Origin of the sequence: Duganella zoogloeoides, assembly GCF_034479515.1 — a bacterium.
In the GTDB taxonomy this organism is placed as follows: domain Bacteria; phylum Pseudomonadota; class Gammaproteobacteria; order Burkholderiales; family Burkholderiaceae_D; genus Rugamonas; species Rugamonas zoogloeoides.
Map to the genome: position 1 here is coordinate 6075972 of NZ_CP140152.1, position 230686 is coordinate 6306657.

Consider the following 230686-nt stretch of genomic DNA (forward strand, 5'->3'; position numbering starts at 1 on the left):
GCAGCGCATCGACGCCGGCGCCGGTGTTGAAGATGGCCTTGACCTGGGCCAGCTCTGGCAGCATGGCTTCGGGCGGCGACCACACCACCGCGTAGTCGCACGGCTGGCTTTTTTCGCCGGCATGCCAGATCTCGAATTCCGCCTCGGGCAGGTATTTCGAAAAATCCTTGAGCCACGGCTCGGTCCTGCCGTCGGCGCGGTGCAGAAGTATGCGCATGGAGTGCTCCCGTATTTATTCCGTTTTGAACGCCAGCAGCGGCGCGCCGTCGGCCACCTGGTCGCCCACGCCGTACAGGATCTCGTCGATCACGCCGTCGTGCGGCGCGGCGATGGTGTGCTCCATCTTCATCGCTTCCATGATCACCAGCGCTTCGCCGCGTTTGACCTGCTTGCCTTTGGCCGCCAGCACCGCCACCACCTTGCCCGGCATCGGCGCAGTGAGCCTGCCGGTATCGAGTTCCGCTTCGCCCGCGTGGGCCATCGGATCGTGGAACGTGAGCTGGTGGTGGGCGCCGCCGGTAAACACGTGCAGCACGTCGCCGTCGCGCCGCACCACGCCGTGGATGGTCTGCTCGCCCAGGCGGATGGCGTAGTCGTCGCCGTGGTGCGCGGTCAATTGCAGCACCTGTGCGTCCGGTGCGGCGCCGGTGCTGAACAGCCAGCCGTCGGCGCGGTAGCTCAGGTGCGCGGTGTAGTCGAATTCGTCGCTGAACGACAGCGCGCGCAGGTACGGCTGGTTCAGGCGCCAGCCGGTGGCGCTGCTCCACGGGTCGCCCGGGTGGTTGCCCTGGCTGGCCGCCTTGCCTTGTTCCGACGCCATCAGCGCGGCGCAGGCCAGGGCCAGTGCCGCAGCGGGCGCCTCGGGTGCGGCCGTAAACAGGATGTCGTGATTGCGCTCGATCAGGCCCGTATCGAGATCGGCGGTGGCAAACGCGGTGCTTTGCACCAGGCGCTTGAGGAAGGCGACGTTGGTGGTCAGGCCCACCACCTGGTACTGCGACAGCGCCTGCGCCATGCGCGCGAGCGCCTGCTGGCGGTTGGCGCCCCATACGATCAGCTTGGCGATCATGGGGTCGTAGAACGGCGAGATGGCGTCGCCCGCGCGCACGCCGGAGTCGATGCGTACCGGCGCCGGCGCCTTGGCGTCGCCACCGAGTTCGAACATCACCGAGGCCGGTGTGCCCAGGTGGCGCAAGGTGCCGATCGACGGCAGGAATCCTTTATCGGGATTTTCGGCGTAGATGCGCGCTTCGATGGCGTGGCCGTGGATCGCCAGTTCGGCTTGGGTTTTGGGCAGCGGCTCGCCGGCGGCCACGCGCAGCTGCCACTCCACCAGGTCGGTACCGGTGATCATCTCGGTAACCGGGTGCTCCACTTGCAGGCGCGTGTTCATTTCCATGAAGTAGAACGAGCCGTCCTGGTTGGCGATGAATTCCACCGTGCCGGCGCCCACGTAGCCGACCGCGCGCGCAGCAGCAACTGCCGCCTCGCCCATGGCGGCGCGGCGTTCCTGCGGCAGGTTCGGTGCGGGCGCTTCTTCCAGCACTTTCTGGTGGCGGCGCTGCACCGAGCAATCGCGCTCGAACAGATAGATGCAGTTGCCATGGGTATCGGCAAACACCTGGATTTCGATGTGGCGCGGGCGTTGCAGGTATTTTTCGGCCAGCACCTGGTCGTCGCCGAAGGAGCTGATCGCTTCACGCTTGCACGACGCCAGCGCGTCCTTGAATTGCGCCGAGCTGTCCACCACGCGCATGCCCTTGCCGCCGCCGCCGGCCGAAGCCTTGAGCAGGACCGGATAGCCTATGCGGTCGGCCTGTGCGTGCAGGAAGTCAGGGTCTTGCTGGTCGCCGTGGTAGCCGGGCACCAGCGGCACGTCGGCCTGCTCCATCAGCGTCTTGGCGGCGGACTTGGACCCCATGGCGCGCATGGCGGAAGCCGGCGGGCCGATGAACACCAGGCCGGCCGCTGCGCACGCCTCGGCAAAATCGGCGTTCTCGGACAGGAAGCCATAACCGGGGTGGATCGCCTGGGCGCCGGTCTCCCTGGCGGCGGCGATGATCTTGTCGCCGCACAGGTAGCTTTCCTTGGCTGGCGCTGGTCCGATCAGGATCGCTTCGTCGCAGCTGGCGACGTGCAGGGCGTTGGCGTCCGCCTCCGAATAGACGGCGACGGTCTTGATGCCCAGGCGGCGCGCGGTAGCGGCGACGCGGCAGGCGATTTCACCACGGTTGGCGATCAGAATTTTGGTAAACATCGTCTCTCTCTTTGCAGCTCGTGGCTGGAAGTTTTTTTATGGAGGTCGAATGCCGGTACTTTTGATACCGGCCGTACGCGTGTCGTTCCTGGTCAATCAGCAGCCGCACTTCTCCTTCGGCGCCGATTCCAGCACGGTGCCACGGGTTTTCAGGCCCAGCTTGGCCAGCAGCTCGCGGTCGTCGTTCGCTTCCGGATTGTCGGTGGTGAGCAGCTTGTCGCCGTAGAAGATGGAATTGGCGCCGGCCAGGAAGCACATCGACTGCACGGCTTCGCCCATCTGGCGCCGGCCGGCCGACAGGCGCACGCGCGCTTTCGGCATGGTGATGCGCGCAACCGCGATGGTACGCACGAATTCGAGCGGGTCGAGCGGATCGATGCCGAACAATGGCGTGCCTTCCACCTGCACCAGGTGGTTGACCGGCACCGATTCCGGGTACGGATTCAAGTTGGCCAGCTGCGCGATCAGGCCGGCGCGTTGCAGGCGCGTCTCGCCCATGCCCACGATGCCGCCGCAGCACACTTTCAGGCCTGCTTCGCGTACGTGGCCCAGGGTGTCGAGACGGTCCTGGTATTCGCGCGTGGAGATCACGTTGTCGTAGAACTCGGGCGCGGTATCGAGGTTGTGGTTGTAGTAATCGAGGCCGGCATCCTTCAGGCGCTGCGCCTGTTTTTCTTCGAGCATGCCCAGGGTGGCGCAGGTTTCCAGGCCCAGCGCCTTTACTTCGCGCACCATCTCTTCGACCTTGTCCATGTCGCGCTCTTTCGGGCTGCGCCAGGCGGCGCCCATGCAGAAACGCGTGGCGCCGTTGTCCTTGGCCTGCTGGGCCGCTGCCAGCACGGTGTCGATGTCGAGGATTTTTTTCGCTTCGACGCCGGTGTCGTAGCGCGCCGCTTGCGGGCAGTAGCCGCAGTCTTCCTCGCAGCCGCCGGTCTTGATCGACAGCAGGGTGGCCAGTTCGACGTCGCCGTCCGGGAAGTTGGCGCGGTGGGTTTGCTGCGCGCGGAACATCAGGTCATTGAACGGCAGCTCGAACAGCGCCAGCACGTCGTCGATCGGCCAGGTGGCTGCCGGCGGCAGGGTGATGGCGGCGGTCGGGCGGTGCAGGGCGACGACTTTCGGTTCTTGGAGGGTATTCGTGGACATCGGTTTTCCTTCGTGGATCAAGTGTTTGGTTCAGGTGTTTTTCTGTGCCGGCCAGTCGGGCAGCATCGTGAAGTCGAGATAAGCGGCGGCAGCTTGCGCGGTCGCTTGTTCCAGGCGCGGCACGCGGCCCAGCAGCGGTGCGTCGATGCGCTGCGCGAGCGCGGCGATATTGTCGTCGGCAAAGGCCATGTCGGCCTGGGTTTCGTTGGCCACCCAGCCAGCCAGCACCAGGCCGCGCGCGGCGATCGCTTCGACCGTCAGGAGCGCGTGGCTGATGCAGCCCAGGCGCAGGCCGACGACGAGCACCACCGGCAAATCCAGTTGCTCGGTCAGGTCGGCGGTGTCGAATTCGTCATTGAGCGGCACGCGGAAGCCGCCCACGCCTTCCACCACCACGGCGTCGGACGCGGCGTTGATTTCCACGTAGGCGGCCAGGATCGGCACCGGTGAAATCTCCACGCCTTCCAGCGCGGCGGCGATGTGCGGCGCGGCCGGTTCGCGCAGCAGGAACGGCGTGGTGATCGACGGCAGCAGGTGGACATTGCCGGCGGCAGCCAGCTGGTCGCAGTCGTCGTTGTGCCACACGCCGTCGCGCAGTTCGGCGCCGGCAGCCACCGGCTTCATGCCGCAGGCGCGCACGCCCGCCTGCACCAGCGCGTGCAGCATCGCCGACGAGATCAGCGTCTTGCCGATCTCGGTGTCGGTGCCGGTAACAAAACACGAAAAGCGCGGCGGCAGGGCGGCTGCCGCCACGGCGGCCGATGCTGCGGTCTGGGCGTTGGCCTCGTCAGTGGCATCGGCCTCCAGGTCGAGCACGACCTCGCCGGTCACTTCGGCGTCCGCCGGCGGGGTATCGACTATCAGGGGGGCGTCGAGATTCATGTCCATTCCTTTTCCAGTGCATTGATCGCGGCGCTCAGTTGCGCCACTTCCGTGGTGCTATGGCCAGCGCAGAGCGTTACCCGCAGGCGCGCGGTACCCGGCGCCACGGTGGGGGGACGGATCGTGCCTACCCACAGTCCCTGCTCGTACAGGGCGGCGCCGGCGCGCATGGTTTCGGCATTATCGCCGATCAGGATGGGCTGGATGGCGGTGGCCGATGGCAGGCGTTGCCAGCGTTGCAACTGCAGGCCGGTACGGGCATCGTCCAATTGTGCCACCAATGCCTGCAAGTGGGCGCGGCGCTGGGCGCCTTCCGCTCCCTCGATCAGGTCCAGGCTGGCCAGCAGCGCATGGGCCATGGCCGGCGGCGCGGCGGTGGTGAAGATATACGGACGGGCTTTTTGCACCAGCGTTTCGATTACCGTCTGGTGGGCGGCGACAAAGGCGCCACCGATGCCGGCGGCCTTGCCCAGGGTGCCCATGTACACCAGGTACGGCGAGCGCAGGTCGAAGTGTTCGAGGGCGCCGTGCCCGCGCGCACCGAGCGTGCCGAAGCCGTGGGCGTCATCGACCACCAGCCAGGCGTTGTGCTGCTCGCACAGCGCCAGCAGTTCCGGCAGCGGCGCCAGGTCGCCATCCATGCTGAATACGCTGTCGGTGACCACCAGCCTGGTGGCGGCGTTGCTGGCCTTGAGCATGGCCTCGAGCGCGGCCAGGTCGGCGTGCGGATACACCTGCACGCGGGTGCGCGACAGCCGGGCGCCGTCGATCAGCGAGGCGTGGTTGAGCGACTCCGAGAAAATCTCGGCATCGCGGTCGCCTGCCGTCAGGCCGCTGATGATGGCCAGGTTGGCCATGTAGCCGGTGCAGAAGGTGAGCGCGCGCGGCTGCTCCAGGTGCGCGCCGACGAAATCGGCCAGGCGGTCTTCCAGCAGTGCGTGCGGGCGCGCATGGCCGCTGATCAAATGCGAAGCGCCGCTGCCGGCGCCGTAGCGCGCGGCGCCTTCGCGCAGCGCTTCGACCAGCAGCGGGTGGTTGGCCAAGCCCAGGTAGTCGTTGCTGCAAAAGGCCAGCAGTTCGCGGCCATCGACCGTCACGCGCGGGCCGCACGGCGTATCGACCGTGCGCCGGCGGCGGATCAGGCTGCGTTCGTCGAGCGCTTGCAGCTGGTGCGAGAGTTGGGCAAGCAGCTTCATCTCAACCTGCCATCGTTTTGTTAAACACGGTCAGCGTGTTGGCGGCCAGGCCGGCGATTTCCTCGTCGTCCAGGATGTACGGCGGCATCAGGTACACGGTGGCGCCGATGGGGCGCATCAACAGTTCGTGTTCCACTGCGGTGGCAAAGAAGCGGCGCGAAAAATCCGGGGTGGCGTCAATCGCATCGAACGCCCAGATCATGCCGCGGTTGCGGAAGTTGCGCACCCTGGCGTGTTGCGCCAGCGGTTGCAGGGCGGCAGTCAGCCTGGCCGACTTGATGCGGTTGGCAGCCAGCACATCGTCTTCCTCGAAGATTTGCAGGGTAGCCAGGGCGGCGCGGCACGCCAGCGGGTTGCCGGTGTACGAGTGCGAATGCAAGAAGCCGCGCGTGACGTCATTGCTGTAAAACGCCTGGTAGATCTCGGCGCGCGTCATCACCAGCGACAGCGGCAAATAGCCGCCGCTGATGCCCTTGGACAGGCACACGAAGTCGGGCCACACGCCGGCCTGCTCGCAGGCGAAGAAGGTGCCGGTACGGCCGCAGCCGACGGCGATTTCGTCGAGGATCAGGTGCACCGAGTAGCGGTCGCACAGCGCGCGCACCAGTTGCAGGTACAGCGGGTCGTGCATGGCCATGCCGGTGGCGCATTGCACCAGCGGTTCGATGATGATGGCGGCGATTTTTTCCGATTTTTCCTGGAACAGGCGCTCGACATCGGCGGCGGCGCGGCGGGCCATATCTTCGGCGGTTTCGCCGTCGCGGGCCTGGCGCGTATCGGGCGACATCACGGTTTGCGAGGCGCGCAGCAGCGGACCGTAAGCGTCCTTGAACAGCGCGACATCGGTAACGGCCAGCGCGCCGATGGTTTCGCCGTGGTAGCTGCCCTTGAGGCAGACGAATTCCTGCTTGTCGGTTTTGCCGTGGTTGCGCCACGAGTGAAAACTCATCTTGAGGGCGATTTCCACGGCGGAGGCGCCGTCGCTGGCGTAAAAACTGTGGCCCAGCACACCGCCGGTCAATGCCGACAGTTTTTCCGACAGCTCGATCACCGGCTCGTGGGTAAAGCCGGCCAGCATCGCGTGTTCGAGCGTATCGAGTTGATCCTTCAATGCCGCGTTGATGCGCGGGTTGGCGTGGCCGAACAGGTTGACCCACCACGAGCTGATGGCGTCGAGGTAGCGGCGGCCTTCATGGTCGTACAGCCACGCCCCCTGGCCGCGCTTGACCGGGATCAGCGGCACGGTTTCGTGGTGCTGCATCTGGGTACACGGATGCCAGACGCTGCGCAGGCTGCGGGTAACCCATGCACTTTGATTATTCAATTCCAAAACTGCTCCATGACATTAATACCTAACTTATTACCTGACTTAGCCAGGTAGGCTTGCGTTTCTCGAGGAACGACGCCACGCCTTCGCGGCCCTGTTCCGAGGCGCGGATGGCGGCGATGCGCGCGGCGGTATCGTCTACCAGCGTGTCGTCCACCGGCCGTCCCGCCACGTCGCGCACCAGCGTCTTGGCCTGGCGCACGGCTGCCGGGCTGTTGGTCACCAGCGCCTTGACGATCTCCGCCACCCTGGCGTCGAGCGCAGCGCCGGCCACCACTTCGTGGGCGAAGCCGATGTGCAGCGCGGTGGCCGCCGTAAAGCGTTCGGCCGTCAAAAAGTACCGGCGCGATGCCTGCTCGCCCATGGCCTTGATCACGTACGGCGCGATGGTGGCCGGGATCAGGCCGAGTTTTACTTCGCTTAAACAGAACTGGGCTTCATCGACTGCCACGACGATGTCGCACGCGGCCACCAGGCCCATGCCGCCAGCGTAGCAGTCGCCCTGCACGCGCGCGACCACCGGCTGTGGGCACTCGTAGATGGTGCGCAGCATGGTGGCCAGTTGCAGCGCATCTGCGTGGTTTTCGGCGTGGGTGTAGCCCGCCATTTTTTTCATCCAGTTCAAATCGGCGCCGGCGCAAAAGGCCGGGCCGTTGGCGGCCAGGACGATGGCGCGCACCGACGCGTCGACGCCCAGCGCGCTGAAAGCCTGCGTCAGCTCTGCGATGGTCGCTTCGTTGAACGCATTGCGCACGTCGGGGCGATTGAGGGTGACGGTGGCCAAGTGGCCGGCGCGTTCGATGGTCAGGGTGTCGTAGGTCATGGCCGCTCCTTACATCCGGAAGAGTCCGAATTTGGTGTCTTCGATCGGCGCATTGAGCGCGGCGGACAGGCCCAGGCCCAGCACCGTGCGGGTATCGGCCGGATCGATCACGCCGTCGTCCCACAGGCGCGCGGTGGCGTAATACGGGTGGCCCTGCTCTTCGTACTGCTGCTTGATCGGCTGCTTGAACGCGGCTTCTTCGTCCGCCGACCAGGTGCCGCCCTTGCCCTCGATGCCGTCGCGCTTGACGGTGGCCAGCACGCTGGCCGCCTGGTCGCCGCCCATGACGGAGATCCGCGCATTGGGCCACATCCACATGAAGCGCGGCGAAAAGGCGCGGCCGCACATGCCGTAGTTGCCGGCGCCAAAACTGCCGCCGATGATGACGGTGAACTTGGGCACGGCAGCGGTGGCGACGGCCGTGACCATCTTGGCGCCGTGACGGGCGATGCCTTCGTTTTCGTACTTGCGGCCCACCATGAAGCCGGTGATATTTTGCAGGAACACCAGCGGGATCTTGCGCTGTGCGCACAGCTCGATGAAGTGCGCGCCCTTGACGGCGGACTCCGAGAACAGGATGCCATTGTTGGCGATGATGCCGACCTTCATGCCGAAGATGTGGGCGAAGCCGCACACCAGCGTGGCGCCGAAGCGCGCCTTGAATTCGTCGAACTCGCTGCCATCGACGATGCGGGCGATCACTTCGCGCACATCGAACGGCTTGCGGGTGTCCACCGGGATGACGCCATACAGTTCTTCGGCCGGGTACTTCGGCTCCACCACGGGGCGGATGGCGCCCTGCTGCGGCTTGATGCGATTGAGGTTGGAGACGATGGTGCGCGCCAGCGACAGCGCATGCAAATCGTTCTGCGCCAGGTGGTCGGCCACGCCGGACAGGCGCGTGTGGACATCGCCGCCGCCCAGGTCTTCGGCCGTGACCACTTCGCCGGTGGCGGCTTTCACCAGCGGCGGGCCGCCGAGGAAAATCGTGCCCTGCTCCTTGACGATGATCGACTCGTCGCTCATGGCCGGCACGTACGCGCCGCCGGCGGTGCACGACCCCATCACCACGGCGATTTGCGGGATACCCTTGGCCGACAGGTTGGCCTGGTTGTAAAAGATGCGGCCGAAGTGGTCGCGGTCGGGGAAGACGTCGTCCTGGTTGGGCAGGTTGGCGCCGCCCGAGTCGACCAGGTAAATGCAGGGCAGGTGGTTCTGGTCGGCGATTTCCTGCGCGCGCAGATGTTTTTTGACCGTGATCGGGTAGTACGTCCCGCCCTTGACGGTGGCGTCGTTACAGACGATCACGCATTCCTGGCCGGCCACGCGGCCGATGCCGGTAATGATGCCGGCGGCCGGCGCCGCATCGATGCCATTGCCATCCTGGTACATGCCGTAGGCGGCCATTTGCGACAGTTCGAGGAATGGCGTGCCCGGATCGAGCAGCATTTGCACGCGGTCGCGCGGCAGCAGCTTGCCGCGTGCGACGTGTTTTGCGCTGGCAGCGGCGCCGCCGCCCTGGGCGATGGCGGCCACCTTGGCGCGCAGGTCGTCCACCACCGCCTGCATGGCGGCGATATTGGTCTTGAAATCTTCGCTACGGGGATTGAGCTTGGTGTCGATCTGCGGCATGGTTTTCCTTTGCGCGTGGTCTCGCACGCGTCGTGTGGTTTATTGCGGAAAATGTCCGTCAACGTAAAACCAGCGCAGGGCGCCACCGATAGCGTCAGGTTCACGCACGAAGTTGCTGATCTCGTGCAGGCGCTCGGCGCGGCCGCCGACCTTGAACCGTGCCACGAACTCCACCGTGTCGCGGTCCCGGTCTGCTTGTTCGGCTGGTTCTGCTTTACGTTGACGTAAACGTAAAGCAGATTTTACCTCAAGTCCCAGCCACTGCAGTTTTTCCTCGGCACCAAACAAGGGCTCGACCGGCCGGGTACTGGCATGCCAGGTGGCCAGCAGGTACGGCTCGTTGCGCTGGCCATAGGCGGTATAGCGCGAGCGCATCAGCGCTTCGGCCGTGGGCGCGATGGCGGACCCGTCTATGTACGGGCCGCAGCAGGTGGCCAGCGAGGGGCCGCCGCAGGGGCAGCCGGTGGGCGCGGAGGACTTCTTGGACATGGATGCACGGTGGGCAGGTCTGACAAGCGAGCATTATCCGCCAAATGGCGCGCTTGCGCCCGGCGCGAAGTTACACCAGATGAAGAAATAACAGGTGCCGCCCCGGAGGTCCGCCTTTACACTAGCGCCGGGAGGAATATCGTATGAATCAAAGCAGTACGCAGCAACGCAGCCCGTGGGCCTGGGTGCCCAGCGTGTCATTCAGCCAGGCTGTGCCCTACGTGGCGGTGATGCTGCTGTCCACCGTGATGTACAAGAACCTGGGCGTCTCCAACGACGACCTGGCGTTTTATACGTCGTGGTTGTACCTGCCGTGGGTGCTCAAGCCGCTGTGGTCGCCCATCGTCGACCTGTTTGGCACCAAGCGCCACTGGACCGTGCTGATGCAGCTGGTGTCCAGTGCGGCCCTGGCAGCGGTCGCCTTTACCTTGCATTTGCCGCAATTTTTTGCGCTGAGCCTGGCCGTGCTGTGGCTGATGGCGTTTGCCTCCGCCACGCACGACATCGCTTCGGACGGCTATTACATGCTGGGCTTGCCTTCGCAGCACCAGCAGGCCGCCTTCGTCGGCGTGCGCAGCGCGTTTTATAAACTGGCGATGATTGCCGGGCAGGGCGGGCTGGTGTACCTCGCTGGCGAACTGATCAAGTCCAGCAACGATCCGGCCTACGCCTGGTCGGTGGTATTCGGCATCACGGCAGCGATTTTCCTGGCGCTGTGCGCGTACCACCAGCTGGTACTGCCGCGCCCGCAGGGCGACCACAGCACGGCCAAGACCGGCGCCTTGTGGACGGACTTTATCGAAACCTTCCGCAGTTTCTTCCGCAAGAAAGGCATCGTGTCCATCATCGGTTTCCTGCTGCTGTACCGGCTCGGTGAGGCGCAGCTGCTCAAGATGGCGGCGCCGTTCCTGCTCGATCCGCGCGAACAGGGCGGGCTGGGCTTGACCACGTCCGAGTTCGGCCTGGTGTACGGCACCATTGGCGTGGCGGCGCTGGTGCTGGGCGGCATTGCCGGCGGCATCGTGATCGCCCGCTTCGGATTAAAGAAGGCGATCTGGCCGATGTTGTTCATCATGCACGTGCCGGACCTGGTGTTCGTGTACCTGGCCACGGCCATGCCCACCAGCATCGAAGTGATTGCCGGCTGCCTGGCGGTGGAGCAATTTGGCTACGGCTTCGGCTTTGCCGCCTTCATGCTGTACATGATCATGGTGGCCGACGGCGAGCACAAGACTGCCCACTACGCGATCTGCACCGGCTTCATGGCGCTGGGCATGATGCTGCCAGGAATGATCAGCGGCAAGCTGCAACACCTGCTCGGTTACCAAAACTTTTTCATCTGGGCATGTATTTCAACGTTGCCCGCGTTTTTCATGACTGCGCTGGTGGAGATCAAGCCCGGATTCGGTAAGAAGCAGGGCTAGAAAATGGCGGCGACCGCATTACAATACGACGCTCAATTGGATCGGGGAATGTTTTGGTATTGAATGCGAAGAAACGGCTGACCTTGACCGCTGGCGTGGCCGGCGCCGTGGCTGCCATCATGCAGGGCTGTTCGAGCACGCCGACTGCGGTCGTGCCCGAAGGGCCCGCCGCGCCGGCTGCACCTGGCGCACTGCCGCCGCCGGTCACACCGACACCGGCCAGCCTGGTCAACCCGCCACCGGCGCCGCGCGAGTTCCGCGCCGCCTGGATATCGACCGTCGCCAATATCGACTGGCCCAGCCGCAGTAATCTGACTGCTGAAAAACAGCAGGCCGAAGCCATCGCCATCCTCGAGCGTTGCAAGCTGCTCAACCTGAACGCCATCGTGCTGCAAGTGCGGCCCAGCGCCGACACCATTTACCCGTCCGCGCTCGAGCCGTGGTCGGAGTTCCTGACCGGCCAGCAGGGCCGCGCACCTACCTACGATCCGCTGCAATTCTGGATCGAGCAGGCCCATGCACGCGGGCTGGAGCTGCACGCGTGGTTCAACCCGTATCGCGCGCGCCATGCCACGGCCAAGTCGCCGCTGGCGTCCAACCACATGTCGTTCACCCATCCCGAGGCGGTCAAGACGTATGGCCGCTACTTGTGGATGGACCCGGGCGAGCCGGCCGCCGCCCAGCGCACGCTCGACGTGATCCTCGACGTGGTGCGCCGCTATGACATCGACGGTGTCCACATCGACGATTATTTCTACCCGTACCCGATCGACAATACCAATACTGCCGGCGCCGAGGGCGTGGCGCTCGAGGGCGGCAATGGCGCACGCCGCGAACTCGATTTTCCGGACGAGCCGTCGTGGCAGCGCTACCTGCTTGGCGGCGGCGCGCTCGACCGTCCGCACTGGCGGCGCCAGAACGTCAACGCGCTGATCGAGGCGCTGTACAAGGGCATCCACCGCGAGAAAAGCTGGGTGCGCTTTGGCATCAGCCCGTTCGGCATCGGCCGGCCCGACCGCCGGCCCACCGGCATCGTCGGTTTCAGCCAGTACGACAAGCTGTATGCCGACGCCGAATTGTGGCTCAACAACGGCTGGCTCGACTACCTGGCGCCGCAGCTGTACTGGCCGGTGGCGCAGGCGCCGCAGGCGTTCGGCGTGCTGCTCGACTACTGGCTGGCGCAAAACACCTATGCGCGCCACGTGTGGCCGGGCCTGTACACGAGCCGCATCGACAACAGCGCCAAGTCGTTCGCGCCCGACGAAATCGTCAAGCAGATCGGCGTGACCCGTACCCGCGCCGGCACCCGTGGCCATGTGCATTTCAGCATCGCGCCGCTGATGGAAAACCGCAAGGGCATCACCGACCAGTTGCGCGCCCGCGCCTACCAGAGCGCGGCGCTGGCGCCGGCCACGCCCTGGCTCGGTTCCGACCTGCCCACGGCGCCGAAAGCGACCGCGCGGCGCGAAGCCAACGGTACCGGCTTGCGCCTGTTTGCCGGCGCCGGCAAGCCGGTCAGTCATTACGCGATCTGGTCGCGCTACGGCGCCGAATGGCGCTTCGCGGTGGCGCCCTCATCGCGCACGGTGCTGCTGCTGCCCGACGACGCCGTTGCCGGCGCCGCCCAGGCGGTGGTGGTGAGCGCGGTGGACCGGCTCGGCAACGAGAGCGTGCGCGTGACGGTCAGCCTGCAGGCATGACGGTGAAAGTGGATCCAGGCGCTACCGCAAGCGCAATGGCGCATGCCATGGCGGCGGCCCCGGTCTTCGCGCTCGGCATCGACGCCGGCGGTACGCAAACGCGCTGGGCGCTGGCCGATGGTGCCGGGGCCATCGTGGCGGAAGGCTTCGTGGCCGGTATCTCGGCCAACCAGATGGCGTCTGCCGCTGGCGTTGCGGCAGTGCGCACCGTGCTGGCCGATCTGGCCGCGCAGGTACTGGCGGTCGGCAGACCCTCATCCGTGTGCGCCGGGCTGACCGGCTTCGACGGCGCTTCCACCGCGCCGGTCTCGCTGCTGGCCGAAGCGCTGGGCATTAATCCCGCAGTGGTGACGGTACGCAGCGATATCGACATCGCCTATCTGGCCATCTTTGCGCCGGGAGAGGGGTACCTGGTGTACGCTGGTACCGGTTCGATCGCGGCGTGGATAGACGAAGAGGGCCGCCTGCACCGCGCCGGCGGCCGCGGCGTCACGCTGGACGATGGCGGCGGCGGTTTCTGGATCGCGCGCGAAGCGATGCGCCACATCTGGCGCCGCGAGGATGAACAGCCGGGCGCTTGGGAACAGTCACCGCTGGCGCGCGCGGTGTTCGACCACGTGGGCGGCAGCGACTGGGCACATTCGCGTCAGTTCATCTACGGCCAGGATCGCGGTGCGATCGGTCGCCTGGCGCTGGCGGTCGCGCAGGCGGCGGATACCGATCCGGTGGCGCGCGCCATCCTCGAGCAGGCCGGGCAGGAACTGGCGCGCATTGCGCTGGCGCTGGTGGGACGCTACGGCGCGCGGCCGATTGCCGTGAGTGGCCGCGCCGCCACGCTACATCCGGCCATCGTGCAGGCGCTGCGCGCGGCGCTGCCGGCTGAGCTTTCACTCCAGCAAATAAGTGGTCCGGCGCACCACGCGGCGGCGCGGATTGCACTACACTCCCACGCATGAGCATGTTGCTGCCACCACCGCCCGAGATGACCGAATGAAGATCGTAACGCTGACTGTCCTGTCCACCCTGCTGGCGCTTGCCGGCTGTGCCACCGTGCCGCCACCGCCGCCCGCCGGGCTGGCCATCGACCGCACCCTGAGCGCGCGCGGCCAGAGCGACCGCGTCAAGTACATCATCGTCCACTACACGGTGTCGGACCTGCCGCGTTCGATCAAGATCCTGACCACGCAGGACGTCAGCGCCCACTACCTGGTGACCGACGCCGACCAGCCCACCGTGTACAGCCTGGTGGACGAATCGCGCCAGTCCAATCACGCCGGCTACAGCAACTGGAAGATCTACAACCAGCTCAACGCCGCGTCAATCGGCATCGAGATCGTCAACCCCGGTTACAAGGACACGCCGCAGGGCCGCGCCTGGTATCCGTTCAAGCCGGCGCAGATCGACCAGCTGGTGCTGCTGCTCAAGGACATCGTCAAGCGCCATAACATTCGCCCGGAAAACATCCTCGGCCACAACGAGATCGCGCCGCAGCGCAAGCTCGACCCCGGCCCGCTGTTCCCGTGGAAGCGCCTGGCCGACGAAGGCCTGATCACCTGGCCGGAACCGAGCCGCGTGGCCGCGCGCCTGCCGGGCTACCAGCAGCAACTGCCCGACGTGTTCTGGTTCCAGCGCACGCTCGCGCAGATCGGCTACGCCGTGCCGCAGACCGGCGTGTTCGACACGGCGACGCGCAACGTGCTGGCCGTATTCCAGACCAAGTACCGCCCGACGCTGTTCGACGGCACCATGGACGCGGAAACCGCCGCGCTGCTGGACGTGCTGACCAGCCCGCTGCCGGTATTGCCGGCGGCGCCGGTGGCGGCGCCGGCGGCTGTGGAGACTGCGCCGGTGGAGTAAGGCGTGTAGCGGGCGTGCTTGGTTTCAATAACGGCGTCTGATTGACATTCGATCTATCTGGCTCATACTGTGGCTGATATCGTGCATCTTTTGCCCTGTCATGGAAAACTCACAATCACTCGACTTCAGTATTGATGTATTCAGCCCGGAGACCATCCCATGTCGCGCCTGGCCGAATACTTGTACGAGCTGGCAGCCCTCTATGGCGGTCAGGCGTTCGTGCATTTCAAGGAAGTGAGAAAGGGCAGCGCGGTATTGCATGCTCTGGTTGAGCGCGAGGCCGTGGCTTCAGTCGAGTCGCGTTTGCGGCTGGTGAATACCATTGCTGCACCGGACGACCTGCGACGGACGTACCACAATATCAACGGCATGCTGAAACCAGATCATGCGGTTGGCAACGTCAACTTGCCGGCTGGCGCCCTGGTTTTAGCTTTTCCGGGCAGAGATACGCCGGTCCAAAAAATCTACCGCGTCAAAGAAGCCGGTGTATTGGACGGTATCGTCATTCGCATCGGTGGCAAGTACCAGACCATACCCGTTTGGCTCAAAGATGCGGACGGCACCGTACATAAATGCGAAGCAAATAGCGACATGGCCTGGGAGTTGATTCAGCATTATCTTTCCTTGCCGGTGCGGGTCACGGGGAACGGTGATTGGCTGCGCGGCGAAAATGCCTATGGACGTTGGAGAAATTCAAGATCACGGGCTGGGAGTTACTCGACGAAACACCGATCACGGATATCCTGAACGCAGCACGTCTCGCCAAGGGAAACAGCTGGAATGACCTCGATGATCCGGTCCATGCCCATCTTGAGATGCGGAGTGTCGAGTGAAGGTACTTTTCGACGCAGGCACGCTCATTCGGCTGCTTGATCCGCGTACCTCTGATTCACATCGTGAGAGACTTGACTATCTGCTCGCCTCATTGCAAAAATCGAAATCCAAAATCCTGATTCCCACGCCTGCGTTGTCCGAGTTTTATGTAAGGCGACCCCGGAAGTCGTGTCGGCATTCAAAGGGCGTTCTGCATTTATCATCGTTCCCTTCGACGAGAAGGCGGCGGTGGAATGTGCGATTAACGTTGCAGATGCCCTCGCAGCAGGTGACAAGAAAGGTGCAGAGCGACGCACCTTGGCAAAAATAAAATTTGATCATCAGATCGTCGCCATCGCCAAAGTCAACGGCGCTACATCACCGCCTTGGGTACGGATGATTTGCCGGAAAGTCCCAAGTCCAAACAACGAAATTTGAACTTCCCTCCACTAGACGATAGCAACAGCTAGCGCTCGGAAGGTAACGCGCTACTGCCGTGCCACCCAATCAATCAACGCATCGAGCACTGCCCGCCCCGCGCCACCGGCCACGCGCGGGTCGTTGAGCATCGCCACCACCACCACCGGCTGGTTGTTGGCGTCCTGCACGTAGCCGGCGATAGCGATTACGCCGTTCAGGCTGCCGGTCTTGATGCGGGCGCGGGTGGCGGCGGGGCTGTCTTTCAGGCGGCGGCGCATGGTGCCGTCGGTGGCGGCGATCGGCAGACTCGACAAGAATTCCGGCATCCAGTTGCTCTTCAAACCAGCCTGCAGCACGCCGGCCAGCTGGGTGGCCGTCGCGCGTTCGCTGCGCGACAGGCCCGAGCCGTTGTCGAGCACCAGGCCGGTGCTGTCGATATTGTGCTGCTGCAGCCAGGCGCGAATGGCCGCGTCGGCGCGCGCGCTGGTGGTGGTGTTGAGGCCGTCCGGCGGCAGCGGCCGGCTGCCCAGCGCCGGGTCGGCTTCCAGGCTGCCCAGGCTGAGGAACACGGTGCGCGCCAGAGTGTTGTCGGAGTTCTTGTTGACGTCGCGCAGCACTTCCGGCAGTGCGCGCGAGACGTGTTCGGCCAGCAGGCGCGTGGTGACCGGTGCGACGGACGTGGTGGTTGGCGGCGCGGCTGGCACGCCGTCTTCCGCATCGGCATTGGCCGGCGCGTTGTTCAGTACAACGGACTGCTGCGTTTCCAAGCGAGCGGCCGGCTGTGCAGTTTGTGGCGCGGCTGAGGGCGTTGCCGACGAAGCCGATGGTGCCGCAGCGAGGGCTGCTGCCGTCCCGGCAGCCTGTTGCCTCGCCGAAGCGTCTGCCAACCCGGCCGATAGCGGCGCCGGAGCATGGGCCTCGCGCACCGTACCGGCGATCGTCCCGCCCAGCTTGCGCCACGTCGCGCGCACCAGCCGCGCCAGGTAATCGTGCGGATCGAGCACGTTGATGTTGACGGTTTTGACGCAATCGCGCGGGAAGCTGCCGTGCAGTACCACGTCGATGCGGTCGCCGCTACGGACGAAATCTGGCGTGCGCCAGCCTTGTTCCCACTGCGCGCACGTGGCGTCGGTCATGCGCAGGTCCGACCGCACGGTGACGTTGTCCATCTCCGGCATGGTCACGATCGACAGCTGGCCGCCGACCGCACGTAGCTCAAGTTTCAACAGGTTGGTATTGATCAGCAGCGCATCGGGAATGACGTTGTAATAGGCCCACGGATATTCGTCGAACGGCGGCTGGCCGACGTCGAGACGCGCGGGCTGGAACAGCGTGCGGTCGAGTACGACGTCGCCGTTGATGACCGTAATGCCCTGGTTGCGCAGCGCTTGCAGCATGTGGGTCAGCACGTCTTCGTTGAAGTCGGCATCGGCGCCGCCGCGCACGATCAGGTCGCCTTGCAGCACGCCTTGCACGACGTCGGCGCTGCTGCGCAGCTCGGTACGGCCACGGAATACCGGCCCCAGTTGCTCCAGCGCCGTCATGGCGGTGAACAGCTTCATGGTCGAGGCCGGCTGCATCACTTGCTGGGCGTTATGGGCCAGCAGCACGGTGTCGCCGCGCAGGACGACGATGCCGGCCGCCGTCTCGGGAATTTTGGCCGATTTCATCAGCCGCGCAACCGGTTCCGGCAACGGCGCGGCATGAACGGTGCCAACGAACAGCAGGGCGGCAAGCAAGGTACGACGCAACATAAACGGCCCGATCAATGGAAGAAGAGGTAGGCGACCGCGATGGCGGTGACCACGCCGGCAAAGTCGGCGATCAGGCCGCACGAGATCGCGTAACGCGTCTTGCGGATGCCAACCGAGCCGAAGTACAGCGCAACGATGTAGAACGTGGTGTCGGCCGAGCCATTGAACACGCACGCGAGGCGGCCGACGAACGAGTCAGGGCCGTAGGTTTGCATGGTGTCGATCATCATGGCCTTGGCGCCGCTGCCGCTGAGCGGCTTCATCAGCGCGGTGGGCAGCGCCGGCACGAAGTCGGTATTGACGCCCATGTGGGTAAACACCCAGGTAAAGCCCTGCACCACGAAGTTGAACACGCCGGCGTTGCGGATCACGCTGATCGCCACCAGCATGCCCACCAGGTAAGGGATCACCTTGATCGAGGTTTCGATGCCGCCCTTGGCGCCCTCGATAAAGGCGTCATAGACATTGACCTTCTTGCGCAGCGCCCCGAGGATGAAGCCGACGATCACGGTCAGCAGCAGCAGGTTGCTGAACACGGTGGAAAACTTCTGGATTTCGGCTTTGGTCAGGTACTCGGTGAAGTACCAGATCATGCCGAGGATGGCGGCGGTCATGCCGCCCAGCCAGCCCAGCACCACGCGGTTGATCAGGTTGATGCGCTGGCGGATCGATACCACGATGATGCCGGTGACGGTGGCCACGTAGGTGGCGATCAGGCAGGGGATAAAGATGTCGGCCGGGTCGGCCGCGCCCATGATCGAGCGCTGCGCCATGATCGCCACCGGGATCAGGGTCAGGCCCGAGGTGTGCAACACCAGGAACATGATCTGGGCGTCGGTCGGTTCGTCGGCCTTGGGGTTGAGGGTTTGCAGGCTTTCCATCGCCTTCAGCCCGAACGGCGTGGCGGCGTTATCGAGGCCCAGCAGGTTGGCCGAGAAATTCATCACCATGTGGCCGTTGGCCGGGTGATTCGACGGCACGCCGGGGAAGATGCGCGAGAAGAACGGCGCAATAATCTTCGCCAGCAGGTTGACCGCGCCGGCCTTTTCACCGATGTTCATGATGCCGAGCCACAAGGTCATCACGCCGGCCAGCGGCAGGGCGATGTCCATCACGCTCGACTTGGCAGAGGTAAAAGTGCCATCGACAATGCGCTTGAAAATCTCGGTGTCGCCCATGAAGAAGAACTGCAGCAGCGCGGCCAGCAAGCCGACCACGAAAAATCCAGACCAGATATAGGTGAGCGACATAGATGCGTATTTTCTCGAAATCAGTGGGCGATAGCCGCAGTATAGCGGGGGATCGCTACCGCGCGCCATGTGGATGGGGCGGCACGCACGCGCCGGAGTCTGGGCGACGCCGCACATACTTGTCCCAAGCTTGTGCGTAGAATAAGGCAATGAAATTCCTTAATCGCAGGGGGCTGGTCTACGTGATCACGCACCCCATGGCTTTCCTGGTGCAATGCCTGAAGGGCTTTCGCGCCAATCAGGGCTTGTTGCTCGCGGGCGCTGTCGCCTATTACTCCTTGCTCTCCATCGTGCCGCTCTTGATGCTGGTGGTGGTGGCGCTGTCCCACGTGATCGACGAAACCGTGTTGCTCGAAACGGTCGGGCGCTACCTGGGCTGGCTGGTGCCCGGCCACTCCGGCCCCATCGTCGAGGAGGTGTCGCACTTCCTCGACCATCGCGACGTGGTGGGCGGCGTGCTGCTGGTCAGCATGATTTTTTTCAGTTCGCTGGCATTCACGGTGCTGGAAAACGCCATGTCGGTGATCTTCAAGCACCGGGTGGAGGTCAAGCGCCGGCGCTTTTTAATCTCGGCCATCATGCCTTACTGCTACATCCTGTCGCTGGGCGCGGGCATGTTGCTGGTGACCCTGGTAGCCGGCAGCTTGCAGGTGATGGGCGAGGAGAGCGTGTCGCTGTTCGGCTACGAATGGTCATTGCAGGGCGTTTCCGGCGTGCTGCTGTACATGCTTGGTTTTGGCGGCGAAGTGCTGGTGCTCACGTCGATCTACCTGGTAATGCCGGTGGGGCGGCTGTCGCTGTCGCACGCCTTGATCGGCGGCGTGACGGCGGCGCTGCTGTGGGAATGCGCACGCCACATCCTGGTGTGGTACTTCACCACGCTGTCGCAGGTCAACGTGGTGTATGGCTCGATGACGACTGCCATCATCGTCATGTTCAGCCTGGAAATCGGCGCCACCCTGCTGCTGTTCGGGGCCCAGGTGATTTCAGAATTCGAACGCGCCTGCCGTCATAAGCCGCGCCGGACCGTCCGTCCCCTGACCACCGAAACCACACCAATGAAATAATTTGTGCGGCGCACAAATATCTGTGTTACACTACGTTCGTGGTTGAGGTCTGCACGTTGTGCGTGCCGACAGTCCCACCTCTGGCAAATGCGCCGTGCAACGAACTGTGTAAGTTCAACGCGCTGGTGACGCAGATGCCGCAGCTGTCTTTCGAATACGTTGGTCGACTTACACGTCAGGGGCACCATGCAGATAGCATGGGCGCCTGAGATTACCGCCTCACTTGGCAGATAGCCCTGGAGACCGGTACGATTAAAGCATTGGTAATACATTGGAACGAAGCCCGCTAGCTGATGCTAAGCGGGCTTTTTTTTGTTTATTTTTCTGGCGTCACGGCCAGCGCCTCGCCGATCGCATAAAAGTGCCCGCCCGCCACGTGGTGCAGGCTGCGCCAAGCCGGATCGGCATGTTCGAATTGCCAATGGCCGTCCTTGAACGCGCGCGTATCCGACCAGGCGCCCACGACTTCGCCGATAAACAAATCATAGGTTTGCTGGTTATGCGGCTCCGGTACCAGCCGGCATGCCAGCCAGGCCGAGCAGCCGGCCACAAACGGCAGGTCGTAACCACCGATGTGGAACAGTTCGGCCTGCGCGCGTTGCAGCTTGTCCGGTTCGGTCGCCAGGCTGGTCGTGCCCAGTTGCTCGGTCAATTGCAGCTGCGCCACGGTGGGCACTTGCAGCACGAACATGCCGCTGCCTTCGACCAACGCCCTGGTGGCGGTGATCTTGTCGATCACGACCGTGACCTTGGGCGGCGCGAAATCGAGCGCGCACGACCAGGCGGCGGCCATCACGTTGTCCACGCCGTCGTGGCGGCTGGACACCAGCACGGTCGGGCCGTGGGTGAGCAGGCGGTAGGCTTTTTCCAGTGGGACGGGGGCGATGTATTGGTTCATGGCGGCTTTGAATGACGATAATCGCCCCAGTATAGTCGCTGCTACAAGGCGCGCGCGATCAGCAGTTTCTGGATATCGCTGGTGCCTTCGTAGATCTGGCACACGCGCACGTCGCGGTAAATCCGTTCGACCGGGAAGTCGCTCACGTAACCATACCCGCCATGGACCTGGATCGCGTTTGAACACACGCGCTCGGCCATTTCCGAGGCGAACAGCTTTGCCATCGCCGCCTCCTTCAGGCACGGCAAGCCCGCATCCTTCATCGCCGCCGCGTGGCGGATCAGCTGGCGCGCTGCTTCGATTTGCGTGGCCATGTCGGCCAGGCGGAACTGCACGGCCTGGTGCTCGAAGATCGGCTTGCCGAAGCTCTCGCGGTCACGCGCATAGGTCAGTGCCGCCTCGTACGCTGCGCGCGCCATGCCCACGGCCTGGGCGGCGATGCCGATGCGTCCGCCTTCCAGGCCCGACAGCGCGATCTTGTAGCCCTGGCCTTCTTCCCCGATCAGGTTTTCCGCCGGAATGCGGCAGTTTTCGAACACGATCTGCGCCGTGTCCGACGAGTGCTGGCCCATCTTCTGTTCCAGCCCCGCCACGATGTAGCCGGGCGTACTGGTCGGCACCCAGAACGCGCTGATGCCCTTCTTGCCGGCCGCCTTGTCGGTCACGGCCAGCACGATGGCCACGTCCGCATACTTGCCGCTGGTGATGAACTGCTTGACGCCGTTGAGAACGTAGTCGTCGCCGTCGCGCGTGGCCGTGGTGCGCAGGGCGGCTGCATCGCTGCCCGTGTGCGGCTCGGTCAGGCAGAACGCGCCGAGCATGGCGCCCTGCGCCAGCGGACGCAGCCATTGTTCCTTCTGGCGATCGTTGGCGTACATCATGGCGATGCTGCACACCGGGCAGTTGTTCACCGAAATGATGGTGGATGTTCCGCCGTCGCCGGCAGCGATTTCCTCGAGCACCAGGGCCAGTGACACGTAATCCATGCCGGCGCCGCCCAGCGCTTCCGGCACGGCCACCCCGAATGCGCCGAGGGCAGCGAGTTCCTGCAATTCCTCCTTCGGGAAATGGTGCTCCTTGTCCCAGCGGGCGGCGTTGGGGGCGAGACGCTCCTGCGCAAAGGTGCGCAGGGCGTCGCGGATCATGTCGTGTTCCTGGCTCAGTATCATGGTGTCTCGTTGTTATGGTGTTGGAAGCCCGCCACCCGGCAGGTAGCGGGCTTGGTTACCGTGCGCTGTCGTTCACCAGCCGATCGGTTTGCCGTCGTAATTGCGATAGACGGCTTGGTCCGATGCCGGCAAGGTCGCCAGCGTGCGGCGCATGCCCGCCGCGCTTTCCTGCGGCGAAATGTCGGCGCCGTCGCCGCCCATGTCGGTACGCACCCAGCCCGGGTGGAACGCCACGCACGTGGCGCCCTGCGGACCATACACCAGCGCGGTATCGATCAGCACCGAGTTCAGCGCCGCCTTGCTGGCGCGGTACAGCGAGCCGCTGGAGCTGCTGCGTTCGCTCAGCGATCCCATGTGCGACGACAGCACCGCCAGCTTGCCGCGCTTGCCGGCCACCAGCGGCGCAATGATGGGTAGCAGGCGCATGGCGGCCAGCACATTGGTGTGCATCACGCTGTCGAAGTCCGACTGTTGCGGAAAGCCGTCGTGGCGCGGGCCATAGACGCCGGCGTTGAGGAACGCGACATCGAGTTCCTCGTCGTCGAGCTTCCAGCCCAGGCCGGCGCAGGCTTCGACGTCGGTGACGTCGAGCTTGTGCGCCTCTGCGCCGAGGGCGCTCAAGGCGGCGCAGTCCTCGGCCTTGCGCGCGGTGGCGATCACGCGCCAGCCGTCGGCGCGGTATTGCGTGACCAGTTCCAGGCCGATGCCGCGCGAGGCGCCAATGATCAGAGCGGTTGGCATGATGCCTCCACCAGTTCGATGGCCATGGCCGTTGCTTCGCCGCCGCCGATGCACAGCGCCGCCACGCCCTTCTTGCCGCCGGTGCGCTTGAGCGCGCCGAGCAGGGTGACGATGATGCGCGCGCCCGAGGCGCCGATCGGGTGGCCCAGCGCGCAGGCGCCGCCGTGGACGTTGATCTTGCTGTGCGGGATGTCGAGGTCGCGCATGGCGGCCATCGGCACGGCAGCGAATGCCTCGTTGATTTCGAACAGGTCCACGTCGCGGCTGGCCCAGCCGGTTTTCTTGTACAGCTTTTCGATGGCGCCGATCGGCGCGGTGGTAAACAGGTCCGGCGCCTGGGCATGGGTGGCATGGCCGTGGATGCGGGCGATGACCTTGGCGCCGAGTTTGACGGCGGTCGATTCGCGCATCATGACCAGCGCGGCAGCGCCATCGTTGATCGACGACGACGAGGCGGCGGTAATGGTGCCATCCTTTTTGAACGCGGCGCGCAGCGTCGGGATCTTGTCGAGCTTAGCCTTGAGCGGGCCTTCATCGCGGTCGATCACGGTGTCGCCGGTGCGGCTGCTGACGGTGACGGGCGCAATTTCCCACTTGAACCAGCCTTCGCTGGTGGCCGCTTGCGCGCGCCTGACCGATTCGATGGCAAAACTGTCCTGTGCTTCGCGCGTAAACTGGTACTGGGCCACGCACTCTTCGGCAAATGTGCCCATCGAGCGGCCTTCGCCGGTTTTTTCGTTGCGCGAGTAGGCGTCTTCGAGGCCGTCGTACATCATGTGATCGAGCAGCATGCCGTGGCCGATGCGGTAGCCGCCGCGCGCCTTCGGTACCAGGTACGGGGCGTTGGTCATCGACTCCATGCCGCCGGCCACCACCACGTCGGCGCTGCCGGCAATTAGCTGGTCATGGGCGAAGATGGCGGCCTGCATCGCCGAGCCGCACATCTTGGAGAGCGTGACGGCGCCGGTGGAGGTGGGCAAGCCCGCTTTCAATAATGCCTGGCGCGCTGGGGCCTGGCCCTGGCCCGCCATCAGGCAATTGCCGAAATAGACGTGCTCGACCAGTTGGCCATCGATGCCGGCGCGTTCGACGGCGGCGGCAATCGCGACTGCGCCCAGGTCGTGCGCGGCCTGGCCGGAAAAATCGCCCTGGAAGGCGCCCATGGGGGTGCGGGCTGCGCCCACGATAACAATCGGGTCATTCATTTTCTAGTATCTCCATAAACGGTGGCGGCGGAACCGCCGGGGTGTTGGTGACATGATCGTGGAAAAAGCGGATGTGCTGCGGATACGGGTACACGTCTTCCACCACGCCATCAAGAATGCGCTGCTTGCGCGCCTGCCAGTAGGCGCGGGTGAGCAAGTCGGCGTGGTGCTGCATGAAAAAGCGGCGGATGGTCGGATGCCCGAGCAGGAACTGGCCGAACTGCTCGGGAAACACATCGTGCTTGCCGACCGGGTACCACGGCTCGGACGCCATTTCGTCTTCTTCCGTGCGGGCCTGCGGGATGTCGCGGAAATTGCAGTCGGTGATGTACTCGATTTCGTCGTAGTCGTAAAACACCACGCGCTGGTGGCGCGTGACGCCGAAATTTTTGTACAGCATATCGCCGGGAAAAATATTCGCGGCGACCAGTTCCTTGATGGCGTTGCCGTACTCGACGATGCCGTGTTCAAGCTGGCCATCGTCGCCGTCCTTCTCTGCATTGGCCAGCCACATATTGAGCGGCACCATGCGCCGCTCGATGTACAGGTGCTTGATGATCAGCTGGTCGCCTTCGAGTTCCACCATCGACGGCGCAAATTGTTCGAGCTCGGCGATCAGGCGCTCCGAGAAGCGGTGGCGCGGAAACGCCACGTTGGAATACTCGAGCGTATCAGCCATGCGGCCCACGCGGTCGTGGTGCTTGACCAGTAAATATTTCTGCTTGATCAGCGCGCGCGTGGTTTCTTTCGGTGGCGGATAAAAATCCTTGATCACCTTGAACACGTATGGAAACGACGGCAGCGCAAACACCAGCATCACCAGTCCGCGGATGCCGGGCGCAATATCGAAGCGGTCCGACGAGTGCTTCAGATGTTGCAGGTAGTCGCGGTAGAACAGCGTCTTGCCCTGTTTTTGCAGGCCGAGTATGGTGTAAATCTCGCTGCGCGGCTTACGTGGCAACAGCGTGCGCAGGAACTGCACGTACGACGAGGGCACTTCCATGTCCACCAAAAAATACGCGCGCGTAAACGAGAACAGCACCGTGATCTGCTCGGGATCGAACAGCACGGTATCGAGGACCAGATGGCCGTTGGCGTCGTGCAAGATCGGCACAACGAACGGGTACTCGCGGTTGCCATTGATGATCCTGCCCACGATGTACGCCCCCTTGTTACGGAAGAACAGGTTCGAGAGCACGTGGATCTGGTGGTTGGCTTCGATGCGGGTGGCGCCGAACAGTCGCGCCAGGCGCGCTTCCACCTGTTCCACGTCGCGCGTGAGGTTGGCGAACGAAGCGTTGAGCTGGAAGTTGGTGATGATGCGTTTTAAAGCGAAATGCACGCCATCGGCGTCCGGATAATAGACCTTGTACGTGGGCGCGAGTTCGCGCGTTTCAATGTACTCGGTGGAGACCACGGGGCGCACGAAAATATACGCGTTGTGAAAGTAGCTGCGGTGCAGCAGCTTGCAGCAGACCGAGTTGAAAAACGTTTCGGCCAGCTCGGGCTGGGCATGGTCGGACAGCAGGCCGATGTAATGCAGCTTGAGCTCCTGCCACACTTCGTCGGCCAGGTCGGCCTGGCTGTATTCATCTTCGAGCTGCTGCACGCATTCCTGCACGCGGCGGTCGTAAAAGTCGATGCGTTCGCGCGCGGCGTGCTGCGCTTCGGCCCATGCCCCGAGCTCGAAAAAGCGCTTGGCCTGACGGCTGGTCGCGCGGAACAGCCGGTAGTGCTTGTCGAAGCCGTCGAGGATGGTACGGGCGATATCGAACCCGATTTGCGAGCGCAGCAGTTTGGGGAAGGCGGCCTGGGTCATGTTGGATGTCACCGTCACAGGCCGCCGATATGACTAGCGGGTTTCCGCAAACAGTTCGCGGCCGATCAGCATTCGGCGGATTTCGCTGGTGCCGGCGCCGATTTCATACAGCTTGGCATCGCGCCACAGGCGGCCGACCGGGTATTCGTTGATGTAGCCGTTGCCACCGAGCGCCTGGATCGCCTCGCCAGCCATCCAGGTGGCCTTTTCGGCGCTGTACAGGATGGCGCCGGCCGCGTCCTTGCGCAGGTTGCGCACGGCCTCGGACGTAGTAGCGCGGTCGCAGGCCTGGCCGACGGCGTACACGTAGGCCTTGCAGGCCATCATGGTCGAGTACATGTCGGCCAGCTTGCCTTGCATCAGCTGGAACTCGCCGATGGCCTGGCCGAACTGGGTGCGCTCGTGGATGTAAGGCACCACCGAATCCATGCAGGCCTGCATGATGCCGAGCGGTCCGCCGGAGAGCACGGTGCGCTCGAAGTCCAGGCCCGACATCAGCACGTTGACGCCCTTGCCCACGCTGCCCAACACGTTTTCCACCGGCACGACACAATCCTCGAACACCAGTTCGCCCGTGTGCGAACCGCGCATGCCCAGCTTGTCGAGCTTTTGCGCCACCGAGAAACCCTTGAAAGTCTTTTCGATCAGGAACGCGGTCATGCCGCGCGCGCCGGCCTCGAGGTCGTTCTTGGCATAGACCACCAGCACGTCGGCGTCGGGGCCGTTGGTGATCCACATCTTGGTGCCGTTGAGGACCCAATGGTCGCCCTTGAGCTCGGCACGCAGCTTCATGCTGACCACGTCGGAGCCGGCATTCGGTTCGGACATGGCCAGCGCGCCGATGTATTCGCCCGAGACCAGCTTGGGCAGGTAGCGCTGTTTTTGTTCTTCGGTGCCGTTGCGCTTGATCTGGTTGACGCACAGATTGGAGTGGGCGCCGTACGACAGGCCGACCGAAGCCGAGGCGCGCGAGATTTCTTCCATCGCCACGATGTGGGCCAGGTAGCCCATGTTGGCGCCGCCGTATTCTTCGCCGACGGTCACGCCCAGCACGCCCAGGTCGCCGAGCTTGCGCCACAGGTCCATCGGGAATTGATCGGAGCGGTCGATCTCGGCCGCGCGCGGCGCGATTTCGGCGGCAGCGAACTGCTGCACCGCTGCGCGCAGGGCGGCGATGTCCTCGCCATGGTCAAAGGTCAGTCCGGGCAGATCGAGCATGTCTCTTCCTCATTGTTGTCATGGGCGGGAATCGGCGTTCCCTGGAAAGTCCGATGATACTCTTGAGTGACGTTAACGTAAACGTCAACCGTGCTTACTCCAGGGGCGCGGACTTGCCCTCGGCTGCCGCCGCGATCAGCTGCCGGCACTCCTCTTCGTGGGCGGTGATCTCGGCCAGGGTCATTTCGATGTCTTCGCGCTGCTGTTCTAGGGTCTCGCGGTGGCGTGCCAGTACTCCCAGAAAATGGTTCATTTGTACCGCCGTATCCTTGGGCGTTTCGTACATATCGACCAGGTCGCGGATTTCCGACAGAGGCAAGCCCAGCCGTTTGCCGCGCAAGGTGAGCTTGAGGCGGGTGCGGTCGCGCGGCGTGTACACACGGTTACGTCCGCCAGTGCCCTCACGTGACGGGCTGAGCAGCCCCTGGTCTTCATAGAAGCGGATGGCGCGTGCCGTGATGTCGAATTCACGGGCAAGTTCGGTAATGGTATAGGTGGACATCGGCAAAATAATTGTTGGATTTCCGCTTACGTTAACGTTAGTGGTCATTGTAGCGTGGCAGCCGTTGCTTGCGACATTTCTTGATTTATCGGTCCCCACAGTTTAGTGTTCCACAACAGCAAAAAACAAAATAAAATTCGCTGCCCGACAAGCCGTCTCCTGCTTTTGGCAGAGCCGATAATGTTACCTTTAGAACCACATAGCGTCACAATTCAAGCTCCGCTTCAAGAGACTGACTTTCATGACGCAACATGAAATAGTGCAACGATGAATTCCTCTAATGAACGCGAAAGCTTTAGCCAGCGCCTTCAGCAAGCGCTGAAGAATGCCCATTACTCTCCTGACAGCCCCACCCGACTGGCGCGCGAGTTCAACATCCGCTTTGACGGGCGACCGATTACCGTCCACGCAGCCCGTAAATGGCTGGTGGGCGAGGCGATACCGACCCAGGAGAAGCTGCGCATGATCGCCCAATGGCTGGGTGTGCCTGCCGAATGGCTGCGCTTTGGTGGCGCCGAACACGGCACCCCCGAAGGCGAGGGGGCCAGCGGTGTCTCGCGCTTCGAGTCGGCCGACGTCAAGTTAATTGCTGATTTACAGCGCCTGGATGAACATCACAAGCAAATTGCCCGTGAATTTATTCGCATGCTGGTCCGGGTTAACTACCAAAAGTAATAAACTTGCGCGGTTTTTGCAGTGCCGGAAAAGGCCGGTTGCACTGTTGCCGTGTGAACCTTGTTTCATGACTTTTCCGCTTTTTGTTCGGAATTCTGGACGCTGCGTTGATGCCCATCAACGTTACTTTTTTATTTGAAGTACGTTTGCGAATTGTCATGGGTCGGATACCGATTTCAGGCACAATAGGGCGTCAGCACCGCTGACTTGCAACAGTAAGTGGGGGTCATACGCTTGCGGTTGCAGTGGTCGTGATTACTTGGAGTCCAGCCTTTGAGCAGCCATATGAAAAGTAACTACAGCAACGTCGCGCAGTTGAAGGAATTGATGACCGCCCCGCCCATGACAGCTGCCAAACATGCCGAGGTCATGCGCAAGCGCATCGCCGACCGTCGCATGGTGGAAGAAGCCAGGGAACTGAAAAAAGCGGAAGACGGCCTGCGCTTCGGCGCGCGGTAAAACGTGGATCGCATTGCCGGCTGAGCTTGCCGGCAGGGTTGCCGCTGATGTGGCGAATCGGTTTGCGACCGAGGTTGCGACTATGGGTGCGACTGACTTTGCAACTACGGTTGCTCACGCTCGTCGCAGCCGGGTGCTGCGACGGACTGCTTCATGCCATGCCAGCGCGGCGTCAGTGCGTGGTCGATGCCGAACAGGTCGATCACCCGGCCCACGGTGTGATCCACCATCTCTTCGATCGATTGCGGCTTGTGATAAAAGCCGGGCAGGGGCGGGTAGATAATGCCGCCCATTTCCGTCACCGCCGTCATATTGCGCAGGTGCGCCAGGTTGAACGGGGTTTCGCGCACCATCAGCACCAGGCGCCGGCGCTCCTTGAGCACCACGTCGGCTGCCCGCGTGATCAGGTTATCCGACAGGCCGTGCGCCACCGACGCCAATGTCCTCATCGAGCACGGCGCCACCACCATCCCATCCGACTGGAACGAACCGCTGGCGATCGACGCGCCGATATCGCGCACCTTGTGCACGACATCGGCAAACGCCTCGACATCGCGCCGCTGCAAGCCAGTTTCCTGGTGCAAGGTCAGCACGGCAGCGTCCGAGACCAGCAGGTGGGTCTCGACACGAGGTAGGTGTTGCAGATGCTGCAGCAGTCGCACGCCATAAATGGCGCCGGTAGCGCCGGTGATGGCGACGATCAGCCGCAGCGGGCGATCAGCCATTCAACAGGGCTTTCAGTTCGCCCGATTCGAACATTTCGTTCATGATGTCCGAACCGCCGATGAACTCGCCCTTGACGTAGAGCTGGGGAATGGTTGGCCAGTTCGAGTAGTCCTTGATGCCCTGGCGAACTTCCGGATCTTCCAGCACATTGACGGTGGCAATGTTTTCAACGCCGCAAGCTTTCAGGATCTGGATTGCACGGCCGGAAAAGCCGCACTGCGGGAACTGGGCGGTGCCCTTCATGAACAGCACCACCGGGGTGTTGCTCACGGTCTCTTTGATCCAGGATTGTACGTCGCTCATAGCTGCCTCGGTAATGAAGTAAATAGATGGCGACATTTTATAAGAAATGCGCGCTGCGCGTATCGCTGAAGGCGGTCGACGGGCCCGCCGTGGGCCGCTTCCAACGAATTTGTTGACATTACGAAAAAACATTACTACTATGTGTCTCGCTATATCGATGCCCGATATAGCGAACATCGATACAGGGGAGGCTCATGAGTGATATCAATTTTGCCAAGTACCTGCCGCTGTCGGAGGCCACGTTTTACGTGATGCTGGCGCTGAACGAACCGGCCCATGGCTACGCCATCATGCAAAAGGTCGAGTCCATCAGTGGCGGCAGTGTGACGGTGGGGCCGGGGACCTTGTACGGCGTTTTCGGCGCGCTGGAAAAACAGGCCTTGGTCGTCAAGGTGGCGGAGGAAGAACGGCGCAAGGTATATGCGTTGACCGAACTGGGCCGCGTAGTCATGGCGGAACACGTGCGGCGTCTGGAAATGATGGTCGGCAGTGCGCATGCCTTGTTGCATGCAGCGGCTTAACAATAAATCGAGAGGCGATATGAATAACGGTGCGGTAGTGCGGAAATTCAAGTTGTGGTTTGTGTGGCAGGACGAGCAATTGCAGCAGTGGCTGCAGCAACAGGCGGCGCAGGGACTGCACTTGCGCAGTACCAACGTGTTGTGCCTGCATACCTTCGTGCGCGGAGCACCGGCCGACATGGTCTACCGCTGGGATGCCGGCGACCAGCGCAAGGATCCGCATTACATGCAGTTGTTCCAGGACGCCGGGTGGGAACACGTGGCATCCACCGCCGGCTGGCATTGCTGGCGCAAGGCCCGGCGCGCTGGCCAGGTCAACGAAATTTTTACCGACAACTCCGACAAGATCCGCAAGTACCAGCGCGTGATGGTGCCGATACTGGTCATCCTGGCGATCCAGTTGCTGACGCTGGCGGCCAATCCTGGCGTCAAAATGGTCCTGACCGGCAGCAATCCCGCCGCAGCGACACCGATGGTGTCGGGGGCGGTGGGGATACTGGTCGGCTCCGCGCTCGTGTTTGCCTATGCCGTCGTCAAGCTGATGCAACGCACCGCGCAACTGAAGCGCCAGCGCGCTTAACCGCGCAGTTTGGCGAACGCGGCTGCCATGCTGCCGCTTGGTGCTGCCTCGCGGGCGCCTTGTTTCTGGTGCTGGCCCATGCTCTTGCGGTCGTTGCGGTCGGCGCGTTGTTGCGGCTGGGCGCCGGCCTGCGGCGCGCTGTCGGTCAGGCGCATGGTCAGGGCGATGCGCTTGCGCTTTTCGTCCACTTCCAGCACTTTCACTTTCACCACCTGGCCGGCCTTGACCACCGTGTGCGGATCTTTCACGAAGGTGTTCGACAGCGCCGAGATATGCACCAGCCCGTCCTGGTGCACACCGATGTCGACAAACGCTCCGAACGCGGCCACGTTGGTCACCACGCCCTCCAAAATCATGTCCGGGCGCAGGTCGCGGATTTCTTCCACGCCTTCCTTGAAGGTGGCGGTGGTAAATTCCGGGCGCGGATCGCGGCCCGGCTTTTCCAGCTCTTTTAAGATGTCGGTGATGGTCGGCACGCCGAATTTATCGTCCGCGTACTTGGCGGGGTTCAGCGACTTGATCAGGGCAGCTTCGCCGATCACACCCTTGATATCTTTCTTGATGTCGGCCAGGATTTTTTGCACCAGCGGATACGATTCCGGGTGCACGGCCGAGGCGTCGAGCGGATTGTCGCCGCCGGTCACGCGCAAAAAGCCCGCTGCCAGCTCGAAGGTTTTATCGCCGAGGCGCGGCACCGATTTCAGGCCGCTTCTCGACGTGAACGCGCCTTTCGCATCGCGGTAGGTGACAATCGCCTGCGCCACCGATGCCGACAGGCCCGACACGCGCGCCAGCAGCGGCGCGGACGCTGTATTCACATCGACGCCCACCGCATTGACGCAATCCTCGACCACGGCGTCGAGCGTGCGCGCCAGCTGGGTTTGCGACACATCGTGCTGGTACTGGCCCACGCCGATCGACTTCGGATCGATTTTTACCAGCTCGGCCAGCGGATCCTGCAGGCGGCGCGCGATCGAGACCGCGCCGCGCAGCGACACATCCATGTCCGGCAACTCGCGCGAGGCGAATTCCGATGCCGAATACACCGATGCGCCTGCTTCCGAGACGACGATCTTGCTCATTTTTTGTTCAGGATGGCGCTTGATCAGGTCTTGCGCCAGCTTGTCGGTCTCGCGCGACGCGGTGCCGTTGCCGATCGAAATCAGGGAAACATTGTGCTTGGCGGCCAGCTTGCCCAGCGTGTGCAGCGAACCGTCCCAGTCGTTCTTCGGCTGGTGCGGATAGATCACGGCGGTATCGACCACCTTGCCGGTGGCATCGACTACCGCCACCTTGACGCCGGTCCGCAGGCCGGGGTCGAGACCCATGGTGGCGTGCTGGCCGGCGGGCGCCGCCAGCAGCAGGGCTTTCAAGTTGGTAGCGAAAACACTGATGGCGTCGAGCTCGGATTTTTCGCGCAGCGCGCCCATCAGTTCGGTATCGAGGTGCATGAAACTTTTTACGCGCCAGGTCCAGCGCGCGGTGTCGGCCAGCCACTTGTCGGCCGGGCGGCCCTGCTGCTTGATGCCGAAACGGGCGGCAATGCGGCTCTCGCACGGATTGTGCGGCGCATCCCACTTCGGCTTTTCCGGTTCGCTGTCGAGGCGCAGCGCAACGTCGAGGATGCCTTCGCGGCGGCCACGCATCAGCGCCAGCGCCCGGTGCGAAGGCACATTGGCCAGGGGTTCGGAATAATCAAAATAATCGGCGAACTTTTCGCCTTCTTCTTGTTTTCCTTCAATAACTTTCGACTGGACAATGCCATGCTCTTGCACGTATTCGCGCAGCGATTGCAGCAAGGTTGCATCTTCGGCAAAGCGCTCCATCAGGATCTGGCGCGCGCCATCGAGCGCGGCCTTGCTGTCGGCCACGCCCGGGTTGTTGCCATCAGCCGTCGTAAACGCCTCGCGCAGGTAGTTGGCTGCCTCGGTCTCCGGGTTCAGAGCCGGGTTATCGAGCAGGCCGTCGGCCAGCGGCGCCAGGCCCGCTTCGATGGCGATCTGCGCCTTGGTGCGGCGTTTTTGTTTGTATGGAAGATACAAATCTTCGAGGCGGGTCTTGTCTTCGGCGTGCATGACCGCATCTAACAAGACCGGCGTCATCTTGTTCTGTTCGGTAATAGATGCCACGATAGCGGCGCGCCGATCTTCCAGCTCGCGCAGGTAGCGCAGGCGTTCTTCGAGCAGGCGCAGCTGGATATCGTCGAGGCCGCCGGTTGCTTCCTTGCGATAACGCGCGATGAACGGCACGGTGGCGCCTTCGTCCAGCAGGGCGATGGCGGCGGAAACTTGGGCCGGTTTGGCGGCAAGTTCGAGGGCGAGGCGTTGTTCGATGGAAGGCAACATGAGGGTATCCTGAGCAGTCAAGCCCGGAATCATACGCAATCTTGGCGAATGTGCCAGTCTTGACAGCCCAAACAGACTGTGTGCGCGCGGTTGTGTGACGAATGCGCGTGGAAACACCGATTGAATGGCGGGTTTTCGATAGAATCCGCAAACACGAACGCGTGTATGGCGGATAATATCGCCTGTTGCCGTTTTTGAACCATCTTTGAACAACAATGCGACCCATGGATTTTACCCGCGACGACGCTTCCGAAGTAAAAGCTGCCCCAGCTGTTCCAACGGCGCCGGCCGTGCCTCCGCGCCTGACGCCCCCTGCGAATCAACTCTCGTACGCTGTCGCCACGTGGCTGCAGCGGGTCGATGCGGCAGCGCATCCCAAGGCCAAGCTCACGCCGCCGCCCGTCGATGCCGACCCCAAGCAAACCCAGTACCGCCTGATCTACGTACTCGCGCCCACCAGCGGCGGCCGTCACGTGGCGCTGTGCCTGTACAAGGCGCGGCTGCGGTCCAACGGCGACGTCGCGGCGGCCACGCCGGTCAGCGAAATCTTTTCGCTGCTGTCGGCGCCGCCCAACTTCCTGGTCGCGGGCGACGAAGACCTGGTGCGCTTTTTTGTCGCGATGCGCAGCGGCCAGAATTCGCAGACCGGCTCGGCCACCGAGCCGCGCGGCAAAATCGGCGCAGCGCTGCTGCAAATGCTGGCCGACCAGGACAAGCTGCTGTGGGCCAACTCGTGGTCCGACGTCGGCAACGGCCTGGTGTATCCGCTCAAGGGCGGCGTGCTGCGCGAAGCCAACCTGGCCTGGCGCGAAGAGGGTAAAGGATTGCGACTGGGCTGGGCCGTGCAACCGGCGCCCGGTGCGCGCCATGCCAGCCAGACCGGCGCCGACCAGGTCGATTACATGTTGCCGACCGATCCGCCGTGGTATATCGACAACCTGTCGTGCGGCGTGCTGCAATTGAACCAGGGCGGCGCCGCGATTCCGCTGGCCGACCTGCAGGCGCTGGTGGCGCAGGCACCGCTGCTCACCAACCACGACAAGATGCGCGTATCACAACTGTTGCTGGCCCACGGCCTGCAACAGCTGATGCCGCTGCCGCAACCGCTGCCGCAGCGCCTGCGCGACGACGTCAAGCCGCGCCCCGTGCTCACGCTCGACGCCGCCATGCTGGCGGACGGTTCGCTGCAACGCTGGCACGATTTTGCCGTGCTGTCGTTCGACTATGACGGCGAACGCGTGTCGTTCGATCCGTCGCAGCGGGTGGTGCGCCAGAAGGGCGACGTCACCGAGATCATCGCGCGCGACGAAGCGGCCGAAGCCGCCGCACTGGCGCTGCTGGCCGAGCGCGCGTTTGCCGCTCCCACCACGCTGCCGCTCAGCAGCCTCAAGGGCGGTTTGCTGTTGCCCAACCAGGCCGCCTGGATCCGCTTTGCCCGTGACGGCCTGGCGGAATTGAAAGACGCCGGCTGGAAGCTGGAAAAAACCGCCAAGTACCGCTACGACATGCGCGACGTGGGCGACTGGTATGCCGACGTGGCGCTTGATGAAGCCGACGGCGGCAACACCTGGTTCAACCTCGAGCTTGGCATCCTGGTGGACCAGGAGCGGGTGCCGCTGTTGCCCGTGCTGGTGCAACTGATCCGTGGCGCCCCCAACGATTTCACGCCCAAGGCCATCGCCCACCACGGCGACGAGGACCAGATGCTGGCCACCTTGCCGGACGGCGCCCGCGTGGCGCTGCCGTGGGCGCGCATCAAGCCCATCCTCGGTACCCTGGGTGAGTTGTATTTCAACGACAAGATCAAGACCTCGCTGCGCATGGCCACGCTCGACGCCGCGCGCCTCGATGAACTGGCGCGCAATGTCGAGATGCAATGGACCGGCGGCGAGGAACTGCGCGACATGGGCGCGCGCCTGAACCAGTTCGGCGCCGTCAAACGCATCGCCACCCCGGCCGGCCTGCGCGCCACCTTGCGCGACTATCAAACCGATGGCCTGTCGTGGATGCAGTTCCTGCGCGAATATAACTTCGGCGGCATCCTGGCCGATGACATGGGCCTGGGCAAGACCGTGCAAACCCTGGCTCACATCCTGGTGGAAAAGGAAGCCGGACGCCTGACCGCCCCGGCCCTGGTGATTGCCCCAACGAGTTTGATGGGCAACTGGCAGGAAGAGGCCGCGCGCTTCGCTCCCGACCTGAAAGTGCTGTTGTTGCAGGGCAAGGACCGCATGGCGCAGTTCGACCAGATCGACAGCGCCGACCTGGTCCTGACCACCTACGCCTTGCTGCCGCGCGACGAGGAAAAGCTGCGCGAGCACGACTTCCACCTGGTCATCCTCGACGAATCGCACTACATCAAGAATACCCGCAGCAAGGCCGCCCAGAGCGCCGGCCTGCTGCGCGCCCGCCACCGCCTGTGCCTGTCGGGCACGCCGCTGGAAAACCACCTGGGCGAGCTGTGGTCGCAATTCCACTTCCTGCTGCCCGGCCTGCTGGGCGACGAGAAGGGGTTCAATACCGTGTTCCGCCACCCGATCGAGCGCCAGGACGATCCGCTGCGCCGGTCCCTGCTCAACCGCCGCATCAAGCCGTTCCTGCTGCGCCGGACCAAGGACAACGTGGCCAAGGAACTGCCGCCGAAGACCGAGATGGTGCGCCGCGTGGAACTGACCGGCGCCCAGCGCGACCTGTACGAAACCGTGCGCCTGGCCATGGACCAGAAAGTGCGCGACGAAATCGACCGCAAGGGCGTGGCGCGCAGCCAGATCGTCATCCTCGAGGCGCTGCTCAAGCTGCGCCAGGTGTGCTGCGATCCACGGCTGGTGAAATCGCTGTCGTCGAAAAAGCAGACGGCCGGCTCGGCCAAGCTGATCGACCTGATGCAAATGGTGGAAGATTTGCTGGAAGAGAAGCGTAAAATCCTCGTCTTCTCGCAGTTCACCAGCATGCTCGAACTGATCGAACAGGAACTCGAAGCGCGCGACATTCCGTACGCGCTGCTCACCGGCGACACCAAGGACCGCAGCGCGCAAGTGGCGGCGTTCCAGCAGGGCGCGGTGCCGATTTTCCTGATCAGCCTGAAAGCGGGCGGCGTGGGGCTGAACCTGACGGCGGCCGATACCGTGATCCACTACGATCCATGGTGGAACCCGGCCGCCGAGAACCAGGCCACCGACCGTGCCTGGCGCATCGGCCAGGACAAGCCGGTATTCGTGTATAAACTGATCGCCAAGGGCACGCTGGAAGAAAAAATCCAGATCCTGCAACAGAAAAAATCGGACCTGGCCCAATCAATCCTGGCAGAAGGGGAGTCGCAAAAAATGGCACTCACGCAAGAGGACCTGCAACAAATCTTCGCGCCACTGGTCGAGTAATCGAGCATGGCGACCATCGCGGAACTCGAAGAGGCGCTGCGGCAGTCGCAGTCGCAGGCGGCGCGCTACCGCCAGTTGCTCGACCACAGCGGCGAAGTGAGCTGGATGATCGACTGCGCCAGCGGCGAGCTCGAATGGCTGAGCCATGCCGCTAAAACCCAGTTCGGCTACACGCTGGAAACTGCCCGGGCGCTGGCCTGGGACCTGGCGCAGGAACTGGCGCCCCGGCTCGACCGCTACGAGTCGGGCGACCTGAGCAGAAAACGCCTGGTGCGCGAAACCGAGTTGCCGCATGCCGACGGCCACACGGTGCCGGTGGAAATCGAATCGACCTTGATGACGGGTGCCGACGGCGTGCCGGTCTCGGTGCTGGGCGTGGTGCGCGATTTGACCGAGCGGCGGGCGCTGGCCGACCAGCAAAAGAAATTCGCCTCGATGCTGTCGCACGAGTTCCGTACGCCGCTGTCCACGATTGACGGCGCGGTCCAGCGCCTGGAAATGACGGGCGCCCACCACGACGAAGGCACGCGCAAGCGCTACCGCAAGATCCAGACGGCGGTGGACCGCATGCTGGCCATGCTCGACGACTACCTGTCGCCCGAGCGCATGGCCAGCATCGGCCGCGCGCGCCAGCCTGACGAAATTTCACCGGCCAACCTGCTTGAATCTGCCGCCGAAGGCGCGCGCACGCGCCGCGCCCGCGTCGATTTGCATATCGAGGCGCTGCCGCAATGGATGCGGTGCGACCCGGCCGGCATCCGCCTGTGCCTGGAAATCCTGCTCGACAATGCGATCAAATACACGCCGGCTGACACGCCGCTACAGCTGACGGGCAAAATGGCAGCCGAGGGCGGCGTCGAATTTCTGGTGCGCGACCATGGCGCCGGCGTGCCCGAGGCCGAACTTGAAACGATCTTCGGGCGCGGCACGCGCGGCGCCAATGCCACGGCCGCCGGCGTGGCCGGTTCGGGCCTGGGACTGTACATGGCGCGCTCGATTGCCGATGTCCACGGCGGCACCGTCACGGTCAGAAATGTTTCTGAAAGCGGCGCGGAATTTCGGATTTGGCTGCCGGCAGCCGCCAAGCCCGGGAAAAGCCTTGCGCGAGTGGATAGCAACAGTGATAATCCCCCGATGTAGGTGACGGGCTGGATAAGCTACTGCGCGCCTCGCTGCCCCTCCTGCGTTGCTCAGCGTACTTCAGTACGCTTCCGCTACTCGGAGTGGCAGCGAAGCGCTCGCTACGCTTCTCCAGGCCCGTTGATGCGATACTGGAATAGCAGTTTACACTGGGCAGTTTGTCCGTAAAAACATCGAATGGCGCATCAATGACGCAAATACTGATCGTGGAAGACAATCTGGACTACGCCGAGGAAATGGCGGAGTTCTTGACTGAGCTTCAACACGAGGTGCACATCACCAATAATGCCAGCGATATGTGGACCGCGCTAAGCCACGGCAACGTGGGCGTGGTCGTGCTGGACCTCGGCCTCCCCGACGAAGACGGTTTTAACGTCATCCCGCGCATGCGCCAGCTGTATCCCCAGATCGGCCTGCTGGTACTGACCGGGCGCGTGGCGTTCGACAACCGCATCCTGGGCCTGCGCCTGGGCGCCGACCACTACCTGACCAAGCCGATCAAGTTCCCGGAACTGGCTGCCCACATCGAGGCGCTCGACCGCCGCGTGGGACCGCAGGAAACCGCGCCCGCACCCAGCAAGTGGACGCTGAAAGTGAGCGCCCGCCAGCTGGAACTGCAAGGCACGGCGATCACCCTGACCGAAAAGGAATGCAATTTCCTGCACCTGCTGACGATTAACACCCGGCCGGTACCGCGCCAGGTGATCGTGGCCGGCATCGGTGGCGACGACCCCGACGCCGGGCGCCGGGTGGACATGCTGGTGTACCGCCTGCGCAAGAAGGCCCGCACCGGCCTGGGCCAGGACCTGCCGCTGCGCAGCGCCTATGGCGAGGGTTACAGCCTGTCGGCCAGTTTCAACCTGTCGTAACGCTTAGCTAGCAACTTTCAAATAAATAGGGACAAAGCGGTACTTCATTTTGCTGCTTGCCCAATTTATTGGGGACAGAGTACGATAGCGCTTTGATTCGCTTGCTGCGCACCTATGGCCCGCCTGCCCCGCCTGATTGTTCCCCACCAGCCGCACCACGTCATCCAGACCGGCAACAACGAGCAACCGGTGTTCCACGACGACGACGATTACCTGGCCTTCCTCGGCTGGCTGCGCGCGGCTGCCAAGACCTACAAGGTGCAAGTCCACGCCTACGTGCTGATGCCCAATCACCTGCACTTGCTGGTCACGCCCACCGATGAGGACGGCCTGGGCCAGATGATGCAGTGGGTGGGCCGCTACTACGTGCCGTACTTCAACCATAAATACGGCCGCAGCGGCACCTTGTGGAACGGCCGCTATAAAACCTCGCTGATCGACGCCGACGCCTATTTCATGTTGTGCAGCAGATACATCGAATCGAACCCGGTCAGGAGCGGCCTGGCGGCCCGCCACGAGGATTACCGTTGGTCCAGCTATTGCCACCACGCCGGCATTCGCCCGGACGGGTTGATCATCGATCACCCGAAGTTCTGGGAACTGGGCAACACGCCATTCGAGCGCGAGGCCGCCTACGTGGCGCTGTTCGAGCTGGTGATCACCAGCGACGATATCACCCGCATCGGGAACGCCCTGCTCAAGGGCTGGCCGCTGGGCTCGGAGCAGTTCAAGGCCGCCTTACAAAACAAGGTCAAGCGCCGGGTGCTGCCAGCAAAGCGGGGCCGGCCATTCAAGATCAAGCAAGAAACCGCGTAAAAATCGACCTAAAGCCGCAGTAAATTCAGTGACTGCGGCTTTTTTAGCGCCCGATTCACTCTGTCCCTAATAAAAAATTCTAAGGATATTTAAAAAATTAATTCGACTCCGACCCTAATTATTGTCATTGTTTTTTGTGTGGGATTGTTCTACTCTCCATTCTCATAGCCAATCTGCCAGTGGAGAGCACCATGAAAGCCCAAGGTCTGTACGATCCATCCAATGAACACGATGCCTGCGGCGTCGGATTCGTCGCCCATATCAAGGGTAACAAGAGCCACTCCATCGTCGAACAGGGTCTGATGATCCTGAAAAACATCGACCACCGCGGCGCGGTCGGTGCCGACCCGCTGATGGGCGACGGCGCCGGTATCCTGATCCAGATCCCGGACCAGTACTACCGCGACGAGATGGCCAAGCAGGGCGTGGAATTGCCGCCACCGGGCGAGTACGGCGTGGGCATGGTGTTCCTGCCAAAGGAAAACGCCTCGCGCATCGCCTGCGAACAGGAAATCGAGCGCGCCGTGCGCGCCGAAGGCCAGGTATTGCTGGGCTGGCGCAATGTGCCGGTCGATATCGAGATGCCGATGTCGCCGACCGTGCGCGAAAAAGAGCCGGTGATCCGCCAGATCTTCATCGGTCGCGGCCCGGACATCATGGTCACCGACGCGCTCGAGCGCAAACTGTACGTGATCCGCAAGTCGTCGGGCCACGCGATCCAGGCGCTGAACCTGATCCACGGCAAGGAATTCTTTGTCACCTCGATGTCGGCCCGTACCATCGTGTACAAGGGCTTGCTGCTGGCCGACCAGGTGGGCGTGTACTATAAAGACCTGCAGGATGCGCGTTGCGTCTCGGCGCTGGCGCTGGTGCACCAACGCTTCTCCACCAACACCTTCCCGGAATGGCCGCTGGCCCACCCGTACCGCCTGATCGCCCACAACGGCGAGATCAACACCGTCAAAGGCAACTTCAACTGGATGCGCGCGCGTGAAGGCGTGATGAAGTCGGCCGTGCTGGGCGAAGACCTGCAAAAGCTGTTCCCGCTGATCTACGAAGGCCAGTCGGACACCGCCTGCTTCGACAACGCGCTGGAACTGCTGTTGATGGCAGGCTACCCGCTGGCCCAGGCCATGATGATGATGATCCCGGAAGCCTGGGAAAATCACGGCACGATGGACGACAATCGCCGCGCCTTCTACGAATATCATGCCGCCATGATGGAACCATGGGACGGCCCCGCCGCCATGGCCTTTACCGACGGCCGCTACATCGGCGGCACGCTGGACCGCAACGGCTTGCGTCCGGCCCGCTACATCGTCACCGACGACGACCTGGTCGTGATGGCATCGGAATCGGGCGTGCTGCCGATTCCGGAATCGAAGATCATCCAGAAGTGGCGTCTGCAACCAGGCAAGATGTTCCTGATCGACCTGGAAGCGGGCCGCATCATCGACGATAAAGAGCTCAAAGACACCTACGCCAACGCCAAGCCGTACAAGGCGTGGATCAACGCGGTGCGCATCAAGCTCAACGAAATCAAGCTCAGCGAAAGCCAGCTGGCGCACAACCGCGCCAAGTACGGTGCGGGCACGACCGTCACCGCTGCGCCGGCGCAGGGCGAAAAAGCCGTGCCGTCGCTGCTGGACCGCCAGCAGGCGTTCGGCTACACCCAGGAAGACCTGAAATTCCTGATGGCGCCGATGGCGGCCGCCGGCGAAGAAGCGACCGGCTCGATGGGCAACGACTCGCCGCTGGCCGTCATGTCCAACAAACTCAAGCCGCTGTATAACTACTTCAAGCAGCTGTTCGCGCAAGTGACCAACCCGCCGATCGACCCGATCCGCGAAGCGATGGTGATGTCGCTGGTCTCGTTCATCGGTCCCAAGCCCAACCTGCTCGACACCAACAACGTCAACCCGCCGATGCGCCTCGAAGTGTCGCAGCCTATCCTCGGCTTCGACGACATGGAACGCCTGCGCAACATCAGCCTGCACACGGGCGGCAAGTTCAAGTCGTACGAGCTGAGCATCTGCTACCCGCTGTCGTGGGGCAAGGAAGGCATCGAAGCGTGCCTGGCCTCGCTGTGCGCGGAAGCGGTTGACGCCGTCAAATCGGGTCATAACATCCTGGTCGTGTCCGACCGCAGCATCGGCCCGGACCGCGTGGCGATTCCTGCGCTGCTGGCCACGTCCACCGTCCACCAGCACCTGGTGAGCAAGGGCCTGCGCGCGTCCACCGGCCTGGTCGTGGAAACCGGCTCGGCCCGCGAGACCCACCACTTCGCGCTGCTCGCTGGCTACGGCGCCGAAGCGATCCACCCGTACCTGGCGATGGAAACCCTGATCGAACTGGCGCACGGCATGCCGGGCGACCTGTCGGGCGAAAAAGCGATTTACAACTTCACCAAGGCGGTCGGCAAGGGCTTGATGAAGGTGATGTCGAAGATGGGCATCTCCACCTATATGTCGTACTGCGGCGCGCAGATCTTCGAAGCTGTCGGCCTGAACAAGTCGCTGGTCAACAAGTACTTCAAGGGCACGTCGTCGAACGTGGAAGGTATCGGCGTGTTCGAAGTGGCGGAAGAAGCGCTGCGCCTGCACGCGGCCGCCTTCGGCAACGACCCGGTGCTGGCCAACAACCTCGATGCGGGCGGCGAATACGCGTTCCGCGTGCGCGGCGAGGACCACCTGTGGACGCCGGACGCGATCGCCAAGCTGCAGCACTCGACCCGCGCGAATAACTTCTCGAGCTACAAGGAATACGCGCAAATCATCAACGACCAGAGCCGTCGTCACCTGACCCTGCGCGGCATGTTCGAGTTCAAGATCGACCCGAGCAAGGCGATTGCGCTCGACGAAGTGGAACCGGCCAAGGAAATCGTCAAGCGGTTTGCCACCGGCGCCATGTCGATGGGTTCGATCTCGACCGAAGCCCACGCGACGCTGGCCGTGGCGATGAATCGCATCGGCGGCAAATCGAACACCGGCGAAGGCGGCGAAGATCCATCGCGCTACACCCAGGAACTCAAAGGCATCAAGATCAAGCAGGGCGAGACCATGGCGTCGGTCATGGGCAAGGAACAGATGGTGGTGGACATCGCCTTGCAGGAAGGCGACTCGCTGCGTTCGCGCATCAAGCAGGTGGCATCGGGCCGTTTCGGCGTGACTGCCGCTTACCTGAACTCGGCCGATCAGATCCAGATCAAGATGGCGCAAGGCGCCAAGCCGGGCGAGGGCGGCCAGCTGCCAGGCCACAAGGTGTCGGAATACATCGCCACCCTGCGTTTCTCGGTGCCGGGCGTGGGCCTGATTTCCCCGCCGCCGCACCATGACATCTATTCGATCGAAGACCTGGCCCAGCTGATCCACGATCTGAAAAACGCCAACCCGCGCGCGTCGATCTCGGTCAAGCTGGTATCGGAAGTCGGTATCGGCACGGTGGCCGCTGGTGTAACCAAGGCCAAGGCCGACCACGTAGTCGTCGCCGGCCATGACGGCGGCACCGGCGCCTCGCCGCTGTCGTCGGTGAAGCACGCCGGCACGCCGTGGGAACTGGGCCTGGCCGAAACCCAGCAGACCCTGGTGCTGAACGGTTTGCGCTCGCGTATCCGCGTCCAGGCCGACGGCCAGATGCGTACCGGCCGCGACGTGGTGATTGCCGCCATGCTGGGCGCTGACGAAATCGGCTTTGCCACGGCGCCGCTGGTGGTCGAGGGCTGCATCATGATGCGCAAATGCCACCTGAACACCTGCCCGGTGGGCGTGGCCACGCAAGACCCGGTGCTGCGCGCCAAGTTCTCCGGCAAACCGGAATACGTGGTCAACTACTTCTTCTTCGTCGCCGAAGAAGCGCGTCAACTGATGGCGCAACTGGGCATCCGTACGTACGACGAACTGATCGGCCGCGTTGACCTGCTCGACAAATCGAAAGCGATCTCGCACTGGAAAGCCAAGGGCCTCGACTTCACCAACATCTTCCACCAGCCCGAAGTGCAGAACGGCCAGTCGATCTACCACACCATGGACCAGGATCACGGCCTGGACAAGGCGCTCGACCACAAGCTGATCGCGCAAGCAAAAGGCGCGCTGGAAAAAGGCGAACGCGTCTCGTTCATCTCGCCGGTGCGCAACGTCAACCGTACGGTTGGCACCATGCTGTCGGGCGAAGTGGCCAAGCGTTACGGCCACGCCGGCCTGCCGGACGACACCATCCACATCCAGCTGCAAGGCACGGCCGGCCAGTCGGCCTGCGCATTCCTGGCGCACGGCATCACCATCGACCTGGTAGGCGAGGGTAACGATTACGTGGGCAAGGGCTTGTCGGGCGGCCGCATCATCGTGCGTCCGAACACCGAGTTCCGTGGCTGGGCGGTCAACAACATCATCGTCGGCAATACCGTGCTGTACGGCGCCATCAACGGCGAAGCGTTCTTCAACGGCGTGGCCGGCGAGCGTTTCGCGGTGCGTAACTCGGGCGCCACGGCGATTGTCGAAGGCACCGGCGACCACGGTTGCGAATATATGACCGGCGGCACCGTGGTGGTGCTGGGCGCCACCGGCCGCAACTTCGCGGCCGGCATGTCGGGCGGTATCGCCTATGTGTACGACCCGGAAGGCGACTTCGAATCGCGCTGCAACACGGCGATGGTGACCCTGGAGCGCGTGCTCAGCACCAAGGAGCAGTCGGCGCAAAGCGAAACCTACCACGTGCTGCACAAGGACCTGGGCCGCGAGTCGGACGAAGTGATCCTGAAGCGCCTGATCGAGCGTCACTTCAAGCACACGGGCAGCACCCGCGCCCGCCTGTTGCTCGACAACTGGCTTGAGAGCCGCAGCAAGTTCGTCAAGGTATTCCCAAGCGAATACAAGCGCGTACTGGCCGAAATGGCCGAGGACGTGGCGAACGAGACGGCGGTAGTGCAGCCGGTGGCTGCTTGATCAGAAGAGTCAGCAATTTCGATAGCTGAACGGATTGTTAGCCTAAAAGCCGTCATTCCCGCGAAAGCGGGAATCCATAGAACGCTACCACCGACCAATCGGTCTATGGATCTCGCATCGGCGAACCGCCGCGTACGCGAGGATGACGGCGCGGCGGTCCCGAGGCTGCGCGACAGTCCGCCGAAGCGGAAAAACGACTCGGCAGTCCAGGGTCAACACAGAATATGAGGATTTAATCGTGGGTAAAATCACCGGTTTCATGGAATTCCAGCGTCAGGAAGAAGGCTATCTGCCACCAGCGACGCGTTTGAAAAATTACGCCGAGTTCGTCATTCCCCTGACGAACGAGCAAGCCAAGGTGCAGGGTGCACGCTGCATGGATTGCGGCATCCCGTTCTGCAACAACGGCTGCCCGGTCAACAACATCATCCCCGACTGGAACGACCTGGTCTATCGCGGCAACTACCGCGAAGCGCTCGATACGCTGCACTCGACCAACAACTTCCCCGAGTTCACCGGCCGCATCTGCCCGGCGCCGTGCGAAGCCGCCTGTACCCTGGGCATCAGCGAAGATCCGGTCGGCATCAAGTCGATCGAACATAAAATCATCGACGAAGGCTGGGAACACGGCTGGGTCGTGCCGCAGCCTGCGGCGCACCAGACCGGCAAGAAAATCGCCGTGGTCGGTTCCGGTCCTGCCGGCCTGGCCGCTGCCCAGCAGCTGGCGCGGGCCGGCCACGCGGTCACCGTGTTCGAGAAATCGGACCGTGCCGGCGGCCTGCTGCGTTATGGCATTCCAGACTTCAAGATGGAAAAGTCGCACATCGACCGCCGCATCAAGCAGATGGAAGCCGAAGGCGTGGTGTTCCGCACCAGCGTGTTGATCGGCAAGGACTTCCCGGCCAACGTCAACAACTGGGCCAAGGAAACCATTTTCCCGGAAGACCTGGAAAAAGAGTTCGATGCCGTGATCCTCGCTGGCGGCGCCGAGCAGCCGCGCGACTTGCCGGTGCCGGGCCGTGAATTGAAGGGCGTGCACTTCGCCATGGACTTCCTGCCCCAGCAAAACAAGATCAACGCCGGCGACAAGGTCAAAGACCAGATCAAGGCCACAGGCAAGCACGTGGTCGTGATCGGCGGCGGCGATACCGGTTCCGACTGCGTTGGCACCTCGAACCGCCAGGGCGCCGCATCGGTCACCCAGTTCGAACTGATGCCGATGCCGCCGGAGCAAGAGAACAAGCCGCTGGTGTGGCCATACTGGCCGACCAAGCTGCGCACCTCGTCGTCACACGACGAAGGTTGCGAGCGCGACTGGGCCGTGGCCACCAAGCGCCTGGAAGGCAAGAACGGTAAAGTGGAAAAACTGGTTGCCTGCCGCGTGGAATGGAAAGACGGCAAGATGGCCGAAGTGCCGAATTCGGAATTCGACATGAAGGCCGACCTGGTGTTCCTGGCCATGGGCTTCGTGTCGCCGGTTGCCAACATTCTCGACGCCTTTGGCGTGGAAAAAGATGCGCGCGGCAATGCCAAGGCAACCACCGACGGCGAAGGTTGCTACAAAACCTCGTCGGCCAAGGTGTTTGCTGCCGGCGACGTGCGCCGCGGCCAGTCGCTGGTCGTGTGGGCCATCCGCGAAGGCCGCCAGTGCGCACGCGCAGTCGATGAATTCCTGATGGGCAGTTCCGAACTGCCACGCTGATCACCGCCGCCAGGCACTGTTTTCCCCCGGGAGTGGGCGGGCAATCCCCGCGCCTCCCGGTTTTTTTTGTGCCCCCGATGATGCAATGCACAATGTAACAAATCGTGCCTCATGTAAATTGCTGACTTTGGGTTCAGTAGTGTTGTATTATCGGCGATACATCGTCCGTCCCTTTGCGTTGAACGGAGGTGCTTCCAGCAAGGATTGACCTTTCTGCACTACAATACGGCATCAAAAAATAAAGAGTTCCGTCGTGTCCAATCTAGTCGAAATTCGCGATTTACATTTCTCGTATGGAAAGCGAGCCATCCTGTCCGGGCTGAGCATGGATTTCCCACGTGGAAAAGTGATCGCAGTCATGGGCGGTTCGGGTAGCGGCAAGACCACGGTATTGCGCCTGATCGGTGGCCAGCTCACCCCGCGCAAAGGCCAGGTCAAGGTGCAGGGCCAGGTGGTCCACAAGCTCAATACCGCTGGCCTGTACTTGCTGCGCCGTAAAATGGGCATGCTGTTCCAGCATGGCGCCCTGTTTACCGATCTCACCGTGTACGAAAACGTCGCCTTCCCGCTGCGCGAGCACACCGACTTGCCGGAAGAGCTGATCCGCAACCTGGTGTTGATGAAGCTGCACGCCGTGGGCCTGCGCAATGCAGCGGCATTAAAACCCGGAGAAATCTCGGGCGGCATGGCGCGCCGCGTGGCGCTGGCGCGGTCGATCGCGCTCGATCCCGAACTGATCATGTACGACGAGCCGTTTGCCGGCCTCGACCCGATCTCGATGGGTGTCACCGCCAACCTGATCCGCAATCTGAATACCGCGCTCGGTTCGACCACGGTGCTGGTGTCGCACGACGTCAAGGAATGCTTCGCCATTGCCGACTACGTGTATTTCCTGTCGCAGGGCAAAATCGTTGCGCATGGCACGCCGGCCGACATGATGGCGTCCACCGACCCGTATGTGCACCAGTTCGTCAACGCGGAAGCGGACGGACCGGTGCCGTTCCACTATCCCGGCAAATCCCTGGCCGACGACCTTGGCCTGGGAGTCAAAGCATGAGTGTAAGAAATTTGTTGTCCAAGCTCGGTGCGCCGCTGCGCGATTTCGTCGAAGGCATCGGCTTTGCCGCGCGCACGTTCTTCGAAATCCTGCGCCTGTCGCCGGGGCTGATCTTCCGCCGGCCGCACCTGCTGGTCGAGCAGCTGCACTTCATTGGCAATTACTCGATGGTCATCATCACCCTGTCCGGCCTGTTCGTCGGCATGGTGCTGGGCTTGCAGGGTTATTACACGCTCAATAAATACGGCGCCGAGCAATCGCTGGGCCTGCTGGTGGCGCTGGGTCTCACGCGCGAGCTGGGGCCGGTGATTACTGCGCTGCTGTTTGCCGGCCGCGCCGGCACGTCGCTGACGGCCGAAATCGGCCTGATGAAGGCGGGCGAGCAACTGTCCGCCATGGAAATGATGGCCGTAAACCCGATCCAGCGCGTGCTGGCGCCGCGTTTCTGGGCCGGCGTGATCTCGGTGCCGCTGCTGGCGTCGGTATTCAGTGCCGTGGGCGTGATGGGCGGCTACCTGGTCGGTGTGCAACTGATTGGCGTGGACGAAGGCGCGTTCTGGTCGCAAATGCAGGGCGGCGTCGACCTGTTCAAGGACGTGCTCAACGGCTTCGTCAAGAGCATCGTTTTCGGCGTGGCGATCACTTTCATCGCGCTGTACCAGGGTTACCAGGCGCGTCCGACCCCGGAAGACGTGGCCCGCGCCACCACCCGCACGGTCGTGATCTCGTCGCTGATGGTCTGGTGGCTGGACTTCATGTTGACGGCGCTGATGTTCAGCAAATAGTTGTAAGATAAAACGGAATTAAACGAGGATAGTTATGCAACGCAAATCTCTGGATGTCTGGGTCGGCCTGTTTATCGTCATCGGCGTGGCCGCACTGATGTTTCTGGTGTTAAAAGCCAGCAATACCGGCTCATTGTCCTTCGGTAAAACCTATGCGATTACCGCCAAGTTCGACAACATCGGCAGCCTGCGTCCGCAAGCGGCCGTCAAGGCGTCGGGCGTGGTCATCGGCCGCGTGGGCGAGATCAGTTTCGACGACAAGACTTACCAGGCGCTGGTGACCTTGAACATGGATGAAGGCTATAACTTCCCGAAAGACAGCTCGGCCAAGATTCTGACGGCAGGCCTGTTGGGTGAGCAATATGTAGGTATCGAAGCAGGCGGCGACGAGAAAAACCTGGTCGCCGGAGACAAAATCGCACGTACCCAATCGGCTGCCGTGCTGGAAGACCTGATCAATCAGTTCATCTACAGCAAGGCTGCCGAAGGCAAAAAGGACGAATAAATGAAAAGCAATAAAACCTCGCTGCGCACCGCTGCGCTGGTGCTGGGTACCGCGATGATGCTGGCCGGCTGCGCCGGTCCGAACCCGCGCGACCCGTACGAAAGCTACAACCGCGCCATGTTCACCTTCAACGACAAGGTCGATACCTACGCGTTGAAACCGGTGGCCACCGTGTATCGCGACGTCACGCCATCGTTCGTGCAAACGGGCGTGGGCAACTTCTTCGGCAACATTTCCGATGCCTGGAGCGGCGTCAACAACCTGTTGCAAGGCAAGGGCGAAGACGGCATGACCGATATCACCCGCTTCGCGCTGAACTCCACGCTCGGTATTCTCGGCCTGTTCGACATCGCCACCCCGGCCGGCCTGGAAAAGCACAAGGAAGACTTCGGCCAGACCCTGGGCGTCTGGGGCCTGGAATCGGGTCCGTACCTGGTGCTGCCGCTGCTGGGACCGTCCACCGTGCGCGACACCGTGGCGCTGCCAGCCGACTTCGCCGGCAATATCTGGCGCTACAAGGATCCGACCAATGTCCGCAACATCGGTACCGGCATCAACCTGATCGACACCCGCGCCAGCCTGCTCGACGCCGGCTCGCTGTTTGAAGACGCCGCGCTCGACCGCTACGTGTTCCTGCGCGATGGCTATCTGCAGCGCCGCGAAAGCCAGGTCTTCCCGGACGGCAATCCGCGCAAGCCGAAGCAGAACGACGACCCGTACGGTGAAGACGACGGCGCCAAGCCGGTCACCGATCCGCAAGCCGCTCCGGCAACCCCGGCGCCCGCAGCAGAGCCGGCCCCGGCGCCAGTGTCGCCGCCGCAAGCGGACGCCGCGCCGGCGGGCACCGCTGAAACCGCCGCCGTGGCCTCGGCCACCGCCGCTGCAACTGTTGCTCCAGTGGAAACTTCGCCAACCGTGTCAGCGGAATCCGCCCCGAACGCGTTAAACTCCGGTACACCGGCTGCGAACTGAGCCAGCCTGTGACCCGAAGAACTCACACAAGGTAGATAAACGATGAATCTGATCAAACAACTGATAGCTGTTGCCACCGTGGCCACGATGGGCTTTACCATGACCGCGCAAGCGGCCGAAGCGCCCGATGCGCTGGTCAAGCGCATCAGCGAAGACGTGATCAACACTGCCAAGGCCGACAAGGACATCCAGTCCGGCAATCAGCAAAAAATCATGGCGCTGGTCGAAAACAAGATCCTGCCGTACGTCGATTCGAACCGCATGACCGCGCTGGCGGCCGGCCGCTTCTGGCGCCAGGCGTCGCCTGAGCAACAGAAGGCGCTGTCGGAACAGTTCCGCACGCTGCTGGTGTACACGTACTCGGGCGCGCTGTCGCAAATCAAGAACGAAACCATCACCTTCAAGCCGCTGCGCGCCGATGCGGCCGATACCGACGTGGAAGTGCGTTCGCAAGTGAACATGACCCGTGGCGATCCGGTCCTGCTGAACTACCGCGTGGCCAAGGCTGGCGACAGCTGGAAAATCTATGACATCAACGTCATGGGCGCCTGGCTGGTGGAAACCTACAAGGGCACGTTCACGTCCGAAATCAACAAGGGTGGCATCGACGGCCTGATCAAGACGCTGAGCGACAAGAACAAGTCGCTGGCAAGCAAACCGCTCAAAGCCAATCCTGCCACGCCAGCCAAATAAGTAACCAGGTACACCCCATGACCGCCGACGCCACCGACAACCTGCAATCACTCACGTCCCTGACCGTGCTCAACGCCACTGCGGCGCAAGAGCGGGGCTTGGCCGCCATCAAGGCCGGCCAGCGGGCGTTTGATTTAAGCAACGTTACCTCGGTGGATTCGGTGGCCGTGTCGGTGCTGCTTTCCTGGCAGCGCGCCGCGCGCGAAGCCGGGGTGCAGCTGGCGCTGCACAACCTGCCTGCCTCGCTGAAAAACCTGACCAAGCTCTATGGCGTCTGCGGCCTGGTGTTCCCCGGCCAGGAAGAAGAGCAAGATCTGGACAATACCACCGTCGCCCCGGCCGCCGCGCCTGCCGACCTGCACCACCATCATTGACCCCCGCTCCGCCCCCCTCGCAGTTGTAGTATTCCGCCGGTCCGGCTCGACCGACCCAGATTTCCAATATAATTGAACGTTGCCGCAGCTACAGCGCTGCGGCCCCCCTGAATCACCGTTTCGTGCCGTTTTTCGGCGCCTGGCGGGCACCCAGCGCCGGTCACGCCGTCGCACAACATAAAGTCTAGAATGTCAGCGATCCAAATAACGAATGTCGAAAAGCGCTACAAGTCGCTCCAGGCGCTGGGCGGCGTGTCGCTCACCATCGAGGAGGGCGAGTTTTTCGGCCTGCTGGGCCCCAACGGCGCCGGCAAGACTACCCTGATTTCCATCATCGCCGGCCTGATCCGGCCCGATGCCGGCAAGGTCAGCATTCACGGCCACGACGTCACCGGCGATTTTCGTGAAGCGCGGCGCAAGCTGGGCGTGGTGCCGCAGGAACTGGTGTTCGATCCGTTCTTCACCGTGCGCGAAACCCTGCGCCTGCAATCGGGCTACTTCGGCCTGCCCAACAACGATGCCTGGATCGACGAGGTGATGCACAACCTCGACCTGACCAACAAGGCCGACACCAATATGCGCGCCCTGTCCGGCGGCATGAAGCGCCGCGTGCTGGTCGCGCAGGCGCTGGTGCACAAGCCGCCCGTGATCGTGCTCGACGAGCCGACCGCCGGCGTGGACGTGGAGCTGCGCCAGACGCTGTGGAAGTTCATCTCGCGCCTCAATCGCGAAGGCCACACCGTGGTGCTCACCACCCACTACCTGGAAGAAGCGCAGGCGATGTGCAAGCGCGTCGCCATGCTCAAGAGCGGCAAGGTCGTCGCGCTCGATTCGATGGCGGCGCTGATCCGTCGCATCTCGGGCTCGCAGCTGATCGTCAACATGACGGCCGGCGATTTGCCCGATGACCTGCGCCACCTGGTCACGCACCCGGAAGTCTCCGACCACGGCCGCAAGTACAGCCTGCGCATCAACGAGTATTCGGAAGTGGAAGGCATCCTGGCGCGCCTGCGCGAGTCGGGCGCCGTGATCGACGAGATGCAGCTGCAGCAGGCCGATCTCGAAGACATCTTCCTGCAAATCATGGACAAGGGCTCCGTATGAATTTTATCTCGAGCGGCTTCCGCACCCTGGTCTATAAAGAGACGCTGCGCTTCTGGAAGGTTGCGACGCAAACCGTGGCGGCGCCGATCCTGACCGCCATGCTGTACCTGCTGATCTTCGGCCACGTTTTGGAGGGCCGGGTGCAGGTGTACGAGGGCGTGAGCTACACGTCGTTCCTGATTCCCGGCCTGGTGATGATGAGCGTGCTGCAAAACGCGTTTGCCAACTCGTCGTCGTCGCTGATTCAATCGAAAATCACCGGCAACCTGGTGTTCGTGCTGTTGACGCCCCTGTCGCACTGGGAAATCTTCTCGGCGTACGTGATCGCGGCCATGGTGCGCGGCCTGGCCGTGGGCCTGGGCGTGTTTGCCGTGACCGCGTGGTTCGCCCACATGAGTTTTGCGGCGCCGCTGTGGATCGCCGTGTTTGCCCTGCTGGGCGCGGCCATCCTCGGCACCATGGGGCTGATCGCCGGCATCTGGGCCGAAAAATTCGACCAGCTGGCCGCGTTCCAGAACTTCCTGATCATGCCGTTGACGTTTTTGTCCGGCGTGTTCTACTCGATCCACTCGCTGCCGTCGTTCTGGCTCACCGTTTCGCACCTGAACCCGTTCTTCTACATGATCGACGGCTTCCGCTACGGCTTCTTCGGCCAGTCCGACACCAGCCCCTGGATCAGCCTGGGCATCGTCTCGGCCTTCCTGGTGGTGCTGTCGCTGGCGGCGATCCGGCTGCTGCGCAGCGGCTATCGTCTGCGACACTAACCGGCGGCACCAGGAACACAATCATGCGTCAAATACAGATAACAGATTTAAAACAGGACCCCATCATGGCTACCACCCCAGAACTGATCCACGGCTACATCTCTGCCGGCCTCGAATGCACCCATCTCGAAGTGGACGGCGACGGCCAGCACTTCCAGGCCATCATCGTGTCGCCGGCGTTTGCCGGCAAGCGTCCGATCCAGCGCCATCAGCTGGTGTACGCCGCGCTGGGCGACCGCATGCGCGAAGAAATCCACGCGCTGTCGATGAAAACCCTCACCCCAGAAGAATACCAAGGCTAAGCATGGACAAGCTCCTCATTCAAGGCGGCAACCGCCTGCACGGCGACATCACGATTTCGGGCGCGAAAAACGCCGCGCTGCCGATCCTGTGCGCCGGCCTGCTGACGTCCGGCGACGTCGAGCTGTCCAATGTGCCGCACCTGCACGACGTGGCCACCATCCTGAAACTGCTGGGCCAGACCGGCTTGAAGGTCACCCAGGACAACGACAAGGTCACCCTGAACGGCGCCGCCATCGACAAGCTCGAAGCGCCGTATGAACTGGTGAAAACCATGCGCGCGTCGATCCTGGTGCTGGGCCCCTTGCTGGCGCGTTTCGGCCAGGCCAAGGTATCGCTGCCGGGCGGCTGCGCCATCGGTTCGCGTCCCGTCGATCAGCACATCAAGGGCCTGCAGGCCATGGGCGCCGAGATCACCATCGAGGCGGGCTACATTTACGCCAAGTGCGCCAAGCTGAAAGGCGCGCGCATCGTCACCGACATGATCACCGTCACCGGCACCGAGAACCTCTTGATGGCCGCCACCCTGGCCGACGGCGAGACCGTGCTGGAAAACGCCGCGTGCGAACCGGAAGTGACGGACCTTGCCAACCTGCTGGTGGCCATGGGCGCCAAGATCGAAGGTATCGGCACCAACCGCCTGGTCATTCAAGGTGTGGCCGAGCTGCATGGCGCCAAACACGCCGTGATTTCCGACCGCATCGAAGCGGCCACGTTCCTGTGCGCGGTCGCTGCCACCGGCGGCGACATCACCATCCGCAATACGCGCGTGGACATCATGGACGCCGCGCTCGACAAGCTGCGCGAAATGGGCCTGCAACTGACCGTGGGCGACAACTGGATCCGCGCGCAGATGGATGCACGCCCCACGCCTGTGACGTTCCGCACCACCGAATACCCGGGCTTCCCCACCGACATGCAGGCGCAGTTCATGGCAGTCAACACGATTGCCAACGGCGCCAGCCGCGTGACTGAAACCATTTTTGAAAACCGCTTCATGCACGTGCAGGAGATGAACCGCCTGGGCGCGGCCATCGAGACCGACGGCAACACCGCCTTCATCAAGGGCGTGGAGCAACTGGTCGGCGCGCCGGTGATGGCAACCGACCTGCGTGCGTCCGCATCGCTGGTGATCGCGGCCATGGCTGCGCGCGGCGAGACGCTGATCGACCGCATTTATCATCTCGATCGCGGTTACGACCAGATGGAAGTCAAACTGTCGGCCGTTGGCGCCAACATCAAACGGATCAAATGATGAACGTACCAGAGAACCAGCAACTGATCCTGGCCCTGTCCAAGGGCCGGATTTTCGACGACACCCTGCCGCTGCTGGAAGCGGCCGGCATCACCGTCACGGAAAATCCGGAAACCTCGCGCAAGCTGATTTTGGCCACCAACGACCCCGGCGTGCGCGTGCTGATCGTGCGCGCCACCGACGTGCCGACCTATGTGCAGCATGGCGCGGCGGACTTTGGCGTGGCCGGCAAGGACGTCCTGCTCGAACACGGCGGCGAAGGCCTGTACCAGCCGATCGACCTCAATATCGCCGCATGCCGCATGTCGGTGGCCGTGAAAAACGGTTTTGATTACGAGACCGCCGTGCGCCAGGGCGCACGCCTGCGCGTGGCCACCAAGTTCGTGCAGACCGCGCGCGAGCACTTCGCCAAGAAGGGCGTGCACGTCGATCTGATCAAGCTGTATGGCTCGATGGAACTGGCGCCGCTGGTCGGGCTGTCCGACGCCATCGTGGACGTGGTCAGCACCGGCAATACGCTGCGCGCCAACGACCTGGTGGAAGTGGAAGCGATCATGGACATCTCGTCGCGCCTGATCGTCAACCAGGCCGCCTTAAAGCTCAAGCGCCAGCGTTTGCAGCCCATCCTCGAAGCGTTCGAGCGCGCGGCAAAAAAGTAAATCAATACGGAACACATCATGTCGATCCAAATTACCAAGCTCGATTCCACGCTAGCCGATTTTCAAAAGTCCCTGGACACCTTGCTGGCATTTGAAGCAGGCACCGATGATGCGATCGAGCGTGCCGTCACCGGCATCCTGGCCGACGTCAAGGCGCGCGGCGACGCCGCCGTCCTCGAATACACCAACCGCTTCGACCGCATTCCGGACGGCGGCGCCGCCAGCATGGCCGCTTTTGACATCGGCCAGGACGAACTGCAGGCAGCGCTCGCAGCGATTCCCGCCGCCCAGCGCGACGCCCTCAACGTGGCCGCGCAGCGCATCCGCGTATTCCACGAACGGCAAAAGCAGGAACTGAACGGCTTTACCTATACCGAAGCCGATGGCACCATCCTCGGCCAGAAGGTCACGCCGCTCGACCGCGTGGGCATTTACGTCCCCGGTGGCAAGGCAGCGTACCCGTCGTCGGTGCTGATGAACGCGATTCCGGCCCACGTGGCGGGCGTACAGGAAATCATCATGGTGGTACCGACACCTGATGGCGTAAAAAACCAGATGGTGCTGGCCGCCGCCGCGATTGCCGGTGTGACGCGCGTGATCACCATCGGCGGCGCCCAGGCGGTGGCCGCGCTGGCGCATGGCACCGAGACCATACAGCCGGTCGATAAAATCGTCGGTCCCGGCAACGCGTATGTCGCTGCCGCCAAGCGCCGCGTGTTCGGCATCGTCGGCATCGACATGATCGCCGGTCCGTCGGAGATACTGGTCATCTGCGACGGCACCACCGACCCGGACTGGGTGGCGATGGACCTGTTCTCGCAGGCCGAGCACGACGAACTGGCGCAGGCCATCATGCTGTGCCCGGACGCCGACTACATCGCCCGCGTGGAAGCGAGCATCGAAAAACTGCTGCCGACCATGCCGCGCCAGGACACCATCCGCACGTCGCTCACCGACCGTGGCGCGCTGGTGAAAGTGCGCGACCTGGACGAAGCATGCGCGATCGCCAACAGCATCGCTGCCGAGCACCTGGAAATCTCGGCCGAGAATCCGCAGCAGTGGGCCGATAAAATCCGCCACGCGGGCGCCATGTTCCTGGGACGCTTCTCGTCCGAGTCGCTGGGCGACTACTGCTGCGGCCCGAACCACGTGCTGCCGACGTCGCGCACCGCGCGCTTCTCGTCGCCGCTGGGCGTGTACGATTTCCAGAAACGCTCGTCGATCATCCACGTCAGCGAAGCCGGCGCGCAAACCCTCGGTAAAATCGCGGCCGAACTGGCGTACGGCGAAGGCTTGCAGGCGCACGCCCGCAGCGCTGAACTCAGGTTAAATACTCCGGCTGAACCGCGATGACCGAAAAATGGCTCAACCAGGTTTTCTGCGAGGACGCGCTGTCCGGACTGGCGCGCATCCCCGACGGTTCCATTGACCTGATCTTGACCGACCCGCCGTACAACCTGGGCAAGGACTACGGCAACGCGTCCGACCAGCAGACGGTCGATGACTACCTGCGCTGGACCGAGCAGTGGATCGACGCCGCGCTGCCCAAGCTCAAGCCCAACGGCAGCCTGTACATCTTTTTGACGTGGCGCTTTTCGCCCGAAATCTTCGTGCTGCTGAAAAAGCGCATGACGATGATGAACGAGATTATCTGGGACCGGCGCGTGCCGTCGATGGGCGGCAGCGTGCGCAGCTACTCGTCGGTGCACGACACCATCGGCTTTTTTGTCCGCCGCAAGGATTATTATTTCGACCTCGACGCCGTGCGCATCGCCTACGACGCTGAGACCAAGAAGGCCCGTTCGCGCTCGATCTTCATTGGCGCCAAGTGGCTCGAAGTGGGCTACAACCCCAAGGACCTGTGGAGCGTCTCGCGCCTGCACAAGGAGCATCCCGAACGCGCCGACCATCCGACGCAAAAGCCGCTGGAAATCATCGAGCGCATGGTCAAGGCTTCGTGCCCGCCCGACGGCGTGGTGCTCGACCTGTTCATGGGCAGCGGCACCACGGCAATTGCCGCCAAGCGTTGCGGACGCAGCTTCGTCGGCTTTGAACTCAATCCCGACTACTGCGCGATCATCGACGAACGGCTGGCGGCGCTGGACTTGCCGCCGGTGGTGAAGAAAAAGCCGGCGCCGAAAAAAACCGCCTCGAAGAAAGCTGACGTCGTAGCTGCCGCTATCGTACCGCCCAAGGCGCCTGCGAAGGCAAGGGCCAGGGCGGCAAGCGACACTGCGCCCACGCTGGCCACCGTGACCAGCACCGCACCCAAGGCGGTGACAAAAAAAGCCGCCACCAAAAAAATCGTCGCCGCCAAACCCAAGACCGCCACCAAGCGACTTTCAACCGTAGCCTGACCAGGAGCTCCCGCCAGATGTCCGCCATCGACACCCTCATCGCCAACACCATACGGCCGGACGTCGCAGCCATGCAGGGCTACCACGTGGCCGACGCCAGTGGCTTCGTGAAGCTCGATGCGATGGAAAACCCGTACCAGCTGCCCGAGCATTTGCTGCAGGAGCTGGGCACGCGCCTGGCTGCCGCCACCCTGAACCGCTACCCGGTGGCGTCGTACGCAACCACCAGGCACAAGGTACGCGCCACGCTGGGCGTGCCGGCAGGGTATGACGTCATGCTCGGCAACGGTTCCGATGAACTGATCTCGATCCTGTGCATGGCGTGCGCGCAGCAGGAGCGCCGCGCGGTGGTGCTGTCGCCCACACCGTCGTTCGTGATGTACGCGCGCTCGGCGCAGTATGCGGGCATGGACTACGTGGGCGTACCGGTGAAAGCGGACCTCACGCTCGACCTGCCGGCCATGCTTGCGGCGATCAACCAGCACAAGCCGGCGCTGGTGTTCCTGTCGTACCCGAACAACCCGACCGGCAACCTGTTCGCAGAAAGCGATATCGTCGCCATCATCAAGGCTTTGGACGGTTTCGGCCTGGCCGTGGTGGATGAAGCGTACGAGCCGTTCGCCCAGCAGACCTTCATGGACCGCCTGCCGCAGTTCGACAACCTGGTGGTGATGCGCACGGTCTCGAAGCTGGGACTGGCGGGAATCCGCCTCGGCTACATGTCGGCGGCGCCCAAACTGCTCGAGCAGTTCGATAAAGTGCGGCCTCCTTACAACATCAACGTATTGACGCAGACGGCGGCCGAATTCGCGCTCGACCACGTGGAGGTGCTGAACCAGCAGGCGCACGCGTTGCGCGCCGCACGCGCCGATCTGATGGCTGCATTGGCAGAATTTCCCGGCGTGAAGGTTTTTCCGTCGGCGGCGAATTTTATCTTGATTCGGGTGCCCAATGCCGACGATGCCAACGTCAAACTACTATCTCACAAGGTATTAATTAAAAATGTGAGTAAAATGCATGCTGTGCTGGCCAATTGTTTACGCATTACGGTCAGTACCCCGGCAGAAAACGCCACCTTCCTCGATGCCTTCGCCGCGTCGCTGGCAGCCTGAGTAACCTCGCGAGCCCCCTCATGAACCGCACCGCAGAAATCACCCGCAATACCAACGAGACGCAAGTGCGCGTCTCCATCAACCTCGATGGCACCGGCCAGCAAAAGCTCAATACCGGCGTGCCCTTCCTCGACCACATGCTCGACCAGATCGCCCGCCATGGCCTGTTCGACCTGGAAGTGGAAGCGACCGGCGACATCCATATCGACAACCACCACACGGTGGAAGACGTGGGCATCACGCTGGGCATGGCCGTGGCCAAGGCCATCGGCGACCGCAAGGGCATCGTCCGTTACGGCCATTCGTATGTGCCGCTCGACGAAGCGCTGTCGCGCGTGGTGCTGGACTTCTCGGGCCGGCCAGGCATCGAGTACCACATCCCGTTTACGCGCGCCATGATCGGCACTTTCGACGTGGACCTGACCCTGGAATTTTTCCGCGGCTTCGTCAACCACGCGCTGGTCACCCTGCACATCGACAACCTGCGCGGCACCAATGCGCACCACCAGTGCGAGACCGTGTTCAAGGCCTTCGGCCGTGCGCTGCGCATGGCGTCCGAGCTCGATCCGCGCGCGGCCGGCACCATTCCCTCGACCAAGGGCACTCTGTGAGACTTCACTATCATGAAAAAAATCGTAGTAGTTGATTACGGCATGGGTAATCTGCGTTCGGTCGCGCAGGCGCTGCGCGCCGTCGCCCCGGAGGCCAACGTGCTCATCTCCGGCGACGTGGCCGACATCGAAACCGCTGACCGCATCGTGCTGCCAGGCCAGGGCGCCATGCCCGACTGCATGCGCAGCCTGCGCGAATCGGGTGTGCAGGACGCGCTGATGCTTGCCTCCCGCAACAAGCCGCTGATGGGCGTGTGCATCGGCGAGCAGATGCTGTTCGATGGCAGCGAGGAAGGCGATGCTGCCGGCCTCGGCCTGTTGCCCGGCAAGGTCGTGCGCTTCCAGCTCGACGGCCAGCTGCAGCAAGACGGCTCGCGCTTCAAGGTGCCGCAAATGGGCTGGAACCAAGTGCAGCAAAACGCGTCTCACCCGATGTGGGATGGCATTGCGGACAATAGCTACTTTTACTTTGTCCACAGCTACTACGCCCAGCCGGAGCAGAGCGCGCATACCGTCGGGCTGACCACGTATGGCGCGCCGTTCAGCTGCGCGGTCGCCCGTGATAATATTTTTGCCACGCAGTTCCACCCGGAGAAGAGCGCCGCGGCGGGCCTGCAGCTGTACCGTAATTTCGTCCGCTGGAACCCTTAACCTTAACTTCCCTAGACCCCAGACCTATCATGCTGCTCATTCCTGCCATCGACCTCAAAGACGGTCACTGCGTTCGCCTCAAACAAGGCGATATGGAACTTGCCACCGTTTTCTCGGAAAACCCGGCCGATATGGCCCTGCACTGGCTCAAGCAAGGCGCGCGCCGCCTGCACCTGGTGGACCTGAACGGCGCCTTTGCCGGCAAGCCGAAGAATGAAGGCGCGGTCAAGGCCATCCTGAAAGTGGTGCAGGAATTCGCCGAAGAAAACGACCTCGACGAAATCCCGGTGCAACTGGGCGGCGGCATCCGCGACCTCGACACCATCGAGCGCTACCTCGACGCCGGCATCAGCTACGTCATCATCGGCACGGCCGCGGTCAAGGAACCGGGCTTCCTGCACGACGCCTGCGGCGCCTTCCCCGGCCACATCATCGTCGGCCTGGACGCCAAGGACGGCAAGGTGGCCACGGACGGCTGGAGCAAGATGAGCGGCCACGAAGTGATCGACCTGGCCAAGAAATTCGAAGCGTACGGCGTGGAAGCTATCATCTACACCGACATCGGCCGCGACGGCATGATGGGCGGCGTCAATATCGACGCCACCGTCAAGCTGGCCCAAGCGGTCAAGATTCCCGTGATCGCGTCGGGTGGCCTGCACAACATCGGCGACGTCGAAGCCTTGTGCGCGGTGCAGGACGAAGGCATCGAAGGCGTGATCTGCGGCCGTTCGATTTACGAAGGCACGATCGACCTGGCCTCGGCGCAACTGCGCGCGGACGAACTGAGCGGCGACCTGCCCGACTACCCGGAAGACTGATTACATGCTTGCCAAACGCATCATTCCCTGCCTGGACGTGACCGATGGCCGCGTGGTCAAGGGCGTCAACTTCACCGAGCTGCGCGACGCCGGCGACCCGGTGGAAATCGCCCGCCGCTACGACGAGCAGGGCGCCGACGAACTGACCTTCCTCGACATCACTGCCACCAGCGACAATCGCGGCCTGATTTTGCACATCATCGAGGCCGTCGCTGCGCAGGTGTTCATTCCGCTCACCGTCGGTGGCGGCGTGCGCGAGGTGGCCGATGTGCGCCGCCTGCTCAATGCCGGCGCGGACAAGGTCAGCATGAACTCGTCGGCCGTGTCGAACCCGCAACTGGTGTACGAGGCCTCGCAAAAGCACGGCTCGCAGTGCATCGTGGTGGCGATTGACGCCAAGCAGGTGTCCCCGGGCAAGTGGGAAGTGTTTACCCACGGCGGGCGCAAGGCCACCGGCATCGACGCCATCGAGTGGGCCGTCAAGATGGAACAGCTGGGCGCCGGCGAAATCCTGCTCACCAGCATGGACCGCGACGGCACCAAGTCCGGTTTTGATTTGGGCCTGACCAGCAGCGTGTCGAACGCCATCGGCATCCCCGTGATCGCCTCGGGCGGCGTGGGTGGCCTGCAAGACCTGGCAGACGGCGTCAAGCTCGGCAAGGCAGACGCGGTGCTGGCAGCGAGCATCTTCCACTACGGCCAGCACACGGTGCAGGAAGCCAAGCGCTTCATGGCAGCGCAGGGCATTCCGATGCGCCTCGATTAAGCAGATAGCGGAAAAACTCATGTCTACCCCAACCAACAACGTGGCCAAGGCCAAATGGCTGAAAAAAATCCACTGGGACGAAAACGGCCTGGTGCCGGTGATCGCGCAGGAGGCCGGCAGCAACGACGTGTTGATGTTTGCCTGGATGAACCGCGACGCGCTGGCCAAAACGGTCGAGCTCGGCGAAGCCGTGTACTGGAGCCGCTCGCGCAAGAAGCTGTGGCACAAGGGCGAAGAGTCGGGCCACACGCAAAAAGTGCTGGAAATCCGCCTCGACTGCGATGAAGACGTGGTGCTGCTCAAGATCGAGCAAGCCGGCGGCATCGCCTGCCATACCGGCCGCCATTCGTGTTTCTATCAAAAATTCGAGGGCGACGCCGAGGGCGGCGACTGGCACAACGCCGAGCCGGTCCTGAAGGACCCGGGCGACATTTACACCAAACCGAAATCGAGCTGAGTTTATGAGCACTATCCTGGACCGCCTGGCCGAGCTGATGGAATCGCGCAAGCTGGCCAACGGCGGCGACCCCGCCACGTCGTATGTCTCCAAGCTGTTTGCCAAGGGCGACGACGCCATCCTGAAAAAAATCGGCGAAGAAGCCACCGAGACCGTGATGGCCGCCAAGGACGCGCGCGTTTCTGGCGAGCCTGACAAGGTGTTGTACGAAGTGGCCGACCTGTGGTTCCATACGCTGGTGCTGCTGGCGCAGTTCGACTTGAAGCCCCAGCAAGTCCTGGACGAACTGGCGCGCCGCGAAGGTGTGTCCGGTATCGAAGAGAAGAATTCCCGCAAGGATTGAGGAGCCCCCGTGGATAACTGCCTGTTCTGCAAGATCGCTGAAAAGACCATCCCGTCCACCGCCGTCTACGAAGACGACGAGTTATATGCGTTCAAGGACATCCACCCGCATGCGCCCGTGCACCTGCTGGTGATCCCGAAAAAGCATTTTTCCACGCTGTCCGACTGCACGCCGGACGACGCCCCGCTGCTGGGCAAAATGCTGGCGCTGGCCCCCCGTCTTGCAGGGGAATTCGGTTGCGCGGTCAGCTATGATGACCAGGGTCAGCCGGTGGCCGGCTTCAAGACCGTCATCAATAGTGGACCGGATGGCGGGCAAGAGGTGTACCATCTGCACATGCACGTGATCGGCGGCGCCCACCCGTGGCGTAACGAACGATAACAGTTACTGCCAGCCTGACAACTGGTCACAAGGCTTGCTACATGACATGCACATGACGCGCGGCGCTTGACGTATACTGTTGCTGCAATTTGAAACAACGGATCAATGGATTAACAGGCGCATGGCGCCGCCAAGGGGAATAAGATGGGTTCGACGAGCTGGATACATTGGGTTATTTTGCTGGTGGTGGTGATTTTGATCTTCGGCACCAAAAAGCTGGGCAATATGGGTGGTGACATCGGCAAGGCCGTCAAAGGCTTCAAGGATGGCGTCAAGGGCAGCGACGAGGACAAGCCGGTCGCTCCGCCTGCGCCTCCGGCCACCCCGAGCACCATTGACGTCGACGTCAAAGAGAAAAACAAGCTGTAAGCCGCAACGGCCCTTCGCGGGGCCGCGCGAGCTGACGCTTCTGTCCTATGATCGATCTCGGTATTACCAAAATGATGGTGATCGGCGTGGTTGCGCTGATCGTCATCGGTCCCGAAAAGCTGCCCAAGGTGGCGCGCATGGCCGGGAACCTGTACGGCCGCGCCCAGCGTTACCTCAACAACGTCAAGTCCGAAGTCACGCGCGAAATCGAGCTCGAAGAACTGCGCAACCTGCAAAAGGAAGTGCAGGAAGCGGCGCACAACATCAAGAGCGACGTCGAAAACTCCATCGCGGAAAACCTCGGCGAGGTGCAGAATGCCTGGCACGATACGCCGGCCATGGAAGATATCTCGTCGGCCTCGACTTCGTTTTCCACGGTGAGCAGCGACGACCTGGCGCGCAAGGCGCGCGAGTTCCGCCGTAAAAAACTGGTGCGTAACTCGGCAGTACCCGGCTGGTACAAGCAACGCCACGGCGGCAAGCTGCACGTCACGTCCGGCGCCGCCCGCGTTGCCCGGTTCCGCCCACGCGGCAACATCCAGAACTCGTTTTACTGATGACTACCCCAAACACAGGCGAAGAGACCTTCATCTCCCATCTGGTCGAACTGCGCAACCGGCTGGTCAAGGCGACCATCGGGGTCGTGCTGGTGGTTGCCGTACTGATGTTCTGGCCCGGCCCGGCGCAAATCTACGACTTCATCGCCCAACCGATGATCAACTCGCTGCCGGTCGGCTCCAAGATGATCGCTACCGGCGTGACATCGCCGTTCCTGGTGCCCATGAAGGTCACTTTCGTGCTGGGGCTGATCATGGCCTTGCCGTGGGTGCTATACCAGATGTGGGCGTTTGTCGCCCCCGGCCTGTACACGCATGAAAAGCGCCTGGTCGCGCCGCTGGTCATTTCGTCGTCGCTGCTGTTCATGGCGGGCGTGGCGTTCTGTTATTTCTTCGTGTTCGGCCGCGTGTTCCACTTCATTGCCCAGTTCTCGCCCACGTCGATTGCGGTCACGCCCGATATCGAGAACTACCTCGACTTCGTGATGTCGATGTGCCTCGCTTTCGGCGCCACCTTCGAAGTGCCGGTGGTGGTGGTGATCCTGGTGCGCACCGGGCTGGTGTCGGTGGCCAAGCTCAAGGAAATCCGTCCGTACGCCATCGTCGGTGCGTTCGCGATTGCCGGCCTGGTCACGCCGCCGGACGCGATGTCGATGTTCTCGCTGGCGATTCCGATGTGCCTGCTGTTCGAACTGGGTTTGCTGGTGGCGCCGATGTTTGTCAAGATGTCAACCGCCCCCGAAGAAAAACAGTCTTAACGGCTGTTGAAACGAGCCCATGGCGTCGTTGCGGCGTCTTGCCGTGCTAGCGCACTGCCTGCGACGCCGCGCCTAGCCACGGACTCGTTGCAACAGCCGTTAGGCAGACGTAAAAAAGCCCCGCAGTGGTAACACTGCGGGGCTTTTGCGTGGTGCTTATTTATTCGTCATCAATTCCCGGATCACCCGCACCGGCGCGCTGCCGTAGCCGAGGAACTGTTCGTGGAACTGTTTCAAATTGAAGTTGCTGCCCAGCGCCTGCTTGCGTTCTTCGCGTAGCGCCATGATCTCGCTGTAGCCGCTGAAGTAGCTGGTCAGCTGCACCGACGATACCTGCACCCGGTGCCACTTTTCGGTGGCCTCGGTGCGGGTCTGGAAGGCCTGGCGGGTCAGCAGGTCGATGGCCTGCTCTTCGGTCATGCCCAGCACGTGCACGCTGTAGTCGAGGATGGTGTTGGTGACGCTGCGCAGGTTCCATTTCGAATACATCAGCCACATTTCCGGCGCGTTGTCGCCATAGCCCGATTCGAGCATCATGCGCTCGCCGTACACGGCCCAGCCTTCGACCATGGCGCCGTTGCCGAAGATCGACTTGACGATCGATGGCGACTTGTTGGCGTACACCAGCTGGGCGTAGTGGCCGGGAATGGCTTCGTGGATGTTGAGGATTTGCAGGATCCAGTGGTTGTATTCGCGCAGGCTGCTCTCGGCTGCCTCGGGCGTGGCGCCGTCGAGCGGGGTGACGTTGTAGTAGGTGCGGTCCTGCGGACGGTACGGGCCCGGCGCGTCGATGCTGGCCCCTGCCACGCCGGCCTGGTAGGCAGGGGTGGCGCGCACTTCGAGTTGCTTGTTCGGGTCGAGCGTGAGCAGGTCGTGCTTGATCACCCAGGCCTGCAATTCGGGAATCTGGCGGCGGATTTCGGCGACGAAGTTTTCGCGCGCGACATGGCGCTCGGAGAGCTTGTCGATCATCCTGCCGATCTTGGCATAGCGGTCGGCCGGTTTTGCCACGCCTGGTAAATACTTGTCCCACATCTCGTCGGACAGGCGGTCCATATTGGTCAGCAGGTCTTCGCGCGCGGCCAGCGCTTTTTGATAGGTCTGCTCGGCGGTGCTGCCCGACTGGATATCGTAGGCGAATTTTTTCTCGTACAGTTCCTTGCCGATGCGGAAGCTGCGGCGGCCTTCGGTGGCCATCAGCTTTTCGCGCTCGGTCAGGTACGTAACGTAGTTGTTCACAGCAGCCAGCGCGGCATCGACGCGCAAGGTGAACTGCTGCTTCTCGGCCGCGTTCAGGATCGACGCCTGCGCCACCTTGTTGACTTCCACCAGCACGGCCTGCACGCCAGGGGCCTGCTTGATCGCCAGCAGCGTGTGCTCGCGCGTGGGGTTGACGATGTTGGCGCGCGCCGCGTCGTAGTACGCCGGAATGCTGGTGATGCGCTTGAGCAGGGTGCGCAGGCGCTGCGGCCGGGACGCATATTCGGTATTGAGGATCAGGTCCAGCGGGCCGGCCACGTTGTAGCTGGCGGGATTCCACTCGTATTCGCGCAGCGTGGTCAGGCGCCAGCGGTCGCCTTCGAGCTTGTTTTGCAGCAGTTGCAGATCGGTGCGCTGCTTGGCGGCCAGCTGCTTGGCGTTGACCTTGCCGAAGCGCTCGAGCCATTCGTCGATGAAGGCCAGTTCGCTGGCAATACCGGCCTGGTCGGGCACGAACAGGGTGGCGGCGGTATCGTACTTGCCGGCGTAGATCGCGCTTTCCGAATCGATGCGCCACTGGGCGTTGAGGAACTGGTTGCTCAGCGCATCGAACTGGCGGTCCTGCCAGCGCTCGGCCAGCACTGCTGCGGGCGCGGCCTTGGCGACGGTCTTGGCCGTGCTTTTCTTGGTAGTTTTGGCCGTATATTTCTTGGTGGTCTTCGTGGTCTTCGTGGTCTTCGCGGACTTTTTCTGGGTCGCGGCGCTGGCCGGGGCAAAGGCGAGGGCCGCCATTACCACCGCCAGCGCGAGTTTTGTCTTGATCATCGTCTATGCAGCCTTGTGTAAAGATGACAAGGCCCGTCTGCGAGCCGAGTCGAAGCGTGGGAGATTATCATTAATCGGCCCGCTTGAGCGACCCTGTTACAAGCTAATACGTGAGCCCCTCTTGCAACATGTTCAACATCTCGCCCGCCGACATGCGGCCCGAGACATCGCTGCCTTCGAGCAGGCTGTCGGCCAGGTCGCGCTTGTGCTGGTGCAGATCGACGATGCCTTCTTCGATCGTGTGACGCGCCACCAGCCGGTAAATGGTCACCGGCCGCAGCTGGCCCATACGGTGGGCGCGGTCCGAGGCCTGGTCTTCCACCGCCGGATTCCACCACGGGTCCATGTGGATCACGTAGTCGGCGGCCGTCAGGTTGATGCCCACGCCGCCCGCTTTCAGGCTGATCAGGAAGACGTCGCCGATACCGGCCTGGAACGCATCGACGCGCTTCTTGCGCTCGTTCATCGGCGTGGAACCGTCGAGGTACTGGTAACCGATATCGTTGGCGTCGAGGTGGGCGCGGATCAGCGCCAGGTGGTCGACGAACTGGCTGAACACCAGCACCTTGTGGCGGTTTTCCAGCAGGCCGGCCAGCAGGTGCGCAAACGCGGCCAGCTTGCTGCTGGCGATGCCCAGTTCCGGCGACACCAGGTTCGGATTGCAGCAGGCGCGGCGCAGCTTCATGATCTCGGCCAGGATCTGGATCGATTTCTTTTCCGCCGGCCCTTCCACGGCCGCCAGCGTTTCCAGCGCCGTGCGGCGCAGCGATTCGTACAGTGCCGTCTCCTCGGCCGACAGGTCCACTTCGAGCGTGATCTCGGTGCGCGGTGGCAGTTCGGTCAGCACCTGCGACTTGGTCCGGCGCAGCATGAACGGCTGGATCAGCCGGCGCAGGCGGTTGCGTGCGCCCACTTCGGCGCGGTGGTCCTGCGGCTTTTCGATCGGTGCGGCAAAGCGCAGGTTGAACTGCTCGATGCTGCCCAGCAGGCCCGGATTGATGAAGCGGAACAGGTTCCACAACTCGCCCAGGTGGTTTTCCAGCGGCGTGCCGGTGCACGCCATGCGGAAGTCGCCATTCAAGGCCATCACCGCCTGCGAGCGCTTGGTGGCGCCGTTCTTGATCGCCTGCGCTTCGTCGAGCACGATGGTGCGCCACTTGACACCGGCAAACAGCGCCGCTTCCAGCTGCAGCAGGCCGTAGCTGGCCACCACCAGGTCGTACGGCTGCAAGGTGGCCAGGGTGTCGGCACGGTCGCCGGCGCCGAACATCTTGACGTTCAAGGTGGGCGCAAAGCGCGCCGCCTCGCTCACCCAGTTCAGGCACACGGAGGTCGGGGCGATCACCAGGGTAGGGCCGTCCGGCGCGCGCGACAGGATCAGCGCCAGCGCCTGCAGGGTTTTACCGAGGCCCATGTCGTCGGCCAGGCAGGCGCCCACGCCCCAGTGCGCAAGGCGTGCCAGCCAGTTGAAGCCATCGACCTGGTAGTCGCGCAGGTCGGCCTGCAAGGTGGACGGCAGCACCGGCTCGAACACGGTCTGCTCGGCCATGCGCGCCAGGTGCTCCTTCCACAGCTTGTCGGCCTTGACGCCACCGACGTCGTCGGCCAGTTCTTCCAGGGCGAACGACGCCAGCGGATGCAGGCGCACGCCGTCTTCGGTCAGCTCGCCGTAGGCCGAGACTTCGCGCAGGCGCCGATGCAGTTCGTCGGCCAGCGCCAGGAAGCGGTTTTCGCCCAGTTCCACGAAGCGGCTTTTGCTTTTCTGGACCAGTTCGAGCAGGGTGCGCAAGTCCATCACCTTGTCTTCGTCGATCTGCACCTGGCCGCTGGCGGCAAACCAGTCCTTGTTGCTCTTGATGGCCAGGCGCACCTGCTTGGTTTCCACCTTGGCCGTGACGCGGAATTTCTCGCCCTCGGGCCAGGCGATGACGATGCTCTCGGGCGGCAGCTCCTGCAATTCGGTCAGCAGTTGCAGGCACAGCGCCGGCTGGCCCAGCAACCATTCGCCGTGTTCCTGTTCGGCGGATTCCAGCACCGGGCACTTGGCGACCAGCGCGCGTTCGGCGTCGCGCTCCTCGACCAGCTGGCGCCGGGCCTGCATCGGTTTGCCGCCGGCGTCGGCGATCACGCTGTCGGCGCCGTCGCCAGGGGCGTAGTAGGCGCCGTTGGGTAGCGGCCGCACCAGGATCTGCATCTTGAGGCCATGCTGGTACGGTAGCAGGTGCACGTGCAGGCGCATGTCCGCCTCCACCTGCTCCATGTCGGGCGCGGCGCCGCCGATGTCCGATTGCACCGTCACCAGCGACGAAATCGAGCGGATCGCGTGCAGCACCTGTTCTTCGGCGTGGGCCGGCACGTTGAGGGCGTCGCCGACGATGGCACCGATGCGCCGGTGCTCGTCCTGGATGGTGACCACGCGCAGGCGCGTGGGCGTTTCCTTGGTCACGATCACGGTGGCGCTGTCGTCGGGAATCGGCGGGTGCAGGCGGATTTCGAGGTTGCCCGCGCTTTTTCGGATCAACAGTTCCGGCTCGCCTGCCAGCAGTTCCACTCGCATGTCCGGTGCATCGGCCCAATACAGCAGCGGGTGGCCCACCAGGGCGGCAACCGCGCGCTGCGGGTTGACTTCATAGGCCATGCCGCTCGACGTGTAGCCGCGATGCGATACCGTGATCGATTCGGTGGCGCGCACGTCCTGCGGCGTGAGGAAGTCGAATGCCTCGGTCTCGAAACGCAGGCGCTTCAGGCTGGCCGCGCGGCCTTTGCTCCAGATGCCGCGCGCATCGCGCTTTTGCTCGACCGGTGTCACTTCCGTTACGCCCCAGCGCGGCTGGTACTCGAGCAGCCACACCAGGCGCGACGCCTTGCCGGCGCCAGCGACAGCCGCGCCCTCGGGTTGCTGCAGGTTGATCAGCGCCGTGAGCTGGCGCTGCCAGCCTTCCTGCCGCTCGAACCAGGTGGACAGGTCGGGCAGCGCCAGGCGCGCGCGCAGGGCGGCGCCGCGCTCGGACATCCCGACATTGCCCAGGTGGCCCAGCAAGGTGGCTGCCTGCGCCGCGATGAAGTAAAAACCGGCGCGGTCCGATTGCTCGAACAGTTCCTGCAACTGCAGCTTGCGCTCGCCCAGGTGCGGCACCGACAGCCAGTAGAACAGCAGGCACTGGAACAACTGGGTTTGCAGGTCGGGGTCCCATGCCAGGTTGCCGATGGCGTCGGCGGTCATGGTGCCGGCGCGGACCTGGCGCAGCAGGTCGAGCTGCTGGAAGATCGCGCTGCCCCGGTTTTGTGGCATGCGTACCGCGATCTCGAGGTAGGCTTGCACGCTTTTCTGGTGCTTGGGGTCGGGACTGCGCAGCAGGGCGGCCAGGTACAGGTAGCTGCCGAAGCCGTCGAACAGCTGCTTGCGCTTGCCGGTCTCGCGGCGCAGCGTCTTCAGTGCCACCTCAAAACCTGCCAGCGCCGCGCTGCCCGCACCCTGCAACAGCACCACGGTGCTGGCGAGGAACTGGCTGTCCGGGCCGGCCGTGCGGTCCAGGTAACGCCTGGCGTCGTCGATGCGTCCGCCCAGGATGGCGTCGGCGGTCAGCGCCATGCGCAAGGCCGGGGCGACAGTGTCGTTGGCCGCCTGCCGGCGTTGCAGGTGCTGTTCGCAAAATTCGCGGATGCCCGGTGCGGTTTGTGGTTCGTACTGGGCGTTGTGCAGCAGGGTGGCGAGGATATCGTCCTGCATCAAAGGGTGTACGCGCGCCAGCATGCCTGCCTCGAACGGGCGCCCGAAGATTTCCACGATCGGATGCAGTTGCGCCGCCTCGTAGCTGTTCTGGCAAAAAGCCAGGATCGGCGCCAGTTGCTGCGGCGCCTGGCCGCGCAAGAGGCCCATGCGCAAGAGCGCCATGCCGGCGCGGTAGCTGCGCGGCTCGTAGCCGCCCCAGGTCTGGCGCAGCGGCACCAGTTCCATGTAGGCCGCGCACAGGTCGTCGAGCGCATGGGTGCCGATGGCCGCGCGGATGGCGGGCCAGCGCAGCTTGGGATTGCATATGTGGCCGCGTCCCACCACCACGCTGATGAAGGCCAGGCGGTCGAGCTTTTGCATGGCGTCGTCGAGCGTGAGCACGGTGTAGCGCTTGCCGTCGGCGTTTTCGATGCGGGCGTGCTTGAGCAGGTCGAGGATGGCGGTGCGTCCTACCGGCTCGCCGATCAGCGCCAGCAGCGCCAGGATCATTTTTTCATTGAATTCCAGCGCATCGAATTCGTGCTGCAAGGTGGTCTCGGTCATTCTCGGTTGGGCAAGTTATCGATGTGAACCGGCGCCGGCGCGGCTGCATCGTGCAGGCCGAACATGCGCTGGTAAAAATACAGTTCCGCTTCCAGGGTGCGCACGATGTTTTCGCCCTTGCGGAAGCCATGGCCTTCGCCTTCGAGCGGCACGTACGCCACCGGCACGCCGCGTGCGCGCAGCGCATCGACCATCATCTCGGACTGCTGCGGCGGCACCACCTTGTCATCTAAGCCCTGGAAGAAAATCATCGGGCGCTTGAGGCGGTCGGTGTGGTTGATCGGCGACCGGGCCTGGTACAGCGCCTCGGCCTGCGGCTGCGGCGCAATCAGGTAGGCATTGTAGTGCGATTCGAACTTGTGCGAGTCCTGGTCCAGCCCTTTCAGATCCGAGACGCCGTAGTAGCTGGCGCCCAGCTTGAACACGTCGTGGAACGTCAGCGCGCACAGCGTGGTCAGGCCACCGGCGCTGCCGCCCCGGATGATCAGGCGGTCGTTGTCGGCCAGTCCCCGTTCGACCAGCGCGCGGGCGCCGGCCACGCAGTCTTCCACGTCCACGATGCCCCACTGGCCGCGCAGCAAATCGCGGTAAGCGCGGCCAAAGCCGGTGCTGCCGCCGTAGTTCACGTCCAGCACGCCGAAGCCCCGGCTGGTCCAGAACTGCGTGGCCAGTTTTAACGTGTTGACGGTCATGCCGGTGGGGCCGCCGTGGCTGATCACGATCACCGGCGGCTTGTCGCCGTCGGGCGCGGTGACAAGCGCATTGCGCGGCGGGTAGAAGAAGGCGTAGGCGGTACGGCCGTTGCTGGCAAACTCCAGGTTCAGCGGCACCGACAGGTTGGCTTCGTCGGGCAGGTCCTCGATCGACTGCGCCAGGATTTCCACGCCTTCTTCGGTGAAATCGATGCGCGCCAGTTCCAGCGCAATGGTCGGGCTGCCGGCCAGCATGGCGACATAGCCGGGCGCCACGCGCAGTTCGCGGATTTCCTCGTACGGGTTGGAGAGCGGTTCGAGCTTGCCGCTGGCCGGCAGCAGGCGCGCCAGGCGGCTCACGCCCTTGTCGATATAGGTGCAGATGATTTCGCCAGCCGAGCGGAAGCCGTACATGCTGTTGCCGAAGGTCCAGTGCGGGCCGCCGAACTCCGCTTCCATCGGGCACAGCGCCTCGATTGCCTGATCGCCGCCCTGGCGGTACAGGTTCCACCAGCCGCTGCGGTCCGAGACGAAATGCAGCAGGCCGTCCGGCGACCACTCGGGCTGGCAGATCGATTCCTCGGCGCCGCCCGCCACCTGCACCGGGGCTGACAGCGTGCCGTCCGGGTTCACGCCGGCGCGCCACAGGGTGGTGCCCTGCCACGGCATGCGCGGGTGGTCCCAGCTGAGCCACGCCAGCGTGCGGCCGTCCGGCGCGAGGCGCGGCGACGAGTAAAAGTCGGCGCCTTCAACCAGCACTTGTTCAACGCCGTCGAAGTCGAAGCCGAGCGCGCTGATGGTATTGACCGGCTGCGCGTGGTCGTTGCCATCGTCTGCGTGCAGTTCGCGCACGCCGATCAGGCGCTCATGCGCGCGGTCGAGCACGAAGTCGGCAAAACGGTGTTGGCCACCCTGCGACAGCGCCACCGGCACGGCGTGGTCGGCGTCGATGGCCAAGCGGTACAGGCGGTTATCGGCAAAATGCGAGAAATACACGGTGGCGCCATCGACCAGGTACGCGCCGCCGCCGTATTCGTGGACGCGGGTGCGCACGTTGAACGGTGCGGGCGTGAGTTCCTGTGTTTCGGCGCCGTGGTGGCGCAGCAGGGTGTTGCGGCCGGCTTCGGCCGCGCGGCCGGCCAGCCAGAAGATGTCGTTGCCGTCCGCGCCGCCCACCTGCAAGCCGGACATCGGCGTGGCGCCGGCCGCCACGCGCGCGGCGGTAATCGTCGAGGTCCAGGTGCCGTAGGGGGCGATGGTGGGCGTGGCGGTCATGGCATCTCCAAAAAAGGGTGATCAAAGAGGCAAGCTTCCAGCGAAAGCGCACCCGGAGTGCGATAATAATCCTTTCGCCGCCATTTGATGATCACCGATGCCACAATTCGCCCCGCTCCAGAATGATACTTTCCTGCGCGCGCTGCTGCGCCAGCCGACGGACCACACCCCCGTGTGGCTGATGCGCCAGGCGGGGCGCTACCTGCCGGAATACCGCGCCACGCGCCAGAAGGCCGGCTCGTTCATGGGCCTCGCTACCAATCCCGACTACGCCACCGAAGTGACGTTGCAGCCGTTGGCCCGCTTCCCGCTCGATGCGGCGATCCTGTTCTCGGACATTCTGACCGTGCCCGACGCCATGGGCCTGGGCCTGTACTTCGTGGAGGGCGAGGGCCCGAAGTTCGAGCGTCCGCTCAAGACCGAGGCCGAAGTGCTGGCGCTGCGCGCGCCGGAACTCGATTCGCTCGACTACGTGTTCAAGGCCGTCACGCAAATCCGCACTGAACTCAATGGCCGGGTGCCGCTGATCGGTTTCTCGGGCAGCCCGTGGACGCTGGCGTGCTACATGGTCGAGGGCCAGGGCTCGCGCGAGTTCCACACGATTAAAAAGATGCTGTACAGCCGCCCGGACCTTATGCACCACATCCTGTCCACCAACGCCCAGGCGGTGGCGGCCTACCTGAATGCCCAGATCGACGCTGGCGCCCAGGCCGTGATGATCTTCGACTCGTGGGGCGGTGCGCTGGCCGATGGCGCCTATCAGACCTTCTCGCTCGACTACATGCGCCAGGTGGTGTCCTTGCTCAAGCGCGAAAAGGACGGCGTCAAGATTCCGGCCATCGTCTTCACCAAGGGCGGCGGCCAGTGGATCGAACAGATCGCCGACACCGGCGCCGATGCCGTGGGCCTGGACTGGACCGCTAATCTCACCCGCGCGCGCGCCGCCGTGGGCCACAAGGTGGCGTTGCAGGGCAACCTGGACCCGGCCATCCTGTTCGCCAACCCGGAACAGATCGTGGCCGAAGTGCACAAGGTGCTCGACGCCTTCGGCAAGCCGCAGGACGGTAACGGCCACGTGTTCAACCTGGGCCACGGCATTTCACAATTCACGCCGCCGGAAAGCGTCTCGGTGATGGTGGAAGCGGTGCACAGCTACAGCCGGGCGCAACGCGCCAGCTAAGGGCAAGTTCCAGGGAAGGGGCACGTTTCCTCCGGGGACGTGCCCTTTTTGCTTGGTGCACCCGGGCAAGCAAACCGACTTATGCACAATTTTTTCTGCTGCAAAAATAACAGGCACTGCCAATCTCCGCCCCGGGCATGCGCTTGCAAGTGATTGATTTTTATAGGTAAAATTTGTGTCATGAAAGGCATGGTTGCTCTTCAATACCATGTTGCACACAATCGTGGAGCACGTTATTTTGCCATTCTCCACAAAGTTATCCACATAAACTGTGGATAAAAAATAAAAGGTCTTAGTAAACCGGGACTTAGCGCATGGTTGGGGATAATGTCGCTGCCCGGGGCTGTTTATAGTCCGCCTGGCATGCTAATTACTTTACTTATGCACAGCGGCGCATAAATACCCGGTTTAAAAGCCCCTCTATGGTGTATTTTTCAAGTGGTTGATTTTAAAGGAATTTAATTGCGACATTTCCCTGTTTGCCGACGCTAGCATGGGTGATGTCACCACTTTCTGTAGGTTAAGATTCCTTTGTCCACAAAGTTATCCACATAAATCTGGCACATGACTGCACTCTTTCCGCACTGCATCTTGCGCATCGCGCTCGACACGCCGCTCAATGCTGTTTTCGACTATCGCTGGCATTGCGAAGCCGACGCGCGGCCGCAGGTGGGGCAGCTGGCGCTGGTGCCATTCGGCTCGCGCGAGGTGACCGGGCTGATCGTGGAGGTGCTTGATGAGACCGACGTGCCCGAAGCCAAGCTCAAGGATGCGCTGGCCGTGCGCAGCCAGTTGTCGCCGTTGTCGCCGCAATGGCTGGCGCTGGCCGGCTTTGCGGCCGACTACTACCAGCGCCCGCTGGGCGAGGTGGCGCTGCCCGGCCTGCCCAAGAACCTGCGGGTGAGCACCACGGTGGCGCTGGACCGGGCCATTAAAAAGCTGGCCAAAAACGAGGCGCCGCACGACGCCACGCCCGCCAACCCGCCGCCGCTCAATGCGCAGCAGCAGGAGGCGGCCGACGCCATCGGCGGCGCCACCGGCTTTACCCCTACGTTGCTGTACGGCGTAACCGGCAGCGGCAAGACCGAAGTGTATTTGCAGGCCTGCGACCAGGTGCTCACGCGCGAGCCGCACGCGCAAATCCTGATCCTGGTCCCCGAGATCAACCTCACGCCCCAGCTGGAAGGCAATATCCGCGCGCGGTTCCCGGGTGTGATGCTGGCCACCCTGCACAGCAGCCTGTCCGAGGGCGAGCGCATGCTGCACTGGCTGGCCGCCCACCAGGGCCGCGCGCGCATCGTGCTCGGCACCCGGCTGGCCATCCTTGCGTCGCTGCCGAACTTAAAACTGATCGTCATCGACGAGGAGCACGACCCGTCGTACAAGCAGCAGGAAGGCTTGCGGTATTCGGCGCGCGATCTGGCCGTGTGGCGCGCCTGGCAGCTGCAGATCCCGATCGTGCTGGGATCGGCCACGCCATCGCTGGAAAGCTGGCACCACGCGCAGTCGGGCCGCTACCGCAAGCTCGAGCTGCGCGAACGCGCCGTGAAAAACGCCGTGCTGCCGCAGGTGAAACTGCTGGACATGGAACGCGACAAGCCGAAAGACGGGCTGACGGCGCAGCTGGTGGCGGCGCTCAAGCTGCGCATGGAGCGCGGCGAACAATCGCTATTATTCCTCAACCGCCGCGGCTACGCACCGGTGATCTGCTGCGAGTCGTGCGGCTGGATCAGCGAATGCACGCGCTGTACGTCGTTCATGGTGCTGCACCGCCCCGAACACCGGCTGCGCTGCCACCATTGCAGCCTGGAGCTGCGCATTCCGCGCCACTGCCCCACCTGCGGCAACGTCGATCTGCAGCCGCTGGGGCGCGGCACCCAGCGTGTCGAAGAAGGATTGCAGGCGCTGTTCCCGGAAGCGCGCGTGCTGCGCATCGACGCCGACTCCACCCGCAAGAAGGGCAGTGCGCAGGAAGCGTTCGACACCGTGCACCGGGGCGAGGTCGATATCCTGATCGGCACCCAGATGGTGGCCAAGGGCCACGACTTCAAAAAACTCACCTTGGTCGGCATCCTCAATCCCGATACCGCGCTGTTCTCGCAGGATTACCGCGCCAGCGAGCGCCTGTTCGCGCAGCTGATGCAGGTGGCGGGACGGGCCGGGCGGGCCGGGCGCACCGAGAACGGCAGCGAGAGCGAAGTGCTGATCCAGACCCGCTACCCCCAGCATCCGCTGTACGGCGCGGTGGTCAACCACGACTACGACCACTTCGCCACCGCGCTGCTGGAAGAACGCGAACAGGCGGCGCTGCCGCCATACCTGTTCCAGGCGCTGCTGCGCGCCGAGGCGCGCGAACTGGCCACGGCGCTGGAATTTTTGACGATTGCCCGCGATTGCCTGGCCCACCCGAACATCACCATCAACGACCCGATCCCGATGACGATGACGCGCGTGCACAACGTCGACCGCGCCCAGTTGCTGATCGAATCGCCATCACGCCCGCAGTTGCAGGCGTTCCTGAAGCAATGGATGGACATGCTGCGCTCGATGAAGACCAGCCGGGTGAAGTGGTCGCTGGAAGTGGACCCGCTCGATATCTAGCCGCAAAAAGGCGCATGGACGCCTTTTTTGTTTTCAGGCAGTTACGTTTGCAGCAATACCCGCCGCGCTGTCGCCACCAACTGTTCGCTCAGGATGCGCGTAAACGGCGTATCGAGCTTCCATGCATGCCAGTTCAATGCTACGTCCACGTGGTGACCCGGCGCCAGGTCGATTAACCGGTCCTCGGCCAGCGCGCGCGCCACCTGCGGCAGCGGCATCAGGCCGTAGGCCAGGCTGCCGTAGAGGCATTCGAGGCTGGCGGCCGACGGCGGCATGGTGTGGTGCGGGTACGGGCCTTTCAAATCGAGCACGTCGCGCAGGAAGCCGGCCGTCATGTCGGCGTCTGTGGTCATGGCCGGCGCCAGTTGCGCCGCTTCCACGATAAAACCATCGCCGAACCAGTGGCCCGCAAACACCGGGGTAGCCACGCACACGTAGCGCATCACCCCCAGCGGCGTAACCGTCGGACCGGCGCCGCTGCCACCATTTGCCGGCTGGTCGTCCGGGCCTGCCGCTGCAACCGCGCCAAATACGCTACCCTCCCGCACCAGATGCAGGGCCTTGGCACGGTCGGCCTGTTCGATATTGAGCTGGCAACGGGGCGGCGACAGCAACGGCTGCAAACTGAGCGGCAACCACGTGGCCAGGCTGGCCGCATCAACCGCCAATCCCACCTCGGGCATGCTAATCTTGTTGCCGAGATCGATATCGAGCGCCGCTTCCATCAATTTGACGTTGCGGTGGTGCGATACCAGCCGCTGTCCGAGGCCGGTGGCCACCGCCGGCTGGCCGCGCACGACCAGCAGCCGGCCGGCCGCGTCTTCCAGCGCCTTGATACGCTGCGACACGGCCGACTGGCTGATGCCCAGCGCCAGGGCGGCTTTTTCGAAGCTGCCCTGGCTGACGACGGCATCGAGCACGGCCAGCGAACGATAATCGAGGTGGTCCATAAGCTGTACTTATAAAATTTTAAAACAATAAGCAATACTAATTGATTTTGCCGCACAGCAAATATTTTGTGTTTCAATCGGAACCGCCCCAGGGCAATGCATACAATGAAAACTATTAAGACAGAAGTAGCTGTGATCGGCGGCGGTACCGCCGGCATGACGGCCTACCGTGCCGCCTCCAGCGGCGGCAAGAAAACCGTGCTGATCGAGGGCAACGTGTTTGGCACCACGTGCGCGCGCGTGGGCTGCATGCCCAGCAAGCTGCTGATCTCGGCTGCCGACGCCGCTCACGCGGTGCGCGAAGCGGCGCCGTTCGGGGTCCAGGCGGGCGAACTGACGATCGACGGCCGCGCCGTGATGGCGCGCGTGCGCAGCGAGCGCGACCGCTTCGTCGGTTTCGTTACCGAGGCGGTGGACAACTATCCGGCGGCGGACAAGCTGCATGGCTACGCGCGCTTCCTCAGTCCCACCCGCTTGCAGGTCGATGAACACACCATCGTCGAGACCGAGCGGGTGGTGATCGCCACCGGTTCCAGCGCCATCGTGCCCGACGAGTGGCGCGCCGGCCCGCGCGTGATCACCAGCGATGACGTGTTTTACTGGGATGATCTGCCCAAGTCGATCGCCATTGCCGGCGCCGGCGTGATCGGCCTGGAACTGGGCCAGGCGCTGCACCGCCTCGGCGTGCGGGTGACGATTTTCGGGCGCGGCGGCAGCGTGGCGCAACTGGGCGATCCCGAGGTGCTGAGCGTGGCGCGCAAGGTGCTCAAGGACGAGCTGGACCTGCGCTTCGATACCAAGGTGGTCAAGGTGGAACAGCATGGCGAACAGGTCACTGTCACCAGCGAGCACAAGGACGGAGAGAGTCGCACCGAACACTTCGACTACCTGCTGTCGGCGATCGGCCGCAAGCCCAACCTGGGCAAACTGGGCCTGGAGCACACGGGCCTGGTGCGCGACCACCACGGCGTGCCGGTCTATAACAAGTACACCATGCAGTGCGGCGACAGCGCCATCTTCATCGGCGGCGATGCCGACGACGAGCTGCCGCTGCTGCCGGAGGCGGCCGACCAGGGCCGCATTGCCGGCGACAACGCCGCGCGCTACCCGGACGTGCGTCCGGGCCTGCGCCGCACGCCGCTGGGCATCGTCTTCACCGACCCGCAGATCGCCACGGCCGGCGCCAGCTACAAGCAATTGTGCGACTCGCACCCGGGCCGCTTCGCGGTGGGCCAGGTGTCGTTCGAGAACCAGGGCCGCAGCCGGGTGATGTTGCAGAACAAGGGGTTATTGCGCGTGTACGCGGAATTCCGCAGCGGCCGCTTTTTGGGCGCCGAGATGATCGGTCCCCGCGCCGAGCACATCGGCCACCTGCTGGCCTGGGCCGCGCAGGCGGGCCTGAGCGTATCGGCCATGCTGGACATGCCGTTTTACCACCCGGTGGTGGAGGAGGGCGTGCGCACGGCGCTGCGCCACCTGGCGCACGAGCTGGCCAACGAGCCGAAGCACGACGATCCGTGCGTCGATTGCACGCCGGCGCCGTAAGGTAGAGCACCTGACGAAACCTTCAGAGCAAGGCGCAGCAACGAAGACAGTACGAATGTACGGCGAGGCGCTGCAACGCAGCTATGGAGGTTTCGTTTGGTCCGTCAGTTCAGCGTTGCGCCGAGGCGGCCTTGCGTGGCCAGCTCGCGGATCATGCCCACAGTATCGATATCGGCCTCCTTGTACGCCGAGCGCTTGAATTCGTCGTACATGGCATTGGCCGCATCGGTTTCGGCGTCGTGGCCGTCGTCGTACTGGAAGCGCACGTACAGCGTTTCCGGCGTCGGCTGCTCGATGCTCATGGTGAGCGTGGATGCAGTGATGTCGTTTTGCGCCGGCACGTCGTACACCACGCGCTGCAACGGCTCCAGGCGCACGCGGTCTTCGATCACCAGTTGGCCGTAGCGCAGGCGGCGGCGGAAACTGTTGTCGGTGCGCTCGTCGATGATGGCTTCGTCGAGTTGCGGCACGAACAGCTTTGGCGATTCAGCGCGCAGCACCAGGCCGCTCCACAGTTGTTCGACCGTCAAGGCGTCAAGCAGCGGGTTGAGCGGGTCGTTAATTTCAATCAGGTGTTCAAATTTCATGGCTAAGCCTGTAGCAGTTGGCGCCAGTGCGCGTTCAGCCCCAGATGGTAACGCAATCGGCAATTTCAACTGCTCTACCGGTGGCAAGAAGCCGCCACTGCTACAATAGGCGGCTCTTCTCACCCCTCCTGTTAGCGTTCATGTCCAAACCCTCATTCGGTCTCAACGTCCCGCAAAGTGCGGCCGTTGCCTATCTGGACGGCCCCTGCCTGGTGCTGGCCGGCGCCGGGTCGGGCAAGACGCGGGTGATCACCCAGAAAATCGCCCACCTGATCGAAGACCGCGGCTACGACCCGCGCACCATCGCCGCGCTGACCTTCACCAACAAGGCCGCGCTCGAGATGCAGGAGCGTATCGCCAAGCTGCTCAAACAGCCCAAGCAGGCCAAGCAGTTGACAGTCTCGACTTTTCACTCGCTGGGCGTAAAAATCCTGCGCCAGGAAGCCAATGGCGTCGGTTTGAAGGACCGCTTTTCCATCATGGACAGCGACGACTGCGGCTCGCTGGTGCAGGATCTGGCCATTACCACCGACAAGCAGATCGTGCGCCGCATCCAGACCGATATCTCGCTGTGGAAAAACGGCCTGATCGAGCCGATGGTGGCGCTGCAAAACGCCAAGGATGAGGACGAAGCGCAGTCGGCGCGCATCTATGCCAGCTACGTGGCCACGCTGTCGGCCTACCAGGCCGTCGATTTCGACGACCTGATCCGCCTGCCCGTGGAACTGTTCCGTAATAACGAGCCGATCCGCGACAAGTGGCAGCGCCGCCTGCGCTACCTGCTGATGGACGAGTACCAGGACACCAACACCTGCCAGTACGAGCTGGTCAAGCTGCTGGTCACCGGTATCAACAAGAAGCCGATGTTTACGGCCGTGGGCGACGACGACCAGGCGATTTACGCCTGGCGCGGCGCGTCGGTGGAAAACCTTAAAACCCTGCAGACCGATTTCCCGGACCTGGAGGTGATCAAGCTCGAGCAGAATTACCGCTCCACCACGCGCATCCTGCAAGCGGCCAACTCGGTCATCGGCAACAACCCCAAGCTGTTCGAGAAATCGCTGTGGTCGGAACACGGCCTGGGCGAGCCGATCAACGTGCTGGGCATGGCCAACGACGACCAGGAAGCGGATCAGATCACCATGATGATCTCGGCCGACCACTTCCAGCGCAAAAACAAATGGTCCGATTACGCGATCCTGTATCGCGGCAACCACCAGGCCCGCGTGATCGAGCAGGCGCTGCGCAAGGAACGCATCCCTTACACGATCTCGGGCGGCCAGAGTTTCTTCGACAAGGCCGAGATCAAGGACATCATCAGCTACCTGCGCCTGCTGGCCAACACCGACGACGACCCGGCCTTCATCCGCGCCGTGACCACGCCGCGCCGGGGCGTGGGGCAAACCACGCTGGAAACGCTGGGCACGTTCTCGGGCCAGTGGCAGTGCTCGCTGTTCGAAGCCGTGTTCAAGGGCGGCATCGAGGGCTTGCTGGCCGACAAGCAACTCAAACCGCTGCGCGACTTCTGCAATTTTATTAATCACCTCGAATCGCGCGCCAGCCGCCCGGGCCCAAGCGGCAGCGGCGACAATGCCGCCCAGGTGCTCGACGACATGCTCGAAGCGATCAACTACGAGTCCTTCCTGTACGACATGTTCGACGAGCGCGCCGCGCAGGCGAAGTGGCAGAACGTGATGGAATTCGTCAACTGGCTCAAGGAGCGGGGCCGGGGCGGCAAGGACCGCGACGGCGAAGAAAAGAACGTGCTCGAGCTCACGCAAATGGTGGCGCTGATGTCGATGCTCGAGGGCCAGGACGAAGACCCGGACGCGGTGCGCATGTCCACCCTGCACGCCTCGAAAGGACTTGAATATCCGCACGTGTTCCTGGTTGGCGTGGAAGAGGGCATCCTGCCGCACAAGGGCGACCCCGACGCGCCGGCCGAAACCATCGCCGCGCGGGTGCAGGAAGAACGGCGCCTGATGTACGTGGGCATCACCCGTGCCCAGCGCACCTTGCAAATCACGTGGTGCAAGAAGCGCAAGCGCGCCGGCGAGCAGGTGCATTGCGACCCGTCGCGGTTCATCAAGGAAATGGCGCTCGACGAAGGCACGGCCGCGCCGCAGGAATCGGAAGTGATCACGCCGAAAGAGCGGCTGGCGCGCATGAAAGAATTGCTGGCAACCCCGAAACCCACGCCACAGCCATAACCCCGCTGTAGAATGCCCGCTTTCCCGCCAGGAGTACCGCCGTGAGCAATACCGAAGACCGCTTCATCGACCTCGAGATCAAGATCGCCCACCAGGAGCACCTGGTGGAATCGCTGGGCCAGCGCATCTACGAGCAACAGCAGCAGATCGACAAGCTCGAACAGCTATGCGCCGCCCTGATCCAGCACGTGCGCACCCAGCCGCAAAACGGCGGCGGCCAACTCCCCCACGAACCCCCACCCCACTACTAACACTTCGCACTTCGGGGTCAGTGCCGACATTCGGACACGAACTCTGCGGTAATTGCTTGAGGCCGTGTCCGAATGTCGGCACTGACCCCGAACTTACTGACCCCGAACTTAGACGAGCACGGCGCGCATGGCTTCGACGGCGATGGCGTGGTCGTCGGCCTGGCGCAGGCCGGAGACGGTGACTGTACCGACCAGGCCCACGTTCTTGATGAGGATCGGGAACGCGCCACCGTGGGCAGCGTAGTCCTGCGGCGGCAGGTATTTGATCTCATCGAAGGCCACCCCGCGGTGCTTGTGGTCGATGCCGACGAAGAACGATGAGCGCCCGAAGCGCTCGACCACGTTGTTCTTGCGCCGGATCCAGTCGGCCTGGTCGGCGGCCGCACCCTGCATCGCGTGGTGAAACAGCACCTTGCCGTTGACCGTGATGTTGACGGTGACGGCCTTGCCGCGCTGGCGCACGATCTCGATCACTTTCAGGCCCAGCGCCAGCGCGATATCGCTGGTAAAAGCGGTAAATTGCAGCTCCTGCTCCTGGCGTGTCAGGGTTTCCAGCTGTTCTGCGAAATTTTCCATCGATGTTGCCTCATGTTACAAAAATTGAAGATTCGAGGATAGGGCGAAACGTTGTATTTGTCCACGCGGCGACGCTTGGGGCCGCCTGTTGTGCGCTATACTGCTCGCCGTTTCCCGCGCCCAGCCTACCTCTCCTCCCGACTCGATGCAAATAGACGTCTCCTCATTGCTCGTCGCCATGACACTGAATTTGACAATCATGGCGGTCGCGTTGCCCTATTTTATGGGGCAGGTGAACCGGGCCGCGCGCTATGCCCAGGCCGGCATGGGCTTGCACACGGCGGGCTGGATCCTGCTCCTGGTCGCTTGCGCGGTCACGCCGTTCAGCCTGCTCGACCGCACACTGTCCACCCTGTCGATGGCCGCCATCGCCGGCGGCATGGCGTTCAACGCTGCCGCGTTCGATCTGTGGTGCGGCCGTGCAGTCAAGGTACGTGCTTCGGTGATCGTGGCGGTGCTGCTCACGGTCGGTTATTGCATCGGCTACAACAGTTATCCGTTCCGGGTGGGCTGGGCCAACGGCCTGCTGGCGCTGCAGATCGCCATGGTGGTGGTGTCGCTGTGCCGCCGGCCGCAGGTGCGCGTGGGCCGCTGGCGCTGGCTGCTGGTGATTTCGCTGCTGGCGCAAATGGTCGTGACCGGCTGGCGCGGCGTACTGGGCGCGTTCTATACCGAGCAGTTTCCCCATTTCTTTGCGCCGCACATGGTCAACATGGTGTTTTCGCTGGTCTCGAACATCACGGTGATGCTGTCGCTGGCGGCGCTGCTGCTGGCCCACCGCGACGAGGCCGCCCGCGAGCTCGAACGCCTGGCCACCGTGGACGGCCTGACCGGCACCCTCAACCGCCGCGCGTGGCTCGAGCAGGCCGGCAACCACCTGTCCATGAGCGTGCGCTACCGCCAGCCGATGGGCGTGCTGATGCTCGACCTCGACTATTTCAAGCAGATCAACGACACCCGTGGCCACGCCGTGGGCGACCTGGCATTGCAAAAATTCAGCAAGGCCATGCGCGTTGTCAGCCGTGCCGGCGACCTGTGTTGCCGCTATGGCGGCGAAGAATTCTGCGTGCTGCTCAACCGCGCCGACATCGCCGCGGTGCAGGCCTACGACCAGCGCCTGCGCGAGTGGCTGCGGCACCATGCGCCGCGCAAGCTCGGGTTCGAGCTATCGTACAGCGCCGGCATCGCCATGCGCCTGGCCGACGATGACACCATCGAGGCCATGCTGCAACGCGCCGACGCCGCCATGTACCGCGCCAAGCAGCAGGGACGCGGCGTGACCCTGACCGGCGACGTGCGCGAAACCGCGTAACTTTTTCGGCGGAGCGCTGTCCAATCCAGTCTTCAACCACGCAGGGAGCATCGCCATGACTGCCAACACCGTTCAACTCCACCGGGTGCTGCGCACCACGCCCGAAAAACTTTATCGCGCTTTTACCGATGCGCATGCCTGGGCCAAGTGGCTGCCGCCGTTCGGCTTTGTCGCCGCCGTACAGCAGATGGACGCGCAGGTGGGCGGCACCTACCGCATGTCGTTCACCAATTTCGGCACCGGCGCGAGCCACGCCTTCGGCGGAGAATTCCTCGAACTGACGCCCTACGAGCGCCTGCGCTACACCGCCCGTTTCGACGACGCCAGCCTGCCCGGCCAGATGCAAACCACCGTCACCCTGCGCGCGGTGTCGTGCGGCGTGGAGCTGACCGTGGTGCAGGAAGGGATACCGGACGTGATACCGCTCGAGGGGTGCTACCTGGGCTGGCAGGAGTCCTTGGTGCAACTGGCGCAGCTGGTGGAGCCCGATATCCGGGAATGACGTCGCGATCATTCGCCTGATTGTTTGAACCGGCGGTTGTCGCGCCGGGTGCTATGTACGGTAACGTGCGATCCATGATCACACGAACTGCGTTGATGCTGGCGGTGGCCGCGTGCGCGATGCATGGGGCCACCGCGCGTGCGGCCGAGGCCCAGCTCCAACACTACAGGCCCGAAGCCCAGGCCCGCGTGCCCAATCTGCATGGCGACACCGACCGTCCCTTGCGCTACCGTCCCGACGGCGACGACTTCGTCATCGACGATGGCATCGAATTCTTCAACCGGCCGCTCTACGGCGGCAACAGCGCCTTTCGCGTTGACGGCGGAGACAAGCCCGAGTTTTCGCTGTACCTGCCCGGCCGCGGCGGCAACCTGCGCCTCGGGGTGTGCATGCCCGCTGCCGGTGCGCACTGCCTCTGGCTGCACGATGCGGCCAGCATCACCACCCGCTATCGTCCGGGCGAGCTGCACTACGAGATTCGCGACGCACAACTGGGCGCTGGCGGGCGCATCACGGTCATGGCACTGGCGTACGCCGCCACCGAGGGACTGGGCGTGCAAGTGCAGGGCACCGGTCTGCCGGCCTCTGCGCAACTGGTGATCGCCTTCGGCGCCGGCGACGGCAAGCGCGGACGGCGCGATGGCGACATCGGTACCGAGGCCGTGCCGATCAGCGAATACTTCCAGCTCGCGCCAGTCGCGGCGCGCGGTGCGCGCATCGCCGCGCAGGCCGACGGGTTCCGGGTGGTGGCGCCGCATGCGACCATTGCGGTAACCACCGCAACCGCGGCGGGCAATGGCACCGACCACGCCAATGGCGTCACCAGCGCCCGCGCCGACGCTGGCCACGGCGCAGCCAGCACCGACAGCACCAGTCCCACCATCTTGCATCGTCCCGACACTGGCAGCGCCGTCGCCCCGATGGCAGCTGCCAGGACGCCGCTGCTGGTGACCCGTCACGATGCGAACCTTTGGCCGCGCCTGGACGCCTTGCTCGCTGCCGTATCGCGTGATGGTGGCAACGCCGACGCCACCGTCACCGCCACCGCCACCGCCACCGCCACCGCAGATACCGGTGCCAACGCCAATGCCGATGCCAACGCCAATGCCGATGCCAACGCCAATGCCGCAACCGGCGTGGCAGTCGCCCGGCTACCGCTGGGCGCAGCACCGGTGCAGATCGCGGTACAGGTCACCACCCGTGCCGGGGCCCAGGAGCAGGAGGCCTACCGCGCAGTCGGCGCCACCACGGACGGCGACCGCGCTGCTGGCCGCCTGCTGCCGGCCTTCGGCATCACCGAACTGGCGACGCGGTTCGACCAGGCCCGCCGGCATTTCGACCGCCTGCGCCATCGCGTGCGCATCGACACGCCCGACCCGTACCTGAACGCCGCCATGGGCGCGCTTAACGTCGCCGCCGACGCCGTGTGGGACGACGGCCAGGGCGCCATCATGCACGGCGCGGTGGCGTGGCGCACCAAGCTGCTGGGCTGGCGCGGGCCGTATGCGCTCGATGCACTGGGCTGGCACGACCGCGCCCGCGCCAATATCGACGCCTGGACCGGGCGCCAGAATACGTCGCCCGTTCCGGCGCAGATACCGGCGCCGGAGGCAGCCACCAACCTGGCGCGCAACGAGGCCGCGCTGCATTCGAACGGCGACCTCAGTACCTCGCACTACGACATGAACCTGGTGTTCATCGATGCCCTGCTGCGCCACCTGCTGTGGACCGGCGACAAAGCGCTCGCACAAGCGGTATGGCCGGTACTGGAGCGGCACCTTGCCTGGGAGCGGCGCTTGTTCAGACGGCCGTTCGGCGCCGACCAATTGCCGCTGTACGACGCCTACGCCGCCATCTGGGCCAGCGACGACCTGTATTACAACGGCGGCGGCGCCACCCACACCTCGGCCTACAACGCCTGGCACAACGCCATGGCCGCGCGCATCGCCACATGGCTGGGCAAGGATGCCACCCCGTACACCACCGAAGCGGCAGCCATCCGGCAGGCCATGCGCACGCAGTTATGGATGCCGCAGCAGGGCGCGTTTGCCGAATACCGCGATGCGCTGGGCAACCAGCTGCTGCACCCGCACTACGCGCTGTGGAGTTTTTATCACACCATCGACGCCCAGGTGCCGACGCCGTTCGAGGCGGCGCGCATGGCGGCGGCGCTGGACCGCGACCGCCGTGCCATTCCCGTGCGCGGCCCCGGCGTGCCTAGCGACCGCCCGTACCGCGTGCTGCCCACCACCGACTGGATGCCCTATTCATGGTCGATCAACAATGTGGTGATGGGCGAGAACCTGCACACGGCGCTGGCCTACTGGCAGGCCGGCCGCAGCGACACCGCGTTCGAGCTCACCAAGGGCGCGCTGCTGGCCAGCCTGTATATGGGCATCAGCCCCGGCAACATCGGCACCATGAATTATCTCGACGTCTACCGGCGCGAAGCGCAGCGCGACTTTGCCGACGGCGCCGGCGTGATGGCGCGCACGCTGGTCGAAGGGTTGTTCGGCGTGCAGCCCGATGCGCTGTCAGGGGTGCTCACCGTGCGTCCCGGCCTGCCGCACGCGTGGGACCACGCCAGCCTGGCGCACCCGGACGTCAATGTCGCTTACCGCCGCCTCGGCCAGCGCGAACGCTGGACCATCGGCCAGGCCGGCCGGCTTTTCCCGCAGTTGGCGTTTGAGTTGCCGGCCCGCGCGGCGAACGTGGTGGCGGTACGCGTGAATGGCAAACCGGCGCGCTGGCGCAACCTCGATGACGCGGTAGGTGCACCGCGCCTGCGGATCGACACGCCACTGGGCGCCAGCGCCGCTATCGAAATCGTGTGGGGCGGCCCCGAAATTGATGTGCGGGTGGCCAGGATCGATGCAGGCGCTGGTGAGCAGGACGGTTTCACGCGCTACCGCCAGGGCGCATTCGCCTGGTGGCAGCAAGTACCTGATGCTGTAGCGTCTACAGCGTCTGCACCGGCGCAAACGGTAGCGTCATCGGCTACGGTGCCTGCCGCGCAGTGCGTGGCCAGCAGTCCGCAGTGGCTGCACGGCGCGCCGGTGCAGGCGCGCACCGTCGATCTCACCCCCTGGTTCAACGACGCGGTAACGCAGCTGTTCAAACCGGGCAAGTACGTGACGCCGCGATCGCCGTACGCCACGCTGGCGCTGCCAGCGCAGGGCGCGGGCGCGTGGGCCGGCCACGTTCAGGAACTGCCCGAGATCGACGACGCCGGCTTGCGTGCCCTGGGTGGCACGCTGACACTGCCGAACGGACTGCATTTCGCCACGCCGCCGGCCGGCGCCAACATCCTATTCACGTCGCAGTGGGATAACTATCCGCGCCAGGTCACCGTGCCGTTGCAAGGCCAGGCGCGCCGCGCCTTTTTGCTCATGGCCGGCTCGACCAACCACATGCAAAGCCGTATCGACAACGGTGTGATCGAGGTTACTTACCGTGATGGCGCCAGCACCCGCGTGGCATTGCGCAATCCTGACAACTGGTGGCCGATCGAGCAGGATTATTTGATCGACGACTACCAGTTCCCGTTCTGCGGCCAGCTGCCGCTGCGCGTCGATCTGAAGACCGCGCGCGCCCAGGTCCCTGCCACGGGAAAACACCCGGCCAATGGCCGTCGCATCGCCGGCGGCGCCGCCACCGTCATCGAACTGCCGCTCGACCCTGCGCGCCAGCTGCAATCGATCACCGTGCGGGCGCTGGCCAATGATGTGGTGTTGGGGGTGATGGGGGTGACGCTGGACTCCGCGCCCTAGCGTTGCTGGGCGCTGTGGCCCTCATCTCGCGATAGCCAAAATGCGCGGAGCACTCTGCCTTTACGCAGAGGGGCGTGCGCCACTTTCGGCGCTAAAATGCCGCATCGTGTCCGCCGACCGTCGACGGGCGTCGCAAAGGCAAACACATGGGCAAGAATCGACTGGAAGCGTTCAGCGATGGCGTGATCGCCATCATCATCACCATCATGGTGCTCGAGCTCAAGGTGCCGCATGGCGCCAGCATGGCGGCGTTGGTGGAGCTAACGCCGGTGTTCTTCGGCTATGTGCTCAGTTTCGTGTACGTGGGCATTTACTGGAACAACCACCACCATATGCTGCATGCCTCGGCGCGCGTGAACGGCAAGGTGTTGTGGGCCAATCTGCATTTGCTGTTCTGGCTGTCGCTGATTCCGTTTACCACCACATGGGTGGGCGAGAACGTGATGGCGCCGTTGCCGGTCGCGCTGTATGGCGTGGTGCTGTCTTTTGCAGCGGTGGCTTACTACATCCTGGAAAAATGCCTGATTTCGTGCAACCCCAGCGACCATATCCTTGCCAACGCGGTTGGCAAGGAATACAAGGGCGCGGTGTCGGTGGTGCTGTACTTGCTGGCCATTCCGCTGGCCTACCTGCACGTGTGCGCGGCGTATGCGTTGTACATCATCTGCGCCATGGTCTGGTTCCTGCCGGACCGCCGCATCGAGGCGCAGATGCGCTCGTGATGCGGTGGTCCGGCGCCAGCCCGATCAGTGGCCTTCGGAGGCGTTGAACATGGTCTTGGCGTAGATCAGGCCCAGGCCGTAGGCGCCGCCGTTGGCGATCGCGGTCTTGACGGTGTCGTCGTAGCTCTCGCCACGGGCCCAGTCGCGTTGCAGTTCCAGCAGGTACTGCAGCGACGTCATCGGACGGGCACCCAGTTGCACCATGCGCTCGACAGCGCGCTCATGCGCTTCGTCGGACACGTCGCCCGACGCATCGGTGATCACGTACACTTCGAAACCCTGGTCCAGTGCCGACAGGGCGGGGCCGACGATGCATACCGAGGTCCACAGACCGGCCAGCACGATTTTCGATTTGCCGATGGCGTTGACGCGGTCGGCGATGCGCGGGTCTTCCCAGGTATTCATGCTGGTGCGATCGATTGCCACTTCATCCGGGAACACTTCCTTGATCTCGTTGAAGATCGGACCGGAGAACGATTTTTCCGCCACCGTGGTCAAAATGGTCGGCACCTTGAATTCCTTGGCGGCCTTGGCCACCAGCGCGACGTTGTTGCGCAGTTGCACCATGTCGATCGACTTGGTGGCAAACGCCATTTGCGATTGGTGATCGATCATGATCAGCGCGTGGTTGCTTGGGTTCAGCAGAGTTTGACCTGGTTGGGCGATGGCGGTTGGCATAATATATTCTCCTAAGATATTCAATAAATTCGATTGGTTGGTTTGCTTTACTGCGCGGTGTTCTGCGCTGCTGAAACGAAGTATGTTCGAATCAGGCTCAAATCAAAAGCGGAAAAATTTGCGTCTTATTGTCGAAAATTTCGATAGCTCAGTTGCCGCATAGTTGCTGCTTATTTTGTCGCTTTCACAGCGCGTGAAATCTCGGCATGGAGGTCGCGGATATTCTGCTGGTGTCGGCGTAACTGTTCGCGCGAACGCTGCAGCGGTTCGTGCGCGAGGCCGCGACTGTGGGCGATGTTTTCCTGCACGGCGGCCAGCTCCGCATCGAGCTCCTGGCGCAGGATGGCCAGCCGGTCGCGATCGCGCGCCCGCTGCTCGTGCGCAGTGACGTGCAGGCGTGCCGGTTCAGCTTGCTGCATCCTCTGCAAGCGTAGCGGCGCGGACCGCGTGACAGGCATGACTGGCGGCGCTACCGTCGCTGGTATCGCACTGGCGCGCCCGCCGATGATCTCGATACCTTGTCCGTCACGGTAGCGCACCGCTTCGGCGCCATGAGCATCGCTTGCCAGCCATGCTGACCATGCCCCTAACGCCAAGAAAGCCAAGAACGCCAAGAGCGCCAATCGAGCCCATGAAACCCATGCGGCCAAGTCCGGCAGGCCGGCAGCACGGCAGCGTCGACGCGGTTGCACGGTGCCTCCTCACAGGTAGCTGATCCTGGTCCAGGCCCGGCGCCGGTGCTCGGTCAGGCTGCCCATCTTGCCGCGCATGGTGTAGATGTTGAGCACGACGGGAAACTTGCCCGGCGCCTGGCCCACGAACATCATCACGTCCAGCGCCTGGCCCTGGCCGGTGCCGTCGAATGCCGCTTCGAAGCCGCGCAGCACGCCATATTCGGCCCGCACCGGCTGCAAAGCCCGCGCCTGGCCCAGCGTCAGTCCGAAGTTCTGGCTGGCGCCACGGATCGCCGTGGTGGCCATGGTGGACAGCGTACTGTCCGGACTGTTGGCGCCAGGCCAGGACATATACGTCATCACCGTGGGCGGATGGTAGGCGTCAGGGCTTTGCGCGACGAAGGTGGGGCGCCCGGTTTGCGTGGACAGCGTGGTGTTCCACGGTGGCTGGTTCTCCACCCAGATTTCCAGGCCCAGTTCCCTGACCTTGTGGATCTGCATCTGGCGCAGCGCGCGCTTCGGTTCGGCCAGAACACCGCGCGCGCCCAAGACCAATGCCGCCAAGGCGGCCAGGTGATGGCGGCGGTTCATCGCACACCTCCTGCGCTCACGATCGCCGAGCCCATGCCCAGCAAGGTCAGCACCGCCACCGACAGCAGGCCGTACCAGCGGCGGCTGCTCGCCAGCGCCGTGCGCCAGTCCAGCCGGCTCGCCAGCCAGCAGGCCACCCACACCAGCGCAAAGCTGAGCAGTGCGCGACCAAACAGATTTCCCAATACGAAGCTGATCGACATGGCAGCCTCCTAGTGGGCTTCGAACAGCGACCACGCATCGTCACGCCGCACCATGATCTGGTTGGACAGGCAATGCTGGTCCTGGAATTCGCGCGAAAATTTCAGCGTCTGCGCGCGCAGCGCATCGACCGCATGGCCATGGGCGCTGTCGCACATCAGCAGGCGGTTGCGGCGCGGCACCGTGACCAGCAACTCGCCGCTGATGTCCGCTTGCACCGCTTTCCACAACCCGTCAAGTACCAGCAAAGACGCTTCCAGTTCGCCGCCGGTCACGGCCATTTCACAACCCCCATGGGCCTGGAACGATATGCTGGGCAGGGTGCCGCCCAGGTTCTCGCGCGCCAGGCGTGGCGCATCTTCGCGGGCAATGCCGGCGCTGTGCAGCAGCTTCGACGTGGCCATGATGAACGTGTCGGGCAGGTCGAACGCATAGGTGACGAGCAAGTCGCCGCACAGTGGCACATGGTCGGGAATCTGGTCCGGCGGCACGCCCGCCTCGCGCAGTGTCCTGATGTAATCGACATGCTTGATGCGCGGGCGCAGCTGGGCAGCGGTGAGCGGCGGCAGTGCAGGCGGCGTGGGAAAGGACCTGGCTTTTTTCAGAAATCCAAACATGTCTTGCTCCTAGGTGGGGTTGAGATCAGCGCCATGCCGGCGCACGGGGATGCCGAGCTGTTCGCTTAGTTGTTGCAGCTCGGGGTGGAACACGGTGTGTAGACGATGCGAAGCTGTTCTCTCGGTATACCGGCCCAGTCGTTAATGAGAACTTTCAAGGTGTCCGCATGCCTTGAGATGCCGATGTGCCATTCGATCGGCGTGTGGGCGCCGACGTAGCGGACGGCAGCGATCTGGTGCCGGGCCAGCACCACGTAGGGCAGCGATTCGAGCCGTTCGACATCGGTGGCATAGATCGGGTGGAGATCGGGTTCCCAGCCTGGCGGATATTTGAACAGGCGCGCGCTCAGCAGCACCCGGCGCTCGGCGTCGTAACCGTCAAACGCAGCGAAGCCGACGGCGTACGCCATGCCTTCCGGCGCGCCCGTGATGTGGCCAGCGTAGTGCGCTTCGTCGGGATCGTAGGGCCAGCCGTAAAAAACAAACGGGTGATTGAAATGGAATTCGTCGAACTTTGCCTGGACGGCCAAGGCGAGTTTGACATCGGCGTCGCTGGCAGGATCGGGGCAGTGTTCCGTCAGGGTGAACAGCAGGCCGTCGTCGCCGATTCGTTCCAGCGTGCAGGGAATATCGGGTTTGATGCAGGCAGCCAGCAACGCGTGCCGGGCATAACACATCCATACCGCACGAAGCTTACCGATCTGGCGATGATGGTGCGCTTCCAAAGCCGCTACAAAATCAGATGAAAATACTTGCGCAGTACATCCATTCCAATGTTCTAAAGAGGATGACATGAGCATCTTAAGACTATTTTTACTGACCAAATTGACATCGCGATTTCTTGGCAAAGAGAGAAAAATGTTCACACCAATGCTGCTTGTGTTTACGTGAAGCCTGATCAATTCAGGCTTGTCGGATTTCTCTTCCTCTGGACCTGGCATCGATGCTGAGAAATTGAGGCTGTAACCGTATAGTGCGATCGAAGTGTCAGTGACATCGAAGTTGGCGTCGAGCTCAGAATATTCTGAGCGCTCATCCGGTGCCGGTCGGGTCATTTGTCGCAGGCGCGCATCCAGGTCAGGCATGTCCACGTCGATGCGAACACGGCCATTAGCAGTGATACCTTCCCAACGTATAAAGTCGGAGTGCATGTCATGGAGCAGTCGTAGGTAGCTCTTTAATTGTTCACATAATGTGCCAAAGGTGAAATCGCGTGGGGTCCAATTTACCCAGATAATGTGCGTATCATTTTTCATTACATCATTCCTAATTAACGATGTCAGGTGTGAAAATAACTTTGATATTAATTTCTTCTTTTTTGAATAGTTCAGTTAAAGCTTCTACCGCTCTTTGATTAGAAACGTGGTACTCGATAGGCGTAGTGCCTGCAGCTTTTAATTGTCTTCTGGCATCCAAAACAGCGATCTTTTGAAATAACTCCACCCTCTCAGGGTCATTTTCCTTAAGAAGACCATTGAGCTCTGTAAAGTTCTTCGCATCGATCAAGGTCCCACTCTTGGAGTCAAAACCATCAAAGTTGACTTTGCCGACCCTATATTCAACATTGCGCGGCGCACCTGTCACTTGCTTCTCGTAGTTATAGGCTGATGGTTTGCTGTTCCCGCGAGGTACTGCAAACCATACGCCCGGTCCCCCATCGCTTGCACCAAGCTTGTAATTGCTCTGACTGGGCGTGGCTCGATAAGGCTTGGGCAGCGCGCACTTGGCGTTGTGCGCCCACACCCAGTCGGGGCCAACAAAATAACTGGGCGTTCTCGCCACCGAAAAATTGTGGACGCGCAGTGGCCGATTGACTTTCTTGTTATCGATGACCAGCACGTCACTGCGCTGCCCGGCGATGACGTCATCTTCGACAATCGCATGTGCCTCGGTCCAACCTTTGCCTTGCACCCACAGCGGATGCTCGTCCGTGACCCTGAGCATGCCCAGGTCCGTGTGCAGCAACCGGTGAGTCGGCGCGATACGGCTGAAGACTTGTTCCACTTCGCGGGCTTTTTCCGCAAAGCTGGTTTCGTTGCGAGAATCGACAAGCTGGCCCACCGAGATGCGTTCTATCGGCTCCGGGCCGTTCGGTGTCATCACGAGTGTGCCCGGCGCGAAGCTGGCGCAACCCAAGTCGGCCTTGATGCTGCGTACCGCATCACTGAGCTTGCCGGCATACTTGGTGAGCCGCGAGGCCAGCTTGAGCATGACGGCGGGACTGGCGTAGCTACCGACGACCTTGCCCAAATTGTAGGAACCGCATTGCGAGGCCTTGGTGATAGCATCGACAGCTTCCTGGCCGAGCAGTTCCCCAATTTTTTCGATGGTTCCTTTGGGATCGTTGTAGAAGGCCTTGCCGAGCTCGACCAATCCACTGATGACTTCCTTGGGGTTGCTGATCAGATCGATCAGATCGCCAATCTGTCCCTTCATACCCTCGAAAAATCCGCGTACAAAGTTGTAGCCATGAACCAAAGTAGATTTGATGCCGTCCCATAACCCACCCCAAAAGCCCTGGTCGCCGGGTGGAGCACCCTGGTTGTCTACGCCGCCTGCTTCGCAAACATCCTCAAGAAAGCGGCAGTTGTATTGTTTGGCATGATCCTCGCGTGCCTTTTTGCTGCCGAAGCAGATGCCATCGACTTTGCAAATTTCCCATTTGATAGCGCTGGGCGCTGGCGAAAGAGGCTGTGTCTGCTGCGCCGCTAAAGCAGTGTGAACTGGCAGTAAGGCTGTCAGTAACATGACCAAAATCATGCAAATCAGCAGGCAGCGCTGGGCGAAGCCGACGCGAGTTGTGCTCAGAAACATGGCGGCGGCTCCCCAGGTGACGGGGCTATCGGCCCACCCGGATCGACCGGCGCTTCCGGATCGTCGGGGTCGTGGGGCGTGGCCGGGTCGCCTGGTGTGGCCGGTCCCGGTTGGCCGGGCTTCGTGGAACCGGCCAGGTTGGCTTCGAAAAATGGCGATTGCATGCGCAGCAGCGCTTCGCTCTGGATGTGGATGCGCCTGCCCGGAAACGCCGCGTTGTTACAGTGAGGCGCGGTGGGCTCGGCGCCGATGCCGAACGGGTTGCGCAGGCCGGGCCCTGCGGTCGCTGGATCGTTGGCGTTGAAGGCGATGTGCAGCATGCGGTCGATCACCGGCACGAGCAGGCGGAAACAGTAGGTCACGCGCACGTGCAGCAGGTTGGCGTCCTGGACCGAGAGGTGGGCGGTGGCGCCGGGGGTGCTGCTGCGGTAGGCCAGGGTGTCGTTGGGCAGCTCCTTGCCGCTGCCGCCATCGAGGCGCGCGCGGCCGAAGTCGGCAAATGCTGCGCGGGTGGGGTTCAGTATCTCGATGCTGGCCAGTGCCGCTGGGCCGGCGGTTTCGGCCGCCGCCTTGTCCAATGCCCTGGCGTAGCCGGCGGCGCCCGGCTGGCTGGCAAACAGTGGCGCGAGGCCGCGCGCGAGCGCGTTGCGCATGGCGCCCACGTCGCCGTTGTGCATGGCGCCGGCGCGGGCGGCCAGCATGGTGGCGTAATTGAGCGTGGCGCGGCCCTGGTACAGCAGCGCCGTTTGCAGGATGCCGAACACCAGCATCACCAGCGCCGGGAAAATGACGATGAACTCGGTGGCGGACTGGCCGCGCTGGTGGTACCGGTGGCGCCGGAAGGTTCGGGCGACATGCCCAGGTACGGGCTGGTGAACGATGCTCATCGCCGCCTCCCTACCGGCAACGCCATGCCCGCCGCGATGCCGCAACGCGCGGCCGTGTCGCTTGCCAGTTCGAGCGTGTACCACGCGCGCCAGCACAGCCGCAGACGGTTGGGCCGTACGCCGGACACCACCCGCAGCACATGGCCGTCGTGGCGCAGGAACACCAGGTCGAGCGAACAGCGCATGCCTGCCGTGTGCACCATATTGCAGGGAGACAGCAGCAGTCCCTGGTGAGAACCGAGCGGCGCACGTCCCAGCAGCCCGCGCAGCCGCGTGACCACGCTGGCGGCCACTTCGACGTCAAGCACCTGTTCGCCGGTAGCGGAGTGAAAGCGCAGGGTAGCCATTGCCGCACCTAGAAATCCACGCCCGATTGCAGGAACTTCATCGCAATCGGGAAAATCAGCACCAGGAAGGTGACCGGAAAAATAAAGGCCACCAGCGGAAAGATCAGTTTGACCGGTGCTTCCATCGCCAGTTGCTCGGCGCGCTGGAAGCGTTCGGCGCGGCGCTGCTCGGCCTGCGCGCGGAAGGTGGCGCCCAGGCTCGCACCCATGCGTTCGGCCTGGATCACGGCGCTGACAAAGCTCGAGATTTGCGGCAGGCGCAGCCGCTCTTCCATGCGTCGCAGCGCTTCGGCGCGCGTAAGGCCGGCGCGCAGGTCGCGCAGCACGAAGGCGAATTCGCTCTTGAGCGGACCAGTCGGCCCCTTGGCCACCGCCTGGGTAATCGCGCCGGCCATGTTCAGGCCCGCCTCCACCGACATCACCAGGAAATCGAGGTACGTCGGCAGCGCCTTGATGATCAGTTTTCGGCGGGTCTTGAGTGCGTCCTTGAGCCACATGCGCGGATACATGAAGCCCACCATGGCCACCAGCAGCACGGCGGTCCAGTTGAACAGGCCGGCGGCAGCGAGCACGCTGGCGGCCAGCACGCCAAAGCCCAGCATGCTGACCACGCACAGGGCGATGAACTGCGCTGCGCTCATCAGGTACAGCAGGCCGGACAGGCGCAACTGCTCGCCGGGGCCGGCCAGCAGCGCGCGCGGGAAGCAGTGGCCCAGGTGGTAGTCGAGCAGGCGGATCAGCGGCCACAGCAGGCGTAGCGGGCGTGGCAGCGGATCGAGCCAGGCGCGGTCCTCAGCGGGCACCTGGCGCTTGAGGCGCACGGCGCTATGGGCCAGCGCCGCCACGCACAGGGCGCAGGCCAGGCCGATCAGCATTGAAAGAAGGATGAGGGCCATGATCACACATCGATCGCGGTGATTTTGCGGATGAAGTGGTAGCCCACGCCCACTGTGCAGACGATCACGGCCATGGTGACCCAGCCGTACCAGGCGTGGAACAGCGGCGCCATTGCCTCCGGTTCCATTACGTTGAGGACCGCGATCAGCAGCAGCGGCAACGCGCTCATGACCAGCCCCTGCATCTTGCCCTGCGCGGTCAGGCTGCGGATCTTGCCTTCCATTTGCAGCCGGGCGCGCAGGGTCTTGGCCAGCGACTCCAGCGTTTCGGCCAGGTTGGCGCCCACTTCGCGCGACAGCGCCATGGCGGCGGTGACCAGCGTCAGGTCGGGCAGCGGCACGCGGCGCTCGAGCGCGCCCAGGGCCACGGCGAAATCGGCGCCCAGGCGCAATTCGCGCTGGAGCAGTTCGAACTCCTGCGATACGGGTGGCGGCGCTTCGGCAGCGACCGCATCGAGCGCCATGCCCAGGCTGGCGCCGGCGCGTAGCGAGCCGGCCATCATCAGCAGCGCGTCGGGCAGTTGCTGCTCGAAGCGACGCAGCCGACGACGGCCAATGAAACGCAGCAGCAGTTGCGGCGCAGCCAGCCCCAGCGCCGCGGCCAGGCCTGCCAGCAGCAGGTTGCCGGTGAGGAGCCAGGCGATGATGGGCGCCACCGCTGCGAGCGCCAGGTTGAGCACGAAGATGCGCTCGGCATCGGTAAAGATGAACATGCCGGCCAGGTCGTTCTGGGCGGCGCTGGCCAGCCGTTGCTGACGGCGCGACAACCAGCGCGTGCCGAAGGACAGGAACAGCCACAGCGACAGCAGCACGGTGATGAAGATTGCGCCGACCAGCAGCGGGGTGGGAATCGCGTGGTTCATCACAGGCTCCTGCTGCCGAAGATCGTGGTATCGACCGGCAGGCCGCGCTTGACCAGGTCCTGGTAAAAGTCGGGAATGTGGCCGGTGGGCGCGAAGTCGCCGCGCACCTTGCCGTCGGCGCCAAAGCCGTCCTGCTCGAAGCGGAAGATGTCTTGCAGCTGGATCAGGCTGCCTTCCATGCCGCTGATCTCGCTGATGTGGGTGACCTTGCGGGTGCCGCAGGAAAACCGCGTCTGTTGCACGATCAGGTTGACGGCCGAGGCGATCTGCTCGCGGATCGCCTGCATCGGAATTTCCAGTCCGCTCATCAGAGTCATCACTTCCAGCCGCGACAGGCAGTCGCGCGGGCTGTTGGCGTGGGCGGTGGTGAGCGAGCCATCGTGGCCGGTGTTCATGGCCTGCAGCATGTCGAGTGCTTCGCCACCGCGGCACTCGCCGACGATGATGCGGTCGGGCCGCATGCGCAGGCAGTTGCGCACCAGGTCGCGAATGGTGACGGCGCCGCGCCCCTCGATATTCGGTGGCCGAGCTTCGAGCGACACCAGGTTGGGCTGGCTCAGCTGTAACTCGGCCGCATCCTCGACGGTGACGATGCGTTCGTTGTCCGGAATGAAATTGGACAACACGTTGAGCAGCGTAGTTTTGCCGGACCCGGTGCCGCCCGACACCACGATATTGGCGCGCAGCCGCACCGCCACCCGCAAAAATCCGACCATCGCTTCGTTGAGGGCGCCAAAGCGCAGCAGGTCGTCGGTTCCGAGTTTGCGGCGCGAAAATTTGCGGATCGTCAGGCTCGGCCCCTTGATGGCCAGCGGCGCAATCACCGCGTTGACGCGCGAGCCGTCTTTCAGGCGCGCATCAACCATCGGCGAGCTTTCGTCGATGCGCCGGCCGAGCGGCGAGACAATGCGCTCGATCGCCGCCAGCACCGCCGCATCGTTGGAAAACGAGATGTGCGAGCGGGTCAGCACACCGTCGCGTTCGATAAAGATATCGTTGTGGCGGTTGACCATGATTTCGCTGACCTGCTCGTCGGCCAGCAGCGCTTCCAGGGGACCCAGGCCGACGATCTCGTTGAGCACCACGTCGCACAATTCTTCGCGCAGCGCGCGCAGCGGGCTGAAGGTGTCGTCGGTGTCGATCAGTTCCTCGATCAGCTTTTGCACAGCGGCGCGTAACTCGGCATCGGCCATGCGCGCCACGTTGACGCGGCGCAGATCCATGGCGCCGATCAGCTTGCGGTGCAGGGCGGCGCGCAGCAGCATGCCGTCGGGATTTTCCAGCGCGCCCAGTATCGGTGCCGGATGGCTTGCTGGCGCTGGCACGCCGTCGATGACAGCGACCGGATCAGGCGTGGAGCGCAGCCGCGCCCGCACCGTGTAGTCGCCCAGTGCGATCTCGTCGTTGGCCGCGAGCGGGCCGTACTGGCGCACGTCGTTGCCATTGACGCGCACCGGCGCCATGCCACCGGCATCCGCCAGGTGCAGGCCATCGTCGCGCATGGAGAACGCCAGCTGGCGGCGGCCGATGCGCCAGCCGGTGAGCGGCACCACGCTGCCCTCGTCCTTGCCGACAAAGCAGTGCGGACCGGGACTGCTGCCCTGGCCGACAGGCGCGCCGCGCCGGGCGACTTCGATGCAGATGATCGGGGGCATGGCGGCTCCTTCACGGCTGCGGTGGCAGCGTTGATGGCGGCACTGGTGCGGCCGATGCCGGCGGTTTCGAAGGCGCCGACGTTGGTGACGGCACCGCCTGCAGCGACTGCGTTGGAGGAATCGACGGTAGTGTCGGCACCGCCTGCAGCGACTGCGCCGGAGGAATCGACGGTACCGGCTGCTGTGCAGAAGCCGGCGGCACTGGCTCACCGGATGGTTCGGGCGCCGGGAATGGCGGATGGCTTTGCCGCAATTGCTCGAGCTTGTCGCCGAATTCGCCGATATGGGCCTCGCCACGCTGGCGTAACTGCTGCGCCAGGCCGTCGCCGGGCGCGATGATTTCCGGCTCCAGCAGTACCACCAGCTCGGTGCGGTTGGTGCGGAAGTCGTCCGAGCGGAACAGGCGGCCCAGGATTGGAATGCGGCTCAGCGCCGGCACGCGTTCGATGGCGGTGGACATTTCGCTGTTGACCAGGCCGGACAGGGCAATCATCTCGCCGGCTTTCAGGCTCACCTCGGTGGCGGTGCTGCGCGTGATGAAGCCGGGAATGCCTGCCACCGACACGGCCGGGTCGATCTGTGACAGTTCGGTGGAAATCTTGGCGGTGATGACGTCGGCCGCATCGATCTGCGGTTCGATGGCCAGGATGATGCCGTACGGCTTGAACTCGACCGTGGTGGCGCCGAACGCGCCGGCCAGCGGGATCGGCACCTCGCCGCCCACTTGCAGGCGCGCCTTGCCGCCGCTCTTGGCGGTCAGTTCGGGCGAGGCCAGCAGCCGCACGTCGCCGTTCGAAATGCCCAGGTTCAGGCGCGAGGTAATGGTAGTGGCCAGCCCGAGGAAGGCGCCGTCGCGCGCGCTGCCGATTTGACGAAACGGCGGTACGGCAGCGAGCAAATCGTCGCCGGCCTCGCGCTGGCGGCCGTCCCGGTACACGCCGGTGGCGCGCGCCACGCCAGTCAGGCCCAGCACCGGGCCGTTGGCGCTCTTGGCCCAGTTGATGCCGATCTGTTCCAGCAACGAGCGCTTCACTTCCACGAAATGCAGGCGGAACAGCACCGAGCGCGTGTGCGACGTGCCCTGGTCTTCGCGCACATTGAAGACGATGTTGGGCGTGCCGGCCAGGCTGGTGGTCAGCCGTTGCAGCACGTCCTTGTGGGCCACGCCGCCAAGCACCAGTTCCGCGCCCACCTGTTCCACATGGACGCCGGCCACGCCGCGCGTGAGGGCATCGACCTTGGCGCGCACCTCGAGCAGGTCGCGCGGCACCACCTGCACCCGCCACGCGTGGACGGTGGTGTCGGTCCAGACCAGCAGCGTGGTCGTGCCGACCTGCTCGGCGATCAGCAGCAGCTTGCCGTCCACGGTGGTGGTGCTGAGCAGGTTGCCGCTGCCCAGCGCCACGCGCACGACCTTGCCGGCGACGGGCAGCAGGCGGATGTCGCCGGCGGCCAGCGTGAGCGGTTCGGTGGCGCGGTAATCGAGCGCAGGTCGCGGCGGTTTGACGGCGTTGGCGGCAAAGGCCGGTGTCGGCGCCGGGATCAGCAGCACGATGCTGGCGACCAGGGACAGGATGCGATGGAGGTTCATGTTAGGGCCTGCCAGGTTGGGTGTCGCGCAGTGCCGGGATCGGCTGTGGCGGGGAAGCGGGCGCAGATTGCTGCGGCGCGGGCTGCATTGTCGGAGCAGTAAATGCTGGCTGCGCCTGTGGCAGCGGCGCGGACAACAACGGCGAGGACGGTAACGACAGCATCTGCGACAGTGAAGGAGAAGCCATCCCGGGCGGCAGCGCTCCGGTCGGCAACGCCGCAGTCGTTAACGACGCCGGCGGCCCCAACGACGTTGGCATGGCAACCGGCGCCAGCATGCCGCCGCTGGCTCTGGCGCCGCCGACAATGAATTCGATACTGCTGTCGCGGCCGCGCTCCGCAGGCATCAGGTGGGCGCCCCGCAGCGGCGCCAGCGCCAGCGCTTCGCGGTCGAGCTTGCCGCGCAGGACCACGCGGAAGCTGCCCAGGCGCTGGCCCACCATCAGCCTGGCCGCCTGGCGCGGCGATACCAGCAGGGTGATGGAATCGAACTGGCGCTCCTCGGGCGGCGCGCCTTCCACCTCGCCGGGGCGCGCCAACTTGCTGGCCTGCTGGCCGGGTGTGTTGTCGGGCTCCCGGAATTGGCGGCCGGTAGCCAGCACCACCATGTCCTGCATGAACAGCGTGGCCTGTTCCAGCGATTTTTCGTCCACCGGCGCGCGTTCGTGGCGCGGCCTGGCCGCCTTCGAGATCAGGAAGATATCGACCCGGTGTTGCGGCCGCAGCGTGTGGGCGATCGAATTGAGGTTGTCGATATCGATGGTCATCGCGCGCTGGCCTGCAGGCACCACGGCTGCCACGTCATTGACTTCCGGCTGTTGCAGGTCGCTCAGTTGCACCGGGCGGCCGCGCAAGACCGGGCGTGCCAGGCGCAACCCTTCCATCGACGGAAAATCATCGGCCAGCAGCGTGTCGGGATAGACCAGGTCGTCCTCGACCGGACGCGCCACGAAGTGGTTGCTGCTCAACAGCGTGCCGGCCTTGGCATCCTGCTTGGGCACCACCACGCGCACCGTCACCGGCGCCTTTTGCTGCGAGCGCTCGGCCAGCTCGTTCTTGATGGCCGTCTCGCGCTGCTGCAAGTACAAATAGGCCAGCAGCGCCACGCCGGCGGCCAGCGCCACTGCCAGGCCCAGCAGCAGCGCCGGATGCGTCAGGCGCGCGATGATCTTGGTGGGAGGGGCCATGGCTCATACGCTCAGCGAAATCGCATAGGAATAGGCCGCGTACGCATCCTTCAACGCGGCCACCAGCGCGTGCACCGGCGACGACGGGTGTGTGGCCGCCACCAGCGCCACCACCACGAACAGCAGCACCACCACGTATTCGGTCATCGCCTGACCGCAATGAGGATCGTGACGAACAAGCGATTTCATAGCGCCTCCACGGCGGTAAGGATGATCTGGCTCGGACCGTCGGGCCAGATGACGATGCTGATCTGGCGCCGGTCGCGCTGGGCGGTGATGAAGGTCATGCCGGCGCCGCGCTGCCGGTCGTCGATGTCGTGCGCGCGCGTGGCGCGCCAGCCGCCGGCGGCCAGCTGCTGCATGTAAAACTGGCGCAGCTGCGGCACCGGCATGCGCGAATGCAGCGCCATCGTCACGCCGCGCCGGCCATCGTCGTTGCTGGCCACCGATGACGCCAGCGCCGCCCCCGGCGGCAGCGGCACGCCCAGCGCGGCCGGGGTCACCGCGCGCAAGGAGGCCGTCGCCTTGCGGCCGCGCGACAGGTAGCCAAAGCTCCCCTTGCTACCTTGCGGCACCAGTTGCAAGGTCACCAGGCAGTCACCGCCCAGGGCGGAGAGCACTTGCCAGCCGGCGGTGGCGTCGCGCCGAACGGCGTGGCCGGCCGCACGCCATTGCTGTTCGGTACGATCCAGGATGGTGGCGAGATCTTCCTTGCCTTGCACCTGGCGGATGTCGAGCCCCAGGCCGGCGCTGGCGACGTTGCTGGCAACCGGCACCGCGCTCAGGCCGGGCGGGATGCCGGCCGGGCACGGTTGCGCGCTGCCTGGTGCGGCCAGGCAGCATCCGAGGGCGAGAAGAAGTAATGAGGAAGGGGATGGCATGGCAATCTTCCGGTCACTGTTGCAAGGCCGGCGCGACGGGGCCGGGTTTGACCGCGCCGCATGCGCGGCTGATAAGGGTCCAGCGTTCGGTGTGGGTGTGACGAATGGCTGGCTGGCGGGTGTCGATGCCTGCCATGACCTCGATCGCCTTGCGCGCGCTGGCGCGCTCCTTGGCGGTACGGGCAGTTTGCAAGTCGCGGTTCAATGCTGCGCGTACCCGCGCAATGTCCGCTGCCGCCTGCGCATCGCGTTCGGTTTTGATGCGGCGCACTTGCCTGGCCTGTTCACGCTGCTCGGGCGTACCGGTAGCTTCCAGCAATTCCGGCACGCCCCACGCGTCGCCCGGCAGGGACACCGGCTGGGCGACGTCAAAGGCGTTTTCCCAGGTCGTGTCGCTGAGCTTGCGCACGATGCTGGTCATGCGGCCAATGGAACATTGGTCCACCATGGTCAGAGTGTTGCCGTCGAGCGTCAAGGACAGGTTTTTACAGGCGTGTGGCGCGGCAAAGGTGGCTGATTCGGGCACGACCTGCTGGCCCATCCGTCGGCAGGTCGTGCTGCGCCCGCCAGTGGTGGTGGTGACCCTGTGGTTCTCGCCGGTGTCGGTGGTCGTCGTGACCGTGCCGGTAGCACCATTCTTGTGATCGGTGATTGTCACGGGTGTATCCAGGTGCCGGGTGATGCCCTGGCCGGCTTCGAGGCGGTAGAGCCCTGGCGGTGGCAGCATGTTCAGCATCTCGGGCGTGAAGGCCGGCGGCGCAGCGCCGGCGGCACTGCCGGTCAGCGCAACTGCGGCCGCGAACAAGGGAACGATGGTGAGCACGATCAGCCTCTCTAGTAGCGGTTACTTGAGCCGGTCGTCCGGCACCTGGTCGACACTGACCTTGCCGACCTCGATGGTGGCGGTGGCGCCGTCCCAGGGCAGCATCGCCAGCCTGGCGGCCGTGATCGGCGCGCCCAGCCCCTGGGCGGTGGGCACCATCTTTTCCACCATGGCGCGCGTGCCGCTGCGGGCGTTGGCGGCCCAGGTGTTGGACAGGATGGTGCCACTGGCGGTGAAGGCGATGCCTTGCCACGGTGTACCGGACCACAGCCGCTGGTACGCTGCGCTGTTCTTGGCTACCCGGTCGATCGATACCTCGGCCACAACCAACGATTCGACCGGCAACGGCGGCACGAAATTGACCAGTCCCTTGACGCTGACGTTGTGCAGGGTGTCGATGACGGCGCCGGCGATATCGGTGTCCGGCTTGACGGCAGCAATGTCGCCTTCGATCTGCGAGCGGTTGTCGAGGTAGCGCGTGCCCGCATGGTCTTGCCACAACGGGTCGCTACCGTTATCGAACGCGGTAGCGTTGCGATCGGTGGCGCGGATCACGGCGCCGGCCTGGCGGTCATGGATCAGCCGCAGCGCGATTTCGTTGTTGATTTCCTCGGACGATTTCTGGTTGGGGTCGTGCAGGGTATTGAAGCCGGTGGCCGATGGTTCATACCAGACCGTGCGCTCCCAGGCGGCGTAGCGCGCTGCCATGGTGGTGGTGTGCTGCACATCGGCTAGCTTGGCCAGCGCGGTCACCGCGATGAACAGCGGTATCAGCACGAACATGGCCGCCACCAGGAATTCCACCATGGCCTGGCCATGCTGGCGGACAAACCTGCGGCGGGCCGGGCCGATCACTGGGCAGCCCATGATGCGCTCCGGTCTGCCACGCTGCGATCACTCAGGCGCGCCTGCCAGTACGGGCTGAACAGGTTGGCGACTTCGGTCTTGCCGTCGCTGCGGCCCCAGCCGGCGCGCGTCAAACCGGCGCCATCGGCTTTGCTGCGATAAAAATACGATTGCGCCGCTGCCAGCGTGCGCAGCGTGTCGCCGCGCATGCCGTCCTGCAGCCGCAAGGCGTCGCTGCCGGGCAGCAGTTTGCCGCTGGTGTGGATGGTGCTGCCCGTGCGCTCGGCTTCGATGGTGACGGCATAGGCGCCGCCGTTGCGCTCCGGTGTCTGGTCGGCGGGCGTGATGGTGGGATTGCGCGCGTCGCGGTAGTAGTTTTGCAGGCCGCCTGCGGTGTCGAGCGAAGTGCCCGGCCCCTGCTCATAGCGCATTTTTGCCGGCACAAACGTGAGCGGCGAAATCAGCGCGGCGCCGTAATGGTCGCTGGCAGCAGGGTTGTTGCGGTAACCGGTGTCATCGCTGTAGCCGCCGCTCCTGCCGGCCACCGCACCGCCGGAGCCGCCGACGATGTCGTCGTCGATCAGAGGCCAGGACGTGGTGGTGTAGCAGATGCCGGTCCAGCACGGATACCAGAATGTGCATGTGGCAAAGCCACCGCCCAGCGTGGCGTCCAGCGACAGCCAGCGTTTTTTGTCGCTGCCGAGGAAGCTGCCGCCCGCGTGGGCAAACGCAAAAAAAGTACTCGAGTAGGCGTGGTTGGGCAGCAGCTTGCATGGTTTGACTTCCGTGAAACGCCAGCGCGCCGTTGGCGTGGAGGGTCTGTTGCGGGTAAAACCATCGGTCGAATTGCTGCTGACCGTAACGTCGGCAAAGCGGTCGGCAACTGCCGAGGGATCGTTGGCGCGATGCTGGCGGGTAGCGTTACCCCAGGCTTGCACTTGCAAGGCGGTACGGCCGACCAGGAATGCCCCCGAGGTCAACTGCGCTTGCGGGTCGTTGCGCTTGATGGCCTCGTCCGCCACCTGCGCCATGTTGATTGCCGTGGCCACGTGGTGCGCTTGCTGCGCCACCTCGAACGCCTTGATCAGCGCGTCGAGACCGGTGACTGCCGGTCCCGCAAAGGCAGAAAAGGCGGAATGGGTTGTGGCGATCGGCAGGTTCTCGGCAAACTCCCATTCAGGCTTGTTATCCGGAAGCAGGGCCTCGAGACTCAACACCGCCCCATCCATCCGCTTGCGCGTGGCCGCCGCATCTTCCAGATACGATTTAAGGCTGGCAATTTGCACCACGGCCACCTGGTTGGCGACCATGGCGCGGTTCAGATAGGCGGAAAAATTGTGATCGCGCGCCTGCAGGACGCCGGCGCTGTAAGCGCCGGCGTCGGCGGCGTTTTGCAAACGGGTTTTGGTATTGGCCAATATGCCGCTATTAAATAAAACCAGGGTCATCAGCGCGGTGGCGATGCCGAGTAACAAGGTAAGTACCATGGCCTGGCCGCGCTGGCGCCATGATGAATACGCTTTGGGCCGCTGGCCGCACATGATGGGCTCGTATTTATACGTAAATATTTAATGTCGGTATTTTCTGAATTAATTTCCGGCATCGTTATCCTTGTTATATTCGGACATGCCTTTTTTGGTATTGGCGCGGGTGGCGGCGGTTTGCGCCGTGGTGCCGGCGGCCTGGATCTGCGCCTGGGCCGGTTTGCCTGCCACTTCGTTGGCCAGGCCCGACGTCTGGTTGCGGATGGTTTGGCCGAAGACCGAGTACACGCCGATGGCGGCCACGGCAATCATGGCGACGATGATCACGTATTCCATCATCCCCTGGCCGCGTTGGTGCTGTGAAAATAAATTGTTCATGATAATGACTCCTTAAATCAAAATGAGCGAAATGCCGATTCATGGTGATTTTTAAAGCCGGAGCAGTCAATATCAGGCGAATGAGGTGGCTCAACCGTGGCGCAGCACGTATTTCCGCCCTTTTGTGATATGGGCGGATTGCTGGAATTAATTAGTTGCTGGAATCGAAGCGAATATTATTTATCGCTATTTCTACGCAGCCATCGAGCGCCGTGGCGCACATAACTGCAATGGAAACCAGCAAAATTAAATTCGATTCTGGAGCCGGCCGGCAAGTTGCCGCAGCGACAGCAGACGCACTGCATGGGAGCGCTACCCGAGCCGACTTTTTCACGTCCGTGTTGCGTTCCCACGTCAGCTTTGTTCGTAAAAACTTTTCATGAGCAAATCTTTATTCGGGAATCAGGTTCGCGTTCCGATCAACTGCACTGCAGCAATTTTTGCTGATGACGTTCACCTTGCCGCCCTGCTATGATCGAACGCTTGTGCGCTGCGCAATGGGAGCTCTCCCGCTGCGGCAGCATTCCCTTGGCGTTTAATGAAAGAGATCGACATGGCCCGTCCCCACCTGTTGCTTGTTGCCGCCGCGCTTGGCATCGCCTTTGCGCAACCTGTCCTGGCAGCTGCGCCTGCTGCTTCGCCATTGGCCGGCAACCCGCTGGCCACTGCCAGCACCTTGCCGTTCCAGTACCCGGCCTTCGACAAGATCAAGGATGAGCATTTCCTGCCTGCGTACGCCGAGGGCATGAAGATCCACCTGAAGGAAATCACGGCGATCGCCAACAACAAGGCGCCCGCCAGTTTTGAGAACACCATCGTGGCGATGGAAAAATCGGGCGCGCTGCTCACCCGCGTGCAAACCACGTTCGGCAACCTGCAAGGCGCCAACACCAACGACAAGCTCGATGCGATCGACAGCGAAATGTCGCCCAAGCTGGCCGCCCACCAGGACGCCATCTATTTGAATCCGAAACTGTATGCGCGCGTGAAGGCGCTGTACGACAAGCGCGACGCGTTGAAACTCGATGCCGAATCGAAGCACCTGCTCGAGCGCTACCACACCGACTTCGTGCGCGCCGGCGCCAAGCTGTCCGCTGCCGACAAGGAAAAGCTCAAAGAGCTCAACGGCAAGCTGGCCACGCTGCAAACCAGTTTCACCCAGAATGTACTGAAAGAAATCAACGCCTCGGCGCTGGTGGTCGATACCCGCGAAGAACTCGATGGCATGAGCGCGGCCGAGATCGACGCAGCCGCTGCGGCCGCCAAGGCCCAGGGCAAGGACGGCAAGTTCGTCGTCGCCCTGGTCAACACCACCGGCCAGCCGCCGCTGGCCGTGCTCACCAAGCGCAAGGTGCGCCAGAAGCTGATGGCCGTCTCGCTCGAGCGCGGCAGCCACGGCAGCCAGTTCGACAACCGCCAACTGGTGCTGCAAATCGTTAAGGCCCGCGCCGAAAAAGCCACCTTGCTCGGCTATGAAAACTACGCCGCCTACTCGCTGGAAGACCAGACCGCGCACGACACCGCTGCCGTCAACAAGCTGCTGACCGAACTGGCCACGCCAGCGGTCAACAACGCCAAAAAAGAGGCCGCCGACCTGCAAGCCGTGGTCGATGCCGACAAGCAGAATTTCAAGATCAGCGCCGGCGACTGGGCCTATTACACCGACAAGGTGCGCGCCCAGCGCTTCGCCTTCGACGAGAGCCAGCTCAAACCGTACTTCGAACTCGACAACGTCTTGATCAACGGCGTGTTCTTTGCCGCGACCAAGCTCTACGGGATCACGTTCAAGGAACGCAAGGACCTGCCGGTGTACAACCCGGACGTGCGCGTGTTCGACGTGTTCGATGCCGACGGCAAGCAGCTGGCGATCTTCCTGGCCGACATGTACGCGCGCGGCAACAAGCAGGGCGGCGCCTGGATGAACGAATACATCTCGCAATCGTCGCTGCTGGGCACCAAGTCGGTCGTGGCCAACCACCTCAACATTCCGAAGCCGCCAGCGGGCGAACCGACGCTGCTGACCTACGACGAAGTGACCACCGCCTTCCACGAATTCGGCCACGCCCTGCACGGCATGTTCTCGAACGTGAAGTACCCGCGCTTCTCGGGCACCAGCGTGCCGCGCGACTTCGTCGAGTACCCGTCGCAGGTCAACGAAATGTGGGCGATCTGGCCCGAAGTGCTGGCCAACTACGCCAAGCACTACAAGACCGGTGCGCCGATGCCGAAAGAGCTGCTCGACAAGGTCATCGCGTCGAAGAAATTTAACCAGGGCTTCAAGACCACCGAGTACCTGTCGGCGTCGCTGCTGGACCAGCGCTGGCACCAGCTGACGCCGGCGCAAATCCCGACCGACGTGCTGGCCTTCGAAGCGAAGTCGCTCAAGGACATGGGTGTCGATTTTGCGCCGGTGCCGCCGCGCTACCGCACCACGTACTTCTCGCACAGCTTCTCGGGCGGCTATTCGGCCGGCTACTACGCCTACCTGTGGTCGGAAAAGCTCGATGCCGACACCGTCGAATGGTTCAAGGAAAAGGGCGGCTTAAAGCGCGAAAACGGCGACTGGTTCCGCAGCAAGCTGCTCTCGCGCGGCGGCACCGACGACGCCATGAATTTGTTCCGCAACTTCCGTGGCCGCGATCCGGTCATCGAGCCGTTGCTTGAGCGCCGCGGTTTGACCGGCAAGTAATTTGACCATTACCCCACCAATCGATGGGGTCGGACCCCGCAATCGATGGGGTCGGACCCCGTACGGGGTCCGACCCCGGCGCGGTGCGGGGTAATATTTTTTTGTATCGAAGGGACACCATGATTCGACATAACCTGATCATCGCCGCCAGCATCGCTGCCATCTGCAGCGTTGCCCATGCCGCCACCGCGGAACCTGCGACGATGCTTGCGGCGAGCAATCCGTTCGCCAAGGTCAGCCCGCTGCAATACGGCTATCCGCAATTCGACAAGATCAAGGACGAGGACTACGCGCCCGCCTTTGAAGAAGGCATGCGCCAGCAAGCGGCCGAGATCGAGAAAATCGCCAACAACAAGGCGCCCGCCACGTTCGACAACACCATCGTGGCGATGGAAAAATCGGGCCGCCTGCTGGCGCGCGTCTCGAGCGTGTTCGGCAACCTGTCCGGCGCCAACACCAACGACACCTTCAAGGCCCTGGAACGCGACCTCTCGCCCAAGCGCTCCGCGCACGGCGACGCCATCCGCCTGAACGCCAAGCTGTACGCCCGCATCAAGTCGCTGTACGACAAGCGCGACACCCTGAAACTGGACGCCGAATCGAAGTACCTGCTCGAGCGCTACCACACCGACTTCGTCCGCGCCGGCGCCAAGCTCTCGGCCGCCGACAAGGACAAACTGAAGGCCATGAATGCGCAACTGGCCAAGCTGCAAACCACGTTCGCGCAAAACGTGCTCGAAGAAGCCAACGCCTCGGCGCTGATCGTCGATACCCGCGCCGAGCTGGCCGGCATGACCGACAAGGCCATCGACGCTGCCGCCAAGGTCGCTGCCGCGCGCGGCCTGGAAGGCAAGTTCGCCATTCCGGTCGTCAACACCACCGGCCAGGCCAACCTGGCCGTGCTGACCAACCGCGCCGTGCGCGAGCGCCTGATGGCCGCATCGCTGGCACGCGGCAGCCACGGCGGCAAGTTCGACAACACCGCCGTGGTGCTGGAACTGGCCAAGCTGCGCGCCGAAAAAGCGGCACTGCTCGGCTACGCCAGCTTTGCCGCCTATTCGCTCGAAGACCAGACCGCGCGCACGCCGGAAGCGGTCAACGAACTGCTGTCCGCGTTTGCCCGCCCGGCTGTTGCCAATGCGAAAAAAGAAGGCGCCGAAATCCAGCAAGTGATCGACAAGGAGAATGGCGGCTTCCAGCTAGCCGCCCACGACTGGTCGTTCTACAGCGACAAGGTCCGCGCCGAGCGCTTCAATTTCGACCAGAACCAGCTCAAACCGTACTTTGAACTCAACAGCGTGCTGGTCAACGGCGTATTCTTTGCCGCCAACCAGGTCTATGGTCTGACCTTCAAGGAACGCAAGGATCTGCCGGTGTATAACCCGGATGTGCGCACCTTCGACGTGTTCGATGCCGACGGCAAGCATCTGGCCATCTTCATCGCCGACTTTTACGCGCGCGGCAACAAGCGCGGCGGCGCCTGGATGAATGCCTACGTCTCGCAATCGTCGCTGATGGGCACCCACCCGGTAGTTGCCAATCATCTCAACATTCCGAAGCCGGCCGACGGCGAACCGACGCTGCTGACCTACGACGAACTGCGCACGCTATTCCACGAGTTCGGCCACGCGCTGCACGGCATGTTCTCGAACGTGAAATACCCGCGCTTCTCGGGCACCAGCGTACCGCGCGACTTCGTCGAATTCCCGTCGCAGGTCAACGAGATGTGGGCGACCGAGCCGAAGGTGCTGGCCAACTACGCCAAGCACTACCAGACCGGCGCGGCGATGCCGCAGGAATTGCTCGATAAAGTGATCGCGTCGAAGAAATTCAACGAAGGCTTCCGCACCACCGAGTACCTGGGCGCGGCCATCCTGGACCAGAAATGGCACCAGCTGGGCGTTTCGCAGATCCCGGCCGACGTGCTGGGCTTCGAGGCCGCGTCGCTCAAGGCCGCCGGCGTCGACTACGCGCCGGTGCCGCCACGGTACCGCACCACGTACTTCTCGCACGTGTTCTCGGGCGGCTACTCGGCCGGCTACTATGGCTACCTGTGGGCCGAGCGCCTCGACGCCGAAACGGTGTTGTGGTTCAACGAAAACGGCGGCATGCTGCGCAAGAACGGCGACTACTTCCGCAAGATGCTGCTGTCCAAGGGCGGCACCATGGATGCGATGCAGATGTTCCGCGAGTTCCGTGGCCATGATCCGAAGGTGGAGCCGTTGCTCGAGCGCCGTGGATTGACCGAGAAGTAAATGAGGCCACCTCAACGGGTTCGTCAGTCGAGCCAGAACTCGTTGAGGTCGTCTTCGTAGTCTTTATTCGGGTATCGCGGCTGTTTGCTTGGCCGGACCGGCATCGGGAATCCATGCTTGCGGGTCCAGGCCTGCATGTCGGGAATCACGCCCGGCTGTTCCCCGCCCGGGCACTCGTGCAGGCATAACCACTGCTTGCCTTGCATGCCGATGATCGGCGTGGGGCCATCCTCAAAGCGCGCCCAGCCCACCACCTCGCCGATAAAGTTTCCTTTTTTTGAATACGTGGTGACGTCGATATAGGGTTCTTTCTGGTAGAGCTGGGCGGTCCATTCGCGGCAGCCGACGTTTCCCCGGCGATTCGATTTGTTCCAATCGTCTTGGTAGCGAAGAATGTCGGTGAATGTGCATAAAGCTGGCGAAAAGCTGACGTCGCCGGGTATGCCTTGGTTCCATTCGGCAAATGATATAGGCTTGAATTCGGTTTCTGCTTGCGTTATTAAAACAAATGATAAGATGCTAGAAATTTTTACGACCAGCCCCTTGAAGGGTGCTTCCTGATTCTGGACATTTCCTTTTTGATCAAAAAATATTATAGCAGTCGCAATATCCGATTTTTTGGTCGGAATGATTTTTTGAATGCCGGGCAGGAACTCGTAGATATCATGGTAAACGTCGTCCCCTCCCGTTTTTCTGTCATTCTCATTATATTTGGTCGATTCTTTGATATACATATCCATGTATTTCTTTGAGTCGATAAACAATACGTACCGCAATTCCCATTTTTTCTCAATCCAATCTCTTGACGGACGCCGTTCGCCAGATGGGGTGGCATAAGCTGCATTTGCGCACATAAGAACTAATGCTATATGGTGGATTAGAATTTTTTTCATAAAATATTTGGGTCCATGATAGTAATGTGAAGATCATCTTCATGGCGGCGGCGGCGCCCCGCGCCGGAATGTGCAGTTGCAACTGGACCGACTTCAGACCTGCATAGATGCGCAACACTGCATCCCGGATTTCCAGCGGTATGTCCTTCGCTAGCATCGCATCGGCCTCCGCCTCCGTGTACCGGTAAGAGATTTCATCCAGATATCGCCGGTCAGCGACGCCTCATAGGTGTCCAACCTGCGCGGGCCGGGCGTTGGCGATTTATGCTGTGATGGAACGATCACGGGGTCGTCACGCAGCAGCCCTTTTTTTCTCTGTAATCTTGATATGCACATCCTTGGCGCCAACCACCACCTCGTAGACTGGACTTTGTCGGAATTTGGGATGGACATCGCTGTTGAGAAACAGGGCAACGCGGCTGCCTGGCTCGGCTTGCAGGGTGATCTTGCGGCTGGCGCCGAGTTTGCGCACGGTACTGGCGCCTTCCAGCACCTTGCCGTTGAGCGATACGCAGTAGGGAAGGGCCAGGTCGCGTTTGGTAGCGCTGGTATCGAACTCGTAGCAGACATTGCAGCGGGTGCAGACCTGGACGTTGCAGGTGTCCCGTTCGACAGTCTTGGTGACCGTGGCGGCTGGTGATGGCTGCGTCACGGTGCCTCGCCATCTTGCGGGCCATCGCACACCTCTGTCTTGCGATGCAATTTAACTGTGGCTTTCTCCAGACTGTTGGCGTTTAGTATGGACAGATTGTTGGGTATCAATGGACTCTTCATTGGCTCATGGCTCCAGAATTCGTTGAGGTTGTCCTTGTAGTTTTCGTCTGGTTATCGCATTCGCCACGCTCAATTGACAGAATTCCTCGTCATAGTCTTTATTGGGGTACAGTGGCTGTTTAGCTGGCGGAACGGGCATTGGGAAACCGTGCTTGCGGGTCCAGACCTGAATGTCCGGTATTATCCCGGGTTGCTCCCCGGCAGGGCATTCATGCAAGCACAGCCACTGCTTACCCTGCATGCCGATGATCGGAGTGGGACCATCCTCGAAACGCGCCCAGCCCACTACTTCGCCAATGAAGTTTCCCTTGCTGGAGTAGGTTGTGACATTGATATAAGGCGTCTTCTGATAGAGTTGGGCAGCCCATTCGCGACAACCGACGTGGCCTCTGCGGTCGGTAGGTTGCCAATTGTCGCGGTACCGGTCAGTGTCTGTTGTTACGCATACACCGGGCAAAAATTTAACGTCGCCGTACAAGCCTTGATCCCAGTCTGCAAACCAATAGGGCTTAGCAGTATTTTTTCCTCCGATAAGTATGAGTGCGGCGTTACGCGATAGTTTGGCCTTATATTCGGAAAGTGGCCGTTCCATATTCAATATTTTTCCGCTCGAATCAAAATAAATAGCAGCAGTCGCGATTGTTGAACCCTTTGACGGCTGAGTTTTAATGATATTTCCAAGTAGCTCTTTTGCATCTCTATAGATGTAGTCCTTACCGTCCCTTTCATCCTGCGCATTGAAAAGCCTGGATGTTTCCACTTCAACTCTCATTTTTTTTTCGGAATCTATAAAGATCACATATCGTAATCTCCAATCAATATCTAACCAGTCTCGTGACGATTTTTGGATTGACCCTGTGGGCAAGGGCGAGGCATAGCTCATATAGAAAGTGCCAAGGAAAAGTAGGATTGAAATCACGACTTTCATAAAATATGTGAGTCCTTAATGGTGATGTGGAGATGATTTGCGTGAAGGGATTCGTTTGCTGATAACTGGGTATTGGGAGTCTTCAGGCTGAGATCCTTTGTATTTGCGTCCATATACCAAGGATCGAAAATTTGGCTAACATGAATATGTTTTTCAAGACGCTGCCGTAAGATGCTTACGAGCGCAGGTTCACCCGTTTCCAGTGCCTGTTCCCATTCGCGTTTGGCTTCTTTTTTAATTAAGTTCGTGGTTGGTTGCACAGGACTTTTGCTCGACAATTTATCTGATTCGATAAATTTTTTATAATGGAACTGTTCCGTTTGAGTGATATTCGGATTGGCCACACCTGTTACTAAACCGATCCGGTTCAGTTTGATTGTCTGGTGATCATTGGCGATGGCCACCACATCCAATCCCAATCCCGCCCGATGCACGATCGATCCAAGCATCGGACGCCAGCACGACGTCACCGAAATATCATTCACCCCTGCGGCATATGCCTCCGTCATGAGCGCGGCAAAAGCGTGGGGATGGGTACGCGGTAATACGTCTCGCAACAAAGAGCACGACGTGATGTTCTTTGTCGCGTTGTCCGCCTCCTGAAAGCGCAAATTCATCTTCATGGCGGCGGCGGCGCCCCGCGCCGGAATGTGCAGTTGCAACTGGACCGACTTCAGACCTGCATAGATGCGCAACACTGCATCCCGGATTTCCAGCGGTATGTCCTTCGCTAGCATCTCATCGGCCTCTGCCTCCGTGTACCGGTGAGAAATTTTCATCCAGATATCGCCGGTCAGCGACGCCTCATAAGTGTCCAACCTGCGCGGGCCGGGCGTTGGCGATTTATGCTGTGATGGAACGATCACGGGGCCGTCACGTAGCTGCCCCTTTTTCTCTGTAATCTTGATATGCACATCATTGGCGCCAACCACCACCTCGTAGACTGGACTTTGTCGGAATTTGGGATGGACATCGCTGTTGAGAAACAGGGCAATGCGGCTGCCTGGCTCGGCTTGCAGAGTGATCTTGCGGCTGGCGCCGAGTTTGCGCACGGTACCAGCGCCTTCCAGCACCTTGCCGTTGAGCGATACCCGGTAGGGCAGGGCCAGGTCGCGGTTGGTTAGCCGGGTGTCGAATTCATAGCAGACGTTGCAGCGGATGCAGACCGGGACGGTGCAGGTGTCCCGGTCGACGGTCTTGGTGACCGTGGCGGCAGGGGATGGCCAGGTCATGACGGCTCACCATCGCGCTGATCGTCGGGCACTTCGGTTTCCCAGTGGAGCTCGACCGTGTCCGCTTCCTGGCTGGTAGCGCACTGGGTCTTGCCGTCTGCATCGGTCACGCCGCGCAGGATGGTGCCGTCGGCCAGCACCATGCGGTAAGCCAGGCCTGCGACCGGTTCCCCGGTGTACTGGTCCACTGCCCTGAACGAGGCGCCGTAACTGGTCTCCGCCTTGGCAGCTTTGGGCGCTTCGGTAGCGCCGGACTCGGCACCTCCGCCCCCGCCATCGGCAACGAACACCAGCTGCTGGGTGGCGATCAGCTTGGCGCCGCACGCGGTTTTCATGCCGTCTACCGCGGTGCCTTTGCCGGTGTAGTGATGAAAATCGAGTCCCTCGCTGATGGGGAAGTTGCCCTTGCACTTGGGGCAGAAGGTCATGTGGCCCTTGTATGCCACCAGCTTTCCATTGATTTTCATCGCCGGATTGCCTTCCAGGACCTTGCCGCCGTGGCTGGTGGGGTCGCCCTGGCAAATGACTGCGCGCATGGCTTGCTCCGCTCGGTAAAAGTTTCACTGTAGACACTCGGACCGGCAGCGAATTGACAAGGGGCAAGATTGCTGCAGGCGCTCGCGGTGCGGGAAGATCGGGCGATTTATGTCAGAATGGGGCCTGATAGCCTATGACGAGTATGAACAACATGAGTAACGATTTACACGGCGTCACGCTCGAAGCGATGGTGACGCGCTTGCAGGCGCATTACGGTTGGGACCAGCTGGGTCGCAAGATCGACATCAACTGCTTTATCAGCGATCCGAGCATCAAGTCCAGCCTGAAGTTCCTGCGCCGCACGCCGTGGGCAAGAACCCAGGTGGAAGAACTGTATCAAGCCACCAAGTTTGCCGATTGAATAACAAGGACATAGACATGGACAACCATCTCAAAGCATCACTGCAAGACCTGCAAGGCAAGCTGGCCACGGCCGGCCCCGTGGACGAAGAACTGAAAAGCCTGCTGCTGCGCCTCGATGGCGACATCCAGTCGCTGCTGGCGCGCCGCCAGGGCCTGGGCATGGCGGCGGCCTCGCCAGCGGTGGCCGGCGTGGCCACCGTGCCGGCCGCCATCAACCCGGTGCCGGACGTCGAAGAGAGCACCACGTTCGGCCTGGCCGAGCGTACCCAGGAGATCTCGGCCAGGTTCGCAGCCCAGCATCCGACGCTGGAGCCGGCTTTGCGCGAGCTCGGGCGTATTTTGTCCAATATGGGCATTTGAAACCCGCACGGCCAGGCCGGGGTCGGACCCGTAAGGGGGCCGACCCCACGTGGCGCGGCATGTGTATCGCTGCACGTGGTTAACGGGTTTTTCGTTCAAGTGATTGAAAAGTAAAGATTTTTTCTCGCGCACGATGAGCGGGAGACAGGCATTTCCGGTACAATGCCGTCCGATATGATCTCCCCTACCAATTTATTTGCGACCGTTCCCAAGCGGTCTGCCCGCGCTGCCGTTGCGCCTTTCCTGCCGATGTCCCGCGCGGAGATGGACGCGCTCGGCTGGGACGAGTGTGACGTCATCCTGATCACCGGCGACGCCTACATCGACCACCCGAGCTTTGGCATGGCCCTGGTCGGCCGCCTGCTCGAAGCGCAAGGCTTCCGGGTCGGCATTATTTCGCAGCCGGACTGGCATTCGGCCGACGCCTTCCGCGCGCTCGGCAAGCCGCGCCTGTACTTTGGCGTTACCGCCGGCAATATGGATTCGATGGTCAACCGCTACACGGCCGACCGCAAGATCCGCTCCGACGATGCCTACACCGCCAACGGCGAACCGAACAAACGCCCGGACCGCGCGGTCACCGTGTACGCCCAGCGTTCGCGCGAGGCGTATCCGGGCATCCCGGTCGTGATCGGCTCGATCGAGGCGTCGCTGCGCCGCATCGCCCACTACGATTACTGGTCCGACAAGGTGCGCCGTTCGGTGCTGCTCGATTCCAAGGCCGACCTGCTGATCTTCGGCAACGCCGAACGGGCGCTGGTGGACCTCACCCACCGCATGGCCGCCGGCGAAGACATCAAGGGCATCCGCGACCTGCGCGGCACCGCCTTCCTGGTGCCGGGCGGCTGGCTGCCGAGCGACGAGTGGGGCGTGCACAACAGCACCCGCATGGACACGCCAGGCAAGATCGATCCGCCGATCGACCCCTACATGATGGTGCAGCAAAACACGTCGTCGTGCGCGACCGACAATGCGCCCAAGGCTGCCGATGGCGCCGAGGTGAACGAGGCGATGGTCGAGCCGAAGGCGGTGGTGGAAGCTGCCCCGGCTCCGGCCCCTGCGGCCGCGCCCGCCGGCGGCGTGGTCAAGACCATCCGCTTCATGAGCCGCGAAGACCGCCTGGCCATGGAAAAGGAAAAGCATACCAAGACCGTGGTGCGGCTGCCGTCGTTCGAGACCGTCAGCGAAGACCCGGTGATGTACGCACACGCGTCGCGCGTGTTCCACCTGGAATCGAACCCCGGCAACGCCCGCGCCATGGTGCAGGCCCACGGCGAGCGCGACGTGTGGATCAATCCGCCGCCGCTGCCGCTGCGCATGGACGAGATGGACGGCGTGTACGACATGAACTACGCGCGCGCACCGCACCCGTTCTACGGCAAGGCCCGCATCCCGGCCTGGGAAATGATCCGTTTTTCAGTCAACATCATGCGCGGCTGCTTTGGCGGCTGCACCTTCTGCTCGATCACCGAGCACGAGGGCCGCATCATCCAGAGCCGTTCGGAACCGTCGATCCTGCGCGAGATCGAACACATCCGCGACAAGACCAAGGGCTTTACCGGCACCATTTCCGACCTGGGCGGTCCTACCGCCAATATGTACCGCCTCGCGTGTAAAGATCCGAAAATCGAGGAAACCTGCCGCCGCCTGTCGTGCGTGTACCCGTCGATCTGCGTCAATCTCGGCACCGACCACAGCAAACTGATCTCGCTGTACCGCAAGGCACGGGCGATTCCGGGCGTCAAAAAAATCCTGATCAGCTCGGGCCTGCGCTACGACATCGCCGTGCGTTCGCCGGAATATGTGAAAGAACTGGTCACGCACCACGTCGGTGGCCTGCTCAAGATCGCGCCGGAGCACACGGAAGAAAACACGCTGTCGAAGATGATGAAGCCGGGCATCGGCGCCTACGACGAGTTCAAGGAAATGTTCGAGCGCTTCTCGCTGGAAGCCGGCAAGAAACAGTACCTGATCCCGTACTTCATCGCCGCCCACCCGGGCACGACGGACTTGGACATGCTGAACCTGGCGCTGTGGCTGAAGAAAAACAACTTCAAGCTCGACCAGGTGCAGACCTTCATGCCCACGCCGATGGCCATGGCCACCACCATGTACCACTCGCGCAAGAACCCGCTGCGCAAGGTGACGGCCGACTCGGAAGTGGTGGAAACGGCCCGCAGCGGCAAGATCCGCCGCACCCACAAGGCGTTCCTGCGCTACCAGGACCCGGAAAACTGGCCGATCCTGCGCGAAGCGCTGGTGGCGCTCGGCCGTGCCGACTTGATCGGCAATGGCGAGAAGCATTTGATTCCGGCCTGGTCGGCAGGCGAAGCCAACAGCAAGCCGAATACCGATGGCCGCCGTGGCCCGGCGTCGGCGTTGCCGATACCCGGTACCGCCAAGGGCGCCCGGGGTGGCAAGTCCGGCATTGTTGCGGGCAATGCTCCGCAACAGCCAGGCCAGCGCGCCAATGCACTGACCGGTTCGCTGACGGCGCGCCAGACCGTGGAAACCAAGGTGCGCGCGTCGATACTCGACACCATCAAGGTCAAGAAGGCGGCACCGCCGCCAGCCAAGGGTGGCAAGCCGGCGCGTGGCGCAGCACCGCCGCCACGCGGCCGCAAGTAACTAGCCAAACCGAAGTAAATTGAAAGCAGGCACCGTCACCGGTGCCTGCTTTTTTTATGTGTTGCGTAATTGCGCCAACAGCGTAATTACCCTGTGAAAAGCAGCCTGCTCGGTTGATACCACCCCCCTTATACGGGCTACACTGGTGCAAACCTTTCCCAGGACTAACATGAAAAACTTCGCTTCCCCCTCCCTGTGGCTGGCGCCGCTGTTTGCCTTGTTCGCCGTGCTGCTGTCCGCCTGCGGTGGCGGCGGGGGCGGCGGTGACAGCGGCGGCACCACCACGCCAGCCGTGGTCACCTTGCGCAGCATTGCCATCACCGCGCCCTCGACCACGCTGATCGTGGGCGGCGCCACCCAGACCTACACCGCTACCGGCACTTATACCGACGGCACCACCAAGGCGCTCACGGGCCTGACCTGGTCCACCAAGTCCGGCGGCTCCACCGTGGTGCAGGTGACCAGCGCCGGCATCGTCAGCGGCCGGTCGATCGGTACCGACAGCGTCATCGCCACCCAGCCAGCGACCGGTACCGTGGCGGCCGTGTCCGGTTCCGTCGATGTGACCTCGATCGCACCGTGGACCCAGGTAGCGGCCGGCGGCAACCAGACCATCGCCCTCAAGACCGACGGCAGGCTCTACAGCTGGGGCCTGAACATCCAGGGCCAGCTTGGCGACGGCACCAATACGCTGCGCAACACCCCGGTCACCGTGGCCGGCAACAGCACCATCTGGAAACAGGTGGCCGTGGGCGACAGCTTTGCCGTGGCCATCCGCACCGACGGTACTTTGTGGGCGTGGGGTAACAACCTGTTTGGCCAGCTGGGCCAGGGCGACCAGGTACCGCGTACCGTTCCCACCCAGGTCGGCACTGCCAAGAACTGGACTTACGTGGCAGTGGGCAAGTCGCACGTGGTGGCGCTGAGCACGGCGACCGCCACTACCGGCACGCCGGTCGTCTCGCTGTGGGTGTGGGGTAACAACTATGCCAGCCAGCTCGGTGATGGCAAGACCGTCGATCTGCTGGTGCCCACGCGTCTCGGCACCGACAGCTGGCTGGCGGTGGCGGCGGGCGACGCCCACACCATTGCCATCAAGCGCAGCGACCAGAGCCTGTGGACCTGGGGCGACAACACCTACGGCCAGCTGGGCAACGGCACGACCGGCACCAAGGTGGGCGTGCCCACCCAGGTCGGCACTGCCAACTGGTCGGCGGTGGCGGCCGGCAGCCGGCACTCGCTGGCGATACGCAATGACGACGGCGTGCTGTTCGCCTGGGGCGCCGGCGAGAGCGGCCAGGTGGGCAACAACAGTACCAGCCTGCAATCGTCGCCCACCCAGGTCAGCGACGCCAGCGCGCGCTGGACCCAGGTAGCGGGCGGCGTCAGCCATTCGATCGGCGTGCGCAACGATGGCACGCTGTGGACCTGGGGCCGTGGCGTCGAGGGACAACTGGGCCAGACCGTGGCCAGCAGCCTGATGCCATTGCAGGTTGGCAGCCTGAGAACGTGGAAGGCCGTCGCAGCCGGCGCCAACCACAGCGCCGCCTTGCAAACCGATGGCAACAACCTGAGCCTGTGGACCTGGGGCCTGAACACCGACGGCCAACTGGGTAACGGCACCAATGCCACTGCCACTGCGCCGGTGCAGATTGCCTACTAGGGACCGCCGGCCGGGCTGCGCTTGTTGAACTATCTTCCTTACCGGCTGGCCGCGCTGTTATTACTGGCGCTGGCCTGCACGCCGGCAACGGCGCTGGAGCGCGTCACGCTCCAGCTCAAGCACACCCATCAATTCCAGTTTGCCGGCTATTACGCCGCGCTCGAGCAGGGCTTTTACCGCGAAGCCGGGCTCGACGTGCGCATCCTCGATGCCTCCGACAGCAGCCAGGCCGAGCGCGACGTGGTGTCCGGCAAGGCCGAGTATGGCGTCGGCAGCAGCAGCCTGTTGCTGGCGCGCTTGTCGGGGCGGCCAGTGGTGGTGCTGGGCGTGATCTTGCAGCATTCCGCGTTTGCGCTGGCCACGCCGCAAGTGCCGGGCCAGCCGCCCGACCTGCAACGGCTGCGCGGCCAGCGCGTGATGCTCGGCACCCAGGCCAGCGGCATGGGCAACGCCGACGAACTGCTGGCCTACCTGGTCAAGCAGGGCGTGCCGGCCGACAGTTACGAGCGGCTCGAACCCAGCTACGATCCGCGCGACCTGATCGACGGCAGGATCGCCGCCATGGGCGTGTACACCACCAACGAGCCCGATGTCTTCGACCGCGCCGGCTTTGCCTACGACTTGCACACGCCGCGCTCGGTCGGTATCGATTTCTACGGCGACAACCTGTTTACCAGCGAGCGTGAACTGGCCGCCAATCCGGCCCGGGTGCGGGCGTTCCGCGCGGCCAGCCTGCGCGGCTGGCAATGGGCGATGAGCCACCACGAGGAAACGGTGGACCTGATCCTCAACAAGTACTCGCGCCGCAACGACCGCGAACACCTGCTGTACGAGGCGCGCCAGATGGTGGCGCTGGTGCAGCCGGTGCTGGTCGAGATCGGCTACATGAATCCCGAACGCTGGCGCCATATCGCCGACGTCTACGCCAGCCTGGGCATGCTGCCGGCCGGGGTCCGGTTCGACGGCTTTCTGTACGATCCGGACAACCGCAAGACCGCACTGTGGCTGTACCGCGTGCTCGGTGCGGTGCTGGTGCTGGTGGTGGTGGCAGGCGCGGTGCATTTCAGTCTGCTGGCGCGCGAGCGGCGCCGTTCGAGGGCTGCAATCCGCCAGGGCGAGCAGCGCTTCCGCACCATGTTCGAAGCCTCGCCGCTGGGCATGGCGCTGGTCGACTCAAACACCTATGCCTACCGCGACGTCAATGCCCGCTACCTCGAGATCCTGGGCCGGCCGCTGGCCGAACTGCACAGCCAGAAGTGGCTCGACCTGGCCCACCCCGACGACATCGCCCAGTGCAAGGCGCAGATGGGCCAGCTCACGGCCGGTCGCATCGGCGCTTTCAAATCGACCATCCGGGTGTTCCGGCCCGACGGTGTGCTGGCCTGGATCGACATGTCGGTCACCGCCATCGATACCGTGGCCGAGGCCGGCGGCCACCCGCACCACCTGTGCATGATCGAGGATGTCACGGCCGACAAGCAGCGCGAGGCGCTGATCTGGCAGCAGGCCAACTTCGACCCGCTCACGCAACTGCCCAACCGCCGCATGCTGCTCGACCGCCTGAAGACCGACGTCATCCGCGCCCAGCGCGACCGCACGCGGCTGGCCATCCTGTTCATCGACCTCGACCATTTCAAGGAAGTCAACGACACGCTGGGCCACCAGCACGGCGACATCCTGCTGGTGGACGCTGCGCGCCGTATCGGTGCCTGCGTGCGCAAGTCGGACACGGTGGCGCGCCTGGGCGGCGACGAATTCACGGTGGTGCTCTCCGAGCTCGACAGTACCGACCGGGTGGCGCACATCGCCCAGCAAATCATCGACAGCCTGCGCGCGCCGTTCGCGCTGGGGCAGGAACAGGCGTTCGTGTCGGCCAGTATCGGCATCACCCTGTACCCGGACGACGCGCTCGACATCGACGACCTGCTCAAGCACGCCGACCAGGCCATGTACGCGGCCAAGAACGCCGGCCGCAACCGCTACGCCTATTTCACGCCGGCGCTGCAGGTGGCCGCGCTCAACCGCATGCGCCTGACCAACGACCTGCGCGGTGCGGTCAAGGGCCAGCAGCTGGCGCTGTACTTCCAGCCCATTGTCCACCTGGCCACCGGGCGCATCCACAAGGCCGAGGCGCTGGTACGCTGGCAGCACCCGCTGCGCGGCATGGTCAGTCCGTGCGAGTTCATCCCGCTGGCCGAGGCCAGCGGCTTGATCCTCGAGATCGGCCAGTGGGTGTTCCACGAGGCGGCCGGCTGGGCGCAGCGCTGGCGCGCCGAGGTCGATCAGGCATTCCAGATCAGCATCAACCAGTCGCCGCTGGAGTTCCAGCGCGAGGGCGTCGGGTATGACGACTGGTTGCGCCACCTGCGCACGCTGGGCCTGCCCGGGCAGGCGCTGGTGGTGGAAATCACCGAGGGCCTGCTGCTCGACGCCAACACAACCGTCAGCGACAAGCTGCTGCAATTGCGCGACGCCGGCATCCAGGTGGCGCTCGACGATTTCGGCACCGGTTATTCATCGCTGTCGTATCTGAAAAAATTCGATATCGATTATCTGAAAATCGATAAATCGTTTACGCGCAACCTGGCGCCAAGCTCGAGCGACATGGCGCTGTCCGAGGCGATCATCGTCATGGCCCACAAACTGGGCCTGAAGGTGATTGCCGAGGGCGTGGAAACGCCGGAGCAGCGCGACCTGCTGGCGCATGCCGGCTGCGACTATGGCCAGGGCTACCTGTTTGCCAAGCCGATGCCGGCTACCGATTTCGACGCCTTGCTGCGCGCCCAAGCCGACCAGTCATAGTCAAAACAAATCGATTCTATTGCAACAATCAATTTTGCAAATGGCGGAAAAGGCGATACACTGGCGTCTCAATGATTCACAACCCAACGAGGAAATCACAATGTCCCTGATCAATACCCAAATCAAGCCATTCAATGCCACCGCTTATGTTGACGGTAAATTCATCGAAGTCAGCGACGAATCCCTGAAAGGCAAGTGGGCCGTCCTGATGTTCTACCCAGCCGACTTCACCTTCGTGTGCCCAACCGAACTGGAAGATCTGGCCGAGCAACAACCTGAATTCGCCAAGCTGGGCGTGGACGTGTACGGCGTATCGACCGACACCCACTTCGCTCACAAGGCATGGCACGACACCTCGGACGCCATCAAGAAAGTGAACTACCCACTGATCGGCGACCCAACCGGCAAACTGTCGCGTAACTTCGAAGTGATGATCGAAGAAGAAGGCCTGGCACTGCGCGGCACCTTCGTGATCAATCCGGAAGGCCAGATCAAGGTCATGGAAGTGCACGACAACGGCATCGGCCGCGACGCATCGGAACTGCTGCGCAAAGTCAAGGCAGCGAAATACGTTGCCGAGCACCCAGGCCAGGTTTGCCCAGCCAAATGGACCGAAGGCGCAGCAACCCTGACCCCATCGCTGGACCTGGTCGGCAAGATCTAAGTCTTGAACGACAAAGCAATAAACAAGTAGTTACCGCGATGCCGGACCGGGCGTCCGGCCCGGCATACGCCTAAATATTTGTAAAGGAAGAAAAAATCATGTTAGACGCAACCCTCAAATCGCAACTGAAATCCTACTTGGAAAAAGTGGTGTATCCGCTTGAGCTGGTCGCTTCTCTCGATGACAGCGCCAAAGCCCGCGAGATGAAAGAACTGCTCCTCGACATCGCCGAGTTGAGCGACAAGATCACGCTGGTGGAACGCGTCGATGCAGGCGTGCGCCTGCCATCCTTCAGTATCAACCGTACCGGCACCGAGATCGGCGTGCGTTTTGCCGCGATCCCGATGGGCCACGAATTCACCTCGCTGGTGCTGGCGCTGCTGCAAGTGGGCGGCCACACCATCAAGTTCGACGACGCCACGATCGAGCAGATCCGCAATCTCGACGGCGATTACGAATTTGAAACGTTCATGTCGCTGACCTGCCATAACTGCCCGGATGTGGTGCAGGCACTGAACGCCATGTCGGTGATTAACCCGCGCATCAAGGTCACCACCATCGACGGCGGCGTGTTCCCGAAAGAAGTGGAAGAGCGCCAAATCATGGCCGTGCCGATGATGTTCCTGAACGGCCAGCACTTCGGCCAGGGCCGCACCAATGTCGAGGAAATCCTCGCCAAGCTCGATACCAATGCCGGCGTGCGCCAGGCGGCCGAGCTGAGCAAAAAAGACGTGTTCGACGTGCTGATCGTCGGCGGCGGTCCTGCCGGCGCGGCAGCAGCGATTTACGCTGCCCGCAAAGGCATCAACACCGGCGTATTGGCCGAGCGTTTCGGCGGCCAGGTGCTCGACACCATGGCGATTGAAAACTTCATTTCTATCAAGGAAACCGACGGCCCGAAATTTGCCGTGGCGCTGGAACAGCACGTCAAGTCGTATGACGTCGACATCATGAACACCCAGCGCGCCGCCAAACTGGTGCCAGGCGCCAAGCTGGTGGAAGTGCAGACCGCCAGCGGCGCGGTACTGAAAGCCAAAACCGTGATCCTGGCCACCGGCGCCCGCTGGAGGGAGATCAACGTGCCGGGCGAAAAGGAATACCGCAACAAGGGTGTTGCCTACTGCCCGCACTGCGACGGTCCTTTGTTCAAGGGCAAGCGCGTAGCGGTGATCGGCGGCGGCAACTCGGGCGTGGAAGCGGCGATCGACCTGGCCGGCCTGGTCAAGCACGTCACGCTGATCGAATACGGCGCAGAACTGCGCGCCGACGCGGTGCTGCAACGCAAGCTGCGCAGCCTGCCGAACGTGACGGTGATCGTCTCGGCGCAAACGACCGAAGTGCACGGCGACGGCAAGATCGTCAACGGCCTGTCGTACAACGACCGCGTGTCGGGCGAAGCGAAGAAGATCGAGCTGGAAGGCGTATTCGTGCAGATCGGCCTGGTGCCGAACACCGAGTGGCTCAAGGGCACGGTGTCCTTGTCGCGCCACGGCGAGATCGAAGTGGACGCTCGCGGCCAGACCTCGATCCCCGGCGTGTTCGCTGCCGGCGACGTCACCACGGTACCGTACAAGCAGATCATCATCGCCACCGGCGAAGGCGCCAAAGCCGCGCTGTCGGCCTTCGATCACCTTATCCGTTCGGATATCGAGGTGGTGGAAGAGTCGGCCGAGAAGCACGCGCTGACCGCTTAATTCTCACCCGCACCACGGAAAGCCCGGTCAGTTCGCTGACCGGGCTTTTTTTGTGGCTTCTTCAAGCTTCACTTCGGGGTCCACTTCGGGGTCAGTGCCGACATTCGGACACGAACTAAGCCATACGGCTGTTGGGCCCGTGTCCAAATGTCGGCACTGACCCCGAAGTTAAACGAGGTCGATGCTGGCCTGCCGCGTGCGCAGGTGGATGGCGTTGCTGTGGCGGGCGCGCAGGCGCGGGTCGGTGATCAGGCGGCCCAGGGTTTCGCCGATGACCATGACCACGCCCAGCAGCGGCAGCACCAGCATCAGGCCGGCAATGCCGGCCACCGAGCCGCCGATGAAGATCATCAGGACCGTGATCAGCGGATGCATGTGCAGGCTGCGGCCCAGCGTGAGCGGCATGAACACGAAGTCGTCGAGCAGGCGCACGAAGATGAACACGCCGATCGCCAGGTAAGCCACCATCGGGTTGTTGGGGGCGTCGGTGGACGCCACCATTACCACCAGCATGCAGCCGACGATGGAGCCCACGTACGGCACCCACGCCAGCACCGCCGCCATAAAGCCCAGCAGCAGCGGCGACGAGACCCCGATCGCCCACAGGCCCAGCGCCAGCACGGCCGTGTCGAGAATGGTGAGCTTGAGCAGGCCCTGGAAGTAGCGGTACGCGGTCTGGTGCACCTCGTGCAGCAGGAACAGGGTGCGCTCGAAAAATGCGTTCGGCACCGCGCGCGCCAGAAATTTCTTGAAACGCGTGCCATCGCGCAGGAAGAAGAACGTCAGGAACGGTGCCAGCAGCAGCGACGGCAGCCATGCCGCCACCGAGACCAGGATGTCGGTCAGGTGCTTCTGCACGAAGCCGCCGGTAAACGACGTCAGGCGGTTGTTGATGTTGCGTGCGAACTTGACCTGCTTGAGAAACGGGAACTGCTGCTCCAGTGCCTGCGTGGTGTGGCGCACGAAATCGAGCCCGCCGGCCAGGTACACGGACAAGGTATGCTGCCACGATTCCGACGGCGCCGAGCGCCACAGCATGATCAGGAACACGACCAGTCCCACGACCAGCACGAACAGCAGCCCCACCAGCAGCGCGGCCACGCTGTGGCTAAAGCCCATGCGCAGCAGCTTGCGCATGGGCGGCAGCAGGATGTAGTACAGCACGATGCCTAGCAGGAACGGGATCGCCAGAAACAGCATCTGCTGCAGCAGGAACAGCAGCGTGCAGGTGGCGACCACGATGCCGATCCAGACGACCGGACCGGCGCGCTGATGGGTGGCCAGTACGCTCATAACACTTCGGTGCGCGAGGCGCCCACCATCCATTCGCGCAGGCGGCCGCCCAGGTGGCGCGCCAGGGCCAGCGCGATCTTGTAGCCGATGACGGCATCGGTTTCCATCAGGCCCATGAAGTCGCCACGGAAGAACACGGCCAGCTCGCAATTGTCGATGGCGCGCGTTTGGGCGTTGCGCGGGGCGTTGTCGAGCAAGGCCATGTCGCCGAAGAAGTCGCCCGGTTCCAGCTCGGCCACCAGTTCGCGGCCGCCATGGTGCAGGCGGCTGATCAGCACCCGGCCGGAGATGACCAGGTATAGCGCCTGGCCTTCCTCGCCCTCGTCGAAAATGATTTCATCGGCCAGGTAGCGGCGCTCATGGATCAGGCCATCGATCGATTGCAGTTCGAGCGGCGTGAGCGTGTTGAACAGCGGCGAGGCCTTGAGCTGCAACAGCCGCGGCGACAGGGTGGGGGACTTGAGGAAACCGAACATCGGGACAAACTCCGCTAGCGAACTGAAGGCAAGCCACCATTGTCGCCGGTTTGCCGCATTGTTTGTCATTCTGGCAGTGTCTCGAGTGAAATATTTTAGCGATGTAGTACACCGCGCCACAGCCGTTACAACTGCAGCGTGCACGCCAGCGGCAGTTCCGGTTCCAGGTGGCTGGTGAGCACGATGCACTGGCGCGCCAGCCGTGCGGGATCGGCCAGTTGGCGGCGCAGGCAGGCCATCGCATCGGCATCGAGGCCGTTGAACGGTTCGTCGATCAGCAACAGGCGCACCGGCAGCGCCAGGGCCAGTGCCAGTTGCACCTTCTTGTGCTGGCCCAGCGACAGCGTGGTCAGTGGCTGCTCGAGCGCGCCGCCCAGGTGCAGCGCCTGCACCTGCGCATCGAGCAGCGCGGCGTCGGTGGCCGGGTACAGCGACAGGTGCAGGTCCAGCAGTTCGCGCACGGTCAACCACGGGAGTTGCGGCAGGTCGCCACCGCAGTAAAACGCCTGCAGGCGATAGGCCAGTGGTTGCTGCACGATGTCGATGCCGTCGAGGCGGATGCTGCCGCCGTGCGCATCGAGCGCGCCGCCAGCCAGCTTCAATAACGTGGTCTTGCCGGCGCCGTTTTCGCCGCGCAGCCAGGTCACACCGGTACCCAGTTGCAGATCGAAGTTGCGAAACAGCGCGCGGGCCGGGTGGTTGAAATTCAGTTGTTCGATGGTCAGCACGGCGGTCAGTTCCATAATTCGCTTCCGATGGCGGTGAGTATGAGGATGGCGCCGATGACCAGCGCCACCCGGCCGCGCGCAGTGAGCGTGCGCAGCCCGACGATGGCCAGTTGCGCCACGCCGGCGCAGGCCAGCCAGACCAGCGCCACGGTGTGGCTCACGCCATGGCTAATGGCGCCAGCTGCACCCGCGCTCATGCGCGCCTCCACCGCATGGCCTGCAGCACCAGCAGCACCAGCAAGATTGACAGCGCCAGTACCAGCAGCAGCGGCGACAGGAACGTCAGCACCAGCAGCGAGCACCAGCGCCGCGAAGCACGCCATCACTACCGCGCCCGGCAACAAGGCCGCCACGATCGCGCTGACAAACAGGCGTTCCATCGACAGCGGCCATTGGGCCACCACCGGGCGCAGGCGCGCGATCTGTTCCGCCACGGCCTTGTCACCGCGATCGGTCAGCAGTATCAACAGCATGGCGGTGCCGGCGCCCCACACGGCTGGCGGCATCCAGGCCACCAGCGGCGGGCGCCACAGCCACAGGCCAAGGCTGAGCAAGGCGCCGAGAAAGAGGCAGGTCTGCTGGATGCCGACCACGCTTTCGCCGCGCCAGCATGGCAGCCAGAACAACTGGCGCCAGTACGCCAGTGCAGGCAAGCGCGCCCGCGATGGCGCGGCGTAATGCGCCGGCGCCCTGGCCACGGCCACGGCAGCAGCACGCGGCGCACCGGGCCGGGCCCGCCGCATCAGCAGCACCGTCGCCAACACCCACCCCAGCAACAACGACAGCACCGCGCACGCCAGTGCCTGCGGCGCCACGGGCCGCAGCCAATCGGGCCACTGGTACCACCACACCGCGCACGATACCGCGTGCGCGAGCGCCACCGGTCCGACGATCAGGCCGGCGACCGACGCTTCCGCCTGCCACTGCTGGCGCGACGAGATGGGCAGCGCCCGGCTCCAGCGCGCCACGTCCAGCGGATGCAGGCGCTGGCGCAGCAGCCACACGGGTGCGGCCACCAGCAGTATTTGCGCGGCCAGCAGGCCAAGGGCCTCGAACCACGGCAGCGTGGGCGCCAGCAGCCCGGGCAGGGCGATGCACGCGAACAGGCCCAGCATGACGGGCGCGAAAGCGAGCAACACCATTTCAAGCGAGTTGACCACGCTGGCAATAAACTGCACCAGCGCCGCGCGCGCCAGGCGGCGGCGGAAGGACAGATAGGAATAGGGGAGCGTCTTCATCGGGTTCCAGCATATTGCCTGAAACTGATGCGGAAATGAATAAGGGCCCGAAGCGCATAACGCTTCGGGCCCTTAAGGAATGTTGGCGGAGTGGACGGGACTCGAACCCGCGACCCCCGGCGTGACAGGCCGGTATTCTAACCAACTGAACTACCACTCCATTCGTTTTTTAAGTTTTCCTGGTGGGTGCTGAGAGGCTCGAACTCCCGACCTACGCCTTGTAAGGGCGCCGCTCTACCAACTGAGCTAAGCACCCAGAAAACTTATCAGCGTTTGTCACAACTGCTGAACGAGGCCGTATTCTACAGGGGCGTTTCGCATGTCCGCAAGGGGTTTTATAAATTATTTAGAAAATTGCCGGGGAAGGCCCTATCATGGGCGCCGCCGCATTCACTACCGGGAATCCCATCATGTCCGACAATCCGCATGCCCACAACGCGCTGTACCGCCGCGTAAGCTGGCGCCTGATGCCGTTCCTGTTCCTGTGCTTCGTGGCGGCCTATCTCGACCGCGTCAACGTGGGCTTCGCCAAGTTGCAGATGCTGGCCGACCTGCGCTTTTCCGATACCGTCTATGGCGTCGGCGCCGGCATGTTTTTTATCGGCTATTTCCTTTTCGAGGTGCCGTCGAATTTGCTGATGACGCGCGCCGGCGCCCGCCTGTGGATCGCGCGCATCATGATCAGCTGGGGCCTGATCTCGTCGGCGATGATGTTCACCAACAGCGTGACCACCTTCTACGTGCTGCGCTTTCTGCTGGGCGCGGCCGAGGCGGGCTTCTTCCCCGGCATCATCCTGTACCTGACCTACTGGTACCCGGCGCACCGCCGCGCGCGCATGGTGGCGCTGTTCATGAGCGGCGTGGCGATTGCCGGCGTGGTGGGCGGCCCGCTGTCGGGCTGGATCATGAAGGCGTTCGATGGCGCGCATGGTTTGTCGGGCTGGCAGTGGCTGTTCCTGCTCGAAGGCATCCCGTCGGTGCTGCTCGGCATCTGGACGCTGTTCTACCTCGACGACGGCATCCGCGACGCCAAATGGTTGAGTGACGACGACAAGCGCGTGCTGGAAGCGGCCATCGCCGAGGACCGCGTGGGCCAGCAACACCTGCCGCTGGCGCAGGTGTTCAGGAGCGGCAAGGTATGGCTGCTGGCGCTGGTGTACTTCCTGTTCGTGATGGGCTTGTATGGCGTGAGCTTCTGGCTGCCGCAGCTGATCAAGAACAGCGGCGTGGCGGACGTGTTCCACATCGGCCTGCTCACTGCGATTCCATATTTTGTTGCTGCGGTGGTGATGGTGGCCGCTGCCCGCCACTCGGACCGCACCGGCGAACGCCGCTGGCACGCGGCCTGCGCCGGCGTGGCCGGTGCGCTGGGGCTGATCGTCGCCACCGCCTTCAGCGACAACACGGTGATCGCGCTGGCCGCCCTGAGCTTGGCCACGGCCGGCATCCTGTCCACGTTCCCGATTTTCTGGAGCCTGCCCACGGCCATGCTCGGCGGCGCGGCAGCGGCGGCGGGGATTGCGATGATCAATTCGCTGGGTAACCTGGCCGGTTTCGTCAGCCCGTACCTGGTGGGGGCGATCAAGGATGCGACCAGCAGCACGGCCAGCGGCATCTATCTGCTGGCGGCCAGCCTGGTGGCGGGGGCGGTGCTGGTCGTCGTTGCGGTGAAGGCACCCTCGGCACGATAGGGTTGCAGCCGCCGCTGTTTCCGTAGATACTGTATGTATTCACAGTAATCTTTGCAGCGGCATGGTTGAACCCCCACGACGGATCGCCCACCTCGACATGGATGCGTTTTTCGCGTCCGTGGAGTTGTTGCGCTACCCGGAACTGCGCGGTCAGCCGGTGGTGATCGGTGGACGCCACGCCACGCCGGTGTTGCTGGCCGATGGCAGCCACCAGTTCGCCCGCCTGCGCACTTACGTCGGACGCGGGGTGATCACCACTGCCACGTATGAAGCGCGGGCGTTTGGCGTCGGTTCCGCCATGGGCATGATGAAGGCGGCCAAGCTGGCGCCCGATGCGATTTTATTGCCCGCCAATTTCGAGGACTATCGCCACTATTCGCGGCTGTTCAAGCAGGCGGTGGCGGCGATTGCGCCGCAGATCGAGGATCGCGGCATCGACGAGATTTTTATCGACCTCACCGATGTGGAAGGCGAGACCGATGCACTGGCCGCGCGCATCAAGCAGGCCGTGTTCGACGCCACCGGGTTGACGTGCTCGATCGGCATCACGCCCAATAAACTGCTGTCGAAAATCTGCTCGGACTTGAACAAGCCCAACGGCATCACCATCCTTGGTTTCGATGATATTCCGGAGCGCATCTGGCCGCTCAATGTGCGCAAGGTGAACGGCATCGGCCCCAAGGCCACGGCCAAGCTGGCGTCGCTCGGCATCGAGACCATCGGCCAGCTGGCGCGGGCCGATCAAGGGATGCTACAGGATTACTTCGGTGCGCATTACGCATCCTGGCTGTCGCAAGCTGCCCACGGCATCGACCAGCGCGTGGTGGCCAACCGCACCATGAGTAAATCGATGAGCCGCGAAACCACGTTCGAGCGCGATTTGCACGCGCGCCAGGACCGCGAAACGCTGTCGGCCATCCTGGTCACCTTGTGCGACCGGCTGGCTGAAGACCTGAAACGCAAGGGTTACGTAAGCCGCACCATCAGCATCAAGCTGCGCTACGACGATTTCCAGATCGTCAGCCGCAACGTCACCGTGCCCGCGCCGGTGGCCGATGCGGCCGCCATCCTGCAGGCTGCGCGCGAGTGCCTCAAACGCGTGCCGCTGCAACGCAAGCTGCGCCTGCTCGGGGTGCGCGCCAGCACCCTCGAAGTACCGGGCGCAGCCGCGCACAAGCCGCTCCCCGTACAGGGCGACCTGTTCAGTTCATAAACGGTTCAGCGCCGCCATCACCGTGTAAAATGGCGCTCTTTTGGTACATTCAATTCAGGACAAGGCAACACTCATGTGGTTCAAGAATCTTCAGATTTATCGTCTGCCGGCCCCGTGGGCCTACACCCCCGAACAACTGGAAGCAGCGCTCGAACCGCACGCGTTTGTTCCTGCCAGCAGCAACGAACTGCTGCGCCAGGGCTGGGACAAGCCGCGTCCTAACGGCGGCCTGGTCCACGTGGTCAACAAGCAAATGCTGATCGTGCTGGGCACCGAGAAAAAACTGCTGCCGTCGAGCGTGATCAACCAGGTGGCCAAGGCCCGCGCCGCCGAGATGGAAGAAGCGCAAGGCTTTGCTCCGGGCAAAAAAGCCATGAAGGAATTGAAAGAACGCGTGGCCGACGAGCTGCTGCCGCGCGCCTTCTCGATCCGTGGCAATGTCTGGACCTGGATCGACCCGGTCAACGGCTGGCTGGTGGTCGATGCGGCCAGCCCGGCCAAGGCCGACGAAGTGATCAAGCTGCTGTTGAAAGCGGTCGATAAACTGCCGCTGGAAAGCCTGCGCGTGCAGCGCTCGCCGGTGGGCGTGATGACCGAATGGCTGCAAACGGACGAGGCGCCGGCCGGTTTCACGGTCGATATGGACACCGAGCTGCGCGCCACGGGCGAGAGCAAGGCTGCCGTGCGCTACGTGCGCCACACGCTGGAACCGGCCGAAGTGCGCCGTCACATCGAAGCGGGCAAGCAGTGCACCCGCCTGGCGCTGACGTGGGACAGCAAGATCTCGTTCGTGCTGACCGAATCGCTGGCGATCAAGAGCGTCAAGGCGCTGGACGTGCTGGCCGAGAAGGAATCGAGCACCCGCAACGATGAAGAGCGTTTTGACGGCGACTTCATGCTGATGACGGGCGAGCTTGCCAAGATGATGGCCGACGTGGTCGAAGCGTTGGGCGGCGAAGCCAAGGCTTAAAGCTTCATCGATGAACCCGGGGTTCTATGGATCCCTGCGTTCGCGGGGATGACGGCTCAAGTGCCAGCGGCTTAAAATCTGTCGTCCTCGCGCATGCGGGGACCCCATAGACAGCATGTTTTACCTACAACGGCTGGAACACCCCAGCCGCTTTGTTTTTCTGCACATTATCCCAGGCAAAAATCTTGCCGTTCATTGCCACGTACACGCCCGGCGGCTGGGTCTGCGCCACGGCGCAGGCAAAGCCGAGATTGAACATCGCATCCGAGTTCGCAATCGAATAGGGAATCATCGCGCCGGTCAGCACGATGGTCTGGCCCAGCTCGGCTGGTCCCAGCACGGCGGCCGTTTGCGGCATGGTGTCGGTACCGTGGATGATGACGATCGCCTTTTCGGTGGCGGCGCGGCACGCGGCCAGGATGCGTTCGCGGTCGGCGTCGACCATGTCGAGCGAATCCATCAGCGGCAACTGTTCCAGCGCCACGTCCACCGTCAGGCGGCAACGCTCGAGCAGGGCGGGCACATGGCTGTCCGCGAAGCCCAGGGTGCCGTTCAGTTCGTTGTAGTGTTTGTCGAAAGTGCCGCCGGTGGCGAGGATGCGCAGGGTCATGGTGAAAGCTCGGTTCAGTAAAAATGATCTGCATCATAACCCAAACCGCTGCGCAAAAAGAATCCGGAAGCCGCCGTCTTCGCACTGGAAATATCGGCGTACTATGCCTATATTGTCTGTTTGCGGGCCCCTCCTGAGGCCCCTGTTCGTGGATAGTCTATGAAAGCACTTGCACCCGGAACTGTCATTTTTCACCGCCATCGCGGCTATGGCGTGATCACGGCCGTCAACTTGCTGACCGGCTGGATTTCCGCGCGCTTCGGCAGCGAAGCGCGCACGCTCGACCTCAATTTATCGACCGACGCCGTGCAGTACGCCGATGGCGAAGCGATCCTGTTCCGCCGCGCGCCGCCCGACCGCATGCCCCACGCGCGGCTGATGGCCGTGGTGCGCGCGCTGCACCAGGCCGGCTATCAGAAACTGTATTTGTATGCGTGGCCCAAGCCGTCCGGCCTGCACTGGCGCTGGCACCTGTTCACCGGCAAGCGCGACTGGATGCAGCGCTCGTGGCGCGAAGGCTGGTACGGCTCCGGCGCCGACTACAACAGCAATCCCGTGATGGGGTGGGGCGACAACCCGGGCGCCTCCACCGAGGAGCTGATCCACGCGCTGGCCAAATTCGACCCGCAAGGACTGGCGCAGGCACTGGGCCGCGACGACGACCACACCGCCTGGTTCGCCAGCGTGTGCGACGCGCTGCTGCCCGGCTATATGTACAGCCTGGACATGCAACGTCCCGCAGGCGCACCGCTGATCGACATGCCGCCGGTGCCGGTGGTCCCGGTGCGCGCTACCTTGCCGCCGTACAGCGGCCCGGACATCACCTGGCCGCCCGGCTGGGCCGGCTTGTGGAGCAAGGTGCATGTGATGCCTGCGCCGCGTGTCAATCTGACCGGCCTGCCGGAAGAAACCGATTGAGAACTGTCCCGGTAGCGAGGGCGCAGCAAAGAAGCACGACACGTCCTGCGTTGACGAGCAACGCCGGCCCCGCTGCCGGGGCATGCAAGCGGCGCTTTGTGCACCACCGGGCTGAAACTAAGGCGACAGTTTGCGCGCGTTGTGCTGGAAATCGGGATTGTTGATCGCATCGAACTTTCCGGCCGCGAAATCGACGATGTTCTGGAATGCATGGCGGAAGTACAGCTCATAGCTGTCCTGCTCCACGTAACCGAGGTGCGGCGTGGCCAGCACGGTCGGAATGCGCAGCAGCGCGCTGGTTGGCGCCAGCGGTTCCGATTCGAATACGTCGAGCGCTGCATAGCCGGGCCGGCCTTGTGTCAGCGCTTGTTCCAGCGCGCCGGTGGCCACCAGCTCGGCGCGGCTGGTGTTGACGAACAGCGCCGTTGGCTGCATGCGCGCCAGGTCGGCAGCGGTGACGATGCCACGGGTGGCGTCGTTCAGGCGCAGGTGCACGCTGAGCACATCGGCCTCGGCAAAAAACGCCTCGCGTGACGCGGCGGCCGCGTAGCCATCGGCCACTGCCTTGTTGCGGCTGGTCTCGCTGCCCCACACCACCACCTGCATGCCGAATGCGCGGCCATAGCCGGCCACCAGCTGGCCGATCTTGCCATAGCCCCAGATACCGAGCTTGCGGCCCTTGAGCACGAAGCCCAGGCCGTTCAATTGCGGATTGACGGAAGCGGTTTGCCACAGTCCGTCGCGCAGGTTGTTCGCGTACGGCACGATCTTGCGCGCTGCCGCCATGATCAGGGCCCAGGTCAGCTCGGCCGGTGCGGTGGGGGAGCCGACACCCTCGGCAATCGCGATGCCCAGCTCGGTCGCGGCCGCCACATCGACATGGCCGGCCAGCTTGCCGGTCTGCGAAATGAGTTTCAGATTGGGCAGCTTGGCCAGCAGCGCACGGTTGAGTGCAGTGCGTTCGCGGATCAGCACCAAGGCATCGAACGGCGCCAGGCGGATTGCCAGCTGGCCGAGGCCGCGTGTTGTATTGTTGAACACTTTTACCTCGTGTCCGTTCAATATCTGATAACTTTTTATTCCGGAGCTCGCGTTCTGGTAATCATCAAGTATGGCGATTTTCATGTCAGTTAACCGATCTTAGGTTGAAATTCGTAGCGGAATAACGGGCGCTGCAAAAAGCTGAATAGCTTACTACTTTAGTCAACAATTTCTCCTACATTTCTGTTGAATCGTGGGGCCAGCGGTGTACAATCGCTCAAAAAATGAACAGCCGAACATCGATTTTGCTGTCACTGCCGGGTTCGCAGAACCTGGTCCCACGACAAGACCGCCGTAGAGTACGCCGAGGCGCCGACCCATCCCGGATGGGCTTCCGCGCGCCAGGCTATTCAAGCTTTATTCAAGCTGATATTGACGACGATCCTGCCGAAAGAATTTTAATTGGCATTGGAGGTAGTATGAATCAGCCCATCATGGGTGGCGTTGCAACGCTGAACGTCCCAGCTTACATCAAGCATCAAAAACTGATCAATTGGGTCACGGAAATCGCCGCGCTGACCAAGCCGGACCGCATTTACTGGTGCGATGGCTCGCAAGAAGAGTACGACCGCCTGTGCGCGGAAATGGTTGCCGCCGGCACCATGAAAAAACTCAACGAAGCCAAGCGTCCGAACTCCTACCTGGCCCTGTCCGATCCGACCGACGTGGCGCGCGTGGAAGACCGCACCTACATCTGCTCGGCCACCAAGGAAGAAGCCGGCCCGACCAACAACTGGATGGCGCCCGACGAAATGCGCGCCACCCTGAACCCGCTGTTCGACGGCGCCATGATCGGCCGCACCATGTACGTCGTGCCGTTCTCGATGGGCCCGTTGGGTTCGCCGATCGCGCACATCGGCGTGGAACTGTCCGACTCGCCGTACGTGGCCGTCAACATGCGCGTGATGACCCGCATGGGCAAGGCCGTCTACGACGTGCTGGGCACCGATGGCGAATTCGTGCCATGCGTACACACCGTCGGCGCACCGCTGGCAGCCGGCCAGAAAGACGTGGCCTGGCCATGCAATGCCACCAAGTACATCGTCCACTACCCGGAAACCCGCGAAATCTGGTCGTACGGTTCGGGCTACGGCGGCAATGCGCTGCTGGGTAAGAAATGCTTCGCTTTGCGTATCGCTTCCACCATGGGTTACCAGGACCAGGCCAAGGATGGCATGGGCTGGTTGGCCGAACACATGCTGATCCTGGGCGTGGAATCGCCGGAAGGCAAGAAGCACTATGTGGCTGCCGCCTTCCCGTCGGCCTGCGGCAAGACCAACTTCGCCATGCTGATCCCGCCAGGCACTTTCGACGGCTGGAAAGTCACCACCATCGGCGACGACATCGCCTGGATCAAGCCGGGCGCCGATGGCCGCCTGTACGCGATCAACCCGGAAGCCGGTTACTTCGGCGTGGCCCCTGGCACCAACGAAAAAACCAACTTCAATTGCATGGCCTCCATGCGTGAAAACACCATCTTCACCAACGTCGCGCTGACCGACGACGGCGACGTCTGGTGGGAAGGCCTGACCAAGCAGGCTCCCGATCACCTGGTGGACTGGCAAGGCAAGGACTGGACCCCGGCGTCCGGGACCAAGGCTGCCCACCCGAATGCGCGCTTTACCGTGGGCGCTACCCAGAATCCCGTCATCGACGCGGCCTGGGACGATCCTGCCGGTGTGCCGATCTCGGCCTTCATCTTCGGCGGTCGTCGTTCGACCACCGTGCCGCTGGTCACCGAAGCGCGTAACTGGGTGGAAGGCGTGTACATGGCCGCCACCATGGGTTCGGAAACCACGGCAGCTGCTGCCGGCCAGATGGGCATCGTGCGCCGCGATCCGTTCGCCATGCTGCCGTTCATGGGCTACAACATGAGCGACTACTTCCAGCACTGGCTCAACCTGGGCGAAAAACTGGGCAAGATCGACGGCGCCACCCTGCCGAAAATCTACTGCGTCAACTGGTTCCGCACCGACGACCAGGGTCATTTCGTCTGGCCTGGCTTCGGCGACAATATGCGCGTGCTCAAGTGGATGCTCGAGCGTATCGAAGGCAAAGCCGGCGGCGTCGAAAACATCTTCGGCACCACCCCGCGCTACGGCGACATTCACTGGGACGGCCTGCCGTTCACGCCTGAAGAATTCGAGACCATCACCTCGATCGACAAGGATGCCTGGCGCGAAGAACTGAAACTGCACGAGGAACTGTTCACCAAGCTGGCCTACCACCTGCCGCAAGAATTGACGGCGGTGAAAGCCGAGCTGGAGAAGCGCCTGGCAAAATAAGCCGGCCTGAGGTGGAGACGGAAGCGACGCATGGAAACATGCGCCGCTTTTTTTCGTGTATGCTGGCTCGGCTGACCGGCTCAACCGACCACTCCTACGCCATCGAGGACCACGTGAACCGCAAGCTCATCATTTTCGACTTCGACGGTACCCTGGCCGACACCTTTCCCTGCTTCGTACGCGTGTTCGACGAAGCGGCGGCCAAATACAAGTTCAAACCGCTCGACCGCGCCAACGCCCAGGCTTTGCGCGGGCTCGATGCGCGCCAGATCATGGCGCTGCACGACATCCCGCTCTGGAAAACCCCGGCCATCGCCCGTTTCATGCGCACCCGCATCGGCGACGAGGCGCATTCGATCACGCTGTTCGCTGGCGTCGAGGCGGCGCTGCGCACGTTGAAGGAGCGCGGCGTGGTGCTCACCATCGTCACCTCGAATGCGCGCGCCAACGTGCAGCGCATCCTTGGCCCCGAGTTGCTGGCGCTGTTCGACCAGGTGGAGTGCGGCGCTGGCCTGTTCGGCAAGCTGCCCAAGGTGCGCAAGGTGCTCGCTGCCACCGGCATCGCGGCAGCCGATACCTTGTTGATCGGCGACGAGATCCGCGATGCGCGTGTGGCGGCGGAAGCGGGCCTCGATTTCGGCGCGGTGGCGTGGGGTTTCAATCATGTCGATGCGCTGGTAGCACAGGGGCCGAAGCGCGTATTTCACCAGGTAGCCGACCTACTGGTCTGAACAAGCGCCCCGGCCCAGCGCAGCGGCACGCAGTTCACGGCGGCATTCGTGCAGCCTGTCACAAAGCGTCACTGGCAGTGGCCGGCTTCGCTTACAGTGCAGGCTCCACCTTTTTTGACCTGCCACCATGACAAATGCAATGACCCGAATGGGCGCCGCCAGCGCCTTGCTGTTTGCCCTGATGCTGGGCGTGGCCCACGCCGATACCGCCGTACCCGACCTCGAAGCGCGCCGCGCGGCGCTGAACTCCCTGATCAAGGAGCAGTGGGACTACACCATGCGCAACAGCCCGGAATGGGCGTCGATGCTGGGCGACAAGCGCTACAACGACAAGCTGTCCGACTTCTCGCAGGCGGGCATCGAGGCCGACATCAAGGCCAGCGCCGACTTCCTCCAGCGCTTCGAGGCGATCGACACCGCCGGCTTTCCCGGCCAGGAGCAGTTGAACAAGGAACTGATGGTGCGCCAGCTGCGCCAGACCGTGGACGGCGCCCGCTTCAAGGACTGGGAGATGCCGCTGGCGCAAAACTCCGGCATCCACATCGACCTGCCGATGATCGTCTCGGCCTGGAATTTCGAGACGGTGAAGGACTACGACGACTACATCTTGCGCCTGCAGGCAGTGCCCCGGCTGTTCGAGGAAAACCGCGTGCAAATGCAGAAGGGCGTGGCCGACGGCCTGATGCCGCCCAAGTTCCTGATTCCGCAGATCGTCAAGCAGTGCGAGGACATGGCTGCGCACAAGCCGGCCGATTCGCCCTATGCGCTGCCACTGAAAAAATTCCCCAAGACCTTCTCGGCCGCCGACAAGGCGCGGTTGACCAAACAGGTTCTGGCCGCAATCAAAAAGGACGTGGCGCCCGCGTATAAAAAACTGGCTGTCTTTACCAAGACCCAGTACCTGCCGCACGGCCGCAAGGACGTGGGCATGTGGTCGCTGCCCGATGGCGCGGCGCGCTACACCTTCAAGGCCAAGGCTTCCACCACCACCGACATGACGCCGGAAGAAATCCACCAACTGGGGCTGGCGGAGGTGGCGCGCATCGAAGCGCAGATGCTGGCGACGGCTCAAAAGCTCGGCTACAGCGACCTGGCGTCGTTCAACAAGACGCTCAAGGAAAACAAGGCACTGCGCCCGACCTCGCGCCAGAATATCGTCGACCTCTATCAGAAGTACACGGACCAGATGTATGCGCAACTGCCGCAGCAGTTCGGCGTGCTGCCGAAGGCCAAAGTGGAGATCACCGAGGTGGAACGCTTCCGCGAAAAAGGCGCGGCGGCGGCGTCGTACCTGCCGGGTTCACCGGACGGCAAGCGCCCGGGCCGGGTGATGGTCAACACTGGGGACTTCCAGGATCGCTCCGTGATCGGCATCGAAACCACGGCGCTGCACGAAGGCGTGCCCGGACACCATATGCAGATCAGCATTGCCCAGGAAATCGTCGGCTTGCCGGACTTCCGCCAGCAGGGCAACTACACGGCGTACGTGGAAGGGTGGGCGCTGTATTCCGAACGGCTGGGCGAAGAGCTGGGCTTTTACAAGGACCCTTACAGCTACTACGGCCACTTGCAGGACGAGATGCTGCGCGCGATCCGGCTGGTGGTCGATACGGGCCTGCACTATAAGCAGTGGAACCGCCAGCAGGTGGTGGACTTCTTCCATGCCCACTCGGCGATCGAGGAAGTGGATGTGCAGAGCGAGACCGACCGCTACATCGTGTGGCCGGGCCAGGCGCTGGGCTACAAGATCGGTCAGTTAAAAATACTGGAACTGCGCGATTATGCGCGCAAGGAACTGGGAGACAGGTTCGACATCCGCAAATTCCACGACCACGTGCTGGGCGCAGGCGCGCTGCCGCTTGATGTGCTGGAGACGCATATCAAGGAGTGGGTGGCGGGGGAGAAGAAGGTGGTAGCCAGCCAGTAAACGCAAATCCGTCATTCTCGCGCACGCGGGGATCCATAGAGCCTGTGCGTCGTGGTAGCTTCGCATTCAGCCAACACAACTTAACCGGGTTATGGATCCCCGCATTCGCGAGGATGACGGATCTTAGGGCGCCAATCTTGCCGGCACCCACATTGGCTTACGCGCTTAATTCAACAACGGTCCGAGGTACTTGCCGGTCACGCTGTTCGCATTGGCCGCCACATCCTCCGGCGTACCGGTGGCAATGATCTTGCCGCCACCGGCACCGCCTTCCGGCCCCAGGTCCACCACCCAGTCGGCCGTCTTGATCACGTCGAGATTGTGCTCGATGATGACCAGCGTGTTGCCCTGGTCGCGCAGGCGATGGATCACCTTCAGCAGCAGATCGATATCGTGGAAGTGCAGGCCGGTGGTCGGCTCGTCCAGGATGTACAGCGTGCGGCCCGTATCGCGCTTGGACAACTCCAGCGACAGTTTGACGCGCTGCGCCTCGCCACCGGACAGCGTGGTCGCGCTTTGCCCCAGCTTGATGTAGCCGAGGCCCACGTCCAGCAGCGTATGCAGCTTGCGCGCGATGACCGGCACCGGCTTGAAGAACTCGTGCGCGTCTTCCACCGTCATGTCGAGGATTTCGGTGATGTTCTTGCCCTTGTACTGCACTTCGAGCGTTTCGCGGTTATAGCGCTTGCCGTGGCAGACGTCGCACGGCACATACACGTCCGGCAGGAAGTGCATCTCGACCTTGATCACGCCATCGCCCTGGCACGCTTCGCAGCGGCCGCCCTTGACGTTGAACGAGAAGCGCCCGGCGCTGTAGCCGCGTTCCTTCGCGGTCGGCACGGTGGCGAACAGGTCGCGGATCGGCGTAAACAGCCCGGTGTAGGTCGCCGGGTTGGAGCGCGGCGTGCGGCCGATCGGCGCCTGGTCCACCGAGATCACCTTGTCGAAGTGTTCCAGGCCGGCGATGGAATCGTGCGGCGCCGGCTCGGTCTGCGAACCGTACAGGTGGCGCGAGAGGGCCGGGAACAGCGTGTCGTTGATCAGCGTCGATTTGCCGGAACCGGACACGCCGGTCACGCACGTCATCAGGCCCACCGGCAGCTTGAGGCTGACCTTTTTCAGGTTGTTGCCGGTGGCGCCAGCGATCACCAGCTGGCGATCGGGATCGGCTTCGTGGCGCTTGGCCGGCACGTCGATCTTGCGGGTGCCGTTCAGGTACTGCGCCGTCAGCGATTTTTTATTCTTGAGGATGTCCTTAAGCGAACCGGCCGCAATTACTTCGCCGCCATGCACGCCGGCGCCGGGACCCATATCGACGATGTAGTCGGCGGTGCGGATCGCGTCTTCGTCGTGCTCCACCACCAGCACGCTGTTGCCGATATCGCGCAGGTGGCGCAGGGTGTCGATCAGGCGGTCGTTGTCGCGCTGGTGCAGGCCGATCGATGGTTCATCGAGCACGTACATCACACCGGTCAGGCCAGAACCGATCTGCGACGCCAGGCGGATACGTTGCGCCTCGCCGCCGGACAGCGTGTCCGCGCTGCGGTCGAGCGACAGGTAGTCGAGGCCGACGTTATTGAGGAACTGCAAACGCGAGATGATTTCTTTGACCACGCGGTCGGCGATTTCCTTCTTGGCGCCCTTGAGCTTCAACTGCTCGAAGAACGACAGCGATTCGCGCAGCGGCTTCTCGGCGATCTCGTAGATCGCCTTTTCCTGCTTGCCGGTGCCGACCTTCACGAAGCGCGCCTCGATGCGCAGGCGCGCGCCCTCGCACGACGGACACTTTTTCTCGTTGATGAACTTGGCCAGTTCTTCCTTGACCGCCATCGAATCGGTTTCGCGGTAGCGGCGCGCCAGGTTGTTGACCACGCCTTCGAAGGTGTGCTCCTTGACCACGGTGCGGCCGCGCTCATTCACGTACGTAAACGGGATCGCGGTCTTGCCCGAGCCGTTTAGGACCGCGTCCTGCGCCGGCTTGGGCAACTGCTCGAACGGCACGTCGAGGTCGAACTCGTAGTACGCGGCCAGGTTGGACAGCATCTGGTAGTAGAACTGGTTGCGTCGGTCCCACCCCTTGACGGCGCCGGAAGCGAGCGACAGGTTGGGGAACGCGACGATGCGTTTCGGGTCGAAGAACTCGATGTGGCCGAGGCCATCGCACTCTGGGCAGGCGCCCATCGGGTTATTGAACGAGAACAGGCGCGGTTCCAGCTCTTGCAGCGAGTAGCCGCACTGGTTGCAGGCGAACTTGTTCGAGTACACGTGTTCGACGGCGGTGTCCATTTCCAGCGCCACGGCGCGGCCGTCGGCCAGGCGCAGCGCGGTCTCGAAGCTTTCGGCCAGGCGCTGCTTGATGTCGGCGTTGACCTTCACGCGGTCGATCACCACGTCGATCGTGTGCTTCTCGGTTTTTTTCAGTTTGGGCAGCTCGTCCACTTCGTAGATCTTGGCTTCATGGGTGCCGCTCTGCACGCGGAAGCGTACAAAACCCTGCGCCTGCATCTGCTCGAACAGGTCAGAATGCTCGCCCTTGCGGTTGGCCACCACGGGCGCCAGTACCATCAATTTCGTCCCCTCGGGCATGGCCAGCACCGCATCGACCATCTGCGACACGGTCTGCGCGGCCAGCGCCTGGTCCGGGTGGTTGATGCAGTACGGTGTACCGACGCGCGCGTACAGCAGGCGCAGGTAATCGTGAATCTCGGTGACCGTGCCGACGGTGGAGCGCGGGTTGTGCGACGTGGCCTTCTGTTCGATCGAGATGGCCGGCGACAGGCCTTCGATCAGGTCCACATCGGGCTTTTCCATCAGTTGCAGGAACTGGCGCGCGTACGCCGACAGCGACTCCACGTAGCGGCGCTGGCCCTCGGCATACAGGGTGTCGAACGCCAGCGACGATTTGCCGGAACCGGACAGCCCGGTGATCACGACCAGCTGGTTGCGCGGCAGGTCGAGACTGATGTTTTTGAGGTTGTGCGTACGTGCGCCGCGAATGCGGATCTGTTCCATGGAGTAAGCCCTTAGATATCAACCCGTCATCATAGCGGGCTTTGAAAAGATGCGCCGTCCTTGCGCTGGATCACGCGCGGGAGGCTTGACACTGTATATAATACCAGTATTTGCTTGCGTCGATTCAACAGGCTTCGGCGCAGAACAGGCTACATGGGTACGGCAGCCAAAATTGGTAGGGCAAGTGGTGGCTCGGCATCCCATTCGTCTATAATCCCTGTTTAGATTTCACTACACAGCCTGCCCACGCGGCCGTTGTTACTCAGGAGTTTTATTCATGGCATCAGTCAACAAAGTCATCATCGTCGGCAATCTGGGTCGCGATCCGGAGATCCGCTACATGCCTAGCGGTGATGCAATCGCCAACATTGCCGTGGCGACCTCATACAAGTCGAAAGACCGCAACACCGGTGAGCAAAAAGAGACCACCGAGTGGCACCGCATCTCGTTCTTCGGCAAGCTGGCCGAAATCGTTGGCCAGTACCTGAAAAAAGGCTCGTCCATCTACGTCGAAGGCCGCCTGCAAACCCGCAAGTACACCGATAAAGACGGCGTCGAAAAGTACGCAACCGACATCGTCGCTGAAAACATGCAAATGCTGGGCGGCCGTCAAGGCGCCGGCGGCATGGACGACGGCGGCGGCTACGGTGGTGGCGCTGGCGGCGGTGGTGGTTACGGCGGTGGCAATGGCGGCGGCGGCGGTTACGACGCGCCACCACAGCGCCAGGCCGCACCTCAGCAACAACGCCCGGCCATGGCGCCACCGGCACCACGCCCGGCACCAAAGCCGGCGCCGAATTTCTCGGATATGGATGACGATATACCGTTCTAATTCAGAGTAAACGTATTTCCGTCGATTCAAGCCCACTCTTTACCGTAGAGAGTGGGCTTTTTCTTTGATTATTTCGTTTTCCCCTTGGAAAGAGGCGGGGAATATTAAGAACGCTCCCAGAGACTCAATGTAATCGAAAAATTCACGAATTAGCATTCCTAAATTTCAGAATGATGGCAGAATAGGTCGAAGAAGTATAATCGTGATAGTTAGCGTAACAAGTAACTTGCCTATAATGATCGAATTTTGCAGATGGTCCGTTCTGTTTAGCTTATGGAGTGATGGTTCAATGTTTAGCCAGAAAAGTGTTAGCAACATTCCAATCGGAAAATAGTCAATGGATTTGGAGTTAAGCAGGGAGGGACTGAGAAGCACGGCCGTTCCTATGCAGCACAATGGGAGCAAAGCAAGCAACACCATGACTCGGTCACGGTACCCTTGTAACTTCTTAATCACCATGTCAGCGACCAAAATCATACTTACGCCTAAAGCAAGAAAACCAAAATGTCCCATTTTTATCCTTCATCGTGTGAAATCTATGCAGACCAATTCTAACGCAGATCAGCTCATCCAAGCGGTAGTAAACGATACATCGAATGGGCTACTGATGACCTATCTTGAGAAAATTTTGAGAGATCCTCAGCGGTTGAGGGAAATCGCACGGAGCTCATACAGGCATCAATTGGGATTTCTAAAAATTGCACTTCGAAATGATCCAAGTGGGCACTCACTAAGGCTACATATCTGGGATAGTAACACCATTGCTTTGGAAGACATTCATTCCCATTGCGCTGATTTTATGTCACGTGTCGTTTCAGGTGGCATTGAAGAAAGCCGTTATGAACTGGAACCAGGGGCTAATTTTAGTCTATTTCGCTATCGTTTTGACGAGAGAGCCTGCCGACACATAGCACAAAAAAATGGCATGACTAATGTATTTCAGACGAGTAAGGTAACTTTTTTAGAAGGTGCAATTTATCAACGTAAGTCGCATGAGTTACATACCGTAAGAAATATAGATTCAAAAACAATAACATTATCTGCGTGGGGCATTCGTTCTAAAGATGCAATTGTTTTAAAATCAGCGTCGGCTCGTGCTGAAGATTGTGTGGCTGCAATCGGCGTGTCGCCGAATCTAGTGAGGACCGTGCTAACTGACATTGTGGGAGGTTGAATGCTTCTACCTAGCCAGGATATCGAGTCTTTGTGCGTGCCAACCAGCACAAGACTGATCGAGCCATTTGATAAAGAGAATTTACGAGGAAGTTCATATGACCTCACAATTGGAGAGGAATACTATGTAGGGCAGGATCTCAGCGGCACTAAGTTAACCACAGAAAAGCTAGAACCCGCCCAAGCTTTTTGGATTCCACCTCATGCAGTATGCTTTATTCTATCAACCGAAACTCTTAACCTTCCAAAAGGCATATCTGCTAGAGTTTCTTTGCGCATGTCTTACATCTATGATGGGCTTGTTTTGACCTCTCAGCCCCCATTTGATCCGGGTTATAAAGGCCGTGCTATTTTTATGTTACATAATCTTTCATCTGAATCAATTTCTATGCGCAGGGGCGAGCGGGTAGCAACAATCGAGTTCTTGGAACTACGATCCAACACTACGTTAAGTAAAGTGCATAGGTCTGTACAAACACTTGGGGGGCAGATAGATCGACCGTTGACGAGTAGCTTGTCCAAAATTGCGAGTCAATCAAGAGCGGCTTACAATCAAGTACAAGTCATGACCGGGCAAATGTTTTTGTTCGCAGGGCTGATTGTGGCAGTGTTGGCGGTACCAGGATTTTTTTCTTTTACGAACATACTCGATCGAGTAAATGAACAAAAAGCGGAGATCGCTGAGCAAAAAAAACAGTTGCAAGAATACAAAGACGCCTTGGATGCTGTGAAGTTGAGAATAAACCAAGAGCTAGATCCAAAAGGAAAGTCACAGGGGCAGCAAGCAAAACCTGAATCAAGAGTGGAGGGATAATGGTACGGCTAACTGATATTGGTGAAAAGGCTTTCCTTTCAAGCTTATTGCCGCAACTTGCGGTGGACCCGTCCTTCGTCAATGGCTTCGGACATGATGCCAGTATTATCGACGTAGGGCTGGCTCAAAACTTGGCGGTGAAAATTGATCGAGCCCCTTATCCTGTGGCCTTGCGCCATGGGTTGGGTACATATAATACTTGGGGACGTTTAGCAGTTGTAGCTAATGTTAGTGACTTACTAGCGGTAGGTGCGTTACCCAAGGCGATGATGCTATCTATGGTTTTGCCCCGAGAATTTTCCGCTGTCGATGCGCGGGCGATTGTTGAAGGCTGCGCTGAGGCATGCATAGATCATGGTATCGCATTCTTAGGTGGCGATACCAAGGAAGGTTCTAGCGCTCAAATAGTAGGTGCAGCATGGGGTATCGTTGAAAAGCAACGACGCCTAGGTAGGGCCAAAGCGGGATTGGGAGATGCTTTGTTTGTTGCGGGTTCTTTGGGCGGATTTGCTGCCGCCCTCACTCTAATGCGAAAACAACAAGGCCATGGTGCGGGGAATGACCGCTTCACTCAAGTTTTAACTTTGCCAACTGCTCGCATCAAGGAAGGTGAGTTATTACGCAAAGACGAAGCCATCGTGGCCGCGTGCGATCTTAGTGACGGTTTAGCTGAGGCCATTGATATTTTTTGCGGCGTAGACATCGGCATCACTTTAAACGAAGCACGGTTGCCGCTGCATGCACTTGTTGCTGAGGCAGCCTCGGTTACAGGTGCTCCAGGCTGGCGCTTTGCACTTGCTGCCGGTGATTGGGCTGTTGCTTTTGTAGTCAACAAGTCTCAGGTGAGCAGCTTCCAAGCAGCCATTGAAAATAAATTTGACGTCCATCAGTTGGGATCGTTTGATGACAGCGGAAGTAAGCGGATCCGGGACTCGAACGGGGTATTACACCCAATTCCACATTTTATAAACGAGCAATTCAAGAGTCGCATCGAAGACGAGGGGATTTATCTGGAACTGTTGCTAGGAAAGGCCCTTGATTAGCAGATTTTATCAACGCTTGTCAGTTTTACTTTTCTTCTATTGAGGCAGCGGTTTGCCTCCGCGCCCGGCGCCGCTGCAACCATCCCGCATCCCGCATCCTGCAGACGCCGCCCGACAATATTATCTCGCGCCACGTCGTGGATATCCTTCTCCAATCCCAGCACCGCGAATAAGTGAAAACAATTCCCCATCGTAACCGAGCTACTTCCCAACTTGATTCTCGATAAGGTATGGCGGCTAATACCAGCTCGGGATGCGACAGTTTCAGCCGAAAGATGACGGCGCAAACGCGCGTCCTTTAGCTGAACCTCCAGCGTTGTAGCGTCCTGACCGAGTTGGGAAATAGAAATTGTCGGTGGCTTAGGCATAACGTCACCTATTATTTCCAAAAAGCCGGCTATTTGTAAAAAATAGATTACGCTTTCGATAAGATAGTAGGTCTGCTTTACCCATGCGGCGACGGATCCGCCGCCGCCCCCAAGCTGCTCTTCTCGCTCTTCTGCTCCACCAGCGTCGTCATCAATATCACCGTCAACAACTCCGCCTGCGGCGAGGCATCGAGTAACTCGATGCTGTGCCGCGTCCGCAAGGTCATGATCTTGGCCTGCGCCCTGGCCATGACCTGACCGTGGCGTGACAGCTCGAAACCCATATCCCACAAGCCGCCGCGCAAGATAGCGCCGTCAAAGCGTCCACCCACGACGGCCACTTGCCGCCGCCAGCTCCACAGCTTGCCGCGCAGCTCGAAATTTTCGTCATTGGTATGCACGTACCAGGTGGGGGCGAATGACAGGAATTTGCGCCTGACCACCGCCACTTCGCAGCCGTCTTGCGTGATGCGCCATGGACGGATGAACCAGCGCCACTGGGCGGCAGCTTCGTACACGACATTGTCGTCGTCATCGGTGATCTGGATTTTTCCTAGTAGTGACAGCAGCTTGCGGGCGATGTGCAGCGTTTTGGGGGCGGCGTAATCGTTCATGGTGGCCTTTCGGCTGTGGGTTCGCTGCGATTCTACAACTTCGCCGCAAGACAGGCTTTTTCAGCCATGCTGGTTCTTCTGAACGGGTGGCATGTCACGCATTGTGCTTTATCCGCCTCTCATCAGGCATGCGGCCCTGTCCTAAGAGAGGGCATGGCTGGTACCTGACCCGATGGCAGGTGGAATGCGGGGCATGGCTGGGTATAGTGGACTGACGATTTTCCACCTTCAAGGAGTCATCCATGATCACCCATACCTTCCGCAACCGCATTGCATCCGCCATGCTGTCCCTCGCCCTGGTTGCTCCGGCGCTGGCGCTGGCTGCGCCCGACGTCGCGGTCGCGCCGCAGTACGACACCACGCACGTGTATGTGGCCAACGCCGATCTCGATGCGTTCGTCGCCAGCTTTGTCGGCATCTTCGGTGGCCAAGCCTCTCCGCGCGCGGTGTTTACGGTCACGCCCACGCCAAGCAAGACCGCGTCGCAATACGTGCAGACGCCGGTGGGCATGCTGTCGGTGTTCGCGTTCCAGACGCCGATCCCGTACGGCTTCGGCGCAGAACGCACCGGCTACCTGGTCACCGATATCCAGGCGGCGCGCGATGCTGCGGTGGAAGCGGGGGCCGACGTGGTGGTGGAGCCGTTCGATGACCCGATCGGCAAGGATGTGCTGATCCAGTGGGCCGGCGGTGTCAACATGCAGCTGTACTGGCATACCAGGGCGCCGTCGTACGCGCCGCTGCACTCGGTGCCGGACAACCGCGTGTACATATCAAAAGTCTCGGCCGATAAATTCCTCAATCAGTTCAAGACCTTCGCCCATGCGAAGATCGTGGCCGACAGCCAGATCGACGGTGGCGAAATCGGCCGCGCCGGCGACACCATCCGCCGCGTGCAGCTCGTATCGACATTCGGCAAGATGACGGTGTTCGTCACCGACGGCAAGCTGACCTTCCCGTACGGCCGCGAGACCACCGGCTACCAGGTGGACGACATGGCGGACACGCTGAACAAGGCTGCTGCCAACGGCGCCACCGTGCTGGCCGCGCCGCGCCAGACCAGTACCGGCAACATGACGGCAATGCTGCAATTCCCGGGCGGTTACATCAGCGAGATACACGATGCAGCCAAGCGTTAACGCCAGCCGCAAGGCCGCGCGCTGCAAGCGCTCAACGAAGTTGCTGGTCTTGCTGGCCAGCGCGAGCGCACTGTCCGGGGTGGCTACCGCACAGGTGCCCGCTGCGGGACCCGCAGGGGCGCCAACGGCAGCAGCAACTGCAACACCAGCGGCAACGGCAGCAGCGCCGGCAACGGCAATGCCAGCGGCAGGAGCGATGGTGGCAGCAACGACGGCACCAGCGCCAACAATAGCAACGGCGCCTGCACTGGCGCCAACGATAGCAACGGCGCCTGCACCAGCGCCAACAGCATGCAACGCCAAGCGCCCGGCCATCAACTTCAATCGCTGGGCCGAGAACTGGGACGTGCTGGCCAGCTCCTGCCTGCCGCGCCAGCCGCTCGACGGCCTCAAGTACATCCCGTTTGGCAATGGCAGTTCTTACCTGTCGCTGGGCGCCGGCTTGCGCGAGCGTTACGAGCATATCGATGCGCCATCGTATGGCGCCGGCGCCGCACCGGCCGACGGCTACGTGATCCAGCGCGCCAACGTCCATGCGGACCTGCGACTGGGGCCGTACGTACAAGTGTTCGGCCAGCTGGTCGACGCGCGCACGTTCGACAAGAAGACGATTGCCCCGCCCGACCGCGACAAGCTCGATGTCGAGCAGCTGTTCGTGACCGTGGCCGTGCCCACGGCGGACGGCGCGGTCAAAATGCGCGTGGGCCGGCAGGAGATGGCGTTCGACTTGCAGCGCTTTATCGCCGCGCGCGACGGCCCCAATGTGCGCCAGTCGTTCGACGGGGTGTGGGCCGACTGGGAACATGGCCCGTGGCGCGTGATCGGCTACGTGACGCAGCCGGTACAAAACCGCAGCGAAAAATCGTTCGACGATTATTCCAACGGCCACCTGACCCTGAACGGCCTGCGCCTGGAACGGCAGGGATTCGGGCCGGGCGACATCTCCGGCTACTACTCGCGCTACCGGCGCGACGATGCGCGCTTCCTCGACGCCACCGGCAATGAACGCCGCGACGTCTATGATTTACGCTACAGCGGCATCACCGGCAACGTGGACTGGGACGTGGAGGGCATGCTGCAACACGGCCAGGTCGGCGCCAAGCGTGCATCAAGCTGGGCGCTGGGCTCGATCGCCGGCTATACCTTTGCCAATGCGACCTGGTCGCCGCGCGTGGGCCTGCAATTCGACATGGCCTCGGGCGACAGGCACGCCGGAGACGGCAAGCTGGGCACCTTCAACCCGCTGTTCGCCAACGGCTATTATTTCTCGCTGGCGGGCCTGACCGGCTACAGCAACCTGGTACACGTAAAACCCTCGATCAAGATCAAGCCGATCAAGTCCTTGAGCGTGACCACGGCGCTGGGCCTGCAATGGCGCCAGACCACGGGCGACGCGGTGTACGTACAAAGCATGGCCGGCGTGCCGCGCACGGCGGGCCAGGGCTCACGCTGGACCGGCGCCTACGCCCAGCTGCGCACCGACTGGGCGGTCACGCCGAATGTGACGGCGTCGCTGGAGGCGGTGCACTTCCAGGTGGGCGACAGCTTGCGTCGCGCTGGCGGGCGCGATGTGGATTACCTGGGGATGGAACTGAAGTTCGGGTGGTAACAACTGCGCACTTACCCCCGCCGCAACCGCACCGCCAACCGCTGGCTCGCCCCATGCACCAGCGGTCCGCACACCATCACCACCGTAAATGCCGCTGGCCACGCGGCCATGAAGGCATACCGCCAGCGCGATAAAAAGTCGGGATGCAGCCCGATGTTGAGCCAGGTCACCCAGCCGCTCATCATCGACGACATCAGCAGGGACATCAGCAGCGCAAATACCAGGCGCAGACGGAACATATCGGACATTGCATCTCCTTCGTCAATTGAAAGACACAGCGTAGTCGCTTGCAACTATCTATACTAGAGCGATAAATCCAATTTCAAATTCCGGAAATGCAATCATGCTCGATGACCTGGCCCTGTTCGTGACCATCGTGGAGGAGGGCAGTCTGAACGCTGCCGCCATCCGCGAAAACCTGCCGCCGGCCACCGTGACGCGGCGGCTGCAAAAGCTCGAGGGTGAACTCGGCTACCGCCTGCTCAACCGCAGCGCGCGCCGCTTGCAGCCTACCGCAGAGGGCTGGCAGTACTACGAGCGCTGCCGGCCGCTGGTGCGGGCGCTGCGCCAGGCCACGCAGCAGCTCGACGCCAGCCTGTCCGATATCTCGGGCACGATCCGGGTGCTGGCGCCGGTTAACTTTGCCAGCGGCCTGCTCACTCCGGCATGGGCCAGCTTCATGCACCAGTACCCGGACATCAGGCTCGAACTGGAATTGTCGAACCGCCTGCAAGACCTGGTGGCCAGCGGCGCCGACCTGGCCATACGCGTCGGTGCGCTCGACGATTCGTCGCTGATGCAGCGGCGCCTGGGCAGCGCCGGCCTGGTGATGGTGGCGGCGCCGTCGTACCTGGCGCGCGCGGGCGTGCCGCAGGACCCGTCGCAACTGGCGCAGCACGAGCTGATCGTGGCCGAGCCGCTGCGTACCTGGCGCCTGCGCCGGCCCGGTGACGGCGCCGAAGTCGTGATTTCGCCGCAGGCCCAGGCGCGGCTGCGCGTCAACGAAATGCGGCTGGCGGTCGAGATGGCGCATGCGGGACTGGGTATCTTGCTGTGTCCCTTGCTGCAAAGCCGGCTCGAAGTGGCCGATGGCAGCCTGGTGCAGGTGCTGCCCGCATGGATGCCGGAGCCGCGCCACGTGTACGCGGTCTGGACCCAGCGCCGCTACCTGCCGGCGCGGGTACGGGTGCTGCTCGAACACCTGGCCGAATTTGCCGCCAGCAGCCCCTTGCTGCAACAATAAGCAAGACAGTAGCCAGCAAGAAACCAGTTGTGTTCTACAGCGAACATAGTGTGGACAGGGATGCCCCTAGAATCGATGAGGACGATTCCCGTATTTTCTTCATTTCCAGGACACCCCATGAAAAAACTGATGCTAGCCTTTGGCGTGGTTCACGCCATCACCGCCCTGCTGTTTGCCGCCGGCGGCATATGCCTGATCGTGATCGGCGCCCAGATCGGCTGGGAGGCCATGTCGGCCGGTGAAGCCGGATTGACCGCCGCCCAGGACGTGATCGAGGCGATCGGCATCCTGGCCGCCGCCGTGGTGGCCTTGCAGATCGCCGAAACCATCGTCGAGGAAGAAGTCGTGCGCGATGCCGACATCAGCGCGCCCACCCGCGTGCGCCGCTTCCTGTCGCGCTTTTTCGTGGTGGTGGTCGTGGCGCTCGGTATCGAGGGTTTGGTGGCGACATTCCACGCCGTGCACGATGACTTGAGCGAACTGGTTTATGCGGCAGCCCTGATCGGCAGCGTCGGTATCCTGCTGGCGGCATGGGGCGTATTCGTGCACCTGAACCGCTCGGCCGAGGAGCTGGAACCCGATGCGATGCAGGATGCCAAGAACGAGGACGAAAAAATCACGGGCGAATAAGAACCAATAAGAACCAATAAGAACCCAAGCGTCACTGGCGTGCTGCCAATCCACAGCCGCCGGTATAACGGGCCGGATCTCGCCAAAGATCCGGCCCGTTCTTGTTGACCGGTTTGACCGTTCAGCGCAGTGCAGTCGTATAGGTCAGCGACCCATACGCCTTGCGCCGCCCGCTGCCCGTGGTCAGCGCGCTGGTGTTTTGCAGCGAGAACGACAGCGACGAGTCACCCCAGCCATAGGCGATGCCGGCCTGGCCGATCACCTGCGATTCGCGCAGCTCGGCGCGGGTGCCGCCCGGCGGCAGGTCGTTGCTGATGCCGGCGTGCGAGAAGAAGTGGTCGCCGTGCACGGCCAGGTACGCCATCCAGCCACGGCCGAAAATCAGGGGATCGCCGCTGCGCGCCAGTTGCCGCACCGACGACGCGTAACTGCGCTTGAGCGACGTGCCATACCGCAGCATCACGCTGCCGCCCACTGATGACAACATATTGCCGGCCTCGGCGCCGCCAAGCACGATCGCGTCCAGCGAAGGCGCCGCGCTGTTGCCGTCGCCGCTGGCAAAGCGCATCGCGCGGTAGCGCTCGATGCCGTACAGCAGCCGGTTCGAGACCTGGCTGTCCCAGCCCTGGGGGCGGGTCGATCCCGTGATGCGGTGGATAAAGGTCTGTGCCTGGCGCGCGCCCGACGCGGGTCCGATCATGCCGAGGTTGAGGCTGAACATGTCGGCCACATCGCCTTGCACCGACACCTGCGCCGCGCGCACCCACAGCGCGCCCAGGTATGGCGCGTCCATCGGGTTCGGCTCCCTGGTGGTGATGTCGCGCGGGGTGATCATGACCTGGTTGAGCGAGACCGACGTCATCGCCGCCGGTCCCACGGCCAGGAACGGCGCGACCGGCGCCAGCAGCCAGTGCGGCGCCAGTTCCGTTTCGCCGGGCGCCGTGCTGCGCACGTAGGCGATGGCCAGGCCGTTGGTGTAGCCGCCACCGTCGGTACCGGCAAAGACATCGTTTTGCAGCATCGCCGCCAGGTGCTTTTCCTCGGCACGGGCAGTGCCGGTAACAGCGAGGGTGCTCAAGGTGAACAAGGCAAAGGAAATGCGTGCGGCAAGTGGTGTCGGTGTCATGATGAATAGAAGGAAGGGATGGTTGGCGGAATGCCGAGGCCATACCATCGAGTCTGCGCACCGGCCTGAGCCCGGTCAAGCGAACGTGGGCCGCGAGCGTGAGAAAGGACACCGTGCAGGGAAAATAGTCATCATTTTGGGAGAGGCGCAGCGCACCCTGGGTGAGCGATCTCTCATCTCAAAGGCCGGTTACCTCGATTTCGGCTTGCGCGCGATGATGTCGGCGATCTGCTTCTTTTCCTTGTCGGTAGCCTTGCGCAGCAGCGTTTCGTGCTGCTCGGCCACCTCCAGCGCGCGCTCGATGTCGGGCGTGATCGCCGCCGCCTTGCCGATGCGGTAGGTGACATAACCGGTCACCAGGCAGGCCGCCAGCGCGCAGGCGATATAGCCGGCGTTCCACCAGGCGGCGCGGCCGTGGGCGCGATGGAGGTCGCTGCAGACGTGCTCGGCCTGCCTGGTGACGGCGGTCAGTTGCGCCACGGACGCGGCCACTGCCTTGGTGGCCGCTTCGGTCGCCGCGCGCGCGGCTTCGCTGGCGCTGGCTTCCACGATGGCAGCGGCGCGCGCCTCCACCTGGGCGGCTGCGGCGATGCGGTCGTCGATCTGGTTGAGGCTGATATTCGCCATGCGGATCAGCTTGTCGCAGCTGGCCACCTGGCGCGTAAAATTTTGCAGGTCCGCCTGCAAGCGTTCGGCCTGGGTGTTGAAGAACTCGCCTTGCGGATGCGCGGTCAGGTCGTCTTTGTTCATCAGGGCTTCCGATAGAAAAGGGGCGTGCTGCACACCGTGCAACACGCCCCTATCATACCGTTTTGGCGCCGCTTAGTTGGTGACCGTCAAAGTCAGGGTCGTACCGCTATAGGTTGGCGTCACCTTGGCAAAGCCCGCCACCGTGATGGTGGTGAACGTGCCTTGCAGGCGGCCAGCGCCGAGCACGGTGATGGTGTCGCCTGCTTTCGGCTTGTAGCTGCCCGGGAACTTGATGCTCAGCGCGCCGCCGCCGATGGTGGCGTCGCCAGCCACGGTCAGGCCGGCCTGGGTAGCGGACAGGGCATTGATTTCCAGCACAGTGGCGCCGGCCAGCTGGGTGTACTTGGCGGCCTTGACCGGGGTCGCCGCATTGGCGACCAGGGTGCCGCCACTCACGTACACGTCACCGGCGCCAAACGCGGTGCTCGAGATCGCTTCCAGGATGCCGGCGGTCAGCTCGGTGCCGCCGGTCCAGGTGTTGTTGCCGCCCAGTTTCAGCGCGCCCGTGCCTTGCTTGACCAGCTTGCCGGTGCCGCTGATGTTGTTGCGCCAGCGGTCGGCCGCGTTGAAGCCGCCCTTCGATGCATCCATGTTGACCACGACATTGCCCTTGAAAGCGGCATAGCCGTCGGCTGCCGCGAACAGGTTCAAACGGCCCCAGCCTTCAGCATCGTCCATCACCGGGTAGCCGGAAGCGAGGGCGGTGGTTTTGAGTACCACGCGGCGCTGCTCCGCGCTCAAATACGGCAAGCGGGTTTCGATCAGCACCTCGGCGCCCTTCGGCACCACTGCCGCTGCCGTGGTGCTGGCGATCTGCGGGAAGCCGTAGGTGCTGCGGCGGATGTAGTTGGCCTTGTTGGTGGCGTAGTCGGCAAAGCGGTCGGTGCTCAGCGTGCCCGATTGCGCGAACGACGCGTACGTGGTGGCGGTGGTGGACGTGGCCGCCATCAGCGTGGTGTGGGCCTGGGCGTAGGCGTTGGCTTTCAGGGCCTGGTTGGCCGGGTCGGCCAGGTTGCCGGCGACGACAGCCTCGCCGTGGATACGGCCGCTCAACACGTCCAGCGGCGAGTGCATGCCGGCCAGGATGCGCGATTCGCCCAGTTCCAGGCCACGGCTCAAGATTTCCTGGAAGCGTTCCGGCACCACGTAGGCCATCGCCAGCGCGTTGCGCATCGCTTCGGCCGAGTGGCCGCTGGTGAACCCGCCGTCGGTGGCCGGGGTGCTCGAACGCGCTGGCAGCAGCGCCGGCACCACCTGCACCGCGCTGCTCCAGCGGAACGGACGCGCATACTTGTAGAAGCGCTTGGCCGGTTCGGTCGAACCGTTGGCGCCGACCATGTTGACGAAATCGACCACGGTGCCGAAGTTGGCGTTGGCGGTGCCGCCCACGCCGTTGTTGTTGCCGCCGTCGTTGTACAGCACGGTGGTGGCGTCGGCCGGCACGTTATTGATGGTGGTAGTCTGCTGCGTCGAGGCGCGCCAGGCGGCGGTCAGCGGGCCCATCGCATCGGTCACGCTGTAGCCCTTGCCACGGCGGTCGTCGAAGTAGGCCAGCGTGGTCTGCTCGGCGGTGCGGCCGGTGGTGGCCTTGACCACGTAATCGATATTGTAGTTGTGGACGGTGGCGTTGCGGATGGTGCCGCCGTTGGTGCCATCGTTCGGCACGCCGGTCCAGGCGGAGGCGGCGACGGCAGGGAAGGTGCCCACGGCCGGGGCGGTCTGGCCCGCATCGACCAGCTGGGTGAGCGGGGTCCAGATGTCGAGCATGCCGGCCAGCACGCGCACGCCGGCGTTGGTTTCGAGCGTGGCATAGCGGGCGTCGCCGCGCTGGTTGGTGGCGATGGTGTCCACAAACGCGGTCACGCTTGGTACCGGCGCCGTATCGGCCGCACCCTGGTCGGCCGGTGCGGCCGGAATGACCAGCGGGCCTTCATGGTAGGTGCCACCGCAGGCGCTGAGCGCGACGGCGATGCTGAGGGCGAGGATGAGCGGGCGTGGCGAAACTTGCATGTCGAGTCCAGGGCGGATGAAGGAGGCCATAGGGTAATGACTGGATATGACGTGCTTGTTACAAGCGGGGGTGCCGGATGAAAAAAATTCTCGCCTGACGTTGTTTGCTACAATGGCCCGGTGAAAAAACTCCTGCTCATTTTTCTGCTGACCATCTTGCCGATCCAGTACGCCTGGTCGATGGCGGCCGTCTATTGCCAGCACGAGGAAAGCAGCCAGCAGCATCCTGCCACCCATTTCGGTCATCACGGTCACCAGCACCAGGCGCAAGCCGGCGACGATGACGACGATGGCGATGACCAGCAGCCGGGCAAGACCAAGGCCCACAGCGACTGCGAAGTCTGCCACCACGCGGTGCAGGCCTCGGTGCTCGACGAGCACGGCGTGGCCGCACCGGTCACCGCCACCGGTTACGCGCCGCCGCTCACTCCCCAGTATCTATCCCATATTGCCGAAGGGCCGCCCCGGCCCAATTGGCTGCTCGTTGCTTAGAACCTGTTTCGGTAGGGAAGAGGCGCGCAAGCAGCGCCTCATTCCCTGCCGCGACAGGTTCTCCAGCGACGAGACGTTCGTTTAACCCCTGACGCCACCGTCTCGTCGAATTTCCCTTTATTCTGGAGAATTCGATGGTCAAGTATTTCCTGCCGCTCTGTGTAGCGGCATGGCCGGCGTTCGCGCTGGCCGCATCTTTCAATCTGCCCGCATCGGAGCCGGCCGCACCGCTCACCTTGCAGACTGCGCTGGCGCTGGCTGCCGACGCCAATGCCGACCTGTCGGCCGCCCGCCACGAGCTGTCGGCCACCGACGGCGCCGTGCAACAGGCCGGCCTGCTGCCCAACCCCACGCTCGAAGTCGAACGTGTCGATCGCAAGCGCGCCGACGATGTCCGCGAAACCACGTTTTTGATCAGCCAGCCGCTGGAACTGGGCGGCAAGCGCGGCGCCCGCGTGCAGGCCGCCGAGCGTGGCCGCGACAGCGCCGCTGCCGCGCTCACCGCGCGCCAGGCCGAGATCCGCGCCAATGTGATCGACGCCTGGTTTGCCGTGCTGGCCGCGCAGGAGCAACTGCGGCTGGCCCAGGAATCGTCGGAACTGGCGCAGCGCGCGGCGCAAGCCACCGGCCGTCGCGTGGTCGCCGGCAAGGTCTCGCCGGTGGAGGAAACGCGGGCCAAGGTGGCGGCCGCCTCGGTCACGCTGGAACTGCTGCGCGCACGCAGCGAACTGGCGGTGGCGCGAAAAAAATTGTCGGCAATGTGGGGCAACCCGTCGCCACGGTTTGAAAAAGCCGATGGCGATATCGACCAGTTGCCGGCGCTGCCCGACCAGGCCATGCTGCACCACCGGCTGGCGCAGGCGCCGGCGATGGCGCTGGCGCGCTCGGAACTGGCCAGCCGGCAGTCGCTGGCGCAGGTGGAGCTGTCCAGGCGCGTGCCGGACGTCACCCTCAACCTGGGCAGCAAGCGCTCGGAGGAACTGGGCCGCTCGCAATTGATCGTGGGCTTCTCGGTGCCGCTGCCGCTGTTCGACCGCAACCAGGGCAATGTACTGGAGACTGCGCGCCGGGTGGACAAGGCAAGGGATGAACTGTCATCGACCGCGCTGCGGCTGGACTCGGACCTGGCGCAGGCGCGCGAGGATTTCGACCTGGCCCGCGAGCAGGCGCTGGCGCTGCGCACCGACATCGTGCCCGGCGCCCAAAGCGCCTACGCCGCCGCCACGACCGGCTTTGAAAACGGCAAGTTCGGCTTCCTCGACGTGCTCGATGCCCAACGTACGCTGCTCGACGCCCGGTCCCAATACCTGAACGCCCTGGCCCAGGCGCACCGCGCCCATGCTGCCATCACCCGCATCCTCGGAGCAGAACAATGAACAAGAAACAAAAAATCATCATCGCCGTGATGGCGGTCATCGGCCTGCTGCTGGCCGCGTGGATCCTGGCGCCGAAACAGGCCGGCGAGTCGCACGACGACCACGGCCACGATGGCAAGGAAAAAGCGCCGGCCAAGGCGGCCGCAGCGCCGCCTGCGGGTGAACTCGCGCACGCGGATGGAGAGGTCCCGGAAAAAATCGTCCTCGATGCCGCCCAGGTAAAAGCCGCCGGCATCGCGCTGGCCGCCGCCGCGCCGGCAAAAATCAGCGTGGTGACATCGCTGCCCGGCGAGATCCGTTTTAACGAAGACCGCACCGCCCACGTGGTGCCCAAGCTGGCCGGCGTGGTGATGGAAGTGCACGCGGACCTGGGCCAGAGCGTGAAACAGGGGCAGGTGCTGGCGGTGATCGCCAGCAGCGGCTTGTCCGACCAGCGCAGCGAGCTGCTGTCGGCGCAGCGCCGCCTGGCCCTGGCATCGACCACGCTCGAGCGCGAAAAGCGCCTGTGGCAGGACAAGATCTCGGCCGAGCAGGACTATTTGCAGGCGCAGCAGGCCATGAGCGAGGCGGAAATCGCGGTGCAGAATGCGCGCCAGAAGCTCAGCGCCATTGGCGCCGGCGTTGGGTCTGGTACCGGTTCCGGCTCCGGAAAAAACCTCAATCGACTGGAACTGCGCGCGCCATTTTCTGGCGTGGTGATGGAAAAACACCTGGCGCAGGGCGAGGCGGTCAAGGAAGACGCCATCGTGTTTACGCTGTCGGACCTGTCCACGGTGTGGGCCGAAATTGCCGTGCCGCCGCGCGACCTCAACCTGATGCGAGTGGGCGAGACGGTCACCGTCAAGGCCACCGCCTTTGCCGCCGAAGCCAAGGGCAAGATCATCTACGTGGGCGAGCTGCTGGGCGAGCAAACCCGCACCGCCAAGGCGCGCGTGGCGCTGGCCAACCCGGACCGCGCCTGGCGCCCGGGCCTGTTCATCACGGTCGATGTGCTCTCCGGGTCTGCCAATCGTAACGCCAATGCGGCCGATGCGGCGGTGGCCGTGGCGTCCGACGCGGTGCAGATGGTCGAGGAAAGGCCGGTGGTGTTCGTCGAAACAGCGGGGGGCTTCCTGGCGCAGCCGGTAAAGCTGGGGCGCAGCGACGGCAAGATGACCGAAGTGCTGGCCGGCCTTAAGCCGGGCGTGCGCTACGTCGCTACCGGCAGCTTCGTGCTGAAGGCGGAGCTGGGCAAAGACAGCGCCGAACACACCCACTGAGACCGGAGACCCTATGTTCGAACGTCTGATTCAATTCGCCATCGGCCAGCGGTCGCTGGTGATGCTGGTGGTTGCCGCCATGGCGGCGCTGGGCATCTACAACTATCAAAAGCTGCCGATCGACGCGGTGCCCGACATCACCAACGTGCAGGTGCAGATCAACACGTCGGCGCCCGGCTACTCGCCGCTTGAAACCGAGCAGCGCGTGACCTTCCCGCTCGAAACCGTGATGGCCGGCCTGCCGCACCTCGAGCAAACCCGCTCGCTGTCGCGCTACGGCCTGTCGCAGATCACCGTGATCTTCAAGGATGGCACCGACATTTTCTTCGCCCGGCAGATGGTCAATGAACGCCTGCAGGAAGCGCGCAACCAGCTGCCGGCCGGCGTGTCGCCGGCGATGGGGCCAATTTCCACCGGCCTCGGTGAAATCTACCTGTGGACGGTGGAAGCGAAAGAGGGCGCCAAAAAAGCTGACGGCACGCCATACACGCCCACCGACCTGCGCGAGATCCAGGACTGGATCATCAAGCCGCAGCTGCGCAACGTGCCGGGCGTGACCGAGATCAATTCGATCGGCGGTTACGCCAAGGAGTACCAGGTGGCGCCCGATCCGCAGCGCCTGGCATCGTATGGGCTGACCTTGCAGGACGTGGTGGCGGCGCTCAACCGCAACAACGGCAACGCCAGCGCCGGCTACATCGAAAAGCGCGGCGAGCAGTTGCTGGTGCGCGCGCCGGGACAGGTGCAGTCCTTGGACGACATCCGCAACATCATCCTGGCCAATGCCGGCGGGGTGCCGGTGCGCGTGCGCGACGTGGCCGAGGTGCTGATCGGGCGCGAGCTGCGTACCGGGGCGGCCACCGAAAATGGTCGCGAGGTGGTGCTGGGCACGGTGTTCATGCTGATCGGCCAGAACAGCCGCGCCGTATCGCAGGCGGTGGACCAGAAAATGGTGGAGATCAACCGCAGCCTGCCGGCCGGAGTAGAAGCGATCACCGTGTACGACCGCACCGTGCTGGTGGACAAGGCGATCAACACGGTCAGGAAAAACCTGCTGGAAGGGGCGGTCCTGGTGATCGCGGTGCTGTTTGTCTTCCTCGGTAATATCCGCGCGGCGCTGATTACCGCCATGGTGATCCCGTTGTCGATGCTGTTTACTTTTACCGGCATGGTCACCTTCAAGGTCAGCGCCAATCTGCTGAGCCTTGGTGCGCTGGACTTCGGCATCATAGTCGATGGCGCGGTGGTGATCGTGGAGAACTGCGTGCGTCGCCTGGCGCACGCGCAGGCGCAGGCGGGTCGCAAGCTCACCCGCGCCGAGCGGTTTGTCGAGGTGTTCGCGGCAGCGAAGGAGGCGCGCCGTCCGCTGCTGTACGGCCAGTTGATCATCATGGTCGTGTACCTGCCGATCTTCGCGCTCACCGGCGTGGAGGGGCGCATGTTCCACCCGATGGCGCTGACGGTGGTGATGGCGCTGGCTGGCGCCATGCTGCTGTCGATCACCTTCATTCCGGCCGCCGTGGCGCTGTTCATCGGCGACAACGTGGTGGAAAAGGAGCACAAGCAGCTGGGGGCCTGGTATGGCCGCGTGCTCGAACGCGTGCTGGCCAATACGCCGGTGGTGCTGGCGTTTGCCGGCATCGCGGTGGTGCTGTCGGTGCTGCTGGCCACGCGCCTGGGCAGCGAGTTCGTGCCGAGCCTGAACGAAGGCGATTTCGCCATCCAGGCGCTGCGCATCCCCGGCACCAGCCTGACGCAGTCGGTGGCAATGCAAAAACAGATCGAGGTCACGCTCAAGAACAAATACCCCGAGATCGACCGCATTTTTGCGCGCACCGGCACGGCGGAAATCGCATCCGACCCGATGCCGCCGAATATTTCGGATGGCTACATCATGCTCAAGCCGCAGTCGGAGTGGCCCAAACCTCGTAAAACGCGCGACGAGCTGCTGCAAGATATCCAGGCCACGCTGGCGCGCCTGCCCGGCAACGGCTACGAGTTCTCGCAGCCGATCCAGCTGCGCTTTAACGAATTGATCTCGGGCGTGCGCAGTGACGTGGCGGTCAAGCTGTTCGGCGACGACACGCAGGTGCTGAACGACACCGCCGCGAAAATCGCCGCCACCCTGGGCAGCGTAGCCGGCGCCGCCGAAGTGAAGGTGGAGCAGACCACCGGCCTGCCGATGCTGACCGTGCAGATCGACCGCGAGAAAACCGCGCGCTATGGCCTCAACGTGGGCGACGTGCAGGACACGATTGCCACCGCCATCGGCGGCACCGAGGCCGGTACGCTGTTCGAGGGCGACCGCCGCTTCGACATCGTGGTGCGGCTGCCGGACGCACAGCGCCAGGACCTGGAAGCCTTGCGCCGGCTGCCGGTGCCGCTGCCCAGGGGCGCGGCTGGCGTCAACTTCATCCCGCTTGGCGAGGTGGCCAGTTTCACCATCGCGCCCGGTCCCAACCAGATCAGCCGCGAGGACGGCAAGCGCCGCGTGGTCATCAGCGCCAATGTGCGCGGGCGCGACATCGGCTCGTTCGTGGCCGAGGCGGAAAGCACGCTGCGCACCCAGGTCCAGGTGCCGCCCGGCTACTGGACTGCGTGGGGCGGCCAGTTCGAGCAACTGCAGTCGGCGTCGCAGCGCCTGCAACTGGTGGTGCCGCTGGCCCTGGCGCTGGTGCTGATCCTGCTGTTTGCCATGTTCGGCAGCATGAAAGATGGTTTGCTGGTGTTTAGCGGCATCCCGTTCGCGCTCACCGGCGGCATCGCCGCGCTGGCGCTGCGCGGCATCCCGTTGTCGATTTCGGCGGCGGTGGGCTTTATTGCGCTGTCGGGCGTGGCGGTGCTCAACGGCCTGGTGCTGATTTCGTTCATCCGCAAGCTGCGCGACGACGGCCTGACGGTGGAGCAGGCGATCCGGGCGGGCGCGCTGGGCCGGCTGCGGCCGGTGCTGATGACGGCGCTGGTGGCGTCGCTGGGCTTCGTGCCGATGGCGCTGGCCACCGGCACCGGCGCCGAGGTGCAGCGCCCGCTGGCGACGGTGGTCATCGGCGGCATCCTGTCGTCCACTGCCCTGACTTTGTTGGTGTTGCCATTGTTGTATCGGCTGGTGCATGGCCGCAGCAGGCAGGCAGCCTGAGGCCAACCCGGTGCGCGCAGCAGTGTACAAACGGTACAATCTGCGGCGCGCACCGGGCGCGGCCTTATTGAAGAGATCACCAGATGCAGGAATTTGAAAAATGGCTGGCGCGGGTATTGTTACTCAATAGTGCGCTGGCGCTGGGCGTCAGCCTCGGTTTGCTGGGCGAGCCGCAATATGGCGACGCGCTGGCCGTGCTGTTCGGCGTGGCCATGCTTGGCTTCCTGGCGGCGGTGCTTTCGCTCAAGCGCATGATCAGTGGGCTGATCGGCGGCATTCTCTATTACCTGCCCCAGGTGGGCAGCTATTTCCCCTACGACGGCAGCTGGCAGTTCAGCGTCAAGGCGGGCGTGAGCCTGGGCCTGGTGGCGCGCTTCGGCCACGGCGTGTTCGTCCTCAACATGGTGGCGCTGGCCTTGTTGGCCGCCACGGCGGTGATGCTGGCCTGGCGCCTGCGTCGCCGATCCCCTCCAGCGTCTTCAGCACGCTGAACCCCTACCCAACAGCAAGTCATTGCACTGTCACAATATTAATGCAGAGTATCATTTCACAAAGTTACAGAAGTGAAATACTGTTACGGAAACGATGCTTTATTGCCATTAATCAAGGTTAATTCTGTGAAAGTAATGCAAGGTAGTCGATTTTGCATCTTTATTGCCCCCTAAATATTGCCGAAAAGTTGGTTGCGGCAACGAGACACGGCATCAAATAAATTCTTTTCAGCAAGTAACTCGGCTATACTTCGCGCTACTTCGGGCGTTCCGGGTAGCTGGTCAGCTCCCCAGCGGTTGAAAAAAACCTATTTTATTCAAAGACTTATGTTTTTGGATGCGCAATGAATCAAGCTGCATTGGAATATTTTTCCTGACGGGAATAAGTTTACTTAGTGGAAGATTCGCGCCGGTCGCCCTGTAACCATGCCGCCGGCTGTCTTTCTCATTGGGCGCTTTGCCCCCGGATTCTTGTGGTGAATTAGATAAGTAATATTTTTTGCATATTGCGCAACGAAAAAAGCTCCTACCGTTTGCTAAAGTTAACATTTTTGTTGACGTAAAGAACGATACGAGCGCCTTGTTGCGACGGTAGTCACGGGTTGGTTGTAAATACATATTAATAAAACGGCATATTGCCACTGACGAAGGCCAACGACGACGGACAGGGCCGTCGTTAACTTTTGGACAGACATCGAATCAGCGCCTTCTTTTAGGAGAATTACAATGGGCTATTTCACCGGTTTAAGCACGCAAAACGTTGCCGCAATTTCCACCACGCAGATCGCTGCGCTGGGGACTTCCAATTTCACGGATCTGACGTCTGATCAGATTGTGGCGCTGACCACCGACCAGGTGATTGCGCTGCGTTCGCAGCAAATAGCCGCCATCTCCACGGGCACCATTTCGCGCATGGCCACCGAGGACTTCGCCGCCCTCACCACCAGCGCCCTGGGCGGCCTGACCACTGCGCAAGTACGTGCGCTGTCGTCCGACCAGATCGTGGCACTGACCACCAGCCAGGCTGGCGCGCTGACCACCGCGCAAGTTGCCGCCTTCGGCACCGACGCCATCGTCGCACTGGAAACCGCTGATTTCGTCGCCCTCAAGACCGCGTCGATCGCGGCCCTGACCACCGCCCAGGTCAAGGCCCTGACGACCAGCCAGATCGTCGCGCTGTCCACCGCCGCCGCCAACGCCCTGACCAGCCAGCAAGTTGCCGCCTTCACCACCGACGCCATCGTTGCGCTGGAAACGGCCGACCTGGCCGCCCTGAAAACCGCCTCGATCGCCGCGCTGACCAGCGCGCAAGTGGCCGCCCTGACCACCACCCAGGTGCAGGCGCTGTCCACTGCTGCGCTGTCGGCCATCTCCACGGCCAATATCGCCAACGGCCTGACCACTGACCAGATCGTCGCCCTGTCGTCGAGCCAGGTTGCGGGCCTGACCACCGCGCAAGTGGCCGCGCTGTCGACCGCCAGCATCGTTGCGCTGGAAACGGCCGACCTGGCCGGCCTGACCACCGCCGGTGTTGCCTCCCTGCGCACGGCGCAAGTGGCTGCCCTGACGACCGGCCAACTGGTCACCCTGTCCACCAACCAGATCGCCGCGCTGACCACCGCCGGCGCTGCCGCACTGACCACCGACCAGATCGTTGCCTTGACCACCACCCAGGCTGGCGCCCTGACCAGCCAGCAAGTGGCCGGCCTGTCCACCGCCGCGATTGCCGCCCTGGAAACCGCCGACTTCGCTGCGCTGAAAACCGCCAGCCTGGCTGCGCTGACCACCAACCAGGTGCGTGCGCTGACTACCGACCAGGTGGTTGCCTTGAGCACCGCCGGCGCCAATGCGCTGACCACCCAGCAAGTTGCCGCTCTGACCACCGACGCCATTGTGGCGCTGGAAACTGCCGACCTGGTTGCGCTGAAAACTGCGGCAATCGCCGGCCTGACCTCGGCGCAAGTGGCCGCGATCACCACCGCCCAGGTGCAAGCACTGTCCACCGCTGCGCTGTCGGCCATCTCCACCGCCAACATCGCCAACGGTCTGACCACCGACCAGATCGTTGCCCTGTCGTCGAGCCAGGTTGCCGGTCTGACCACCGCGCAAGTGGCCGCGCTGTCGACCGCCAGCATCGTTGCGCTGGAAACGGCCGACCTGGCCGGCCTGTCCACCGCTGACATCGCCGCCCTGCGCACCGTGCAGGTGGCCGCCCTGACCACCGGTCAACTGGTCACCCTGTCCACCAACCAGATCGCCGCGCTGACCACCGCCGGCGCTGCCGCGCTGACCACCGACCAGATCGTTGCCCTGACCACCACCCAAGCCGGCGCACTGACCAGCCAGCAAGTGTCCGGCCTGTCCACCGCCGCGATTGCCGCCTTGGAAACGGCCGACTTCGCCGCCCTGAAAACCGCCAGCCTGGCTGCGCTGACCACCAACCAGGTGCGTGCGCTGACCACCGACCAGGTGGTTGCCTTGAACACCGCCGGCGCCGCTGCGCTGACCACGCAGCAAGTGGCCGCGTTCACCACCGACGCCATCGTCGCGCTGGAAACGGCCGACCTGGCCGCCCTTAAAACCGCGTCGTTTGCCGCACTGACGTCGGCGCAAGTGGCCGCGATCACCACCGCCCAGGTACAAGCACTGTCCACCGCTGCGCTGTCGGCCATCTCCACCGCCAATATCGCCAATGGCCTGACCACCGACCAGATCGTTGCCCTGTCGTCGAGCCAGGTTGCCGGCCTGACCACCGCGCAAGTGGCGGCGTTGTCCACCAATAGCATCGTCGCGCTGGAAACGGCCGACCTGGCCGGCCTGTCCACCGCCGATATCGCCGCCCTGAAAACTGCGCAGGTTGCCGCCCTGACCACCGACCAGCTGGTGGCCCTGTCGAGCACCCAGGTGGCTGCCTTTACCACCGCCGGCGCTGCTGCGCTGACCACTGACCAGATCGTTGCCCTGACCACGGCCCAAGCCGGTGCGCTGACCAGCCAGCAAGTCGCTGCGCTGTCCACCAACGCCATCGTGGCGCTGGAAACGGCCGACTTCGCCGCGCTGAAAACCGCTGCTGTCGCCGCATTGACCACCAACCAGATCAAGGCGCTGACCACCGACCAGGTCGTTGCACTGACCACGGCCGGCGCTGGTGCGCTGACCACCCAGCAAGTTGCCGCCTTCACCACCGACGCCATCGTCGCACTGGAAACGGCCGACCTGCGTGGCCTGGATACCGCCTCGTTTGCCGCGCTGACCTCGGCCCAGGTTGCCGCCCTGACCACCGTCCAGGTACAAAGCCTGAGCACGTCGGCCCTGGCTGCATTGACCACGGCGAACATCGCCAACGGCCTGACCACCGACCAGATCGTTGCACTGAGCTCGAGCCAGGTTGCCGGTCTGACCACCGCGCAAGTCGGCGCGTTGTCCACCAATAGCATCGTCGCGCTGGAAACGGCCGACCTGGCCGGTCTCTCCACCGCCGCCATCGCTGCCCTGAAAACCACGCAAGTTGCCGCGCTGACCACCGACCAGGTAGTTGCCCTGTCGAACACCCAGGTGGCAGCGTTCACCACCGCCGGTATCGCCGCGCTGACCACCGACCAGGTGGTTGCCTTGACCACCGGCCAGGCCAATGCGTTGACCACCGCGCAAGTGGCAGCCCTGTCCACCAACGCCATCGTGGCGCTGGAAACGGCCGACTTTGCCGCGCTGAAAACCGCCGGTGTTGCCGCTCTGACCACCAACCAGATCCGCGCCCTGACCACCGACCAGGTCGTCGCACTGACCACCGCTGGCGCCGGCGCGCTGACCACCCAGCAAGTTGCCGCCTTCACCACCGACGCCATCGTCGCCCTGGAAACGGCCGACCTGCGTGGCCTGGACACCGCTTCGTACGCTGCGCTGACCTCGGCGCAAGTCGCTGCCCTGACCACGGCCCAGGTGCAGAGCCTGAGCACGACGGGTCTGGCCGCCCTGACCACGGCCAATATCGCCAACGGCCTGACTACCGACCAGATCGTCGCCCTGACCTCGAGCCAGATCGCCGGTCTGACCACCGCGCAAGTGGGTGCCTTGTCCACGGCCAGCATCGTCGCGCTGGAAACGGCCGACCTGGCCGGCCTGACCACCGCCGGCGTCGCCGCCCTGAAAACGGCACAAGTCGCCGCCCTGACGACCGACCAGCTGGTGGCCCTGTCCACCAACCAAATCGTCGCGCTGACCACCGCTGGCGCTGCCGCTCTGACCACCGACCAGATCGTTGCTCTGACCACCAACCAGGCCGGCGCACTGACCAGCCAGCAAGTGGACGGCCTGTCCACCGCCGCGATTGCCGCCCTGGAAACGGCCGACTTCGCTGCGCTGAAAACCTCCAGCCTGGCCGCGTTGACCACCAACCAGGTACGCGCCCTGACCACCGACCAGATCGTGGCCTTGAGTACCATCGCCGCCAACGCGCTGACCACCGCGCAAGTGGCTGCCCTGACCACCGACGCCATCGTGGCGCTGGAAACGGCCGATTTCGCTGCGCTGAAAACTGCCGCAATCGCCGGTCTGACCTCGGCGCAAGTGGCCGCGATCACCACCGCGCAGGTGCAGGCCCTGACCACCGCGTCGCTGGCCGCACTGTCCACGGCCAATATCGCCAACGGCCTGACCACCGACCAGGTTGTCGCGCTGAGCTCGAGCCAGGTTGCGGCCCTGACCACCGCGCAAGTGGGCGCGTTGTCCACCAATAGCATCGTCGCGCTGGAAACGGCCGATCTGGCCGGCCTGACCACCGCCGGTGTCGCCGCCCTGAAAACGGCACAGGTCGCCGCCCTGACGACCGACCAGCTGGTGGCCCTGTCCACCAACCAGATCGTCGCGCTGACCACCGCCGGCGCTGCCGCGCTGACCACCGACCAGATCGTTGCCTTGACCACCACCCAGGCCGGCGCCCTGACCAGCCAGCAAGTGGCCGGCCTGTCCACCGCCGCGATTGCCGCCCTGGAAACGGCCGACTTCGCTGCGCTGAAAACCGCCAGCCTGGCTGCGCTGACCACCAACCAGGTGCGTGCGCTGACCACCGACCAGGTGGTTGCCTTGAACACCGCCGGCGCCGCGGCGCTGACCACGCAGCAAGTGGCCGCGTTCACCACCGACGCCATCGTCGCGCTGGAAACGGTTGACCTGGCGGCACTGAAAACCGCGTCGTTCGCCGCGCTGACCTCGGCGCAGGTGGCCGCGATCACCACCGCCCAGGTGCAAGCGCTGTCCACCGCTGCGCTGTCGGCCATCTCCACGGCCAATATCGCCAGCGGCCTGACCACCGACCAGATCGTCGCCCTGTCGTCGAGCCAGGTTGCCGGTCTGACCACCGCGCAAGTGGCGGCGTTGTCCACCAATAGCATCGTCGCGCTGGAAACGGCCGACCTGGCCGGCCTGTCCACCGCCGACATCGCCGCCCTGAAAACCGCGCAGGTTGCCGCCCTGACCACCGACCAGCTGGTGGCCCTGTCGAGCACCCAGGTGGCTGCCTTTACCACCGCCGGCGCTGCTGCGCTGACCACCGACCAGATCGTTGCCCTGACCACGGCCCAAGCCGGTGCGCTGACCAGCCAGCAAGTCGCTGCGCTGTCCACCAACGCCATCGTGGCGCTGGAAACGGCCGACTTCGCCGCTCTGAAAACCGCTGCTGTCGCCGCGCTGACCACCAACCAGATCCGCGCCCTGACCACCGACCAGGTGGTTGCGCTGACCACGGCTGGCGCTGGTGCGCTGACCACCCAGCAAGTCGCCGCCTTCACCACCGACGCCATCGTCGCGCTGGAAACGGCCGACCTGCGTGGCCTGGACACCGCTTCGTACGCCGCGCTGACCTCGGCGCAAGTCGCTGCCCTGACCACGGCCCAGGTGCAGAGCCTGAGCACGACGGGCCTGGCCGCCCTGACCACGGCAAATATCGCCAACGGCCTGACCACGGACCAGATCGTCGCTCTGACCTCGAACCAGATCGCCGGCCTGACCACGGCCCAGGTTGGCGCCTTGTCCACCAACAGCATCGTTGCGCTGGAAACGGCCGACCTTGCCGGCCTGACCACCGCCGGCGTCGCGGCGCTGAAAACGGCGCAAGTTGCCGCGCTGACGACCGACCAGGTGGTTGCCTTGTCGAACACCCAGCTGGCTGCCGTGACCACCACCGGTATCGCCGCGCTGACCACCGACCAGGTCGTCGCCTTGACCACCGGCCAGGCCAACGCGCTGACCACGGCGCAAGCGGCAGCCCTGTCCACCAACGCCATCGTGGCGCTGGAGACGGCTGATTTCGCCGCGCTGAAAACCGCCAGCCTGGCCGCGCTGACCACCAGCCAGATCCGCGCCCTGACCACCGACCAGATCGTGGCCCTGAGCACCACCGCCGCCAACGCGCTGACCACGCAGCAAGTCGCCGCCCTGACCACCGACGCCATCGTGGCGCTGGAAACGGCCGACCTTGCCGCGCTGAAAACCGCTGCCATTGCCGGCCTGACCTCGGCGCAAGTGGCCGCGATCACCACCGCGCAAGTGCAGGCGCTGACCACCGCGTCGCTGTCGGCCCTGTCCACGGCCAACATTGCCAACGGCCTGACCACCGACCAGATCGTGGCGTTGAGCTCGAGCCAGGTCGCTGGCCTGACCACCGCGCAAGTGGGGGCGTTGTCGACCGCCAGCATCGTTGCGCTGGAAACGGCCGACCTGGCCGGCCTGACCACCGCTGGCGTTGCCGCGCTGAAATCGACGCAGATCGCCGCGTTGACCACCGACCAGGTGGCAGCATTGTCCAGCACCCAGCTGGCGGCCTTCACCACCGCCGGCATCCGTGCCCTGACCACCGACCAGGTGGTGGCGTTGACCACTGCCCAGGCTGGCGCACTTGGCACGCTGCAAGTGGCTGCACTGACCACCAATGCGGTTGCCGCGCTGGAAACGGCCGACCTGAACGCGCTGAAATCGACGTCGATTGCCGCGCTGACCACCACCCAGCTGCGTGCACTGACCACCGACCAGATCGGCAGCCTGACGACCGCGGCACTGGGCGCGCTGACCACGGCGCAAGTGGCCAACGGTCTGACGACCGACCAGATCGTTGCGCTGGGCACCAGCCAGGCCGCTGCGCTGAGCACCCTGCAGGTCTCGTCGCTGAGCACGACCAGTGTTGCTGCACTGGAAACGCAGGACCTGAACGCACTGAAAACGGAAGCGGTTGCCGCCCTGCGCACCAACCAGCTCGCTGCCATCACCACCGACCAGCTGTCGGCGCTGACCACGACCCAGATCGCCAGCCTGAGCACCACGGCCCTGGCCGCCGGCCTGACCACTGCACAAGCAGTGGCGCTGTCGAGCGACCAGATCAACGCGCTGACCAGCACCCAGCTGCGCGCGCTGTCCACCAGCAGCATCGCTGCCCTGGAGACTGCCGACATCGTGGCGCTGAAAACCGCGTCGCTGGCGGCGCTGACCACGCAGCAGTTCGTGAAGTTGACCACCGACCAGTTCGTGGCACTGTCCACCGACCAGATCAAGGCGCTGACCATGGCCCAGGTCGATGCGCTGTACGCCACGACGACGCTGAAAGCGGCGATCACGGCCGACCAGCAAGCAGCGATGCCACTGTCGAGCCCTATCGTTCTCGATCTGAACGGCAACGGCATCAACACCCTCAACCTGTCGGCCGGCGTGCAGTTCGATCTGCTGGCCACCGGTAACAAATCCAACGTCGGTTGGGTGGGTGGTGGCGATGGCCTGCTGGTCCTGGACCGCAACGGCGACGGCGTGATCAACAACGGTAGCGAACTGTTCGGCGAGGGCACCACCCTGGCCAACGGCCAGAAAGCGGCCAACGGCTACCAGGCGCTGGCGGAACTCGATGTCAACGGCGACGGCGTAATCGATGCCAAGGACACCCAGTTCAACAACCTGCGCGTGTGGGTCGATGGCAATGCCGACGGCGTCAGCCAGGCCGATGAACTGAAGTCGCTGGCCGACCTCAACATCGCCAAGCTGAACCTCGACGTGCAGAAAACGTCCATCGTCGATAACGGCAACCTGATCGGCATGGTCTCGACCTTCGAGACCACCGACGGCGCCGTGCACCAGGCAGCGGACGTCTGGTTCCAGGACAGCAGCAAGACTGCCGGCAGCCTGACCTCGTCGGTGAGCAGCCTGTCGAACGCCTTGTCGAGCTTTGACGCGGCAGCCACCAGCACCGCCAACACGGCCAAGCTGGAACTGCCATCGAGCGTGAACTCGCAAGTGGCCGCCATGGCCAGCGCCATCGGCAACTTCGAGCACAAGCTGACCGCCTCGACCCACCAGGCGGCCACCGAAGACTCGCTGCGCCTCAAAGCGCTGCAAGGCGGCCATGGCCAAGGCATCCTGGCAGCCAAGTAAGCTGACGTAGTTGCACCATGAGAGCGGCAAGACCTGCGGGTCTTGCCGTTTTTTTTTCGGAGCACGCAGCGATTTCATCTGTCGAACAGAAATGTAAAATGGGTTGTGCTTCCAAACAACAAAATCCCCCGAAGCAACACCTTGGCGGGTAAAATTCCAAGGCTGGTATCACTCCGGTTCCCCACTCCCACCAGGCCCTATGCAAGATAAATTTCCCCACACCGCGGTACAGTGCCTGACAGCGATCGCACAGCATCACGGCCTGCAAATCAACCCCGAACGCCTGATCGACGAGTACGCGCTGCGCGCGGAAGAGCCGGGCAACGGCATGCTGCTGCGCATGGCGTCCGAGATCGGCCTGAAAGCCAAGGCCGACAAGCTGACCTGGTCGCGCCTGCTGGCGCAGGGCGGCGTGTTCCCGCTGATGGCGCGCCTGATCAGCGGCAACATGGTCATCATCGTCGGCGTCAAGCCGGGCGAGGACGGCGCCCCCGACCAGGTGGCGGTACTGAACCCGGCGCTGGCCAACGCCACCGTGATCATGGTCGCGCGCGCCGAGTTCGAGCAGCGCTGGCAGGGCGAGGTGCTGTTCGTCAAGCGCGAGCACAAGTTTACCGACCCGCACCAGCCGTTCGGCCTGCGCTGGTTCATTCCCGAAATCCTGCGCCAGAAGGCGGCGTTCCGCGACATTTTCATTGCCGCCATCGCCATGCAGATCCTGGCGCTGGCGTCGCCGATCTTCTTCCAGCTGGTGATCGACAAGGTGCTCACGCACCAGAGCGTGACGACCTTGCAGGTGCTGGCCGTGGGCATCACCATGGCGCTGGTGTTCGACGCGCTGTTCGGCTTCCTGCGCCAGACCCTGACGCTCGCCGCCAGTAATAAAATCGACATGCGCCTGACGCGCCGCGTGTTCGGCCACCTGCTGTCCCTGCCCATCGACTTTTTCGAGACCACCAGCGCCGGCGTCATCACGCGCCACATGCAGCAGCTCGAAAAGATCCGCAGCTTCCTTACCGGCCGGCTGTTCTTCACCGCGCTCGACCTGATCTCGCTGCTGGTGTTCATTCCGATTTTGTTCAGCTACTCGTTCAAGCTGACCCTGATCGTGCTGCTGTTCGCGGCGCTGATCGGCGGCGTGGTGCTGGCCATGGTGCCCACCTTCCAGCGCCGCCTCAACGCGCTGTACACGGCCGAGGGCCAGCGCCAGGGCATGCTGGTGGAAACCATCCACGGCATGCGCACGGTCAAGGCGCTGGCGATCGAGGCGTCACAGCGCCGCACCTGGGACCAGCGCTCGGCCGAGGCGATCACCATGCACTTCCGGGTGGGGCAGATTTCGATCGCCGGCAATGCCGTCACCGATTTCCTCGGCAAGCTGCTGCCGGTCACGCTGATCGTGGTGGGCGCGGCCGACGTGTTCGACAGTACCCTGTCGGTCGGTGCGCTGATCGCGTTCCAGATGCTGTCGGGCCGCGTCACGCAGCCGCTCATTTCGCTCGTCGGCCTGGTCAACGAATACCAGGAAACCGCGCTGTCGGTGCGCATGCTGGGCGAGGTGATGAACCGCGCGCCGGAAGGCCGCGCCGGCGCCACCGGCCTGCGTCCGCAACTGGATGGCGAAATCAGGTTCGACAACGTGATCTTCCGCTATCCCGGTGCGCAGAACCTGGCCCTCAACAAGGCCAGCTTTACCATCGAGCAGGGCACGGTGGTGGGTATCGTCGGCCGTTCCGGTTCCGGCAAGACCACCTTGACCAAGCTGATCCAGGGCCTGTACCCGCTACAGGAAGGCATCGTCCGCTTCGACGGCATCGACGCGCGCGAGATCGAGCTGTCGCACCTGCGGCGCCAGATCGGCGTGGTGTTGCAGGAGAATTTCCTGTTCCGCGGCACGGTGCGCGAGAACCTGTCGGTGACCAAGCCCGATGCCCCGTTCGAGGAACTGGTGGCGGCAGCCGTCGCGGCCGGCGCCGACGAATTCATCGAGCGGCTGCCCCAGGGCTACGACACCATCCTGGAAGAGAACGCCTCCAACCTGTCCGGCGGCCAGAAGCAGCGACTGTCGATCGCGCGCACGCTGGTGGCGCGCCCGCGCATCCTTATCCTGGACGAGGCCGCCTCCGCGCTGGACCCGGAATCGGAAGCGATCTTCATTAAAAATCTGTCGAAGATCGCGGTGGGCCGCACGGTGGTGATGATTTCGCACCGCCTGTCCACGCTGGTCAATGCCGACAAAATCATGGTCATGCAGCAAGGCTCCCTGGTGGATGCCGGCCGGCATGAAGAACTGCTTACCCGTAGCGACACTTACCAGCATTTATGGAACCAGCAAACAAGCCACCTGTAAATCCGGCCAAGGTCCGCCAGCAAAAGGATCAGACCGAGATCGACTTCCTGCCGGACGCCGACGCCATCGAGCGCGGCCCGCTGCCGCGCTTCGTGCAACTGACCCTGCACCTGCTGGTGCTCACGCTGGTCGGCTTCATCGTCTGGGCCAGCGTCTCGCCGATCGACAAGGTCGTCATCGCCCATGGCCGCCTGGTCAACCCGCTGCCGAATATCGTGCTGCAGCCGCTCGATACGTCGATTATCCAGAGCATCGACGTGCGGGTGGGACAAATCGTCAAAAAGGGCCAGTTGCTGGCCACGCTCGACCCCACCTTCAGCGCGGCCGATGAAAGCCAGCTGCGCATCCGTCTCGACAGCCTGAACAACCAGGCCGCCGGCCTGCGTGCCGAACTGGGCGGCAAGGCTGGCAGCACCGAGGCGGGCAGCGACGACGCCCGCCTGCAGCAGCAGCTGTCGCTGGAACGGCGCGGCAACTACGAGGCGCAAAAATCGAAGATGGATCAGAACATCGCACGCCTGCGCGCCGGCCTGGAAACCAACAAGCACGACCAGGTGGTGCTGGCCCAGCGCGTCAAATCCCTGCGCGAAGTGGAGGCGATGCAGGAGCAACTGGTCGCCGAGAACTTCGGCGCCAAGATGCATTTGCTCGAAGCGCGCGACCGCCGCCTGGAAGTCGAGCGCGACATGGATATGCAGCGCAACAAGGCGGTCGAGATGGCCAGCGAACTGGCGTCGGTACAGGCCGAGCGCGCCGCGTTCGAGCGCAGCTGGCGGCAAAAGGCGATGGAAGATCTGCTGTCCGCCACGCGCGACCGCGACGGCATCAACGAGCAGCTGTCGAAGGCCGACAAGCGCCTGAAAATGGTGCAGATGGTCGCGCCAGCCGACGGCGTGGTGCTGGAAATCGCCAAGTTCTCGGTGGGGTCCGTGATCCGCGAGGCCGAACAGATGTTCACGCTGGTGCCGCTGGGCGCCGAGCTGGAAGCGGAAGTGCAGATCGACTCGGTCGATATCGGCTTCATCAAGACCGGCATGCCGGCCCACATCAAGGTCGATGCGTTCACGTTCATGAAGCACGGCATGTTGGAGGGCAAGGTGCGCACGGTGAGCCAGGATTCGTTCAAGCGCGACACCGCCGACAAGAACGGCGGCGGCCTCGACACCTATTACCTGAGCCGGATTCCGTACACGGGGGCATTGAAGAAGGTGGCGCCGGGCACGCAACTGCTGCCCGGTATGACGGTCTCGGCGGAAATCGTGGTGGGCCAGCGCACCGTGATGTCGTACCTGCTGTACCCGCTCACGCGGGCGCTGGACGAGTCGATACGCGAACCGTAATCCGGCACCAATGTCGGTAACGAAAACCGCTGCTTGTCAGCGGCGGCGGTTCCTGTATCGATGCTGGATTACTCTGCTGCAGGCGCGTCCGGCGTTAGATATCGGATGATGCGGGCGCCTTCCAGCAAGACCGTGAATTGCCAGACCGTTGGCGCGCGCCGTGGGCCTGTGCTGCCTAACCGGAATTGAGCACGCGTTTGAACGCCCCTTCGAGGGCGGCTGGATGATGCGGCATCGGTCGATATGAGATATAAAATTCTTTTCGAAATGACAGATCAGACTTGCCGGAGAGTGGCCACGTAGTCTCGGTAGCGCTGGTGTGCCGGCGCCATTTGCACGAATACGTCGTGCAAACGGGCGCTGACGTCGGCCACCTGGGCCTCCAGCGCGAGTAACTCTTCGGTGTTGATGACGCCGGCCTCATGACTGACAACGAGCAGATCGATGTAGTCCGAAAAACAGTTGCCGAAATACGGATTGGCATTGATATTGGAATTCGACTCGAGCCGGGGGTCGTGGCGGAAATAAGTGAGCTCTTCATCGATATAGAAGGCCTGGCCGTCGCGCGCCAGGTTGATGTAAGCCGCCACGTCCGCCAGACCGCGCGTGAAATCGTGGCGGCCGATGCGGAACAGGTCCTTGTAGCCGATCGCCCACAACTTATCGCGGCGGAACATGATGCTGGAAAATTCGCCAACAAAGTTGCGCATGCCCAAAGCCATCGAGCGCTGCATGTCGCGCCCGTCGAGGTTGCCGTTGGCCTCGTAGGGGCGGCGGACATCGGTGCGCTGGTTGTCGGAATTGATGACCTGCGAAGCGGAAAAGATCAGCTGGTTTTGCGGCGACATTTCCATTGCCGACACCATGCGCTCGATACAAAACGGATGCAGCAGGTCGTCGTCGAACAGCGGCTTGATGTACTTGCCCTTGGCAGAGAACAGCACCGACAGCACATTGTCCTCGCGGATCACCGTGTTGCGCTGATAAATTACCCACGGAAAGCGCGCACAGATATCCTTGATATCCTCGGTGGGACAGTTATCGCTGACCAGGATTTCCGTGTTCAGGTAAGTCTGTCCGATGGCTGAACGTAAACATGCCTCGAAATGGACTGCCTTGTACGACGGGATGACAATGCTGACTTTGGGTAGAGACATGATGGCTGTAGTAACCGGAGTAACCGGAGTAGCGATAACAGCTGCAAGCAGGCTTCTGGCCGGCAGCCGGCGTCTGGATCGAAGGGTCTCGAAGTTGATTTTAAATAATGACAGATGAAATGCCGCGTTGCAAGTCTGGGACACCGCAGAAGGCGTGCCCTGCGGCTAGCTGGCCACTGCCGTGATCACATATTGCCACGGCAACGCATCTTCCACCGCCTGTACCGGATCGATGCCCGACGCGCCGGCCATCAGGCGGATCGCCGCCAGGTACTTTTCACGGGCCGGTTCGTCGATGATGCGGGCGCTGCCGCCGCTGACCTGGAAACCCGCCTGCTGGAACAGGTCAAGCGCAGTGCCGCGCGTAAATACCCGCTTGCGCGACTTGTCCAGTCCATCGGCGCCGTAGCGCAGGTCGCCCGCGTTCAGCCGTGCCTGGGTGCTCCAGTGCTGGAAGTTGTTGATTGTGGCAACGATCTTGCCGCCGGGGGCGATGCTGGTGCGGATTTTTTGCAGCAGGCTCCACGGGTCGTCCATGTGCTCGAGCGACTGGTCCAAAATCCAGCAGTCGGCGCCGCGCACGTGGTCCCAGAAGGCTGCACCGGTGGTGTCGATGTGGTCGTGGAACACGAAGTCGCAATGCTGGCGGGCGGCCTGGGCCGGGCCTGGTTCCGCTTCGATGCCGGTGATGTTGCAGACCGGGTTACGCTGGCGGTATGCGCGCGCGAACGTGCCGTCGCCGCAGCCCACTTCCACCAGCTTGCGCGCCGTTACCGGCACGAATTGCAGCAGGTCGACATTGACCGTGGTGGCGGCGCCGGGCAGGTCGTAGTGGTGGGCCAGGACCGGCTTTACCGTACCGGCTGCGGAGCGCTGCAGGAAGCGGGGCGTGTGGGCGCCGGCGCCGCCTGCGAGATCGGCACGCACCCAGTCGAGGTGCCTGATCAGGTCCGGATTGCCGCCGTGGTCGAGGGCCAGCATGGCGGCGATCAGCGGCGCGCCGTGCTTGATCGGCAGGGGCCACTGGCGCACCACGTCGAGGTTGACCAGCAGGCAGGCCGGATCCAGGTAGCGCAAGGCGCCGTCGGGGCGGGCATAACCGAGTTCGTTCACCGCGTGGATGGCGCCCACGCCATACATGCCGGGCGCCAGCTCGGCGTGCAATGCCGCCAGCAGGCCGTCATTGACCAGCTCCACGTCGGGAGCGAGCAGCAGCGCCTCGCCCGACAGGCCCAGGTGCTCGATGGCCCAGGCCAGGCCGGGGCCGTGGCCGATGTCGTAGCCAAAAGCGATGAACTCGACATTGTCGTACCGGGCGGCGATGGCGCGGATGCGCTCGGCGACGTCCGGGTTGGAACCGTCGATGATGGTCACGCGGTTGCTGTGGAAGCGGCGCACACTGGCCAGCAAGGTGTCGATCTGTTGCGGCGCATTGTGCGAGACGGTGATGATCGGAATCTGGTCCAGCCTTGCCGGCACGGTTGCCGGCGAGGGCCGTACGGCGTGCGCCGGTGCGGGCAGGCGCGGTGCGGCTGGCTTGGCCACGCGCTGCAAGGCCGCCTCGAAGTTGCGCACGAAGCGCGGGCTGTCGAATAGCGCACAGTTGAGGCGGTTGGTGGCCAGCTGGCGTTTCATGGCGGCGATGCGGGCCGGGTCGTGGGCCAGGGCCACGGCCAGTTCCTCGTAGTCGGCCAGGTTGTCGGTGATCAGCTGCGGCAAGTCCACCGCGCGCAGCAGGCTGCCGGCCATGCGCGACGAGAAGGTGCGCCCGGTGCGGGTAATCAGCGGCAGGCCGGCCCACAGGGCGTCGCTGGCGGTGGTGCCGGCGTTGAACGGATACGTATCGAGGAACAGGTCGGCCAGCTGGTAGCGCGCCAGGTACTCGGCCGGCACCGCGCGGCTGTTGAAGATCAGGCGCTGGCGGGCGATGCCGGCTTGTTCCGCGTAGCGCCACAGGTTGTCGCGCACTTCGGGGTAATCGGCTACCAGCCACAGCACGCTGTTCGGTACGCGGCGCAGGATGTTCATCCAGCTGGCGAACATCTCCTCGGTGAACTTGAAGTTGTTGTTGAACGAGCAGAACACAAAAGCGTCGTCGGGCAGGTTGACGCTGGCGCGCGTGGGCGTGGGCGCGATCGGGCGCTGGCGGTCGTTGATCTGGAATGCGTCGGGCATGGTCAGCGGCTTTTCGCTGAAATGCTCGGCCATCTCCGGCGTGATCAAAAATTCGTCCGCCACCACGTAGTCGATGCCGGGCAGGCCGGTGCTGCCGGGGAAGCCCAGGTAGGTCATCTGCACCGGCGCCGGCCGGTAGGCCAGGATGTTCGGCCGTGCGCCCAGCGTCAGGCCGTGCAGGTCTACCAGGATGTCGATTTCGTGGGCGCGGATGGTGCGTGCGGCCTGCTCGTCGGTCAGGTGGTCGATGCGGATGTAATGGTCCATGGCCTTGACCACGCGCGCCCGCAGCGGCGAGCCATCCTCGCGGCTCCAGCTGAAGGCATAGACCTCGACCTTGCTGCGGTCGTGCAGCTCGTACAGCTCGGCAGTGAGGATCGAGACCGCGTGCGAGCAAAAGTCCGACGACAGGTAGCCGATGCGCAGGCGCGCGTGGTCGTAGCCGTGTTCGCCGGTCAGCGGGGCGACGGCGGCGTTGACCTTTTCCACCACGAAGCGGCGCGCGGCGGCCAGCTGCATGGCCGGATCGTCGGACGCGCTGAGCATGGCCAGCGCCGACGTGCCCTCCAGCATGGTGGCCTGCGAAATATGTTCGAGGCCGCTGTACACGGGCCAGGCGCACTGCTTCTGGCGCAGGTGCACCCAGTGCGTCATCACGTTGGCTTGCTGCGGATCGACGTGCAGGCTGCGCGCCAGCATTGCTTCCGCTTCCGGGTAGCGTCGGCGGATTTCCAGCAGGCGCCCCAGGTTGTTGAGGGTTTGCACGTACAGCGCAGGCGTGGTCTTGATGTCCGGCACCAGGCCGTCATCGAGGATCGATTGCCACATGGCCAGCGCCGCATCGGGACGGCCGGTGCGCTCGAGCAGGCTGCCCAGGTTCAGGCGCGCCTCGACAAAATTGGCATTGTTGGCGATGGCTTGGCGCAAGGCTGCCTCGGCGCCCACGTCGTCGCCGGTCTGGGACAGCACCACCGCCAGGTTGAAGCAGGCGGCATAGATCAGCCTTGTGTCGCTGTGGGCGATCCAGGTGCGGTAGAGGGCAATGGCCACCTGCGGCTGGCCGCTTTCGGTCAGCACCGCCGCTGCGGCGAACAGGTCGGCGATCGCCAGCCGCCCTTGCGCCGCCAGCGCCATCACATTGTCCAGCGCACTGGCGGGGGTGTTCGTCACGGTAGGGGCGGCGGCAGGGTCAGGAGTGGTCATGAAGGCAGGGTCAGGTAACAAAAAGACGGCACAAGTGTTCACCTATCATACCGTTTCGCTGCAGGGACATGGTCACATTTTGGCCGTGAAGCAACAATGTAAAACCCTGCCTGATCGGGGGATGGCGATGGGCAAATCTGAAAGGCGGTAAGATGGGACCCCGCCTGTCACCGAGCCCGCCTTATGCTGTCTACGCCCGCTACCTTCGAACCCCTGATCCGCCCGCAAGCGGCCGACGCGCCGCGCACCTTTGTCTTCCACCGCGGAGAGTTGTTGCTAAACAACGCCACGCTGGGGTTGCCGGCGCCCGCCATCGTTGCGGCGTTGCCGATTGCCCCCGAACGCATCCACGCGCTGGGTTTGTGGGAGGGCGTTTACTACCAGCTGGCCTGGCTCGACGCACCGCTGGCGCCGGACGCGGAGCACGGCTACCACGGCCTGCGTTCGCTGTTCGGGGTGCTGGACGACGGTTTCCTGGGACTGGCCGGCCGCGCCTTCCAGCTGGCCGAATGGGCGCGCACCCACCGCTATTGCGGCGTCTGCGCGACGCCGATGGCACAGTTGCAGGGCGAGCGCTGCTACAAGTGCCCGAACTGCGGCATGATGGCCTACCCGCGCATCTCGCCGGCCATGATGGTCCTGATCCGCAAGGGCGACCAGGTGTTGCTGGCGATGCACACCAATTCGCCGTACAAGCGCTATACCGCGCTGGCTGGCTTCGTCGAGGCCGGCGAATCGATCGAGGAGGCGGTGCATCGCGAGGTGTACGAGGAAGTGGGCCTGCGGGTACACAACCTGCAATATTTCGCCAGCCAGTCGTGGCCGTTCCCCCATTCGCTGATGATCGCGTTCACTGCCGACTACCTCGACGGCGAAATCCGCCTCGATGACAGCGAGATCGCGGATGCGCGGTGGTTCGGACCGGAGGATGAATGGCCGGAGTCGCCGGTGGTGGTGTCGATTGCGGCCAGGTTGCTGGCGGCGCACAAGCCCGGTTAGCGTTTGAATTCGGCCTTTTCGCGCCACACGGGACCGTCCTTGCCCTGCGCGAACTGGTATCCCGCCTCGAACAGCAGGTTCATGTCCTGCACCGCGCCCCGTAAGTCCCATTTCGGGTCCACCACGTCGTGCACCGTGTGGTAGACCTGGGCGTGGTAGCGCATCAGCTTGTCCTTGCCCCATGCGGGCGGGCGGCCGACGTAGTCCGGGCTCTCGCCCAGGGCGACCACCGGCACGCCGGCGCGGGCGAATTCGAACTGGTCGCCACGGTAGATGTTGCCGAATTCGAGCGGGCCTTCCGGACGCAGCGTGCGGCCCTGGCGGCGTGCCACAGCGGCCACCACGTCGTCGGCGCTGGACTTGCCCATGCCGCGCAGCAGGACCGAGCTGGTGCGGCCCCAGACGTTGAGGCCGTGGATGTTCAGGTTCACCAGCGTGTTTTTTAACGGATACAGCGGCTGGCGCGCGTAGTGGCGGGCACCCAGCTGGCCGCGTTCCTCGGCGGTGGTGGCCAGGAACACGATGGTGCGCTTCGGTGGCACCGGCAGCGCCTGGTACGCTTTGGCGATTTCGAGCAGCGCGGCCACGCCGGCGGCGTTATCGAGCGCGCCGTGGAAGATCTGCTGCGCGCGCGGGCCGGGCAGGGTGTCGTCGAGGCCGAAATGGTCCCAGTGCGCGCTGTACAACACGACTTCGTGCTTCAGTTGCGGGTCCGACCCTTCGATGCGCGCCACCACGTTGCTGGTGGCAACCGTGCGCCAGGCGTTCACTTCCGTGAAATTGAGCGTGGCGCCCAGCGGTACCGGGTGGAAGTCGCGCTTGCCGGCCTGCCGGGTCAGCTTGTCGAGATCGAAACCTGCGGCCTTGACCAGCGTGCGGGCGCGGTCGTGCTGCAACCAGCCCGGCACCAGCGGAAAGTCCGGGTTTGGTTCCCTGCTGTCGAGGAAGAAATTTTCGTTGGTCCAGGTGTTGCGCAGCACCTCATACGAGGCGCCGGCCGTCTTCGGATCGTGGATGAGCAGCGCCCCGGCCGCACCAAGCCGTGCCGCCATCTCGAACTTGTAGGCCCAGCGGCCGTAGTAGCTGCCGGCGCCCGTGCCGAACTCCTTCACGCCGGGCGGATCGCCGGCCAGCATGACCAGGGTTTTGCCCTTGAGGTCGATACCCTTGTAGTCGTCCCAGCGCAACGCCGGCGCCTGGATGCCGTAGCCGACGAACACCAGCTCGGAACCATGGACGTCGATCTCTTTTTGCGGGCGTGCCGACCAGGCCACGTAGTCGTCGCCGAACTTGAGCTGGGTAGAGTTGCCACCGATGCTGTAGCTGAGCGTGGGATAGCTGGAAATGGCGGCCAGCGACACCGCCTGCACGTAGCTGCCGTCCGGGTTGCCGGGCGCCAGTCCGAGCTGCCTGAACTGTTGTTGCAGGTAGTCGATGGTGGTTTTTTCGCCGGGCGAGCCGGGCGCGCGGCCTTCGAACTGGTCGGACGACAAGGTGGTCACATGGGCCAGCCAGCTGGCGCTGTCGATGGCGCGGCGCGCTGCCGGCGACGGCTGCGCCGTCTGCGATGCAGGCGTGGCTGCCAGGCTGGATGAAATGCACAAGGCCACCAGCGCCGCCGACAGAAGGAGTTTCATAAAAAGCACAATTGTTAAGATAGGTTATCGCCATTCTGACAGATTTTGTTTCTTGTGTGCACCTACTAGCAACCTTTCTTATGGCTTTCAGCAGCCTCGCATTTAAACAACACCCCTACTTTATTTATCCGCTGCACAGGAACCATTTCTGTATTCTTGTTCTCTAAAGAAACAAAAAGGAGACCTGCCATGAACAAACTGTCGTTCCAGCAAAAACTGTGGGTACCGTTGCTGTGCAGCCTGCTGTGCATCACCGTGATCTTCGTGGTCCACGCCTTTCAGACGCGCGAGCTGCGCGTCGAGGAACGCAAGAACGAGTTGCGCCATATCGACGACGCCGGCCTCTCCATCGTCAAGCAATTCGGCGACAAGGCCGCGTCCGGCGCCATGAGCAGGGACGATGCGCAAAAGCAGGCGCTCGAACTGATCCGGGGACTGCGCTACGGCAAGGATGGCTACATCACCATCACCCGCGGCACGGTTTCGCTGATGAATCCGTTCAAGGCCGAGACCGACGGCAAGGACGTGGGCGACGTCAAGGACCCTCATGGCACGTACCTGTACCGCGACATCCTGGCGGCCGGCTCCTCGCCCGAGGGTTCCGGCTTCGTCAACTATTACTGGACCCGCCCGGGCACGACCGAGCCGGTACCCAAGCTCAGCCGTGTGCAGCGCTACGCGCCGTGGGAGTGGAACCTGGTCACCGGCGTGTACACCGATGACATCGACGGCGCCTTCCGCGCCTCGCTGGCCAGGTCGGGCGGCTTGTTGCTGGCCGTGTACGCGCTGCTGTGGGGCATCGTCAGCATGGTCAACCGCAGCGTGCGGCGCTCGATCGGCGGCGATCCCGCCTACGTGGGCGAAGTGGCGCGCCGCATCGCCGAGGGCGACCTGAGCGCCGAGATCCGTACCGGCGCCGGCGACCAGGACAGCATCCTGGCTGCCATGAAAGCCATGCAGGCGCGCCTGTCGGACACCATCGGCGACATCCGCCGCAGCGCCGACACCATCGCCACCGCCTCGAGCGAGATCGCCAGCGGCAATATGGACTTGTCGGCCCGCACCGAATCGCAGGCCAGCTCGCTCGAAGAAACGGCCGCATCGATGGAGGAACTGACTTCCACTGTGACCCAGAACGCCGCCAACGCAGTGCAGGCCAACAACCTGGTGCAGTCGGCCTCGAGCGTGGCGGCGCAGGGCGGCAAGGTGGTGTCGCAGGTGGTGCAGACCATGGAAACCATCAATGCCTCGGCCACCCGCATCGTCGATATCATCTCGGTGATCGATGGTATCGCCTTCCAGACCAACATCCTGGCCCTGAACGCGGCGGTGGAAGCGGCGCGCGCCGGCGAGCAGGGCCGTGGTTTCGCGGTAGTCGCTTCCGAGGTGCGCAACCTGGCGCAACGGTCGGCAGCGGCGGCAAAAGAGATCAAGGAACTGATTAACTCGTCGGTGGACAGCATCAGCGCCGGCAGCGCGCTGGTGGCCGAGGCCGGCACCACGATGGACCAGGTGGTGGCCAGCGTCTCGAAGGTCACGCAGATCATGGCGGCGATCACCGACGCATCGAGCGAGCAGAGCACGGGGATCGGCCACGTCAACATGGCGATTACTGAGATGGATTCGGTGACGCAGCAAAACGCTGCGCTGGTGGAACAGGCTGCCGCTGCGGCCGGCAGCATGCAGGAGCAGGCGGGGAACCTGGCGGAGCTGGTGAGCCGGTTCAGGCTGGGTGGGGACGGTGGTGCCGTCGTGGCAAAGCGTATGCGCCTGGTACCGCAGCGCGTTGCCCTGAGCCGCTAGCTTATTGCGCCGGTGCTGGTGCCGGGGTTGCCGGGACCGTAACCGGGACCGGCTCCAGCACCGCCTCCTCGAACACGAACTTGCCGCCGTCGTCGCGGAACACGCCGATCAGTTCGCCGCCGTCGCCCTTGACGTCGGGATACATGGTGCAGGTCTGCGATTCCACCTGCCACAGTTCGCTGCCCGAGCGCAGGGTCCAGACGTTGTCGCCGCCGGACAGCACTTCGATTTCCACTTCGTCAGCGGGCAGATCGGTCAGTTCGAAACGGCGCATGCAGTCGGGCAGGCGCTGCATGATCAGCTCGACCGTGGTGACATTACTCCAGAAGTATTTTTGGGCGCGGTGCACGGTCAGCGCATGGCTGCCGGCCTTGCCATCAACGAAGTACGAGGCGGAATCATCGACGCAGGCCGTCAACAGCAGCGGCATCAGGAGGATCAGTGTCTTGCGCATGGGCGTGTTTCCATTCTTGACGGCAAACGGGATGCCCCATTATAGCGCCCACGCGCAGTGGCCTTAGAAGCGGTAACCGACACCCACGCCGACCAGCACCGGATCGACCTTCACGCGGCTGGCCTTGGCGCCGCCGATGAACACGTCGCTGCGGATCTGCACTTTTTTCACATCGAAGTTCAGCGACCAGTTCTTGTCGAGCTGGTAGTCCACGCCTGCCTGCACCGCCAGGCCAAAGCTGTCGTTCTCCAGGTCGGCGCCGCCGCCCAGCAGGTTTACGCTCGAGATGCGCGTGTAGTTGATGCCGGCGCCCAGGTAGGGCTTGAGCGGCGTGCTGTTGGTGAAGTGGTATTGCAGCAGCAGCGACGGCGGCAGGTGCTTGAAGGTGCCGATCTTGCCGCCGTCAAGGTACACATCGTGTTTTTGCGGATAGGTGAGGACCAGCTCGGCCGCCCAGTTGGGCGTGAAGAAGTACGAGATATCGACTTCGGGAATGGTCTTGTCGCTCACGGTGATACGGTCCGACGCGCCCACGCCCGCCACCGGCGCCGACTTGTCGGCCGGATCGAGGTACACCGCGCGGGCGCGCACTTGCCAGGGGCTCTCTTGCGCCGTCGCGGCGCCAATGTTCAAGGTCAGGGTTGCCAGTACGGCTGCTGCGGCGATCAGTTTGCTCATTTTCACTTCCTTTAAAAGTAACCTGCTCTCGGTTGGCCGGCAAGCGTGTGCATTGCTGCCGGCGCGACAGAGTATGTGGGCGCCGCCCGTGGCGATAATCTGCCGCTCGGGGTGTACGCCCTATGCCACACGGCATATTTCTACGGGTCGTTTAGTAACAGGAGGAAGTGTATTGATCAGGAGCATGAAAATCCTTGATCCAGGTCAAAACGGACGGTCTTAGCGGTAGCGGGCGACGATCTGGTCGATCATGCCTTCGCGCGCCATGTCGTCGAGCGCGTTGTTGATGTCGAGGAAGGGTACCCGGCTTTTGCGCGAGACCGCGCAGTGGGTCTTGAAGGCGGCGAACACCAGCTGCGTCTGCACGGTGAGGGCGGTGTTGTTGCGTCGCAGGTAGGCCAGCGTGGTTTCGCTGAGGATGGTGTACGGCACCGTGCCCTTGACCATCGCTTGCAGGTTCAGTTCCATGGTGGGCGCATCGACCCGCATGAAATGCGGCCCCAGCACTTGCGAGATGCGCGTGTAGCGGTAGTGGACCACCGTGCCCACGCGCTTGTCGCGCAAGTCTTTCAGCGACGCGAGCGGCTTAGCGTCGCGCTGGCCGGCGATTACTTCCGCATCGGGAAACAGCGGCGAGGTCCACTGGTAGTCGCCGTCGATCCACGCCGGCATCACGTGGCACAGCAAGTCGGCGCGGCCGTCGGACAGCAGCGGCTTGACCTCTTTGTTGAACGCGGCCACGTACGACGGCTGGCGGCCCAGGCGCTGCGCCAGCGCGTCACCGACGTCCTTGAGCATGCCGCCCGCCAGCACGCCATGCTCGAAGCGGGCAAGCGGCATGGTCGATTCCTGCGGCGCCACCATGACCAATTCGCCTGCCGCAGCCGTCGGCAACGCGCAGGCCAGCAGCGCGGCGGACATCAGGGCAGGGAGGCGTACAGGCATGGTTTTTCCACGAAGCATGAACATCCCGCGATTATAGCGGCCCCGGGGGCGCAAGATGGGCGCAAGGCGCCCGCAATGTTCGTCCGCGCACAGGCATCGCAGGTAGAGCGTGGCATCTTGATAGGCCCTATCCCACTCACGGAGGACTTCATGAATACGCCCAACAACGGCAGCTTGTCCGGCAAGCGCATCGCCATCCTGATGACCGACGGCGTCGAACAGGTCGAGTACGAGCAGCCACGCCAGTTCCTGGAAGAACATGGCGCCGAGGTCACGCTGATTTCGCCGAAAGCCAAGGGCGAACAGGTGCAGGGCTTTGAGCACCTGACGGCCTCGCGCCAGTTCGCGGTGGAACGCGATGTCAAAGAAGCCAACGCCGGCGACTACGACGCCCTGGTGCTGCCGGGCGGCGTGGCCAACCCGGACGCGCTGCGCCTGTCGGAACCATCGATCGCCTTCATCCGCGATTTCGGCGCCACCGGCAAACCGATCGCCTCGATCTGCCACGGTCCGTGGACCCTGATCGACGCCGGCCTGGTGGACGGCCGCAAGCTGACCAGCTGGCCCAGCCTGAAAGGCGACCTGCGCAACGCTGGCGCGGCGTGGGAGGATGCCGAGGTCGTGGTCGATGGCAACCTGATCACCAGCCGCAAGCCGGACGACATTCCGGCCTTCAATAAGGCCTTGCAGCAACAACTGCTGACGGCATAAAACACGGCGCCTTCGCGCCAGCGAAGGTGCAGATCTGCAAGCCCGTCTGCGTGATCTAAAACGTGCTTTCTTATTGGCAAACGAGCGCTAAACTCAAGCCGTAACACGTAGACTGGTATTGCAACCGACCTCATGCGTCTAAACCCAGGGAGACCATCATGACACACGTACTCGCAGCTGTTTTCGAAACCAGTGCCGAAGCCAACCGTGCCAAGGACGAACTGATACTGAGCGGTTATGACCGCGACACCATCCGTGTGAGCGATTCCGTCGGCGTTGCCGGCACCCATCACATCAACGACGACGAATCCATCCTCGGCAGCATCAAGACCATGTTCAGCGACCTGCTGGGCCGCGAGCACGCGGACCGCAGCATCTATGCGGAAGCATTGAATCGCGGCCACGTGGTACTGACCATCAACACCACCAGCCAGGAAACCGCCGAACGCGCCGCCGACATCATCGACGACTTCAACCCGATCGACATCGACGAGCACGAAACCATGTGGCGCGCCAGCGGGTGGACCGGCGCCGACGCGCTGCGCAGCGGCACCGGCATGCAGCAGACCACGCTCAACTCGCAGCAGACCGCCGTGCCTGAATACCACGGCATTCGTCCGCGCGAAGAGGCGGTCGATTTCGCCCGCACCGAGCAGCTGGCCACCACCGGCTCGCTGCAACGCGGCGAGGAGCTGCCACCGGTGATCGAAGGCCTGGCGCCGCCGATCTCGGTGGAGCCGACCGTGCAGCGCAGCGGCATGCGCATCTACCCGCGCGACGTGGCCACACCGAACCAGGACAGCCTGAACATCCTGCGCGGCGACGACAGCGCCAGCGACCCGGCCTACTTCCGCTCGCACTGGGAGAAGACCTACTCGTACACTGGCGGCACCTTCCAGGACTACGACCCGGCTTACCGCTACGGCGAATCGATGGCCGGCAACCCCGGCTACAAGGACAAGCCTTGGGAAAGCGCGGAACCGGATTTGCGCAGCAGCTGGGAGTCGAACCACCCGCAGTCGAGCTGGGAAAAGTTCAAGGATGCGGTAAGGGAGGGTTGGGAGCGCGTGACGAAATAAGAATCGCCTGCCACGCCACATTCCAGGCAATGCGCTCCTGTTCGAGCCGCACCGCCTGGCCCCAGCGCTGACTGCGCAATCCATCGTACATCGCATGTTCGTCCGCCGTCAGCGCGGACAGTGCCTCGGCTGCCGCCGGGGCCGCCTCGTGCGCCCACAGCGGCGCGAACCGCAGCAAAGTCTCCTCGTCCATCAGCAGCGATTCCAGGTGCGGTATCGCGATTCTCGCCCGGTGCAGGATGGCGTAGCCGTGGGTATCGATATCGCCCCAGTACAGGCACCGCGCGTGCGCCAGCCACGGCACGCCGGCCAGGTGGCCGACCGCGTAACCCAATCCCATCACTGCCACCGCTCCCGGTAAATCCTGCAAGGCCAGGCCGGTTTGCAGGTTTTCCACGATGAGTACTACCGCCGGTTGCCAGGGCAGCGCGGCAACCATGTCCAGTGGCGCGGTCAAATCCCCCAGGCCACCGACCACAGTACGTAGTGCGGGGTCGAGGATGCGCAGGCGCATGGTGGCAGGCGGCCGCCGCAGGCTGGCCAGAGTATAAATGTCGCTGCGAACTGTAGCCGGATCAGCATCCGCTTGCGCAGCAGTAGTCGGGGCGCGGCCTCCGCGCAGCGCTCCCAGCAGCAGGGCCAGCACGCCGCTGCGCGCTTCGAACCACTTGCTGTCCATGCCGGCCAGCGGCAACTGGCGCGGGTAAAGGCCGGCTGCATCGTGCGTGTTCAGCCAGTCCAGTACGTCCTGGAGGCGCTGGAAATCGGCGTCCGGAGAGTCGGCCAGCGTGTCGAACAGGCGTGGCAGTGTGGTGCGCAGCGGCGGCCAGCGCAGCAGCAAGTGCCGGCCGCGCGCCAGTGCCCGCTCCCAGCGTTCGCGTTCCCCGATCCAGCCGGCAGCGGCGTCGAGGTCGTCCAACAGCAGGGTGGCCGGCAGTTGCTGGGCGCCCAGGATTTTCCAGCGGCGTTCGACCCACGCCAGTTGGCCCGGGCCGCGCCAGTGGCGCCAGGCATCGGCCCAGGCGCGCACTGCCTGCGGCTGGGGCAGGGCTGCCGCTTCGGTGGGGATGCCGAGCGTGACCGGCAATTGCCAGGGTCGGCCGGTCGGCGCGTCCAATGCTGCCAACAGCCATTGCCGGTGCAGGCTGGCGTAGCGGCGGGCGAACCATAGCCGCACTTCATCGGGAAGCTTCAAGCGCAGCCTCCGCGCGGGTGGTGTCGGGCAGGTCGAGGCGCTGGCGTTCCTCGTCGTATTCGATCATCAGGACGCCCGAGATCTTGCGGTCGCGGATATCGACAAAGCAGGCGCCGCCGATAAACGGTTCGAGCGTCATCACCGACTTGAGCGGCGTGGCGACGATCATCTGGAAGCCGAAGTTGGCGAAGATGTTCATCGCCAGCGCCGTGAATTCGTTGTCGGCCTTGTCGAAGGCCTCGTCCAGCACCACCGGCGCATAGACCGGCAGCGCGTGGTCGCTGCCGCCCAACTGGTAGCGCAGCGCTGCCGCCAGGCAGGTGGTGGCCAGCTTCTGGCGCTGGCCGCCCGACTTGCCGGCGCCGCTCTGGTAGATTTCGATTTCGTTATTGTCGGCATCGAGCTCGCGGCCGATGAATTCCACGTGCAGTCGCACGTCGAGCACCGCTTCGCGCCAGCGGCGCTTGGCCGGTTCCTGGCTGGCCAGGTCGTCCACCAGCCGGCGCAGCACCACGAAGCGCGCCTCGGCCGAGTCGCGGTCGTCGCTCCAGGCGTTCGACAGCGCCTGCCCGATCGCCTGGCGGAACTCGCGCACCTCGGGCAGCTGGCGGTCGCTGGGGGCGATATGCAGATAGGTGCTCAGCTCGGCTGTCTGGTTGAACGGCACCTGGCGCAGGCTGTCGTTGACCAGCTCCATGCGCTCGAGGATGGCCTTGCGCGAGTTGTTGAGATAGCTGCTCAGGGCGGTGAGGTTCTGGTCGCTTTGTGTGTGCAGCAGTTCGAAGAAGCGCTGCTCGTGCGCCGGCAAGCCGTCCGTTTCGAGCCGCGCCAGCTTGGCGAAGAAGTCGGAGGCGGCCGCCAGGGTGGCATCGAGGCCGTCGGAGTCGCCCTTCCATTCGCGGATGAATTCGGCGAAAGCTGCTTCGATCTGCTTTTCGCAGTTGCCGATTTCCTTGTTGCACGAGCCGATGTCGTCGCCGATCTGCTTGCCCACTGCGCGGTCGGCGTGATCCACCTTGTCCAACAGCACCGGGTCGGGCAGGGCGGCGTAGCGCTGGGCCAGGCCCTGTTGCTGGTGAGGTGTGAGCGCAATCAGGCTGGGGTCTTGTTGCAGCAGTTCGAGCCGCTGGCGTTGTTTGTCGATTTCACGCAGCACGCCGTGGTGGCGAATATCGGTCTCGCGCACCGAGGTGGCGGCCTTGTCGACCAGGTCGGCCTGCTCGCGTAGTCGCCCCTCGATTTGTTGCAGTACGGTGTTGCTGTCGTTTAGGGCTTTGAGCTGGCGCCCGATGGCGGCGATACGCTCGGTCTGCGGCAGGGCGTCGATATCCTGCCATTGCAGGTTGACCAGCGTGTTGCAGGACATCAGGCGAATCGCGCTGCTTTCCATTTGTTTGCTCAGGCTGGCGATCTCGGCATCGAGCTGTTCCAGCTGCTGCTGCAGTTCGCGGTGCTGGAGTTCGAACAGGGCCAGCTTTTCGCGGTTGTCAAAGCCCAGCAGCCACTGGCGGCGGTCGTCCACCGAATAACGGTCGTCCTTTTCGTGGCGTGTGCGGTTGTGCTTGATTTGACCTTCGCGCGTGAGCGCCCGCTCCGGCGCCGCCCGGAACGCCTTGAGCGATTCCACGCAATCGTAATCGTAGCGCTGGCGCAGCTCGGCCTTGAGCCAGGCCGCATGCGGGCCGTCCTTGACGTTGAGCTTGGGGACCAGCGAACCCGGCTTGAGCACTTTTGGTGCTGCCGCTTCGCGCACGCCGGTGCGATAATACACCAGGCGCCGGCCCAGATCGACGCCGTTGATATGTTGCGACAGCGCGTTGTAGTGCTGCTCGTCCACCAGCAGCGCCAGGGCGAAGCCGTGCAGCAGGCGCTCGGCCGCGCCGCGCCAGGCGGACTCTTCGGGCTTGACGTCGAGCAGTTCGCCGACGAACGGCAACGCGCCTTCGGCCACGCCGATGGCGCTGGCGATGCTGTGCCGCAGTTCCAGCATCGGCGCCGGGATATTCGAGGGCTGCCGCCGCAGCGACGTCATTTCGCGCAGCACAGAGGCGTGTTGCGCCGCCAGGTCGGTGCGCTGGCGGTCAAGTACCAGCAGCGGCTCCTGCGCCGCGCCAGCGGCCTCCCATTGCGCGATTTCGTCGCGCGCGTTGCCGAGCAGCTCGGCAAAGGCTTGCGGCGAGGACTGGAAGGTCCAGCCCAGTTTGTTGCACGCATCGACCGCCAGTTTGCGGCGCCGCATGCGTTCCGCGCGCTGCACGACCAGGCTGGCCTTTTCGCTCTCCCAGTGGGCGATCTGGTCGCCGCCCGCTTCGCGGCGCTGGCTTTCCAGGTCGCGCAGGGCGGCGCTGCGATTGTCGAACGTATCGCGCTGGCGTTGCAGCTGGGCCGCGTAGCCGTCCGCCTCCACGGCCAGCGCCGCCAGGTGGCCGGTGAGTAGGCCGATGCGCAAGCGCTCGCGGTAGCTATGCATCCCTGACTGTAATTCCTCCAGTTCGTTGCGTGCCATCTGCTGGCGCCGCATATCTTCATGGCGCATCCTGGCCGGCGCAAGTACTTGCACTTGCCGACGCGCTGTCACCACCGCCTGGTGCGCGGCGTTGAGTTCGCCAAATTCGCTTACCAGCCGGTCGGCCACGGCAAAGGTTTCCGGCTTGTCGAGCATGAAGTCGCGCAGGAAGGTGTTGAGGTCGCCCAGGTTTTTGGCCGACTGCGTCTTGTGCAGCAGGCGCAGCGCCATCTCGCTGTCGATGCTGAGCAGGCGGCAGAAGCGTTCGCTGTAGGGGCGGAACTCGTCCTTCGCATAGGCATCGGGCAGTGCCTGCTTGAGCTTGCGCACGTCGAAATTATTGCTGCCGAAGTCGCCCAGCTCGCGCAGGTCGAACGGCCGTTCCAGGACCAGGAAGTAGCGCTTGACGTCGGTATTGCCATTGGCGTTGCCGCGCAGCCAGAACAGCTGGACCAGCACCACGTCCTGGCCCATGGGATTACGGTAGTGCAGGGCCAGCGCCGACCAGGTGGTGCCCTGGTGCAAGTAGCGGGTGGCGTATTCGCCCGAGCTGCTGTCGCTCTGTGCGGCCCATGCACCGCGCACGTAGCTGACCAGGTTGCGGTCGCGGCCGGTACGGTCGGCTTCGCGCGCGGCAGCGTTGAAATCGACCCAGCGCGGCGGGACCAACAGGGCGGAAAAGGCGTCGAGCAGGGTGGACTTGCCGGCGCCCGAGCGCCCCACGATCAGAAAGCCGCGTTCGCTGATCGGTACCTCGTGCAGTTCGCTGAAAGTGCCCCAGTTATACACTTGCAGCCGTGTCATGCGGAACTGCTCGCGCGAGGTCAGCAGCGCCGGACGCACCGGGGCGTTCATGCGCCTTCTCCTTTGGCAGCATCATCTTCTGCGCTGCCATCGGGCTGCTTGCCGAGGTCGCCGGCGGCCATACGCTGGTACAACTGGGTGAGGGTGGCGATTTCTTCCGCCGAAAACAGCAGTTTTAATGTCGGCGAGATTTCGTAGCGGTCGTCGCTGGCGCGGATTTTTTGCAGGATGTTATGCTTCTTGATCTTTTCCACCGATGCGTGGATGCGCTTGTTGAAGCCGGCACGGTCGGTGCTAGCCGCCTTCTCGTACAGTGCCAGGTTTTCCTCGATTTCGTCGATTGCCACTACCGCGCGTTCGCCGTGAGCGTCGGCCTGGGTGAGGCGGTGGCGCAGGTAGAGCACCAGTACCGAATCGATGAAGGTCAGTTGCGCCCGGCGCAGCAGCAGCGGCGCCTCGAGGTCGCCGGTATCGGCCTGGCGGGTGAAGGCCACTTGCGTGTCGCGGTCGATCACCAGTTCCAGGAACAGCTCGGCCAACTGGCGGCGGATGGCGAGCTCGTCGCGCAGCAGCACCGGCCACAGCTTGGCGTGACGGCGGCCGTCCAGTGCCGGGCCGGACAGCAGTTGCACCAGCGCCCGGCGCGTATCGAGCGGCAACTGGCCGCTGTCGTTCTGGAATAGTGCGGTGGTTGGCGTGGCTTCGGTGCCGCTTGCCATGTCGCTAGGCGAGTTCATCGGCACGTTCCTTCAAAAAATAGATGACAGGAATGCTGGCGCGGCGCGCCTGCCCGTCGCCGCCGATCCAGTCCGCGGTTTCGGTGTGGCCGCCAGCCAAGCCGTGGCGGCTGCCCAGCGCAAGCAGGCCCAGCACGCTGCCCAGGCCCTGCTCTGCCGGATGGGCGCGCAGCACGTCGGCCACCGAGGCTTGCGGCCGCAGCTCCAGCACCTTGAGCACTTGCGACTTGAGGCTGCGGAAGTCGATCTCGGACTGCGCCACCAGTTCGCCCACCGAGGCCGGGTTGATCGGCGCCGCCTCGCCGACCTGCATGGCTGACGGCAGCGCCTGCATGGCCGGATCGTGCAGCATCCATTGTGACAGCGACGACAGCCGGCTGCTGGCGAGGGCCAGCGAATAGTGCAGCGTATCGGTGGCCTTGACCTCGTCCTTGATGGCCAGCGCCGCCAGCTGGGCCTGGCGCAGCAGTTGGGTGAGGCGGCGCTGTTCGAGGAACTCGCGGCTTTGCACGAAGTTTTTCAGGCTGCGCGCGAACGATTGCAGCACGTCGTGCACCATGCCGCCCTGGTCGAGCAGAGTGGGCGTCAAGCGCAGCAGGAATTTGCGTTCCTGGCTGTCGAGCTGGCCGACGAAATCGCGCGCCATTAGCTGGTCGAGCGCTTCGTCGAGCGTGGCCGACTGCTCGGGATCGGTCAGCAGGCGCCAGAAGGCGGAGAAGGTGCGGCCCGCCTCGCTGTCGGTGATCAAGTCGATGCCGGCAAACAGCGAGTCGAGCACATCGCCCCGGCTGCCCTCGTTTTCCATGATGCGTGCGCGCAGGTCGCGGTTCAGTTGTTCGAACTGGTCGCGCACGCGGCGGAAGTCGCCAGCCAGACCATCGGCCAGCACGATGATTTCACGCGTGCGTTCGAGCGCCGCCGCCTCAGGCAGGATGTGCAGCACGCCCTGCTCGATGGCAGTGATCTCGCGCTCGAGCCGCTCCTGTTCTGCACGTAGCCGTGCCACGCGGCGCTGGCGGTCGGCGTCGGTATCCTCGGCCAGCCGCGCCAGCGCGTCGATCACCAGGCCCAGCCGGGTTTCGGTGGCCGCCGAATGCGGCTTGACCTGGCCGGCGGTGAAGCGGATCGCCTCGATGGTGGAGGTGGACAACTCGTATTCCTCCTCGCTGGCGCCGTTGGGGTAGCGCCGCTCCAAGTAGCCTTCGGCCAGCCAGCCGGCCACATAGGCCTGCGCCGTCTGCGGCCAGTCCTCTCCTGTACTGCGCAAGTGTTCGAGGTCGCGCGCGATGCGCTCGTGGAAGATCGAGGCCGGCAGGCGGCGCTCGGTGTCGTACAAATGGGTTTGCAGCAGGGCCAACACAGTGGGACCGCCACCGGCGGCCAGCAATCGCCACAACGGCTGCTGGCGCAGCCGCCGGTATGTGGCGAGGGATTTTTCGGCTTTCATGTCGCCATTCTTAGACAACCGCTGTGGCTATGGGATATGGGACTCGCAGAGTGGAATGCCGTCTTCCAGCATGGCGCGTTGCAGGGCAGGATTTGTCACCTCATGCAACAGCGAGACATCGAGCCGAAACAGGATGGGCAAATCGTCCAACGCCATCCATAGCCGGGAGAATTCGCGGGCCGACATGGTGGGCGCCACCACGGCCAGGTCGATATCGGATTGAGGGCGATAAAGCCCGGTGGCGCGCGATCCGTATACCAGTACCTGTTCGACTTGCGGGAACCGCGCAAATGCGGTGCATAGCCAGTCGCGCAGGGTGGGGCTGAGGCCAAACGTCAGTGGTTCCATCGCATCCTCTGTTCTTGCTCGGACTAGGTTTGAGCACTGGCTATGGCAAAAGTTCGTTCATGCAGCAGCCATTGCTGTAAATCAAAATTTCCTAACGGCAGCAATGCCATCATCGACATCCTGTACCGCGCCGCTGCCGTGCTTGCCCTGGATGCCACGATGGAAAAACTGCTGCCCTACTACGAACGCGAACTGAGCATGCTGCGCCGCGCCGGCGCCGAGTTTGCTTCGCGCTATCCCAAGCTGGCCGGCAGCCTGCAAATCCACGGCGAAACCTGCGCCGATCCCCACATCGAACGCCTGCTGCAGGGCGCCGCCTTCCTCAACGCCCGCACCGCCAAGCTGCTCGACGAAGGCTACGCCCACTTCACCGAAGCGCTGCTCGGCATGCTGTACCCGCACCTGCTGCGGCCCATGCCGGCCTGCGCTATCGCCCGCGTGGATTTTTCCGGGGCCAAGGCCAACCAGATCAACAGCGTCACCACCCTGCCGCGCGGCACCGCCATGAAGTCGCAGGGACGCGGCGCCGTCACCTGCCGCTTCCGCACCGCCTACGATGTGACCATCGCCCCGGTCGCCATTAGCGCCGCGTGGTTCGAGCCTTACCTGCAGGCGCCGGCCACTCTGCCATTGCCGCCGGATGCAGCATCGGCCATCTGCATCACCATCGAGAGCACGGTGGCCAACCGCGCGCTGTCCACGCTGGAACTGGATCGCCTGCGCATATTCATCGACGGCGAAGCCTCGCTGCGCGCCACCGTGCGCGACCTGCTGTTCATGCGCACGCGCTGCGCCTGCGTGCAGGCGGGAGACCAGTGGTCGATGCTGGAACGCGTGCCGGTGACACCGGTGGGTTTCGCTGACGACGAGGCCCTGCTGCCGTCAGCCCCATCGGAACACGGCGCCTACCGCCTGTTGTCCGAGTATTTCGCCTTTGCCGACAAGTTCGATTTTTTCGACCTCGACCTGGCCGCGCTGCTGAAAGGCGCACCGCCCGGCTGCACCAGCGTGACCGTGCGCCTGGCGCTGGCCGACGTGCGCCCGGACGACCCGGTGGCGCGCCTGCTGCGCACCCTCACCGCCGACAACCTGGTGCTGGGCTGCACGCCCGTGGTTAACCTGTTCGCGCAGCCGGCCACGCCGATCCGCATCAACCACCGCCGCAGCAGCTATCCGCTGGCGCCCGACGAGCTCCCCGGCCACGCCTGCGACATCTACAGCGTGGACTCGGTGCAGCTGCTGCGCAAAACGCCGCAGGGCAGCACCGTCACCGAATTCCTGCCGTACTACGCGCTGGGCCACGCCGGCAGCGAGGGTAACTACTGGCGCGTACACCGCGACGAGGAACTGGCATCGATTGGCGCCGGCCACGACATGTCGCTGGCGCTGGTGGACCGCGATTTCTCGCCGCTGAAGGTGGACGACGGCACCGCGTCGGTGCGCGTGACCTGCACCAACCGCAATGTGCCGCACGATCTGCCGTACGGCCGCGCCGGTGGCGACCTGGTGACCGAGACGCAGTCCGGCGGCTTCCCGATCCGGCTGCTGCGCCGGCCCACGCAGTCGTACCGGCAATCGACCGGCGCCAACCAGCAGTGGGGCCTCATCGCCCACCTGGCCCTGAACCACCGCTCGCTCACGCAGGAAGGCTTGCCGGCGCTGGCCGCCATGCTGCGCCTGTACGCTCGCGCCGACAGCGTGGTCTCGCAGCGGCAGATCGACGGCATTGCCGCGCTGTCGCACCGGCCGGCCACCGCGTGGGTGCAGCAGGAGCGCGGCGCCGCCTACCTGCGCGGCGTGGAGGTACGCGTGTGGCTAGCCGAAGAAGCCTATGCTGGCACCGGCATCCACGCCTTTGCGCAGCTGCTCGACCACGTGTTCGGCCTGCACGTCCACCTCAACAGTTTTACCCAGCTGGTGGTGCTGTCGCACCCGGACGGAAAGGAGCTGCTGCGATGCCTGCCTCGCAACGGAGCGCTGACACTGGCGTAATTGCCGAACTGATGGAGGAACCGCACAGCTTCGAATTCTTCCAGGCGGTGCGGCTGCTGGCGCAGGCGCGTTTGCCGTCGCCGCGCTACCGCAACCGCCTGTCGCTGGCGTTCCCGCCCAACCAGATCGAGAACATCGGTGCGGAGGGCGATGGCCGCATCCGCCTCACGCCAGCCTTCATCGGCATGCTGGGCAGCCAGGGCGTGCTGCCGTTGCATTACAGCGAATGCGTCAACCGCCACGAAAAAAGCCACAACGATGGCGGTCCGCGCGCCTTCCTCGACCTGCTGTCGCACCGCGCCACCGAACTGTTTTACCAGGCCTGGGCCAGGCACCGCCCCGAAGCGATGGACGGACCGGACGACGACGACAGTTTTCTGGCCATGCTGCTGGCGCTGGCCGGCGTGCCCGCGTGCGATGGCGTGCAGCCGGCAACGCTGGCGCGCTACGCCATGCAGATCCGCAGCCGCAGCGTGTCGGCGCCGCAGATGGCGGGCATGTACACCGAATACTTCAACGTGCCATTCGCGGTGCAGCAGCTGGTCGGCCAGTGGCAAGCATTGGCGCCCGAACACCAGGCGCAGCTGGGCCGCGCCAACGTCGATCTGGGCAGCGGCGTGCTGCTGGGAGAACGCCTCTACGGCTGCGACGCGCGCGTGCGCCTGCGTATCGGCCCGCTGCCCGAAAGCGCCTACGAACGCTTCCTGCCCGGCGGCGCCGACGCGGTGCAACTGGCCGCGATGCTCGGTCTGCACTGCGGCGCCGGCATCACCTGGGAAGTGTGGCTGGTGCGCGAAGGCAGCGCCATGCGCGCACCGCGCCTCGACGGCGCCAGCCGCCTGGGCGTGGACGCCTTCCTGGTGGATGACGAGGCTGGACACACCGCACAACCGGATCGCGAAGAATTGATGTACCTGCTGCATACCTGAGGAGCGCAAGTGGACGACGACTTTTTCAGCTTCATGGGCCTGGCCAAGGACCTGGTGACCAGCAACCGGCCCTTGCGCCTGCGACTTGACCTGCCGGGCGGGATCAACGACGACATGCTGCTGCCGCAGCGCGTGATGGGCACCGAAACGCTGTGCGGCGGCATCGACTACCGCGTGCTGTGCGTGTCAGGCAGCGCCCACCTGCCCCTCAAGCAGATGATCGCCGTGCCAGCCGCACTGGACCTGGTCACCGACACCGGCGCCCTGCGCACCGTGTGCGGCATCGTCACCGAAGCGGCCGCCGGCGACAGCGACGGCGGCCTGGCCAGCTACCAGCTGGTGCTGCGCGACGCGCTGGCCATCCTGGAAAAGCGCACCAATACCCGCGTGTTCCGCGACATGCACGAAGTGGAGATCGTCCAGCGCATCCTCAACGAGTGGCGCCAGAAAAGCCCCATCCTCGGCACCAGCTTCGCGCACGAAGTGGACGAAGCATTCGCCCAGCGCGAGTATCCGCGGCGCGAATTCACGATGCAGCACAACGAATCGGACGCCGCCTTCATCCGCCGCCTGCTCAAGCGGCGCGGCATCGGCTGGTACATCCGCGCCGTAGGTGACGGCGAAGCGCCGATGCACACGCTGGTCCTGTTCAACAACGCCGACAGCCTGCGCCAGAACGCCGCCGGCATCGTGCGCTACCACCGCGACAGCGCCACCGAAGAGCGCGACGCCATCACCTCCTGGACGGCAGTGCGCACCCTGCAGCCGGGGGTGGTCACGCGCCACAGCTGGGACTACCGCAACCCGCAGGGCCGCGACTTCATGACCGCCGATGCCGTCAGCGGCGTGGACCAGGGCGTACACGGAAACGAGCTGGCCGCCACCCTCGACGACTACCAGGTGCTGATGCCCCACGCCGGCGACGACAACGAAGACCTGTGCCGCCTGGGCCAGCTGCGCATGAGCCGCCACGACTACGAATCGAAATGTTTTCATGGCGAAGGCAGCGTGCGGGACTTCTGTGCCGGCGAATACTTCACGCTGTCCGATCACCCGGAAGTGGACGGCCATGCCGAAGAAGAACGCGACTTCGTCATCACCGCGCTGCGCGTGCACGCCCAGAACAACCTGCCCAAAGCGCTGGCCGCGCGCGTGGAAAGGCTGTTCGCCCGCAGCCGCTGGGGGGCGGCATCGGCCGACTTCCCGTTCTCGCGCGAGGAGGCAGATACCGTCGCGTCAGGCCCATTGCGCATGCACGTCCAGTTCACGGCAGTGCGGCGCGGCGTAAACATCGTCCCCACCTACGACGCCCGCACCGACCTGCCGACCGCGCAGATGCAAAGCGCGATCGTGGTGGGGCCGGCGGGGGAGGAGGTGCATTGCGACCAGCTGGGCCGCGTGAAGATCCGCTTTCCCGGCACGCGCGCGGTTGACCACGAAGCGGCTGGGGGCGCGGGGGCGTCGGATACGGAGGCCGATTCGGCATGGGTAAGGGTAGCGTCGAATTGGGCGGGGAATGGGCCGGGGAGTTTGCAGCAGTGCGGGACGGTGGGGTTGCCGCGGGTGGGGACGGAGGTGCTGGTGAATTTCCTGGGTGGGGATCCTGATCGGCCGGTGATTGTGGGGCAGATGTTTAATCAGGGGGCGGAGCCAGCGGGGTTGAGCGAGATGGGAAACCTGCCGGGTAATCGGTACCTGTCCGGGATGAAGAGTCGGGAGATCAACGGTGGCAGGGCGAACCGGCTCAGATTAGACGATACCGAAGGGGAAATCAGTACGCAGTTGGGCAGTGATCATGGAAATTCACAGCTTAATCTGGGCTACATCACAAAACCCAGAAGTGACGGCGCTGCTGACGGTCGAGGTGAAGGCTGGGAACTGGCGACGAGTGCCTGGGGCGTTGCTCGGGCCAATAAGGGGATACTCATCACAACCGAAAGTCGGCAACCGGAAGCATCACCGGTCAAGGATTTGAGTGAAACCTTGCAAAGATTGACTGCCGCACAAAACGAGCACGGCGCGCTCGCAGAGCTCGCCCTGGGCGCAAAGGCGCAAGAAGACGAAGACCAGGCAAAAGTGGCCGATAGTGTCCGTGTCCAGAATGACGATATCAAGGGTACTGCAACGGGGAAATTTCCTCAATTGGAACATCCTCATTTGGTTCTCGCAAGTCCTGCTGGCATTGAAACCTCAACGGGTGGCAGCACTCACGTCGCCAGCCGTCAGCATACCGTCATTACCTCCGGCCTGGACTTCTCTGTTGCCACTGGCCGAAGCGTGTTTGTCAGTGTTCGTAAGGCGCTACGGCTATTTGCGCATAAGGCAGGCATGCGGTTGGTCGCAGCTGGAGGCGACATCGATATACGTGCGCTGTCGGAAAGCATCAACATCCTTGCCAAGCTCAAGATCACCCACACCGCTAACAGCATCAACATCGGCGCCCAGGAGGATGTGACCGTCAATGGCGGTGGCAGTTACGTAAAATTTACAGCCGGTGGCATCGAACTTGGCACCAACGGCAATCTGGTTTTTCATGCGGCGGAGCATCAGTTCGTCGGACCCCAAAACATGGACATGGCGCTTGTGCTGCCCCCGCAACAGAAGCTTGAAGGACAGGGCACTTTTCACTTGAACAGTCATCCCGCCGCTGGCGGTCGGGCCACTGGCGGCTTGCCCTACAAGCTCTTCAAGGATGGGAAATTGGCAGAGCAGGGGAAGTTCGATGAAAACGGCAATATGACTTTTAAACATGATGTGGATATGCAATCCGAGTATCAGATAGAGCTACCCAACGGCAACCGCTTCGCCATTGCCCCTAATCCCCAAAACGAAAAGCATGAGATGAATGCCGGCATGGGCTTCCACGGTTACGTCAACGAGGGCGGATCGATTAACGAAGATCACGCCTCTCTTGAGCAAAGTAGAGTGCTGGCCAATGCAGCAATGAGCATTGGTGGCGGGCCCTCCCAAGTATAAATTTATCCGGTCGAAAGGGCAGAGCCATGTCGGGTATGAACTCCAACGCAGGTCTATATCACAAGGCTCTGTCTTACAGGAGCAATGCAGCACCGTATCAGTGTCTTGCGCAATCGTGGTTTGTCCATGTCCCCCAACCGGTTTATTACCCACGATATCGTTGCTCTATCGAGCCATTAATCTGCGGTGAGGATGTGTTCAGACAGGTAGCAAAAGATGTTGCCAGCGCGCGGAACAGTGTGGACATCATCACGTGGGGCTTCGATCCTGGGATGGTACTTGTGCGTGGTGCGACCGCGGAAGACGGAATGCGCTACGGCGATTTACTAAAGCGGATTGCAACGAGGAAGAAAAATCCCGTGAAGGTGCGATTGCTCGTCTGGCATGACGACATGGCTTCTCACATGTTGATGAAAAATAATCCAGGCTTTTATGGCACGATGTTTCCCAGCATAGATGGTCTCATCAATGCGTATTACAGCGAATCGCATCAAGCTTACAACGCGGATTGGTATGCGAAGGTTTGTGCGGACGAAATACCGAATATACATTTACATGTACGTAACGTGCCGACCAAATTCCTTACCCAAGGCCTGGAAGATGAGACTGCTCCTTGGAATCCCTCTGCCAACATGACGAAAATGTACATCTCGCACCACCAAAAGATGCTGTTGATTGATTATGAAACCCCCAAGCTAGCTAAGGGGTACGTGATGGGCCACAACTCGATTACCGACTTTTGGGACACCAAGGAGCATAAGTTCAGAGATATACGTCGCGAGCGGTTTTACACAATGGATCATGGAAAGCTTCAAAAGAAAGCCTGGAAACAAGGACAATATTTCGAGGGACCTAACTATCGTCTGACCGAGGCCCAGCAACGGGACAAGGAACGTGCGGTGCAGTCATATATCGATCAGAACAGCTATGTGACGAAGCCTTATCAGGACGTCTCTTGCAGGGTGCTGGGCCCAATTCTTTACGATCTCAATCATAATTTCTGCCAAGCGTGGAGTGAATCTACACGCCCCAGTTCCATATTCACCGAACTCTGCTGGTTCGTCCAACTTCCCGCGTCATTGCGGCCTCCCAACCCGTTCAAAAAGGCTGGCGACTGGATGCATAATGAGATGGACCCGGAGTTTATCGCGCGTCGCAACAAGATACCGCTAAGCGCGTTCAATCTGCCCAGCGGAAATCACAACTTGCAGCTACTGCGCACACAGCCACTACATGGGGAAAAATGCATAAAAGAGTGCTATGCCAACCTCACGCGGCAGATGCTTCACTACATGTTTATCCAAAACCAGTACGTGCAGTACGAACCTTGGGCAAAGCACCTTGTTGACTGTGCAGGAAAGTTGCGAAAGGCCGGTTATGTCGAGCCCATATATGTCTTCATGCTTACTTCCACGCCGGAAAAGACAGGCATGGACCTGCCGACATACGACGTGGCCAGCACCCTTGGACTGAGCGAATCCATGCGCGTTGAGCATCAAGAATCTGTTGAAAAGGCGCGCAAGCTGAAAGCTAGCAGGAAGATTACGCCGAAGGAATTGAGCATCCAGGGTATCAAGGTCTTTATGGGTTCTCTCTGGACGTGCGCTGAAATCGAACGAAAATTAGAGCCTTCAGATTACGAAGAAATTTATATCCATACGAAGGTCGCAGTCGTTGATGATGCAGCTTTCACAATTGGCTCTGCTAATTTGAATTTGCGAAGTATGGCATTGGACAGCGAACTCAACGTGCTGAGTGATGCCCATGACGTCGCTTATAGGTTGCGTGTGGATTTGTTCAGCCAATGTACGAAAATGCCGGGACCAGACGCATTTGGGAACATGAAAGACACATTCAACAAGTGGGACGAAATCGCGTCAAAAAACAAGGCATTGATGAAGGTCGGTAAAATGCTGAACAGTCAGCTATTACCATTTTATGTTGACCGCGAGCCTGGCTTCCCGGTCATCTAACCATGAAGGCCTTATCGCCCCGCAGAGTCTGGATACTTGCAGTGGTTGTCGTGCTGGCGGCGAGTTTTTTTTATCTTCGCGAACTTTTGCAGGAGAAAGCCTTGCATGACATACCGTACGGATTCAAGAAATTCAGCCTATCCGATCCGCTGCCGAGATGCGGACGGTGGAAGGACCATATGCCGTCTTACCGCGAGCCCAGCGCTTACCGTCTGTATATTGAGGCGCGCAAGCTATGGCGCAGCAAACAGGCCTGGGAGCTCACACGCGAGGAAAACGCGAGGATCGTGAAAGATGTAAGTACCGCCGCTGACATGGGGGACTGGGGCGCCAGAGCATTGATGGCTCACTTCTACCTGAATGGGCTAGGCGGTCTTGATACTAATAATGTTCTCGATCCGGTACCGGAAAAGGCAATCGAAATCGAACGCCTGGCGGTCAAGGCAGGGCAGCCGTGGGGATTCTACGATTTGGGCGTCGCATATGAGTATGGGCATGGAGGATTGCCACAAGATAAGGATCTTGCGTGGGCCTATTATCTTCGAGCAGCGGAGCTCGGTAGCCCAGAGGCACAGATGGCTCTCGCCAGTGCTTACGCTAAAGCGCGACGTTTCGAAGACGAGGAAAAAATGCAGCTTTGCGCTTTCAAGCAAGGCCACGGTCCTGCCGCGTACGAACTAGCGATGAGTGCGGAGGTCAATGGTCGTCATGCAGAGGCATTGATGCTACGTCAAGAAGGGGTGAAATTTGGAAGTCAAAAATGCGCAAATTCGCTATGGATACTTTTCGATGAAGGTATTTGGGCAGGAGCTAACAAAGATGCAAAAGCCGCGTTAACCGCGCTGGGAGTACATTTGGATTTAGAGCGCAGCCAGCGTTACGAGTCTGTCTCTGACGCGTTGAAAATCAATCCAGACTTGAAGCTGAGCAGGCTGGATTTAGTTGTTCCGCTTCCGCCTGCTAAATTGCCGCGCTGGGCAGGTGTAATGGGTGCGGTAGAGCCGGAGTCCACGGCACCTCCCACTTATTAGTCCGGGCACAATCGAGGCCAGCCGCTTTTGAATTACCCAAGTTCTGATTGGAAAACACCACTTCGGGCCTGGCTATCCGACGCTGACGCGGGCATAATTGGGTAGTCCACGAACTTGAAGGAAATGCAAATAATGCCGAGATCATCCGCCAAACCACTAACGTTCATTGATGCCTTTGCGGGGTGCGGCGGCCTCTCCCTCGGATTGATGCAGGCCGGCTTAAAGGGGCGCTTTGCTATCGAACGTGACAAATTTGCCTTCGCCACTCTGAAAGCGAACCTGCTGGCAAAGGGTTCGCCGTATAAATACGTATGGCCACGCTGGCTTCCCCAAGAGCCAATCGGCATCGTCGAACTCCTGGAAAAACACCGAGAAAAGCTTGAACAACTTTCAGGCACTGTTGACGTGCTCGTTGGTGGGCCACCGTGCCAGGGATTTTCCGCTGCTGGCCGCCGGCAGCATGACGATCCGCGTAATCAGTTATTTGCGTCCTATTTGAATCTGGTCGACATTATCAAGCCCAAGGCGGTCCTCATAGAAAATGTTCGTGGGTTCACCCAAGATTTTAGCGACGGGGATGAAATCAAGAATTTTTCTCAAGCTTTAAAGGCACGGCTCTCGACTGCCTACACGGTCCACGAAAAACTGCTCAATCTGTCGATCTTCGGTGTGCCGCAAGCCCGAACACGTTACTTCATCCTCGCTATACGATCGGATTTGAACGCACCAGACCCCTTCGTTCATCTTCAAAACCGGCTTCCAAATTTTTTACGTTCACTCCGACTGACGGCACCCGTATCCTCAGGAGCAGCAATCTCTGATCTTGAGGTCAGCCGCAATGGAACTCGGCTGTCGATCGAGAGCAAAGGCTTCCAAGAGACGTGCTACTCTGGTCCCGAAACCCACTACCAAAAACTGATGAATGCAGGCTGCGAAGCTCCAACCGACTTGCGTCTGGCACGTCATGCCGAGGAAATAGCAGTGAGATTTAAATCGATTATACAGCTGAGCCATTCCGAGGGCCGACTAAATACGAGTATCGGAGCTGAGATGCGCGCGCGATTCGGTCTAAAGAAAATGGCTTTGCGCGTGTTGGATCCAGATCGGCCTTCTCCGACAATCACAAGCATGCCAGATGACTTACTACACTATTCTGAGGCACGTACACTCACGGTGCGGGAAAACGCACGACTACAATCTTTTCCAGATTGGTATTCATTCCAAGGCAAATACACCACGGGCGGCCACCGCCGTAAGCAGGAGGTTCCGCGGTTTACACAAGTGGCAAACGCGGTACCGCCACTTGTGGCCCGTGCAATTGGTAAAACATTGACTGAGCTTCTCAAAGATGAGCCTGTTACATCCACCGCCTTTAAAGCTATTGAAGCATCAGGTTTGCATGCCGCTCAACAGGCTCCGAAACTCAGCGCGCAGAATTAATATCAGCTTTCGAAGCTCTCGCATCTCCTCAATGTCAACGGGCTTGCCCGCCTCATCCAATACGCTATTGGGTTTGCCTTGAGGAACCAAAACTGCGTGTCCAAGGGTATTGCGGCCAGTTACCACGCCTTCCCTATACGCCTTAACAGCGTCGACGCTAGCAGCGTGGGCCGTAAAGGAATCCATGCTAAGTACATTAGCTAGCATTCGCAGGCGATCATCCGAAGTGAAAAGCATATGCGCTTTAAACAGGCCTTCTATACTTGGCGCAGCCTGTAATTTTTCACCACGTTTGGCCAATTGCTTAACTTTTTCCGTTACACGCTTCATCGCCTCTGTCAAGAATTCGGCCTTGCCTGGATCATCTAATTTATCGTGCGCTAAAGTCAAACAAACTTGCACCATGTGATCGATGTCACTTGTAGCACCCATAACGATTCCACGCGTGTGATCGAGATCAAGAACTTTCTTAATCAAGGATTCAAATACCCCAATCACTTCGTCAATTAACCCATCGCGGCCGGCGCAGTAGACCCCCTCAAGCTTTCGCTCATACGCCTTCTGTCTCAGCTCAATAACAGTTGCCTGACCGGAATAAAAGACTACGTCTTTGTATTGTACGATTTGGCGAATACGTTCAATCGCGTCTTCCCCGTGTGTATCATTTCCAAGGTCCCAATCGACAAGTATTAAATCGACCTCATCAGTGAAGACGTCTTCGGATATGACTGCTTCAACCTGATCAATTGTCTGACAGTAACGTGGGCTGAAGTTGAAACCCTCGGCAGCCATTTTTAAACCAATACTTTTACTTTGCGCAGCAATGCGATCTGGTTGATCGTCTACCCACAATACATTGAAATCGAGCCTCATTGTTTTTTTCCTGGAGCGCCGATCTTAATAACAAAAGCTAGACCTTTTGTCGCGTTTTCATCCACTTCGATACTGCCTCCCATTTCTCCTAAAGCTTGGCGCACGTGATACAAACCCAGACCGGAGCCCTGCGTTGTCGTATATCCCATCTCAAAGATGCGTGACCGATTTGTACCTGATGCCAGTCCTCGCCCATTATCACTTACATGAATTGTTAATCCACTTTTATCCTCACGAGTTAAAACAAATTTAATGCTAGAGGATTTTGCCTTTCGAGCGTTGCTGATAATATTATCCACGATAATGGAAGCATCTATCGGGTTAAATCTTAATTTTATTCCCGGATGATTATTTTCCACTGAAATTTGCAAACGAGCACTACCTGTAGTGCGTGCAATCTGCTCTATATAATCATAGATAAATGCAGCAAGATCGGTTTCGATCTTTTCTGAATCTAGTTTAAATGTTGCTTTCGCAGCAAATTTAGTTACCGACATTACTTTTCTATTAAGAAAAGCCATCTGCTCTAAAGTCTTAAGAACAGTATCGCGTGAGATTAATGTCTGATCAGCGGTTTCAATCAGAAAATTCTCAATCTGCTGTGCAATGTCTACCGCATAGATAGTTACCTGATGATGCAAATTCAGTATCGTTGCTGAATCGACCGTGACGAAGGTTTCCAAAAAATGCGCGCGCCGCCTTTCCGTTTCCACCTCTGCTTCGGCAGTAGATGCTCGAAGATTTGCAGCTTCCGCGACCGCCAGCGCCTTGTCTGCAACACGCCGTGCGTCAGCTTCAGATTTTTTTAGATCATCGAAGCGACGTTCGGCGACATCAAGTCGCTCAATCATTTTTACGTCCGCGGTTTTCTCGGCGATTGCTCGTAAACTAACCAGCGATGTTTCGAAATCACCTGATCGTTCATTGATTAAATCAACGAGGCTTTTGCTGTAGTCAATCAGTCGTACCTTATCGTTGTCGACAAGGTTGGCGACGGCGGCAGTCACCCGTGCTCGCCCAGGATCTGTCATCAGTCGTGAAAGATCGTCGGTGTTAGCATCTGGCTTATCGACCCAGGACACAGGAACCACATACTTCTCTAAACGCTTCAGGCAATGTTCCATCACTGCTTTGTGCAATTGCTCAACTGCGGGCGTCTCAATAAGGCCTTGATTGCGGCTCGATGCTTCCTGAAAATCTTCATCCGATCCGGAAACATCAACTCGACCAATGACTTCGCGGGAGCCTAGGAACCGTGCATAACCTTGCTGCTTGCGCCGATTAAAACCAAACCAATCATCGCCATCTTCACCGATCGGAAAGACTCTGAAATTGTTCCTGAAAAGGAAGACTGAACCGAATTGCACAGAAGGCAAGCCCACCCGCCGTGCAAAAGTAGTCTTTGCCGACAAATTTAGATAATAAATTTCGCATTTGAAGTCCGCATCGGCGAGATGCGAATAAGGGTTTGGCTCAGCAATTTTGTAAATTACTTCACCCCGATCAGTAAGTGTCGTGTAAAGCTCGTCACCACTGATGGTTACTCGAATAAATGTAGTCTTATCCTGCAACGTGGTGAAAATAAAATTACCGATCTGACCGTTAACGATATCTTTAGAGAGTGGCTCCTCTTCCGTTTTTGCGTGTGAAGTGAAAAGTCGACGGTCCTCTCCCACTTCGTCTGGCGCGGTAATATGAATACCGAAACCGTCGGTCTGTTCACCAAACGGGTTAATAAGCTTAGCTAGCGAAGCTTTAAGATCCAAAATGCGTTGGCGCGGCCACGGCCGTCGAAGCCGTTGAATGCTAACGACGGTTCCATGTTTGAGTTCTGACTCAAATTTATTCAACTCACTAGGCAGCTGGAACCCGTTCTGTTCGGCATAATGGACTGGTACGTTTTCAAAACGCTCCTTCGCATCTTTTTCGAACAACTCCCAGTCAACAGTTAGTCGATGGACTTTCTCGGGAGTGCCTTTGGGGCGACTTTGTAGAATCACCTCTTCCCCCAGACGGTCAGACGAGAACCTACCGATGCCCTTGCTACCTGCATAGTTCCGACGATCTGCGGCGAGGTTGCGGAAGTCGTCCGGAGAGCGGCTGCTGCGCTTGGAAGAGTAGGCAACGAAAAGCCATTTGTCAGTGAGGTCTTCGTACGACATGCCTGCGCCGTTATCGGCGATTACGATTGAATCGTCCCCGAAATACAGATGTACACAGTCTGCGCCAGCATCGAAAGAGTTTTTAACTAGCTCGAAGATCGCTACTTCATCATCCGTGATGAGCTCTCGGCCAAGCACACGCTTGAGGCCGGTGCTGACATCAAAGTGCAAATTATTTTGAGTAGCCAAATTCGTCTTCCTTTCATTTGACCAAGATAACTACCTGCGTGGCGTTTTTTTGAATCATTTATGGATTGTAACTTCACTCTGTCAGCGTGGGTAAGATTTACCAATGGCAAGGCACCCAAAATCTTGCTTCACAGGTTGATTCGATGCGTCAACAATGCACCAGTAGCCGTAAAAGGGCCAAGATCGTAACGCGCCACATCTGGCAGCACTACAAGGATTGATCGACACCAATCGCCTCACTGCTAAAGGACAAGCTATACTGACGACGCAAAGAAACGGTAGAGCGCAACTTCGCCGATGCCAAACAGCGGCATGGACATCGCTATGTGCTCTATCGTGGAGCCGCCAAAGTGCAAGTCCAGGCACTATTGGCCTCCGCTTATCAGAACATGAAAAAATTGCCATCTACTCGAAAAGGCATCCTTCTTTATGCTTTTTAACGCTGCAGGTTGCCGAGCCTGCGGCAATGGTGGTACTGCTCGTCTTTATGAACGGTCTGATGTGGCGGATTCATCTGCGACGATGATCCTCAAATGTTGTAGGCAACACGATTCAGAAAAACAAAAACCCCGGTCTTCGCGGAAGAACGGGGTTTGTCATCAGTCTGAAAGGCGCTCAACAGAGCGCCTTCAATGCCACAGCTTTGCGGTACTTACACGTCAATATTCCCCGCCCTTAACGCATTATTCTCAATAAACGCCCGGCGCGGCTCCACATCATCCCCCATCAGCGTGGTGAAAATCTGGTCCGCAGCAATCGCATCCTCGATCTGCACCTTCAACAACCGGCGCACGGTCGGGTCCATCGTGGTTTCCCACAGCTGATCCGGGTTCATCTCGCCCAGACCTTTATAGCGCTGCTTGGATACCACGCGCTCGGCCTCGTCACGCAGCCAGCCCATGGCCTGGTGGAAGTCGGTCACGGCCGATTCCTTGGTGCGCTCGCCTTCGCCGCGGCGCACGTACGCGCCTTCGCCCAGCAGGCCGGTGAAGGTGGCGGCGGCGTCGGCCAGTACGCGGTAGTCGGCGCTCTGGACGAAGTCGGCGTCGATGGCGCTGACTTTGACGTTACCGTGGTGCATTCGTTCGATCCACAGCATGTGCTTCTCGGACAGTTCGTCCGAGCGCACCGAGACCTTGATCGCGATGTCGTTGATGTTGTCCTGCAGCGCACGGGCCGAGACTTCGGCCAGTTCCAGCGTGTCCAGGTTCAGCGTGACGCCGGTCATGATGGCGGTCAGCGCGGCGCGGTCGATCACGCGCGTCAGGCGCGTCATGATGACGTTGGCCAGGTTGAACTGGCGTACCAGTTCAGCCAGCGGCTCGCCGACGATCGGGTTGGCGCCTTCGCGCGGGGTGAGGGCGGCGGTGTTCAGGGCCACGTTCATCATGTACGTCGCTTCTTCGGCGTCGTCTTTCAGGTAGCGCTCGTCGCGGCCGGCTTTGACCTTGTACAGCGGCGGTTGCGCGATGTAGATGTGGCCGCGTTCGACCAGTTGCGGCATCTGGCGGTAGAACAGCGTCAGCAGCAGGGTGCGGATGTGGGCGCCGTCGACGTCCGCATCGGTCATGATGATGATGCGGTGGTAGCGCAGTTTTTCGACGTTGAATTCGTCCGGGCCGATCGAGGTGCCCAGCGTGGCGATCAGGGTGGTGATCTGCTCGGAGGACAACATTTTTTCGAAGCGCGCTTTTTCCACGTTCAGCACCTTGCCGCGCAGCGGCAAAATGGCCTGGAACTTGCGGTCGCGGCCCTGCTTGGCCGAGCCGCCTGCGGAGTCACCCTCGACGATGTACAGTTCGGACAGGGCCGGGTCTTTTTCCTGGCAGTCGGCCAGCTTGGCCGACAGGCCCAGGCCGTCCATCACGCCCTTGCGGCGGGTGAGGTCGCGGGCCTTGCGGGCCGCTTCGCGCGCGCGTGCCGCTTCCACGATCTTGCCGCAGATAATCTTGGCGTCGTTCGGTTTTTCCTGCAGGTAGTCGGCCAGGGTTTTGGCGACGATTTCTTCGACCGGGCCGCGCACTTCGGACGACACCAGCTTGTCCTTGGTTTGCGATGAGAATTTCGGCTCGGGCACTTTCACGGACAGCACGCAGGTCAAGCCTTCGCGCATGTCGTCGCCGGAGATTTCCACTTTCGCCTTTTTGGCGAACTCGTGTTCTTCGATGTACTTGTTGATGACGCGGGTCATCGCCGCGCGCAGGCCGGTCAGGTGGGTGCCGCCGTCGCGCTGCGGAATGTTATTGGTGAAGCACAGTACCTGTTCATTGTATGCATCGTTCCACTGCATCGACACGTCCACCGAGATATTGGTGTTCTGGTCCGACATGCGCTCGCCGGTGGCCTGGAACACGGTCGGGTGCAGCACGGTCTTGGCCTTGTTGATGTATTCCACGAAGCCACGGGTGCCGCCTTCGAAGGCGAAAATGTCTTCCTTACCGGTGCGCTGGTCGGAGAGGCGGATGTTGACGCCGTTATTGAGGAACGACAGCTCGCGGATACGCTTGGCCAGGATTTCGTAGTGGAATTCCACGTTGCCGAAAATGGTTTCGTCGGCCCAGAAGTGGACGTCGGTACCGCGCTTGTCGGTATCGCCGATGACTTTAATCGGCGATACGGCAAAGCCGTCGCGCATTTCCAGTTCGCGGTCCACCGGCACGCCACGGGCAAATTCCATGAAGTGGACTTTGCCGTCGCGGCGGATGGTCAGTTTCAGGGTTTTCGACAGCGCGTTCACGCACGATACGCCCACGCCGTGCAGACCGCCCGAAACTTTATACGAGTTCTGGTCGAACTTGCCGCCGGCGTGCAGTTCGGTCATGACGATTTCGGCCGCCGAACGCTTCGGATCGTGCTTGTCGTCCATTTTCAGGCCGGTCGGTACGCCGCGGCCGTTGTCGGTGATCGAGATCGAGTTGTCCGCGTGGATGGTCACGTGGATCTCGGTGCAGTAGCCGGCCAGCGATTCGTCGATCGAGTTGTCCAGCACTTCGAATACCAGGTGGTGCAGGCCGGTGCCGTCCGAGGTGTCGCCGATGTACATGCCGGGACGCTTGCGGACCGCTTCCAGGCCTTCGAGGATCTGGATGGAGGCGGCGCCGTATTCTTCGACTTTGGCCGGTACTGGTGCTGGAATCTCTTCTGGAATAGCGGACATTGACTGCTTTCTCTATGTAACGTGTTACTGGGCTGCGGTGTCATTCCCGCTTGCGCGGGAATGACGTTGGTGATGGCGCGGTGTTGGCCGCGCATCGGCCTTGATTGCGTTGAAACCTAGATACGCATCGGCATGACAACGTATTTAAAATCGGTGTTGTCGGGGATCGAGATCAGCGCCGACGAGTTCGAATCACCGAGGGCGACGTTGATCTGGTCGCACTTCAGGTTGTTCAGCACGTCCAGCAGGTAAGTAACGTTGAAACCGATATCGACACTGTCGCCGCCGTAGTCGATTTCCAGTTCTTCCACTGCTTCTTCCTGGTCGGCATTGGTGGAGCTGATCTTCATCACACCCGGGCTGATGATGCAGCGCACGCCCTTGAATTTATCGCTGGTCATGATGGCGGCGCGCTGCAGCGAGCGCAGCAGCTCATCGCGGCCGATCGTGAATTCGTTGGTGTAACCCTTCGGGATCACGCGCGTGTAGTCCGGGAACTTGCCTTCCACCAGCTTGGAGATCAGCTCGATGTCGGCAAAGGTCAGCTTGACCTGGTTGCCGGCGATGTCGAGCTGGACGGTTTCGTCGTTCTCTTCCAGCAGGCGCTGCAGTTCGATAATGGTCTTGCGCGGAATGATCACTTCCTGGCGCGCGAAGGTCTGCTCGGTGGCGACCTGGCAGAAGGCCAGGCGGTGACCGTCGGTAGCGACCGCAATCACGTTGTTGCCATCGAGGACCAGCAGCAGGCCGTTCAGGTAGTAACGGATGTCTTGCTGGGCCATCGAGAAGTGCACCATGTTAAACAGGTGCTTCAGGGTTTTTTGCGGCAGGGTCACATTGGCGCTGTAGGTCTCGGCCTGTTGCACGGTCGGGAACTCTTCGGCAGCCAGGGTTTGCAGGGCGAAGCGCGATTTACCGCTCTGTACCGTCAGGCGCTTGTTCAGCAAGGTCATCGTGACGTCGCCGGACTCGGGCAGGGCGCGCAGGATGTCGAGCAGCTTGCGGGCAGCCACGGTGGTACCAGCCACTTCAGCGCCGGAACCGATGGCGGCATTGGTGGTGATTTGTACTTCCGTGTCGGTGGACAGGAAGGAAACGTTCTCGCCGTCTTTGCGGATGAGGATATTGGCCAGAATCGGCATAGTGTGCCGACGCTCGACAATACCACTCACGATCTGCAGTGGCCGGAGAAGCGTGTCTCGGGTGGTTTTGACCAATTGCATAGATTATCCTCAGTAGTAAAGATGTAATTTTTTATAAGGTTGGCAGTGCGCCGGTTGCTGGAATCATAATGGCAAACCGGTCGCTCCGCTACTCTGTCGGCATCAGCCTTTCAAGGTCTGCTCGAGCACGTGCAGCTCGTGGTTGCATTCCGGGTTCTTGGTGCGGTCCAGCGCGATTTTGCGCACCGCGTGCAGCACGGTGGTGTGGTCGCGGCCGCCGAACAGTTCGCCAATTTCCGGCAAGCTTTTTTGCGTCAGTTCCTTGGCCAGGTACATGGCGATCTGGCGCGGCCGGGCGATGTTGGCCGGACGGCGCTTCGAATACATGTCCGCGACCTTGATGTTGAAGAAGTCGGCCACGGTCTTCTGGATGTTTTCCACCGAAATCTGGCGGTTCTGCACCGACAGCAAGTCTTTCAGCGCTTCCTTCACCACGTCGATGGTGATGTCCTTGCCGTGGAAACGCGAGTACGCCAGGATCTTGCGCAGTGCGCCTTCGAGCTCGCGCACATTCGAGCGCAGGTGCTTGGCGACAAAAAACGCCACGTCGTCCGAGAAGGTCACGCCTTCCTGTTTTGCCTTCTTCAACAGAATCGCCACCCGCATTTCCAGCTCCGGCGGCTCGATCGCCACCGTCAGGCCGGAATCGAAACGCGAAATCAGGCGGTCGTCCATGCCCGTGATTTCTTTCGGGTACGTGTCGGACGTGATGATGATCTGCTTCTTGGCTGCGATCAGCGCTTCGAACGCGTAGAAGAATTCTTCCTGCGTGCGGCTTTTGCCGCCGAAGAATTGAATATCATCGATCAAAAGCATGTCCAGCGAGTGGTAGTAATGCTTGAAGTCGTCGAAACCCTTGCGTTGGTAAGCGGTCACTACGTCGCGAACATACTGTTCTGCGTGGATGTAGCGGATCTTCGCTCCGGGCTGGTCGGCCATCACCTGGTTGCCGATGGCGTGAATCAAGTGGGTTTTACCGAGGCCCACGCCGCCGTAGAAGAACAGCGGGTTGTATGACACACCCGGGTTGTTGGCCACCTGGATCGCTGCTGCGCGCGCCAGCTGGTTGGCCTTACCGGTCACAAAACTGTCGAACGTCAGATCGGTGTTGATGCGGCTTTGCTCGCGGCGCGGCGGGGCGCTGGCCGGCAATTCCGGCACCGATGGCACCGGGTCGTGCAGGGACGAGCCTGAGGCCGTGGCCATGCGCGAGCCGCCGGTGGGCACGCCGCCGTTGTGATCGGGCACGGGCGCGACCGTGGTCGCGGCTTTTTTCGGTGCGGACAGGCGCGGATCGAGGATGAATTGCACCTCGGTCGGTTGCTCCCAGTACTGGCAGGCCAGCGCGGTGATGCGGCTGGCGAACTGGGTTTTCACCCAGTCGAGCTTGAACCGGTTGGGCGCGGCCACGCGCAACTTTCCCGCCTCGTAATCGATGGGGATGAGCGGCTTGATCCAGGCACTGAATTGTTGCGGCGTCAGCTCCAGCTCTAGCTGGGCGGAGCAGGTCTGCCAGAAATTTTCCATGAAATCGACTGTCGTTTCTTACTGTATGCAGCGTGTGTGCAGTAAGAGCGTCGTAACAAAAACAACGGTGATTTCTTACTGCGTATTCTGCGGATAAAGGTGTGGGCAACTTCGAAGTTTTTCACACGTAACGCGCTATTCTACTCTCGTCCGCACAAGTTATCCACAGGCGCGACGCGTTTTTTCGCGTTTCCGGCATGGTCGGCGCGGCCAAAGTCCGCCGTCAGTTGTTGACAAGGGGGATCAAAATGCTGATAATTCAGGGTTCCCCGCCCGTATTCCGTGTTTATTCACTTGAACGTCAATATGGAGTAAGCGTGGATTATTGCGGGCGATGAGATGGACCCAGCTTGTGCCGTAGCGTTGGCATGGGTGCGCGAAGTGTCATTGGCACCAAAAACTGACGGGCTGTCATACCCGATTTTGCATTTTTTTCTGCTTTAAGCGAGACCAACATGAAACGTACTTACCAACCATCCGTTGTGCGCCGTAAGCGCACCCACGGCTTCCGCGCACGCATGGCTACCCGTGGCGGCCGCCAAGTGCTGAACGCGCGTCGCGCCAAAGGCCGCAAGCGTCTGGCTGTATAAGCCAGCTGCTTGTTAGCTGATCGCGTGGAAAGCTGTATTTCAAGCGGCTCGACAGGCGAAGGTTCACACGACTTCGCGCGCGTTCGGCGTATCGTTAAAACGGATGAATTTTCATCCGTTTTTCGTTTGCGCCCTACTCAAAAAAGCGCGCACTTCGTGCTCTACACCTGTCCGAACAACCTGCCGCATGCGCGGCTGGGCGTCGTGGCGGCCAAGCGCTTCGCGCCGCGCGCTGCCACCCGCAATACCATCAAGCGCATCACACGCGAGCTGTTCCGTACTACCGGTTTGCCCGCCATCGATTGCGTGGTGCGCCTGTCGCGTCCGGTCAATAGCAAGGATGGGCCGGCCACCACGGCCAAGCTCAAGGCCGAGCTGCGCGTGGAGTTGACGCGGCTGTTCGCGGCGCAAGCCCGGATCGGCCGGCCGCCGGCAGTGGCTGCTTCCGCGACACCGGCGTCGCCCGGTGCAGCGCAGGCCTTGCCTTCGGCAACGCCGCCCCCAGCTTAGCCCACCATGACCCGTCTGCTTCATTTCCTGCTGCGCGCTTACCAGTTGGCCATCAGTCCACTGCTGGGGCCGCGTTGCCGCTTCTACCCGAGTTGCTCGAATTACGCGTTGGAAGCGCTGCAGATTCACGGCGCCGCCCGTGGCAGCCTGCTCGCTGCCAAACGGGTATGCCGCTGTCACCCCTGGAACGAGGGCGGCTTCGACCCGGTGCCGCCGGCCGACCCGACATCTTCTTCATCGACCGCTTGCGGTTGCAACCACTCCTGATAAGTACCTAATGGATATCAATAAACGTACCATTTTGTGGATCGTCTTCGCCGTGTCTCTGGTCGTTCTGTGGAACAACTGGATGGTGTCGACCGGCCAGCCGTCCATGTTCGCACCGCAACCGCCGGCCAAGACCGCGCCGGTTGCCGACGCCAAGAAATCCGAGTCTGCCGCCGCCGCTGCCAATGCTGCCGCCACCGCTGGCGCCGTGCCTGGCGCTGCCGCAGTCGACGGCGCCGCTGCGCCCTTCAAGAGCGAGCTCATCACCATCACCACCGACGTGGTCCGTGCCGACATCGACACCCAGGGCGGCGTGATCCGTCGCCTGGAACTGCTGAACTACAAAGAGAACAGCCATCCAGGCTGGTTCAACGGCTGCTTCGGCTGGTTCAAATGGTGCCAACCTGGCGACAACGGCAAGAACGTGGTGCTGTTCGACATCGATTCGAGCACCAACAAGACCTACCTGGGCCAGACCGGACTGATCAACGCCCCTGGCGCGCCTAACCACACCAGCCCGTTCGTTGCCAAGCCTGGCGCGCGCATGCTCAACGACGGCAACCAGGTGCAACTGGTGCTGGAATCGGAGTCGGGCGGCGTCAAGCTGACCAAGACCTTTACCTTCAAGCGCGGCGATTACGTCGTTGACGTGCGACACGACGTCACCAACACCGGTACCGCTCCTGTCAATCCGACCCTGTACATGCGCCTGGTCCACGACGGCAACAAGCCGGCCACCGATTCGTTCTTCAGCAGCAGCTACACCGGTCCGACCATGTACACGGCCGAGAACAAGTACGAAAAACTGAAGTTCGACACGCTGGAAAAAGAAGCCAAGGAAGCCGAGAAGACCGGCAAGCCGATGGTGCAAGACCACGTGACCCACGCCGACAACGGCTGGATCGCCATTTCGCAGCACTTCTTCGTCTCGGCGTTCATCCCGCAAGACAAGCAGATGCACGAGATCGCCACCGAGAAGATCAGCACCAACCTGTACGGCATCGGCGTCAAGCAGCCGCTCGGCACGCTGGCGCCAGGCGCCACCGTCAGCAACAACGCGCGCCTGTACTCGGGTCCGCAGATCTCCAAGCTACTCGAGCCGGTCTCGCCTGGCCTGGAACTGGTCAAGGACTATGGCTGGCTGGCCATCATCGCCAAGCCGATGTTCTGGGTCATGGAACACATCCACGCCGTGCTCGGTAACTGGGGCTGGACCATCATCGCCTTTACCATCCTGATCAAGCTGCTGTTCTTCCCGCTGTCGGCGGCCGGTTACAAGAGCATGGCCAAGATCAAGCTGGTCACGCCGAAGATCCAGGCCATCCGCGAGCGCTACAAGGGCGACCCGGCCAAGATGAACCAGGCCACCATGGAGCTGTACAAGACCGAGAAGATCAACCCGCTGGGCGGCTGCCTGCCGATCCTGATCCAGATGCCGGTGTTTATCTCGCTGTACTACGTGCTGCAAGCGGCCGTGGAAGTGCGCGGCGCGCCGTGGATCGGCTGGATCACCGACCTGTCGCAACATGATCCGTTCGGCATCCTGCCGGTGCTGTACGCGATTTCGATGTTCATCACCACCAAGCTGAACCCGGCGCCTGCCGATCCGATGCAAGCGAAGATCATGCTGTTCATGCCGCTGGTGTTCTCGGTGATGTTCTTCGTGTTCCCATCCGGCCTGGTGCTGTACTGGGTGGTCAACAACGTGCTGTCGATTGCCCAGCAGTGGGTGATCACCAAGAAATACTCGGTGCCGGAACCTGCCAAGGCTTAACTTCCGTCACCTGGAAAAACCCGCGTTGATCGCGGGTTTTTTTTAATCCTCTACAATTGAGACCATGAACCTCGACTCTTCCCCCATCGCCGCCATCGCCACCGCACCGGGACGCGGCGGCATCGGCGTGGTGCGCGCCTCCGGCAAGAACCTGCAACCGCTGATCGCTGCGCTGTTCGGCGCCACCACCTTGCAACCGCGCCACGCCACCTACATCCCGTTTAGGCAGGCTGACGGCGCCATCATCGACCAGGGCATCGCCATCTGGTTCCGTGGCCCGCACTCGTACACGGGGGAAGACGTGCTGGAGCTGCAAGGCCACGGCGGCCCCATCGTGCTGCAGATACTGCTCGCGCGCGTGCTCGAGGCGGGCGCCGAACTGGGCCTGCGCCTGGCCGAGCCCGGCGAATTCACGCGCCGCGCCTACCTCAACGACAAGCTCGACCTGGCGCAGGCCGAGGCCGTGGCCGACCTGATCGACGCTTCCACGGAAGCGGCCGCCAAGTCGGCGTCGCAGTCGCTGTCGGGCGCGTTCTCGCGCACCGTCAACGACCTGGTCGGCGGCGTCACCAACCTGCGCATGCTGGTGGAAGCGACGCTGGACTTCCCCGAGGAAGAAATCGATTTTCTCGAAAAATCGGACGCGCGCGGCCAGTTGGCCGGCATTGTCACCGCCCTGGAAACCGTGTTCCGCCAGGCCGCCCAAGGTGCGCTGCTGCGCGAGGGCTTGAACGTGGTGCTGGTTGGCCAGCCCAACGTCGGTAAATCGTCGCTGTTGAACGCGCTGGCCGGCAACGAGGTCGCCATCGTCACCCCGATTGCCGGCACCACGCGCGACAAGGTGACCGAAACCATCCAGATTGAAGGCATCCCGCTCAACATCATCGACACCGCCGGCATCCGCAACGATGACGAGGCAGTGGACGTGGTCGAGCGCATCGGCATCGAGCGCACCTGGGGCGAAGTGGGCAAGGCGGACGTGATCCTGCATCTGCTCGACGCCGCGCACGGCCCCACCCGCGCCGACGAAGACATCGTCGCCGCCTTCCCGGACGGCGTGCCGGTGCTGCGCATCTGGAACAAGATCGATTTATCGGGCCACAAGCCGGGCGCGGACGTGATGCCGGACGCCACCCACGTGTACCTGTCGGCCAACGAAAAAACCGGCATCGACCTGCTGCGCGCGGAGTTGCTGCGCATCGCCGGCTGGCAGCAGACCGGCGAGTCGCTGTACCTGGCGCGCGAACGCCACCTGATCGCGCTGAAAAACGCCGGCGCCCACCTGGCCCGCGCTGGCGAACACGCGGCCCAGAACGACCAGTCGCTCGACCTGTTTGCCGAAGAACTGCGCCTGGCGCAGGTGCAACTGTCGAGCATCACCGGCGAGTTCTCGTCCGATGATTTGCTGGGGGTGATTTTTGGGCGGTTCTGTATCGGCAAATAGCGCTTTCGCAAAGAAAACGCCAGCGCTCGAGCTGGCGTTTTACCTGGCCGGTCAGCGGCCAGCTTCGCACTTTTCTGTGTTACGCAGGCAAGCCGGTCGCGCGGAAGCCGATCGGGCCTTCGCCGTTGTAGGTGATGCTGCCACTGAAGGTGTTGCCGCCGTCGGCTGAGGTGATGTTGACTGCCACGGCCTGCTGGCCGGCACGGCAACCAATCAGCCACACACCGCCCGGATGCCAAGGCGCGGTGTTGCCGCCCCACTGGTTTTCCACCGTGTAGTTATTGCCTGCCACTTCGGTGGCCTGCACGCCGATCGGGCCTTCGCCCGCGTAGGTCATGGTGCCGGTGTAGGTCTTGCCGTTGTCGGGCGAGCTGATTTCGACTGCAACGACGGCCTGGTCACGGCAACCGAGCACCCACACGCCACCTTGGTGCCACGGCGCGGCAGCGCCACCCCACTGGTTTTCGGCGGAGTACACGGCACCGTCGCTGAGTTCGCTCTTGAAGCCGATCGGACCTTCGCCCTTGTAGGTCATGGTACCAGTGAAGGTGGCGCCGCCATCACCGGATTCGACGTTGACTGCCACCACGTTTTGGCCGGCACGGCATCCGAGGACCCAGCTGCCGCCTGGATGCCATGGCGCCGTATCGCCGCCCCACTGGTTTTCGACCGTGTACGTGTTCGATTGCGTCAACGTCGCGCGGAAGCCGATCGGGCCTTCGCCGGCGTATTTCATTTGACCGGTGAAGGTCGTGCCGCCGTCGCCCGATTCGATATTGAGCGCCACGACGTTTTGGCCAGCGCGGCCACCGATGATCCACATGCCTCCCTCATTCCACGGTGCCGAAGAACCGCCCCACTGGTTTTGCACATGATGGAGATTGTTTGCGTTTTTGCTGGTGCTGGACATGCTGAACTCCTCGAGAATGATGCAGCCGGTCGGCGCTGCCCCGGTGTGCGCATTGAATTATTCGCTGCGCGACATGGATATCTTGCTGTGCTTGGTTTGACTTGGTGATCGCAGGCGCCCCATCGGAGGCGCCGCGCATGGACCACTATTGCAAACACCATGCCACCGCAAAACAGGGGCTTGCGCGGGGGAGGAGAGGAATTTCAGGTGTAAAAAGCTTGTCAACGACGGTCAGCTGACATGTAAAGGATGGGGGCGACTGAGCGGAAAGATATCCGCTTACCTCTGCTGGTCATGCCAATCTTCGACGTGGATGCGAACGCTGTTCACGGCAAGGGGCGGTCCAGTCTTGCGAACACGTCGTGTCGCTCGATTATAGCGCCGGACCGGCGTCGCTCAATACGGGGCGCCGTTGATCCCCAGCCGCACTTGCCACACTGCGCCCGCGCCGGTAATGAACAGGGTTTTGCCGTCAGGCCCGCCAAATGCCGCGTTGGTCACGTTCGCATCGACGTGGATGGTGGCGAGTTGCTTGCCGGCCGGGGTGAACACGCGCAAGCGTTGATCGGCGTGTTCCGTCACGTAGAGATTGCCCTGGCAGTCCACGGCCATGCCATCAGGGATGCCCAGTCCTTTCACCAGGTCGCGTCCCTGTTGCGGCTTGCCGTTGACGATCGGGTACGCGCGCAGCACGCCCTGTTTGCCAGTCATGCCGTTCACGTACAGCACATCGCCGGCGGGCGACAGCGACACGCCATTCGGATTGACCAGGCCATCTTCCACCACCGTCACCGCGCCATCGGGCGCCACGCGATAGACGCGGGTTTTATCCTGGCCGCCCGGCGCGGCGTCGCGCTGAAAGGCGGGGTCGCTGAAGTAGATGGTGCCGTCGGCGGCGATCGCCAGGTCGTTGGGGGAATTGAAAACCTGGCCCTGGTATTTGCCGGCCACGTCGCTGCGCTTGCCGTCCAGGGTGAAGCGCGACACGCTTTTGTACTTGTGGGTACCGGCCACGATATTGCCCTGGCCATCCACCGCCAGGCCGTTGCTGCCGCTGTCGGCAATCGCGGTGCTGACCTTGCCGCTGGCGTCGAGCTTGAGGATGCGCGACGGGAAGCCGGGGCCGAACGTGAAGTGCGAGAAGTACAGCGCATCGCCAATCCACACCGGCCCTTCGTACAGCCCCTGGCCCGCGCCGGTCACGTTGGCAGCCTGGACGCGCGTGGCCGTCAGTTCGCCGGCAGGCGCGGTGCCCTGGCAAGTGGCCGGTGCGGCCATGGCGGCAGAGGCCGAGAGCGCTGTGGCCAGGCTGAGGATGAGATGGCGTAACTTCATGGGCATGATCCTGTTGTAGTACGTTGGCAACTATCATTTCCAACGTTTTCATTAAAAAATTTTTCTTTCCTATGAGGGCGGCAATTTTGACCCGGTGCAGCCAATTTTTGCCCTCGCGGCCTGTATGACCACCGCCACTATCCTGCTATGATTTACCGGTCGCAGTCTGCCTGAATTTACATCACCTTGCGCATTGTCATAGGTGGAAATATTCCACTAAAGTAATCTTGCTAGCCTGAGCACTGCCTGATTGGGAGGGATCGTGGAACCGACACAAGATAGCGTACCGGACGACGGCATGGGTGCCAGCGCCACCGCGTCAGCGCCTCAAACAGCGTTGCGTACTCGGCAAGCTTTGCCGCCCAAGGGCGCGTGCTGGTATTGCGACCGGCCGCTCGACAATGTGCGCCGCTTCTGCGACAAGGAATGCGCCGACGCCTTCGATGAAGAAAAGGAATTTACGCGCTGAGCTTGCCCTTTGCTCCTTCCAGCACCGCCAGCGCCCCTTCGAAATCGAACTGGTGCGCCGCTTCCGTCACCTCCTGAAATACTTCCACCCCCAGCCCGGCCGCCAGCACACTGGCCGAGCGCTCCAGTACGTCAATGGCGGCGCCGTCGCCTTCCTCCAGCAGCCGCGCCAGGTGTTGCACCAGCATGCCGGTTTCGGGCGGGCCGCCGGCAGTCGTAGCGCTCGCCGCCGCCATCGCAGGCGCAGCAGGCGGCACCGACGCGCCAGTCTGCGCCGCTTCCAGTTCCGCATCGATGGCCGCCATCAGCGCGCGCAACGCCTGTTCCAGTTGCACCAGCGGACCGATGCATTGCGTGGGCGGGCCGGCGAACAGCGGTTCAAGCGCCATCGACAGCAGGTAAAGTTGTTGCGCACCGATCATGCCGGCCGCGCCCTTGAGGGTGTGGACGGTGCGCTGGGCCGAGACGGCGTCGCCGCCGAGCAACTCGGTGCGGGCTTGCTCGGCGCTGTCCTGGTAGCGTTGGCGGAACCGGCGCAGGATTTGCCGGTACAGGTCGTGGTCACCCATCAGTTGCTGCAGGCCGGTCTCGACCTCCAGTACCGTGACTGCGGGAAGGTTGGTGGTTGGCATATCAGCGGGTGGTAAAAGACCAGTCCTGCGCCACCGCCACGCCGTGTACCGCGCCCCGGAAGCTGACATCATAGGTCGTATTGCCGCGTAGCACAGTGAGCGGCACGATGGCAGCTACCGTGCTACCGGTGGCTGCATCGCTGGCGTGGCTGAGCAGGCGGGTGGTCAGCGCCGCACCGCCGCGCGGGGCCACGGTAAAGCTCTGCACGGTCAGGTCGCCAGAACGTCCACTGTCGGCATGGACGCTGATCGGATAGCCGACCTCGTTCTGGTCGGGCACGGGATCAGGCTCTTCCCGGTCGCTGAAGAAATTGGTGGGCACGGCGGTCTGGCCGGCAACCGGATAGACGGCGATCTTGCCCGCACCCAAACCCGAGCCCAGGCCATTGTTAGCGGCCACGTCAGCTGTGAAATACGTGTAAGTACCGTTGGCGGTCACCGCGCCGGTACCGATTTCCTTGAATACAGGCTCGAAGATCACAAAGCGGTGATAAATGGCCGCAATCAGTTCGTCCGCGTGATAGTGGCCCGAGGTATTGCTGGCTGCCGAGATGACTTCGCCAATAGCCCAGCGACCGCCGAGCGTGTAGCCGGCCGCCGCCAGGCGGTTGGTGAGCTTGATGCCGGTAAAGCCGGGCTGGCCAGTGGCCTGGTCGTGCGAGATGGTGTTATTAAGGCGCAGGTATTGCGAATGTCCGAGTGCCGCTGTGTCGATGGTGGTATTACGCGTCAGCGCGGACAGTCCCAGCATTGCGCGCCGGTAGTTGAACCAGTTGAAGCCGTCGGTAGCGGTATTGCCCGTGAGCGCAGGGGCGTTGGAGGGGATCGTGGGCGTGGTCGGGGTGCCGGTCTGTTCGGGCGGGGCGGTCACGACCGCGCCGGGGGCGCTGCTCTCGCCACCGCCACCACCACCGCAGCCGGCCAGCAGGGCGGCAATCACGGCTGCCGCCAGCAGGGCGGGGGATGCAGACAACGACGGGCGGCGGATGGTACGCATGGCTTCTACTCCTGAAGTAGGTCCGTTCGATGCGGACCTTGACCGCCGATTCTATGCCAGATTTCCTGTGCGAAGCACGCGATTTGCGCGGGCAGTAAACACCAGGCTGCGTGCCGGGTGCCGGACCTGGTAGCGACAATGGTAAGCTTGCGCCTGACCCGCCGCTTGCCGGCATTTTCGGATTGCCAGTTGAAACCTACCAATCAAGCGCGCATGCGCCGCGCCAAATTTGCCCTGCCCAGCATGGTGACCCTGATGTCGATCGCCTGCGGCTTCGGCAGCATCGTCATCTCCGTCGATAACGCCCTGGTGGGCGACCCGTCCGATTACTGGCTGGCAGCCGTGCTGCTGGTGCTGGCCGGTGTGTTCGACGCGCTCGACGGTTTCGTGGCGCGCGCCACCAATACCCAGTCCGAGTTCGGCATGCAACTCGACTCGATCGCCGACGTGATGAACTTCGGCTGCGCGCCGGGGCTGTTGCTGTACTGCTACGGCTTCGTGCACGTGGGCCTGGACTCGGAAACCCTGCTGCGCGCGGGCGGCATCGCCAGCTTCTTCTTTGTCGCGTGCGGGGCCTTGCGGCTGGCGCGCTTCAATGTCAGCGTGGGCCGTACCGATCCGCGCTATTTCGTCGGCATGCCGATCACCGCCGGCGCCGCCTGTGTGGCGGCCGTGGTGGTGGCCTGGCCCGAGCGGCCGACAACCATTCTGCACGCTGCCGGGATCGTGGCGTTGCTGTTCGTGGTGGGCAGTCTGATGGTGTCCACGGTGCGCTTTCCGAGCTCGAAGCAGAAAATGAGCGCGGGCCTGGTCGTGGCGTTGCTGATCAACGTGGGCTTGCTGGTGTGGTTGAAGGCCAGTTATTTCGTGCTGTTCTTCCTGGTGTACATCGTCGGCACACTGGCGCTCAACCTGGCGTGGCGCACCGGCTGGACCGGTATCGCGCCGCCGGTCATCTACCAGGACGAGGACGTGCTGTAGGCCTCGATAACCTGCGGCGCGTCCCTGAACTCAAGCGACCTCGTGCCCGCGCGCGGCACGCAGGATCTCGAACCACTGCGTGCGTGACAGGCTGAACTGCGTGGCCTGCACCGCTTCGGCGATGGCGGCAATGCGGCTTGATCCGGTCAGGCCGATCGGGCGGCTTGGCAGCTGCATGATCCACGCGAACACCACGCTGGAAAACGGCTGTTGCAGCGCGTCGGCCACTTCGGCGATCTTGGCGCGCACGCGCTGTGCGGCCGGCTCGTCGCTGCTGAACAGGCGCCCGCCGGCCAATGGCGACCAGATCATCGGCGCCACGCCCAGGTCTTGCAGGCCGTCGAAGGTCTCGTCGAACATCGGCGCCAGGCACAACGGCGAAAACTCGACCTGGTTGGTGGCCAGCGCAATGCGGCGGTTGAGCGACTCGAACTGGTGGCGGCTGAAGTTGGATACGCCAAAATGCCTGACCTTGCCATCCTGGCGCAGCCGCGCAAACGCGCCGGCGATCTCATCAAAATCCATCAGCGGGTCGGGGCGGTGGATCAGCAGCAGGTCGAGGTGGTCGGTGCCCAGCTGGCGCAGCGAGTGCTCGGCCGAAGCGATGATGTGGCTGGCGCTGGTGTCATAGTGCTGGATGGTGTGATCCGGGCGCGCCGGGCTGATCAGCTTGATGCCGCACTTGCTCACCAGTTGCATCTGGTCGCGCAGGGAGGGTTTGATGGCCAGCGCTGCACCGAAGGTGGCCTCGACCTCGTAGCCGCCGTAGATGTCGGCGTGGTCGAAGCTGGTTACGCCCAGTTCCAGGCATTGTTCGATCAGGGTCAGGCGCTGTTGCGGCGACATGCCCCATTCATTCATGCGCCACATGCCGGCCACGATGCGCGACAGGGACAGGCCGTTGGGGCTGGTGGTGATGGCAGGACAGGTGTGGCTCATAAAGTCTTTCCAATAGATGCATAAAAAAGCCCGCTTGCGCGGGCTGTACGGTGCTAAGCGACGATTACTTCATCCACAGGCGGATCGAATCCCAGGCACGGCCGAAGATCGATGCTTCTTCCACGGTTTCCAGCGCGACCACCGGCAAGTCCAGCAGCGGCTTGCCATCGACCATCATCTTCAGCGAACCGACGCGGCTGTTCTGCGCCAGCGGAGCGACCAGCGGGTCTTTGCGCTCGAGCACAGGCTTGAGCTTGGCCGCGACGCCCTTCGGCACGGTGACCAGCACGTCGTTGGTAAAGCCGATCTTGACTTCGCTCTTCGAGCCTTTCCAGATTTCCGGCGTGGCAATCGCCTGGCCTTTCGAGTACAGCTTGACGGTATCGAAGTTCTGGAAACCCCAGTTGAGCAGCTTCTGGCTCTCTTGCGTGCGGGTGGAATCGGAGTTGGTGCCCAGCACCACGGTGATCAGGCGGCGTTCGCCGGTGCCGTTCGGACGTCGCGCCGAGGCGATCATGCAGTAGCCGGCCGCTTCGGTGTGGCCGGTCTTCATGCCATCCACGGTCGGATCCAGCCACAGCAGGCGGTTGCGGTTCTGCTGGGTGATCTTGTTGTACGTAAAACTCTTGACCGAGTCGATCTTGTAGAACTCGGGGAAGTCGAGGATCACGCGCTTGGCCAGCACCGACAGGTCTTGCGCGGTGGAGTAATTGTCCGGGCTAGGCAGGCCGTGCGGGTTGGCGAAGCGGGTGGACTTGAGGCCCATGCGCTCGGCTTCCTTGTTCATCATCACCACGAAAGCGGACTCGTCGCCAGCGACCGCTTCGGCCAGCGCCACGGCCGCGTCGTTACCCGATTGAATCATCAAACCGTGCAGCAGGTCGCTGATGCTGACCGGCGTGGCCGGATCGATGAACATCTTGGAGCTGCTCGAATCGACCTTCCAGGCACGGGTGGACACGTTGACCATCTGGTTCAGCGTGACCTTCTTGTCGCGCAGCGCGCCAAAGACCACGTACGCGGTCATGATCTTGGTGAGCGACGCGGGTTCGATGCGCAGGTTGGGGTCCTGCGAGGCGATGATCTGGCCGCTGGTGGCGTCCAGCAACAGCCACGATTTGGCGGCGATGGTCGGTGGCGGCAGGGTTTGGGCCACAGCGGCGGACAGCATCAGCACACTGGTGGCCAGTGCCGCGATAAATTTTTTCATGGGCGTGTTCGGTGTAGAGTTAAAAAAAGCAGCGGACATTATAAAAGCTTAGTCCGCCGTGGTTCCGTCCGTTTCCAAGTCGGCAACATCGCCAGGGCGGCGCCACAGCTGGGTGACCCAGCCCTTGATATGGTGCAGCTTGCGGTGGAAGAAATGGTCGGCGCCGGGTATCACCAGCACCGGGATGTCTTGCGGACGCACCCATTCCAGCACGTCCACCAGCGGGATCGTGTCGTCGTTTTCGCCGTGGATCAGGATGGTGTCTGCCGGGATGTCGGCCATCTGCCATTTCTTGGCGGCGGCGCCGACCAGCACCAGGCGCTCGGCCGGCGTGCCGGCAGCGGCCAGGCGCTGGGCCAGGTGCGACTGCACATAGGTGCCGAATGAAAAGCCGGACAAGGCGACTGGCAGGCCGGGGAATTTTTCCACCATCCAGCCGTGCACCTGCGCCATGTCGTCGGTTTCGCCCTGGCCGTGATCGTGTACGCCTTCTGACTTGCCCACGCCGCGGAAGTTAATCCGCGCCACCACGTAGCCGAGCTTGACGAAGGTACGCATCAGCGTGACGGCGACCTTGTTGTCCATGGTGCCGCCGAACAGCGGGTGCGGGTGAGCCACCAGGGCGATGCCGCGCGGCGTGCCTTCCGGGTGGTCGAGTACGCCTTCGATGTTGCCGGCGGCGCCGGCCAGGGTGAATTTTTCTACGGTCATGGTGTATTCGGTAATCAGATTTTCAGACGGTCGACGACCTTGCCGCCCACGATGTGGCTGTCGATGATTTCATCGATGTCTTCCTTGTCCACGTAGGTGTACCAGGTGCCTTCGGGATAGACCACCAGCACCGGGCCTTCTTCGCAACGATCGAGGCAGCCAGCCTGGTTGATGCGCACTTTGCCGTGGCCGTTGATGCCCAGTTCCTTGCAGCGTTTCTTGGCGTGCTTTTGCGCGACTTCGGCGCCGTGATCGCCGCAACTGTTGCGGCCGTCATCGCGCTTGTTCATGCAGAAAAAAACGTGGTGCTTGAAATATGGCGTGTCGCTCATGGCTGTATCTCGGGTTGGGCATAATCCTCTATGATACCCGCCCTTGGCCGGCGGCGTTGAGCTTATGGGACGGCAGCCACAGGAACCAGATCGCAAAGAACGGCCACAGCAGGCTGAGGAATTGCGCTGCGCCATTGAAGTTCAGGAACTTGCCTTGCACCCAGGTTTGCAAAGTCGCCACGAAGTAAGGGTTGGCCGGCGTGGTGTTGATGATCACCAGGGCCAGCAGCAGTGTAATCACCGCCACCCGCCGCTGCGCCGCGTGCGGTGCGAAGCCCAGGCCGGCCAGCATGATGGCGCCGATCAAAAAGCCCCCTTCGGCGCCGGGTGTCATCCACACGAACGCATTCTCGGGCGCGAACAGCAGCGCCGACGCCAGCGCCTTGACCAGGATCGCGCTGGCGATCATGGCCGCGACCAGCAGCGCCCGCGGCGACGGCTTGCGCAGCAGGCACAGCAGCGTCAATGATGCGCCCACCATGCCGCAGGCAGTAATGATGGTTTCCGAGAGCCAGTACTGTTCCACCGTGAGCACCACGTCCGGACGGATATAGCTGGCCAGGTCGATCTCGGCATCGGCTGCCCACGACAGCCAGTCCGACAGGATCGGCAGGATCTGGCCCAGGCCGAACAGGAAGTTTTGCGGATAGATCTGCGCCAGCGGCCACAGGGCCAGCAGCACCAGGCCCTGGCTGGCGTGCGGCGCGAACCACGCCTGGCGCAGGCGCTGCAACTGGCTGCGGTCGAGCAGGCGGCGCACGGTCAGCACGCCGATCAGCGCGCCCACCGTGCAGCCGGCGGAGTTGGTCCAGAAGTCGAGGTTGGACGACACCCGCGTGGGCAGGAACGTCTGCACCGCCTCCATCGTGCCGGACACCAGCACCCCGGCCGTCGCGCCGATCAAGAAGGCGAAGAATTTGCGCACGTGCGGATACAGCGCGTACACCAGCAAGGTGCCAAGCGGGATGTAGCCGACCACGTTGGTAATGGCGTCGAACTTGGTCCAGTACCGTGGCATGGTATAGGTTTCGAGGAAAATCCACGGCGACAGGCCCTGGTTCTGCCAGCCGGAAAACGGGAACCAGCTGGCGTAAATGATCAGCAGCAGGTAGGCCAGGAAGGCGGCGCGGGCCAGTGGTGACGATTTGCTGGCCGGCGTGGGCAGCGGCTTTGGCGGCTTGGGGTTCTTGGCGCGCCGGCCAGGCTTGGCGCCTGGCGCTGGCAAGGCGCCTGGCGAAGCAGACGCTGCAAATGTCGCCGCTGTAGCTCCCGCCGTTTGTCCACCCGGAGCGCCTGTGGCGTCGCCTGGCCCGGCGTCTGGCAGCGCAGTCGTGGCAGCAGCGGTTGAAGCGGTCGCAGGGGTGGCAGAAGGGACCGCCGTAACCGGGGCATCGGCTGGCAGCGCTGCGGTCGCAGTCGCTGCCGCAGCCAGATCCGAAGTGCCCGCGCCAGCGGCCACTGGATTTGGCGGCAATTCAGGCGCGGGCGCTGGCGCCGGCGGTCTCTCGGCCATTATTTGGGCGCCGGCAGGGTTGCCAGCCAGGCCAGCACATCGCCCGACAGCGCGTCGGCGGCGTCGGCCAGCGCGCGGGCGCCACCGGCGGCATCCGCCGTGGGGGCCGGTACGCTGCGGGTAAAGCTTTTTTGATCCACCAGCTTGTGGGCCGAGAACACCGACGCGCGCAGCGTGATGGTGCCGTTGCTGGCGGTGGCGCTGTCGAAGTTATGGGCGAAGTCGTCGAGCTCCGTGCGCAGCAGCATGGCGCCGGCTGCCGCATCGGTGGTGGACAGCACTTTTACGCCAGCCTGGGCGATGCGCGCCTTCAGGCGCTGCGTCATCAGCTGCAATGGCGTGGCGGTCCACTGGTTGTAGGCGTAGGGCCGCTGCTGGCGCGCATCGGCGTACAGCAGGCGGTAATGCATGCGCTCCGAATCGAGCGCCGCCGGTCCGGTCATATCGGCCACGATGATCGGTGCGATGCTGCCGGCGGTGATAGTCGCCGCTTGCGGCAGCGGGCCGAAGTCGAAGTGGGACTGGGTGGGGCCCTTGCTGGCGCAGGCGCCCAGCAGGACAGCCAGGGCGGCAATGGCAAAACGGTTGCGCAGGTTGGTCATGGCGGGTGATCCTTATTTGGCCGGGGCGACAAATCCATCTTCACCTGGCCCGGGCGGAATGCCGGGCGCGCCGAAGATCAGGCTTTGCGGACGATCGTTAATCTTGTTCATGGTGCGGCGCACGGCGCGCATCGAGGCGCGGGTGTCGTCCGACAGCGAATTGACCTGCGGCAGCGTGTCCATCTCCAGGCCGCCCGCCACCGACTCCACAGACGTGGTGATGCGCTCGACCGAATCGCTCACGCGCTGGATCGGCCCATCGGGCGCCTGCAGGCTGGTACTGAGGCGATTGAGGTCGGTGGCCAGCGCGTTGAACGAGTCGAGCGTGCTTTGCGCGTGATTGGCCAGCGCCGGCAGCTTGGCAATCGTCGGTTCCAGCTTTTCGGGCAGGTCGCGGTACTTGTTGGCGGTGGTGCTCACGTCGGCAAAGGCGGCCAGCATGATCTTCTGGTTCTCGGGGCTGAGCAGGGTGTTCAGGCGGCGCGTGACTTCCTCGGTCTGGGTGAGGATTTCGCGGCCGCGCTTTTCCACCTGGTCGAGGAAGCCCTGGCGCAGCGGAATGCGGGCCGGGTGGTCGGTATTGGTGGCCAGCAGCGGCGAGCCGGTTTTTTCGTCGTCGAGCGAGATGAAGGCGATGCCGGTCACACCCTGGTAGCCCAGCGTGGCAAACGTGGTGCGGGTGATCGGTGCATCGGTATTGATGTTGAGGGTAACCAGGATCTGGCC

190 protein-coding genes, 2 tRNA genes and 2 pseudogenes (2 of these 194 only partly in view) are annotated in these 230686 nt (G+C 62.7%); 100 read left to right on the forward strand and 94 right to left on the reverse strand.

Annotation, left to right across the window (positions count from 1 at the left end; translation table 11 throughout):
- From SR858_RS26670 to SR858_RS26710, 9 genes are all read right to left on the reverse strand, one after another.
- A protein-coding gene (locus tag SR858_RS26670) for a 2-hydroxyacid dehydrogenase (RefSeq protein WP_019924177.1) crosses the window boundary here: on the reverse strand, positions 1–217 show its start. Its footprint begins 716 nt before the window's first position; only the first 217 of its 933 coding nucleotides appear in the window; it begins with the start codon at positions 215–217; its stop codon lies beyond the left edge, outside the window.
- Between the two features lie 15 nt (positions 218–232).
- Positions 233–2257, reverse strand: coding sequence for an acetyl-CoA carboxylase biotin carboxylase subunit (locus tag SR858_RS26675; protein ID WP_019924176.1), 2025 nt, complete (start codon positions 2255–2257; stop codon positions 233–235).
- Between the two features lie 96 nt (positions 2258–2353).
- Positions 2354–3403: a biotin synthase BioB gene (gene bioB / locus SR858_RS26680; protein ID WP_019924175.1), complete on the reverse strand. Its 1050-nt coding sequence runs from the start codon at positions 3401–3403 to the stop codon at positions 2354–2356.
- A 30-nt stretch (positions 3404–3433) separates the two neighbouring features.
- Entirely contained in the window at positions 3434–4291 is an 858-nt protein-coding gene (bioD, locus tag SR858_RS26685; protein ID WP_019924174.1) for a dethiobiotin synthase, read from the reverse strand.
- Positions 4282–5481: an 8-amino-7-oxononanoate synthase gene (gene bioF, locus SR858_RS26690; protein ID WP_019924173.1), complete on the reverse strand. Its 1200-nt coding sequence runs from the start codon at positions 5479–5481 to the stop codon at positions 4282–4284. Before bioF ends, bioD begins: the two co-directional genes overlap by 10 nt.
- Before the next feature lies 1 nt (position 5482).
- Positions 5483–6811 carry an adenosylmethionine--8-amino-7-oxononanoate transaminase gene (bioA, locus tag SR858_RS26695; RefSeq protein WP_026637708.1) on the reverse strand — a complete coding sequence of 443 codons (1329 nt, stop codon included), beginning with the start codon at positions 6809–6811 and terminating at the stop codon, positions 5483–5485.
- A gap of 22 nt (positions 6812–6833) precedes the next feature.
- A complete protein-coding gene (locus tag SR858_RS26700) occupies positions 6834–7631 on the reverse strand; it encodes an enoyl-CoA hydratase/isomerase family protein (RefSeq protein WP_019924171.1) in 798 nt (265 codons plus the stop codon).
- A 9-nt stretch (positions 7632–7640) separates the two neighbouring features.
- Positions 7641–9263 carry a carboxyl transferase domain-containing protein gene (locus SR858_RS26705; protein ID WP_019924170.1) on the reverse strand — a complete coding sequence of 541 codons (1623 nt, stop codon included), beginning with the start codon at positions 9261–9263 and terminating at the stop codon, positions 7641–7643.
- 39 nt (positions 9264–9302) lie between these two features.
- Entirely contained in the window at positions 9303–9752 is a 450-nt protein-coding gene (locus SR858_RS26710; protein WP_026637707.1) for a YchJ family protein, read from the reverse strand.
- A 143-nt stretch (positions 9753–9895) separates the two neighbouring features.
- On the opposite strand from SR858_RS26710, the gene SR858_RS26715 reads away from it, so the two are divergent.
- The 6 genes from SR858_RS26715 (at position 9896) to SR858_RS26740 (ending at position 15984) form a co-directional block, all read left to right on the forward strand.
- Entirely contained in the window at positions 9896–11176 is a 1281-nt protein-coding gene (locus tag SR858_RS26715) for an MFS transporter (RefSeq protein ID WP_019924167.1), read from the forward strand.
- A gap of 119 nt (positions 11177–11295) precedes the next feature.
- Positions 11296–12876 carry a glycoside hydrolase family 10 protein gene (locus SR858_RS26720; protein ID WP_407654714.1) on the forward strand — a complete coding sequence of 527 codons (1581 nt, stop codon included), beginning with the start codon at positions 11296–11298 and terminating at the stop codon, positions 12874–12876.
- A 47-nt stretch (positions 12877–12923) separates the two neighbouring features.
- Positions 12924–13832 carry an N-acetylglucosamine kinase gene (locus SR858_RS26725; RefSeq protein WP_040378129.1) on the forward strand — a complete coding sequence of 303 codons (909 nt, stop codon included), beginning with the start codon at positions 12924–12926 and terminating at the stop codon, positions 13830–13832.
- Between the two features lie 34 nt (positions 13833–13866).
- Entirely contained in the window at positions 13867–14733 is an 867-nt protein-coding gene (locus SR858_RS26730) for an N-acetylmuramoyl-L-alanine amidase (protein ID WP_019924164.1), read from the forward strand.
- Between the two features lie 159 nt (positions 14734–14892).
- The gene (locus SR858_RS26735; protein WP_154820078.1) at positions 14893–15480 is read left to right on the forward strand and encodes an MFS transporter; all 588 of its coding nucleotides are present in this window, start codon (positions 14893–14895) and stop codon (positions 15478–15480) included.
- 255 nt (positions 15481–15735) lie between these two features.
- Positions 15736–15984, forward strand: a complete 249-nt coding sequence (locus SR858_RS26740) for a PIN domain-containing protein (protein ID WP_154820077.1) — start codon at positions 15736–15738, stop codon at positions 15982–15984.
- Between the two features lie 50 nt (positions 15985–16034).
- Here the strand turns inward: SR858_RS26740 and dacB are convergent, their stop codons facing one another.
- Complete coding sequence (dacB, locus tag SR858_RS26745; RefSeq protein ID WP_026637705.1) at positions 16035–17720, reverse strand: D-alanyl-D-alanine carboxypeptidase/D-alanyl-D-alanine endopeptidase; 1686 nt, start codon at positions 17718–17720, stop codon at positions 16035–16037.
- 11 nt (positions 17721–17731) lie between these two features.
- The gene (locus SR858_RS26750; protein ID WP_019924159.1) at positions 17732–18970 is read right to left on the reverse strand and encodes a nucleoside recognition domain-containing protein; all 1239 of its coding nucleotides are present in this window, start codon (positions 18968–18970) and stop codon (positions 17732–17734) included.
- A gap of 149 nt (positions 18971–19119) precedes the next feature.
- On the opposite strand from SR858_RS26750, the gene SR858_RS26755 reads away from it, so the two are divergent.
- On the forward strand, positions 19120–20037 hold the full coding sequence (locus SR858_RS26755) for a YihY/virulence factor BrkB family protein (RefSeq protein ID WP_026637704.1): 918 nt from the start codon (positions 19120–19122) through the stop codon (positions 20035–20037).
- 316 nt (positions 20038–20353) lie between these two features.
- Here the strand turns inward: SR858_RS26755 and SR858_RS26760 are convergent, their stop codons facing one another.
- The 7 genes from SR858_RS26760 to SR858_RS26790 all read right to left on the reverse strand — a co-directional run bounded on the left by SR858_RS26760 (position 20354) and on the right by SR858_RS26790 (position 27589).
- Positions 20354–20935, reverse strand: a complete 582-nt coding sequence (locus SR858_RS26760; protein WP_019924157.1) for a flavin reductase family protein — start codon at positions 20933–20935, stop codon at positions 20354–20356.
- Between the two features lie 41 nt (positions 20936–20976).
- Positions 20977–22104 carry an acyl-CoA dehydrogenase family protein gene (locus tag SR858_RS26765; protein ID WP_026637703.1) on the reverse strand — a complete coding sequence of 376 codons (1128 nt, stop codon included), beginning with the start codon at positions 22102–22104 and terminating at the stop codon, positions 20977–20979.
- Positions 22105–22176: 72 nt separating this feature from the next.
- Complete coding sequence (locus SR858_RS26770) at positions 22177–22845, reverse strand: SDR family oxidoreductase (protein ID WP_019924155.1); 669 nt, start codon at positions 22843–22845, stop codon at positions 22177–22179.
- Complete coding sequence (locus SR858_RS26775; RefSeq protein ID WP_019924154.1) at positions 22830–24050, reverse strand: acetyl-CoA C-acyltransferase; 1221 nt, start codon at positions 24048–24050, stop codon at positions 22830–22832. Before SR858_RS26775 ends, SR858_RS26770 begins: the two co-directional genes overlap by 16 nt.
- Complete coding sequence (gene aceK, locus SR858_RS26780; protein ID WP_019924153.1) at positions 24043–25869, reverse strand: bifunctional isocitrate dehydrogenase kinase/phosphatase; 1827 nt, start codon at positions 25867–25869, stop codon at positions 24043–24045. Before aceK ends, SR858_RS26775 begins: the two co-directional genes overlap by 8 nt.
- Positions 25870–25902: 33 nt before the next feature.
- A complete protein-coding gene (locus tag SR858_RS26785; protein ID WP_019924152.1) occupies positions 25903–27087 on the reverse strand; it encodes an isovaleryl-CoA dehydrogenase in 1185 nt (394 codons plus the stop codon).
- Between the two features lie 94 nt (positions 27088–27181).
- Positions 27182–27589: a MerR family transcriptional regulator gene (locus SR858_RS26790; protein ID WP_019924151.1), complete on the reverse strand. Its 408-nt coding sequence runs from the start codon at positions 27587–27589 to the stop codon at positions 27182–27184.
- Positions 27590–27856: 267 nt separating this feature from the next.
- Between SR858_RS26790 and SR858_RS26795 the strand changes: the two genes are divergently transcribed.
- Entirely contained in the window at positions 27857–28264 is a 408-nt protein-coding gene (locus SR858_RS26795; RefSeq protein ID WP_019924150.1) for a hypothetical protein, read from the forward strand.
- 285 nt (positions 28265–28549) lie between these two features.
- A complete protein-coding gene (locus SR858_RS26800) occupies positions 28550–28723 on the forward strand; it encodes a hypothetical protein (RefSeq protein WP_019924149.1) in 174 nt (57 codons plus the stop codon).
- Between the two features lie 104 nt (positions 28724–28827).
- On the opposite strand, the gene SR858_RS26805 is transcribed toward SR858_RS26800, so the two are convergent.
- Both SR858_RS26805 and grxD read right to left on the reverse strand, forming a co-directional pair.
- Positions 28828–29448 carry a UbiX family flavin prenyltransferase gene (locus SR858_RS26805; RefSeq protein WP_019924148.1) on the reverse strand — a complete coding sequence of 207 codons (621 nt, stop codon included), beginning with the start codon at positions 29446–29448 and terminating at the stop codon, positions 28828–28830.
- Positions 29441–29752, reverse strand: coding sequence for a Grx4 family monothiol glutaredoxin (gene grxD, locus SR858_RS26810; protein ID WP_019924147.1), 312 nt, complete (start codon positions 29750–29752; stop codon positions 29441–29443). The genes SR858_RS26805 and grxD overlap by 8 nt, the downstream gene beginning before the upstream one ends.
- Before the next feature lie 194 nt (positions 29753–29946).
- On the opposite strand from grxD, the gene SR858_RS26815 reads away from it, so the two are divergent.
- Together SR858_RS26815 and SR858_RS26820 are read left to right on the forward strand one after the other, a co-directional pair.
- Positions 29947–30273, forward strand: a complete 327-nt coding sequence (locus SR858_RS26815) for a PadR family transcriptional regulator (RefSeq protein WP_019924146.1) — start codon at positions 29947–29949, stop codon at positions 30271–30273.
- Positions 30274–30334: 61 nt separating this feature from the next.
- Positions 30335–30853, forward strand: coding sequence for a DUF2812 domain-containing protein (locus SR858_RS26820; protein WP_322534637.1), 519 nt, complete (start codon positions 30335–30337; stop codon positions 30851–30853).
- Here the strand turns inward: SR858_RS26820 and SR858_RS26825 are convergent.
- Positions 30850–33198, reverse strand: a complete 2349-nt coding sequence (locus SR858_RS26825; protein WP_019924144.1) for a Tex family protein — start codon at positions 33196–33198, stop codon at positions 30850–30852. The genes SR858_RS26820 and SR858_RS26825 overlap by 4 nt on opposite strands.
- A 224-nt stretch (positions 33199–33422) precedes the next feature.
- Here SR858_RS26825 and SR858_RS26830 point away from each other — a divergent pair, with 224 nt between their 5' ends.
- The 30 genes and pseudogenes from SR858_RS26830 (at position 33423) to tatC (ending at position 63690) form a co-directional block, all read left to right on the forward strand.
- On the forward strand, positions 33423–36575 hold the full coding sequence (locus SR858_RS26830; protein ID WP_019924143.1) for a DEAD/DEAH box helicase: 3153 nt from the start codon (positions 33423–33425) through the stop codon (positions 36573–36575).
- Between the two features lie 6 nt (positions 36576–36581).
- Positions 36582–37715 carry a PAS domain-containing sensor histidine kinase gene (locus SR858_RS26835; protein ID WP_019924142.1) on the forward strand — a complete coding sequence of 378 codons (1134 nt, stop codon included), beginning with the start codon at positions 36582–36584 and terminating at the stop codon, positions 37713–37715.
- A gap of 188 nt (positions 37716–37903) precedes the next feature.
- Positions 37904–38584 carry a response regulator transcription factor gene (locus SR858_RS26840; protein WP_019924141.1) on the forward strand — a complete coding sequence of 227 codons (681 nt, stop codon included), beginning with the start codon at positions 37904–37906 and terminating at the stop codon, positions 38582–38584.
- 114 nt (positions 38585–38698) lie between these two features.
- Positions 38699–39400, forward strand: a complete 702-nt coding sequence (locus SR858_RS26845; RefSeq protein ID WP_019924140.1) for a transposase — start codon at positions 38699–38701, stop codon at positions 39398–39400.
- 191 nt (positions 39401–39591) lie between these two features.
- Positions 39592–44340, forward strand: a complete 4749-nt coding sequence (locus SR858_RS26850; RefSeq protein WP_019924139.1) for a glutamate synthase-related protein — start codon at positions 39592–39594, stop codon at positions 44338–44340.
- Between the two features lie 238 nt (positions 44341–44578).
- Positions 44579–46042 carry a glutamate synthase subunit beta gene (locus SR858_RS26855; RefSeq protein ID WP_019924138.1) on the forward strand — a complete coding sequence of 488 codons (1464 nt, stop codon included), beginning with the start codon at positions 44579–44581 and terminating at the stop codon, positions 46040–46042.
- Between the two features lie 253 nt (positions 46043–46295).
- Positions 46296–47099 carry an ABC transporter ATP-binding protein gene (locus tag SR858_RS26860; RefSeq protein WP_026637701.1) on the forward strand — a complete coding sequence of 268 codons (804 nt, stop codon included), beginning with the start codon at positions 46296–46298 and terminating at the stop codon, positions 47097–47099.
- Positions 47096–47884, forward strand: coding sequence for a lipid asymmetry maintenance ABC transporter permease subunit MlaE (gene mlaE, locus SR858_RS26865; RefSeq protein ID WP_026637700.1), 789 nt, complete (start codon positions 47096–47098; stop codon positions 47882–47884). The genes SR858_RS26860 and mlaE overlap by 4 nt, the downstream gene beginning before the upstream one ends.
- A 34-nt stretch (positions 47885–47918) precedes the next feature.
- Positions 47919–48389 (forward strand): outer membrane lipid asymmetry maintenance protein MlaD, encoded by a 471-nt coding sequence (gene mlaD / locus SR858_RS26870; protein ID WP_019924135.1) that lies wholly within the window; start codon positions 47919–47921, stop codon positions 48387–48389.
- Positions 48390–49361 (forward strand): MlaA family lipoprotein, encoded by a 972-nt coding sequence (locus tag SR858_RS26875; RefSeq protein ID WP_019924134.1) that lies wholly within the window; start codon positions 48390–48392, stop codon positions 49359–49361.
- Between the two features lie 42 nt (positions 49362–49403).
- Complete coding sequence (locus tag SR858_RS26880) at positions 49404–50054, forward strand: MlaC/ttg2D family ABC transporter substrate-binding protein (RefSeq protein ID WP_019924133.1); 651 nt, start codon at positions 49404–49406, stop codon at positions 50052–50054.
- Between the two features lie 17 nt (positions 50055–50071).
- Entirely contained in the window at positions 50072–50428 is a 357-nt protein-coding gene (locus SR858_RS26885; RefSeq protein WP_019924132.1) for an STAS domain-containing protein, read from the forward strand.
- A 189-nt stretch (positions 50429–50617) separates the two neighbouring features.
- Entirely contained in the window at positions 50618–51532 is a 915-nt protein-coding gene (locus SR858_RS26890; protein WP_019924131.1) for an ABC transporter ATP-binding protein, read from the forward strand.
- Positions 51529–52296, forward strand: a complete 768-nt coding sequence (locus tag SR858_RS26895) for an ABC transporter permease (protein WP_019924130.1) — start codon at positions 51529–51531, stop codon at positions 52294–52296. The genes SR858_RS26890 and SR858_RS26895 overlap by 4 nt, the downstream gene beginning before the upstream one ends.
- A gap of 65 nt (positions 52297–52361) precedes the next feature.
- Positions 52362–52598 carry a BolA family protein gene (locus SR858_RS26900; protein WP_019924129.1) on the forward strand — a complete coding sequence of 79 codons (237 nt, stop codon included), beginning with the start codon at positions 52362–52364 and terminating at the stop codon, positions 52596–52598.
- Positions 52599–52600: 2 nt separating this feature from the next.
- Complete coding sequence (murA, locus tag SR858_RS26905; protein WP_019924128.1) at positions 52601–53851, forward strand: UDP-N-acetylglucosamine 1-carboxyvinyltransferase; 1251 nt, start codon at positions 52601–52603, stop codon at positions 53849–53851.
- A complete protein-coding gene (hisG, locus tag SR858_RS26910) occupies positions 53848–54510 on the forward strand; it encodes an ATP phosphoribosyltransferase (protein WP_019924127.1) in 663 nt (220 codons plus the stop codon). The genes murA and hisG overlap by 4 nt, the downstream gene beginning before the upstream one ends.
- Before the next feature lie 18 nt (positions 54511–54528).
- Positions 54529–55863: a histidinol dehydrogenase gene (gene hisD / locus SR858_RS26915; RefSeq protein WP_019924126.1), complete on the forward strand. Its 1335-nt coding sequence runs from the start codon at positions 54529–54531 to the stop codon at positions 55861–55863.
- Positions 55860–56660, forward strand: a pseudogene (locus SR858_RS26920) (DNA-methyltransferase); the annotation flags it as partial. The gene hisD and the pseudogene SR858_RS26920, both read left to right, overlap by 4 nt.
- Before the next feature lie 224 nt (positions 56661–56884).
- Complete coding sequence (hisC, locus tag SR858_RS26925; protein WP_019924124.1) at positions 56885–57979, forward strand: histidinol-phosphate transaminase; 1095 nt, start codon at positions 56885–56887, stop codon at positions 57977–57979.
- A 20-nt stretch (positions 57980–57999) separates the two neighbouring features.
- Entirely contained in the window at positions 58000–58590 is a 591-nt protein-coding gene (hisB, locus tag SR858_RS26930) for an imidazoleglycerol-phosphate dehydratase HisB (protein ID WP_019924123.1), read from the forward strand.
- 12 nt (positions 58591–58602) lie between these two features.
- A complete protein-coding gene (gene hisH / locus SR858_RS26935; RefSeq protein WP_026637699.1) occupies positions 58603–59241 on the forward strand; it encodes an imidazole glycerol phosphate synthase subunit HisH in 639 nt (212 codons plus the stop codon).
- 29 nt (positions 59242–59270) lie between these two features.
- Positions 59271–60059 carry a 1-(5-phosphoribosyl)-5-[(5-phosphoribosylamino)methylideneamino]imidazole-4-carboxamide isomerase gene (gene hisA, locus SR858_RS26940; protein ID WP_026637698.1) on the forward strand — a complete coding sequence of 263 codons (789 nt, stop codon included), beginning with the start codon at positions 59271–59273 and terminating at the stop codon, positions 60057–60059.
- Positions 60060–60063: 4 nt separating this feature from the next.
- Positions 60064–60825, forward strand: coding sequence for an imidazole glycerol phosphate synthase subunit HisF (gene hisF, locus SR858_RS26945; RefSeq protein ID WP_019924120.1), 762 nt, complete (start codon positions 60064–60066; stop codon positions 60823–60825).
- 19 nt (positions 60826–60844) lie between these two features.
- Positions 60845–61282, forward strand: a complete 438-nt coding sequence (gene hisI, locus SR858_RS26950; protein WP_019924119.1) for a phosphoribosyl-AMP cyclohydrolase — start codon at positions 60845–60847, stop codon at positions 61280–61282.
- A gap of 4 nt (positions 61283–61286) precedes the next feature.
- Positions 61287–61625, forward strand: coding sequence for a phosphoribosyl-ATP diphosphatase (locus tag SR858_RS26955; RefSeq protein WP_019924118.1), 339 nt, complete (start codon positions 61287–61289; stop codon positions 61623–61625).
- A 9-nt stretch (positions 61626–61634) separates the two neighbouring features.
- The gene (locus tag SR858_RS26960; RefSeq protein WP_019924117.1) at positions 61635–62006 is read left to right on the forward strand and encodes a histidine triad nucleotide-binding protein; all 372 of its coding nucleotides are present in this window, start codon (positions 61635–61637) and stop codon (positions 62004–62006) included.
- A gap of 144 nt (positions 62007–62150) precedes the next feature.
- Complete coding sequence (tatA, locus tag SR858_RS26965) at positions 62151–62375, forward strand: Sec-independent protein translocase subunit TatA (RefSeq protein ID WP_026637697.1); 225 nt, start codon at positions 62151–62153, stop codon at positions 62373–62375.
- 47 nt (positions 62376–62422) lie between these two features.
- Positions 62423–62932: a Sec-independent protein translocase protein TatB gene (tatB, locus tag SR858_RS26970; RefSeq protein WP_019924115.1), complete on the forward strand. Its 510-nt coding sequence runs from the start codon at positions 62423–62425 to the stop codon at positions 62930–62932.
- Positions 62932–63690: a twin-arginine translocase subunit TatC gene (tatC, locus tag SR858_RS26975; RefSeq protein ID WP_019924114.1), complete on the forward strand. Its 759-nt coding sequence runs from the start codon at positions 62932–62934 to the stop codon at positions 63688–63690. Before tatB ends, tatC begins: the two co-directional genes overlap by 1 nt.
- Before the next feature lie 156 nt (positions 63691–63846).
- On the opposite strand, the gene SR858_RS26980 is transcribed toward tatC, so the two are convergent.
- The 3 genes from SR858_RS26980 to SR858_RS26990 all read right to left on the reverse strand — a co-directional run bounded on the left by SR858_RS26980 (position 63847) and on the right by SR858_RS26990 (position 71958).
- Positions 63847–65715, reverse strand: coding sequence for a DUF885 domain-containing protein (locus SR858_RS26980; RefSeq protein ID WP_019924113.1), 1869 nt, complete (start codon positions 65713–65715; stop codon positions 63847–63849).
- Between the two features lie 103 nt (positions 65716–65818).
- Positions 65819–69991, reverse strand: a complete 4173-nt coding sequence (locus tag SR858_RS26985) for a DEAD/DEAH box helicase (RefSeq protein ID WP_019924112.1) — start codon at positions 69989–69991, stop codon at positions 65819–65821.
- A complete protein-coding gene (locus tag SR858_RS26990) occupies positions 69988–71958 on the reverse strand; it encodes a dipeptidyl-peptidase 5 (RefSeq protein WP_020647640.1) in 1971 nt (656 codons plus the stop codon). The genes SR858_RS26985 and SR858_RS26990 overlap by 4 nt, the downstream gene beginning before the upstream one ends.
- Positions 71959–72055: 97 nt before the next feature.
- On the opposite strand from SR858_RS26990, the gene hemE reads away from it, so the two are divergent.
- Both hemE and SR858_RS27000 read left to right on the forward strand, forming a co-directional pair.
- Positions 72056–73138 carry a uroporphyrinogen decarboxylase gene (hemE, locus tag SR858_RS26995; protein ID WP_019924109.1) on the forward strand — a complete coding sequence of 361 codons (1083 nt, stop codon included), beginning with the start codon at positions 72056–72058 and terminating at the stop codon, positions 73136–73138.
- A 564-nt stretch (positions 73139–73702) separates the two neighbouring features.
- Positions 73703–75739 (forward strand): primosomal protein N', encoded by a 2037-nt coding sequence (locus SR858_RS27000; protein WP_019924108.1) that lies wholly within the window; start codon positions 73703–73705, stop codon positions 75737–75739.
- A 41-nt stretch (positions 75740–75780) separates the two neighbouring features.
- Here the strand turns inward: SR858_RS27000 and SR858_RS27005 are convergent, their stop codons facing one another.
- Positions 75781–76689, reverse strand: coding sequence for an ArgP/LysG family DNA-binding transcriptional regulator (locus SR858_RS27005; RefSeq protein WP_019924107.1), 909 nt, complete (start codon positions 76687–76689; stop codon positions 75781–75783).
- 105 nt (positions 76690–76794) lie between these two features.
- Here SR858_RS27005 and SR858_RS27010 point away from each other — a divergent pair, with 105 nt between their 5' ends.
- The gene (locus SR858_RS27010; RefSeq protein WP_026637696.1) at positions 76795–78234 is read left to right on the forward strand and encodes a dihydrolipoyl dehydrogenase; all 1440 of its coding nucleotides are present in this window, start codon (positions 76795–76797) and stop codon (positions 78232–78234) included.
- 104 nt (positions 78235–78338) lie between these two features.
- Here the strand turns inward: SR858_RS27010 and SR858_RS27015 are convergent, their stop codons facing one another.
- Positions 78339–78821 (reverse strand): SRPBCC family protein, encoded by a 483-nt coding sequence (locus tag SR858_RS27015; protein ID WP_019924105.1) that lies wholly within the window; start codon positions 78819–78821, stop codon positions 78339–78341.
- 140 nt (positions 78822–78961) lie between these two features.
- Between SR858_RS27015 and SR858_RS27020 the strand changes: the two genes are divergently transcribed.
- Both SR858_RS27020 and SR858_RS27025 read left to right on the forward strand, forming a co-directional pair.
- Positions 78962–81031 carry a UvrD-helicase domain-containing protein gene (locus tag SR858_RS27020; RefSeq protein ID WP_019924104.1) on the forward strand — a complete coding sequence of 690 codons (2070 nt, stop codon included), beginning with the start codon at positions 78962–78964 and terminating at the stop codon, positions 81029–81031.
- A 41-nt stretch (positions 81032–81072) separates the two neighbouring features.
- Positions 81073–81282, forward strand: a complete 210-nt coding sequence (locus tag SR858_RS27025) for a SlyX family protein (protein WP_019924103.1) — start codon at positions 81073–81075, stop codon at positions 81280–81282.
- A gap of 108 nt (positions 81283–81390) precedes the next feature.
- Here SR858_RS27025 and SR858_RS27030 read toward each other — a convergent pair whose 3' ends face one another.
- Positions 81391–81858, reverse strand: coding sequence for a heme-degrading domain-containing protein (locus tag SR858_RS27030; protein ID WP_019924102.1), 468 nt, complete (start codon positions 81856–81858; stop codon positions 81391–81393).
- Positions 81859–82057: 199 nt separating this feature from the next.
- Here SR858_RS27030 and SR858_RS27035 point away from each other — a divergent pair, with 199 nt between their 5' ends.
- The 4 genes from SR858_RS27035 to SR858_RS27050 all read left to right on the forward strand — a co-directional run bounded on the left by SR858_RS27035 (position 82058) and on the right by SR858_RS27050 (position 88164).
- A complete protein-coding gene (locus tag SR858_RS27035; protein ID WP_322534188.1) occupies positions 82058–83170 on the forward strand; it encodes a GGDEF domain-containing protein in 1113 nt (370 codons plus the stop codon).
- 55 nt (positions 83171–83225) lie between these two features.
- Positions 83226–83672, forward strand: coding sequence for an SRPBCC family protein (locus tag SR858_RS27040; protein WP_019924100.1), 447 nt, complete (start codon positions 83226–83228; stop codon positions 83670–83672).
- 74 nt (positions 83673–83746) lie between these two features.
- Entirely contained in the window at positions 83747–87442 is a 3696-nt protein-coding gene (locus SR858_RS27045; protein WP_154820076.1) for a DUF4450 domain-containing protein, read from the forward strand.
- Positions 87443–87588: 146 nt separating this feature from the next.
- Positions 87589–88164, forward strand: coding sequence for a TMEM175 family protein (locus SR858_RS27050; protein WP_019924098.1), 576 nt, complete (start codon positions 87589–87591; stop codon positions 88162–88164).
- A 24-nt stretch (positions 88165–88188) separates the two neighbouring features.
- On the opposite strand, the gene SR858_RS27055 is transcribed toward SR858_RS27050, so the two are convergent.
- The 20 genes from SR858_RS27055 to SR858_RS27150 all read right to left on the reverse strand — a co-directional run bounded on the left by SR858_RS27055 (position 88189) and on the right by SR858_RS27150 (position 105576).
- Complete coding sequence (locus tag SR858_RS27055; RefSeq protein ID WP_019924097.1) at positions 88189–88842, reverse strand: hydrolase; 654 nt, start codon at positions 88840–88842, stop codon at positions 88189–88191.
- Between the two features lie 170 nt (positions 88843–89012).
- Positions 89013–89261, reverse strand: a complete 249-nt coding sequence (locus tag SR858_RS27060; RefSeq protein ID WP_019924096.1) for a hypothetical protein — start codon at positions 89259–89261, stop codon at positions 89013–89015.
- Between the two features lie 282 nt (positions 89262–89543).
- Positions 89544–90107: a hypothetical protein gene (locus SR858_RS27065; protein ID WP_019924095.1), complete on the reverse strand. Its 564-nt coding sequence runs from the start codon at positions 90105–90107 to the stop codon at positions 89544–89546.
- Positions 90104–90310, reverse strand: a complete 207-nt coding sequence (locus SR858_RS27070) for a hypothetical protein (RefSeq protein ID WP_019924094.1) — start codon at positions 90308–90310, stop codon at positions 90104–90106. The genes SR858_RS27065 and SR858_RS27070 overlap by 4 nt, the downstream gene beginning before the upstream one ends.
- A gap of 9 nt (positions 90311–90319) precedes the next feature.
- Entirely contained in the window at positions 90320–90925 is a 606-nt protein-coding gene (locus tag SR858_RS27075) for a hypothetical protein (RefSeq protein ID WP_019924093.1), read from the reverse strand.
- A gap of 65 nt (positions 90926–90990) precedes the next feature.
- Positions 90991–92181: a hypothetical protein gene (locus SR858_RS27080; RefSeq protein ID WP_154820075.1), complete on the reverse strand. Its 1191-nt coding sequence runs from the start codon at positions 92179–92181 to the stop codon at positions 90991–90993.
- Positions 92182–92191: 10 nt separating this feature from the next.
- On the reverse strand, positions 92192–93739 hold the full coding sequence (locus SR858_RS27085) for a polymorphic toxin-type HINT domain-containing protein (RefSeq protein ID WP_051120390.1): 1548 nt from the start codon (positions 93737–93739) through the stop codon (positions 92192–92194).
- Entirely contained in the window at positions 93730–94626 is an 897-nt protein-coding gene (locus SR858_RS27090) for a TadE/TadG family type IV pilus assembly protein (RefSeq protein ID WP_019924091.1), read from the reverse strand. Before SR858_RS27090 ends, SR858_RS27085 begins: the two co-directional genes overlap by 10 nt.
- Positions 94623–94973: a DUF192 domain-containing protein gene (locus tag SR858_RS27095; protein WP_019924090.1), complete on the reverse strand. Its 351-nt coding sequence runs from the start codon at positions 94971–94973 to the stop codon at positions 94623–94625. The genes SR858_RS27090 and SR858_RS27095 overlap by 4 nt, the downstream gene beginning before the upstream one ends.
- Before the next feature lie 8 nt (positions 94974–94981).
- Entirely contained in the window at positions 94982–95869 is an 888-nt protein-coding gene (locus tag SR858_RS27100) for a type II secretion system F family protein (protein WP_040378119.1), read from the reverse strand.
- Positions 95870–95871: 2 nt separating this feature from the next.
- On the reverse strand, positions 95872–96732 hold the full coding sequence (locus SR858_RS27105) for a type II secretion system F family protein (RefSeq protein ID WP_019924088.1): 861 nt from the start codon (positions 96730–96732) through the stop codon (positions 95872–95874).
- On the reverse strand, positions 96732–98387 hold the full coding sequence (locus tag SR858_RS27110; RefSeq protein ID WP_019924087.1) for an ATPase, T2SS/T4P/T4SS family: 1656 nt from the start codon (positions 98385–98387) through the stop codon (positions 96732–96734). The genes SR858_RS27105 and SR858_RS27110 overlap by 1 nt, the downstream gene beginning before the upstream one ends.
- A 10-nt stretch (positions 98388–98397) precedes the next feature.
- A complete protein-coding gene (locus tag SR858_RS27115; protein WP_019924086.1) occupies positions 98398–99978 on the reverse strand; it encodes a pilus assembly protein N-terminal domain-containing protein in 1581 nt (526 codons plus the stop codon).
- Between the two features lies 1 nt (position 99979).
- On the reverse strand, positions 99980–101164 hold the full coding sequence (cpaB, locus tag SR858_RS27120) for a Flp pilus assembly protein CpaB (RefSeq protein ID WP_019924085.1): 1185 nt from the start codon (positions 101162–101164) through the stop codon (positions 99980–99982).
- Positions 101165–101167: 3 nt separating this feature from the next.
- Positions 101168–101353 carry a hypothetical protein gene (locus SR858_RS27125; protein ID WP_154820074.1) on the reverse strand — a complete coding sequence of 62 codons (186 nt, stop codon included), beginning with the start codon at positions 101351–101353 and terminating at the stop codon, positions 101168–101170.
- Positions 101350–102045 (reverse strand): hypothetical protein, encoded by a 696-nt coding sequence (locus SR858_RS27130; RefSeq protein WP_154820073.1) that lies wholly within the window; start codon positions 102043–102045, stop codon positions 101350–101352. The genes SR858_RS27125 and SR858_RS27130 overlap by 4 nt, the downstream gene beginning before the upstream one ends.
- A gap of 13 nt (positions 102046–102058) precedes the next feature.
- Positions 102059–102868 (reverse strand): hypothetical protein, encoded by an 810-nt coding sequence (locus SR858_RS27135; protein ID WP_154820072.1) that lies wholly within the window; start codon positions 102866–102868, stop codon positions 102059–102061.
- A gap of 21 nt (positions 102869–102889) precedes the next feature.
- On the reverse strand, positions 102890–103735 hold the full coding sequence (locus tag SR858_RS27140; protein ID WP_019924081.1) for a hypothetical protein: 846 nt from the start codon (positions 103733–103735) through the stop codon (positions 102890–102892).
- Positions 103720–105255, reverse strand: a complete 1536-nt coding sequence (locus SR858_RS27145) for a pilus assembly protein TadG-related protein (RefSeq protein ID WP_019924080.1) — start codon at positions 105253–105255, stop codon at positions 103720–103722. The genes SR858_RS27140 and SR858_RS27145 overlap by 16 nt, the downstream gene beginning before the upstream one ends.
- Before the next feature lie 48 nt (positions 105256–105303).
- Entirely contained in the window at positions 105304–105576 is a 273-nt protein-coding gene (locus SR858_RS27150; RefSeq protein WP_019924079.1) for a Flp family type IVb pilin, read from the reverse strand.
- Positions 105577–106129: 553 nt separating this feature from the next.
- On the opposite strand from SR858_RS27150, the gene SR858_RS27155 reads away from it, so the two are divergent.
- Together SR858_RS27155 and SR858_RS27160 are read left to right on the forward strand one after the other, a co-directional pair.
- Positions 106130–108265 (forward strand): M3 family metallopeptidase, encoded by a 2136-nt coding sequence (locus SR858_RS27155; protein ID WP_040378122.1) that lies wholly within the window; start codon positions 106130–106132, stop codon positions 108263–108265.
- A gap of 119 nt (positions 108266–108384) precedes the next feature.
- Positions 108385–110520: a M3 family metallopeptidase gene (locus SR858_RS27160; RefSeq protein WP_019924077.1), complete on the forward strand. Its 2136-nt coding sequence runs from the start codon at positions 108385–108387 to the stop codon at positions 110518–110520.
- A gap of 23 nt (positions 110521–110543) precedes the next feature.
- Here the strand turns inward: SR858_RS27160 and SR858_RS27165 are convergent, their stop codons facing one another.
- The 5 genes from SR858_RS27165 to SR858_RS27185 form a co-directional block, all read right to left on the reverse strand.
- Positions 110544–111413: a hypothetical protein gene (locus SR858_RS27165; protein WP_154820071.1), complete on the reverse strand. Its 870-nt coding sequence runs from the start codon at positions 111411–111413 to the stop codon at positions 110544–110546.
- A 292-nt stretch (positions 111414–111705) separates the two neighbouring features.
- Positions 111706–112065, reverse strand: coding sequence for a hypothetical protein (locus tag SR858_RS27170; protein ID WP_019924075.1), 360 nt, complete (start codon positions 112063–112065; stop codon positions 111706–111708).
- 126 nt (positions 112066–112191) lie between these two features.
- Entirely contained in the window at positions 112192–113115 is a 924-nt protein-coding gene (locus tag SR858_RS27175) for a hypothetical protein (protein ID WP_154820070.1), read from the reverse strand.
- Complete coding sequence (locus SR858_RS27180) at positions 113112–114347, reverse strand: hypothetical protein (RefSeq protein ID WP_154820069.1); 1236 nt, start codon at positions 114345–114347, stop codon at positions 113112–113114. Before SR858_RS27180 ends, SR858_RS27175 begins: the two co-directional genes overlap by 4 nt.
- A complete protein-coding gene (locus SR858_RS27185; RefSeq protein ID WP_019924569.1) occupies positions 114344–114883 on the reverse strand; it encodes a PAAR domain-containing protein in 540 nt (179 codons plus the stop codon). The genes SR858_RS27180 and SR858_RS27185 overlap by 4 nt, the downstream gene beginning before the upstream one ends.
- Positions 114884–115035: 152 nt before the next feature.
- Between SR858_RS27185 and SR858_RS27190 the strand changes: the two genes are divergently transcribed.
- From SR858_RS27190 to ahpF, 7 genes are all read left to right on the forward strand, one after another.
- Positions 115036–115245: a VF530 family protein gene (locus tag SR858_RS27190; RefSeq protein WP_019924568.1), complete on the forward strand. Its 210-nt coding sequence runs from the start codon at positions 115036–115038 to the stop codon at positions 115243–115245.
- Positions 115246–115262: 17 nt separating this feature from the next.
- Positions 115263–115607, forward strand: coding sequence for a DUF4404 family protein (locus SR858_RS27195; protein WP_019924567.1), 345 nt, complete (start codon positions 115263–115265; stop codon positions 115605–115607).
- 249 nt (positions 115608–115856) lie between these two features.
- On the forward strand, positions 115857–118235 hold the full coding sequence (locus tag SR858_RS27200) for a YgiQ family radical SAM protein (RefSeq protein ID WP_026637784.1): 2379 nt from the start codon (positions 115857–115859) through the stop codon (positions 118233–118235).
- A 169-nt stretch (positions 118236–118404) separates the two neighbouring features.
- A complete protein-coding gene (locus SR858_RS27205; protein ID WP_019924565.1) occupies positions 118405–119898 on the forward strand; it encodes an RCC1 domain-containing protein in 1494 nt (497 codons plus the stop codon).
- Positions 119899–119922: 24 nt separating this feature from the next.
- Positions 119923–122700, forward strand: coding sequence for an EAL domain-containing protein (locus SR858_RS27210; protein ID WP_322534192.1), 2778 nt, complete (start codon positions 119923–119925; stop codon positions 122698–122700).
- Positions 122701–122800: 100 nt separating this feature from the next.
- The gene (gene ahpC / locus SR858_RS27215; protein WP_019924563.1) at positions 122801–123364 is read left to right on the forward strand and encodes an alkyl hydroperoxide reductase subunit C; all 564 of its coding nucleotides are present in this window, start codon (positions 122801–122803) and stop codon (positions 123362–123364) included.
- 98 nt (positions 123365–123462) lie between these two features.
- The gene (gene ahpF / locus SR858_RS27220; protein ID WP_019924562.1) at positions 123463–125058 is read left to right on the forward strand and encodes an alkyl hydroperoxide reductase subunit F; all 1596 of its coding nucleotides are present in this window, start codon (positions 123463–123465) and stop codon (positions 125056–125058) included.
- Positions 125059–125226: 168 nt separating this feature from the next.
- Here the strand turns inward: ahpF and SR858_RS27225 are convergent, their stop codons facing one another.
- From SR858_RS27225 to SR858_RS27250, 6 genes are all read right to left on the reverse strand, one after another.
- Positions 125227–126351, reverse strand: coding sequence for an AI-2E family transporter (locus tag SR858_RS27225; protein WP_019924561.1), 1125 nt, complete (start codon positions 126349–126351; stop codon positions 125227–125229).
- Complete coding sequence (locus SR858_RS27230; protein ID WP_019924560.1) at positions 126348–126827, reverse strand: cyclic nucleotide-binding domain-containing protein; 480 nt, start codon at positions 126825–126827, stop codon at positions 126348–126350. The genes SR858_RS27225 and SR858_RS27230 overlap by 4 nt, the downstream gene beginning before the upstream one ends.
- A 125-nt stretch (positions 126828–126952) precedes the next feature.
- Complete coding sequence (locus SR858_RS27235; RefSeq protein WP_019924559.1) at positions 126953–127570, reverse strand: ABC transporter ATP-binding protein; 618 nt, start codon at positions 127568–127570, stop codon at positions 126953–126955.
- A complete protein-coding gene (locus SR858_RS27240; RefSeq protein WP_019924558.1) occupies positions 127561–128793 on the reverse strand; it encodes a hypothetical protein in 1233 nt (410 codons plus the stop codon). The genes SR858_RS27235 and SR858_RS27240 overlap by 10 nt, the downstream gene beginning before the upstream one ends.
- A gap of 83 nt (positions 128794–128876) precedes the next feature.
- Positions 128877–128953, reverse strand: a tRNA-Asp gene (locus tag SR858_RS27245).
- Positions 128954–128973: 20 nt separating this feature from the next.
- Positions 128974–129049, reverse strand: a tRNA-Val gene (locus tag SR858_RS27250).
- Positions 129050–129203: 154 nt separating this feature from the next.
- Between SR858_RS27250 and SR858_RS27255 the strand changes: the two genes are divergently transcribed.
- The 3 genes from SR858_RS27255 to SR858_RS27265 all read left to right on the forward strand — a co-directional run bounded on the left by SR858_RS27255 (position 129204) and on the right by SR858_RS27265 (position 132667).
- Complete coding sequence (locus SR858_RS27255; RefSeq protein WP_040378185.1) at positions 129204–130484, forward strand: MFS transporter; 1281 nt, start codon at positions 129204–129206, stop codon at positions 130482–130484.
- Positions 130485–130545: 61 nt separating this feature from the next.
- The gene (gene dinB / locus SR858_RS27260; protein WP_026637781.1) at positions 130546–131697 is read left to right on the forward strand and encodes a DNA polymerase IV; all 1152 of its coding nucleotides are present in this window, start codon (positions 130546–130548) and stop codon (positions 131695–131697) included.
- Positions 131698–131770: 73 nt separating this feature from the next.
- Positions 131771–132667 (forward strand): recombination-associated protein RdgC, encoded by an 897-nt coding sequence (locus SR858_RS27265; protein ID WP_019924555.1) that lies wholly within the window; start codon positions 131771–131773, stop codon positions 132665–132667.
- Between the two features lie 124 nt (positions 132668–132791).
- On the opposite strand, the gene SR858_RS27270 is transcribed toward SR858_RS27265, so the two are convergent.
- Entirely contained in the window at positions 132792–133277 is a 486-nt protein-coding gene (locus tag SR858_RS27270) for an asparaginase domain-containing protein (RefSeq protein WP_019924554.1), read from the reverse strand.
- Positions 133278–133436: 159 nt separating this feature from the next.
- On the opposite strand from SR858_RS27270, the gene SR858_RS27275 reads away from it, so the two are divergent.
- Positions 133437–134195 (forward strand): hypothetical protein, encoded by a 759-nt coding sequence (locus tag SR858_RS27275; protein WP_019924553.1) that lies wholly within the window; start codon positions 133437–133439, stop codon positions 134193–134195.
- A gap of 117 nt (positions 134196–134312) precedes the next feature.
- On the opposite strand, the gene SR858_RS27280 is transcribed toward SR858_RS27275, so the two are convergent.
- Entirely contained in the window at positions 134313–135320 is a 1008-nt protein-coding gene (locus SR858_RS27280) for a D-2-hydroxyacid dehydrogenase family protein (protein WP_026637780.1), read from the reverse strand.
- 335 nt (positions 135321–135655) lie between these two features.
- Between SR858_RS27280 and SR858_RS27285 the strand changes: the two genes are divergently transcribed.
- From SR858_RS27285 to SR858_RS27295, 3 genes are all read left to right on the forward strand, one after another.
- Complete coding sequence (locus tag SR858_RS27285; protein ID WP_019924551.1) at positions 135656–137521, forward strand: phosphoenolpyruvate carboxykinase (GTP); 1866 nt, start codon at positions 135656–135658, stop codon at positions 137519–137521.
- Positions 137522–137634: 113 nt separating this feature from the next.
- Positions 137635–138252 carry an HAD hydrolase-like protein gene (locus SR858_RS27290; protein WP_026637779.1) on the forward strand — a complete coding sequence of 206 codons (618 nt, stop codon included), beginning with the start codon at positions 137635–137637 and terminating at the stop codon, positions 138250–138252.
- A 139-nt stretch (positions 138253–138391) separates the two neighbouring features.
- Complete coding sequence (locus SR858_RS27295) at positions 138392–140179, forward strand: DUF885 domain-containing protein (protein ID WP_322534196.1); 1788 nt, start codon at positions 138392–138394, stop codon at positions 140177–140179.
- Positions 140180–140344: 165 nt separating this feature from the next.
- On the opposite strand, the gene uvrA is transcribed toward SR858_RS27295, so the two are convergent.
- Positions 140345–143191 carry an excinuclease ABC subunit UvrA gene (uvrA, locus tag SR858_RS27300; protein ID WP_019924548.1) on the reverse strand — a complete coding sequence of 949 codons (2847 nt, stop codon included), beginning with the start codon at positions 143189–143191 and terminating at the stop codon, positions 140345–140347.
- Between the two features lie 277 nt (positions 143192–143468).
- On the opposite strand from uvrA, the gene ssb reads away from it, so the two are divergent.
- The 4 genes from ssb (at position 143469) to SR858_RS27320 (ending at position 147053) form a co-directional block, all read left to right on the forward strand.
- Positions 143469–144023, forward strand: coding sequence for a single-stranded DNA-binding protein (ssb, locus tag SR858_RS27305; protein ID WP_019924547.1), 555 nt, complete (start codon positions 143469–143471; stop codon positions 144021–144023).
- A 457-nt stretch (positions 144024–144480) separates the two neighbouring features.
- Positions 144481–145197, forward strand: coding sequence for a hypothetical protein (locus SR858_RS27310; protein WP_154820066.1), 717 nt, complete (start codon positions 144481–144483; stop codon positions 145195–145197).
- Positions 145198–146010: a dCTP deaminase domain-containing protein gene (locus SR858_RS27315; protein WP_154820065.1), complete on the forward strand. Its 813-nt coding sequence runs from the start codon at positions 145198–145200 to the stop codon at positions 146008–146010. It begins immediately after the preceding gene.
- Entirely contained in the window at positions 146010–147053 is a 1044-nt protein-coding gene (locus SR858_RS27320) for a thiamine-phosphate kinase (protein WP_084670196.1), read from the forward strand. The genes SR858_RS27315 and SR858_RS27320 overlap by 1 nt, the downstream gene beginning before the upstream one ends.
- On the opposite strand, the gene SR858_RS27325 is transcribed toward SR858_RS27320, so the two are convergent.
- The gene (locus tag SR858_RS27325; RefSeq protein ID WP_154820064.1) at positions 147050–147421 is read right to left on the reverse strand and encodes a helix-turn-helix transcriptional regulator; all 372 of its coding nucleotides are present in this window, start codon (positions 147419–147421) and stop codon (positions 147050–147052) included. The genes SR858_RS27320 and SR858_RS27325 overlap by 4 nt on opposite strands.
- Positions 147422–147498: 77 nt before the next feature.
- Positions 147499–148035, reverse strand: a complete 537-nt coding sequence (locus SR858_RS27330) for an LURP-one-related/scramblase family protein (protein WP_019924544.1) — start codon at positions 148033–148035, stop codon at positions 147499–147501.
- Positions 148036–148277: 242 nt separating this feature from the next.
- Between SR858_RS27330 and SR858_RS27335 the strand changes: the two genes are divergently transcribed.
- Both SR858_RS27335 and SR858_RS27340 read left to right on the forward strand, forming a co-directional pair.
- The gene (locus SR858_RS27335) at positions 148278–149174 is read left to right on the forward strand and encodes a hypothetical protein (protein ID WP_019924543.1); all 897 of its coding nucleotides are present in this window, start codon (positions 148278–148280) and stop codon (positions 149172–149174) included.
- Positions 149158–150783 (forward strand): alginate export family protein, encoded by a 1626-nt coding sequence (locus SR858_RS27340; protein ID WP_084670194.1) that lies wholly within the window; start codon positions 149158–149160, stop codon positions 150781–150783. The genes SR858_RS27335 and SR858_RS27340 overlap by 17 nt, the downstream gene beginning before the upstream one ends.
- An 11-nt stretch (positions 150784–150794) precedes the next feature.
- Here the strand turns inward: SR858_RS27340 and SR858_RS27345 are convergent, their stop codons facing one another.
- Positions 150795–151031 (reverse strand): DUF2798 domain-containing protein, encoded by a 237-nt coding sequence (locus tag SR858_RS27345; RefSeq protein ID WP_019924540.1) that lies wholly within the window; start codon positions 151029–151031, stop codon positions 150795–150797.
- A gap of 95 nt (positions 151032–151126) precedes the next feature.
- On the opposite strand from SR858_RS27345, the gene SR858_RS27350 reads away from it, so the two are divergent.
- Together SR858_RS27350 and SR858_RS27355 are read left to right on the forward strand one after the other, a co-directional pair.
- Positions 151127–152026 (forward strand): LysR family transcriptional regulator, encoded by a 900-nt coding sequence (locus SR858_RS27350; protein ID WP_019924539.1) that lies wholly within the window; start codon positions 151127–151129, stop codon positions 152024–152026.
- Positions 152027–152143: 117 nt separating this feature from the next.
- Positions 152144–152656 (forward strand): hypothetical protein, encoded by a 513-nt coding sequence (locus tag SR858_RS27355; RefSeq protein ID WP_019924538.1) that lies wholly within the window; start codon positions 152144–152146, stop codon positions 152654–152656.
- Between the two features lie 121 nt (positions 152657–152777).
- Here SR858_RS27355 and SR858_RS27360 read toward each other — a convergent pair whose 3' ends face one another.
- The 3 genes from SR858_RS27360 to SR858_RS27370 form a co-directional block, all read right to left on the reverse strand.
- Positions 152778–153782, reverse strand: a complete 1005-nt coding sequence (locus SR858_RS27360) for a lipid A deacylase LpxR family protein (protein WP_322534200.1) — start codon at positions 153780–153782, stop codon at positions 152778–152780.
- 189 nt (positions 153783–153971) lie between these two features.
- A complete protein-coding gene (locus SR858_RS27365) occupies positions 153972–154532 on the reverse strand; it encodes a hypothetical protein (RefSeq protein WP_019924536.1) in 561 nt (186 codons plus the stop codon).
- 72 nt (positions 154533–154604) lie between these two features.
- Entirely contained in the window at positions 154605–156542 is a 1938-nt protein-coding gene (locus SR858_RS27370; RefSeq protein WP_019924535.1) for an acid phosphatase, read from the reverse strand.
- A 120-nt stretch (positions 156543–156662) separates the two neighbouring features.
- On the opposite strand from SR858_RS27370, the gene czcI reads away from it, so the two are divergent.
- From czcI to SR858_RS27410, 8 genes are all read left to right on the forward strand, one after another.
- Positions 156663–157034 (forward strand): cation efflux protein, CzcI family, encoded by a 372-nt coding sequence (gene czcI / locus SR858_RS27375; protein WP_019924534.1) that lies wholly within the window; start codon positions 156663–156665, stop codon positions 157032–157034.
- Positions 157035–157168: 134 nt separating this feature from the next.
- Positions 157169–158410, forward strand: coding sequence for a TolC family protein (locus tag SR858_RS27380; RefSeq protein WP_019924533.1), 1242 nt, complete (start codon positions 157169–157171; stop codon positions 158408–158410).
- Positions 158407–159669: an efflux RND transporter periplasmic adaptor subunit gene (locus SR858_RS27385; RefSeq protein ID WP_019924532.1), complete on the forward strand. Its 1263-nt coding sequence runs from the start codon at positions 158407–158409 to the stop codon at positions 159667–159669. Before SR858_RS27380 ends, SR858_RS27385 begins: the two co-directional genes overlap by 4 nt.
- Positions 159670–159682: 13 nt before the next feature.
- A complete protein-coding gene (locus tag SR858_RS27390) occupies positions 159683–162805 on the forward strand; it encodes an efflux RND transporter permease subunit (RefSeq protein WP_019924531.1) in 3123 nt (1040 codons plus the stop codon).
- An 83-nt stretch (positions 162806–162888) separates the two neighbouring features.
- The gene (locus SR858_RS27395) at positions 162889–163296 is read left to right on the forward strand and encodes a hypothetical protein (protein ID WP_019924530.1); all 408 of its coding nucleotides are present in this window, start codon (positions 162889–162891) and stop codon (positions 163294–163296) included.
- A 726-nt stretch (positions 163297–164022) separates the two neighbouring features.
- Positions 164023–171705 carry a hypothetical protein gene (locus SR858_RS27400; RefSeq protein WP_019924529.1) on the forward strand — a complete coding sequence of 2561 codons (7683 nt, stop codon included), beginning with the start codon at positions 164023–164025 and terminating at the stop codon, positions 171703–171705.
- Positions 171706–171904: 199 nt separating this feature from the next.
- Complete coding sequence (locus SR858_RS27405; RefSeq protein WP_019924528.1) at positions 171905–174055, forward strand: peptidase domain-containing ABC transporter; 2151 nt, start codon at positions 171905–171907, stop codon at positions 174053–174055.
- Positions 174028–175395, forward strand: a complete 1368-nt coding sequence (locus SR858_RS27410) for an HlyD family type I secretion periplasmic adaptor subunit (RefSeq protein WP_019924527.1) — start codon at positions 174028–174030, stop codon at positions 175393–175395. Before SR858_RS27405 ends, SR858_RS27410 begins: the two co-directional genes overlap by 28 nt.
- A gap of 275 nt (positions 175396–175670) precedes the next feature.
- On the opposite strand, the gene SR858_RS27415 is transcribed toward SR858_RS27410, so the two are convergent.
- Together SR858_RS27415 and SR858_RS27420 are read right to left on the reverse strand one after the other, a co-directional pair.
- Positions 175671–176552 (reverse strand): glycosyltransferase family 2 protein, encoded by an 882-nt coding sequence (locus SR858_RS27415; protein ID WP_019924526.1) that lies wholly within the window; start codon positions 176550–176552, stop codon positions 175671–175673.
- Between the two features lie 165 nt (positions 176553–176717).
- Positions 176718–179930 (reverse strand): O-linked N-acetylglucosamine transferase family protein, encoded by a 3213-nt coding sequence (locus tag SR858_RS27420; protein WP_026637778.1) that lies wholly within the window; start codon positions 179928–179930, stop codon positions 176718–176720.
- 183 nt (positions 179931–180113) lie between these two features.
- On the opposite strand from SR858_RS27420, the gene nudC reads away from it, so the two are divergent.
- The gene (nudC, locus tag SR858_RS27425) at positions 180114–180929 is read left to right on the forward strand and encodes an NAD(+) diphosphatase (protein WP_019924524.1); all 816 of its coding nucleotides are present in this window, start codon (positions 180114–180116) and stop codon (positions 180927–180929) included.
- Here nudC and SR858_RS27430 read toward each other — a convergent pair.
- Entirely contained in the window at positions 180926–182566 is a 1641-nt protein-coding gene (locus SR858_RS27430) for a M20/M25/M40 family metallo-hydrolase (RefSeq protein ID WP_019924523.1), read from the reverse strand. The genes nudC and SR858_RS27430 overlap by 4 nt on opposite strands.
- A 189-nt stretch (positions 182567–182755) precedes the next feature.
- Between SR858_RS27430 and SR858_RS27435 the strand changes: the two genes are divergently transcribed.
- On the forward strand, positions 182756–184369 hold the full coding sequence (locus tag SR858_RS27435) for a methyl-accepting chemotaxis protein (protein ID WP_019924522.1): 1614 nt from the start codon (positions 182756–182758) through the stop codon (positions 184367–184369).
- A 1-nt stretch (position 184370) separates the two neighbouring features.
- Here SR858_RS27435 and SR858_RS27440 read toward each other — a convergent pair whose 3' ends face one another.
- The 3 genes from SR858_RS27440 to SR858_RS27450 form a co-directional block, all read right to left on the reverse strand.
- Positions 184371–184823, reverse strand: coding sequence for a hypothetical protein (locus tag SR858_RS27440; protein ID WP_019924521.1), 453 nt, complete (start codon positions 184821–184823; stop codon positions 184371–184373).
- A 63-nt stretch (positions 184824–184886) separates the two neighbouring features.
- On the reverse strand, positions 184887–185501 hold the full coding sequence (locus SR858_RS27445) for an OmpW/AlkL family protein (RefSeq protein ID WP_019924520.1): 615 nt from the start codon (positions 185499–185501) through the stop codon (positions 184887–184889).
- Positions 185502–185720: 219 nt separating this feature from the next.
- Positions 185721–186446 carry a substrate-binding periplasmic protein gene (locus SR858_RS27450; protein ID WP_026637777.1) on the reverse strand — a complete coding sequence of 242 codons (726 nt, stop codon included), beginning with the start codon at positions 186444–186446 and terminating at the stop codon, positions 185721–185723.
- Positions 186447–186596: 150 nt separating this feature from the next.
- On the opposite strand from SR858_RS27450, the gene SR858_RS27455 reads away from it, so the two are divergent.
- Entirely contained in the window at positions 186597–187157 is a 561-nt protein-coding gene (locus SR858_RS27455) for a type 1 glutamine amidotransferase domain-containing protein (RefSeq protein ID WP_019924518.1), read from the forward strand.
- 158 nt (positions 187158–187315) lie between these two features.
- Complete coding sequence (locus SR858_RS27460; protein WP_019924517.1) at positions 187316–188236, forward strand: hypothetical protein; 921 nt, start codon at positions 187316–187318, stop codon at positions 188234–188236.
- Here the strand turns inward: SR858_RS27460 and SR858_RS27465 are convergent.
- Genes SR858_RS27465 through SR858_RS27485 form a run of 5 tightly spaced genes read right to left on the reverse strand, consistent with a single transcriptional unit; the run spans position 188193 to position 195273 of the window.
- On the reverse strand, positions 188193–189431 hold the full coding sequence (locus SR858_RS27465; RefSeq protein ID WP_019924516.1) for a Wadjet anti-phage system protein JetD domain-containing protein: 1239 nt from the start codon (positions 189429–189431) through the stop codon (positions 188193–188195). The genes SR858_RS27460 and SR858_RS27465 overlap by 44 nt on opposite strands.
- Positions 189415–192792 (reverse strand): ATP-binding protein, encoded by a 3378-nt coding sequence (locus SR858_RS27470; protein WP_019924515.1) that lies wholly within the window; start codon positions 192790–192792, stop codon positions 189415–189417. The genes SR858_RS27465 and SR858_RS27470 overlap by 17 nt, the downstream gene beginning before the upstream one ends.
- Positions 192789–193478, reverse strand: coding sequence for a DUF4194 domain-containing protein (locus SR858_RS27475; protein WP_019924514.1), 690 nt, complete (start codon positions 193476–193478; stop codon positions 192789–192791). The genes SR858_RS27470 and SR858_RS27475 overlap by 4 nt, the downstream gene beginning before the upstream one ends.
- Positions 193465–194925, reverse strand: coding sequence for a DUF3375 domain-containing protein (locus SR858_RS27480; protein ID WP_019924513.1), 1461 nt, complete (start codon positions 194923–194925; stop codon positions 193465–193467). The genes SR858_RS27475 and SR858_RS27480 overlap by 14 nt, the downstream gene beginning before the upstream one ends.
- A 27-nt stretch (positions 194926–194952) precedes the next feature.
- Entirely contained in the window at positions 194953–195273 is a 321-nt protein-coding gene (locus SR858_RS27485) for a nucleotidyltransferase family protein (RefSeq protein WP_019924512.1), read from the reverse strand.
- 159 nt (positions 195274–195432) lie between these two features.
- Here SR858_RS27485 and tssF point away from each other — a divergent pair, with 159 nt between their 5' ends.
- The 6 genes from tssF (at position 195433) to SR858_RS27515 (ending at position 205614) form a co-directional block, all read left to right on the forward strand.
- Positions 195433–197265 carry a type VI secretion system baseplate subunit TssF gene (gene tssF / locus SR858_RS27490; RefSeq protein ID WP_026637776.1) on the forward strand — a complete coding sequence of 611 codons (1833 nt, stop codon included), beginning with the start codon at positions 195433–195435 and terminating at the stop codon, positions 197263–197265.
- Complete coding sequence (gene tssG / locus SR858_RS27495) at positions 197229–198194, forward strand: type VI secretion system baseplate subunit TssG (protein WP_026637775.1); 966 nt, start codon at positions 197229–197231, stop codon at positions 198192–198194. The genes tssF and tssG overlap by 37 nt, the downstream gene beginning before the upstream one ends.
- 9 nt (positions 198195–198203) lie before the next feature.
- Positions 198204–201170, forward strand: coding sequence for a type VI secretion system Vgr family protein (locus tag SR858_RS27500; protein WP_019924509.1), 2967 nt, complete (start codon positions 198204–198206; stop codon positions 201168–201170).
- Positions 201171–201409: 239 nt separating this feature from the next.
- Positions 201410–203143 carry a phospholipase D-like domain-containing protein gene (locus SR858_RS27505; protein WP_019924508.1) on the forward strand — a complete coding sequence of 578 codons (1734 nt, stop codon included), beginning with the start codon at positions 201410–201412 and terminating at the stop codon, positions 203141–203143.
- A gap of 41 nt (positions 203144–203184) precedes the next feature.
- Entirely contained in the window at positions 203185–204174 is a 990-nt protein-coding gene (locus SR858_RS27510; RefSeq protein WP_019924507.1) for an SEL1-like repeat protein, read from the forward strand.
- 132 nt (positions 204175–204306) lie between these two features.
- Positions 204307–205614, forward strand: coding sequence for a DNA cytosine methyltransferase (locus tag SR858_RS27515; RefSeq protein ID WP_084670188.1), 1308 nt, complete (start codon positions 204307–204309; stop codon positions 205612–205614).
- Here the strand turns inward: SR858_RS27515 and SR858_RS27520 are convergent.
- Together SR858_RS27520 and SR858_RS27525 are read right to left on the reverse strand one after the other, a co-directional pair.
- On the reverse strand, positions 205564–206487 hold the full coding sequence (locus tag SR858_RS27520; RefSeq protein ID WP_019924504.1) for a hypothetical protein: 924 nt from the start codon (positions 206485–206487) through the stop codon (positions 205564–205566). The genes SR858_RS27515 and SR858_RS27520 overlap by 51 nt on opposite strands.
- The gene (locus SR858_RS27525; protein WP_084670186.1) at positions 206484–208838 is read right to left on the reverse strand and encodes a sensor histidine kinase; all 2355 of its coding nucleotides are present in this window, start codon (positions 208836–208838) and stop codon (positions 206484–206486) included. The genes SR858_RS27520 and SR858_RS27525 overlap by 4 nt, the downstream gene beginning before the upstream one ends.
- 275 nt (positions 208839–209113) lie before the next feature.
- On the opposite strand from SR858_RS27525, the pseudogene SR858_RS27820 reads away from it, so the two are divergent.
- Positions 209114–209278, forward strand: a pseudogene (locus SR858_RS27820) (transposase); the annotation flags it as partial.
- A gap of 212 nt (positions 209279–209490) precedes the next feature.
- On the opposite strand, the gene gyrB reads toward SR858_RS27820, so the two are convergent.
- The 3 genes from gyrB to dnaA all read right to left on the reverse strand — a co-directional run bounded on the left by gyrB (position 209491) and on the right by dnaA (position 214745).
- Entirely contained in the window at positions 209491–211995 is a 2505-nt protein-coding gene (gyrB, locus tag SR858_RS27530) for a DNA topoisomerase (ATP-hydrolyzing) subunit B (RefSeq protein WP_019924503.1), read from the reverse strand.
- Positions 211996–212111: 116 nt separating this feature from the next.
- A complete protein-coding gene (gene dnaN / locus SR858_RS27535; protein ID WP_026637774.1) occupies positions 212112–213218 on the reverse strand; it encodes a DNA polymerase III subunit beta in 1107 nt (368 codons plus the stop codon).
- Positions 213219–213320: 102 nt separating this feature from the next.
- Complete coding sequence (gene dnaA, locus SR858_RS27540; RefSeq protein ID WP_019924501.1) at positions 213321–214745, reverse strand: chromosomal replication initiator protein DnaA; 1425 nt, start codon at positions 214743–214745, stop codon at positions 213321–213323.
- A gap of 455 nt (positions 214746–215200) precedes the next feature.
- On the opposite strand from dnaA, the gene rpmH reads away from it, so the two are divergent.
- The 5 genes from rpmH to mnmE all read left to right on the forward strand — a co-directional run bounded on the left by rpmH (position 215201) and on the right by mnmE (position 219330).
- Complete coding sequence (rpmH, locus tag SR858_RS27545; RefSeq protein WP_040378179.1) at positions 215201–215335, forward strand: 50S ribosomal protein L34; 135 nt, start codon at positions 215201–215203, stop codon at positions 215333–215335.
- Positions 215336–215371: 36 nt separating this feature from the next.
- Positions 215372–215845 carry a ribonuclease P protein component gene (rnpA, locus tag SR858_RS27550; RefSeq protein ID WP_084670198.1) on the forward strand — a complete coding sequence of 158 codons (474 nt, stop codon included), beginning with the start codon at positions 215372–215374 and terminating at the stop codon, positions 215843–215845.
- A gap of 6 nt (positions 215846–215851) precedes the next feature.
- The gene (gene yidD / locus SR858_RS27555) at positions 215852–216112 is read left to right on the forward strand and encodes a membrane protein insertion efficiency factor YidD (RefSeq protein ID WP_084670181.1); all 261 of its coding nucleotides are present in this window, start codon (positions 215852–215854) and stop codon (positions 216110–216112) included.
- 10 nt (positions 216113–216122) lie between these two features.
- The gene (yidC, locus tag SR858_RS27560) at positions 216123–217886 is read left to right on the forward strand and encodes a membrane protein insertase YidC (RefSeq protein ID WP_019924499.1); all 1764 of its coding nucleotides are present in this window, start codon (positions 216123–216125) and stop codon (positions 217884–217886) included.
- Positions 217887–217950: 64 nt separating this feature from the next.
- Entirely contained in the window at positions 217951–219330 is a 1380-nt protein-coding gene (gene mnmE, locus SR858_RS27565) for a tRNA uridine-5-carboxymethylaminomethyl(34) synthesis GTPase MnmE (protein ID WP_019924498.1), read from the forward strand.
- Between the two features lie 79 nt (positions 219331–219409).
- On the opposite strand, the gene SR858_RS27570 is transcribed toward mnmE, so the two are convergent.
- A complete protein-coding gene (locus tag SR858_RS27570) occupies positions 219410–220240 on the reverse strand; it encodes a lectin OAA family protein (protein ID WP_026637773.1) in 831 nt (276 codons plus the stop codon).
- Between the two features lie 396 nt (positions 220241–220636).
- Positions 220637–221575: an SMP-30/gluconolactonase/LRE family protein gene (locus SR858_RS27575; protein ID WP_154820063.1), complete on the reverse strand. Its 939-nt coding sequence runs from the start codon at positions 221573–221575 to the stop codon at positions 220637–220639.
- 262 nt (positions 221576–221837) lie between these two features.
- On the opposite strand from SR858_RS27575, the gene SR858_RS27580 reads away from it, so the two are divergent.
- A complete protein-coding gene (locus tag SR858_RS27580; RefSeq protein WP_026637772.1) occupies positions 221838–222044 on the forward strand; it encodes a hypothetical protein in 207 nt (68 codons plus the stop codon).
- Here SR858_RS27580 and SR858_RS27585 read toward each other — a convergent pair.
- Both SR858_RS27585 and SR858_RS27590 read right to left on the reverse strand, forming a co-directional pair.
- Entirely contained in the window at positions 222034–222675 is a 642-nt protein-coding gene (locus tag SR858_RS27585) for an Hpt domain-containing protein (protein ID WP_019924493.1), read from the reverse strand. The genes SR858_RS27580 and SR858_RS27585 overlap by 11 nt on opposite strands.
- Position 222676: 1 nt before the next feature.
- A complete protein-coding gene (locus SR858_RS27590; protein ID WP_019924492.1) occupies positions 222677–223672 on the reverse strand; it encodes a CAP domain-containing protein in 996 nt (331 codons plus the stop codon).
- Between the two features lie 213 nt (positions 223673–223885).
- Between SR858_RS27590 and pssA the strand changes: the two genes are divergently transcribed.
- Positions 223886–224653 carry a CDP-diacylglycerol--serine O-phosphatidyltransferase gene (pssA, locus tag SR858_RS27595; protein WP_019924491.1) on the forward strand — a complete coding sequence of 256 codons (768 nt, stop codon included), beginning with the start codon at positions 223886–223888 and terminating at the stop codon, positions 224651–224653.
- A gap of 30 nt (positions 224654–224683) precedes the next feature.
- On the opposite strand, the gene SR858_RS27600 is transcribed toward pssA, so the two are convergent.
- The 7 genes from SR858_RS27600 to SR858_RS27630 form a co-directional block, all read right to left on the reverse strand.
- The gene (locus tag SR858_RS27600; protein WP_019924490.1) at positions 224684–225592 is read right to left on the reverse strand and encodes an aldo/keto reductase; all 909 of its coding nucleotides are present in this window, start codon (positions 225590–225592) and stop codon (positions 224684–224686) included.
- A 64-nt stretch (positions 225593–225656) separates the two neighbouring features.
- Positions 225657–226802: a D-alanyl-D-alanine carboxypeptidase family protein gene (locus SR858_RS27605; RefSeq protein ID WP_019924489.1), complete on the reverse strand. Its 1146-nt coding sequence runs from the start codon at positions 226800–226802 to the stop codon at positions 225657–225659.
- A 48-nt stretch (positions 226803–226850) separates the two neighbouring features.
- Positions 226851–227513 carry an alpha/beta hydrolase gene (locus SR858_RS27610; protein WP_019924488.1) on the reverse strand — a complete coding sequence of 221 codons (663 nt, stop codon included), beginning with the start codon at positions 227511–227513 and terminating at the stop codon, positions 226851–226853.
- A gap of 14 nt (positions 227514–227527) precedes the next feature.
- Entirely contained in the window at positions 227528–227845 is a 318-nt protein-coding gene (locus tag SR858_RS27615) for a (2Fe-2S) ferredoxin domain-containing protein (RefSeq protein WP_019924487.1), read from the reverse strand.
- 28 nt (positions 227846–227873) lie between these two features.
- A complete protein-coding gene (locus SR858_RS27620) occupies positions 227874–229070 on the reverse strand; it encodes a VanZ family protein (RefSeq protein ID WP_019924486.1) in 1197 nt (398 codons plus the stop codon).
- A 287-nt stretch (positions 229071–229357) separates the two neighbouring features.
- Complete coding sequence (locus SR858_RS27625) at positions 229358–229960, reverse strand: ABC-type transport auxiliary lipoprotein family protein (protein WP_019924485.1); 603 nt, start codon at positions 229958–229960, stop codon at positions 229358–229360.
- 12 nt (positions 229961–229972) lie between these two features.
- Positions 229973–230686, reverse strand: the 3' portion of a protein-coding gene (locus tag SR858_RS27630; protein WP_019924484.1) for an MlaD family protein. 225 nt of this gene lie beyond the right edge of the window; 714 of the gene's 939 nt are visible here — the last part of the coding sequence; its start codon lies off the right edge, out of view — the gene reads right to left on this strand; it ends in the stop codon at positions 229973–229975.

Bases quoted from the DNA above. Each gene is read 5' to 3' on its own strand.
- SR858_RS26880 (WP_019924133.1), top strand. From the start codon at position 49,404: ATGAATCTGATCAAACAACTGATAGCTGTTGCCACCGTGGCCACGATG.
- nudC (WP_019924524.1), top strand. From the start codon at position 180,114: ATGCTGTCTACGCCCGCTACCTTCGAACCCCTGATCCGCCCGCAAGCG.
- tssF (WP_026637776.1), top strand. From the start codon at position 195,433: ATGGAAAAACTGCTGCCCTACTACGAACGCGAACTGAGCATGCTGCGC.
- SR858_RS27125 (WP_154820074.1), bottom strand. From the start codon at position 101,353: ATGAAATCGCTTGTTCGTCACGATCCTCATTGCGGTCAGGCGATGACC.
- SR858_RS27085 (WP_051120390.1), bottom strand. From the start codon at position 93,739: ATGTTTCTGAGCACAACTCGCGTCGGCTTCGCCCAGCGCTGCCTGCTG.
- SR858_RS27225 (WP_019924561.1), bottom strand. From the start codon at position 126,351: ATGAGCGTACTGGCCACCCATCAGCGCGCCGGTCCGGTCGTCTGGATC.
- SR858_RS26765 (WP_026637703.1), bottom strand. From the start codon at position 22,104: ATGATACTGAGCCAGGAACACGACATGATCCGCGACGCCCTGCGCACC.
- dacB (WP_026637705.1), bottom strand. From the start codon at position 17,720: ATGTTGCGTCGTACCTTGCTTGCCGCCCTGCTGTTCGTTGGCACCGTT.
- SR858_RS26795 (WP_019924150.1), top strand. From the start codon at position 27,857: ATGAATTCCTCTAATGAACGCGAAAGCTTTAGCCAGCGCCTTCAGCAA.
- SR858_RS26785 (WP_019924152.1), bottom strand. From the start codon at position 27,087: ATGCTCGATCTGCCCGGACTGACCTTTGACCATGGCGAGGACATCGCC.
- hisI (WP_019924119.1), top strand. From the start codon at position 60,845: ATGTCTACCCCAACCAACAACGTGGCCAAGGCCAAATGGCTGAAAAAA.
- tssG (WP_026637775.1), top strand. From the start codon at position 197,229: ATGCCTGCCTCGCAACGGAGCGCTGACACTGGCGTAATTGCCGAACTG.
- dinB (WP_026637781.1), top strand. From the start codon at position 130,546: ATGGTTGAACCCCCACGACGGATCGCCCACCTCGACATGGATGCGTTT.
- SR858_RS26900 (WP_019924129.1), top strand. From the start codon at position 52,362: ATGGCTACCACCCCAGAACTGATCCACGGCTACATCTCTGCCGGCCTC.
- SR858_RS26835 (WP_019924142.1), top strand. From the start codon at position 36,582: ATGGCGACCATCGCGGAACTCGAAGAGGCGCTGCGGCAGTCGCAGTCG.
- SR858_RS27040 (WP_019924100.1), top strand. From the start codon at position 83,226: ATGACTGCCAACACCGTTCAACTCCACCGGGTGCTGCGCACCACGCCC.
- SR858_RS27065 (WP_019924095.1), bottom strand. From the start codon at position 90,107: ATGAACCGCCGCCATCACCTGGCCGCCTTGGCGGCATTGGTCTTGGGC.
- SR858_RS27475 (WP_019924514.1), bottom strand. From the start codon at position 193,478: ATGAACTCGCCTAGCGACATGGCAAGCGGCACCGAAGCCACGCCAACC.
- SR858_RS27280 (WP_026637780.1), bottom strand. From the start codon at position 135,320: ATGAAAATCGCCATACTTGATGATTACCAGAACGCGAGCTCCGGAATA.
- mlaD (WP_019924135.1), top strand. From the start codon at position 47,919: ATGCAACGCAAATCTCTGGATGTCTGGGTCGGCCTGTTTATCGTCATC.
- SR858_RS26990 (WP_020647640.1), bottom strand. From the start codon at position 71,958: ATGACCGCCACGCCCACCATCGCCCCCTACGGCACCTGGACCTCGACG.
- hisD (WP_019924126.1), top strand. From the start codon at position 54,529: ATGTCGATCCAAATTACCAAGCTCGATTCCACGCTAGCCGATTTTCAA.
- SR858_RS26705 (WP_019924170.1), bottom strand. From the start codon at position 9,263: ATGCCGCAGATCGACACCAAGCTCAATCCCCGTAGCGAAGATTTCAAG.
- SR858_RS27150 (WP_019924079.1), bottom strand. From the start codon at position 105,576: ATGAACAATTTATTTTCACAGCACCAACGCGGCCAGGGGATGATGGAA.
- SR858_RS27470 (WP_019924515.1), bottom strand. From the start codon at position 192,792: ATGAACGCCCCGGTGCGTCCGGCGCTGCTGACCTCGCGCGAGCAGTTC.
- SR858_RS26700 (WP_019924171.1), bottom strand. From the start codon at position 7,631: ATGACCTACGACACCCTGACCATCGAACGCGCCGGCCACTTGGCCACC.
- SR858_RS27160 (WP_019924077.1), top strand. From the start codon at position 108,385: ATGATTCGACATAACCTGATCATCGCCGCCAGCATCGCTGCCATCTGC.
- SR858_RS27370 (WP_019924535.1), bottom strand. From the start codon at position 156,542: ATGCAAGTTTCGCCACGCCCGCTCATCCTCGCCCTCAGCATCGCCGTC.
- yidD (WP_084670181.1), top strand. From the start codon at position 215,852: ATGACCCGTCTGCTTCATTTCCTGCTGCGCGCTTACCAGTTGGCCATC.
- SR858_RS27090 (WP_019924091.1), bottom strand. From the start codon at position 94,626: ATGAGCATCGTTCACCAGCCCGTACCTGGGCATGTCGCCCGAACCTTC.
- grxD (WP_019924147.1), bottom strand. From the start codon at position 29,752: ATGAGCGACGTACAATCCTGGATCAAAGAGACCGTGAGCAACACCCCG.
- SR858_RS26885 (WP_019924132.1), top strand. From the start codon at position 50,072: ATGACCGCCGACGCCACCGACAACCTGCAATCACTCACGTCCCTGACC.
- SR858_RS27045 (WP_154820076.1), top strand. From the start codon at position 83,747: ATGATCACACGAACTGCGTTGATGCTGGCGGTGGCCGCGTGCGCGATG.
- SR858_RS27520 (WP_019924504.1), bottom strand. From the start codon at position 206,487: ATGAGGCTCGATTTCAATGTATTGTGGGTAGACGATCAACCAGATCGC.
- uvrA (WP_019924548.1), bottom strand. From the start codon at position 143,191: ATGGAACAGATCCGCATTCGCGGCGCACGTACGCACAACCTCAAAAAC.
- yidC (WP_019924499.1), top strand. From the start codon at position 216,123: ATGGATATCAATAAACGTACCATTTTGTGGATCGTCTTCGCCGTGTCT.
- SR858_RS27350 (WP_019924539.1), top strand. From the start codon at position 151,127: ATGCTCGATGACCTGGCCCTGTTCGTGACCATCGTGGAGGAGGGCAGT.
- SR858_RS27355 (WP_019924538.1), top strand. From the start codon at position 152,144: ATGAAAAAACTGATGCTAGCCTTTGGCGTGGTTCACGCCATCACCGCC.
- SR858_RS27330 (WP_019924544.1), bottom strand. From the start codon at position 148,035: ATGAACGATTACGCCGCCCCCAAAACGCTGCACATCGCCCGCAAGCTG.
- SR858_RS27015 (WP_019924105.1), bottom strand. From the start codon at position 78,821: ATGAAATTTGAACACCTGATTGAAATTAACGACCCGCTCAACCCGCTG.
- SR858_RS27185 (WP_019924569.1), bottom strand. From the start codon at position 114,883: ATGCGCGCAGTCATTTGCCAGGGCGACCCCACCAGCCACGGCGGCAAG.
- SR858_RS27145 (WP_019924080.1), bottom strand. From the start codon at position 105,255: ATGTGCGGCCAGCGGCCCAAAGCGTATTCATCATGGCGCCAGCGCGGC.
- SR858_RS27415 (WP_019924526.1), bottom strand. From the start codon at position 176,552: ATGTCTCTACCCAAAGTCAGCATTGTCATCCCGTCGTACAAGGCAGTC.
- SR858_RS27010 (WP_026637696.1), top strand. From the start codon at position 76,795: ATGAAAACTATTAAGACAGAAGTAGCTGTGATCGGCGGCGGTACCGCC.
- SR858_RS26955 (WP_019924118.1), top strand. From the start codon at position 61,287: ATGAGCACTATCCTGGACCGCCTGGCCGAGCTGATGGAATCGCGCAAG.
- SR858_RS27020 (WP_019924104.1), top strand. From the start codon at position 78,962: ATGTCCAAACCCTCATTCGGTCTCAACGTCCCGCAAAGTGCGGCCGTT.
- ahpF (WP_019924562.1), top strand. From the start codon at position 123,463: ATGTTAGACGCAACCCTCAAATCGCAACTGAAATCCTACTTGGAAAAA.
- SR858_RS26890 (WP_019924131.1), top strand. From the start codon at position 50,618: ATGTCAGCGATCCAAATAACGAATGTCGAAAAGCGCTACAAGTCGCTC.
- SR858_RS27480 (WP_019924513.1), bottom strand. From the start codon at position 194,925: ATGAAAGCCGAAAAATCCCTCGCCACATACCGGCGGCTGCGCCAGCAG.
- cpaB (WP_019924085.1), bottom strand. From the start codon at position 101,164: ATGGCCCCTCCCACCAAGATCATCGCGCGCCTGACGCATCCGGCGCTG.
- mnmE (WP_019924498.1), top strand. From the start codon at position 217,951: ATGAACCTCGACTCTTCCCCCATCGCCGCCATCGCCACCGCACCGGGA.
- hisH (WP_026637699.1), top strand. From the start codon at position 58,603: ATGAAAAAAATCGTAGTAGTTGATTACGGCATGGGTAATCTGCGTTCG.
- SR858_RS27570 (WP_026637773.1), bottom strand. From the start codon at position 220,240: ATGTCCAGCACCAGCAAAAACGCAAACAATCTCCATCATGTGCAAAAC.
- SR858_RS27380 (WP_019924533.1), top strand. From the start codon at position 157,169: ATGGTCAAGTATTTCCTGCCGCTCTGTGTAGCGGCATGGCCGGCGTTC.
- rpmH (WP_040378179.1), top strand. From the start codon at position 215,201: ATGAAACGTACTTACCAACCATCCGTTGTGCGCCGTAAGCGCACCCAC.
- SR858_RS26815 (WP_019924146.1), top strand. From the start codon at position 29,947: ATGAGTGATATCAATTTTGCCAAGTACCTGCCGCTGTCGGAGGCCACG.
- SR858_RS27345 (WP_019924540.1), bottom strand. From the start codon at position 151,031: ATGTCCGATATGTTCCGTCTGCGCCTGGTATTTGCGCTGCTGATGTCC.
- tatC (WP_019924114.1), top strand. From the start codon at position 62,932: ATGACTACCCCAAACACAGGCGAAGAGACCTTCATCTCCCATCTGGTC.
- aceK (WP_019924153.1), bottom strand. From the start codon at position 25,869: ATGACCCAGGCCGCCTTCCCCAAACTGCTGCGCTCGCAAATCGGGTTC.
- SR858_RS26790 (WP_019924151.1), bottom strand. From the start codon at position 27,589: ATGTCCACCTATACCATTACCGAACTTGCCCGTGAATTCGACATCACG.
- SR858_RS27070 (WP_019924094.1), bottom strand. From the start codon at position 90,310: ATGTCGATCAGCTTCGTATTGGGAAATCTGTTTGGTCGCGCACTGCTC.
- SR858_RS26725 (WP_040378129.1), top strand. From the start codon at position 12,924: ATGGCGGCGGCCCCGGTCTTCGCGCTCGGCATCGACGCCGGCGGTACG.
- SR858_RS26770 (WP_019924155.1), bottom strand. From the start codon at position 22,845: ATGCCAACCGCTCTGATCATTGGCGCCTCGCGCGGCATCGGCCTGGAA.
- tatB (WP_019924115.1), top strand. From the start codon at position 62,423: ATGATCGATCTCGGTATTACCAAAATGATGGTGATCGGCGTGGTTGCG.
- SR858_RS27105 (WP_019924088.1), bottom strand. From the start codon at position 96,732: ATGAACCACGCGATTCCCACCCCGCTGCTGGTCGGCGCAATCTTCATC.
- SR858_RS27140 (WP_019924081.1), bottom strand. From the start codon at position 103,735: ATGGGCTGCCCAGTGATCGGCCCGGCCCGCCGCAGGTTTGTCCGCCAG.
- SR858_RS27000 (WP_019924108.1), top strand. From the start codon at position 73,703: ATGACTGCACTCTTTCCGCACTGCATCTTGCGCATCGCGCTCGACACG.
- bioF (WP_019924173.1), bottom strand. From the start codon at position 5,481: ATGAAGCTGCTTGCCCAACTCTCGCACCAGCTGCAAGCGCTCGACGAA.
- mlaE (WP_026637700.1), top strand. From the start codon at position 47,096: ATGAGTGTAAGAAATTTGTTGTCCAAGCTCGGTGCGCCGCTGCGCGAT.
- SR858_RS27190 (WP_019924568.1), top strand. From the start codon at position 115,036: ATGAGTAACGATTTACACGGCGTCACGCTCGAAGCGATGGTGACGCGC.
- SR858_RS27095 (WP_019924090.1), bottom strand. From the start codon at position 94,973: ATGGCTACCCTGCGCTTTCACTCCGCTACCGGCGAACAGGTGCTTGAC.
- hisC (WP_019924124.1), top strand. From the start codon at position 56,885: ATGTCCGCCATCGACACCCTCATCGCCAACACCATACGGCCGGACGTC.
- SR858_RS27320 (WP_084670196.1), top strand. From the start codon at position 146,010: ATGGTACGGCTAACTGATATTGGTGAAAAGGCTTTCCTTTCAAGCTTA.
- SR858_RS27240 (WP_019924558.1), bottom strand. From the start codon at position 128,793: ATGAAGACGCTCCCCTATTCCTATCTGTCCTTCCGCCGCCGCCTGGCG.
- ahpC (WP_019924563.1), top strand. From the start codon at position 122,801: ATGTCCCTGATCAATACCCAAATCAAGCCATTCAATGCCACCGCTTAT.
- SR858_RS27235 (WP_019924559.1), bottom strand. From the start codon at position 127,570: ATGGAACTGACCGCCGTGCTGACCATCGAACAACTGAATTTCAACCAC.
- SR858_RS27445 (WP_019924520.1), bottom strand. From the start codon at position 185,501: ATGAGCAAACTGATCGCCGCAGCAGCCGTACTGGCAACCCTGACCTTG.
- SR858_RS27265 (WP_019924555.1), top strand. From the start codon at position 131,771: ATGTGGTTCAAGAATCTTCAGATTTATCGTCTGCCGGCCCCGTGGGCC.
- SR858_RS27275 (WP_019924553.1), top strand. From the start codon at position 133,437: ATGAAAGCACTTGCACCCGGAACTGTCATTTTTCACCGCCATCGCGGC.
- SR858_RS26735 (WP_154820078.1), top strand. From the start codon at position 14,893: ATGTCGCGCCTGGCCGAATACTTGTACGAGCTGGCAGCCCTCTATGGC.
- SR858_RS27030 (WP_019924102.1), bottom strand. From the start codon at position 81,858: ATGGAAAATTTCGCAGAACAGCTGGAAACCCTGACACGCCAGGAGCAG.
- SR858_RS27585 (WP_019924493.1), bottom strand. From the start codon at position 222,675: ATGCCAACCACCAACCTTCCCGCAGTCACGGTACTGGAGGTCGAGACC.
- bioD (WP_019924174.1), bottom strand. From the start codon at position 4,291: ATGGACATGAATCTCGACGCCCCCCTGATAGTCGATACCCCGCCGGCG.
- SR858_RS26730 (WP_019924164.1), top strand. From the start codon at position 13,867: ATGAAGATCGTAACGCTGACTGTCCTGTCCACCCTGCTGGCGCTTGCC.
- SR858_RS27175 (WP_154820070.1), bottom strand. From the start codon at position 113,115: ATGAAAGTCGTGATTTCAATCCTACTTTTCCTTGGCACTTTCTATATG.
- SR858_RS26805 (WP_019924148.1), bottom strand. From the start codon at position 29,448: ATGGCTGATCGCCCGCTGCGGCTGATCGTCGCCATCACCGGCGCTACC.
- SR858_RS27055 (WP_019924097.1), bottom strand. From the start codon at position 88,842: ATGCCAACCGCCATCGCCCAACCAGGTCAAACTCTGCTGAACCCAAGC.
- SR858_RS27080 (WP_154820075.1), bottom strand. From the start codon at position 92,181: ATGAAAAATGATACGCACATTATCTGGGTAAATTGGACCCCACGCGAT.
- SR858_RS26800 (WP_019924149.1), top strand. From the start codon at position 28,550: ATGAAAAGTAACTACAGCAACGTCGCGCAGTTGAAGGAATTGATGACC.
- SR858_RS26720 (WP_407654714.1), top strand. From the start codon at position 11,296: ATGCAGGGCTGTTCGAGCACGCCGACTGCGGTCGTGCCCGAAGGGCCC.
- murA (WP_019924128.1), top strand. From the start codon at position 52,601: ATGGACAAGCTCCTCATTCAAGGCGGCAACCGCCTGCACGGCGACATC.
- SR858_RS26755 (WP_026637704.1), top strand. From the start codon at position 19,120: ATGAAATTCCTTAATCGCAGGGGGCTGGTCTACGTGATCACGCACCCC.
- SR858_RS27430 (WP_019924523.1), bottom strand. From the start codon at position 182,566: ATGAAACTCCTTCTGTCGGCGGCGCTGGTGGCCTTGTGCATTTCATCC.
- SR858_RS27455 (WP_019924518.1), top strand. From the start codon at position 186,597: ATGAATACGCCCAACAACGGCAGCTTGTCCGGCAAGCGCATCGCCATC.
- SR858_RS27590 (WP_019924492.1), bottom strand. From the start codon at position 223,672: ATGCGTACCATCCGCCGCCCGTCGTTGTCTGCATCCCCCGCCCTGCTG.
- dnaA (WP_019924501.1), bottom strand. From the start codon at position 214,745: ATGGAAAATTTCTGGCAGACCTGCTCCGCCCAGCTAGAGCTGGAGCTG.
- SR858_RS27060 (WP_019924096.1), bottom strand. From the start codon at position 89,261: ATGCAGCAAGCTGAACCGGCACGCCTGCACGTCACTGCGCACGAGCAG.
- SR858_RS27435 (WP_019924522.1), top strand. From the start codon at position 182,756: ATGAACAAACTGTCGTTCCAGCAAAAACTGTGGGTACCGTTGCTGTGC.
- SR858_RS27600 (WP_019924490.1), bottom strand. From the start codon at position 225,592: ATGAGCCACACCTGTCCTGCCATCACCACCAGCCCCAACGGCCTGTCC.
- SR858_RS27005 (WP_019924107.1), bottom strand. From the start codon at position 76,689: ATGGACCACCTCGATTATCGTTCGCTGGCCGTGCTCGATGCCGTCGTC.
- SR858_RS27310 (WP_154820066.1), top strand. From the start codon at position 144,481: ATGTCAGCGACCAAAATCATACTTACGCCTAAAGCAAGAAAACCAAAA.
- SR858_RS26980 (WP_019924113.1), bottom strand. From the start codon at position 65,715: ATGATCAAGACAAAACTCGCGCTGGCGGTGGTAATGGCGGCCCTCGCC.
- SR858_RS26675 (WP_019924176.1), bottom strand. From the start codon at position 2,257: ATGTTTACCAAAATTCTGATCGCCAACCGTGGTGAAATCGCCTGCCGC.
- hisB (WP_019924123.1), top strand. From the start codon at position 58,000: ATGAACCGCACCGCAGAAATCACCCGCAATACCAACGAGACGCAAGTG.
- SR858_RS27400 (WP_019924529.1), top strand. From the start codon at position 164,023: ATGGGCTATTTCACCGGTTTAAGCACGCAAAACGTTGCCGCAATTTCC.
- SR858_RS26710 (WP_026637707.1), bottom strand. From the start codon at position 9,752: ATGTCCAAGAAGTCCTCCGCGCCCACCGGCTGCCCCTGCGGCGGCCCC.
- SR858_RS26985 (WP_019924112.1), bottom strand. From the start codon at position 69,991: ATGACCGAGACCACCTTGCAGCACGAATTCGATGCGCTGGAATTCAAT.
- SR858_RS26825 (WP_019924144.1), bottom strand. From the start codon at position 33,198: ATGTTGCCTTCCATCGAACAACGCCTCGCCCTCGAACTTGCCGCCAAA.
- SR858_RS26760 (WP_019924157.1), bottom strand. From the start codon at position 20,935: ATGAACCAATACATCGCCCCCGTCCCACTGGAAAAAGCCTACCGCCTG.
- SR858_RS27365 (WP_019924536.1), bottom strand. From the start codon at position 154,532: ATGAACAAAGACGACCTGACCGCGCATCCGCAAGGCGAGTTCTTCAAC.
- SR858_RS27325 (WP_154820064.1), bottom strand. From the start codon at position 147,421: ATGCCTAAGCCACCGACAATTTCTATTTCCCAACTCGGTCAGGACGCT.
- SR858_RS27230 (WP_019924560.1), bottom strand. From the start codon at position 126,827: ATGTTCGGTTTCCTCAAGTCCCCCACCCTGTCGCCGCGGCTGTTGCAG.
- SR858_RS26840 (WP_019924141.1), top strand. From the start codon at position 37,904: ATGACGCAAATACTGATCGTGGAAGACAATCTGGACTACGCCGAGGAA.
- SR858_RS27395 (WP_019924530.1), top strand. From the start codon at position 162,889: ATGCAGGAATTTGAAAAATGGCTGGCGCGGGTATTGTTACTCAATAGT.
- SR858_RS27165 (WP_154820071.1), bottom strand. From the start codon at position 111,413: ATGAAAAAAATTCTAATCCACCATATAGCATTAGTTCTTATGTGCGCA.
- SR858_RS27195 (WP_019924567.1), top strand. From the start codon at position 115,263: ATGGACAACCATCTCAAAGCATCACTGCAAGACCTGCAAGGCAAGCTG.
- SR858_RS26845 (WP_019924140.1), top strand. From the start codon at position 38,699: ATGGCCCGCCTGCCCCGCCTGATTGTTCCCCACCAGCCGCACCACGTC.
- pssA (WP_019924491.1), top strand. From the start codon at position 223,886: ATGCGCCGCGCCAAATTTGCCCTGCCCAGCATGGTGACCCTGATGTCG.
- SR858_RS27420 (WP_026637778.1), bottom strand. From the start codon at position 179,930: ATGACCACTCCTGACCCTGCCGCCGCCCCTACCGTGACGAACACCCCC.
- SR858_RS27270 (WP_019924554.1), bottom strand. From the start codon at position 133,277: ATGACCCTGCGCATCCTCGCCACCGGCGGCACTTTCGACAAACACTAC.
- SR858_RS27410 (WP_019924527.1), top strand. From the start codon at position 174,028: ATGGAACCAGCAAACAAGCCACCTGTAAATCCGGCCAAGGTCCGCCAG.
- SR858_RS27605 (WP_019924489.1), bottom strand. From the start codon at position 226,802: ATGAAAAAATTTATCGCGGCACTGGCCACCAGTGTGCTGATGCTGTCC.
- SR858_RS27200 (WP_026637784.1), top strand. From the start codon at position 115,857: ATGTCCCGCGCGGAGATGGACGCGCTCGGCTGGGACGAGTGTGACGTC.
- SR858_RS26830 (WP_019924143.1), top strand. From the start codon at position 33,423: ATGGATTTTACCCGCGACGACGCTTCCGAAGTAAAAGCTGCCCCAGCT.
- SR858_RS27340 (WP_084670194.1), top strand. From the start codon at position 149,158: ATGCAGCCAAGCGTTAACGCCAGCCGCAAGGCCGCGCGCTGCAAGCGC.
- SR858_RS27100 (WP_040378119.1), bottom strand. From the start codon at position 95,869: ATGGCCCTCATCCTTCTTTCAATGCTGATCGGCCTGGCCTGCGCCCTG.
- gyrB (WP_019924503.1), bottom strand. From the start codon at position 211,995: ATGTCCGCTATTCCAGAAGAGATTCCAGCACCAGTACCGGCCAAAGTC.
- SR858_RS27155 (WP_040378122.1), top strand. From the start codon at position 106,130: ATGGCCCGTCCCCACCTGTTGCTTGTTGCCGCCGCGCTTGGCATCGCC.
- hemE (WP_019924109.1), top strand. From the start codon at position 72,056: ATGCCACAATTCGCCCCGCTCCAGAATGATACTTTCCTGCGCGCGCTG.
- SR858_RS27625 (WP_019924485.1), bottom strand. From the start codon at position 229,960: ATGACCAACCTGCGCAACCGTTTTGCCATTGCCGCCCTGGCTGTCCTG.
- SR858_RS26750 (WP_019924159.1), bottom strand. From the start codon at position 18,970: ATGTCGCTCACCTATATCTGGTCTGGATTTTTCGTGGTCGGCTTGCTG.
- SR858_RS27360 (WP_322534200.1), bottom strand. From the start codon at position 153,782: ATGACACCGACACCACTTGCCGCACGCATTTCCTTTGCCTTGTTCACC.
- tatA (WP_026637697.1), top strand. From the start codon at position 62,151: ATGGGTTCGACGAGCTGGATACATTGGGTTATTTTGCTGGTGGTGGTG.
- SR858_RS27460 (WP_019924517.1), top strand. From the start codon at position 187,316: ATGACACACGTACTCGCAGCTGTTTTCGAAACCAGTGCCGAAGCCAAC.
- dnaN (WP_026637774.1), bottom strand. From the start codon at position 213,218: ATGCAATTGGTCAAAACCACCCGAGACACGCTTCTCCGGCCACTGCAG.
- SR858_RS27130 (WP_154820073.1), bottom strand. From the start codon at position 102,045: ATGCCATCCCCTTCCTCATTACTTCTTCTCGCCCTCGGATGCTGCCTG.
- SR858_RS27110 (WP_019924087.1), bottom strand. From the start codon at position 98,387: ATGCCCCCGATCATCTGCATCGAAGTCGCCCGGCGCGGCGCGCCTGTC.
- ssb (WP_019924547.1), top strand. From the start codon at position 143,469: ATGGCATCAGTCAACAAAGTCATCATCGTCGGCAATCTGGGTCGCGAT.
- SR858_RS27485 (WP_019924512.1), bottom strand. From the start codon at position 195,273: ATGGAACCACTGACGTTTGGCCTCAGCCCCACCCTGCGCGACTGGCTA.
- hisA (WP_026637698.1), top strand. From the start codon at position 59,271: ATGCTGCTCATTCCTGCCATCGACCTCAAAGACGGTCACTGCGTTCGC.
- SR858_RS27050 (WP_019924098.1), top strand. From the start codon at position 87,589: ATGGGCAAGAATCGACTGGAAGCGTTCAGCGATGGCGTGATCGCCATC.
- SR858_RS26850 (WP_019924139.1), top strand. From the start codon at position 39,592: ATGAAAGCCCAAGGTCTGTACGATCCATCCAATGAACACGATGCCTGC.
- SR858_RS27335 (WP_019924543.1), top strand. From the start codon at position 148,278: ATGATCACCCATACCTTCCGCAACCGCATTGCATCCGCCATGCTGTCC.
- hisF (WP_019924120.1), top strand. From the start codon at position 60,064: ATGCTTGCCAAACGCATCATTCCCTGCCTGGACGTGACCGATGGCCGC.
- SR858_RS27385 (WP_019924532.1), top strand. From the start codon at position 158,407: ATGAACAAGAAACAAAAAATCATCATCGCCGTGATGGCGGTCATCGGC.
- SR858_RS27610 (WP_019924488.1), bottom strand. From the start codon at position 227,513: ATGACCGTAGAAAAATTCACCCTGGCCGGCGCCGCCGGCAACATCGAA.
- SR858_RS26895 (WP_019924130.1), top strand. From the start codon at position 51,529: ATGAATTTTATCTCGAGCGGCTTCCGCACCCTGGTCTATAAAGAGACG.
- SR858_RS27205 (WP_019924565.1), top strand. From the start codon at position 118,405: ATGAAAAACTTCGCTTCCCCCTCCCTGTGGCTGGCGCCGCTGTTTGCC.
- SR858_RS26875 (WP_019924134.1), top strand. From the start codon at position 48,390: ATGAAAAGCAATAAAACCTCGCTGCGCACCGCTGCGCTGGTGCTGGGT.
- SR858_RS27515 (WP_084670188.1), top strand. From the start codon at position 204,307: ATGCCGAGATCATCCGCCAAACCACTAACGTTCATTGATGCCTTTGCG.
- SR858_RS26715 (WP_019924167.1), top strand. From the start codon at position 9,896: ATGAATCAAAGCAGTACGCAGCAACGCAGCCCGTGGGCCTGGGTGCCC.
- SR858_RS27315 (WP_154820065.1), top strand. From the start codon at position 145,198: ATGCTTCTACCTAGCCAGGATATCGAGTCTTTGTGCGTGCCAACCAGC.
- SR858_RS27035 (WP_322534188.1), top strand. From the start codon at position 82,058: ATGGCGGTCGCGTTGCCCTATTTTATGGGGCAGGTGAACCGGGCCGCG.
- SR858_RS27180 (WP_154820069.1), bottom strand. From the start codon at position 114,347: ATGACCTGGCCATCCCCTGCCGCCACGGTCACCAAGACCGTCGACCGG.
- SR858_RS27255 (WP_040378185.1), top strand. From the start codon at position 129,204: ATGTCCGACAATCCGCATGCCCACAACGCGCTGTACCGCCGCGTAAGC.
- SR858_RS27405 (WP_019924528.1), top strand. From the start codon at position 171,905: ATGCAAGATAAATTTCCCCACACCGCGGTACAGTGCCTGACAGCGATC.
- SR858_RS27075 (WP_019924093.1), bottom strand. From the start codon at position 90,925: ATGTTTGGATTTCTGAAAAAAGCCAGGTCCTTTCCCACGCCGCCTGCA.
- SR858_RS27440 (WP_019924521.1), bottom strand. From the start codon at position 184,823: ATGCGCAAGACACTGATCCTCCTGATGCCGCTGCTGTTGACGGCCTGC.
- hisG (WP_019924127.1), top strand. From the start codon at position 53,848: ATGATGAACGTACCAGAGAACCAGCAACTGATCCTGGCCCTGTCCAAG.
- SR858_RS26775 (WP_019924154.1), bottom strand. From the start codon at position 24,050: ATGAATGACCCGATTGTTATCGTGGGCGCAGCCCGCACCCCCATGGGC.
- bioB (WP_019924175.1), bottom strand. From the start codon at position 3,403: ATGTCCACGAATACCCTCCAAGAACCGAAAGTCGTCGCCCTGCACCGC.
- SR858_RS27615 (WP_019924487.1), bottom strand. From the start codon at position 227,845: ATGAGCGACACGCCATATTTCAAGCACCACGTTTTTTTCTGCATGAAC.
- SR858_RS27115 (WP_019924086.1), bottom strand. From the start codon at position 99,978: ATGAACCTCCATCGCATCCTGTCCCTGGTCGCCAGCATCGTGCTGCTG.
- SR858_RS27575 (WP_154820063.1), bottom strand. From the start codon at position 221,575: ATGAAGTTACGCCATCTCATCCTCAGCCTGGCCACAGCGCTCTCGGCC.
- SR858_RS27450 (WP_026637777.1), bottom strand. From the start codon at position 186,446: ATGCCTGTACGCCTCCCTGCCCTGATGTCCGCCGCGCTGCTGGCCTGC.
- SR858_RS27390 (WP_019924531.1), top strand. From the start codon at position 159,683: ATGTTCGAACGTCTGATTCAATTCGCCATCGGCCAGCGGTCGCTGGTG.
- SR858_RS27285 (WP_019924551.1), top strand. From the start codon at position 135,656: ATGAATCAGCCCATCATGGGTGGCGTTGCAACGCTGAACGTCCCAGCT.
- SR858_RS27295 (WP_322534196.1), top strand. From the start codon at position 138,392: ATGACCCGAATGGGCGCCGCCAGCGCCTTGCTGTTTGCCCTGATGCTG.